General features: G+C 58.5%; 175 protein-coding genes, 1 tRNA gene and 1 riboswitch (1 of these 177 only partly in view). Of the genes, 102 read left to right on the top strand and 74 right to left on the bottom strand.

The window, feature by feature from the left end:
- Window positions 1–300: 300 nt before the first annotated feature.
- The 6 genes from GOX45_RS10720 to paaZ form a co-directional block, all read right to left on the bottom strand.
- A complete protein-coding gene (locus tag GOX45_RS10720) occupies window positions 301–528 on the bottom strand; it encodes a hypothetical protein (RefSeq protein ID WP_171100699.1) in 228 nt (75 codons plus the stop codon).
- Between the two features lie 357 nt (window positions 529–885).
- Window positions 886–1,155, bottom strand: a complete 270-nt coding sequence (locus tag GOX45_RS10715) for a hypothetical protein (RefSeq protein ID WP_171100697.1) — start codon at window positions 1,153–1,155, stop codon at window positions 886–888.
- 114 nt (window positions 1,156–1,269) lie between these two features.
- Window positions 1,270–1,346, bottom strand: a tRNA-Met gene (locus GOX45_RS10710).
- A 114-nt stretch (window positions 1,347–1,460) separates the two neighbouring features.
- Complete coding sequence (locus tag GOX45_RS10705; RefSeq protein WP_171100695.1) at window positions 1,461–2,405, bottom strand: alpha/beta fold hydrolase; 945 nt, start codon at window positions 2,403–2,405, stop codon at window positions 1,461–1,463.
- 25 nt (window positions 2,406–2,430) lie between these two features.
- On the bottom strand, window positions 2,431–3,234 hold the full coding sequence (locus GOX45_RS10700; protein ID WP_171100693.1) for a PaaX family transcriptional regulator C-terminal domain-containing protein: 804 nt from the start codon (window positions 3,232–3,234) through the stop codon (window positions 2,431–2,433).
- 57 nt (window positions 3,235–3,291) lie between these two features.
- Window positions 3,292–5,316 (bottom strand): phenylacetic acid degradation bifunctional protein PaaZ, encoded by a 2,025-nt coding sequence (gene paaZ, locus GOX45_RS10695; RefSeq protein ID WP_171100691.1) that lies wholly within the window; start codon window positions 5,314–5,316, stop codon window positions 3,292–3,294.
- 129 nt (window positions 5,317–5,445) lie between these two features.
- Between paaZ and paaG the strand changes: the two genes are divergently transcribed.
- The 5 genes from paaG (at window position 5,446) to GOX45_RS10670 (ending at window position 8,873) form a co-directional block, all read left to right on the top strand.
- Window positions 5,446–6,231 (top strand): 2-(1,2-epoxy-1,2-dihydrophenyl)acetyl-CoA isomerase PaaG, encoded by a 786-nt coding sequence (gene paaG / locus GOX45_RS10690; RefSeq protein WP_171100689.1) that lies wholly within the window; start codon window positions 5,446–5,448, stop codon window positions 6,229–6,231.
- A gap of 1 nt (window position 6,232) precedes the next feature.
- Entirely contained in the window at window positions 6,233–6,661 is a 429-nt protein-coding gene (gene paaI, locus GOX45_RS10685; protein ID WP_171100687.1) for a hydroxyphenylacetyl-CoA thioesterase PaaI, read from the top strand.
- Window positions 6,662–6,676: 15 nt separating this feature from the next.
- A complete protein-coding gene (paaK, locus tag GOX45_RS10680; RefSeq protein WP_171100685.1) occupies window positions 6,677–7,984 on the top strand; it encodes a phenylacetate--CoA ligase PaaK in 1,308 nt (435 codons plus the stop codon).
- 21 nt (window positions 7,985–8,005) lie between these two features.
- The gene (locus GOX45_RS10675; protein WP_171100683.1) at window positions 8,006–8,599 is read left to right on the top strand and encodes a TetR/AcrR family transcriptional regulator; all 594 of its coding nucleotides are present in this window, start codon (window positions 8,006–8,008) and stop codon (window positions 8,597–8,599) included.
- Between the two features lie 61 nt (window positions 8,600–8,660).
- Entirely contained in the window at window positions 8,661–8,873 is a 213-nt protein-coding gene (locus GOX45_RS10670; RefSeq protein ID WP_171100681.1) for a hypothetical protein, read from the top strand.
- Here GOX45_RS10670 and GOX45_RS10665 read toward each other — a convergent pair.
- From GOX45_RS10665 to pcaF, 7 genes are read right to left on the bottom strand one after another with little or no spacing between them, the layout of a single operon-like run.
- Window positions 8,854–9,618, bottom strand: coding sequence for a Phenylacetic acid catabolic protein (locus GOX45_RS10665; RefSeq protein ID WP_171100679.1), 765 nt, complete (start codon window positions 9,616–9,618; stop codon window positions 8,854–8,856). The two genes, GOX45_RS10670 and GOX45_RS10665, sit on opposite strands and share 20 nt — an antisense overlap.
- Before the next feature lie 12 nt (window positions 9,619–9,630).
- Entirely contained in the window at window positions 9,631–10,704 is a 1,074-nt protein-coding gene (locus GOX45_RS10660; RefSeq protein ID WP_171100677.1) for a 2Fe-2S iron-sulfur cluster-binding protein, read from the bottom strand.
- Window positions 10,705–10,718: 14 nt separating this feature from the next.
- Window positions 10,719–11,177: a 1,2-phenylacetyl-CoA epoxidase subunit PaaD gene (gene paaD, locus GOX45_RS10655; protein ID WP_171100674.1), complete on the bottom strand. Its 459-nt coding sequence runs from the start codon at window positions 11,175–11,177 to the stop codon at window positions 10,719–10,721.
- A gap of 4 nt (window positions 11,178–11,181) precedes the next feature.
- A complete protein-coding gene (gene paaC / locus GOX45_RS10650) occupies window positions 11,182–11,940 on the bottom strand; it encodes a 1,2-phenylacetyl-CoA epoxidase subunit PaaC (protein ID WP_171100672.1) in 759 nt (252 codons plus the stop codon).
- On the bottom strand, window positions 11,940–12,224 hold the full coding sequence (gene paaB / locus GOX45_RS10645; RefSeq protein WP_171100670.1) for a 1,2-phenylacetyl-CoA epoxidase subunit PaaB: 285 nt from the start codon (window positions 12,222–12,224) through the stop codon (window positions 11,940–11,942). Before paaB ends, paaC begins: the two co-directional genes overlap by 1 nt.
- A 19-nt stretch (window positions 12,225–12,243) precedes the next feature.
- Complete coding sequence (gene paaA / locus GOX45_RS10640) at window positions 12,244–13,236, bottom strand: 1,2-phenylacetyl-CoA epoxidase subunit PaaA (RefSeq protein ID WP_171100668.1); 993 nt, start codon at window positions 13,234–13,236, stop codon at window positions 12,244–12,246.
- 15 nt (window positions 13,237–13,251) lie between these two features.
- Entirely contained in the window at window positions 13,252–14,454 is a 1,203-nt protein-coding gene (pcaF, locus tag GOX45_RS10635) for a 3-oxoadipyl-CoA thiolase (RefSeq protein ID WP_171100666.1), read from the bottom strand.
- Between the two features lie 290 nt (window positions 14,455–14,744).
- On the opposite strand from pcaF, the gene GOX45_RS10630 reads away from it, so the two are divergent.
- Complete coding sequence (locus GOX45_RS10630; protein WP_171100664.1) at window positions 14,745–16,832, top strand: 3-hydroxyacyl-CoA dehydrogenase NAD-binding domain-containing protein; 2,088 nt, start codon at window positions 14,745–14,747, stop codon at window positions 16,830–16,832.
- Between the two features lie 173 nt (window positions 16,833–17,005).
- On the opposite strand, the gene rpe is transcribed toward GOX45_RS10630, so the two are convergent.
- The gene (gene rpe / locus GOX45_RS10625) at window positions 17,006–17,695 is read right to left on the bottom strand and encodes a ribulose-phosphate 3-epimerase (protein WP_171100662.1); all 690 of its coding nucleotides are present in this window, start codon (window positions 17,693–17,695) and stop codon (window positions 17,006–17,008) included.
- A 164-nt stretch (window positions 17,696–17,859) separates the two neighbouring features.
- Here rpe and phnC point away from each other — a divergent pair, with 164 nt between their 5' ends.
- From phnC to GOX45_RS10600, 5 genes are all read left to right on the top strand, one after another.
- Window positions 17,860–18,681: a phosphonate ABC transporter ATP-binding protein gene (gene phnC, locus GOX45_RS10620; RefSeq protein WP_171100660.1), complete on the top strand. Its 822-nt coding sequence runs from the start codon at window positions 17,860–17,862 to the stop codon at window positions 18,679–18,681.
- A gap of 66 nt (window positions 18,682–18,747) precedes the next feature.
- Window positions 18,748–19,650, top strand: coding sequence for a phosphonate ABC transporter substrate-binding protein (gene phnD, locus GOX45_RS10615; protein WP_171100658.1), 903 nt, complete (start codon window positions 18,748–18,750; stop codon window positions 19,648–19,650).
- 66 nt (window positions 19,651–19,716) lie between these two features.
- Complete coding sequence (gene phnE / locus GOX45_RS10610) at window positions 19,717–20,598, top strand: phosphonate ABC transporter, permease protein PhnE (RefSeq protein WP_171100656.1); 882 nt, start codon at window positions 19,717–19,719, stop codon at window positions 20,596–20,598.
- Window positions 20,595–21,944 carry a phosphonate ABC transporter, permease protein PhnE gene (gene phnE / locus GOX45_RS10605; RefSeq protein ID WP_171100654.1) on the top strand — a complete coding sequence of 450 codons (1,350 nt, stop codon included), beginning with the start codon at window positions 20,595–20,597 and terminating at the stop codon, window positions 21,942–21,944. The genes phnE (GOX45_RS10610) and phnE (GOX45_RS10605) overlap by 4 nt, the downstream gene beginning before the upstream one ends.
- A 19-nt stretch (window positions 21,945–21,963) precedes the next feature.
- Window positions 21,964–22,581 carry a chloramphenicol acetyltransferase gene (locus GOX45_RS10600; protein WP_171100653.1) on the top strand — a complete coding sequence of 206 codons (618 nt, stop codon included), beginning with the start codon at window positions 21,964–21,966 and terminating at the stop codon, window positions 22,579–22,581.
- A 159-nt stretch (window positions 22,582–22,740) separates the two neighbouring features.
- On the opposite strand, the gene phnF is transcribed toward GOX45_RS10600, so the two are convergent.
- Window positions 22,741–23,451, bottom strand: a complete 711-nt coding sequence (gene phnF, locus GOX45_RS10595; protein ID WP_171100651.1) for a phosphonate metabolism transcriptional regulator PhnF — start codon at window positions 23,449–23,451, stop codon at window positions 22,741–22,743.
- Window positions 23,452–23,554: 103 nt separating this feature from the next.
- Between phnF and phnG the strand changes: the two genes are divergently transcribed.
- Genes phnG through phnN form a run of 8 tightly spaced genes read left to right on the top strand, consistent with a single transcriptional unit; the run spans window position 23,555 to window position 29,151 of the window.
- Window positions 23,555–24,013: a phosphonate C-P lyase system protein PhnG gene (gene phnG, locus GOX45_RS10590; protein ID WP_171100650.1), complete on the top strand. Its 459-nt coding sequence runs from the start codon at window positions 23,555–23,557 to the stop codon at window positions 24,011–24,013.
- The gene (phnH, locus tag GOX45_RS10585) at window positions 24,013–24,588 is read left to right on the top strand and encodes a phosphonate C-P lyase system protein PhnH (RefSeq protein ID WP_171100648.1); all 576 of its coding nucleotides are present in this window, start codon (window positions 24,013–24,015) and stop codon (window positions 24,586–24,588) included. The genes phnG and phnH overlap by 1 nt, the downstream gene beginning before the upstream one ends.
- Before the next feature lie 3 nt (window positions 24,589–24,591).
- Window positions 24,592–25,683 carry a carbon-phosphorus lyase complex subunit PhnI gene (locus GOX45_RS10580; protein WP_171100647.1) on the top strand — a complete coding sequence of 364 codons (1,092 nt, stop codon included), beginning with the start codon at window positions 24,592–24,594 and terminating at the stop codon, window positions 25,681–25,683.
- Window positions 25,680–26,276 (top strand): HAD family phosphatase, encoded by a 597-nt coding sequence (locus tag GOX45_RS10575; RefSeq protein ID WP_171100644.1) that lies wholly within the window; start codon window positions 25,680–25,682, stop codon window positions 26,274–26,276. Before GOX45_RS10580 ends, GOX45_RS10575 begins: the two co-directional genes overlap by 4 nt.
- Entirely contained in the window at window positions 26,273–27,133 is an 861-nt protein-coding gene (locus GOX45_RS10570) for an alpha-D-ribose 1-methylphosphonate 5-phosphate C-P-lyase PhnJ (RefSeq protein WP_171100643.1), read from the top strand. The genes GOX45_RS10575 and GOX45_RS10570 overlap by 4 nt, the downstream gene beginning before the upstream one ends.
- Complete coding sequence (gene phnK / locus GOX45_RS10565; RefSeq protein ID WP_171100641.1) at window positions 27,130–27,900, top strand: phosphonate C-P lyase system protein PhnK; 771 nt, start codon at window positions 27,130–27,132, stop codon at window positions 27,898–27,900. Before GOX45_RS10570 ends, phnK begins: the two co-directional genes overlap by 4 nt.
- A 22-nt stretch (window positions 27,901–27,922) precedes the next feature.
- A complete protein-coding gene (phnL, locus tag GOX45_RS10560; protein WP_171100639.1) occupies window positions 27,923–28,606 on the top strand; it encodes a phosphonate C-P lyase system protein PhnL in 684 nt (227 codons plus the stop codon).
- The gene (phnN, locus tag GOX45_RS10555) at window positions 28,603–29,151 is read left to right on the top strand and encodes a phosphonate metabolism protein/1,5-bisphosphokinase (PRPP-forming) PhnN (protein ID WP_171100637.1); all 549 of its coding nucleotides are present in this window, start codon (window positions 28,603–28,605) and stop codon (window positions 29,149–29,151) included. The genes phnL and phnN overlap by 4 nt, the downstream gene beginning before the upstream one ends.
- Here phnN and GOX45_RS10550 read toward each other — a convergent pair.
- Window positions 29,133–29,816, bottom strand: coding sequence for a DUF1045 domain-containing protein (locus GOX45_RS10550; RefSeq protein ID WP_171100635.1), 684 nt, complete (start codon window positions 29,814–29,816; stop codon window positions 29,133–29,135). The genes phnN and GOX45_RS10550 overlap by 19 nt on opposite strands.
- Window positions 29,817–29,869: 53 nt before the next feature.
- Here GOX45_RS10550 and GOX45_RS10545 point away from each other — a divergent pair, with 53 nt between their 5' ends.
- Window positions 29,870–31,012: an alpha-D-ribose 1-methylphosphonate 5-triphosphate diphosphatase gene (locus tag GOX45_RS10545; protein ID WP_171100634.1), complete on the top strand. Its 1,143-nt coding sequence runs from the start codon at window positions 29,870–29,872 to the stop codon at window positions 31,010–31,012.
- Here GOX45_RS10545 and GOX45_RS10540 read toward each other — a convergent pair whose 3' ends face one another.
- From GOX45_RS10540 to GOX45_RS10510, 7 genes are read right to left on the bottom strand one after another with little or no spacing between them, the layout of a single operon-like run.
- Entirely contained in the window at window positions 31,013–31,489 is a 477-nt protein-coding gene (locus tag GOX45_RS10540) for a class I SAM-dependent methyltransferase (RefSeq protein WP_171100631.1), read from the bottom strand. It lies immediately after the preceding gene.
- Window positions 31,486–32,262, bottom strand: coding sequence for a polysaccharide deacetylase family protein (locus GOX45_RS10535; protein WP_171100629.1), 777 nt, complete (start codon window positions 32,260–32,262; stop codon window positions 31,486–31,488). The genes GOX45_RS10540 and GOX45_RS10535 overlap by 4 nt, the downstream gene beginning before the upstream one ends.
- Window positions 32,259–33,401: a glycosyltransferase family protein gene (locus tag GOX45_RS10530; protein WP_171100627.1), complete on the bottom strand. Its 1,143-nt coding sequence runs from the start codon at window positions 33,399–33,401 to the stop codon at window positions 32,259–32,261. Before GOX45_RS10530 ends, GOX45_RS10535 begins: the two co-directional genes overlap by 4 nt.
- Window positions 33,398–33,982, bottom strand: coding sequence for a histidine phosphatase family protein (locus tag GOX45_RS10525; protein ID WP_171100625.1), 585 nt, complete (start codon window positions 33,980–33,982; stop codon window positions 33,398–33,400). The genes GOX45_RS10530 and GOX45_RS10525 overlap by 4 nt, the downstream gene beginning before the upstream one ends.
- Entirely contained in the window at window positions 33,979–35,055 is a 1,077-nt protein-coding gene (locus tag GOX45_RS10520; RefSeq protein ID WP_171100623.1) for a glycosyltransferase family 4 protein, read from the bottom strand. Before GOX45_RS10520 ends, GOX45_RS10525 begins: the two co-directional genes overlap by 4 nt.
- Window positions 35,055–36,302 carry a glycosyltransferase family 4 protein gene (locus tag GOX45_RS10515; protein WP_171100621.1) on the bottom strand — a complete coding sequence of 416 codons (1,248 nt, stop codon included), beginning with the start codon at window positions 36,300–36,302 and terminating at the stop codon, window positions 35,055–35,057. The genes GOX45_RS10520 and GOX45_RS10515 overlap by 1 nt, the downstream gene beginning before the upstream one ends.
- Window positions 36,299–37,513 carry a glycosyltransferase family protein gene (locus GOX45_RS10510; RefSeq protein WP_171100620.1) on the bottom strand — a complete coding sequence of 405 codons (1,215 nt, stop codon included), beginning with the start codon at window positions 37,511–37,513 and terminating at the stop codon, window positions 36,299–36,301. Before GOX45_RS10510 ends, GOX45_RS10515 begins: the two co-directional genes overlap by 4 nt.
- A gap of 374 nt (window positions 37,514–37,887) precedes the next feature.
- Here GOX45_RS10510 and GOX45_RS10505 point away from each other — a divergent pair, with 374 nt between their 5' ends.
- Window positions 37,888–40,263, top strand: coding sequence for a mechanosensitive ion channel family protein (locus tag GOX45_RS10505; RefSeq protein WP_171100618.1), 2,376 nt, complete (start codon window positions 37,888–37,890; stop codon window positions 40,261–40,263).
- An 88-nt stretch (window positions 40,264–40,351) separates the two neighbouring features.
- Here GOX45_RS10505 and GOX45_RS10500 read toward each other — a convergent pair whose 3' ends face one another.
- From GOX45_RS10500 to GOX45_RS10480, 5 genes are read right to left on the bottom strand one after another with little or no spacing between them, the layout of a single operon-like run.
- On the bottom strand, window positions 40,352–41,704 hold the full coding sequence (locus GOX45_RS10500) for a CoA transferase (RefSeq protein WP_171100616.1): 1,353 nt from the start codon (window positions 41,702–41,704) through the stop codon (window positions 40,352–40,354).
- Complete coding sequence (locus GOX45_RS10495) at window positions 41,701–42,855, bottom strand: ABC transporter permease (RefSeq protein WP_171100614.1); 1,155 nt, start codon at window positions 42,853–42,855, stop codon at window positions 41,701–41,703. The genes GOX45_RS10500 and GOX45_RS10495 overlap by 4 nt, the downstream gene beginning before the upstream one ends.
- A complete protein-coding gene (locus GOX45_RS10490) occupies window positions 42,852–43,880 on the bottom strand; it encodes an ABC transporter permease (RefSeq protein ID WP_171100612.1) in 1,029 nt (342 codons plus the stop codon). The genes GOX45_RS10495 and GOX45_RS10490 overlap by 4 nt, the downstream gene beginning before the upstream one ends.
- 14 nt (window positions 43,881–43,894) lie before the next feature.
- On the bottom strand, window positions 43,895–45,808 hold the full coding sequence (locus GOX45_RS10485; protein WP_171100610.1) for an ABC transporter substrate-binding protein: 1,914 nt from the start codon (window positions 45,806–45,808) through the stop codon (window positions 43,895–43,897).
- Window positions 45,801–47,573 carry an ABC transporter ATP-binding protein gene (locus GOX45_RS10480; protein WP_171100608.1) on the bottom strand — a complete coding sequence of 591 codons (1,773 nt, stop codon included), beginning with the start codon at window positions 47,571–47,573 and terminating at the stop codon, window positions 45,801–45,803. The genes GOX45_RS10485 and GOX45_RS10480 overlap by 8 nt, the downstream gene beginning before the upstream one ends.
- Window positions 47,574–47,802: 229 nt before the next feature.
- On the opposite strand from GOX45_RS10480, the gene GOX45_RS10475 reads away from it, so the two are divergent.
- The 7 genes from GOX45_RS10475 (at window position 47,803) to GOX45_RS10445 (ending at window position 55,896) form a co-directional block, all read left to right on the top strand.
- Window positions 47,803–48,300 (top strand): class I SAM-dependent methyltransferase, encoded by a 498-nt coding sequence (locus GOX45_RS10475; protein WP_171100606.1) that lies wholly within the window; start codon window positions 47,803–47,805, stop codon window positions 48,298–48,300.
- A gap of 75 nt (window positions 48,301–48,375) precedes the next feature.
- Entirely contained in the window at window positions 48,376–49,005 is a 630-nt protein-coding gene (locus tag GOX45_RS10470; protein ID WP_171100604.1) for a glutathione S-transferase family protein, read from the top strand.
- A 106-nt stretch (window positions 49,006–49,111) separates the two neighbouring features.
- Window positions 49,112–51,514: an FAD-dependent oxidoreductase gene (locus tag GOX45_RS10465; RefSeq protein WP_171100602.1), complete on the top strand. Its 2,403-nt coding sequence runs from the start codon at window positions 49,112–49,114 to the stop codon at window positions 51,512–51,514.
- Window positions 51,514–53,067: a trimethylamine methyltransferase family protein gene (locus tag GOX45_RS10460; RefSeq protein ID WP_171100600.1), complete on the top strand. Its 1,554-nt coding sequence runs from the start codon at window positions 51,514–51,516 to the stop codon at window positions 53,065–53,067. Before GOX45_RS10465 ends, GOX45_RS10460 begins: the two co-directional genes overlap by 1 nt.
- Window positions 53,068–53,742, top strand: a complete 675-nt coding sequence (locus GOX45_RS10455; RefSeq protein ID WP_171100598.1) for a TetR/AcrR family transcriptional regulator — start codon at window positions 53,068–53,070, stop codon at window positions 53,740–53,742.
- Entirely contained in the window at window positions 53,739–55,043 is a 1,305-nt protein-coding gene (locus GOX45_RS10450) for an FAD-binding oxidoreductase (protein WP_171100596.1), read from the top strand. Before GOX45_RS10455 ends, GOX45_RS10450 begins: the two co-directional genes overlap by 4 nt.
- Before the next feature lie 52 nt (window positions 55,044–55,095).
- A complete protein-coding gene (locus tag GOX45_RS10445; RefSeq protein WP_254445990.1) occupies window positions 55,096–55,896 on the top strand; it encodes a hypothetical protein in 801 nt (266 codons plus the stop codon).
- Here the strand turns inward: GOX45_RS10445 and GOX45_RS10440 are convergent.
- On the bottom strand, window positions 55,794–59,237 hold the full coding sequence (locus GOX45_RS10440; protein WP_171100595.1) for an indolepyruvate ferredoxin oxidoreductase family protein: 3,444 nt from the start codon (window positions 59,235–59,237) through the stop codon (window positions 55,794–55,796). The two genes, GOX45_RS10445 and GOX45_RS10440, sit on opposite strands and share 103 nt — an antisense overlap.
- A 140-nt stretch (window positions 59,238–59,377) precedes the next feature.
- On the opposite strand from GOX45_RS10440, the gene GOX45_RS10435 reads away from it, so the two are divergent.
- Window positions 59,378–59,839 carry an Lrp/AsnC family transcriptional regulator gene (locus tag GOX45_RS10435; RefSeq protein ID WP_171100593.1) on the top strand — a complete coding sequence of 154 codons (462 nt, stop codon included), beginning with the start codon at window positions 59,378–59,380 and terminating at the stop codon, window positions 59,837–59,839.
- Here GOX45_RS10435 and GOX45_RS10430 read toward each other — a convergent pair.
- Window positions 59,836–60,231, bottom strand: coding sequence for a DUF3307 domain-containing protein (locus tag GOX45_RS10430; protein ID WP_171100591.1), 396 nt, complete (start codon window positions 60,229–60,231; stop codon window positions 59,836–59,838). The two genes, GOX45_RS10435 and GOX45_RS10430, sit on opposite strands and share 4 nt — an antisense overlap.
- A gap of 213 nt (window positions 60,232–60,444) precedes the next feature.
- Between GOX45_RS10430 and GOX45_RS10425 the strand changes: the two genes are divergently transcribed.
- On the top strand, window positions 60,445–63,441 hold the full coding sequence (locus GOX45_RS10425; RefSeq protein WP_171100723.1) for an ABC transporter transmembrane domain-containing protein: 2,997 nt from the start codon (window positions 60,445–60,447) through the stop codon (window positions 63,439–63,441).
- Between the two features lie 6 nt (window positions 63,442–63,447).
- Here GOX45_RS10425 and GOX45_RS10420 read toward each other — a convergent pair whose 3' ends face one another.
- The 9 genes from GOX45_RS10420 to GOX45_RS10380 all read right to left on the bottom strand — a co-directional run bounded on the left by GOX45_RS10420 (window position 63,448) and on the right by GOX45_RS10380 (window position 71,613).
- Window positions 63,448–63,735, bottom strand: a complete 288-nt coding sequence (locus GOX45_RS10420) for a helix-turn-helix transcriptional regulator (RefSeq protein ID WP_171100721.1) — start codon at window positions 63,733–63,735, stop codon at window positions 63,448–63,450.
- A gap of 106 nt (window positions 63,736–63,841) precedes the next feature.
- Window positions 63,842–65,074 (bottom strand): mandelate racemase/muconate lactonizing enzyme family protein, encoded by a 1,233-nt coding sequence (locus GOX45_RS10415; RefSeq protein ID WP_171100589.1) that lies wholly within the window; start codon window positions 65,072–65,074, stop codon window positions 63,842–63,844.
- Between the two features lie 18 nt (window positions 65,075–65,092).
- On the bottom strand, window positions 65,093–66,187 hold the full coding sequence (locus GOX45_RS10410) for a Zn-dependent alcohol dehydrogenase (RefSeq protein ID WP_171100587.1): 1,095 nt from the start codon (window positions 66,185–66,187) through the stop codon (window positions 65,093–65,095).
- An 81-nt stretch (window positions 66,188–66,268) separates the two neighbouring features.
- The gene (locus GOX45_RS10405) at window positions 66,269–67,468 is read right to left on the bottom strand and encodes a TCR/Tet family MFS transporter (protein WP_171100585.1); all 1,200 of its coding nucleotides are present in this window, start codon (window positions 67,466–67,468) and stop codon (window positions 66,269–66,271) included.
- A 75-nt stretch (window positions 67,469–67,543) separates the two neighbouring features.
- On the bottom strand, window positions 67,544–68,257 hold the full coding sequence (locus GOX45_RS10400) for an alpha/beta fold hydrolase (protein WP_171100583.1): 714 nt from the start codon (window positions 68,255–68,257) through the stop codon (window positions 67,544–67,546).
- A gap of 12 nt (window positions 68,258–68,269) precedes the next feature.
- On the bottom strand, window positions 68,270–69,058 hold the full coding sequence (gene pcaD / locus GOX45_RS10395) for a 3-oxoadipate enol-lactonase (protein ID WP_171100581.1): 789 nt from the start codon (window positions 69,056–69,058) through the stop codon (window positions 68,270–68,272).
- Between the two features lie 70 nt (window positions 69,059–69,128).
- Window positions 69,129–70,103 (bottom strand): threonine/serine dehydratase, encoded by a 975-nt coding sequence (locus GOX45_RS10390; protein ID WP_171100579.1) that lies wholly within the window; start codon window positions 70,101–70,103, stop codon window positions 69,129–69,131.
- Entirely contained in the window at window positions 70,100–70,927 is an 828-nt protein-coding gene (locus GOX45_RS10385; protein ID WP_171100577.1) for an alpha/beta fold hydrolase, read from the bottom strand. Before GOX45_RS10385 ends, GOX45_RS10390 begins: the two co-directional genes overlap by 4 nt.
- A complete protein-coding gene (locus GOX45_RS10380) occupies window positions 70,927–71,613 on the bottom strand; it encodes a haloacid dehalogenase type II (RefSeq protein ID WP_171100576.1) in 687 nt (228 codons plus the stop codon). Before GOX45_RS10380 ends, GOX45_RS10385 begins: the two co-directional genes overlap by 1 nt.
- A gap of 123 nt (window positions 71,614–71,736) precedes the next feature.
- On the opposite strand from GOX45_RS10380, the gene GOX45_RS10375 reads away from it, so the two are divergent.
- On the top strand, window positions 71,737–72,165 hold the full coding sequence (locus tag GOX45_RS10375) for a peptidylprolyl isomerase (RefSeq protein WP_171100574.1): 429 nt from the start codon (window positions 71,737–71,739) through the stop codon (window positions 72,163–72,165).
- 10 nt (window positions 72,166–72,175) lie between these two features.
- Here the strand turns inward: GOX45_RS10375 and GOX45_RS10370 are convergent, their stop codons facing one another.
- Genes GOX45_RS10370 through fabA form a run of 4 tightly spaced genes read right to left on the bottom strand, consistent with a single transcriptional unit; the run spans window position 72,176 to window position 74,994 of the window.
- Window positions 72,176–72,367, bottom strand: a complete 192-nt coding sequence (locus GOX45_RS10370; protein WP_171100572.1) for a hypothetical protein — start codon at window positions 72,365–72,367, stop codon at window positions 72,176–72,178.
- Window positions 72,368–72,426: 59 nt separating this feature from the next.
- On the bottom strand, window positions 72,427–73,218 hold the full coding sequence (locus GOX45_RS10365) for an enoyl-ACP reductase (protein WP_171100570.1): 792 nt from the start codon (window positions 73,216–73,218) through the stop codon (window positions 72,427–72,429).
- A gap of 5 nt (window positions 73,219–73,223) precedes the next feature.
- Complete coding sequence (gene fabB / locus GOX45_RS10360) at window positions 73,224–74,453, bottom strand: beta-ketoacyl-ACP synthase I (protein WP_171100568.1); 1,230 nt, start codon at window positions 74,451–74,453, stop codon at window positions 73,224–73,226.
- 31 nt (window positions 74,454–74,484) lie between these two features.
- Window positions 74,485–74,994 (bottom strand): bifunctional 3-hydroxydecanoyl-ACP dehydratase/trans-2-decenoyl-ACP isomerase, encoded by a 510-nt coding sequence (gene fabA / locus GOX45_RS10355; RefSeq protein ID WP_171100566.1) that lies wholly within the window; start codon window positions 74,992–74,994, stop codon window positions 74,485–74,487.
- Between the two features lie 191 nt (window positions 74,995–75,185).
- Here fabA and irrA point away from each other — a divergent pair, with 191 nt between their 5' ends.
- Together irrA and GOX45_RS10345 are read left to right on the top strand one after the other, a co-directional pair.
- On the top strand, window positions 75,186–75,605 hold the full coding sequence (irrA, locus tag GOX45_RS10350; RefSeq protein ID WP_171100564.1) for an iron response transcriptional regulator IrrA: 420 nt from the start codon (window positions 75,186–75,188) through the stop codon (window positions 75,603–75,605).
- Window positions 75,606–75,783: 178 nt separating this feature from the next.
- Window positions 75,784–76,581 (top strand): phytanoyl-CoA dioxygenase family protein, encoded by a 798-nt coding sequence (locus GOX45_RS10345; RefSeq protein WP_171100563.1) that lies wholly within the window; start codon window positions 75,784–75,786, stop codon window positions 76,579–76,581.
- Between the two features lie 16 nt (window positions 76,582–76,597).
- On the opposite strand, the gene GOX45_RS10340 is transcribed toward GOX45_RS10345, so the two are convergent.
- Window positions 76,598–77,458, bottom strand: coding sequence for a glycosyltransferase family 2 protein (locus GOX45_RS10340; protein ID WP_171100561.1), 861 nt, complete (start codon window positions 77,456–77,458; stop codon window positions 76,598–76,600).
- A gap of 122 nt (window positions 77,459–77,580) precedes the next feature.
- Here GOX45_RS10340 and miaB point away from each other — a divergent pair, with 122 nt between their 5' ends.
- From miaB to GOX45_RS22090, 20 genes are all read left to right on the top strand, one after another.
- Window positions 77,581–78,900, top strand: coding sequence for a tRNA (N6-isopentenyl adenosine(37)-C2)-methylthiotransferase MiaB (miaB, locus tag GOX45_RS10335; RefSeq protein WP_171100559.1), 1,320 nt, complete (start codon window positions 77,581–77,583; stop codon window positions 78,898–78,900).
- A 142-nt stretch (window positions 78,901–79,042) separates the two neighbouring features.
- Entirely contained in the window at window positions 79,043–79,825 is a 783-nt protein-coding gene (locus GOX45_RS10330) for an outer membrane protein (RefSeq protein WP_371808970.1), read from the top strand.
- Between the two features lie 122 nt (window positions 79,826–79,947).
- Window positions 79,948–80,970, top strand: coding sequence for a PhoH family protein (locus GOX45_RS10325; protein WP_171100555.1), 1,023 nt, complete (start codon window positions 79,948–79,950; stop codon window positions 80,968–80,970).
- 33 nt (window positions 80,971–81,003) lie between these two features.
- Window positions 81,004–81,498, top strand: a complete 495-nt coding sequence (gene ybeY / locus GOX45_RS10320) for an rRNA maturation RNase YbeY (protein WP_171100553.1) — start codon at window positions 81,004–81,006, stop codon at window positions 81,496–81,498.
- A 35-nt stretch (window positions 81,499–81,533) separates the two neighbouring features.
- A complete protein-coding gene (locus GOX45_RS10315) occupies window positions 81,534–82,409 on the top strand; it encodes a hemolysin family protein (protein ID WP_171100552.1) in 876 nt (291 codons plus the stop codon).
- Entirely contained in the window at window positions 82,406–83,911 is a 1,506-nt protein-coding gene (lnt, locus tag GOX45_RS10310) for an apolipoprotein N-acyltransferase (protein ID WP_171100550.1), read from the top strand. The genes GOX45_RS10315 and lnt overlap by 4 nt, the downstream gene beginning before the upstream one ends.
- 42 nt (window positions 83,912–83,953) lie before the next feature.
- Window positions 83,954–84,002, top strand: a riboswitch (SAM-SAH riboswitch).
- Window positions 84,003–84,007: 5 nt separating this feature from the next.
- On the top strand, window positions 84,008–85,189 hold the full coding sequence (metK, locus tag GOX45_RS10305) for a methionine adenosyltransferase (protein WP_171100548.1): 1,182 nt from the start codon (window positions 84,008–84,010) through the stop codon (window positions 85,187–85,189).
- A gap of 141 nt (window positions 85,190–85,330) precedes the next feature.
- Window positions 85,331–86,041, top strand: coding sequence for a tRNA (guanosine(46)-N7)-methyltransferase TrmB (trmB, locus tag GOX45_RS10300; RefSeq protein WP_171100546.1), 711 nt, complete (start codon window positions 85,331–85,333; stop codon window positions 86,039–86,041).
- A gap of 138 nt (window positions 86,042–86,179) precedes the next feature.
- The gene (locus GOX45_RS10295; protein WP_171100544.1) at window positions 86,180–87,199 is read left to right on the top strand and encodes an amidohydrolase family protein; all 1,020 of its coding nucleotides are present in this window, start codon (window positions 86,180–86,182) and stop codon (window positions 87,197–87,199) included.
- A gap of 97 nt (window positions 87,200–87,296) precedes the next feature.
- A complete protein-coding gene (gene aroA, locus GOX45_RS10290; protein ID WP_171100542.1) occupies window positions 87,297–88,655 on the top strand; it encodes a 3-phosphoshikimate 1-carboxyvinyltransferase in 1,359 nt (452 codons plus the stop codon).
- Window positions 88,655–89,281: a d(CMP) kinase gene (locus GOX45_RS10285; RefSeq protein WP_171100540.1), complete on the top strand. Its 627-nt coding sequence runs from the start codon at window positions 88,655–88,657 to the stop codon at window positions 89,279–89,281. The genes aroA and GOX45_RS10285 overlap by 1 nt, the downstream gene beginning before the upstream one ends.
- A gap of 127 nt (window positions 89,282–89,408) precedes the next feature.
- Window positions 89,409–89,945 (top strand): hypothetical protein, encoded by a 537-nt coding sequence (locus GOX45_RS10280; RefSeq protein WP_171100537.1) that lies wholly within the window; start codon window positions 89,409–89,411, stop codon window positions 89,943–89,945.
- 104 nt (window positions 89,946–90,049) lie between these two features.
- The gene (locus GOX45_RS10275) at window positions 90,050–90,376 is read left to right on the top strand and encodes a DUF6525 family protein (protein ID WP_256415698.1); all 327 of its coding nucleotides are present in this window, start codon (window positions 90,050–90,052) and stop codon (window positions 90,374–90,376) included.
- A 229-nt stretch (window positions 90,377–90,605) separates the two neighbouring features.
- Window positions 90,606–92,282 (top strand): 30S ribosomal protein S1, encoded by a 1,677-nt coding sequence (gene rpsA, locus GOX45_RS10270; RefSeq protein ID WP_171100534.1) that lies wholly within the window; start codon window positions 90,606–90,608, stop codon window positions 92,280–92,282.
- A gap of 269 nt (window positions 92,283–92,551) precedes the next feature.
- Window positions 92,552–92,836: an integration host factor subunit beta gene (ihfB, locus tag GOX45_RS10265; RefSeq protein WP_050603110.1), complete on the top strand. Its 285-nt coding sequence runs from the start codon at window positions 92,552–92,554 to the stop codon at window positions 92,834–92,836.
- Window positions 92,837–92,843: 7 nt separating this feature from the next.
- Window positions 92,844–93,194, top strand: a complete 351-nt coding sequence (locus tag GOX45_RS10260) for a lipopolysaccharide assembly protein LapA domain-containing protein (protein WP_171100531.1) — start codon at window positions 92,844–92,846, stop codon at window positions 93,192–93,194.
- Window positions 93,195–93,202: 8 nt separating this feature from the next.
- A complete protein-coding gene (locus GOX45_RS10255; protein WP_171100529.1) occupies window positions 93,203–93,847 on the top strand; it encodes a phosphoribosylanthranilate isomerase in 645 nt (214 codons plus the stop codon).
- Window positions 93,848–93,935: 88 nt separating this feature from the next.
- Complete coding sequence (trpB, locus tag GOX45_RS10250; protein ID WP_171100527.1) at window positions 93,936–95,183, top strand: tryptophan synthase subunit beta; 1,248 nt, start codon at window positions 93,936–93,938, stop codon at window positions 95,181–95,183.
- A gap of 38 nt (window positions 95,184–95,221) precedes the next feature.
- Window positions 95,222–95,551 (top strand): class I SAM-dependent methyltransferase, encoded by a 330-nt coding sequence (locus GOX45_RS22095; RefSeq protein ID WP_254445987.1) that lies wholly within the window; start codon window positions 95,222–95,224, stop codon window positions 95,549–95,551.
- Window positions 95,552–95,578: 27 nt separating this feature from the next.
- Window positions 95,579–95,854 (top strand): class I SAM-dependent methyltransferase, encoded by a 276-nt coding sequence (locus GOX45_RS22090; RefSeq protein WP_254445986.1) that lies wholly within the window; start codon window positions 95,579–95,581, stop codon window positions 95,852–95,854.
- 6 nt (window positions 95,855–95,860) lie between these two features.
- Here GOX45_RS22090 and GOX45_RS10240 read toward each other — a convergent pair whose 3' ends face one another.
- The 7 genes from GOX45_RS10240 to GOX45_RS10210 all read right to left on the bottom strand — a co-directional run bounded on the left by GOX45_RS10240 (window position 95,861) and on the right by GOX45_RS10210 (window position 101,894).
- Complete coding sequence (locus tag GOX45_RS10240) at window positions 95,861–96,235, bottom strand: DUF2237 family protein (protein WP_171100525.1); 375 nt, start codon at window positions 96,233–96,235, stop codon at window positions 95,861–95,863.
- 9 nt (window positions 96,236–96,244) lie between these two features.
- The gene (locus GOX45_RS10235; RefSeq protein ID WP_171100523.1) at window positions 96,245–97,408 is read right to left on the bottom strand and encodes a serine hydrolase; all 1,164 of its coding nucleotides are present in this window, start codon (window positions 97,406–97,408) and stop codon (window positions 96,245–96,247) included.
- 82 nt (window positions 97,409–97,490) lie between these two features.
- Complete coding sequence (pth, locus tag GOX45_RS10230) at window positions 97,491–98,174, bottom strand: aminoacyl-tRNA hydrolase (protein WP_171100521.1); 684 nt, start codon at window positions 98,172–98,174, stop codon at window positions 97,491–97,493.
- A 131-nt stretch (window positions 98,175–98,305) separates the two neighbouring features.
- Window positions 98,306–98,953, bottom strand: a complete 648-nt coding sequence (locus GOX45_RS10225) for a 50S ribosomal protein L25/general stress protein Ctc (protein WP_171100520.1) — start codon at window positions 98,951–98,953, stop codon at window positions 98,306–98,308.
- A 243-nt stretch (window positions 98,954–99,196) separates the two neighbouring features.
- Window positions 99,197–100,366 (bottom strand): alpha-hydroxy acid oxidase, encoded by a 1,170-nt coding sequence (locus GOX45_RS10220; RefSeq protein ID WP_171100518.1) that lies wholly within the window; start codon window positions 100,364–100,366, stop codon window positions 99,197–99,199.
- A gap of 172 nt (window positions 100,367–100,538) precedes the next feature.
- The gene (gene trpA / locus GOX45_RS10215; RefSeq protein WP_171100516.1) at window positions 100,539–101,330 is read right to left on the bottom strand and encodes a tryptophan synthase subunit alpha; all 792 of its coding nucleotides are present in this window, start codon (window positions 101,328–101,330) and stop codon (window positions 100,539–100,541) included.
- A gap of 78 nt (window positions 101,331–101,408) precedes the next feature.
- Window positions 101,409–101,894, bottom strand: a complete 486-nt coding sequence (locus tag GOX45_RS10210; protein ID WP_171100514.1) for an acyloxyacyl hydrolase — start codon at window positions 101,892–101,894, stop codon at window positions 101,409–101,411.
- A gap of 193 nt (window positions 101,895–102,087) precedes the next feature.
- On the opposite strand from GOX45_RS10210, the gene ychF reads away from it, so the two are divergent.
- The 9 genes from ychF to GOX45_RS10165 all read left to right on the top strand — a co-directional run bounded on the left by ychF (window position 102,088) and on the right by GOX45_RS10165 (window position 113,156).
- Complete coding sequence (gene ychF, locus GOX45_RS10205) at window positions 102,088–103,185, top strand: redox-regulated ATPase YchF (RefSeq protein WP_171100512.1); 1,098 nt, start codon at window positions 102,088–102,090, stop codon at window positions 103,183–103,185.
- 422 nt (window positions 103,186–103,607) lie between these two features.
- Window positions 103,608–104,258, top strand: coding sequence for an FkbM family methyltransferase (locus tag GOX45_RS10200; protein ID WP_171100510.1), 651 nt, complete (start codon window positions 103,608–103,610; stop codon window positions 104,256–104,258).
- A 149-nt stretch (window positions 104,259–104,407) separates the two neighbouring features.
- Window positions 104,408–105,286 carry a LysR family transcriptional regulator gene (locus tag GOX45_RS10195; protein ID WP_171100509.1) on the top strand — a complete coding sequence of 293 codons (879 nt, stop codon included), beginning with the start codon at window positions 104,408–104,410 and terminating at the stop codon, window positions 105,284–105,286.
- Window positions 105,287–105,373: 87 nt separating this feature from the next.
- Entirely contained in the window at window positions 105,374–107,077 is a 1,704-nt protein-coding gene (locus GOX45_RS10190) for an NAD(P)H-dependent oxidoreductase subunit E (protein ID WP_171100507.1), read from the top strand.
- Complete coding sequence (locus GOX45_RS10185) at window positions 107,077–107,553, top strand: hypothetical protein (RefSeq protein ID WP_171100505.1); 477 nt, start codon at window positions 107,077–107,079, stop codon at window positions 107,551–107,553. Before GOX45_RS10190 ends, GOX45_RS10185 begins: the two co-directional genes overlap by 1 nt.
- Before the next feature lie 5 nt (window positions 107,554–107,558).
- Window positions 107,559–110,342, top strand: coding sequence for a formate dehydrogenase subunit alpha (gene fdhF / locus GOX45_RS10180; RefSeq protein ID WP_171100502.1), 2,784 nt, complete (start codon window positions 107,559–107,561; stop codon window positions 110,340–110,342).
- A 111-nt stretch (window positions 110,343–110,453) separates the two neighbouring features.
- Window positions 110,454–111,251: a cyclase family protein gene (locus tag GOX45_RS10175; RefSeq protein ID WP_171100500.1), complete on the top strand. Its 798-nt coding sequence runs from the start codon at window positions 110,454–110,456 to the stop codon at window positions 111,249–111,251.
- Window positions 111,235–111,744, top strand: a complete 510-nt coding sequence (locus GOX45_RS10170) for a thioesterase family protein (RefSeq protein ID WP_171100498.1) — start codon at window positions 111,235–111,237, stop codon at window positions 111,742–111,744. The genes GOX45_RS10175 and GOX45_RS10170 overlap by 17 nt, the downstream gene beginning before the upstream one ends.
- A gap of 407 nt (window positions 111,745–112,151) precedes the next feature.
- Window positions 112,152–113,156 (top strand): porin, encoded by a 1,005-nt coding sequence (locus tag GOX45_RS10165; protein ID WP_171100496.1) that lies wholly within the window; start codon window positions 112,152–112,154, stop codon window positions 113,154–113,156.
- An 82-nt stretch (window positions 113,157–113,238) separates the two neighbouring features.
- On the opposite strand, the gene GOX45_RS10160 is transcribed toward GOX45_RS10165, so the two are convergent.
- From GOX45_RS10160 to GOX45_RS10150, 3 genes are all read right to left on the bottom strand, one after another.
- The gene (locus tag GOX45_RS10160) at window positions 113,239–117,330 is read right to left on the bottom strand and encodes a translocation/assembly module TamB domain-containing protein (RefSeq protein ID WP_254445985.1); all 4,092 of its coding nucleotides are present in this window, start codon (window positions 117,328–117,330) and stop codon (window positions 113,239–113,241) included.
- Window positions 117,327–119,135, bottom strand: a complete 1,809-nt coding sequence (locus GOX45_RS10155; protein ID WP_171100494.1) for an autotransporter assembly complex family protein — start codon at window positions 119,133–119,135, stop codon at window positions 117,327–117,329. Before GOX45_RS10155 ends, GOX45_RS10160 begins: the two co-directional genes overlap by 4 nt.
- Window positions 119,136–119,284: 149 nt before the next feature.
- A complete protein-coding gene (locus tag GOX45_RS10150) occupies window positions 119,285–120,508 on the bottom strand; it encodes a urate hydroxylase PuuD (RefSeq protein ID WP_171100492.1) in 1,224 nt (407 codons plus the stop codon).
- 96 nt (window positions 120,509–120,604) lie between these two features.
- On the opposite strand from GOX45_RS10150, the gene GOX45_RS10145 reads away from it, so the two are divergent.
- A complete protein-coding gene (locus tag GOX45_RS10145; RefSeq protein WP_171100490.1) occupies window positions 120,605–121,525 on the top strand; it encodes a LysR family transcriptional regulator in 921 nt (306 codons plus the stop codon).
- Between the two features lie 194 nt (window positions 121,526–121,719).
- Here GOX45_RS10145 and uraH read toward each other — a convergent pair whose 3' ends face one another.
- Window positions 121,720–122,076 carry a hydroxyisourate hydrolase gene (gene uraH / locus GOX45_RS10140; RefSeq protein ID WP_171100488.1) on the bottom strand — a complete coding sequence of 119 codons (357 nt, stop codon included), beginning with the start codon at window positions 122,074–122,076 and terminating at the stop codon, window positions 121,720–121,722.
- A gap of 164 nt (window positions 122,077–122,240) precedes the next feature.
- Between uraH and puuE the strand changes: the two genes are divergently transcribed.
- Together puuE and GOX45_RS10130 are read left to right on the top strand one after the other, a co-directional pair.
- On the top strand, window positions 122,241–123,659 hold the full coding sequence (puuE, locus tag GOX45_RS10135; protein ID WP_171100486.1) for an allantoinase PuuE: 1,419 nt from the start codon (window positions 122,241–122,243) through the stop codon (window positions 123,657–123,659).
- Window positions 123,656–124,144, top strand: coding sequence for an ureidoglycolate lyase (locus GOX45_RS10130; protein WP_171100484.1), 489 nt, complete (start codon window positions 123,656–123,658; stop codon window positions 124,142–124,144). Before puuE ends, GOX45_RS10130 begins: the two co-directional genes overlap by 4 nt.
- A gap of 87 nt (window positions 124,145–124,231) precedes the next feature.
- On the opposite strand, the gene GOX45_RS10125 is transcribed toward GOX45_RS10130, so the two are convergent.
- The 3 genes from GOX45_RS10125 to GOX45_RS10115 form a co-directional block, all read right to left on the bottom strand.
- Window positions 124,232–125,218 carry a type I glyceraldehyde-3-phosphate dehydrogenase gene (locus GOX45_RS10125; protein ID WP_171100482.1) on the bottom strand — a complete coding sequence of 329 codons (987 nt, stop codon included), beginning with the start codon at window positions 125,216–125,218 and terminating at the stop codon, window positions 124,232–124,234.
- A 50-nt stretch (window positions 125,219–125,268) separates the two neighbouring features.
- Window positions 125,269–125,595 (bottom strand): hypothetical protein, encoded by a 327-nt coding sequence (locus GOX45_RS10120; RefSeq protein ID WP_171100480.1) that lies wholly within the window; start codon window positions 125,593–125,595, stop codon window positions 125,269–125,271.
- A 79-nt stretch (window positions 125,596–125,674) separates the two neighbouring features.
- Entirely contained in the window at window positions 125,675–126,505 is an 831-nt protein-coding gene (locus GOX45_RS10115; RefSeq protein ID WP_171100478.1) for a bifunctional allantoicase/(S)-ureidoglycine aminohydrolase, read from the bottom strand.
- Between the two features lie 163 nt (window positions 126,506–126,668).
- On the opposite strand from GOX45_RS10115, the gene GOX45_RS10110 reads away from it, so the two are divergent.
- Window positions 126,669–127,013, top strand: coding sequence for a hypothetical protein (locus GOX45_RS10110; RefSeq protein ID WP_171100476.1), 345 nt, complete (start codon window positions 126,669–126,671; stop codon window positions 127,011–127,013).
- A 10-nt stretch (window positions 127,014–127,023) separates the two neighbouring features.
- Here the strand turns inward: GOX45_RS10110 and GOX45_RS10105 are convergent, their stop codons facing one another.
- Window positions 127,024–127,959 (bottom strand): glyoxylate/hydroxypyruvate reductase A, encoded by a 936-nt coding sequence (locus tag GOX45_RS10105; RefSeq protein WP_171100474.1) that lies wholly within the window; start codon window positions 127,957–127,959, stop codon window positions 127,024–127,026.
- Window positions 127,960–128,085: 126 nt separating this feature from the next.
- Here GOX45_RS10105 and GOX45_RS10100 point away from each other — a divergent pair, with 126 nt between their 5' ends.
- Genes GOX45_RS10100 through GOX45_RS10085 form a run of 4 tightly spaced genes read left to right on the top strand, consistent with a single transcriptional unit; the run spans window position 128,086 to window position 131,771 of the window.
- Window positions 128,086–129,321 carry an acyl-CoA dehydrogenase family protein gene (locus tag GOX45_RS10100; protein WP_171100472.1) on the top strand — a complete coding sequence of 412 codons (1,236 nt, stop codon included), beginning with the start codon at window positions 128,086–128,088 and terminating at the stop codon, window positions 129,319–129,321.
- Window positions 129,322–129,327: 6 nt separating this feature from the next.
- Entirely contained in the window at window positions 129,328–130,137 is an 810-nt protein-coding gene (locus tag GOX45_RS10095) for a thioesterase family protein (RefSeq protein WP_171100470.1), read from the top strand.
- 27 nt (window positions 130,138–130,164) lie between these two features.
- Complete coding sequence (locus GOX45_RS10090; RefSeq protein ID WP_254430589.1) at window positions 130,165–130,857, top strand: DUF1007 family protein; 693 nt, start codon at window positions 130,165–130,167, stop codon at window positions 130,855–130,857.
- The gene (locus tag GOX45_RS10085) at window positions 130,842–131,771 is read left to right on the top strand and encodes a nickel/cobalt transporter (protein ID WP_171100468.1); all 930 of its coding nucleotides are present in this window, start codon (window positions 130,842–130,844) and stop codon (window positions 131,769–131,771) included. The genes GOX45_RS10090 and GOX45_RS10085 overlap by 16 nt, the downstream gene beginning before the upstream one ends.
- A gap of 1 nt (window position 131,772) precedes the next feature.
- Here GOX45_RS10085 and truA read toward each other — a convergent pair whose 3' ends face one another.
- Complete coding sequence (truA, locus tag GOX45_RS10080; protein WP_171100466.1) at window positions 131,773–132,540, bottom strand: tRNA pseudouridine(38-40) synthase TruA; 768 nt, start codon at window positions 132,538–132,540, stop codon at window positions 131,773–131,775.
- Between the two features lie 108 nt (window positions 132,541–132,648).
- Here truA and GOX45_RS10075 point away from each other — a divergent pair, with 108 nt between their 5' ends.
- The 10 genes from GOX45_RS10075 to GOX45_RS10030 all read left to right on the top strand — a co-directional run bounded on the left by GOX45_RS10075 (window position 132,649) and on the right by GOX45_RS10030 (window position 145,137).
- Window positions 132,649–134,064: a YcjX family protein gene (locus GOX45_RS10075; protein ID WP_171100463.1), complete on the top strand. Its 1,416-nt coding sequence runs from the start codon at window positions 132,649–132,651 to the stop codon at window positions 134,062–134,064.
- On the top strand, window positions 134,061–134,516 hold the full coding sequence (locus GOX45_RS10070) for a GNAT family N-acetyltransferase (protein ID WP_171100461.1): 456 nt from the start codon (window positions 134,061–134,063) through the stop codon (window positions 134,514–134,516). The genes GOX45_RS10075 and GOX45_RS10070 overlap by 4 nt, the downstream gene beginning before the upstream one ends.
- A complete protein-coding gene (locus tag GOX45_RS10065) occupies window positions 134,509–135,498 on the top strand; it encodes a YcjF family protein (RefSeq protein WP_171100459.1) in 990 nt (329 codons plus the stop codon). Before GOX45_RS10070 ends, GOX45_RS10065 begins: the two co-directional genes overlap by 8 nt.
- Before the next feature lie 54 nt (window positions 135,499–135,552).
- Window positions 135,553–136,263, top strand: coding sequence for a VIT1/CCC1 transporter family protein (locus GOX45_RS10060; protein WP_171100456.1), 711 nt, complete (start codon window positions 135,553–135,555; stop codon window positions 136,261–136,263).
- 70 nt (window positions 136,264–136,333) lie between these two features.
- Window positions 136,334–137,650 carry an SDR family oxidoreductase gene (locus GOX45_RS10055; RefSeq protein WP_171100454.1) on the top strand — a complete coding sequence of 439 codons (1,317 nt, stop codon included), beginning with the start codon at window positions 136,334–136,336 and terminating at the stop codon, window positions 137,648–137,650.
- Window positions 137,650–138,129: a DUF2269 domain-containing protein gene (locus GOX45_RS10050; RefSeq protein WP_171100452.1), complete on the top strand. Its 480-nt coding sequence runs from the start codon at window positions 137,650–137,652 to the stop codon at window positions 138,127–138,129. Before GOX45_RS10055 ends, GOX45_RS10050 begins: the two co-directional genes overlap by 1 nt.
- 95 nt (window positions 138,130–138,224) lie before the next feature.
- Window positions 138,225–140,924 (top strand): DUF2339 domain-containing protein, encoded by a 2,700-nt coding sequence (locus GOX45_RS10045; RefSeq protein WP_171100450.1) that lies wholly within the window; start codon window positions 138,225–138,227, stop codon window positions 140,922–140,924.
- A gap of 164 nt (window positions 140,925–141,088) precedes the next feature.
- Window positions 141,089–144,001 (top strand): isoleucine--tRNA ligase, encoded by a 2,913-nt coding sequence (ileS, locus tag GOX45_RS10040; protein WP_171100448.1) that lies wholly within the window; start codon window positions 141,089–141,091, stop codon window positions 143,999–144,001.
- A 137-nt stretch (window positions 144,002–144,138) separates the two neighbouring features.
- On the top strand, window positions 144,139–144,594 hold the full coding sequence (locus GOX45_RS10035; protein WP_171100715.1) for a methylated-DNA--[protein]-cysteine S-methyltransferase: 456 nt from the start codon (window positions 144,139–144,141) through the stop codon (window positions 144,592–144,594).
- A 75-nt stretch (window positions 144,595–144,669) separates the two neighbouring features.
- Window positions 144,670–145,137, top strand: a complete 468-nt coding sequence (locus tag GOX45_RS10030) for a hypothetical protein (protein WP_171100446.1) — start codon at window positions 144,670–144,672, stop codon at window positions 145,135–145,137.
- A 2-nt stretch (window positions 145,138–145,139) separates the two neighbouring features.
- Here GOX45_RS10030 and GOX45_RS10025 read toward each other — a convergent pair whose 3' ends face one another.
- The 4 genes from GOX45_RS10025 to fsa form a co-directional block, all read right to left on the bottom strand.
- Window positions 145,140–145,835 (bottom strand): phosphatidylcholine/phosphatidylserine synthase, encoded by a 696-nt coding sequence (locus GOX45_RS10025; RefSeq protein WP_171100444.1) that lies wholly within the window; start codon window positions 145,833–145,835, stop codon window positions 145,140–145,142.
- A gap of 58 nt (window positions 145,836–145,893) precedes the next feature.
- The gene (locus GOX45_RS10020; RefSeq protein ID WP_171100441.1) at window positions 145,894–146,817 is read right to left on the bottom strand and encodes a tyrosine recombinase XerC; all 924 of its coding nucleotides are present in this window, start codon (window positions 146,815–146,817) and stop codon (window positions 145,894–145,896) included.
- Window positions 146,814–147,521 carry a DUF484 family protein gene (locus GOX45_RS10015; RefSeq protein ID WP_171100440.1) on the bottom strand — a complete coding sequence of 236 codons (708 nt, stop codon included), beginning with the start codon at window positions 147,519–147,521 and terminating at the stop codon, window positions 146,814–146,816. Before GOX45_RS10015 ends, GOX45_RS10020 begins: the two co-directional genes overlap by 4 nt.
- Before the next feature lie 197 nt (window positions 147,522–147,718).
- Window positions 147,719–148,372 (bottom strand): fructose-6-phosphate aldolase, encoded by a 654-nt coding sequence (gene fsa, locus GOX45_RS10010; RefSeq protein WP_171100438.1) that lies wholly within the window; start codon window positions 148,370–148,372, stop codon window positions 147,719–147,721.
- Between the two features lie 88 nt (window positions 148,373–148,460).
- Between fsa and GOX45_RS10005 the strand changes: the two genes are divergently transcribed.
- The 4 genes from GOX45_RS10005 (at window position 148,461) to GOX45_RS09990 (ending at window position 153,354) form a co-directional block, all read left to right on the top strand.
- A complete protein-coding gene (locus GOX45_RS10005; protein WP_171100436.1) occupies window positions 148,461–150,656 on the top strand; it encodes a primosomal protein N' in 2,196 nt (731 codons plus the stop codon).
- A gap of 79 nt (window positions 150,657–150,735) precedes the next feature.
- Window positions 150,736–151,968, top strand: a complete 1,233-nt coding sequence (locus tag GOX45_RS10000; RefSeq protein WP_171100434.1) for an MFS transporter — start codon at window positions 150,736–150,738, stop codon at window positions 151,966–151,968.
- Between the two features lie 64 nt (window positions 151,969–152,032).
- Complete coding sequence (locus tag GOX45_RS09995) at window positions 152,033–152,905, top strand: 50S ribosomal protein L11 methyltransferase (RefSeq protein ID WP_171100433.1); 873 nt, start codon at window positions 152,033–152,035, stop codon at window positions 152,903–152,905.
- The gene (locus tag GOX45_RS09990; RefSeq protein ID WP_371808969.1) at window positions 152,872–153,354 is read left to right on the top strand and encodes a hypothetical protein; all 483 of its coding nucleotides are present in this window, start codon (window positions 152,872–152,874) and stop codon (window positions 153,352–153,354) included. The genes GOX45_RS09995 and GOX45_RS09990 overlap by 34 nt, the downstream gene beginning before the upstream one ends.
- Before the next feature lie 128 nt (window positions 153,355–153,482).
- Here GOX45_RS09990 and GOX45_RS09985 read toward each other — a convergent pair whose 3' ends face one another.
- Complete coding sequence (locus GOX45_RS09985; protein WP_171100430.1) at window positions 153,483–153,686, bottom strand: DUF1127 domain-containing protein; 204 nt, start codon at window positions 153,684–153,686, stop codon at window positions 153,483–153,485.
- 332 nt (window positions 153,687–154,018) lie between these two features.
- Here GOX45_RS09985 and ruvC point away from each other — a divergent pair, with 332 nt between their 5' ends.
- The 18 genes from ruvC (at window position 154,019) to GOX45_RS09895 (ending at window position 170,451) form a co-directional block, all read left to right on the top strand.
- Entirely contained in the window at window positions 154,019–154,516 is a 498-nt protein-coding gene (gene ruvC / locus GOX45_RS09980) for a crossover junction endodeoxyribonuclease RuvC (RefSeq protein WP_171100428.1), read from the top strand.
- Window positions 154,513–155,190: a Holliday junction branch migration protein RuvA gene (ruvA, locus tag GOX45_RS09975; RefSeq protein ID WP_171100426.1), complete on the top strand. Its 678-nt coding sequence runs from the start codon at window positions 154,513–154,515 to the stop codon at window positions 155,188–155,190. The genes ruvC and ruvA overlap by 4 nt, the downstream gene beginning before the upstream one ends.
- 4 nt (window positions 155,191–155,194) lie before the next feature.
- The gene (ruvB, locus tag GOX45_RS09970; protein ID WP_171100425.1) at window positions 155,195–156,214 is read left to right on the top strand and encodes a Holliday junction branch migration DNA helicase RuvB; all 1,020 of its coding nucleotides are present in this window, start codon (window positions 155,195–155,197) and stop codon (window positions 156,212–156,214) included.
- An 85-nt stretch (window positions 156,215–156,299) separates the two neighbouring features.
- On the top strand, window positions 156,300–156,902 hold the full coding sequence (locus GOX45_RS09965) for a hypothetical protein (protein ID WP_171100423.1): 603 nt from the start codon (window positions 156,300–156,302) through the stop codon (window positions 156,900–156,902).
- Window positions 156,899–157,282: a tol-pal system-associated acyl-CoA thioesterase gene (gene ybgC / locus GOX45_RS09960; protein WP_171100421.1), complete on the top strand. Its 384-nt coding sequence runs from the start codon at window positions 156,899–156,901 to the stop codon at window positions 157,280–157,282. Before GOX45_RS09965 ends, ybgC begins: the two co-directional genes overlap by 4 nt.
- 106 nt (window positions 157,283–157,388) lie before the next feature.
- Window positions 157,389–158,084, top strand: a complete 696-nt coding sequence (gene tolQ, locus GOX45_RS09955) for a protein TolQ (RefSeq protein ID WP_171100419.1) — start codon at window positions 157,389–157,391, stop codon at window positions 158,082–158,084.
- 2 nt (window positions 158,085–158,086) lie between these two features.
- A complete protein-coding gene (gene tolR, locus GOX45_RS09950; RefSeq protein ID WP_171100417.1) occupies window positions 158,087–158,563 on the top strand; it encodes a protein TolR in 477 nt (158 codons plus the stop codon).
- A gap of 9 nt (window positions 158,564–158,572) precedes the next feature.
- Window positions 158,573–159,688 carry an energy transducer TonB gene (locus GOX45_RS09945; protein WP_171100415.1) on the top strand — a complete coding sequence of 372 codons (1,116 nt, stop codon included), beginning with the start codon at window positions 158,573–158,575 and terminating at the stop codon, window positions 159,686–159,688.
- Window positions 159,685–161,004: a Tol-Pal system beta propeller repeat protein TolB gene (gene tolB / locus GOX45_RS09940; protein ID WP_171100413.1), complete on the top strand. Its 1,320-nt coding sequence runs from the start codon at window positions 159,685–159,687 to the stop codon at window positions 161,002–161,004. The genes GOX45_RS09945 and tolB overlap by 4 nt, the downstream gene beginning before the upstream one ends.
- An 89-nt stretch (window positions 161,005–161,093) precedes the next feature.
- Window positions 161,094–161,603, top strand: a complete 510-nt coding sequence (gene pal / locus GOX45_RS09935) for a peptidoglycan-associated lipoprotein Pal (RefSeq protein WP_171100411.1) — start codon at window positions 161,094–161,096, stop codon at window positions 161,601–161,603.
- Between the two features lie 4 nt (window positions 161,604–161,607).
- Window positions 161,608–162,441 (top strand): tol-pal system protein YbgF, encoded by an 834-nt coding sequence (ybgF, locus tag GOX45_RS09930; protein WP_171100409.1) that lies wholly within the window; start codon window positions 161,608–161,610, stop codon window positions 162,439–162,441.
- Window positions 162,442–162,452: 11 nt separating this feature from the next.
- A complete protein-coding gene (tilS, locus tag GOX45_RS09925) occupies window positions 162,453–163,691 on the top strand; it encodes a tRNA lysidine(34) synthetase TilS (protein WP_371808968.1) in 1,239 nt (412 codons plus the stop codon).
- A gap of 77 nt (window positions 163,692–163,768) precedes the next feature.
- Entirely contained in the window at window positions 163,769–165,685 is a 1,917-nt protein-coding gene (gene ftsH / locus GOX45_RS09920) for an ATP-dependent zinc metalloprotease FtsH (RefSeq protein WP_171100405.1), read from the top strand.
- A 95-nt stretch (window positions 165,686–165,780) separates the two neighbouring features.
- Window positions 165,781–166,356, top strand: a complete 576-nt coding sequence (locus GOX45_RS09915) for an MOSC domain-containing protein (protein WP_171100404.1) — start codon at window positions 165,781–165,783, stop codon at window positions 166,354–166,356.
- A gap of 166 nt (window positions 166,357–166,522) precedes the next feature.
- Window positions 166,523–168,199 (top strand): formate--tetrahydrofolate ligase, encoded by a 1,677-nt coding sequence (locus tag GOX45_RS09910; RefSeq protein ID WP_171100402.1) that lies wholly within the window; start codon window positions 166,523–166,525, stop codon window positions 168,197–168,199.
- A gap of 58 nt (window positions 168,200–168,257) precedes the next feature.
- On the top strand, window positions 168,258–168,563 hold the full coding sequence (locus GOX45_RS09905; protein WP_171100400.1) for a chorismate mutase: 306 nt from the start codon (window positions 168,258–168,260) through the stop codon (window positions 168,561–168,563).
- A gap of 52 nt (window positions 168,564–168,615) precedes the next feature.
- Window positions 168,616–169,506, top strand: coding sequence for a bifunctional methylenetetrahydrofolate dehydrogenase/methenyltetrahydrofolate cyclohydrolase FolD (gene folD, locus GOX45_RS09900; protein ID WP_171100398.1), 891 nt, complete (start codon window positions 168,616–168,618; stop codon window positions 169,504–169,506).
- 309 nt (window positions 169,507–169,815) lie between these two features.
- Window positions 169,816–170,451 (top strand): LytTR family DNA-binding domain-containing protein, encoded by a 636-nt coding sequence (locus tag GOX45_RS09895; protein WP_254430591.1) that lies wholly within the window; start codon window positions 169,816–169,818, stop codon window positions 170,449–170,451.
- Window positions 170,452–170,459: 8 nt separating this feature from the next.
- Here GOX45_RS09895 and pdeM read toward each other — a convergent pair whose 3' ends face one another.
- The 9 genes from pdeM to GOX45_RS09850 all read right to left on the bottom strand — a co-directional run.
- Complete coding sequence (gene pdeM / locus GOX45_RS09890; RefSeq protein WP_171100395.1) at window positions 170,460–171,122, bottom strand: ligase-associated DNA damage response endonuclease PdeM; 663 nt, start codon at window positions 171,120–171,122, stop codon at window positions 170,460–170,462.
- A 41-nt stretch (window positions 171,123–171,163) separates the two neighbouring features.
- Window positions 171,164–173,575, bottom strand: a complete 2,412-nt coding sequence (locus GOX45_RS09885; protein ID WP_171100393.1) for a ligase-associated DNA damage response DEXH box helicase — start codon at window positions 173,573–173,575, stop codon at window positions 171,164–171,166.
- Window positions 173,576–173,615: 40 nt separating this feature from the next.
- Entirely contained in the window at window positions 173,616–174,923 is a 1,308-nt protein-coding gene (locus tag GOX45_RS09880) for an ATPase (protein WP_171100391.1), read from the bottom strand.
- Between the two features lie 115 nt (window positions 174,924–175,038).
- Window positions 175,039–175,575, bottom strand: coding sequence for a prepilin peptidase (locus GOX45_RS09875; protein WP_171100390.1), 537 nt, complete (start codon window positions 175,573–175,575; stop codon window positions 175,039–175,041).
- Window positions 175,576–175,578: 3 nt separating this feature from the next.
- Entirely contained in the window at window positions 175,579–176,430 is an 852-nt protein-coding gene (locus tag GOX45_RS09870) for a lipopolysaccharide assembly protein LapB (protein WP_171100388.1), read from the bottom strand.
- A gap of 30 nt (window positions 176,431–176,460) precedes the next feature.
- The gene (locus GOX45_RS09865; RefSeq protein WP_254445984.1) at window positions 176,461–177,042 is read right to left on the bottom strand and encodes a tetratricopeptide repeat protein; all 582 of its coding nucleotides are present in this window, start codon (window positions 177,040–177,042) and stop codon (window positions 176,461–176,463) included.
- 7 nt (window positions 177,043–177,049) lie between these two features.
- Window positions 177,050–178,048 carry a type II secretion system F family protein gene (locus GOX45_RS09860; protein WP_171100386.1) on the bottom strand — a complete coding sequence of 333 codons (999 nt, stop codon included), beginning with the start codon at window positions 178,046–178,048 and terminating at the stop codon, window positions 177,050–177,052.
- 9 nt (window positions 178,049–178,057) lie between these two features.
- The gene (locus GOX45_RS09855; RefSeq protein ID WP_171100383.1) at window positions 178,058–179,026 is read right to left on the bottom strand and encodes a type II secretion system F family protein; all 969 of its coding nucleotides are present in this window, start codon (window positions 179,024–179,026) and stop codon (window positions 178,058–178,060) included.
- A 12-nt stretch (window positions 179,027–179,038) separates the two neighbouring features.
- Window positions 179,039–179,288: the 3' portion of a CpaF family protein gene (locus GOX45_RS09850; RefSeq protein WP_171100381.1), read on the bottom strand. 1,187 nt of this gene lie beyond the right edge of the window; only the last 250 of its 1,437 coding nucleotides appear in the window; its start codon lies beyond the right edge, outside the window; the stop codon is at window positions 179,039–179,041.

Raw genomic sequence — 179,288 nt, 5'->3', positions numbered from 1 at the left:
ACCCGTATACCTGTCTTACCAATTTCGCGTAGCTCTGCCATGCCAACCTCCCAATAGGTTCCGGACATTCACGGATGTTGCGCGAGTAATTTACTGAAAACAAGTCAGGCTTGTCGCTGGAGTTACTCTCTGGGCTCAACGCAATTGATCAAACCGCAAATTCACCAATCTTTTTCGCGAATGGTAGAAGTGTCCGCGAAACTGCCTTTGGTAGTATGGGGGCAGGCTGCCGCATGTTAGCAACAACTAAACAAACGAGGTTCAATTTCCTATTCGTTCGCAATGTGGCGCCGACGTCTCTCAGTCCTCGACAGTGACATCTTTTAGGATCACCCGTGAGCGCATCTCTCGTGTCGGGTGCTGGCCGACAGCGTGGTATTCGCGCCCGGATACCTTCTCATCGCTCACCACAAAGTGCGCCAGCCCGCCCGAAGGGTGGAGCACCTCAGATCTTTGCCAATCGATCATCTGCTGCGGGTCTCGTGCTACAAGGGCCTCTATCTTCTCGGGTATTGTGTAGGCGGACAAATACTAACAGGGCACTAGAACCTTTTGGCCATGCGATATCCGGTCGACAATTTCTGAATTCTTCATTTCTGCCTCCACCTGGTTCGGGAGGAAGTCTCAAATCAGACTGTCGATTAACCGATGCACAGCACAGACGCGATATGGGATTGCACCCAACGCTTATCTGGTAGTTTGAGATCAAGCGCGCGATTAACAATCTAAATAATAATTTTTTTAGAGGCGCGCGAGTGTGGGAGTGGACACTGCATCTGATCGCGCGAATTTTTGCCCCACCCCCAAAAAAAACGACCCCCCTGGATACACCATGTGGGGGCAGTTTCTGGTGACTAAGCTCACTCAAATACTTGAATTGCAGATCTAACCGTTTACGAGCCTTGGGCCGTCCTTTGCGGCATTGGACCAATCGACTGACATGTCGAGAGCTTCGATTTGGTCAACAAGCGTATCCGTTGTTCTACGGAGCGACTTTGCTATTCCATCGAAAGCTCTTCGTGTTTCCCGATGCAGCCCTGTCAAACCAACGTTGTCGAAGAAGAGAGCGTTATCCATGGCTACAGCCAAGCCCGCTGCTTCCATGGCCAAGCCCAGTATTTCGTCACAGATGTCTTTGGGGGTTTCGTTCTTCATCTCGTTCCCTTTCCAAATTGGTGTTTGAGAAACCAAGTGGTGGGAAAAACGGCGGGACAATCAGAAGACTACCAAAGGTTTGATCTAAAAAACAATAACCTAGCTTTTGTGATTTGGTAGCGGAGGAGGGACTTGAACCCCCGACACGCGGATTATGATTCCGCTGCTCTAACCAACTGAGCTACTCCGCCACGAGTGAAAGGCGATTTACGGGAGGGGGGCGGAGGGGTCAAGAGGGAAAACACGCGCATTCCGCTATTCTTTACTTGCTCAGATGTTTGACACGGCTCAGGCAGAAGAGTGTGCTAGCTCGATTGCTCTGCAACCTCGCGTATAAAGCGGGCGCAGTCGTCGGGTGCGGTGATCAGGATCATATGTCCGCGCCCCTCAAGCGCTTCAAACCTCAGTCCGAATTGGGTCATTGGCGGCCCGTGCATCTCGGATGGCAACACGGGATCATCGGTACCAAACAGGATGCCCCCAGGCACGCTGAGGTCGACATAGCGTCGATTCAGTGCCGCGATGCTGCGCTCAACCCCAAGCACGTCTTGTGACGCAGTTATGAACGCCGAAGGGCGCAGGCCAAGTGCACCCCCGGCGCGTTCCAGAAAGTCAGCAGGCGCAGGTTCTGGGGCGAAGACGTCCTTCAAAACTAAAGGGGCTGTTTTGCGCGCCAGCGGCACGGCGAGTGTATTGCCGATAAAGGTGCGTAGCCAGCCAGTGCGGATCTCAAGAGGTTTGAACACTGCTGGGGTCTCGGGCATTTGTTGCGTCAATGGCGCCAACAGGGCCAGTGCTGTAGTGTTTTCCGGGTAATCCAATGCCATAGCCAAAGATACGGCCCCGCCCAGTGAATGACCCACAAGAATCACCTGATCGACACCCTTTGCCTGAAGAAAGGCCTGTATCATCCGCGCCTGTTCGGGCAGATCAGCCAAGTCAGCGCTCTGGCGCGTGGAATAGCCACAGCCGGGGCGATCCACAGCCAATATGTGAAAATCGTCCGAAAGTTCATCGACCAGCGCATAGGTGAAATGCTGCAGCTGACCGGACAGGCCATGGATCATCACAAGGGTCGATTTTGACGGGTCACCGCGTTCAACATAGTGGATCGTACCGCCCGGTACTTCAACGATCTGGCCCAGTTGCGGAACAGTCGCACGGCCCTGGCGGGTCAACACCCTTGTCCAAATGTGCATCGCGACAAAGAAGGCCGCGATCAGGGCAAATGTGGTCAGAAGAATCGTCATCGTGGTCAAGCTCGCAATCTTGAAACTATTCAGTGGAATTCAGCAGGTCGGGCGACGGGTGGTCCAATGTGTCAAGCAGATCGAAGACCGCCGCGCGGCATTCGGGGCCGAGCCAGTCGGGCGGAAAGAACCCGTCGGGCAGATCGGGCTGACGCAGAACGATGCGCCGCCATCGATGCACCAGCAGGGTTCTGAGCGTTGCCGTTTGCGACGGGCTCAAAGCGTGTTTAGAGGGCCGTGATTTCGATGCGGTTTGCACGGCCTCCAGCAGGGCTTGGCAAGCGAGACACAGATCCTTCGGGCAAAGGCGATCCTGCAGCCATTTGGGGGCGTGTTGTGCCGTGATGGTCACTGACAGTAGCGCGTCGTCCAAATCGGGCGCAGGGCCAGAGCCCAAAGCAATATTCCGCCCGATCGACGCGTATTCCCGGCTGAGAAGGACATCGTCCAGCAATTGCGTTCCAACACCATCTTCGGCGATCAGCAGATGCCAGTTTTGGCTGACATTGCCGGTGCGCGCGTAGATGCGCGGGGTGACAGCAGCAGATTGCGCGCGTCCGAATTCGGTCAGGTAATGGTGCGAGACACGTCCGACCCGGTCGCTTTCGATCCAGCCATCTTTGCGCAACCGGTGAAGGGCCACTCGAACGGCTTCGGGTTTGATCCCCATGGGTTCGATCACCCGGGTGAGCGCACCGCCCGAGATCTGTGCACCCGGATCCTGGGCCAGATCTCCAAAAAGCGAAACAATAATGGACCACACCCGCTGATCACGCGTGTCCGTCAGCGCGGCGACGGCTTTCTCGAACCACGAACTCTGGCTGGTCATGAAGGCACAGTAACCTGCGCGCACTCATAAGAAAATCGGTTTCCTTGCGTGCTGCATTTAGCGGGCGCACATGGTCAGCAATTCGTATTCTGCCACCGGTTCGTCATCCTGATTGGTCAGGGTGACATGCCACCGCACCTCGCCATATTCCTCGTTGCGCTGGGTCTTTTGTTTGACCGTCAGGCGCACTTTGATCGCATCGCCGGGCACGACGGGCTTCATGAAACGTAACCCGTCCAGACCGGTGTTTGCCAGCACCGGGCCCTCATTGGGTTCCACAAACAAACCGGCAGCAAAGCTCAGCAACAGATAGCCGTGGGCTACGCGACCGGGGAAGAACGGATTTCGCGCGGCCGCGGCCTCATCCATATGGGCATAAAAAGTGTCACCGGTGAATCTGGCGAAATGTTCGATGTCATCCAATGTGACGACGCGCGGCGCTGTGTGCAAAGTCTCACCAATTTCCAGCGCATCAAAGCTGCGGGTGAAGGGATGCGCTGGGGTGGTGATCTCGGGCGCGCCGGGCACCCATTTGCCGCCAATCGTGGCCAGCATCCGGGGGGAGCCCTGCACAGCCGTGCGCTGCATGTAATGCATGACGCCGCGCACACCTCCCATCTCTTCGCCACCGCCTGCGCGCCCTGGGCCACCATGAACCATATGAGGCAGAGGTGACCCGTGACCGGTGGATTCGGCCATCGAGTCGCGGTCGTTGATATAAATCCGCCCGTTATACGCTCCGGCCTTCAGCACCACATCACGGGCGACCTGCGGGTCATGGGTGATGAGCGAAGTCACCAGCGAGCCTTGCCCGCGATTGGCAATCTCGACCGCGTGGTTCAGATCGCGATAGCCCATAAGGGTTGAGACGGGACCAAAAGCCTCGGTGTCGTGGACGCGCTGGGCAGTGTCAGGGTCGGTACAATGAAACAGCATCGGCGGCACAAAGGCACCGTTTGGGTCGCCGTTCAACTCGAACGCGTCGGGGTCGCCGAACACGCGATTGGCCTCTTGCCCGATCAACGCTGCTTTGGCCAACACGTCTGCTTTCTGGGCGTTGGATACCAAAGCGCCCATGCGGGTGTCATCAGCACGGGGATCGCCGATGGTGACTTTGGTCAGGCGGGCTGAGACCGCGTCGATCACGTTTTGAACCTGCGTTTCCGGCACGATGATCCGGCGGATTGCGGTGCATTTCTGCCCGGCCTTCGTGGTCATCTCGCGCGCGACTTCTTTGACAAACAGGTCAAACTCGGGTGCGTCCGGTGTCACATCCGACCCCAGGATGGACGCGTTCAGGCTGTCTTGTTCAGCCACGAACCGAACCGAGTTCTGCAGTATGGCAGGCGTCTGCCGCAGTTTCAGCGCGGTATCGGCTGAGCCTGTAAAGCTGACCACATCCTGACATCCCAGCCGATCCAGCATGTCGCCTATGCCGCCGGATACCAGTTGCAGGCTGCCATCGGGCAGCAGGCCGCTCTCCAGCATGATCCGTACCGCCAGCTCGGTTACATAACAGCTGTTGGTGGCAGGTTTCACGATGGCCGGAACACCGGCCAGTAGGGTAGGGGCGAGTTTTTCCAGCATGCCCCAGACGGGGAAGTTGAAGGCGTTGATATGGATCGCCACGCCTTGCAGCGGTGTGCATACGTGCTGGCCCAGAAATGTGCCATTGCGCGACAATTGCTCAACATCGCCGTCCAGGTACACATGCGCATCCGGCATCTCTCGCCGCCCTTTCGAGGCGAAAACGAACATCGTGCCAATGCCGCCATCGATATCGATCAGGTGGTCTTTTTGCGTCGCACCGGTTTCGAAACTCAGATCATAGAGCGCCTGTTTCTGCTCAGAAAGCACCTGGGCCAGCGCCTTGAGCATCTTGGCGCGCTGGTGGAAGGTCAGGGCGCGCAAAGCCGGGCCGCCGATGTCTCGGGCGTGGTCCAACATCGCCTGCGCATCAAGATCGGTGTTGCCAGCGCTGGCAAACGGCGCACCGGTGATAGCCGATGCAATCGTGCGCGCGCCGGGACCAGGCGGAACCCACGCGCCATTTGCGAAACTGGATATTTGGTGCAGGGACATGAGGGCTCTCCTGTTCGTTTCGTCAAGCCGCGGCGTTCAAGGCGCGTGCTTGTCAAAGGTTTGGAATTTATTGACCAACCGTTCGGTTTATGCAAGAAATTTGTGAAACCAGCGCAAAGTGAGCCGGGCATGTCAGATACGATTGTAACGCAAGATCACGGCCAATGGGTCGAAATCACCTTGAACCGCCCGGACCGGCTGAACAGTTTCACTGATGAGATGCATTATGCCTTGCGCGCGGCTTTGGAAGACGCCCGAGATCAGCGAAAGCGGGCCATATTGCTGACAGGGGCCGGGCGCGGCTTTTGTGCCGGACAGGATCTTGGGGACAGGAATCCCGCCAAAATGGATGGCCCGCCGGATCTGGGCGAAACGGTACGCACTTTCTATGCGCCGTTGGTACGCTTGATCCGGTCGCTTAACGTTCCCGTCATCTGTGCTGTCAACGGGGTTGCTGCCGGGGCAGGGGCCAACCTGGCGCTGGCCTGCGATGTGGTTCTGGCCGCCGAGTCCGCCAAGTTCATTCAGTCGTTTTCCAAGGTCGGTTTGATCCCCGACACAGGCGGCAGCTGGCACTTGCCGCGTTTGCTGGGCGAGGCGCGGGCCAAGGGGCTGGCGCTGACGGGTCAGCCCTTGCCAGCACAACAAGCTGCAGACTGGGGGTTGATCTGGAAGGCTCTGCCGGATGCAGAACTGATGCCAGAGGCGCGCGCCATGGCCCAGCAGTTTGCCAATGGGCCCACGCTTGGGCTGGGTCTGACCAAGCAGACCATTCAGGCGGCGGCTACCAATACGCTGACGGACCATCTTGAGCTTGAGGCCGACGCTATGCGGACCTGCGGTCGCAGCGCTGATTATGCCGAGGGAGTCACCGCCTTTCTGGAAAAACGCCCGCCGGTCTTCAAGGGAGAATAGGATGACGCCACAGGACCGTGCAGTAAAAGCAGCCGCCACGATGTGGGGGCGGGATCAAGCTTCGCAATGGGCGGGGATGGGCCTGAAACATGTGGATGAAGGCACTGCGACGCTGACGCTTGAGGTGCAGGCGCATCATTGCAATGGCCACGGGATTTGCCATGGCGGCGTGACCTTCATGCTGGCCGACAGCGCCTTTGCCTTTGCGTGTAACAGCCGAAACGCGGCGACCGTGGCACAGCACAACGTTATCAGTTTCATAGCCCCCGCCCGTCGCGGCGATCTGCTGACGGCGCGCGCCACCGAGCAGAACCTGGCAGGGCGCAGCGGTATCTATGACGTGACGGTGACCAATCAGGACAACGTCAAAATCGCCGAGTTTCGCGGGTTTTCCCGGGCCATTGGAGGAGTGGTTTTTGATGAAAGCTAGAACAGGGGGGATGGCATGAAAGATCTTACACCAAACCGCGCGGATCTTGACCCGATCGAGATCGCCTCGATCGACGAAATCCGCGCCTTGCAATTGGAACGGTTGAAATGGTCCCTGCACCACGCCTATGACAACGTACCGATGTATCGTCAGCGGTTTGATGAGGTGGGCGTGCATCCCGATGATCTGCGCAACCTTAGCGATCTGGCGAAGTTTCCGTTTACCTACAAGAACGACCTGCGTGACAACTACCCGTTTGGTCTGTTCGCTGTTCCACGTGAGCAGATTATCCGACTGCATGCGTCCTCGGGCACAACCGGCAAGCCAACGGTCGTGGGATATACTCAGCGCGATATCGACAATTGGGCTGATCTCGTCGCCCGCTCGCTGCGCGCCAGCGGGTTGCGCAAGGGCGATACCGTCCACAATGCCTACGGCTATGGGCTGTTCACCGGTGGCCTGGGCGCCCATTACGGCATCGAGAAACTGGGCGCGACGGTGGTGCCGATGGGGGGTGGGCAGACGACCAGACAGGTTGATCTGATCACCGATTTCAAACCCGATGGGATCATGGTCACGCCGTCTTATATGCTCAACATTCTGGAGCAATTCCACAAGGTCGGCTTGGACCCGCGCGCATGCTCGCTCTCTGTCGGTATCTTTGGGGCCGAACCCTGGACGGATTCGATGCGGGCTGAGGTCGAGCAGGCTTTCGATATGCATGCGGTCGATATTTACGGTCTGTCCGAGATCATGGGGCCTGGGGTCGCCAATGAATGCGTGGAAACCAAAGACGGTCCGGTGATCTGGGAAGATCATTTCCTGCCCGAGATCATAGATCCCGAAACCGGCGACGTGCTGCCGGATGGTGAAATGGGTGAGCTGGTCTTTACCACCTTGACCAAAGAGGGCTTGCCGATGATCCGCTATCGCACGCGGGATCTGACGCGGCTGCTGCCGGGGACAGCGCGGTCGATGCGGCGGATGGAAAAGATCACCGGACGCTCGGACGACATGATCATCCTGCGGGGCGTCAACGTCTTTCCCAGCCAGATCGAAGAGCAGGTTCTGGCCACCGGAGGGCTGGCCCCTTATTACCAGATCGAGCTTTACCGCGCGGGCCATATGGACGCGATGCGGGTGCATGTCGAGGCGCTGCCGGATGCTGCGGACGAACTCAGCAAAACCGCTGCCGCCCGTATGCTGAGCAAACGCATCAAGGACGTCGTTGGCATTTCGACCGAGATCGATGTCGGCGACCCCGGCGCGGTGGAACGCAGCCAGGGCAAAGCACGCCGTGTGATCGACAATCGCAACAGCTGACCCAAAACCGGAGAACAACACTTGGCCCGAACGATTGCCAAAGATCACGACGACAAGCGCAGCCACATCCTGAAATCCGCCGCACGTGTCTTTGCGCGCGAGGGGTTTGACCGGGCCTCGATGTCGCAACTCGCCCGTGAATGCGGGATCTCGAAGGCCAATATCTACCACTATTACGACAGCAAAGACGCGATTCTATTCGACATGCTGGAAACCTATCTGCATCAGCTGCGCGATGCGATCTGTGGGCTTGATCTGAAAGGGCTGGACGCACAGGCGCGATTGCGGCGTGTAGTGCAAGAGATCCTGGTGGCCTATCAGGGTGCCGACGACGAACACAGGGTGCAGTCGGCGGGGCTGTCTGCCCTACCGGACGAGCAACAGGTTTTGCTGCGTGGCTATCAGCGTGAACTGGTTGTTTTCCTCAGTGATATTCTGGCAGAAAACGCGCCGGCATTGCGCGAAGACAAACGCAGGTTGCGGGCTGCGACGATGTCCGTCTTTGGCATGTTGAACTGGTTTTATATGTGGAACACCGACGCGGATGAGGCCGCCCGCAAAGACTATGCCGCCCTGGTCAGCGATCTGACGCTGAACGGGCTGAAGGGTCTTTAGCGGTGACGTGATTTGGCAAATCCCGCGCGGTCTGTTTCAATACCCGCCACGGAGGACGATCATGCACAAGCCGGAACGGTTCGAAAAGTTCTACTTTGCCAAGGTTGGCCTGGGCGAAGCGTGTGGCTGTGCGGAAAAGGTGATCGACGTCTACGAGTTCAATCGAAAAGGCGGATCACAGGCTACAGGCGCTGTGCAAAAAGCCAAGCCTCGACGCCGCTCCCTACGGTCTTTCGCGTTGAAATACGGGTTGATCAGCCGGGCCCGGCGCTAAGGCCCAGTTGGTTCAGAACCCGCGTCGTTTCGGCCTGCCATCTGGCTTTTAATTCGGACCCCGTCATGCGGCGCAATCCCATTGCCTGCAAGGTCTTGAACTTTTCTGAGTCACTGGCCCCAAAGCTGACGGCGACCCGAGGCCACCAATAGTCCACCGAGGCCTGAAGCTGCGCGTCATTCCCTTGTTCGACCAGTTTCACAACCCCTTCAAGCGCCAGTTCGCCATGATGGGCCTCGATCGGTGCGATCGAACGAAACGCCTCGGCCAGAGGTTGATACGAGACGGTCGAAAATTCGGCCAATTGTTCCGCCACCGCGCGGCTCATCAGCAGGTTCATCACAACCGCATCAACCCAACCGGTCAGCGGGTAGTTGAAGACGGCCAGCCGCATGTCATGTTCGCTGCGGCTGGCGCCGATATCGGCATCCCGGTCCAGACGCGCGGTCCAGGGGTGATGCGTGGCATAGCGCTGTGTATCCGCTCCAAACTCTCCCATGATCTTGAGAACACGATCTGCGTTATCGGTCTTTTCCAGCACGATTTTGGCTGCGGCAATGCGTTCCTTGATCCCCGGACCCTGATTTATGATGTCCGCAAAACCTGCGGCCCCGGCCAGTTCGCTGTCGACAAAAGTTGCCATCAACTTCATCAGCTCGGCCCGGTAGCGCGGAGGCACGTTGGTCGGGTTGGTCAGAACCCCGCCTGCGGCCAGATAGCTGTCGAGGGTCATGCTGTCTGTCATTGGGCCGTCTCCCTATTGGTCGTAATCCACAACAACGCGGTCTGTGACTGGATAGGCCTGGCAGCTTAGGACATATCCTTTTTCGACCTCGTAATCCTCAAGCGCATGATTGGCGAGCATCTCGACCTCGCCCTCGATGACCCGGCAGCGACAGGTCGAACAGACCCCGGCCTTGCACGCAAAGGGCGCGTCCATCGCGTTGTCCAAAGCTGCCTCGAGTATAGATTGATCCTTGGGCATCGTGATCGTTTGCGTTGACCCGTCCAGCGTGACCGAGGCGCTGGTCTGGTTGGCTTGTGATGCCTCATCGCCATTGGTGACTCTGCGTTTGGCCCGCCCGGGTTGCGCACTGGCAAACAGTTCGAACTTGATCTGCCCGTCCTCTAGCCCATGGTCTTTCAGCGCGGCCGCAATGCCAAGCATCATTGGTTCGGGCCCGCAGATGAAGGCCGTATCGACAGTCTTGATGTCGATCCAATGCTCAAAAAGCTGGGCGCATTTCTCTTGGGTAACCAACCCGGTGAACAGGTCGATATCCTGCGCATCGGTTTCCAGAATATGGATGACGTTCAAACGCCCCATATGAAGGTTCTTGAGATCCTCAAGCTCTTCCCGGAACATGATCGTGTTCACGCCTTTATTGGCATAGACCAACGTGAACCGCGACTGGGGCTCTTGCGCCAGCGTGGTCTTCAGGATCGACAGGACCGGCGTGATCCCGGACCCACCAGCAAAACCCAGGTAGTGCTTTTCAGCAGTGGGATCGATCGCGGTGAAAAAGCTGCCCATGGGCGGCATCGCCTGAACCCTGTCACCTGCCTGCAAATCGGTGTTGGCCCAGGTCGAAAACGCACCGCCCTCTACCCGTTTGATCCCCACCTGCAATACGCCCTCATCTTTACCCGCACAGATCGAGTAGGACCGACGCAGCTCCTCGCCGTCAAAATCGCGCCGAAAGGTCAGGTATTGCCCCTGCGTGAAGTCAAAAGCATCTGCCGCATCATTCACGGGCTTTAACGTCACCACCACAGCATCGCGGATAGTCTTGTGTATGTCGGTGACTTCCAGATCATGAAAGCGTGCCATCCGGTGCTCCTCCGTCAGATGCACTTGAAATAGTCAAAAGGTTCCAGGCAGTCGGTGCAGCGCCAATGGGCCTTGCATGGGGTCGATCCGAACTGACTGACCTTCTCAACGGCAGTGCTGCCGCAATGGGGACAGCGCTCGGGCCCACCTGCGGGTTGGGGTGGAGCGATGCCAAATGCTTCAAGCTTGGCGCGGCCCTTGTCGCTTAGCCAGTCGGTGGTCCAGGCTGGGGCAATGCTTGTCTTGATCCGCAGATTGTCGATCCCGTGGTCGCGCAGCGCTGTTTCGATGTCCATGCTGATCACCGATGTGGCCGGGCAGCCGGAATAGGTTGGCGTCACCGTCACCTGCAACATATCGCCTTGCCACCGCACATCGCGCACAATGCCCAGATCAACGACCGAGATTACCGGGATCTCGGGGTCGGGAACCGCGTCCAGCCAGTCCCAGACCTGATCGGTTGAGGCCCGCATGTGCCTACCACTTTGCGCCGGGATAGGCGCGTTGCAGCCATTGCATCTGTGTCAGCAGCTGGCCCAGATGTTCGGTATGCATCCGCCCGTCGCGCCCACCTTTATGGGCAAACCGGCTTTCGGGGATCGTCAGAGTCGCGGTGCTCAAAACGCGTTCGACTAGAGTGTCATACTCAGCGCGCAGATCGGCAGGGTCAGGGGCAATCCCTGCGGCAACCGTCTGCGCATCAACGTCATCGCTTGCAAACATCTCGCCCACGTAAGGCCAGAGATAGTCCAGCGCCTCTTGCATCCGGGCGTGGCTTTCCTCGGTGCCGTCACCCAGCCCGACCACCGTGTCGCCAGAGCGTTCGAGGTGATAGGCGACCTCTTTACTGGCCTTTGCGGCAATCGCTGCGACCCGTTCGTCCGAGGATTTGATCAAGCGCCCCAACATGATCGAGTGCCACGCGTCGAACAGAAACTGGCGCATCAGGGTGCGGCAAAATTCCGCGTTCGGAACTTCGACCAGCAGCACGTTTCTGAAATCCCAGGCATCGCGCAGAAAGGCCAGATCATCGGCGCTTTTGCCACCGTCAATCTCTCCGGCAAGACCCAGCCACATCTGCGTCTGCCCGATCAGATCCAGCGCCGTATTGGCCAGCGCGATATCTTCCTCCAACACCGGTGCGACACCACACCATTCGCTGACGCGATGCCCCAGGATCAGGGTGTTGTCGCCCATGCGCAGCAGAAATTGCAGGAACGCCTCGTCACGGGTCATCACATCGCCCCCACTTCATCGGGAATGTCGAAGAAAGTTGGGTGGCGATATACCTTGCTTTCGCTGGGCTCATACATCGGCCCTTTGTCGCTGGGCGATGAGGCGGTGATCGCGTTGGCCTCGACGACCCAGATCGAGACCCCTTCATTACGTCGCGTATAGACATCGCGCGCGTTCTTGATCGCCATTTCCGCATCCGGCGCATGCAGCGAGCCGACATGGCGATGGCTCATCCCATGCTGCCCGCGAATGAAGATTTCCCACAGGGGCCATTCGTTGTTCATGTGGTGCCCTCCCTAAGCTTTACTCTGCCGCCAGATCGCGTGCGCGTTTCTTGCGCGCGTGGGCCAGCAACCCGTCGCGCACCCATTGGCCGTCATCCCAGGCTTTGTTGCGGGCGGCCAGACGGTCCACGTTGCAGGGGCCGTTGCCTTTGATCACGTCAAAGAATTCGGACCAGTCCGGTTCCGAGAAATCATAGTGCCCCCGGTCCTCGTTCCACTTCAGATCAGGGTCGGGGATCGTCAGGCCCAGATACTCAGCCTGCGGCACCGTCTGGTCGACGAATTTCTGGCGCAGCTCGTCATTGGTATTGATCTTGATCTTCCAGGCCATGGATTGCGCGGAATGGACCGAGTCCTTGTCCGATGGTCCAAACATCATCAGCGACGGGAACCAGAACCGATTCAGCGCGTCCTGCGCCATCCTCTTCTGTTCCGGCGTGCCCTCGGCCATCTTGCGGATTGCGTCATAGCCCTGACGCTGGTGAAAGCTTTCTTCCTTGCAGATGCGGACCATGGCGCGGGCATACGGTCCGTAGGACGTCCGCTGCAGCGGAACCTGGTTCATGATCGCGGCCCCGTCGACCAGCCAACCAACCGCGCCGATATCGGCCCAGTTCAGGGTCGGGTAATTGAAGATCGACGAATACTTCATGCGCCCGTCCAACAACATTTGTGTCAACTCGTCCCGGCTGACACCCAGTGTTTCGGCGGCACAATACAGATAGAGCCCATGCCCGGCCTCATCCTGTACCTTGGCCAGTAAGATCGCCTTGCGTTCCAGCGTGGGCGCTCGGGTGATCCAGTTTCCCTCGGGCAGTTGGCCGACAATCTCGGAATGGGCATGTTGACCGATCTGGCGGATCAGGGTCTTGCGGTAATCATCAGGCATCCAGTCTTTGGGTTCAATTTTGATATCCGCGTCGATCTTGTCTTGAAAGTCGCGTTCCTGCTCGGTCATCTCTTCACGGGATTTCAGGCCCGTACCTGCGGTCTTAACCATCTGAGCGTACATGTCGGGTCTCCTCCCTTACACGCGTTCAAGAATAAGTGCGGCACCCTGTCCGACGCCCACACACATAGTACACAGCCCATAGCGCCCGCCCGTCCGGCGCAGGTGATAGGCGGCGGTCATCACCAGCCGCGCGCCGGACATACCCAGCGGGTGTCCAATCGCGATGGCCCCACCATTGGGGTTCACATGCGGTGCGTCATCCGCGAGGCCAAGCGCGCGCAATGTCGCCAGTCCCTGCGAGGCAAAGGCCTCGTTCAACTCTATCACATCCATCTGTTCGATGCTCAGCCCCGCTCGGGCCAACACTTTGCGCGTTGCCGGAACCGGGCCGATGCCCATCACGCGGGGCTCAACCCCGGCGACCGACATGCCCACCACACGGGCGATGGGTTTTAGGCCGTTCTTAGCGGCTGCGGTCTCGTTCGCCAGCAAAATGGCTGCCGCACCGTCATTGACGCCCGAGGCATTGCCAGCGGTTACCGTCTTGTCCAGCCCGTTGATCCCTTTCAGACCGGCCAGCTTATCCGCAGTTGTTCCGGGGCGCGGGTGCTCGTCGCTGTCGACTACGATTGGATCGCCTTTGCGCTGAGCGATTGTGACCGGGGTGATCTCCTCCTGAAACACCCCGGCCTGGTGCGCCTTCGCCCATCGGGCTTGGCTGCGTTCCGCAAACGCGTCTTGATCGACGCGGTTGATACCGTAATCTTCCGCTACGTTATCCGCTGTTTCGGGCATCGAGTCGATACCAAACTCACTTTGCATCTTCGGGTTCACAAAACGCCAGCCTATCGTGGTGTCATAGATCACAGCATTTCTGCTGAAGGCCGCGCCGGCTTTGGGCATCACAAACGGCGCCCGCGACATGCTTTCCACGCCACCGGCGATGGCCATGTCATAATCTCCGGCCCGGATCGCCCGGGCGGCCATGCCAACAGCATCCATGCCGCTGGCGCAAAGACGGTTGATTGTCGTGCCGGGCACATCCACAGGCAACCCGGCCAAAAGCGCCGCCATACGCGCCACGTTGCGGTTGCTTTCACCGGCCTGGTTGGCGTCCCCGAAGATCACATCATCCAGCGCAGCCCAATCCGCTTGCGGATTGCGCGCCATAAGCGCCGTGATCGGAACCGCTGCCAAATCATCCGGACGCACCCGGCTTAGGCTGCCACCATAGCGCCCGATCGGGGTGCGCTGTGCGTCGCAGATAAAAGCGTCCATTGGATGATCTCTCCGTATTTCAACGTCGCCAATAAGCGACCGATGGGTCGATTAATAAGTGCGTGCGCGATTCGAGGCAAGAGATATGTAACGTGATTTCGCGAAAGACAATAATCTTGTAACGTTATTGTGCGGCCGGTATACGAGGTGAAAAGATGCACGTGATCGGTGCCATCGACGTGCCAGTACCAACAACAGGTGCGGCGATGCAGGCTTGTGTGCGGTCAGACCGCAGGTCAGTCTTGGACAGACCACACAGCCGGCGCGCGGACGTACCAAGGAGGAGCGCAATGACTCAAGCCATCCGATACGAAAAGCACGGGGATATAGCGGTACTCGCCGCACAAAACCCGCCAGTGAATGCATTGGGCGTAGATGTTCGACGTGGCTTGCTGGACGGGCTGGAACGCGCGGAAGCCGAAGGTGCAAAGGCTGTGCTGATCTATGGCGAGGGGCGCACCTATTTCGCTGGGGCTGACATTCGTGAGTTTGGCAAGCCGCTGCAAGAACCTGGGTTGCCCGCGCTGTGTGACCGAATCGAAGCGTCGCCCTTGCTGATCGTATCCGCCCTGCATGGTACCGCGCTGGGCGGCGGGCTCGAGGTGGCTTTGGCCAGCCAATATCGCATCGCCGTCCCAAACGCCAAGATCGGGTTGCCAGAGGTCAATCTGGGAATCCTCCCGGGGGCGGGTGGGACCCAACGCCTGCCGCGTGTTGCGGGGGTCGAGGCCGCGCTCGGCATGATCACCACGGGCCGCCACGTGCGAGCTGCCGAAGCATTGGATCTTGGCATCCTCGACCGCGTGCAAGACGGCGCGCCACGCGAAATTGGCCTGTCCTACGCGCAGGAACTGCTCGAAGAAGGGGCGCAACGTCGTCCGGTTTGCGACATGCCTGCACCCGACCCTATCGACTTTGATGCCGCTTATGACGCGGTGTTGAAGAAGGGCAGGGGTCAGCTTTCTCCTGCAGTTGCAGTACGCGCGGTTCAGGCCGCTTGTGAGGCCGAGAGTTTTGCAGCCGGGCAAGCCCGCGAGCGTGAACTGTTTCTGGACCTGATGGAAACAGACCAGCGAAAAGGTCTGATCCATGCGTTTTTCGCCGAACGCGCGGTGGCCAAGCTGCCAGAGCTTGAGGACATAGAGCCGCGCGAATTGCACCATATCGGCCTAGTGGGCGGCGGTACAATGGGGGCAGGCATTGCAACGGCGATGCTTTTGGCCGGATTACAGGTCACGCTGCTTGAGATGTCCGCCGAAGCGGCACATGCAGCGAAAGAGCGTATCGCAACAAACCTGGCCGGAGCGGTCAAACGCGGCAAGCTTAGCCAGAGCGCGCATGATGACCTGCTGCGTAACCAACTTGCGCTGGCCACGGAATACGACGCATTGGCCACCGTGGACCTGGTGGTTGAGGCAGTGTTTGAAGATATGGAGGTCAAAAAACAGGTTTTTGCCCAATTGAACTCGGTCTGCAAGCCGGGCGCCGTGTTGGCGACCAATACATCCTATCTCGATATCAACCAGATTGCGGCGTCCACCAGCCGTGCTTCAGATGTCATCGGGTTGCACTTCTTTTCCCCCGCGCATGTGATGAAACTGCTCGAGGTCGTGGTGGCCGACAAAACCGCGCCAGATGTCGTCGCGACAGGCTTTGCGCTTGGGCGGCGGTTGAAGAAGATCTCGGTTCGCGGCGGGGTTTGTGACGGCTTTATCGGCAATCGAATTTTGTCCCAATACCGGGCTTGCGCCGATCACATGGTGCTGGATGGGGCCAGCCCGTTTCAGATCGACAAGGCGCTGACTGGTTTTGGTTTTGCCATGGGGCCATTCGCAGTGTCTGATCTGGCGGGGCTCGATATCGGCTGGGCGACGCGGAAACGCAAACGGGCGCTGGGAATGGACCCGCGGGCGCGGGACAGTACCTTTGCTGATGCGCTGTGCGAAGCAGGGCATTTCGGTCAGAAAACAGGACGAGGCTTCTATGTCTATGAATCGGGTCAGCGCAGCGGCACGCCGAACCCTGATGTCATGCCTCTGATCGAGGCGGATCGCGCGGCACAGGGCATCACATCGCGAGAATTTTCCGACGAAGAAATTGTTCAGCGCTATATGACGGCCATGGTCAACGAAGCGGCTAAGGTTGTGGGCGAAGGTATCGCGCGCCGCCCGTTGGATGTGGATGTCACTTTGCTTTATGGCTACGGGTTTCCAAGGTATTGGGGCGGGCCGATGAAATGGGCAGATCTGACGGGCTTGCCAGAGGTTCTGGGCAACATTCAAAACTGGGCCAAGGAAGATGCTTATTTTTGGCACCATGCGCCCTTGCTTGAGCAGTTGGTCGCTGAGGGCCGATCTTTTGACGACCTGAACGCATAGGTCGGACCGCAGGACGACAAAAGGAAATGTTCCCGCGCCCGCGCAAAACTGGCTGTGCCAGTTCCGCGAACGGGCTTGGGCCGGGCATCGCGCGCAGCGCGATGCCCGGCCCAACAAGAGGAGATGTTCCGTTAGGAACGTCGACGATTGGCGGGAGCCGTTCGGCTTAGATGCTAGCCGTTGGTGGACTGGGCCGCGGCCCGAACGGCGCGGATATTTGCACCATAGACCTCCGGTGTGTCCACGGATCCGCCTTTGAACACTGCCGATCCCGCAACCAGCACATCGGCCCCGGCTGCGGCCACCAGAGGAGCGGTTTGCGGATCGACGCCACCGTCGATTTCGATATGGATCGGGCGGTCTCCGATCATCTGGCGCAGCTTGCGGACCTTGCTGGTCATGTCGATGAATTTCTGGCCACCAAAGCCCGGGTTAACCGTCATGACACAAACCAGATCAGCCAGATCCAGCAGGTGTTCCACCGCCTCGGCCGGAGTTCCGGGGTTCAAGGCGACACCGGCTTTCATGCCAGCTGCCCGGATGGCTTGCAGCGTGCGATGGGTGTGCGCACCGGCCTCGACATGAGCGGTCAGGATGTCGGCGCCCGCGTCCGCATAGGCCTGGATGTAAGGATCAACTGGCGCGATCATCAGGTGCACATCCATCACTGTTTTCACATGCGGGCGAAAGGCTTTCACGGCAGGCGGGCCAAATGTTAGGTTGGGAACAAAATGCCCGTCCATGACATCGACATGCACCCAATCGGCGCCTTGTGCCTCGATAGCCTGAATCTCGGCGCCGAAATTGGCGAAATCGGCAGACAGGATCGACGGGGCGATCTTGATGGTGCGGTCAAAGCTCATGGAGGCCTCGTGTCAGCAAAGGAGTCGCGGACGCATATACCCGGGCCGTGGGGCAAAGGACAGCCCCAGCGCAATACGCGCCGTTACAAAACTTTCACCTCATTGACACACAGGTTTTGAACAACCCCGATAGCAGACCGCCCAACAAGAACAGGGGGCATCGCGTGCTGCGTATCACGAAACTGACCAAACGCTTCGGCGATACCAAAGCCGTCGACGCGGCTTCGCTGGATGTCGACAAGCCCTGCATGATCGGGATCATCGGACGCTCGGGCGCTGGTAAATCGACCCTTCTGCGCATGGTTAACCGGCTGACGGATGCCACTGAAGGTCAGATCCTGTTCGAAGATCGCGACATCACGCAGCTGAAGGGCCGAGATAAACGCGCCTGGCAGGCTGACTGCGCGATGATCTTTCAGCAGTTCAATCTGGTTCCCCGCATGGATGTGGTCTCGAACGTTTTGCATGGCACGCTGAACCGCCATTCGACGCTTGCGACGATGTTCAATCTGTTCCCGATGGCCGAGATCCACCGGGCCATTGATATCCTTGATCGTCTGGGCATTGCCGAACACGCTCCGAAACGCGCCGAGGCGCTTTCCGGTGGCCAGCAGCAGCGCGTCGCCATCGCGCGTGCCTTGATGCAGGATCCCAAGATCATTCTGGCCGATGAACCGATTGCCTCGCTTGACCCGATGAACGCTCAGGTCGTGATGCAAGCGCTGCGCCGCATCCACGAAGAGGATGGCCGTACAGTTATCGCCAACCTGCACACTCTGGACACGGCGCGCAGCTATTGTGACCGCGTGGTCGGCATGCGCGACGGGCGGATCGTGTTTGACGGGTTGCCCGAACAACTAACCACCGGCGTCGCCCGCGAGATCTATGGCGCGGATGCCAGCTTCTCGGAAGAGGCGACCTCGACCGAGATCGAAACGCTCGACGCCAACCGCGCGGCCCTGATGGAAGCTGAGGCCACCATCTGAGCCACCCCACCCCTTTCATCGCCCGGCCCGATGAGAGGTCGGGGACATCAACCTGGAGAGAGACAGATGAAAAAACTATTGGCTGCACTTGTTGCGACCACTGCCATGGCCGCGCCGGTTCTGGCTGACGATATCAGCGAGTTCCGCATCGGAATCCTGGGTGGTGAAAACGCCCAAGACCGTCTGAACAACAACGAATGCCTGCGTCAGTACACCGAAGAGACGCTGGGCGTAGAAACCAAGCTATTTGCGCCTGCGGATTACAACGGTGTGATCCAGGGCCTTCTGGGCGGCACCATCGATATGGCCTGGCTGGGGGCCTCTGGCTATGCGAAAACCTATCTGTCTGATTCCGAAGCGGTTGAGCCGGTTCTGGTCAAGGTGAACCTGGATGGCGGTTTCGGCTATTATTCGATCGGTTTTGCTCGCAAAGACAGCGGCATCACCTCGCTGGAAGACATGCAAGGTAAAACCTTTGGCTTCGGTGATCCGAACTCGACCTCGGGCTATCTGATCCCGTCGATCGAAATCCCGCAGGCCACTGGCGCGACCATGGACTCGGGCGACTATTTCGGTGAAGTGAAATTCACCGGCGGCCACGAGCAGACCATTGTGGCGGTTAACAACGGTGACGTTGACGGTGGTGTGACCTGGGCTGATGGCCTCGGCAACTGGGAAGATGGCTTCAACTCGGGCGCCCTGCGTCGTGCCGTGGATGCCGGTCTGGTCGACATGAATGACATGGTCATGATTTGGCAGTCCAAGCCGATCCCGGAAGGCCCGGTTGTTCTGCGCACGGCGCTGCCTGCAGACGTCAAAGAAAAGATGACCGCCCTGATGGCAGGTCTTCACGAAAAAGACCGCGATTGTTTCTATGGTGTTGCGGCTGGTGAGGCCAAAGCGTTCGAGCCGATCACCCATGACGCCTACGAAGTCATCATCGAAGCCCGCAAGCTGAAGTCCAACTAAGCTTGCAGATCAAGTACTCGGGGTCTGGTGGTGCACCAGGCCCCGTTTTTCTCGCAGGAGCACTCCATGGCAGACCTGACCGCAACGGCCGAAAGCGTCGATCAGATACGCGACGAATATACGGCAATGACACGGCGCAAGCGGGTCTATGGTGGTATCCTTCTGATCCTGTTTGTGGCGCTGATGGTGGCGGGATTCCGCACCGCTGACAACCGCAATGCAGGCAGTTTTGTCGATGGTTGGCACCGTATTCTGGATTACCCGGCCGAGGTTCTGTCGGAAGCCTGGGAGAAGATCGCGGAACTGCCAGCCAATCTGGTGACCTTCTTTCCGGCCCTGATCGAGACCATCAACATCGCGGCGGCCTCGACCCTGATCGGCACATTGGCGGGAACCTTTCTGGCGCTGATGTCCACGCGTGGTATGGCGCTGTGGCCCAGACTGATCCCTTTGTTCCGCCGCATCTCGGACGTGTTTCGTGCGATCCCCGAGATCGTGATCGCGCTGGTGCTGATCTTTATTCTGGGCGGTGGCCCGGTTCCGGCGATGATTGCCATTGCCATCCACACCGCTGGAGCGCTGGGCAAGTTGTTCTCGGAAGTGAACGAAAACGCCTCGCTCAAACCGGTGGAAGGCTTGCAATCGGTCGGAGCGAACTGGTCGCAGCGCATGTATCTGGGCGTGATCCCGCAGGTGGGGCCGAACTATGTGAGCTATGCGCTCTTGCGGTTCGAAATCAACATCCGCGCCTCGGCCATCCTGGGTTTTGTCGGCGCGGGCGGGCTGGGATACGAGCTGCGCAACGCGATGTCCTGGGGGCAGGGGCGCTATGATGAGGCTGCAGCGATCTTCCTGCTGCTCTTTGTCACCATCGTGATTGTCGATCAGCTATCGGGTGCCCTGCGGGATCGTCTGACCCATGGTGCCGAAAAAGGAGCCACAGCATGAGCAGCCTGTCGACGGATCTGACAACACAAGCGCTCAAGGTCGATGCCGAGCGTCTGTTCAACAGAAAACGGATCGTGAATTTCGGATTGCCGGGGCTGGTGCTGGTCTATCTGATCTATGTTTTCTTCGCCTTTGACGTCCCGGGCCTGGCAGAGCGTGCCAATTGGGAAAACGGCAAAACGCTGGTGTCCGACAGCTATAGTTACAAAACCCATGTGGAGCGGGACAATCGCAATGGCGAGATCTCGGTGGCCATAGAAGGTGAGCGCAAGGGAGCCTATCCCGATGGCAGCGCGCCTGATTGGGTGGCGCTGGGCGACACGACGGTGATCGATCTGGAAGACGGTCACGTGGTGCGATTTGGCCCCGAGACCGTGGAATATGACATCCCCGGTTATGGCACTGTGCGTGCAACCCCCAGCCGGTCGGCAGGCGTGCAGGCCGAATTACCCGCCGGTGAGGTGCCAGATTGGATCAACCTCTCGAAAAACCGTCTGGCGGTGAAGACCGATGCGGGGCGTCTGACCGTCACGCGCAACCGGTCCGAAGTGTTTCGCTATTTCACCGGGTGGGAGCTGTTCTGGTTCACGCTCGACAGCCCGTATTATGGCAAGGCATTCCCAGAGCTCGCATCGCGGGCCGTTTCGGGTGAGGCCGGAGCAATTTTCAACGATTTCTGGACCAACAAGATGTGGCGGCATCAGGATGTGGCCTGGGCCATTTTCGAAACCATCCTGATGGCGTTTCTGGGCACATTGGGTGCTGGGATGATTGCGCTTCCGCTGGCCTTTTTGGCAACCCGGAACTTCAACCCGCTGCAGTCACTGCGCTTTGCGACACGCCGGGTTTTCGATTTCGTGCGCGGCGTCGACGCTTTGATCTGGACCGTGGTTTTGGCCCGCGCCTTTGGGCCGGGTCCTTTGACCGGAGCGCTGGCGATCTTGGTCACGGACACGGGTACGTTTGGTAAGATTTTCTCGGAAGCGCTTGAGAATGTGGATGAAAAGCAGATCGAGGGCGTACAATCGACCGGTGCCAACGCGCCCCAGCGCTATCGGTTTGGCGTAATCCCGCAGATCACCCCGATCCTGCTGAGCCAGCTTTTGTATTTCCTAGAATCAAACACCCGCAGCGCGACCGTGATTGGCGCGATTACCGGCGGGGGGATCGGGCTGTTGCTGACCCAGGCCATCATCACCCAGAAAGACTGGGAAGAAGTCGCCTATTACATCGTTCTGATCATTCTCATGGTCATGCTCATGGATTGGTTCTCGGGCTGGCTGCGCAGGCGTCTGATCCAGGGCGAGACCGGCAAGTCGCGAAAACCTCGCGCCGTGAAGGTCTGAACGGAAAGGTACGACAGCCATGCCCCGATTGCATCGCGATAAGCCCTTCATCCACCCCGATTGCCAGATCACCGACAGCCAGTTCGGCGAATATGTGGAAATCGGTGCCGGGTCGCGGGTCGCGAACAGCATCTTCGGAGATTACTCCTATTGCGACCGCACCTGCGATATCGCCAATGCGCAGATCGGCAAATTCTCGAACATCGCCAGTTTCACCCGCATCGGCGCGACGGATCACCCGATGGAGAAAGCCTCGTTGCATCACTTCCATTACCGGTCGGCGGATTATTGGGACGATGCCGAGCATGACGCTGACTGGTTTGCCCATCGTGCCAGTCGAATGGCTTTTGTCGGGCATGACACCTGGATCGGACACGGGGCGATAATCAAGCCAGAGGTGACAATAGGACATGGCGCGGTCGTGGCGTCCGGCGCAATCGTCACCAAGCACGTGGCGCCTTATACGATTGTGGCGGGCGTGACGGCACAGCCGATCCGGCGCAGGTTTTCGGAGCCGGTTGCGGAACGGATGATGGCGCTTGCCTGGTGGGACTGGGACAATGGTAAACTGCGCGCGGCCTTACCGGATTTCCGGGCGCTGTCTGCGGAAGCCTTTCTTGAGAAATATTCCGGTTGAGCATTTGCGCGACCCGAAAAGCTGCCGCACCCGCAGGTGCATCGGCTGCGCCGATCCCGCTTGGCGGCTTTGGGCCCGGCGCCGCGCTGCGCGCGGCGCTGCCCCCAACGGGATGAGGCCTCCGACAGGAGGTCGAAGACGGGCGGGAGCCTTTGCGGGTCAGGTCTCGTTCAAGTTCAGTGTCAGGCGCTCACCAACGAAAAAGGTCTTGCCATATTCAACAGGGCGGCCATCAGGATCGGCGTTGATCCCTAAGGAATGCAAGACCGGCGCGCCTTCGGTCACTTGCAGATGCAGCGCTTGGGTTGCGCTTGCGGCACGGGCGGTCAGGCGGGTTGAGATACGCGTGTAATCGGCGACCCCACAGGATTGTAGCGCGTGGGTGACGGATGCGTTCTGCGACAAGCTTTCCAACAGGTCGGGAAAACGCTCTGCCGGGAAAACGCTTTGAAACAGCCCGATGGGTTGGCCATTGGCCAGTGACAGCCCGTCATAGACATGAACCGGATCGCCGGGATTGAGGCCGAGCGCCGCGGCCTCGGCCTCATCTGCCGCTCGGGTGTTCAAAGCCAACACACGTTTCCCGGGGATTTTGCCGCTGGCTGATATGCTCTGATGATAACGCACGCGTTTGCCGATGGGGTAATCCGTGGCATGGGCCGATACAAACACGCCCGCGCCGCGTCTGGCATGAACCAGCCCGCGTTCGGCCAGATCCGACAGCGCGCGCCGCACGGTGTGGCGGTTTACTCCGTGGGTCGCCGAAAGTTGCGCCTCGGTCGGCAGGCGATCACCGGCACGGTATCTGCCTTCGGCGATATCCGCAGTCAGGCTCAACGCGATGGATTTCCAGATCGGTGTCTTGCTCATGTCATCAAAGTTTCACAGGAAGCGGGATTGCGATGGGTTCCGAGTAGGGGTATTATTTGTCTAGTTGTATAGTTGTTGTAGACAACCAAGACAAGAGGCCGCGATGACGGATCAACAGCATTCTGACACAGCCGCACGGCAGGAATGGATGGGCCTTATGGCACGTGCGCCCGAGCCGGCCATCATGGAACTCTGGGATGCGGTCGCTGAGCGTCCAGTCTTTGACTGGTTGCGCAAGCCCGAGATCGGCGGTGTCATGGTGCGCGGGCGGACGGGTGCCACGGGTGCGCCGTTTAATCTGGGCGAAGTTACGGTCACTCGGTGTTCGGTTGTCTTGCAGGATGGGGCGGTTGGTCATGGTTATGTTCAGGGCCGTTCCAAGGCCAAGGCCGAGGTCGCGGCTGTGATTGATGCGATGATGCAGACCCCAGCGGCCGAGGTGATCCGGGCAACCATCATTGATCCGCTCAAGCGCCGGGAGCAAACGGCTCGCACTGCCCGCGCAGCCAAGGCGGCCGCCACGAAGGTCGAGTTCTTCACCATGGCACGGGGAGAGGATTGATGCAGGACCATCACCAATTTGCAGGCGGGTTCAACGATGCCCCACGCGACGCGGCCTATGCCTTTCGTGCGGCGATGACCGCTATGGCGCGTCCGGGTGATATACGAGAAATCGCGGGTGCCGAGCCGCCAGCACCTTTGTCTGTAGCAGCGGGTACTCTGCTGTTGACCCTTTGTGACCCGGACACAGGGATCTATCTGGCGGGCGACACTGACAACCCGGCGGTGCGTCAATGGCTGACCTTTCACACCGGCGCGCCGTTCGTGCGTGCAGCCGATGCCGATTTCGCCATTGGCCGGTGGGAGGATCTTATGCCACTGAATGCCTACCGCATCGGAACACCGGAATACCCGGACCGGTCTGCAACCTTGATCGTCGAATGTGACCAGCTGGAGCCGCGCGGCGCGGTGCTCAGCGGCCCCGGCATCCGGTCCACGGCGCATATGTCCCTGCCGGGCATCGGAGCACTGCAGGGCAATGCGATGCTCTACCCGCTGGGATGCGATTTCTTCTTCACTGCCGGGGACAAAGTCGCAGCCCTGCCGCGCAGTACCCAGATCAAGGCGGAGGCATAGGCGATGTATGTTGCAGTTAAGGGCGGTGAACAGGCCATCGACAACGCCCATGCCTGGCTGGCCGAAGAGCGGCGCGGCGATACAGATGTGGCCGAGCTGAGCAACGCACAGATCCGCGAACAGCTGAGCCTGGCGGTGAACCGGGTCATGGCCGAGGGGTCTTTGTACGATCCTGATCTGGCGGCGCTGGCGATCAAGCAGGCACGCGGGGATCTGATCGAGGCAATCTTTCTGATCCGGGCCTATCGCACCACCTTGCCGCGCTTTGGCTATTCCAACCCGGTCGATACCGGCGCCATGCGGTGTGACCGCCGGATCTCGGCAACGTTCAAAGACGCACCGGGCGGGCAGGTTCTGGGGCCGACCTTCGACTATACGCACCGTCTTTTGGATTTCAAACTGGCCGCTGACGGCGACGCGCCCCACGCGCCGGTCGCAGCACCTCGACAGGAAGACACGCCGCATATCACCGAGTTCCTCAAAGGCGAAGACATCATCCAGGATGAGGTTTTCAGCGACGACGCCCCGGGTGATCTGACGCGCGAGCCGATAGCCTTCCCTTCGAACCGTCCGCTGCGCCTGCAATCGCTGACCCGGGGTGATGAAGGCTTTGTTCTGGGCATGGCCTACTCGACCCAGCGCGGTTATGCGCGCAACCACGCTTTTGTGGGCGAACTGCGCATTGGCAAGGTTTCGGTGGAAATGGACATCCCCGAACTGGGCTTTGCCATTGATATCGGTGAGGTTGAGCTGACCGAATGTGAGACCGTGAACCAGTTTCAGGGATCAAAGACCGAACCGCCACAATTTACGCGCGGTTACGGCCTGGTCTTTGGTCAGTCCGAGCGCAAATCCATCGCCATGGCTCTGGTGGATCGCGCCTTGCGTTGGGAGGAACTGGGCGAGGATAATCTGGGGGCTCCGGCGCAGGATGAGGAATTTGTGCTGAGCCATGCCGACAACATTCAGGCCACAGGCTTTCTCGAACATATCAAACTGCCGCATTACGTGGATTTCCAGTCCGAGTTGGAACTGGTTCGCAAACTGCGCCGCGAGGCCGAAGCGCGTATGGCACCCAAGGAGGCCGCAGAATGAAGGCTGTTGTATTCGATATTGGTGGCGTTCTGGTCGATTGGAAACCGCATCTGGCCTGGGTCGAGGCGCTGGGCTCGGAAGAGGCGGCGCATGCGTTTATCGAACGTACAGGTTTCTTGGAAAAGAACGCGCGCGGAGACAATGGGGCCCTGTTTGCGGACATGGCGCTAGAACTGGAAGACCCTGAAGACCAACGCCTGTTTGCAGATTATGTACCGCTGTATTCCCGCACGGTCGAAGAGCCGATCCACGGCACCTGGGCCATTCTGGACCGGCTGAAGGCGCAGGGCACACCTGTGCACGCGATCACCAATTGGTCGGCTGAGACTTGGCCGGAGGGGCTGAAGGTGCAACCGCGTTTGGGCGAAGTGTTCGAAACACTCGTCGTGTCCGGACAAGAGGGCATCATGAAACCTGACGCGCGCATATTCCACCTGCTCTGCGAGCGGGCAGATATCGCGCCTGAACACTGCGTGTTCATCGATGACGGGCTGCACAATGTTAAAGGCGCACAGGCCGTTGGCATGGATGGCATCCACTTTACCTCTCCGCAGGCTTTGGAAGTTGCTTTGGCAGAACGGGGGTTCTTATGAGCGCGTATAATTTCGCCTATCTGGATGAACAAACCAAACGGATGATCCGCCGCGCCATTCTGAAAGGGCTGGCGGTGCCGGGCTATCAGGTGCCCTTTGCCAGCCGCGAGATGCCGATGCCCTATGGCTGGGGCACGGGCGGGGTGCAGGTTTCAGCCGCGACGCTCACGCCCGAGGATCGATTGAAGGTGATAGATCAGGGCGCGGATGACACCACCAATGCGGTTTCGATCCGTAAGTTCTTTGAAAACACCGCCGGGGTGGAAACCACCGAGGACACCTCGCAGGCGACGATCATCCAGACCCGCCACCGCATCCCTGAGGCCAAGCTGACCGAGGATCAAATCCTGGTCTATCAGGTGCCGATCCCCGAACCGCTGCGGTTCTTAGAGCCGCGCGAGACGGAAACGCGCAAGATGCACAGTCTGGAAGAATACGGGCTGATGCATGTGAAGCTTTACGAAGACATCAGCCAGCATGGGGCGATTTCGACCTCATATGCCTATCCGGTCCGCGTATCGGGGCGCTATGTGATGGACCCGTCTCCGATCCCAAAGTTTGACAACCCAAAGCTTGAGATGGACGCGATCCAGCTGTTTGGGGCCGGGCGCGAACAGCGGATCTATGCAGTGCCGCCGCATACCAAAGTGGTCAGCCTCGATTTCGAAGACTACCCGTTCGAAGCCACAAAGGCGGATCATTGCTGCGATCTGTGTGGGGCCGAAGACAGTTATCTGGACGAGGTGATCATGGATGACGCGGGCAACCGGATGTTTGTCTGCTCTGACACTGATTACTGCCGGTCGCGTCGTGAAGCAGGGCATATGGGGCCGATGGGTGCGGAGGACGCAGCATGACACCGTTGTTGCGAGTCAAAGGGATCAAGAAGCATTACGGCATGCGCATCGGTTGCGCCGATGTGAGCTTTGACCTTTACCCCGGCGAAGTGATGGGGATCGTCGGCGAAAGCGGGTCGGGCAAATCGACCCTGTTGAACTGTCTGGCTGGTCATCTGCCACCAGATGCCGGGCAGGTCATCTTTGACACGCGGGTCGACGGTCCGGTGGATACGGTCACCATGTCCGAACCTGAACGCCGCATGCTGGGGCGCACCGATTGGGCCTTTGTGCATCAGCATGCGCGCGACGGGTTGCGCATGTCGGTCAGCGCAGGCGGCAATATCGGGGAACGTCTGATGGCCGTGGGTGACCGCCATTATGGCCAGATCCGCGATCGGGCCATTGACTGGCTGGGCCGGGTCGAAATTGATGAAAGCCGCGTCGATGACCGCCCGACCGCTTTTTCCGGCGGCATGCAGCAGCGGTTGCAGATTGCCCGCAATTTGGTCACTGGTCCTCGGCTGGTCTTTATGGATGAACCCACGGGCGGGCTGGATGTTTCGGTTCAGGCGCGGCTGCTGGACCTGCTGCGCGGGCTGGTCCGCGAAATGGGGCTGAGCGCCATCATCGTCACCCATGATCTGGCTGTGGTGCGCCTGCTGGCAGACCGTTTGATGGTGATGAAAGATGGCCATGTGGTCGAGGGTGGGTTGACCGATCAGGTGCTGGACGATCCGCAGCATGCCTATACGCAACTGCTTGTGTCCAGCGTGTTACAGGTTTGAGTATTTGAAAAAAGATGAAGCCATGATTGAACTGAGCGATGTCAGCAAGAGCTTTACCCTGCACAATCAGGGGGGTGCGGTGCTTCCGGTGATGGAGGGCGCGGCACTGAAAGTTGCGCCCGGTGAATGCGTTGCCCTGACCGGCGCGTCGGGGGCTGGTAAATCCACGCTGATGCGGGTGATCTATGGCAACTATCTGGCGGCTTCGGGCCGGGTTCTGGTCGGCGGGTTGGATGTGGCGCAGGCCGAGCCCCGCCAAATCCTGGCTTTGCGGCGCGAGACCTTGGGATATGTCAGCCAGTTCCTGCGCGTGGTGCCCCGGGTGCCGACCTTGGATGTGGTGGCAGAGCCTTTGCTGGCCTTGGGCCGGGACAGGGCCGCATCGCTGGACAAAGCGGGCGCCTTGTTGCGGCGGCTGAACATCCCCGAACGTCTTTGGGGGCTCAGCCCTACGACCTTTTCTGGCGGTGAACAGCAACGGGTCAATATCGCGCGCGGCTTTGCGCATGATTACCCGGCGCTGTTGCTGGATGAACCGACCGCCTCGCTGGATGTGCAAAACCGCGAGACGGTATTGGCGCTGATCGAAGAGGCCAAGGCGCGCGGTGCGGCGATCATTGGCATTTTCCACGATACGGGCGCACGCAATCAGGTCTGTGATCGTGAGATCGACGTTTCGGGCTTCACTCCGGGTCAGGCGGCGTGACACTGGCGCCTGTCATAGCGGTGGTAGGCCCCTCGGGTGTGGGCAAAGACACAGTGATGGACGGGATGGTTGCACAATCTCCCGGGATCCACCGCCTGCGCCGGGTTATCACCCGCCCCGAAGGCGAAGACGGTGAAGATTTTGATCGGGTTTCGGACGCGCAGTTTCAGCGCATGGTCGATGACGGTGCCTTTGCCTTGCATTGGTCCGCCCACGGGCTGCGCTATGCCGTCCCCGCTACAATCGATGACAACCGTCGCAAGGCGGATGCCGTGCTGGTGAACCTGTCCCGTTCGGTTCTGTTGCAGGCGCAAGAGGCATTCACCGAGCTGATCGTGATTTCCCTGACGGCCAAGCCCGAGGTTCTGGCCCAGCGCCTGTCCGCCCGCGGGCGCGAGACGGTAGTGGAACAGACCAGGCGTTTGGGACGTGCGAAACTACCGCTGCCCGAGGGGCTGAACCGGGTGATCGAGATCGACAATTCCGGGCCCTTGCGAAACACTCTGGCCACGATCCAGATGCGGCTTCAGGCTGAAAGGGCATAGCGTTGGATCAGGTGAAATCGCCCATCTTCAGCCTCACCCATCAGCGCCAGATCCTGGATCGTGAATGGCGTGGGCAGCAAAGGTACAAGCTGCTGCTCCAGCGCCGTTTCAACGCCTGTCAGAGTGGATTTGTCCAGCCTGCCGGTCAGCGTGATGTGAAATCGGAACTGGTCCAGCACATAAGGATAACCCCATTGGAGCAGGTTGCTCTCTTGCGCCGGGGACAGGCCCGCAGCACGGCGGCGGGCCAGTTCGGCCTCGGCAGCTGGGGCGCGAAACGCGTCCAGATCCTGTACGCAGGCCGCCGCCAGATTGTTCAGCGCTTGGGTGTCGCCCAAAGGGCGCAGAGCCAGAAACCGACCCAGACGCGCAATTTCCAACCCATCCAGCACCACCGTCTTTTGGTGCGCGGCCAATTGCGCGCAGGCGGCTTGCAGCGCATCGAAACTCTGCCCCTCAGCCAGGCGAAACGGGGGCTTCATCGTCCCGTGCAGCCCGTATTTGCGCGGTGTGTCCGTCACCGAGCGTACATCCACATCCGGGACAGCCGGATGCGGCTTTACGGCCCCGGTTTCCATGTCCCAACCCAGCCAACGGATTGCGAAAGCCGTCCACTCTGCCCCTGCTGGCGGAGCGTAATAAAGCGCGTATCGCGTGAATGTCACATTGGCCTCCTACTGCTTGGCCGTTCCTATAGCTCAAACCCTATGAAGTTCAGATGACAGAAGAATTGATCCTTGCCAATGCAACGCTCATCCTGCCCGATGAGATGGTGACCGGCAGCCTTCGTATTTCGGGCGAGACCATTGCAGAAGTGAACACAGGCGCTGCGGTGCCGTCCGGTGCGGTGGATTGCGAGGGCGATTTCCTATGCCCCGGTCTGGTTGAGCTACACACGGACAATCTGGAGCGTCATATTCAACCGCGCCCGGGCGTCGATTGGCCTCATGCTTCGGCCATCATTGCTCATGACGCTGAACTGGCCAGCACCGGTATCACCACCGTGTTTGATGCAATGCGCGTAGGTTCCATTCCCTCTGGTGCGAGAAAATACCTGAAATACGCGCGCGGCCTGTCGCAAGAGCTTTGGCAACTGCGCGAGCAGGATGCGCTGAAGATCAGCCATTTCCTGCATCTGCGGGCCGAGGTGTGTTCGGAAACACTGATCGCAGAGCTGGAAGAGTTCGACCAGGACGACCGGGTCGGGCTTGTCTCGATCATGGATCACACGCCGGGACAGCGGCAATTCCGGGATCTGAGCAAGCTCGAGGCCTATATGAAGGGCAAATATGCGATGGATGACGACACCTTCATGCAGCATGTCGCCCAGTTGAAAACACTGCGCGACCGGCATGGTGATGCGCATGAGGTCGAAACTGTCAAAGCTGCCCGGCGTTTCGGGGCTGTGTTGGCCAGCCATGATGACACGACCGAAGATCAGGTGCGGGTGTCGGCGGGCCACGGCATTCGTCTGGCCGAATTTCCCACCACGGTCGAGGCCGCTAAGGCCTGCCATACCCATGGGATCAAGGTAATGATGGGTGCGCCAAATGTCATCCGCGGCGGCTCACATTCCGGCAATGTCTCGGCCCGCGAATTGGCCGAGCGGGATCATCTGGATATCATGTCTTCTGACTACGTGCCCTCTGCGCTGCTGCTCTCGGCTGTTATGCTCGGACAGCTCTGGGGGGATATGCCACGCGGGATCCGAACTGTGACCCAAACGCCAGCGCAAGCTGTGGGGCTCGAGGATCGCGGAGCTTTGCAGGCCGGAGCACGCGCCGATCTGTTGCGCTTCCGTCTGCGGTCGGATGTGCCAGCGCTCAGCGCGGTTTGGGCACGCGGCCAGCGCGTCGCCTGATCAGGTGCGATAGAACAGATAGCGGTCCGGCGCGATTGTGTCCGGCCCTTTGATCTGCTCGAACCCCACCAGCGGCTGACCCGAAATCAGCAATCCGCCGGGTTTCATGATCGCCGCGATCATAGGGCTGAGCCGGGCTGCTTCGGCCACATCTTCCGATTTGATGCCGCGCCCAAAATCATAATGGGCCATGACAAAGCTCTGGCCGGTCTCGGCCAGTTTTTGCAGCACAGGTTCTGCTTCACCTTGCAGGAAATCCTCGGCGGGTGGGGTGCTGTCGGGGTGACATTGCAACACACGGTCCATCACCAAGATACGCCGCTCGGGCAGGATCTCGCGCAGGTGATGATAGGTGCGGCCATTGCCCAGCCCCATATCCAGCACATCTCCGTCCAGGTCGCGGATCTGTTCAGCAGCCCAGTTCAGACCGTCGCGCTGGGCGGTCAGTCGGCGCAGCATGGAATCGAGTCGGCTCATGCGGGGTCTCCTTGAAATTCGGATGTGTCATGTGCGGTCCAGAGATGGCAGGGCGCCTCCAGAAGCTGCGCAATCAGGTCATGGGTAAAGGCCCAGATATCGGGGTCATGGACCAGATGATGGGTCAGGACACCAAAGGGTTCGTCGTTGTCACTGCGCCCCTCGCGGCGGTCTTTAAGCAGGCCAACGGTTTGCTCAATCAACGCATCGGGATCCTTCAGGCTGCGCGTGCCACGCCAGTCAATCGGGTCCAGATGGGTGTTGACCTGGGCAAGCCCGTCGGCCGGATAGGCACTCTTGCGCGGGGTCGCGGTGGACAGAAACCGGTAACCCAGCTTGGGCAGTTCGGCGATCATCTCACCGGCAATTCGGTTCCAGGGCGGCACAAACATCGGCGCGAGGCTCTGGCCGAACAGGTCCTGCAACCGGTTTAACCCGGCCTCGGCCTCGGTTCGAAGTGTCTCAAGCGGGCGGTGCAGGCGAAACTCGGCCTTTTTCTCGTCGGCTGGCGCGTGATTGGTATGGGCCCAGCCATGGACCACTGGGATCAGCCAGGGGGTGCTGGTCAGTGCATCCGCCAGGTCAGTTTGGGCAGTCTGGGGGATAACCGCCAGATACACCGGCAGGCCAAGCGTGTGTGACAGCTCAGACAGCTGTTCCAGTTGAGGGGTAACAGTGACAGCATCATCATCGCGCCACCAAAGCGGCAATGTCAGCCCAGCTTGCCGCCACAGCGCCAGTTCCGCGCGCAGAGGGGTCCAGTCAGGTTTCATCGTCGTGCCTCCACCAGGGTGGTCGCAATCTCGACCGTGCGCCGGGCCCCGTCAAACCCCTGCGCGGTGACGGGTCTTGAACCTTGCGTGATCACCCGGTCCAAAGCTGCGGCCAGCGTGTCACCGTTCAGCTGGGTGCTGGGAATGACCTCGAAGGCGTCAAGTTGGGAAAGGTTCTGCGCGCGCAAGCTTTGTTCAGCCTCGTTGCCCGCATCAAAGGGCACGACAACAGCCGGACAACCGCTTTGGAGCAGATCCATCGCAGTGTTATAGCCGCACATGCTGACCGAAGCGGCTGCGTGGTTCAGCATGTGCCGGAAATCCGGGCGCAGCGGCTCGACGATTACGGGTGCGCCCTGTGCCAGCCCCGACAGTTCGGTGCGCCGTTCCGCGCCGTCCGTGCCACCAACCAACAGGCGCCAGCGCCTGATGGTCATCTTCCGGGCAGCCTCGATGGCTGCGCGGAAGATCGGCTGCCCCACCGCGCCGCCGCCTGCGCTGACTACGATTTCGCCTGCGCCGACCCGGTCGGGGTGCAGCTCAGCAGGGACCGGGGCAACAAAGCCGGTATAGTGCAGCTTGCATGCCAATTCCGGTGACACTGGCCAGCTGCTTTGCAAACGGATGACCTCAGGATCCGAATGCACCAACACACCGTCATAGAACCGGGTGAGTACTGTATTGGTCTGTTCAACCTTCGCAGGTTTTGAAGGCGGGGCCAGTATATCCCGGATCGAACTCAGGACGACCGGGCGTCGCGTCAACCCTTCCGCGGTAGACAACAGCGCCAAAAACTCATCCGCAAGAACGCGGCGACCAAAAGGATAAAGCTCGGTGATCAGCAGATCGGGGGCAAAGCTGTGCAAGGCCTGAACAAGAGCAGTTTGGCGTGCGGTCAAATAGGTCTTGTCAACCTCACTGCCGCTTTGATCCAGTAGACGCGTGAAATTCACGCCGTCCGATTGCAACGGTGGCAGGTTGAGTATGCTCAACCCGTTGGTATCGAACTGAGGCGCCGGCATCCCACCTGAAATCACAAAAACCTCGTGTCCTGCTTCAGAAAAGGAACGACCCAAGGTCAAGGCACGGCTCAGATGTCCGGTGCCAAGCAAATGGGTCACCACGATCATCACCTTCATGACGTGGTCTCTTTTGGTAGCAGGCGAACCGGCTCGGACTCAGGTTCCATAGTGGCCAGATCGACGATGAACAGCCGGTTGCGTTTGATTTTGAACGGGGCAGGGCGGTCAAAGTTCCAACCCCAAGCCTTGGCCAGAATGACCCGCATGATCCCGATATGGCATACTGCCACGGCATCCTCCTCAAGTCCGCTCAGCCAGGGCTGAAGTCGCGCCCAGAGCTCGGCGGGGCTTTCCCCGTTCTCCGGGCGATAATCCCAGCCCCATTCTTCAATGTGGCGATAGCCGCTTTCGGGATCGGCGATCAGGTCCGCGCCGCGCTGGCCCTCCCAATCGCCCCAATTCATCTCGGTCAGCGCGTCATCCTGCCGAGGATCCCGTCCCGAGATCAGCTTTGCCGTCTCGACTGCCCGTGCCAAGGGGCTGGACCAAAGCTGTGCGCTGTCCCAAGGCGGCGGCAGAGCATAGCCAGACAGTTCCGCCCGTGCGTCCACATCCAGCGGGATGTCGCTTCGGCCCTGAATACGACCGGCCCGATTCCAGGCAGTGTGCCCGTGGCGTATCAGGGCCAGCCGCGTCATGCGCGTGCCTCAAGCATCGGGCGCAGAACCGACCAGATCGCTTGCGATGCGGCGGGCATCAGATGGCGGGTTCCGACATAGACGCGCACCCGCGCACCTTCGCTACGGCGCAAGTCGGGCGCGTCCAACAGGGCCTGCATTCGGTGCGCCAGACCTTCGGGCCCGTCCTCAGGCCGTGGATAATTGGCTGGGGCCAGTACGTCACGCACTCCGGGCCGATCCTGTGCGACGATGGGCAAACCTGCGGCCTGCGCTTCCAGATAGACCATGCCATAGGCTTCGTTCACGCCGGGCCACACAAATAGTGACGCAGACCCGTAAGCGCTTTGCAGCGCATCACGCTCCAACTGGCCTAGGAACCGGACCCTTGCGCCATGGGGTGCCATCAACTGCTCGACCTCGGCGCGCGTGGCGCCATCGCCTGCAATCTCAAGCGACCAGTCGCCGCGCAGATGGCGTAACGCATCCGCAAGGATCCGGTATGAGGCCAGTTTGTCCCCGTGGCGCATCATGCCGACACTCAGCATCGGCCCGCTAAGGTCAGAGGCCCGGGGCAAGTGTCGGCTGGGTAGAAAAGGTGGAAGTTCGGCCAGTCTCTGTTCCGCGCGCTTGTCGCGAGAGAGCGCAATTAGATCATTGGCCGTGTGATAAAAGATCACATCCGCTGCGTCGCAGGCGTCGTGGGCGGCGCGGGCAAAACGATCCCAACCCCCGTTCAGTCGCGACTGCGCCCTTGTGCTTTCCATCTGCACATAAGGAATGCCGCGCGCCGCGCACACCTTCGGCCCCAGCAGGTCAGGGGCTTTGTAATAGTTGTGATAGGTGACCCAGAGATCGGTTTCCGGGTTTAAATCGTGGATCAGCCTGGCTGCCTCAAGTTCGGCCTTTCCTAACAAATCCTCCTGCAGACCGGCATCACCGGATTTGTCGAAAACCCGCAGATCCGAGACAAGATCAACTTTATCGCCATACGCCCCGATGGCCGACATAAGGTTGCGTGCCATTTCCCGGTCACCCGACGGGTTTGCGCTGTGGGGTGGCTTCATCGGAGCATAGAACGCCACGCGTGCCATCATACGCCACCGCAGTAAAGCGCATGTAGCCGCGTTGACAAACGCGCGATGCCCGGGCCCATGCGAAACTCGGCTAGCAAACGTTCGTGGGCAGCCTGGGCCATGGCGGTGGTCATTTCCGGTGTCGCGGCCAGGTCGGTAATGGCCTTGGCCAGAGCCTTGGGCTGATCCTCCGACAACATGCCATGGGTGCCGTTTTCGATGAATTCGGGGATGGCCGAAACCGGGGTCGACAGGATCGGCAGCAATTGCGAGGCTGCCTCCATTAGCACATTGGGCAGCCCGTCGCGGTCGCCGTCCGCTGCAATCCTGCTGGGCAGCACAAACAGATCCGACTGGCGCATATCCGCAATCACCTCGGGCTGATCACAGGCGCCTTTCCAGGTGATCCTCTCTGAGAGCCCCAAAACATCTGCTTGCTGTTGCAACGCATCGGCCAGCGTACCACCACCAATATGTGTCCAGCGCCAGTTCAGGTCCTCGGGCAACAAAGCGAAAGCCTCAAGCAGACGGTCAAACCCCTTTTTCTCAACCAATCGACCAACGGACAGCATGTGAAACGGGTCAGTGGATCGGCGTATGGCTTTCCGAGGGGCGTCTGGAAAGCGGGACAGATCAAGCCCGTGATAGATTAGATCAATGCGTGCCGGATCATCCGCCAATGCGCGCAGATGTTGGGCCCCAATGGCGGTGCAGGTCGCGCCGAAGGTCGCGCCATAGGTACTGGAGTGCAGCTTTTCGCGCTTTTCCCAATCAGGCGAGGTCCAGATGTCCTTGGCGTGGGCAGAAAAGCTCCAGGGGATATCGCGCATGATGGCAGCATATCGCGCGACCGAAGAGGGCGTGTGCATGAAATGCGCATACAATGCCCTCGTGTCGTCGGGCAACTCAGTGGCCAGAACACAGGCCTGGCCAAAGCGACGGATGCGGTTGTGTGACAGATCGCGGCGCAGGTCTTTGCGCCAGATGTCATAGGCGCGCGCATAGCCCGGCAAGCGGCGCGCGTAGGCGCGCGCGTGGATCAGACGTTCAGGTTCATCATGTAGATATTCCGGCAGGTAATGCACCTTGCCCTGAAACCGATCATGCAAAGGATGACGTTTGGTATCCGTCGGGTGGCGCAGCGACCAGATATCGAAGTGGTGACCGGCCTCTTGCAGCGCCACCAGCTCTTGCGCGATGAACGTCTCGGACAGGCGCGGCCAGCCTTTGACCAGCACCGCCAGCTTAGGGTTTGGTGATGTCATCCTGCAGCGCGCTCTTTTTCCTGACCCAGTAATGCGCCCACACGCCGCGAGACATATTCCAACCCTTCCAGCAACCCGGCGCCGATGGCCTGAGACGGGACAGGCTGATTGGGCAGGTTTCGGATCGCGCGGATCATCGCGTCAGGCGTCAGCCCGTCGCGAGTTTCGTCCAGCATCCGCACCAGCCCCAACTCTTCTGCGCGCGACGCCCGGATCCACTGTTCCAGCCGCGGTGTGGTTCTGGGCACGATCACGGCGGGTTTGTCGAAGGATAGAACTTCGCAGAATGTGTTGTACCCCCCCATGCAGACCACCCCCGAGGCACCCGCGAAAAGCGTTTCGATCTCGGATTCGAAGCCAACTGCGGTCACCCGCCCGTTCAGAGCTGCGACGCGGGTTTCGAACTCTTCGCGCAATTCGCCTGACAGGAATGGACCATAGACCAGCACAGCGCGCGGCGACAGGTCGGGGTCTTGCTCATAGGCCGAAAGCACAAGGTTGACCATTGCCTTACCGTCGCCACCACCGCCGGGCGTGATCAGAATATAGGGCTGTTCAGGGGGCTCTCCGACCGGGCCCAGATCACGGCGCAGATACCCCGTCCAGTGGATCCGGTTTTGCGTGGCGGGGGACAACGGCAGGCCGATCGTCGGGTCATAAACCGAACGCAATCCATAGACCCAGATTTCGTGATAGAACCGCTCGGTGGCTGCTACCGCCTCTTTCCGGGCCCATTCGGCAGCCAGAACGTCCGGTTCGTCCAGAACATCGCGCAGCCCCAGAACCAGCTTGGTATCACAGGATCCTTCAAGGTATTCCAGAGTTTGTATCAGTTCGCCCCGAAATCCGGTGGGCTCTTTGTCGACGATCAGCACGTCTGGTTCGAACTGTTTGACCGAAGTCTTGATCAGGCTGGCGCGAAGCTCTGTGACCTCGTCAATGCTCATCCCCATGGTTTGGGCCGCGTAAGATCCGTCCGAACGCTTGGTTACGCCGGGTAAGCGAACATGGTCCACGCGCCGTGGAAAGGTAAAGCGTCCGGCAACGGGTGACCCGGTCAGGATCAATGCCGATGATTTTGGGTTGGCCTTGGTGATCGAAGCCGCCAAGGCACGAGACCTGCGCAGATGGCCCAGACCGAACGTATCGTGGCTGTAGAACAGAATGCGCGGTGCGCGGCAGGGGTTTTCGTATTTCTTTTTTAGGCTCATGTTTTCGCCTGCTTCACTTCAACATGCAAAGTCCGCGCGTTTGCACCTGCTACCCTATATGGTTTGGCGCCGCTTGCCAAAAGGCCATTTTCGATCCGCAAAAGAGTGTTTGTTTGCTGAATGATCACAAAGTTGTTGCGCATCGAACCGTTATTGCCCGAGTTGCGGACCAGCCAGCCAGGCCAAAGCACCGCAAGCCGACCCTTTCCTGCGCGGTCATATTCAATTTCCCTTGGTTTGAAAACACTTTATCCGGTCGATCAGCATTGGCGCGCCTGAGCAACAGGTTCAGGCCGCCCAGACCGGGCAGATTTGAACAGATGCCGTGGCTTATGTAGTCTTGCCGCTATCTGCGAACTGGGTGATATTGGACAATGATCAAAGACGTTTTTTCAGGGCTTTTCTTGACCCTTTGGCTGGCCTGTTTTGCGGCTTTGTCCGGTGCAAATGCTCAGGTTCCGCTGATACCGGGCTATTCGACGGGCGTGTCCGAAACTGAGGAACCTGAAAGCGATCTTGAAGGCGCAATCCGATCCGCAACCGAGGCAGGGGCCAGCGTCATCGTCATCGACAGCGCGGGACAGATCGTCAGCACGTCAGGCACAGCGACCGCTGCAGCCAGCGAGACCGAGACCAATCCGATAGAGGAGGGGTCTCAGCTGATGCGGGCGCAGAAGCGCTTTTCGACATTCCGGGATTCGCTCAACTCTCGATTGGAGGCGTTGCCCTATTCGAAATTTGAGGTCGAATACGTTTTGCGACAGACCAGCCCGGATGGCCGCATTCTAACCTATGTCGAGGTTCTGGGCTGGAACATTCTGTTCCTCTTGGTCGGGCGCTGGCTGTCTATTGAAATCTACGGGAAGCGGATCGCACGCCGGTGGGTTGTCGGAAAAATAAAAGAAAACCCGCAAGGTTATCGTGAGAAGATGCCCTTCCTGGTGTTCCGGTTCGTGATGGGTGTTGGCGGTACAATCTTTGCCATGGTGATGGCATTGATCGTAGGCTTTTTGTTTTTTGGTGAAGCAGAAGACATTTCGATCCAGTTCACAGTGACCGCCATATTCACGGCTTTCTTTTTATCACGAACGGTCTCTGACCTGTGGCGCATGGTTCTTTCGCCTTATCTTAGCCAGTACCGTTTGCCCCCATTCTCTGACCGCGACGCAAAGCGATTGTATATTTGGGCATCCGCCCTGGCGACCTATGATATCTCGGCAGTGATGTTCTCGACTTGGGTCGCGGATTTCGGGTTGAACTACAACATCTATGCACTGGTTTACGGCGGACTGACCTTGATCGGAATGGTCGGTAACGTGCTGATGATCTTGTTCAACGCCAGAGCCATTTCGAACGCGATCCGCGGTGGCCGCGCGGCGGCTCAAGTATCTTGGATTTTACGTTTTATCTCATATGCCTGGGCACCTGTATTGATGCTTTACATGATCTTCAGCTGGTTCAAACTGGCTGTTGATTTGGTGCTGGAAGTCGAAGACTCGCTGCCGATTGTGGCCAGCAGCTATGCCATCTTCATGTCGGTTGTCGTGGCCTATGGAGCAATGAACTACCTGTTGGAGCGCTATTTCGACCGCAATAGAAAAATGGCCGAACTGAGCGCGTCCGACTTTCAGGTTCAGGCTGACCCTGAGGACAACGAACAAGCAACGCCTCAGGCGGAAATGCGACGCCATGCGATTGTGACCTACGAAGACCTGGCGCGTCGCGTCGCAGGCATTTTGGCCTTTGTCGTTGGTCTCTACGCACTGGTGGTCATCTGGTACCCGCAGGCAAGTTGGAGCGAGGATCTGCCGATTGAGCGGGCGCTGGATGTGATGGTGATCCTGTTCATCGGTTATATCCTCTTTCATTTCTTCCGGATCTGGATCGACAGCAAGATCGCCGAAGAGGCCGAGGATAATGCCGCCGAGACCGAATTGGGCGATGAGGGTGGCGAAGGTGGACAGAGCCGTCTGGCAACGTTGCTGCCGCTGTTTCGGGGCGCGATCCTGGCGGTGGTAGTCGTCACCATTGCGCTGATTGCTCTGATGGAGCTGGGCATCAATGTCAGCCCGCTTTTTGCGGGTGCCGGTGTCGTGGGTCTGGCGGTTGGCTTTGGCTCGCAAACACTGGTGCGCGATATCTTTTCGGGTGCGTTTTTCCTGATGGATGATGCGTTCCGCAAAGGGGAATATATCGACATCGGGGATGTGAAAGGGACGGTCGAAAAAATCTCGGTCCGTTCGTTCCAACTGCGCCACCATCTGGGTGCGCTGAACACCATTCCCTTTGGTGAGATCAAGGTGCTGACCAACTATTCCCGCGACTGGGTGATCATGAAGCTGCCCTTGCGGGTGACGTATGACACCGATGTCGAGAAAGTGCGTAAGCTGATCAAGAAGCTGGGGCAGGAGTTGTTGAGCGATCCGGTGATCGGCGAAAACTTTATCCAACCGCTGAAATCACAGGGCGTGATCGAGATGCAGGATTCGGCGATGATTATTCGGGTGAAGTTCATGACCAAACCGGGGGATCAGTGGCTGGTGCGCAAGAAGGTCTATCAGGAAATCCGCGAGTTATTTGCCCGTGAAGGCATTCGCTTTGCCCACCGTGAGGTCACCGTGCGGTTGGCGGATGACAAAGAGGCAGAGGATCTGACCCCAAAACAGCGCGAGGCTGTGACGGGCGCTGTGCAGGCGGCCATTGATGAAGATTATCTGGACGATATCGGCCCCGGCGGGGATGACCGGTAACGGGTGCTCCCGCCCCTTTGACCTGCATCTCTGATGAGATGCCGTCCAAAGCGTTGGGCCGGGCCGCGCGTACCTCGCGGCGGGCGGGTTACGCGGCCAACATGGGCCAGTTGGCGGGCGCGGTGCCGAGCTTTGGCGCTGGCAGGTCCCAGACCATCTTTGCGGTGCCAACTGTCAGGGCCGAAGCCAGCCTGTGTCCGGGACCCCAGCCCGAGGCCTCGGTTTCAGGCGCGTAGTCTGACGCAGTGGCCGAAATTTTCGGACCTTCCACCCCTTTGGACAAGGTGGCCAACAATTCTGCCGTGCGCGCCAGCGACAGCTGGGCGTCCATAACCGACTGATCCGAGGTCGCCGCAGACAGTGCTGATAGCACAGCGGCGGCCAAGAGATAGCCTGTGGCATGGTCCAGCGCCTGAACCGGCAGGGGAGTGGGTTTGTCGGCATTGGCCCAAACGCGCCCGGCATCGGCGATACCGGCGCTCATCTGCACAAGGCTGTCAAAGCCGCGACGCCCGGCCCAGGGCCCTTGCCACCCATAAGCATCCAGCGTGACTTCGATCCGGTCGGGCGCCAACTCATCACGTTTGGCCTTGGTTAGGCCCAGAGCGTCCAGCGCGCCGGGGCGATACCCATGCACAAACACATCCGCCTCGCGCAGCAAATCGTGCAGCTTTTGCAAACCTGCTTCGGTTTTGAGATCCAGATAGGCGCAGGTTTTGCCCAGCGAAATGTCCGGGATCACTCCGGGCTCGTCCCAACCCGGGGGGTCTATCCGTAGAACGTCGGCTCCGAACCCCGCAAGCGTACGGGTCGAGACCGGACCGGCCAGAATGCGCGTCATGTCCAACACGCGCAACCCGGCAAGCGGACGCGACTGTGTGGCCTGAGGGCGGTCGCGCAGATGGACCTTGCGTGGGCTGTTCCATCCGATCAGCGGTTCGCGCGCCACGGCTCGGCCCTGCGGATGGTCTTGCCAGTCTGACCGGCTGCGCATAGCGGCAGCCGCTCCACCCTGAGCAACGATGGCAGCCTCCAACGCGCTGGCGTTCCAGGTTTTGAGCGCCTCGGCCACACGATCACGTTCCGGCGCGACCTCAAGGACTTTCAACGCGGCAGCGCGGTGGTGATCCAGATTGGTATGCAGCCGAATCCAACCATCGGCGGTTCTGTAATCCCCGGCAATCGCATCCCACAGGCTGGGCATTTCCCATCCCTCGGGCTTGAACGAAAAACCAAACCACAAAGAGGCAAGCCGGTGGTCCACTGTGATCTCTGGCGACTGCGCCGTAAGATTTAGCGCTGTGGTCAACCGGGCAAGCTCTTGCCCTACGGCTGCAAAGCTGGCGGTGGCCAGTTCCGACACCGCAAAGGCGCTGGGCAAATATCCCTCACCGGTGACAGTATAGGTGTCAGGCGCGGGTAGGGAGGACAGCAGTGTCATTGCTGATAGGGGTCCAGACTGTCGCGCAGCCCGTCGCCCAGAAAGTTGAAGGCCAGAACAATCACAATGATCGGAAGCATCGGGATCGCCGTCCAGGGATAGATTTCGATCGAGGCGAGGTTCTGGGCGTCGTTCAGCATCACGCCCCAACTGACCGCCGGTGCGCGCAGTCCCAGCCCAAGGAAGCTGAGCGCGGTCTCGCCGAGGATCATGGCAGGGATCGATAGCGTGGCCGAGGCAATGAGGTGCGACATGAAGTTTGGCAACAAGTGCTTGCGGATCACACGGCCGGAACTGGCCCCCATCATCTCAGCGGCGCGTACGTATTCTTCTTCGCGCAAAGACAGGAATTTGGCGCGGACGGATCGCGCCAGACCGGGCCAATCGAGGATGCCCAGAATGATCGAGATGATGAAGAACACCGCCACTGGGCTCCAATTTGAAGGGACAGCAGCAGACAGGGCCAGCCAGAGGGGCAGTTCGGGCAAGGACCGCAGGATTTCGATCACTCGGTTGATCACCCAGTCAATCCTGCCCCCAAAATACCCGGCAATCGAGCCGAAGAGGATGCCGAGGAAGAACGAGACCGAAATGCCGATCAAGCCCACTGTCAATGAAAGCTGTGCCCCGTAGAGGATACGGCTGAACACGTCGCGTCCCAGCCTGTCAGAGCCCCACAGGAACAGTGTCGCGCCTTCGGGCGGGCAGAACAGATGTGTGTCTGAGGTGATCAAACCTGCCAGCTTGTATTCGGTGCCTTCACAGAAAAACTTGATCTTACGCGGGTCCTCAAGATCGGGCGTGAAGGTCCATTGAAAGGTCTCAAGATCTGCTTCGGCCACAATCGGATAGACATGCGGGCCGATGAATTCTCCGTCATGGAACCAGTGGATCGATTGCGGCGGTGCATAAAGATGCTCGCCATTGCGTTCGTTTGGTCCATAGGGTGCGATGAAGCCGGCAAAGGGCAGCATCAGATAGCACAGCAGCAGGAAAACACCCGAAATCAAACCCAGTTTGTGGGTTTTGAACTTGCGCCAGACCAGCACCCAATTGGGCGCGTCCAGGTCTGCGCGCTCGACCTGTTGCAGCGCGGCATCGGGATCAAAAGGCGCATCGTCGACATAGCGACCGTCGGGGCGTTTGGTCATGCTTCACGCCCCTCATAGCGAATGCGCGGGTCAAGCATGACCAGCAGAATGTCAGAAATCATGGTGCCGATCAGGGTCAGCAGCGCGACAAACATCAGAATGAAAGCCGACAGGAACTGATCTTGCGTCTTGAGCGCGGTCAGCAGTGTCGGGCCGATGGTTTGAAGCCCCAGCACAACCGAGACCAGAACCGAGCCGGAGACCATCGATGGCAACAGGTTGCCGATGTCGGCCACAAAAGGGTTAAAGGCGATGCGCAGGGGGTATTTCGTCAACATGCGCGACGGCGCCATGCCTTTGGCCACAGCGGTTTCCACGTAAGGTTTACCCAGCTCGTCCAGCATGTTGGCCCGAAGGCGTTGCATCATCGCCGACGCGCCCGAGGTGCCGATCACAAAGGTGGGCACGATCAGGTGCAGTAGGATGGATTTCATCTTGTCCCAGCTCATCGGCTGGCCTTCGTAGATCGGGTCCATGAGGCCACCGATTGGCAGGTTGAAATATTGATGGCCATAGTAAAACAGGATCAACGCCAGCAAGAAGTTCGGCGTGGCCAGGCCCAGATAACCGACAAAGGCCGAGGTGTAGTCGATCCATGTGCGCGACTTGGCGGCTGCCAGCACCCCTAAGGGAAGGGCCACCGCGTAAACAAACAGGATCGCAGCCAGATTGACCACCGCGGTCAGCCACAGCGAGTCACCCACGATCTCGGCCACCGGGCGGTCAAATTCGAAGGACCATCCGTAATTGCCCTGGATCAGCCCGTCAAACCCGTTTGGCCCGGACCAGAACCCCATCCAGATCAGGTATTGTTCCCACAAGGGACGGTCCAGCGCATATTCCTGACGCAGAAATTCAGCTTTCGCCACACCTGCGGACTGGCCCGAGGCCTGAAGCTCGGTGATCTGGTTGCTGAGGTAATCGCCGGGCGGCAGGTTGATGATGATGAAGATCAGCACCGACACCACCAGCAGTGTCAGCAGCATCGTGAAAAAGCGATACACCGCATAGCGCAGCATGACCATATTGTGGCTCCTGCTCAGTCGGCGAAGAAGAATTCGTCCGGCCGGTGGATGCCGAAATGCGCGCCGGGCTCCCAGGCCCACATGGCTTGTTCGGGTACATTGCGCAGGCGGTTCGAAACCACAATCGGCTGCGGTGCGCCGTTCAGAATGCCGATGCCATAAAGCTGGTCGGCATGAATTTTCAACATCTCGGTCCAGACGGCCTTACGCTCTTCATCCGAGGTCGCGACTTCCCAATCATGCGCAAGCGCCATCAGACGTTCTGCCTCGGGCATGTCGGGTGCTTCGCCTGCGCTGCCGCCGGTTTGATAGAACTGCCCCCATTTTGGCCAGGCGAGAAACACCTGGTCGGTCGGCGCCAGATAGGCCGGTGATGTGTGCATTTGCGGGATGCCGTCATCCCAGCCGAACCAGACAGAGGCCATTGTGGTGCCCGCAAAGACTCGATTGCGCAGGATGTCCCGATCCAGCGGGCGCATGACCAACTTGACGCCAATGTCGCGCCAATTGTCGGTGACGATCTGCAAAGCGTTTTCAACCTCTTGCCGTTCACCGGCGGTTTCGACGATCAATTCCATCGGGCGGCCATCTGGCAGCAGCCGAATGCCGCTGCCATCACGCTCGGTCAGCCCCGCCTCGTCCAGAAGGGCATTGGCCTGATCCATATCGTACTGTGCCCAGGCCTGCGCATTGGCTTCGTCATAGAAGGGCGAAGCAGGCAAAACAGACATCGCACCCGGTTTTGCCAGCTTGAAATACAGCGCCTGATTGATCGTCTTGCGATCGATTGCAAGCGACAGGGCGCGGCGCACACGCACGTCACGCAGCACGTCGCGCCAGACCTCATCTTCATAGTTCAGGTTCGGATAGATCGCGACCTGAGACGCCACACCGGTTTTCCAGAGCAGCGTCTTATAATCCCCCTGTGCTTCGCCTTTTTTCAGGATCGAGGCATCCCGGAATGACAAGCCACGGCCCTGAAGATCGCTTTCACCAGCGTTGGTCTTGGCGGCCACCAGACCGGGGGCCACAATCTCCATCTCGACCACGTCGATATAGGGCAGTTGGACACCGTTGGTATCGACTCGGTGGTAGAAGGGATTGCGTACGAAATTATGCCGGATCTTCTTGCCCGAGCTGGCATTCAGCCAAGGCTGCAACGTTGGCAATTCGTGATTGTCGAACTTATAGAGGTTATCCAGCTTGTTGTGCAGAGCGGCCCAACTGGTCACACGCGCGTCTTCGACCTCGAACTCCAGATCCTCGGTATTGGCATAGTTTTCGTGGTACTTCTTCAGAAACGCCGATGGCCGGTAGATGAAAGGTGGCCGGGCCTGCGCCAGAGATTGCAGGAAGTTCGGGTTTGGATCGTCCCACTCGAACACAACGGTTGTTTCATCGGGGAAGGTGACAGTGGGCGGTTTGCCCTCAACCAGCAGAAAGTCTGGCGGGCCCGAGGGGCTGAGTGCCTCGTGATTGGCGACATCTTCCCACCAATAGCGGAAATCTTCAGAGGTAAACGGCGACCCGTCCGACCATTTGTGGCCTTCGCGCAGGTTCAGAGTGAACTTACGATTGTTCTCGTTCTCAAACGACTCAAGAATATCTGGCGCCAGTTCATAGTTCTGGTCAAAACCTACAAGCCGCGCATAGCCATAAACGACCATCTGCCGGACGTCCTTGTTGCGCGTCACCATCGTGCGCAGCGTTCCACCCGGTTTGCCAATCTCGCGCCCTTTTGCCGCCAAGTCTACGATCAGCGGCTCTGCTGGGATACGTTCGGCCACGGGCGGTAGATTGCCAGCGGCGACTTCGCTTTGCCAGAACTGGCTTTCCTGCAGGTCAGGCGGGGTCGCGGCCCAGCCAGGCAATACTCCGACCAGGGCCAGGGTCAGGCCCAAAAGTGATGTGCGAGTGGTCTTAAACATGGCAGCGTACCTTATGACCGGGCTCCAATTCTACCAATGAAGGTACCACGGAGTCCGTGAAACGGAAGGCTTCTTCCCAACTGTCCGGCGAACCCGCCCCCAATGCAACCATTTCCAGGTTGATTGGGCGGTTGATATCGGGTTCTGGCTGGGCAGCGATCAATGCCTTGGTGTACGGATGACGGGGGTTGTAGAAAAGAGTTTCGGGAGGCGCCTGTTCGACAACCATCCCCCGCCGCATGACCGCCACTTCGTCTGCGATCCGGGCGACAACCGCAAGATCGTGAGAAATGAACAGGTAGGACAGGTTCAACTCGGTCTGTAGTTTCTCTAGCAGCGTCAGGATCTGTTCCTGCACCGAGACGTCCAGCGCCGATGTGGGTTCATCACAAACGATCAGGGTCGGGTCCAGCATCAGCGCGCGGGCGATCGACAAACGCTGTCTTTGCCCTCCGGAAAACGCATGTGGATAGCGTTTCAACATATCGGGGTTCATACCGACCCAGCGCAACATCTCGGCCGCTTTTTCACGGTGTTCGGCGGCTGAGCCCAGTCTGTGGATTTCCAGCGGTTCTGTCAGCGCGTCCTGAATGCGCATACGGGGGCTGAGCGAGCTGTAGGGGTCTTGAAATACCATTTGCGCTTTGCGCTGAAATGCGGTGCGCTCGGCTTTGGTCATTTGGTGAACTGTGATCGGCTCGGCTTCGGCGGTTGTTCGGAAAAGAACTTGACCACCGGGATCGGGCAGCTCTGCCCCAAGTGCGATCCGGGCAGCCGTGGTCTTGCCCGAGCCACTTTCCCCGACGATTGCCAGAGTTTTCCCACGCCCCAACTTAAGATCCACACCACGACAGGCATGTATCAACCGGTCTGCTTTCCAGCCCTTCGTTGCACGCATCTGATAGGTTTTGCTGACATCTTTCATTTCGAGGATAAGATCCTCGTGTGGCATTGGCGTTGCGCCTTCATTGTGTTCCGGAATCTCCGGTGCCGCATCGAAAAGCTGCTTTGTGTAGGGATGCGCGGGATCCGACAGGATCAACTCGGCGGGACCGGATTCCATGATCCGGCCCTTGTGCATCACCACGACCTTTTCGGCCATGTTGGCGACGACACCCAGATCGTGGGTCACAAGGATCAAGGCCATGCCGGTCTCACGCTGCAATTCCTTGATGAGGCCCAGAACCTGAGCTTGCGTCGTGACGTCCAATGCCGTTGTCGGTTCATCCGCAATCAACAGATCAGGCTTGGCCACCATCGCCATCGCGATCATAGCACGCTGTCGCATGCCGCCGGACAGCTCAAACGGGTACGAGTCATAGGCCCGCTCGGGATCGGGAAACCCAACCCGTTCAAACTGAGTCAGAACCTTTTTGCGGGCTTCGGCTTCGGATATTTTTCCGTGCAGCCAAAGCACTTCGCTTACCTGATTGCCGATCTTGTGCAGGGGCGAAAGCGAGCGCATAGGCTCCTGAAAGATCATTGAAACGCGATTGCCTCGAATATCGCGCATCTCGCGTTCACTGATCTTTGTCAAATCCGCTTGCCCATAAGAGTCATTCAGCGTAATCGACCCGGACCGGATCTGGGCAGTACGTGGCAGAATACGCAACGCCGCGCGGCACGAGATGGTCTTCCCCGAGCCGGATTCACCAACCAAAGCAAGCGTTTGGCCGGGGTCCACTTCAAAACTGACATCTTGGACAACATCAGCGCCCGCGCCGAACCCGATGCTCAGGTTCTTTACGGACAGCAATGCCGTCATGCGGGCGTCCCACCCGTTTGGCCGTGTTTTCCCATCGGCTGATTGTTCTCCCTGACTTTTTTCACCAGTTTCGCGCGGTTAGGGCAGACTAGTCAAACACCTTCTTTAGCAGAATTGTCGCGGTTTCGTGAAATCAAGGCAGATTGCCTACACAAGTTGTTTATTTTTTGCCATCTAGGCGCAGTCTGACACCAAATTGGTGTCGGTTACTCAAGCAAGAGGGTTATTCGTGTCCGATCATCAAAGCCGCCTTGATCTTTTTATCGACCGTATGGTGTCGCAACGCGCGTGTCTTGATTTTGCGATTGCTCAGACTGCGCACATGACGGGCCCGGTCTTTGAGCTGGGATTGGGGAACGGGCGCACCTATCATCACATGGTTCGCCACATTCAAGGACGGCCGATCTATGTGTTCGAGCGTGCTGTAGCTTCTCATCCTGATTCGACACCACCCGAGGATCTGGTGATCCTTGGTGACGTGCGCAATACGCTGCCAGCGTCTGTTGCGCGCTTCGGCGCGTCGGCAAGTTTGATCCATGCGGATCTGGGCGGGCACAACCGGGAAAAGAACGACAAGTTCGCGCGATTTGTCTCACCCCTGATCGAGCCGTTGCTTGCGCCTGGTGGGATGATGGTGTCCAGCGACCGGATGTATTTCGATGGCATGTCCGAGCTGCCTCTGCCGCAAGGTGCGGTCGAAGGACGTTGCTTTGTCTATCAGCGTTGATCGTAAAAAGGGCTCGCCGTAGCACGCTGATGCGGTCTAACCTTTGAGCGATTCAAAGGACAAGAGATCGCGCAGATGCTATTTTATGACTGTTCCACCGCCCCCAATCCGCGTCGAGCACGCATGTTTATCGCCGAGAAAGGGCTGCAAATCGAAACCCATGAGGTCTCGATCGCCAAGGGGGAGCAGCTGCAAGCGGATTTCCGCGCTGTGAACCCGCGCGCAACTCTGCCGGTACTTGTCACGGATGAAGGGACGGTTCTCACCGAAAACCTTGGCATCGCAGCCTATCTTGAAGCTCGCTTCCCCGAGCCGCCCTTGATGGGGCGCAGCGCGGATGAGCAGGGTTTGGTATTGATGTGGAACGCGATCGCCGAGCAGCAAGGCGGCGCACCGATCGCAGATGTTTTGCGCAACACGCATCCGGCCTTCGAGAACCGTGCCATTCCCGGGCCCATCGACTATGCGCAGGTTCCCGAAATCGCCGAGCGCGGGCGCGCACGCGTTGCGGCTTTTTTTGATCTGCTGGAAACGCGTTTGCAGGATAGCCCGTATCTGGCCGGTGATCGCTTTACGCTGGCCGATATCACGACATTTGTCTTTGTCGACTTTGCGCGGGTCATCAAGATGCGCCCGGAGGCGCGGCATGGGGCTGCGTTGACGTGGCTCGATAAGATCAAGGCACGTCCAAGCGCCCAGCTCTAGGCCGAATTCGCTTGAGTTGGGCTTGCGAAGCCGACTGTACAGAAATGTCTAGACAGAAGTGATTAGTGCTTTTAGCGTCCCTGCGAGTCATTCAGCGGAGGTCGGAATGAAATCGCAGTATCGCGTTGTTGTCATTGGTGGCGGCGTTGTGGGCGCCTCGGTTCTGTATCACCTGGCCAAGTTCGGCTGGTCGGATGTGGTTATGCTGGAACGTCGGCGTCTGGCCTCGGGGTCGTCCTGGCACGCGGCGGGCGGCATCCACGCACTGAACGCGGATCCCAACATGGCATCGCTTCAGGCCTACACGATCGACTTGCTGAGCGAGATCGAAAAGGAATCGGGTCAGAATATTGGCCTGCACATGACCGGTGGTCTGACACTGGCCGGCACGCCCGAACGGTGGGAATGGTTGCAGGCCAACTACCGTATCTTCCAATCCATCGGCATTGATGATTGCGAGCTACTGACCCCCGAAGAGGCGCAGAAACGTTGCCCGATCATGTCGACCGACGGCGTGTTAGGCGCGATGTGGGCGGATCGCGAAGGCTATATCGACACGACCGGAACGGTTCAGGCCTATGCCACCGCTGCCAAAAAGCGCGGCGCAGAGTATTACGAGGAAACCAAGGTCGAAAGCCTGACCCAGACAGCAGAGGGCTGGCAAGTGGTGACCGACAAGGGCACCATCAGTTGCGAGCATGTGGTCAACGCAGCGGGTCTTTGGGCCAAGCAAGTGGGCCGAATGGCGGGCGTTGAGCTGCCGGTCTCGCCGCTCAAGCACCATTATCTGATCACTGACACTGTGCCCGAGGTTGCAGCTGCGGATTTTGAGATGCCGATGACCGTGGACCTCGAAGGTTTCACCTATATGCGGCAGGACCAAAAGGGCGTTTTGGTTGGCATCTATGAGGTCGATCACGAACACTGGGCGATGGACGGCGCACCGTGGAATTATGGCGAAGAGCTGTTTCAAGAGCAGCTGGATCGCATCGAGAATGAACTGACGCTTGGGTTCGAGCGTTATCCTTCGATTCAGAACGTAGGCATCAAGACCTGGGTGAACGGTGCGTTCACCTTCTCGCCCGATGGCAATCCGTTGGTCGGGCCGGTTCCGGGCAAGCGCGGCTATTGGTCGGCCTGTGCCGTGATGGCCGGATTCCTGCAAGGCGGCGGCGTTGGCAAAACACTGGCCGAATGGATGATCCACGGCGAGCCCGAGGCTGACGCCTGGCCGATGGACGTGGCGCGTTACGGCGATTTCGCGCAGAACAAACGTTACATCCGCGAAACCACTGGCCAGTTCTATTCGCGCCGCTTCGTGATGACCTATCCGAACGAGCAATTGCCGGCGGGTCGCCCGCTGAAAATGGCTCCGGCCCATGACGCAATGACCGAAGCGGGGTGCAAATGGGGCGTGAGCTGGGATTTGGAAGTACCGCTGTATTTTGCCCCGAAAGGGTTTGAGGAAACGCCCACGCTAAAACGGTCGAACGCTCATGATATCGTGGCCGAGGAATGCAAGGTGATCCGTGAAGGCGCGGGCCTGCTGGATATCACCGGCTTTTCCCGGTTCGAGGTCTGCGGTCCGAATGCCGAGGCTTGGCTGGACAAGGTGATGGCCTCAAAGCTGCCCGCGCCGGGCCGCGCCAAGCTGGCCCCGATGCTGGGCGCGAACGGGCGGCTCAAGGGTGATCTGACCGTTCTGAACTGGGGCGACGGTACCTGGTGGATCATGGGGAGCTATTACCTGCGCGCCTGGCATATGCGCTGGTTCGATGACCATATGATCGAAGGCGTGTCGGTCCGCGATCTGGGGGAGGAATATTGCGGCTTTGCTGTGGTTGGCCCGAAATCGCAGGCTGTGGTCGAAAAGCTGGCGGAACAGGACATTTCAGCCCTGAAATTCATGGGCTGCGGCGAATTCGATATCGGACTGGTCCGCGCGCGTGTGGCGCGCATGTCGGTGACCGGTGAGAAAGGTTATGAGATCAATTGTCGTTATGGCGACCATATTACCCTGCGCCGTATGTTGCTGGAGGCCGGTGCGGCCGAGGGCATCCGGGAGTGCGGGTTCAATGCGATGCTGTCGACCCGGCTAGAGAAAAGCTTTGGCATCTGGTCGGCTGAGTTCACGCAGCTTTACACGCCCGGTATGACCGGCATGGATCGCTGGATCGACTGGAGCAAAGACTTTGTCGGTAAGGACGCTGCTCTTGCCGAACGGGATGGCAACGGTCCGGCGCAAGTGCAGGTGACGCTTGAGGTGGATGCTCTGGACGCAGATGCCAGCGGCTATGAGCCCATCTGGGCTGGGGAGGAGCGCGTGGGCTTCGTCACCTCCGGGGGCTATGGCCACTATACTGGTAAATCGCTTGCCATGGCGTTGGTCAACCGCGACATGGCCGAGCCCGGGACCGAATTGTCGGTGCATGTGGTGGGTGTTGAACGCCCGGCACGAGTTATTGCCCCATCGCCCTATGATCCACAAGGCAAGGCGATGAGGGGCTGATGGCTGAGGCTCAGACCGGGGGGCGCGGGCGACGGCGTCGGGGCAGGGGAGCAGACAGTGCGCCCGCGCCCAGCCGCGATGTCAATTACCGCCAATTGCGCAACCCCTTCCCGCTGATGGAGGTGTTTCCGGCCGACCAGATCGCCGACATGCACGAAACAGCGCTGCGTCTGTTGCAGGAGCTCGGCATCAAGGTTTTGCTGCCCGAGGCCCGCAAGATCTATGCCAAAGGCGGGGCCCGTGTGGATGAAGATAGCGAAATGGTCTTTATCGGGCGCGATATGGTCGAGGCTGCGGTGGCTTCGGCTCCGAAATCCATTGACTGTCGTGCAGGCGCACGGCGGCGGGATTTCACGCTTGAGCTGGGGTCATTGGTCTTTCAGCCCGGCGCAGGGGCACCCAACGCCACCGATCTGGAACGCGGCCGACGACCTGCAACAGGGCAGGATTATCTGGAGTTTCTAAAGCTTACACATCACTTTGATGTCTTCCAGATGATATCACCCCAGGTCGAGCCGCAGGATGTGCCAACCAATGTCCGGCACTACTTCACCACTCAGGCGCAGATGGAACTGACGGACAAGTTCCCCTTCTTCTTCTCGCGCGGAACGCCGCAGGTGATGGACTGTTTCGAGATGTTGTCCATTGCACGCGGACTGGATGACGACGCATTCAATGCAGCGCCCCACTGCTATACGATCATCAACACCAACAGCCCGCGAACCTTGGATATCCCCATGGCCCAAGGGTTGATCGATTTCGCGCGCCATGGGCAGATGTCGATAATTACGCCCTTTACGCTGATGGGGGCGATGGCGCCGATCACCGTGGCCGGGGCGATTACACTGTCCCATGCCGAAGCACTGGCAGCACTGACCCTGACTCAGCTGACCAAGCCGGGTGCGCCTGTCTGCTATGGAACCTTCACAAGCAATGTCGACATGAAATCGGGCGCGCCCGCGTTTGGGACGCCCTCGCACTTTCAGGCCTCACTGGCTGCGGGCCAGCTGGCGCGTCATGTCGGATTGCCCTGGCGTTCGGCGGCGGGCTCGGCGGCGAATATCAATGATGTTCAGGCGGCCAATGAAAACCAGTTTGGCCTTTGGGGGTGCCTCATGGCCGGGGCGACGGTGATCATTCACTCGGCTGGCTGGCTTGAAGGCGGCTTGACCGTGTCTTTCGAGAAGATGATTTGTGACGCCGAGGTGCTGAACATGGTGGCCGAGCTGTGTGCCGGTACGCAGGCCGGACCTGCCGAGATCGGATTTGACACCGCGCTGAAGGAAGTTGACCCCAGCGGGCATTTCTTTGCCACCAGCCAGACGATGGAGCGGTATAACACTGCATTCTACGAGCCGCATCTGCATGACTATGCCAATTTCGGAACCTGGGCCGAGCGGGGTGCAGTCGATGCCAATGCACGTGCCACCGGTGTCTGGAAGGATATCCTGACCAATTTCAAAGCCCCGCCATCCGATCTGGACCGTATTGGCGCGCTGAAAGATTTTATCGCGCGTCGCAAAGAACAGGGCGGCGCACCGCCGGAGAGTTAAATGAACACCAAACCCATCCTCCACCGCGACGACCCAAAGGCGGAACCCTTGATCGGCAACATCAAGGTCACGCGCGACGATTGGCTGAACGTGGCCATGGATGTGCTGATCTCGGACGGGGTTGATCAGATCAAGGTAATGAATCTGGCCGAGCGGATGGCGGTCTCGCGCTCGTCTTTCTATTGGTATTTCAAATCCAAGCAGGAGCTTTTTGATGCGCTTTTGGCCAAATGGCAGGCGCTCAATACCGCTGGGCTGATTGCGCAGGCCGAGCTTGCGGCCCCGACGATCACGGCGGCGGTGTGCAATGTGCACCGCTGTGTGGTGAACGCCGAGCTTTTTGATACCGCATTGGATTTTGCCGTGCGCGACTGGGCGCGCAAATCGGGCAAGGTGCGGCGTATGCTGGATCAATCCGACGCGCGTCGCCTTGCGGCCCTACGTGCGATGTTTGCCCGCTATGGCTATGACGAAACCGAGGCCGAGACCCGCGCGCGCGTGCTCTACTACATGCAGATCGGATACGATTTGGCACAGCTGAACGAGCCGCTGGCCGCACGTCTGTCGATGGTGCCGCATTATCTTTTTGTCTTCACCGGTGTTGAGCCCCGCAAGGAAGAGATTGAGGAATTCAGCGCCTATGCAATACACTATTGGGAAGGAGCAGGGTCATGAGCCAGCCTGACGCAATCATTATCGGCACCGGCGTGATCGGCGCGGCCATCGCGTTCGAGATGTCAAAGGCCGGATGGAAGACCCTGTCGCTGGATCGCAACGCTCAGGTGGGGCATGGATCGACCGCCGGGTCCTGCGCGATCATTCGGATGCATTATTCAACGCTCGATGGCACGGCCTTCGCCTGGGAGGGCTATCACTATTGGCGCGATTGGGCCGGGTATCTTGGCTTGCCCGACAGCGCAGATCTGGCTCAGTTCAAAGAGACCGGGTGTCTGGTGATGAAGACCGAGGCGAATGGTCATTTGGACAAGCACATGACCTATAGCGCCGAACTGGATTGCCCGTTCGAGGAATGGACACCCCAGCAGATCATGGATCGTTTACCGATCTACAATCTGGACAGTTTCGCCCCGGCGCGCCGGATGGATGATCCGGAGTTCGGGCAGCCCAACGGTGCGCAGTTGCAGGGCGCTGTGTTCTGGCCCAAGGCGGGATATGTCACGGATCCGGCCTTGTCGGCTCAAAACCTGATGGCAGCGGCCAAGCAGCGCGGGGCCGAGGTGAGAACCGGTGCCGAGGTGGTCGAGATCCTGCAAAGTGGTGGCCGTGTCGCGGGGGTCAAACTGGCTTCGGGCGAAGAAATTCATGCCAGTGTGGTGGTGAACGTTGCGGGCCCGGGCTCGGCCCATATCAACGGGATGGCCGGTGTGCTGGAGGATATGACGATCGAAACCCGGCCCTTACGGCAAGAGGTGGTGCATGTTCCTGCACCCGAGGGCTTTGATTTCGAGACGCAGGGCACAATCGTGTCGGACAGTGACATTGCGCTCTATTGTAGGCCCGAACATGGCAACCATATTCTGATCGGGTCAGAAGATCCGGATTGCGATCCGCATCAATGGTGCGCCGATGACACCTCGTACAATCACGACTTCACCGATCAATGGACCACGCAAGCCATGCGTTATGCGCAACGGGTGCCCAGCCTTGGCATTCCGTCAAAAACGCGCGGGGTGGTGGATTTGTACGACGCGTCGACCGATTGGATCCCGATCTATGACAAATCCAGCCTACCGGGGTTCTACATGGCCTGTGGCACCAGCGGGAACCAATACAAGAACGCGCCCATTGCCGGAAAGATGATGGCCGCTTTGATCGACTATGTTGAAGGTGGGGCCGATCACGATGCACAGCCCTTGCATTTCAAGCTGCCCTATATCGGGCGCAGCATCGATGTGGGCTTCTATTCCCGCAAGCGACCGATCAATACAGACAGCAGTTTTTCCGTTCTGGGCTAGACGCAACGGGGTTTCGGCCTAACTTGGGGTCTGAGAACCTGAGGGGTGCGCCATGGCTGATAATCGACCAAACGTTCTGATCCTTGGCAGTGCACCATCCGCGATTGCGGCGCACGACTGGTCTCGGCAGGGCTTTAGCCATATCGTTGCGATCAACAACGCTTGGCGTATTCGGTCGGATTGGGACTATCTGATCCATCCTGAGGATTTTCCGGTTGAGAGCCGTCCCACAGATTTGCGACCCGGCCAGCGTATCATCACCGCTGAGGATTATGTGCCGTTACAAAACCAATTTGGCGGCTTTGTCTATGCGGGTGGCACCATGGCCTTTACGGCAGGTTATTGGGCGCTGGCCGCCTTGCAACCCGCAGTCATCGCCTTCTTCGGATGCGATATGGTCTATGCCAGTAAAGGCCAAACGCATTTCTACGGAAGAGGCACGGCAGACCCTTTGCGCCGCGATGTCACGCTGCGTTCGCTCGAGGCCAAGTCAGCCCGGCTAGCGCTGTTTGGGGCCGAGCAGAACTGCCGCGTTGTGCGGCTGTCTGCCGGGGAAAGCCGATTGGTTTTGCCCAGCGTTCCAGTGGAAGATCTTTCCAGCGCCGCCATGCCCTGCACGAATGCGATGCATCTACCGTTGGCGCGTGAGGCTGAGTGCGGGTATTTCGAACCATCAGGTCGGTATTGGGAGGTTGAACACAAATTTGACCCCGCCCGGATAGATGCCATCGACAGGTTGTGGCTGGACGCTTACGACCGCTCGGGCATGGCCCGCGTGGCCTTATCCGGGGTTCGGATCTTTGCAACCGACAACTTGGCGGCGTCAAACGCATCCGCGCGTACCGGGCCGTAGCCTCGAATCTCGTCCGCGCAAGAGAGTGCCTTGAACCACGCTTCCGCATTTGCATCGCTGTAGTCTTGGACCAATTGGTCCAGTAGAACGCGGTACCAGTCGAGGATGCTGTGGTGCAGCCGCGCCTCGCTGTGATAGCCGAACGGATTCAATTTGCTTCCGCGCAGGCTTTTCATACGCGATAGCGCGCCTAAAACAGGTTGCATCCAGGGTCCAAACGACTGTTTGCGCGGACGGCCTTTGTCGTCGTTGCTCCAGCTGAAAACAGGCGGTGCCATATGGTAGGATATGGTTGGGTTCCCTTCGAATTGATCTTCCAATTCACGCGCGAAATCTGCGTGCGTCATAAGACGGGCCACTTCAAATTCGTCCTTGTAGGCCATGAAACGAAACAGATTTCGGGCGACAGATCCTAGCAGAGCATCGCTTGCATTCGGGAGCGCGCGCCGTATTTGCTCCAGCCGACCCGTATAAACCTGCGCATAATCCGAGTTCTGGTAGTCGGTCAGAAACGCTGTGCGGCGATCGATCATCTGTTGCAACGTTTCTTCTGAAGGCTCCGGCGCGGTGAATTGCGTCACCCGGTCTGGCGCTGCGGCCATCGCGCGACCGATCGCAAAGGCCAGACGGTTCTTTTCGATGGCAACACCGTTCAGCTCAATCGCTTGTGCCAGGGCCACGTCCGAGACTGGAACCAACCCTTTTTGCCAGGCCGTGCCCAACAGGATGACATTGGCAAAAACCGTATCGCCAAGCACCTGTTCGGCCACTGCGTTGGCGTCATAGCCCCAAAGGTTTTCTGTGCCCACAACGGAACGGATCGCCTGTTCCCGGTCATCGCAGTGCAGTTGCGCGTCGCGTCGCAAAACCAGATCCCCGGTCGGCATTTCTGCGCGGTTCAGAACAACTTGTGTCCCCGCGCGGTAATGCGCGGATGCTTTCGGGGCCGAGCTGACCACGATATCGCACCCGATCACCGCGTCAGCGGCGCTTTGATCAATGCGCACTTGATTCAGCGCCTCGGGTGATGCGCCCAGCCGGATATAGCTGAGAACCGTGCCGAATTTTTGCGCGAAACCGGTGAAATCTAGAACGGATGCGCCTTTGCCTTCCAGATGCGCGGCCATGGTAATCAGCGCGCCAACGGTGACAACACCCGTACCTCCAACACCTGTGACCAGCAGGTCAAAGGGCGTCTCAAGAGTAGCCAGAACAGGGTGCGGCAGGTCAGCCTCAAGCTGTGCCACGTCAAGATCAATACCGCGCTTTTTTCGGGTTGCACCCTCTACGGTGACAAAGCTGGGGCAAAAGCCGTTCAGGCAGGAAAAATCCTTGTTGCAAGAACTCAGATTGATCTTGCGCTTGCGACCCAACGGGGTGTCCTTGGGCTCGACGCTCAGGCAGTTCGACGCGATGGAACAATCACCACAGCCTTCGCACACCAGATCGTTGATCCAGACAAAACGATCCGGGTCCTCCATAGTGCCGCGCTTGCGACGACGACGCTTTTCCGTGGCGCAGGTCTGTTCATAGATCAGGACAGTCACTCCGGGGATTTCCCGAAGCTCGCGTTGCAGACGGTCCAGATCCGCGCGGTCGTGAAAGCTGGTTCGGGCCGGAAAGTCCGAGCGGTGGAATTTCGAGATGTCGTCAGACACCAACGCGATGCGTTCGACCCCTTCTGCCCGGCAGGTTTGCGCAATCCCGGCGACGCTGACCGGGCCATCGACCGGCTGGCCACCGGTCATGGCGACCGCATCGTTGTAGAGGATCTTGTAGGTGATATTTGTCCCCGCAGCGACAGCTTGCCGGATCGCAAGTGACCCGGAATGGTACCATGTGCCTTCGCCCAGGTTCTGGAAAATATGTTTGCCACCGTTGAATTGCGAGGCGACCACATGCGGAACCCCTTCGCCACCCATCTGTGCATACCCCACGGTTTGACGATCCATCCAGGACGCCATGACATGGCAGCCAATTCCACTGGCCGCTGTCGAGCCTTCGGGCACTTTGGTCGAGCTGTTATGCGGGCAACCCGAGCAGAAATAGGGCGTCCGCGTTGCACCCGGAACGGAAATCAGCTGCGGTGGTGTGTCCGTCAGGGCCCTGGCCTTGGCGGGCAGGTTCTCTTCGGGGAAAAACGCGTTCAACCGCGCCGCCACGATGGGGGCCAGCATCAGAGGGCTCAGCTCACCGGTCCAGGGGATGAGTGGCTCACCATGGCTGTCATATTTGCCAACCATCTTGTGCGGCTTGTCGCCGGGCCAGTCGTAGAAATATTCCTTGAACTGACTTTCAATGATCCCGCGTTTTTCTTCAACAACCAACACCTCGGCCTTGCCCTTCACAAAGCGCAGCGCATTGCGCCGGGCCAGGGGCCAGACCATGCCGACTTTGTAGATATCGATGCCCAGACGACGACAGGCAGCCTCATCCAACCCCAGCAGACGCAGCGCCTCCATCAGGTCCAGATGGCCCTTGCCTGTGGTGACAAAGCCGAACTTGGCCTGTTCGATGTTATAGATCCGACGGTCGATCGGGTTGGCTTCGGCAAAGGCGCGCACCGCGCGCAGCTTGTGCTGAATGCGTGTCTCAATCTCGACCGAAGGCAGATCGGCACTGCGGACATGCAGACCGTTAGAGGGCAATTCAATCTGTGGCAGGGTAAAACGACGATCCGGCTGCAGCTCGACCGAGCGTGCGCTTTCGACGGTTTCCGAGATCGCCTTGAACCCGACCCAGGTGCCCGAGAAACGGGACAGCGCAAACCCGTATTCGCCGAAGGCGAGGTATTCATCGACCGAGGCCGGGTTCAGCGTTGGCATGAACCAGGACATGAACGCCACATCCGACTGATGCGGCATCGACGAGCTGACACAGCCATGATCGTCACCCGCAACCACCAGCACGCCGCCTTTCGGGGCCGACCCATAAGCGTTGCCATGTTTGAGAGCGTCTCCAGACCGATCTACGCCCGGGCCTTTCCCGTACCACATCGAGAATATCCCCTCGACCTCACAATGCGGGTCCAGCGTCGCTTGCTGCGCCCCCAGCACGGCGGTGGCGCCCAGGTCTTCGTTGACGGCGGGCATAAAGGTGATGCGATCTGCGCGCAGCCGGTCTTTGGCATGCCACAGTTCCAGATCCAACCCGCCCAAGGGTGAGCCTCGATAGCCAGATACAAATCCCGCTGTATTCAAGCCTGCCTGCCTGTCACGTCGAGCCTGATCCATCATGATCCGCGCCAGCGCTTGTGTGCCGGTCAGAAACACGCGCCCTTTGGTCAGATCATAACGGTCCTGCAATTGGTATTTGCGGTGGTTCGGGCCATGAAAGCTCATGCGATTCACTCATTGGCTGCAACTGGGTGCGTAAGTCTAACGCCTGTCGCGCGAAGAGATTTGCCAAAATCACCAAGATTTCCTAAAACGTGCGGACAGATTATTCGAAATATATCCTTAGAAAGGGTAATTCTGCCTAAATGCTGGATTTAAGTGACAAAGACCGCCGTATCATCGACCTCTTGCAGCGCGACAGTCGCATGTCGAATGCAGACCTTGCGGAAGCTGTCGGAATGTCCGCCTCGGCGCTGTGGAGGCGTGTGAAGGCGTTGGAAGACGCAGGTATCGTCGAACGCTATGGTGCCGTCGTCGACCCAGCCGCAATGGGCCTGAGTTTCGAAGCGATTGTGCATGTGCACCTGACACGGCATGACCCGGAACGGATCAAGGATTTCATGCGCTCGATCGACATCAGCCCAGAGGTGCAGGAATGCTATGCCACAACGGGGCAGGCCGACTATCATCTGCGTGTGCTGTGCAGGGATCTGGCGGCTTACAATGATTTTCTGGAAGACTTTCTCTTCCGACTACCTGCGGTTGCCAGCGCCCAGACAAATGTTGTCCTGCGCACCATCAAGCGAAATCGCCCAATTGTGCCTTAGGGGTGCACCACAAAGGTCACCCAGGCCCAGGCCATCGCGATATAGGTCAGGTTGTGCATGCATTGATCCAATCCCGCAGCGCGCCAAAACGCGGCCTGATTGGGTTGAAGCTGTTTTTTGTCTGAATAGCTGGCTTTGAAAAAATCGATATGGAAATGAACAACCCATTCAAGAGCCGCGATGACAACGATGAACTCGATCGGCGCGCGCATGATGGCAAAAACAACAACAGAGCCCACAACGTGCACAGCCGCATGTTGCGCTCGCCCGATATGGAAATATACACCGCGCCCTGAAAGCATCTTGGGCGTCTGCAAATAGTAGTCGGCGAACATGTGTTTTACGTGCAGAAGAGCCAGCAGTAAAAGCACGGTGCCAAATGTGGCAGGCAAACGGATCCTCCCAATGTCATCCCGACTCGAAGACTAGGGCGGAATGAACCGATGCGCAAATGAACTTGTTCACACGGGCAAAAATGGACTTGTTATGCGTTTTTATTTGCGTCGCGCGATACGATTACGATAGATTCGAACTGTTGTATTCGCGTCGAAATCAGTGAGTTATACGACGAAGCAATTGCAGGGGCCGGCGCCATAGAACGCACGATCTTTCGGTTCATCTGGAAATACTCGAAGCGCGACCAGCTTATTCTTCTGGCCGTTACGTCGACGCTGTTTCCGTTGCTTTACCTGACGCTTGAGCTGCCCAAGCGGATCATCAACGACGCCATCGGTGCGTCCAGTTCGATCGTCAACGTTTGGGGCTATAGCCTGCCACAGACCACCTTTCTGGTGATCCTGTGCTTTGCCTTTCTGCTGGCTGTTCTTGCCCACGGCATCATGAAGATGCGCATCAACACCATGAAAGGGGTGTTGAGCGAACGTATGCTGCGCCGGTTTCGGTATCAGTTGACCAGCCGCGCCTTGCGATTTCCGCAGCCCTATTTTGAACGGGTCAGCCAGGGCGAAATGGTGTCGATGATCACCGCCGAAAGTGAACCGATGGGCGGGTTGATGGGCGACGCGATCAGCCAGCCGGTGCTGCAAGCTGGGCAGATGATCACGATCCTGTCATTTCTGTTCTTGCAAAGCTTCTGGTTCGGACTAGCAGCGGTTGCGCTGATCCCGCTGCAAGCCTGGCTGATCCCCAAGCTTCAACGACAGATCAATCTGCTCAACAAGAAGCGCATTCAGGAAGTGCGTGTTCTGGCCGCGCAGATCGGTGAGAACGCCGCCGGCGCCGCGACCTTGCGGGCCAATGGCGGCTGGCGTTATCGCCGCGCCATGATCTCGGATCAGCTGGGGCGTCTGTTCGCCATCCGGTTCGAGATCTATCAGAAAAAGTTCTTTATGAAGTTCATCAACAACTTCATCTCGCAACTGACACCTTTCATGTTTTATCTGGTTGGCGGTCTGCTGGTGCTGCAGGGCTCGGTCTCGCTGGGTGCGCTTGTGGCTGCGCTGGCGGCCTACAAGGATCTCAGCTCACCGTGGAAAGAGCTGTTGGCCTATTACAACCAGACACAGGATATGGCGCTGCGCTGGGACGTGGTGATTGAGCGGTTTGCGCCCCCTGGTATGCAGGACGAAGCGTTGTTCGAAGGTGAGCCCGAAAGCCGACCGCATTTGCGGGGGGACATTCATCTCAACAATGTCTCGGTGCGGGACATGGATGGCAATCAGGTTCTGGACGATCTGAACCTGACCTTCCCCGGTGGCAAGACAATAGGTATCGCCGCGCCCAGCGAGGAAGATCGCCGCGCGGTTGCCGAGCTGCTGACCCGCGAGATTCTGCCGGGGTCTGGCAGCGTAACGATCGGTGATGTGAACCTGTCCGGCTTGCATCAGGCTGTGGTCGCTGCCCGCATCGGCTATGCGACATCCCGACCGGTGATGTTTCAGGGTTCATTGGGCGACAATGTCATGATGCCGATGCGGTTTCGACCGCAAGACAACACATCGAACAATCCGGACTTTGCCGAAACTCTGCGTGCAGGCAATAGCAGTGATCCGTTTGAAGCCGAATGGCTGGATCCGTCGCTGGCCCATGTCGAATCAGAAAAAGAGCTGCGGGATTGGTGGTTGCAGCTGATTGATGGCATGGGGTCGGGGGCGGCCCTGTTTCAACGCGGTGCCGAACAGATGTTCGACGCCGAAGCGCGCCCCGCATTGGCCCAAAAACTGGTCGAGTTGCGGCCAAAGGTGCAGAGCGCGGTACGTGAAGCAGGTTTGGAACAGCAGGCGTTGGTCTTTGACCAGAACACCTATAACTCTGCTTTGCCCGTGGCCGAGAACCTTCTGTTTGCCACACCTCGCGTTCCGGTCACGCAAGAGATGTTGGCCAAACAAACTGTCTTTTTAGGCCAATTGCGCGAGTTGGGTCTGGATGAAACCCTGATTGATCTGACCCGCGACGTGATCGAGATGCTTCGTCAGATCTTCGGGTTGGACGGTACAGATCACCCCTTGTTCCGAAAGTTGGGGCTTGAGGCGCAGACATATGAAACTGCCGTGGACCTGATTGACCGTACGCGCAACGAAGGTGCTGCGGGTCTCGACAATGAGCAACTGGCGAACCTGTTGGCCGTACCATTTGCGATTTCGGCGGAACAGATTGGCCCCGCCTTTACGGATGAGTTGAAGACGCGAATTCTTGAATTGCGCGCAAGCCACTCGGAAGAGCTGTTGCAACCGTTGCTGGATGTCTTTGTACCGCTCGATCCGGAAAAGTCCGCGCCCGGCTTGACCGTGATGGAAAACGCGCTGTTCGGTAAAATCAGTCAGATCGGCGGCTCACGCTCGGACGAGGTGCGCAAATTGATTGTGGATGTGTTGTCCGAAAATGGCGCGCGCCCGCTTGTGATCGAGTTGATCTTTGATGTGCCGGTTGCTTTGGGTGGTCAGAACCTGCCAGCCTTGTTCGCCGAGCCGCTGGCCTTTACCCGTGCGACGATCAAGAAACCCGATATTCTGATCCTCGACAACGCACTGGCCAGCTATGACATGCAGACACAGGTCGCTGTCTACAAGAACTTGCGCGCTTTGTTGCCCGAAACAACTGTCATATACTTGAACGATCAATTCCAGAATCCTCAGGCATTCGACATGTTTGTCGAAATCCGACAGGGTCGTGTTGTGACGGATGAGGGGCCAGGCGACGTGGAGGAAGACAGCGCATCAGCAGCCGATCTGGCGCGTAAGCTACGCGCGTTGGAGCAAACGCCTCTGTTTTCGAGCCTTGATCGCAGGCAGCTGCGGCTACTTGCCTTTGGCGCGCAATGGTTCAACGCCAAGGCCGGAGAGGTGGTGTTTCTTAAGGATGATCAACCCACCGACGGTGCTTATGTCGTTCTGGAAGGCGAAGCAGGGCTATACCTGCCGCAACCGGACGGGCCGGATCAGTTGATCATGACAGCGGATGCCGGGTCTTTGGTCGGTGAATTGGGCCTTATCCGCAAAGAGCCGCGCGCGCTGAGCATGATCGCCGAAACCGATTTGTCCTGTCTGCGGATCGGGGAAGAGGAATTCATGGCCGTGGTCGAAAACGACTCAGCAACAGCGTTCAAACTGCTGCAGGTCATCGCGGGCTATGTTTCGAATTGAACTAGCTCAGGCGTCTGGCGCACAAAACAGATCATAAAGAACTCCGATGACCTTTTTGGTCTTTTCGTCGCTCAGAGTGTAGTAGATCGTCTTGCCTTCGCGCCGGGTCGATACAAGTTGTTCTTCGCGCAGACGCGCAAGCATCTGGCTTACAGCTGCCTGCCGCATTTGCAACAAATCTTCAAGCTGGCCAACCGAACGTTCGCCGGTGATCAGATGGCACAAGATCATCAGCCGCCCTTCATGGGCCAAAGCCTTTAAATAGGCAGAGGCCTTCTGAGCGTTTTCCTTCATGTCCACGGCAGTGGCTGACGCTTGAGGGTTCAGGTCCAATGAGGCCACGTGTTTTCCGGCTGGTTGTTCATGTTTGGGGCAATATGCCTCAATTCAAAGGGCAATGTCACCCCTCTGTCGCAGGAGCACCGCCTTGGAACGCGTTGCCGTCGACGTAATTGCAAGGCTCTTCCTGCATCTCAAGATGCAGCCCATCGCCGGAATAGGAGTGGGCGCGGGCAAGCTCTTCGTCCAAGTCGATCCCGAGACCAGGCGCCGTTGGCGGGGTAACAAAGCCGTTTTCCACTCGGATTGACCCCTTGATCAACCGGTCGTGGAACGGTGTTTCAATCGTCTCAAGCAGCAGCAGATTGGGGATCGAGGCCGCAAGATGGATGTTGGCCGCCCATTCGACGGGACCGGCATAAAGATGCGGTGCCATTTGCGCGTTGAACATTTCGGCCATGGCTGCGACCTTCTTCATCTCCCAGATCCCACCTGCGCGACCCAGGGCTGGCTGCAGGATCTCTGCCGCGCCAGCCCGAAGAACAGCGCCAAATTCGGCTTTGGTGGTCATGCGCTCACCAGTGGCTACTGGGATGCGAACATTGCGCGCCACGCGGGCCATGTCTTCGATCATGTCGGGTGGGGTCGGCTCTTCGAACCAAAGAGGCGAAAAGGGTTCCAGTGCCTGCCCCAAACGGATGGCGCCCGCAGTGTTGAACTGCCCATGGGTGCCAAAGAGCAGATCGGCCTTGTCACCTACGGCTTCGCGAATGGCTTTGCAGAAGGCCACCGACATCGAAATATCGCTCATCGCAGGCATGTGCCCGCCACGGATGGTATAGGGGCCAGCCGGGTCGAACTTGACGGCGGTATAGCCGCGCTGAACCGCGTCGGCGGCGGCCTCACCAGCTTGATCCGGTGACGTCCAGAAATCGGTCAGGTTATGCTGTGGCAGGGGGTAGAGATAAGTGTAGGCGCGGATACGGTCGTTCACGCGCCCGCCCAACAGTGCATAAACCGGTCTGTCGCGATCCTTGCCCAGAATGTCCCAACAGGCGATCTCGAGCCCTGAAAAAGCGCTCATCACGGTCAGGTCAGGACGCTGGGTAAACCCGCTGGAATAGGCGCGGCGGAACATCAGTTCGATGTTTTCGGGGTTCTCTCCGGCCATGTGACGTTGAAACACGTCATGGATCACATGGGTCATCGCCTCGGGCCCGACCGATGAGGCGTAGCACTCGCCCCAGCCCGTGATCCCAGTGTCGGTGGTCACCTTGACCAATATCCAATAGCGCCCACCCCAGCCAGGGGCCGGAGGAGCGGTGACGATAACGTCGAGATCCTGCAGTTTCATCGCTGCTCCTTTCGGGCGTCAGCTATTGTTGAAGATGATGACGTTCCGCTTGGCTGAGCCGGATTTGGTATCTTCGATCGCATCGTTGATCTGATCCAGCTGCCACCGACCCGAGATCAACTCATCCAGTTTCAATCGCCCCTGTTCATACAGATCGATCATCCATGGGATATCGCGCTGAATGACCACGTCACCCATTTTCGAACCGATCAGGCCCTGGCCAACAGCCGCAAGGATGACCGGCTCGTAAGAGGCTTCGGCCCCGGTATGTGGCATCCCGATCATGATCGCCCGGCCTCCGCGCCCAAGATATCGGGGGGCCTGTTCATATGCGGGGATGGCACCGACGGTGATCAGCACCGCATCGGCTCCGCGCCCGCCAAGCGCCTTGTAGGCCGCTTTCCAAGGGGCCTCCAAGGTTGCTAAAACACCATGTGTTGCACCGAACTCTTTGGCGATCTCCAGCTTGTCTTCGGTCATGTCCACAGCCACGATCCGGCGGGCCCCGGCAAGATGCGCGCCCTGAATGGCGTTGAGCCCAACGCCGCCTGCACCAATGACAACCACATCCAGCCCGGGACGCACCTGTGCTGCGTTCACCGCAGCACCGACACCGGTGATGACCCCGCAAGACAAGAGACTGGCGACGTCCTTTGGCATGGAAGCTGGGATCTTGACGATCTGGCGGTGGCTGACCACGACCTTTTCAGCAAAGGCTCCGCAGGCCATCGCCTGTTCCAGCGGATCGCCCGTTGCGGTGCGCAAAGGCCCTTTGACGGTGTCGTAAGGCGTTTCGCAGATCGTGGGTTTGCCACCCGCACAAGAGGGGCATGATCCACAGGCGCGGATCAGTGTGACAACCACGCTGTCACCCAGTGCAAATTCCGAGACACCATCGCCAACGGCAGTCACCACACCAGCGGCCTCGTGGCCATAGACGGCAGGCAAGAATCCTCCCCAGGCCCCGCTCGCATACGAGATGTCAGAGTGGCAAATCGCCACTGCGTCCAACGTCACCTCGACCTCGCCCATGCCCGGCGGGGCTAGTTGGACGTCTTCGATCACCAATGGCGCGTCAAACGCATGGCATACTGCTGCTTTGATTGTTTGCATGAGCCTCCCCGCTTTGCTTTCAGCCACGGTGGACTGGCATGTATCGGCCTGCAAGTCCGTTTCCGTCAGGAAAAGGTCGCTTTACGTTCGGGCATGCGCCGGTCGCATGAACAACGCCAGACCCAGACCCATCAACACCAGTGCCAACAAGAAGGGCGCGCCGGGCAGATAGAAAGGCGTATCAGGGCCAATGAAGTAAGCGAATACACCGGTCATGACCAATGGAGAGACGATCATGGACAAGGCATGAAGCGCAGCCAAAACGCCCTGCAGTTCGCCTTGTTGAGAATCAGGTGTTGCGCGCGACATCATGGCTTGCAGCGCCGGGGTCACCACCGCTCCAAGCGCCGTTATGGGGATCAAAAGCAAGACGATCAGACCGTTGGTCAGAAAGGCCAATAGCACATAGCTGAAGATCTCGAACGCCATACCGACGATGATCGTAACCCGTTCGCCCAGAATACGTGTCGCGGGCCGGATCAAACCGCCTTGTACCGCCGCCATGGCAAGCCCGTACATACCAAGTGACAGGCCGATCATCTGTGGCGACCACCCGAACCGCTCAAGCGTGAAATAGGCCCAGATGGCAGGGTAGACATAGATTGACACGGAATAGAGGAAATAGACCCACAGCAAGGGGCGAATACCGGGTAGTTCCGCTATGGCCAGCAAAGCGCGGGCCGGGTGTGCGCGGCGCCACCGAAAGGGTCTGCGGTTTTCGTCTTTGACGGTTTCGGGCATGACCAGAAAACCCAACAGGCAGCCCAAGGCTGAAAGCCCCGCTGCCGCCCAAAACGGTGCGCGGGTTCCGAATTCGGCGAGTATGCCACCCAGAATGGGGCCCAGCACAAACCCCAAGCCAAACGCCGCGCCAAGCAGGCCGAAATTAGCGGCCTTTTCATGGGGCTTCGACACATCGGCCATGAAAGCCGCAGCGGTTGAATGGGTGGCTGCGGTGATGCCGCCCACAAGCCGCCCGATCAGCAACAGCCAGATACTGCCTGCGACCGCCATGACTATATAGTCCAGCGCCATCACAAACAGCGACACCAGCATCACCCGCCTGCGCCCATACGCGTCCGAGAGGTTGCCCAGAACCGGGCCAAACAGGAATTGCATGGCGGCAAAAGCGGTGCTGAGTACGCCGCCCCAGATCGCAGCATTTGCCAAAGATCCGCCCTGAACCTCGACGATCAGTTGCGGCATGATCGGCAGAACCAGACCGATGCCCATCGCGTCGATCATCACGGTTCCGAGGATGAACACAAAAGGCAGGCGCATTCGTTTCCAGCGTTTAAGGGTTGGCGAACCCTAACTGATCAGACGCATAGCGCAATCCGGCATCTGCCTGAGCCATCACAATTCCTTGGCGATATCGTCGATGAGACCGGCAAGCTGCGCGGGGTGGGAAAAGAAGGGGGAATGCCCGCTGTCGATTGTCTTGCGCAGTTCGGGCGGAGCGCAATGGCTCATGGTTTCCTGATATTCGGTCGGAACCGTGCGGTCATCCGTGGTGCGGATATAGGCCTTGGGCACGCGATCAAAACTTTCGTCCAAGATCAGTGGAGTATCCTGAGGTAGGATCGCCTGGGGGCAGAGGCGCCCGAGCGCATAGGCGAGGATTTCGTCCGGGCAATCATGGTAGAACAGGCCTTTTACCCGATCCGGTTTCACGTAATAGGACAGCCCGTCTGCGGATTTCATGACCGCATCGCCGATCAATTGGCGTGGTGCGCGTTTGCGCATTTCAATCATCGAAAGACCTGATTGCGGGACATAGGCGCAGAGATAAACCAACCCGCGCATCGCATTTGGTGCGGCCTGGGCGGCGGCGCTGGTCGGGTAGCCACCCCAGGAATGGCCAATCACGATCGTATCGGGGCGGCAGGCCGCCAGAACCGCGTCACGGCAGCCCTCCAATGTAACGTCGGACACGGGGGTCGGGTCAGAGCCGTGGCTGGGCATGTCGATTGCGCTTGCCCTATGTCCCAGCCCGGTCAGTTCGGGAATAAGATCGCGCCAGCACCATGCCCCGTGGCACGAACCGTGGACCAACAAGAAATTTGCCATCGCTTTACTCCCTTAGATGTGGCCGATTTCCTTGAGAAATCCGGTCAGTAGGGTTGCGTATTCTTCAGGGCGTTCGACGCAGGGCAGATGACCAGCGCGGCGCATCAGTTCGAAACGCGATCCGGGGATCAGATCAATAGTTTCGCGCACCAGATCCGGTGGGGTCGATCCATCCTCCGAGCCGGCGATTCCCAATGTCGGCAGCCGCAAGCCACTGGTTGGGGTATAAAAATCTGTGCCCGAAATCGCAGCGCAGCATCCCAGATACCCCTCGAGCGGCTGTCGGATCATCATGTTTCGCCAAAGTTCCAACTGTGGCGTGCTGCGAAACTCTTTGGTGAACCAACGCTCCATTGTGCCATCCGCCAAGGCTTCGATCCCGCCTTCTCGGGCAGCGTCAATACGGGTTTGCCAAATCGCCGGAGTGGCGATCTTCGCCGCTGTATTCGAAAGCACCATTGCGCGTATCAGGTCCAACCGCTTGACGGCCAGACCCTGTGCAATCATCCCGCCAATGGACAGCCCGACAAAGACGCAATTCTTGACCTCGAGCAAATCCAAAAGCCGTTCGGTATCTCGCACCAACGCACCCATTGCATAGGGGCCTTTGGGCAGGCTGGACAACCCGTGCCCGCGCTTGTCGAACCGAATGAGGCGCAGGTTGCCGGGAAGGTACGGTAGGATCGGGTCCCATAGCCGCAGATCCGTGCCCAAAGAGTTGGCAAAGACGACGGTTGGTCCGTCCGAAGGGCCGTCCACCCGATAATGGAGACTGACGTCTCCGAGAGCAGCGAGTTGCATTGGAAAATCTCCTACTCAAATGAGTCATTGTAGCCTGCACAGGTCTTTCCGGCCATAGGCTCGGCGGGGATCAGGAAAGGTGGGTCAACGCCTTGGCGAAAACGGCCGGGTCTACATTTCCACCCGATGCGACCACGATCACTGCACCGCCTTCGATCTCATCCTTGCGAAACAGCGCCGACGCCAACGAGACCGCTCCCCCGGGTTCAAGCACGATCTTGAGGCGCAGAAAGGCCAAGGCCATGGCGCGCAGGGCCTCGTCTTCGCTGACCGAAAGCCCGAGGCCGCAGAGGCGGTTGATGATTGGAAAGGTGATCTCGCCGGGTTGCGGCGTCAGGATCGCGTCGCAGATATTGCCGGATGTGGCAGCGTTACGTTGAACCTGCCCCGAGGCCAGCGAGCGTTTCATGTCGTCAAACCCCTCAGGCTCGCAAGTGCGTGGTCGCAATCCGGGCGCATGACCCTCCAATGCCAAAGCTATACCTGCGCTGAGGCCACCTCCGCCGCAGCAGATCAGAACATCTGCCTGTGTCACACCCAGAGTTTGTGCCTGCCGGGCAATCTCAAGCCCCGTTGTGCCTTGCCCGGCAATCACGAGCGGTTCGTCATAGGGGCGGATCAGCGTCAGCCCGCGCTTTTGTGCCAGCGCCTCGCCGATATCCTCGCGGCTTTCCGAAGCCCGATCATAGAGCACTACTTCGGCCCCCAGAGACCGGGTATTGTCGATCTTGAGCTGCGGCGCGTCCGAGGGCATCACAATCACCGACGCTATTCCGTGTCGAGTTGCAGCATAGGCCACACCTTGCGCGTGGTTGCCCGATGAATAAGCAATCACCCCGTTCTCGCGTGCCCGCGGGTCCATGGCAGAAATCGCCGACCACGCGCCCCGAAACTTGAAGCTGCCAGTATGCTGCAGGCATTCCGGCTTGACCAGCACACGACGACCGGCGATTTCATCGAGAAACGGAGAGGTCAGGATCGGGGTTTCGCGCACATGGCCTTCAAGTCGCTCTGCGGCGGCTTCGATCATTTCAAGCGTGCTCATGACGTCTCCAAAATGGCGTGAATCAGGTCGACTGCCTGCGGTTCGTCCAGAAACGGCACATGGCCGCGATCTGGTATCTCGACCGACCGCAGGCCGGGATGTCTTTGGTGCATTTCGACCAGAGTGTCTGGGCTCAGCAGGTCTGAGTTCTGCCCCCGTATCAGCCCGGTGGGGACGTCGCGCAGCGCCGCGAACAGCGGCCACAGATCCGGGGCCGGGCCAGCGGCAGATTGATCAAGCAGCGCATCACGCAGTTTGGGGTCATATCGCAATTGCAGCCCGTCTGGTGTTTCCAGATACTGGTTTTTGGCCTGCGTGCGCCAGCGCTCAAGCGACACGCCGGGAAACCGCGCCTCCATCACCGATTGCAGGCCCGCAGCCGCCTCGTCATAGGTTTTTGCGGCAGGGCGTTTGCCCACATAGGTCATGATCAGGGCAAGACCAATCGGATCAATCACCGGGCCGACATCGTTCAGGATGACACGCGACAGGTGGGCAGGGTGGCTGGTAGCCAGCGCCATCGCGATCAATCCGCCGCGCGAGGTGCCGAGGATATTCACCTGTTCCAGTCCCAGATGATCCAGCAGCTCGATGACGTCCTGAGATTCACGCAGAATGTTGTAGTTCGAATAATCCGTATCGAAATCCGATTGACCCCGCCCGCGATAATCCATCGCGATCATCCGGTATTGGGCCAGATGCGGCGCGACAAAATCGAAATCGCGTAACGTGCGGGTCAGCCCGGCAAGGCACAGAACCGGCAGGCCTGTGCCCGTGTCCTCAAAATAGATCCGCGCATTGTCGGATGTGGTGAAGTGCGGCATCAGAGGCCTGCAAGTTGGGGGATCGTCGTGAGATCCGACAAAACATGTGCAGGCTTCCAGGGCAAGCGGTCCATCGGCTCGCCGGCGCGATTGACCCAAGCAGTTACAAACCCATACCCACTGGCACCGGCGGCGTCCCAGCCGTTTGAACTGACAAACAGCACCTCATCCCGGTTGCATTCGAACCGTTCCTGAACAAGGTCATAGACCCGCACATGCGGTTTGAAGACACCAACAGTTTCCACCGACAGCACATCGTCAAGCACTTCGCCGATCCCCGCTGATTGCACAGCGCCCTCCAACATCGGAGGCGAGCCATTGGACAGGATCGCCGTATTCAGACCGCCCGCTTTCAGGGCTGTTAACATGGCTGGCACTTCAGGATAGGCCTGAAGCTCCCAATAGAGATCAAGAAGGCGTTGGCGTAGGGCATCGTCGCCCTGTAGCCCGGTTGCCTCAAGCGCCCAGTCCAGGCCATCTTGCGTGACATCCCAGAAATCGGCATGGGCGTCGGCCACCGCCCGCAGCCATGTGTATTGCAACTGTTTCAGACGCCAATGGTTGGCCAGCGTGGGCCAGGTGTCGCGCAGCGCCTCGTTCCCCGGCTCGGCTGCGGCTTGCCGGGCGGCAGCGGCCACATCGAAGAGCGTGCCGTAGGCGTCGAATACACATGTGGTGATTGCCATCTGATCCTCCTGTGGTCGCCGGAAAGTAAGCACAATGGTTCCGGGGGTTAAAGCTCAAAGGGTTTACATTGTGCACGGGGCCACTAGGGTGCAGCGTTCCATTTTCTTCAGCCCGAGGCTTTCATGACCACAATCAAAAAAGGCGATACTGTTCGCATCCACTACACCGGTACATTGCTGGACGGAAAAGTGTTCGACAGTTCGGAAGGCCGCGATCCACTGGAATTTGCAGTCGGTTCAGGGCAGATCATTCCCGGTCTGGACACAGCGCTGCCCGGGATGGAAATTGGAGAGAAAAAGCGCGTCGAAGTACCCTGTGCCGAAGCCTATGGCCCAATCAACCCGGCCATGCGCCAGCAAATCCCGCGCGAAGGCATTCCTGATGATATTCCGCTGGAACCAGGTACGCAGCTGCAGATGCAAACGCCGGATGGACAGGCCTTGCCTGTAACGGTGATGGATGCGGATGAAGCCACGGTCACGCTCGATGCCAATCACGCGCTGGCCGGACAAGACCTGATCTTTGATATCGAGATCGTGTCGATCAACTGATAGGTCCGGGTCAGAGCCCTGGTATCTGACCCAACACCGGCTCGGCTAATGACCGCATATGCGGATCAGTCATCAGAATGAACACGGCCAGCAATAGGACCAGCGAAAGCAACACGATACGCGCCCGTCCCCCGCGAATTCCGGGCTTGGACTTCGCTGATACGCGCGTATTGTTTGCAAGGATTTGTTCAACTTTGCTCATATCCCATTCTCTGCCCGTCAATGATGGTCAAATCTGGGCAGAGACGGGGAAAGTTGAGGTCACATGAAGTCGGGCTGTGGCATTCCAAGGACGTGGAACCCGCCATCCACGCGGATGATTTCACCCGAGGTGCAGGCGCCCGCATCTGAGGCAAGGTAGACGGCTGTACCACCCACGGCTTCCAGTGTGGCATTCGAACGCATCGGAGCGTTTTGGTCGCAGAACTTGTAGGTTTTGCGCGCGCCCCCAATCGCTGCTCCGGCCAGTGTTTTCATCGGACCGGGCGAGATCGCGTTCACGCGAATGCCGTCGGGGCCCAGATCATTGGCCAGATAACGGGTTGCTGATTCCAGAGCTGCCTTGGCCACGCCCATCACATTGTAATTCGGCACAACCTTGTTCGAACCCTGATAGGTCAGGGTCAGTAGCGTACCGCCATTTTCCTGCATCATCGGATAGGCGCGACGCGCAACTTCGATGAAGGAATAGGCCGAGACATCCAGTGAATGTTTGAAATTCGCCCGCGTCGTGTTCAGAAACCGCCCGGTCAGTTCGGATTTGTCTGAGAACGCGATGGCGTGAACCACAAAATCAATGGTTGGCCAGCGTGCTGAAAGTTCGCCAAACGCGCGATCCAGTGACGCATCATCTGTGACATCTGCATCCACCATGAAATCGCTGCCCAGGCTTTGAGCCAAAGGTTCCAGCCGCTTGCCAAAAGCTTCGCCCTGATAGGTGAATGCTAGCTCTGCACCTGCCTCGTGCATGGCTTTGGCGATGCCCCAGGCGATCGAGCGGTCATTGGCCACGCCCATGATGAGGCCGCGTTTACCCTTTAGAAGATCCGACATCACATTCACCCGTTATATTTCGAAAGGATCATGGATCCGTTGGTTCCGCCAAAGCCAAAGCTGTTGGTCATTACACTGTCCAGTCCCGCGTTTTCTTTTAGTTCCGTCGCCACTTCGCCCGGCAGGATACCTTCCGCGAGCGTTTCGACATTGATCGACGGCGTAATAAAGTCATTGTCTAGCATCAGCAGGCAGAAGATGGCTTCAAGAGCCCCTGCCGCGCCTTGTGCATGGCCCGTCATCGACTTGGTTGATGAGATCGGGGGCACGTTGCCTTCACCGAAGATGCGGCGCACGGCTTCCACCTCGCCAACATCGCCCACAGGGGTCGAGGTGCCATGGGCGTTGATATATCCAACCTTGCGCCCTTCCGGCAGGGTGGACATGGCCAGCCGCATCGCGCGTTCGCCGCCTTCGCCCGATGGGGCCACCATGTCGTGCCCGTCCGAAGTTGCAGCATAGCCGGTTACTTCTGCATAAATCTTGGCCCCACGGGCCAGCGCGTGTTCAAGGTCTTCCAGAACAACAATGCCACCACCGCCCGAGATGACGAATCCGTCGCGGTTCTGGTCGAACGCCCGCGAGGCTTTTTCGGGGGTGTCATTGTATTTCGATGACATCGCACCCATCGCGTCAAACAGGCAGGACAGGGTCCAGTCCAGCTCTTCGCCGCCGCCCGCGAACATAACGTCTTGCTTGCCCAACATGATCTGTTCTGCCGCGTTGCCGATGCAATGCAGCGAAGTCGAGCAGGCTGATGTGATAGAGTAGTTGATACCCTTGATCTTGAACGCCGTCGCAAGGTTGGCGGAAATGGTCGAGCACATGCATTTCGGAACCGCAAAAGGCCCTATCCGCTTTGTCGCCCCGTTCTTCAGCACGGTCTGATGTGCAGTGAGCATAGCACTTGTCGACGGCCCGCCCGATCCGGCCACAAGACCGGTACGCGGGTTTACGACCTGATCCTCGGTCAGGCCCGCATCTGCTATCGCCTGAGACATCGCGATATAGGCATAAGCTGCACCTGGGCCCATGAAGCGCAACGTGCGCTTGTCTATGTGTTCGGTGACGTCGATCTTTAGCGATCCGGCAATCCGGCTGCGAAAGCCATGCTCGATCATCTGTTCATTGGCCTCAATGCCAGATTTCCCGGCTTTGAGGGAGGCCAGCACCTCATCGGCATTGTTCCCGATAGCGGACACAACACCCAAACCGGTGACAACTACTCGACGCATATGCGTGCTCCTTATTTCAGGCCGGTCCGCCTCAGGCGTCGGACAGAACGACTCTCATGTCTTTGACGTCATAAATCATTTCACCGTCGGCTTCGACAATACCATCCGCCACGCCCATCGTCAGGCGGCGAGTCTGGATCGCTTTTTTGAAATCAATTTTATACGTCAGCATCTTGCGATCCGGGCGAACCATGCCGGTCAGCTTGACCTCACCCACGCCAACCGCCATACCGCGCCCCTGCCAGCCGCGCCAGCCCAGGTTGAAACCGGTCAACTGCCACAAACCGTCCAGGCCAAGGCAGCCGGGCATGATCGGGTTGCCGGGGAAATGGCAGTCAAAGAACCAAAGATCCGGAGTGATGTCGAATTCGGCCAGAACATGGCCTTTGCCATGCGCGCCACCATCATCGGAAATCTCGGTGATACGGTCCATCATCAGCATGGGCGGGGCGGGCAACTGCGCATTGCCAGGGCCAAAAAGCTCGCCGCGGGCGCATTTCAGCAGATCATCCTTGTCAAAGCTGCTCGGGAATTGAGCCATTCTTGCCGCCTCTCCTGCCAGGGGTCCGTTAGTTTTATCTCGCCTCGTCTAGCACCCGTATGCAAGGTCCTGCAAGAGCAGCAACGCCATTACATGCGACGCTAAGTGCATTCCCTGAGAATGATTTTCATTTGAAATCACCAAGGGAAGGTCTCTATATATAGAGTTAGCAAGAAACGGGTATCGGAACTATGACACCTCAAAGCCGTGAGATAGCGACAAATTGGCTGACAGGCGCCGGTCTGCGTCCGACGCGACAGCGTGTGGCCTTGGCCGAGCTTTTGGTCGGCGACGGCTTGCACCGGCATGTCACCGCAGAAAGCCTGTTTGAATCGGCCAAGGAAAATGGCGATGCTGTGTCACTGGCTACGGTCTATAACACTTTGCGTGCGTTCTGTGATGCGGGCGTTTTGCAAGAGATCACGGTGGACGGGTCGAAAAGCTATTTCGACACCAACACACACGATCACCCGCATTTCTTCTGGGAAGATGATGGACGGCTCAGCGATGCGCCATCGGATGAGTTGGTGATCCAAAGCCTGCCCGAAGCCCCACAAGGGCTTGAGATCGCGTCCGTCGATGTCGTGATCCGTCTGCGCAAAAAGAAGTAATCCAGCTTTTTCATGATGCGCCCACGTGTTTGCGGTGGTTAGCCGTGGCGAAATAAGCTGCATTTCAAAACGCGTGTGCTGAACGCAGTTCCGGCAATGTGCGCCAGATCAAAAATAAGATTTGATCAGTTGGTATTTTCCCGTGCAGAAGAGGGCAAACTGCTTCGGAGACTCTGCCATGCCTCACCCCTTGGTCACGCAAGACATGATCGAAAGCTACCAGTCTGACGGTGTGGTGCTGGTCAAGGGCCTGTTTGCGGATCATGTCGAGACATTGCGTAATGGGGTCGCGGCCAACATGGCCGCGCCGGGCCCTTATGCATCGGACAACAAGAAGAAGGGCGAGACAGGCCTGTTTTTCGACGACTATTGCAACTGGTCGCGTATTCCTGAATTCCGTCAGGTCGTTGAAAACTCTGCCGCTGCCGAGGTTGCTGCCGAGTTGATGCAATCGCGCAGTGTGCAGATGTTCCATGATCACGTGCTGGTCAAAGAGCCCGGCACCTCTATGGCAACACCATGGCATCAGGACGGGCCCTATTACTTCGTCGAAGGTCGACAGACGATCAGTTTCTGGTCTCCACTGGACCCGGTCAAGCAGGCCACGTTGCGCTGCGTTGCGGGGTCTCACCTTTGGGACAAAGAAGTGCTTCCGACCCGCTGGGTTTCCGAGGAAGGGTTCTTTGCTGACGAAGGTCAGTACATTCCGGTTCCCGACCCGGATGCCGAGGGAATGCGCGTGGTCGAGTTCGAGATGGAGCCGGGTGATGCTGTTGCTTTCAACTATCGCACGCTGCACGGGGCACGCGGAAACCAATCTGAAAGCCGCCGTCGCGCCTTTTCCCTGCGCTTGGTCGGGGATGATGCACGCTATGTCGAGCGCCCGGGCCGCACCTCACCGCCATTTCCAGGGCATGACATGATCCCCGGCCAACGCCTGCGCGAAGACTGGTTTCCGATTCTTTTGCAGCGCTAAAGGGTACGATTCCTGTTCAAAACCACTGACCGGGCTCCATCAGTCCCAGATCCAGCAACTGATCCGACCGCCATTCAAACGGGATCGAGTTGCTCCAGAGAAAGCTTGGGATGTCGAAGGTCGACCCGGCATTCGACTTGAGCGCTTTGGCCGCTCGGAATGAGCAGATTGCAGCTGTCATATTGTGATGCCACGGGCAGGCGTAGGTGTTGTATTCCGGCTCATTAAACGTGTGGTCGGGCAGGATCTTGAGGCCTTTTCGGGCTTTGAAGAGACCGATCCGGTCGATTCGCCGCCGCTCATACGGGATGTGGTCTTCAAACCGCCACCGTAGGCCGCCTGACATGTCCAATTGACGCTCGAGCGGTTGACCAGTGCCGTCGTGGCGGGTGTGGGCATAATAGCCGGTCTTGTCCATCATCGCCTGATCCGTGGCGACACCGTTGGGATGGGCCTGCAAGTCGCCAGCGTACAGGTCGACCACATGGGTCATCATCGCGTTGCGGCGCTCTTCGGTATGAAAGGACAGCATTTCCCCGATGCTGCGAGACTCGCAATACGGGTAGAACAGGTATTCGGCGTTGTAGGCGTAATGTATCCACTGCCCCAAGGCCGCAGAGATGATCTGATTTATCGTGTCGAAAACGACGGTGCGCGGCGTGCAGGTCAGGGTGACCCGATGAACCTGAGCGTTCAGATCTTCGGCCAGATCGAAGGCATCAGGCATAAAGACGGTAATGGATTTGAACCCCAGCTTGAGATAGTGGCGCAGGGTGCTATCGAGTTCGACAGTGTCTTCGGCAAAAATCAGGGCCAAGGGGCCTTTTGCCAGCGCCTGACCTGACCTGAGATAATCCGCGAGCGTTGGGTACTGCATTGCCTGTTTTTGATTTCGTCTTGCTGGAACTTTCCGCCAAATTCGGGTATCCGCGCCAGCATTGCAAGCGGCGTTCGTTGCGTATAGACGACGCCGGTCGCGCGAACGCAAAGGCTGGTCCCATGTCCGAACCCAAAAAGCTGTTTATCAAGACCTATGGCTGTCAGATGAATGTCTATGACAGCGAACGCATGGCCGAAGCGCTGGGCGGGCAGGGATATGTTGAGACCAAGTCACCTGACGATGCGGATATGATCCTGCTCAACACCTGTCATATCCGCGAAAAAGCTGCGGAAAAGGTGTATTCCGAACTGGGCCGCTTCAAAGGCCTGAAGGCCGAGAAACCGGATCTGAAGATCGGCGTTGCGGGCTGTGTGGCTCAGGCCGAGGGGCAAGAGATCATGCGTCGCCAGCCACTGGTTGATCTGGTGGTCGGGCCACAAAGCTATCACCGTCTGCCCGAGATGGAGGCCAAGACCCGCGCCGGTGAAAAGGCGTTGGACACGGATTTTCCCGAAGAGGACAAGTTCGAAAAGCTCAAGAACCGTCCTAAGGCCAAGCGCGGCCCGACGGCGTTTCTGACCGTGCAGGAAGGTTGCGACAAGTTTTGTGCCTTCTGCGTTGTACCCTACACCCGTGGGGCAGAGGTCAGCCGCCCGGCCGATCGCATCATTCGCGAAGCGCAGGATCTGGTGGAACGCGGAGTGCGCGAGATCACTCTGCTCGGGCAGAACGTGAACGCATATCATGGGGCCGGACCGAATGGGGACATGACGCTGGCTGGCTTGATTTGGGAGCTCAACAAGGTCGACGGGCTTGAACGGATCAGGTTCACCACGTCGCATCCCAACGACATGACCGATGACTTGATCGAGGCGCACGGAACCTGTGACAAGCTGATGCCATATCTGCATCTGCCGGTGCAATCTGGTTCGGACCATATTCTCAAGCGTATGAACCGCAGCCATACCGCAGAAAGCTATCTGCGTCTGATTGAACGCATTCGCGCAGCGCGGCCCGATATCTTGATGTCCGGGGACTTCATCGTTGGTTTCCCAGAAGAAAGCGACGCGGATTTTCAGGCAACCTTGGATCTGGTCGATGAGGTGCAGTATGGCTATGCCTACTCGTTCAAATACTCGACCCGCCCAGGCACACCTGCGGCAGAACGGCCACAGGTCGATCCGCAAGTGGCGGATGAACGCCTGCAACGCTTGCAAGCCCTGATCACCCGCGATCAGCGCAAGATCCAGGACAGTATGGTGGGTCGAAACGTGCATGTTCTGTTTGAAAAACCCGGGCGCCAACAAGGGCAAATGGTTGGAAAATCGGAATATCTGCACGCGGTTCATGTGGCGGATGCCGATGTGGCCGTTGGCGCTTTGCGTGAGGTTCGGATCACGTCATCGGGTGCAAACTCGCTTGCGGGCGAGTTGGTTTGACACCCTATTATCCGTTGGGTCAGGCAAACTACATAATAAATTAATCCTTGATTTAGGACTTGGATTTATGGTCCGAGGTGGGCCAGCTTTTGAAAAGGCCGGTCTGTTATGAGCCTTTAATGAATAAAGCGGCGATCATCTGGTGGTGTCGACGCGGTGGAGGGTACGAGTAGTGGCACAGGTGGGGTCAACTGTTTCGAGATATCTATTCGGTGGCGCAATCACGCTTTGCTCCATGCCCGCAGCCGCCAGCGACCTGACCGGCAATATCGCTGAACCCGAAGTCGTCGAGCCGCCGCGTATCGTTCGCGATACGAGCGCGTTCTATGTGGGCGCCAGTGGCGGATATGCTTTCGGCGAGTCTGATCGATTCGGCCTGCGCACTCCGACGGCACTGTTTCCAGCCGGTGACAACGAGCCCAGCGGTGGATTTGGAGGCGTACGGGCCGGTTGGCGCGGCGTTTTGCCGACCTCTTGGGGCAGTGACTATATCTACGGGCTAGAACTGGGTTATGACTTCGGCACTTTCGATGATTCCTCGGAAACGGCTGTGGGCCTGACAGGTGTGCAATCTGGCAGTGAGATTTCTGATGTCTTCTCGGTTCGTCTTCGCGGTGGCCTCACAAACCGTTCGGGTCGCGTGCTGTATTTTGCATCGATCGGATATGTCGAGGCGGACATCACCACCACAGCCGTCCTGACGCCCTTTTTCGGCCCAGAGCAGGATTTCGGTGTCACCGATTCTCGTTCGGGATACTCGGCAAGTGTTGGTGCAGAATACCAAATCAGCCGCCACCTTTCGCTGACCGGTGAGTTTGAGTTCGTACAATTCGACTCGAAAACGGTGAACTTTGATCCCAACTTCTCAACACGTTCAACCCCCGAATTTACCGCCATCCGCATCGGGTTGAACTACGCGTTCTAAGGCCGGCCGCGCATCAGATTTCGGCCGAAATGTGAAACTTCGAAAAAATCGACATTGGCCGCTTGCGTCCACCAACTCTTGTTGTCTACGCTCAACCTGTAACGCCAAGACAGGAGAACGGATTGGCCATCGGTGCCCTGACCCCACCGCAAGATGACACACCCCAGCATGAGGTGCTTGTTGAATTTCCCGACAACCGGCTATTGATCGACCTTTGTGGCGAATACGACCGCAATCTGGCCGAGATCGAGCGGCAGCTTTCGGTTCAAATCGTCCGCCGTGGCAACCAATTGGTGGTCATGGGCGAGGAGGATGCGCAAAAACAGGCAGTCGAAGTGCTGCAAGCGCTCTATACCCGCTTGGAAGGCGGGCGCGACGTTGCCGCCGCCGATGTGGATCGCGAATTGCGCATGGGCAATTCCGAGGCCGAGACTGGCAGCCGCGATGGTGATCAGCTTGAGATGTTCAAGGGCGGAACCGTCGAAATCAAAACACGCAAGAAACTGGTCGAGCCGCGCACCGATGCTCAAAAGGCCTATGTGCAGTCCTTGTTCAACAATGAACTGGCCTTCGGCATCGGACCGGCGGGCACCGGCAAGACTTATCTTGCTGTGGCCGTGGGGGTTTCGATGTTCATCGGTGGGCATGTGGATCGGATCATCCTCAGCCGACCTGCGGTCGAAGCGGGCGAGAAGCTGGGCTATTTGCCAGGTGACATGAAGGACAAGGTCGATCCCTACATGCAGCCGCTCTATGACGCGCTGAACGATTTTCTGCCTGGCAAACAACTGGCCAAGCTGATCGAAGAAAAGCGTATCGAGATCGCCCCATTGGCCTTTATGCGTGGGCGCACGCTGGCCAATGCCTTTGTGGTATTGGACGAGGCTCAGAATGCCACCACGATGCAGATGAAGATGTTCCTGACCCGTCTGGGCGAAGGCAGCCGCATGGTGATCACCGGCGACCGGTCGCAGGTGGACTTGCCACGTGGGGTGCAGTCGGGGCTGGCAGATGCTGAGCGGCTGTTGAAGACGATCCCGAATATCAGCTTCAATTACTTCACATCGAAAGACGTGGTACGACATCCGCTTGTGGCCGCCATCATCGAAGCGTATGAGGCGGATTCAGGCCGGGAAACAGGGTAGTCACCGGCGCAACGCGTGTTTGGAAGCCGGTCTATGAACCTTGAAATCACTGTGGACGACCCACGATGGGATGGGTTGGACAGTCTTGCACACAAGGCTGTTGCGGCCGCTCTGGATCACATTGGGTTGGATGCCGGGCTGTGTGAGGTCAGCCTTTTGGGCTGTGATGACGCGCGGATTGCGGCGCTGAACGCTGAGTTTCGCGAAAAACCGACGCCGACCAACGTACTCAGTTGGCCTGCCCAAGATTTGGCATCGCAACACGCCGGTGGTATCCCATCTTTGCCCCAACCCGATTTCACCGGTGAAATCGCGCTGGGGGATATCGCGATATCCTACGACACCTGCGCACGCGAGGCGGCGGATAGTGGCAAACCTTTCGATCATCATGTCGCGCATTTGCTTGTTCACGGAATTCTGCATTTGCTGGGCTATGATCACATCCGTGACCCTGACGCTACTTTGATGGAGCGTGTTGAGGCCGAGATACTTGGCAAGATGGGTATTGATGACCCATATAATGGGTGACAAGGGTTTCTGACCCGATCATTTGGAATAGGACAATGGGCGATACAGACGGCAGTTCTAGGGCGGCGCAAGGCGCGCACCCTTCGGACAGCAAAGACAGTCAAAGCAACTTTTTCTCTCGACTTTTTGGGGGGCTTGCGACGCAGGCCGAAGTTGCTGAACCGACAAACGGAAAAGAGACAGCGGTGGCGCAGCCACGCGGCATGATCAACCTGCGACGTATGCGTGTTGAAGATGTGGCAATCCCGACCGCCGAAATCGTCTCTGTCCCCGTGACAATTTCCAAAGAGGAACTGGCAGACCTTTTTCGTGACAGTGGCTTGTCGCGTATTCCCGTCTATGACGGCACGCTTGATACTCCGCTTGGGTTTGTACACCTGAAGGATTTCGCTCTGACCCACGGGTTCAATGGCGGTTCTGCCGAGTTTGAGCTGCAATCCATGTTGCGAACATTGTTGTTCGTACCGCCTTCGATGCCGATCGGCGTGTTGCTGACCAAAATGCAGACCGAGCGGCGACACATGGCTTTGGTGATTGACGAGTATGGCGGCGTTGATGGGCTTCTGACCATCGAAGATCTTATCGAACAGGTCGTGGGAGAAATCGCCGACGAACATGATACTGACGAAGGTCAGCTGTGGTTCGAGGAAAAACCGGGCTGCTACGTGGTTCAGGCGCGGGTTCCTCTGGAAGAGTTCGAGGCCGAGATTGGCAGGTCGCTGACAAGCCATGAGGATGTGGACGAGGAAGAGATCGACACATTGGGCGGGCTTGTGTTCATGCTGTCTGGCCGCGTTCCTGCACGGGGCGAGGTTGTGCAGCACCCCGAAGGGCCCGAATTCGAAGTTCTGGACGCCGACCCCCGGCGGATCAAACGGTTGCGGGTCATGTTGCCGAAAGCTGATGGATGACCAAGCTGGAGGGCTGGCCGATCTGGCTTAGGCTCGTGCTTGCGGCTGGTTTGGGGGTCATTGCTGCCCTGGGCTTGGCGCCGCTTGGGTATTGGTGGGCCTCGTTCATTGCCATGATCGGGATTGCACCGCTCTTTTTGGCCTGTGAATCCCCTCGGAGCGCTGCCTGGTTGGGTTGGTTTTTTGCTACAGGCTATTTTGCCCATGCGCTCAGCTGGATCGTCGAACCATTTCTGGTTGATATAGCCCGCCATGGATGGATGGCCCCGTTTGCGGTGGTGCTGTTATCAGGTGGTTTGGCACTATTCTGGGCCTTGGCTTTCTGGATTGCCCACCGTGCTGGTGGCAAGCCGATTCAAGCAGCTCTTGTCTTGGCATTGGTGCTGTCTCTGGTCGAGATGGCGCGCGGCTATGTGTTGACCGGGTTTCCATGGGCGGGTCTGGCGCAGGTCTGGCTGGACACACCGGTGGCGCAGCTTCTGTCGTTGTTTGGCCCTTATGGGGTGGGGGCGATAACCTTGCTTGCAACCTTGCCTTTGGGGGCTGCCCTTTTCGCAACGCCGTCATTGCGCAATGCGGCGACACCCGCGGCGCTAACCCTGGCACTGGTTGGCTTGGTCGTCGTCTACAGCAGCACCAGACCCGAGCCGAAATCGACCGGACACACTGTCCGCCTGATCCAACCCAACGCGCCGCAGCACCAGAAATGGGACCCCGAATTTGCACCACTGTTTTTCGCACGGCAGGTCGAGTTCACGGCTGCCGCACCGCGCCCAGATCTGATTGTATGGCCGGAAACCTCGGTCCCTGTCTGGTTGCAAAACGCGGACCGTCATTTCCAAGCCATTGCGGACGCCGCGCAGGGTACACCTGTTCTGCTTGGTATTCAGCGGGCAGAGGGATTGCGGTATTACAATTCGATGGTCGTGCTGGATGAAAACGGGCAGCAGGCAGGGCTTTATGACAAGCATCATCTGGCCCCTTTTGGGGAATACGTTCCGTTTGGCGGACTGCTGGCGCGCTTTGGAATTTCTGGACTGGCGGCTCAGACTGGCAACGGGTTTTCTGCAGGCCCGGGCGCCCAGGTTTTGGACATCGGCGCGCTGGGCAAAGCGCTGCCGCTGATCTGTTATGAGGCGGTCTTTACTCAGGACGTTTTGTCTGCTCCTGAACGCCCGGATTTTCTGGTTCAGATCACCAATGACGCCTGGTTTGGCACGCGCTCTGGTCCCTACCAACATCTTGCGCAGGCGCGGATGCGTGCTATCGAACAAGGCCTGCCGATGATGCGCGCGGCAAATACCGGCGTTTCAGCAATGATCGATCCGTTGGGTGGGATCAAAGGCTCGCTGGATTTGGGGCAGGCGGGCTTTGTCGACGCGGTCTTACCCACCCCGCTCTCGCCGACCCCTTATTCAAGAATTGGCGACGGTCCGGTTTTTTTTGCACTATTGTTGCTGTTTTTGTGGGCTCGCCGCACCGCTGGCCGGGCAGACGGGTAAATTCAGATTGACCCGGTCGGGCAGGGCGCGTATCCCGGCTATCGCCCGTCACAACGGCTTCCTGGCGTGATGGGGAAATCTTAATGGAGCACTTTCATGTCCCGACAGAACTATATTTTTACCTCGGAGTCCGTGTCCGAAGGGCACCCCGACAAAGTCTGCGATCGCATTTCCGACGCGGTTCTTGATGCCTTTCTGGCAGAAGAGCCCGAAGCGCGAGTTGCCTGTGAAACCTTTGCCACAACCAATCGGGTCGTGATTGGTGGCGAGGTTGGCCTGTCGGATCAGGACAAACTGCACGACTACATGGGGCGCATTGATCAGATCGCCCGCGCGTGCATCAAAGATATTGGCTACGAGCAAGACAAATTCCACCACGAAACCGTTGAAGTGACAAACCTTCTGCATGAGCAATCCGCTCATATTGCACAGGGTGTGGATGCGGCGGATAACAAGGATGAAGGCGCCGGTGACCAGGGCATCATGTTTGGCTATGCCACAACCGAAACGCCTGCGCTTATGCCCGCACCGATCCAGTATTCGCACGCGATCTTGCGCCGCCTGGCCGAGGTGCGCAAGAATGGCACCGAACCAGCGCTGGGTCCCGACGCCAAGTCGCAGCTGTCGGTTGTCTACCAGAACGGCAAACCGGTTGGCGTGAGCTCGGTTGTTCTGTCGACACAGCATTTGGATGAAGCGCTGACATCGGACGATATCCGCGTCATTGTCGAGCCCTATATTCGCGAGACGCTGCCCGACGGGTGGCTAAGCGCAGACACCGAATGGCACGTGAACCCGACCGGCAAGTTCGTGATCGGCGGGCCTGATGGCGATGCCGGTCTGACCGGGCGTAAGATTATCGTCGACACCTATGGCGGTGCTGCACCCCATGGTGGCGGTGCATTCTCGGGGAAAGATCCGACCAAGGTCGATCGCTCGGCAGCCTATGCCGCGCGCTACCTGGCCAAGAACGTGGTGGCAGCGGGCATGGCCGAACGCTGCACCATTCAGCTGAGCTATGCTATCGGGGTGTCCAAACCGCTGTCGATCTATGCGGAAACATATGGCACCGGTCAGGTCTCGGACGCTGAGATCGAAAAGGCCGTGGGCGAGGTGATGGACCTGACGCCGCGCGGCATCCGGCAGCATCTGCAAATGAACAAGCCGATCTATCAGCGAACCGCTGCGTACGGCCATTTCGGGCGCGCACCCGATGCCGATGGCGGGTTCAGCTGGGAACGCACCGATCTGGTCGACGCGCTGAAATCAGCGGTCTGATCACATGATCCAAAGGTGCGCCCTCACGGGCGCGCTCTTCTTCTGTTTAGAAATACCTCGGGTGTGTCGGGGGCTGGCCCCCGACCTCTGCCGCAAGACAGCCTCTTGCAACGCTTTGGGTGGCGCAGTATGGGCTCGGCCATGAGCACCCAGTCACCAGAACGCCCGCGCAGAAACTTCTATGGCCGGTTCAAGGGCAAAACCCTGAAACCCAGCCAGAAAACCTATCTGAACGAAGATCTGGCGGCCTTGTCGCCTGGTGCGGTCGATTGGGACAGCAATCCGAACCGAGATCCGCTCGATTTGCAAACCCTGTTCAACGGCAAGCCGGTGTGGCTTGAAATCGGCTTTGGCGGCGGTGAGCATCTGGTGCATCAGGCGCAAAGCAACCCCGATATCGGGATTATTGGAGCGGAACCTTACATCAATGGCGTTGCTATGTTGCTGGGCAAGATCCGCAAAGCCGGTGTCACCAACCTTGCGGTCCATCCCGGGGACGCGCGCGACCTTTTTGACGTTCTGCCCAAGGCGAGCATTTCGCGCGCCTTTCTGCTCTACCCCGACCCGTGGCCCAAGAAGCGCCATCATCGGCGTCGTTTTGTGACACCCGAACATCTTGAGCCCTTGGCCAAGGTGCTCAAGCCGGGCGCGATCTTTCGCGTAGCCACGGACATTCCCGATTACGTCCGCCAAACCCTGGAAGAGGTGCCCGGTGCAGGTTTCGAATGGCTTGCCGAACGCCCCAAAGATTGGCGCACGCCTTGGGACGATTGGATCTCGACCCGTTACGAGCAAAAAGCGCTGCGCGAAGGCCGTACGCCGCATTATCTGACCTTCCGGCGTTTGGGATAATTTTCCTGCAAGGGCGGACCAAACCCTGAAGGCTGTGCTATGATAGGCTACAGTTTAGACTCTTGTATTTCTTCAGGTTCCCTCATGTCAGACATTCGCATAACAAATTGTCACGCCCACCTTTTTACCGGACGGCACGTGCCCGAGGATTACCCGTATCCTGTGCTCAAACCGTTTCGGAAAATGCCCGGCCTGACCAAGCTGGTGGCTGCGGGTGCGCGGCTGATCGGTCAGCATCCGGTGGCGGAAAAGCTGGAGCGGCTCTATCGGTTCCAAAAAGAAACGTCCGAGGAGAGCCAGCGCGATATTCTGGATAACGTGCGGCGTCACTATCCGGGCAACACGCGCTTTGTGGTGTTGCCGATGGAGCTGTCTGCTTTTGGTTATGGCGCACCGGAAATGCCGCTGAGCGCGCAGCATGATGAACTGGCGGCACTGGCGCGTGACCCGGAAGTCGGCAAAAGCGTGATCCCCTTTGCCACCATCGACCCGCGCGCGGACCTGCAAGCGACCGAGCTTTGGCGCGCCATTGATAAGCTGAGCTTTCGCGGCGTGAAACTCTATCCGCGTCTGGGCTTTGCCCCGGATGATCCGGTGTTGATGGCCCATGTTTATCCACGGCTGGAAAAAATGGGACTTCCTGTAATGTCCCATTGCTCGCGCGGCGGTGTGCAGGGGCGATACCTGTCTGATCACTGGGCCGACCGCTATACCGAACCCGAGGCGTTCATCCCCGTCTTGCGCGCCTTTCCCAAGCTGCGGGTCTGCCTGGCCCATTTCGGCGGGCAACGGGATTGGGAGGCCTATGCGAACCCCGATCAGTATGATCCGCTGGATGATGCCTATGACCGGAACTGGCAGGTCTCGATCCGTCGCATGATCGGCAGCGGAGACTTTCCGGGCCTGTGGACTGATATTTCGTACACACTGTTTCAGTTCGAAGACTACGCGCCATTCCTGCGGATGTTTTTGAAGGGTGATGATCTTGAAAGCAAACGGTTGCGGTCACGCGTGCTGTTCGGATCTGATTATTACATGACACGGCAAGAGAAGCTGTCGGAAAAGGCGGTATGCATCCGGCTGCGTAACGCTTTGGGTGAACCACTGTTTAGACAAATCGCCGATGAAAACCCGACAATCTGGTTGGGCGAGGCCTGACAGGCGCGAATACGGAGCATTCCTTTGGCTTTGCGGCTGGACCCTGCGGCTGCAATTCGCTAATCGGCCTTGAACTGATAGCGCAAAAGGAGCCCTCATGTCCGGACACGGCACGCCCATCCCGATGACTTCGCATCCCTGCGGCCCGTTGACCGGAACGGCAGAGGTGCCGGGCGACAAGTCGATCTCGCATCGGTCTTTGATTCTGGGCGCGATGGCTGTGGGCGAAACCCGGATCAGCGGTCTGCTGGAAGGCGAGGATGTGCTAGACACTGCCAAAGCGATGCGCGCTTTTGGGGCCGAGGTGACTGATTATGGCGGTGGTGATTGGTCGGTGCATGGTGTCGGTGTGGGCGGCTTTGCCGAACCGGATCAGGTGATTGATTGTGGCAACTCAGGCACCGGTGTGCGCCTGATCATGGGCGCGATGGCAACCTCTCCGATCACAGCAACCTTTACCGGCGACGCCAGCCTGAACAAACGTCCCATGGCGCGTGTAACAGATCCGTTGGCGTTGTTTGGCACGCAAGCGGTGGGCCGTGACGGCGGGCGCTTACCCATGACCATCGTGGGCGCGGCTGATCCGACGCCCGTGCGCTACGAAGTGCCGGTGCCTTCGGCTCAGGTGAAATCGGCTGTGTTGCTGGCGGGCCTGAACGCACCGGGTAAGACCGTCGTGATCGAGAAAGAGGCCACGCGCGATCATTCCGAACGGATGCTGGCAGGCTTTGGGGCTGAAATCACTGTTGAGGATACCGATGAGGGGCGGGTGATCACCCTGACCGGTCGCCCCGAGCTGAAACCACAAGTCATCGCAGTGCCGCGTGATCCGTCCAGTGCGGCTTTCCCGGTATGCGCCGCGCTGATCACACCCGGCTCGGATGTTCTGGTGCCAGGCATCGGCCTGAACCCGACCCGCGCCGGCCTGTTCACCACGCTGCGCGAGATGGGGGCCGACCTGACCTATGAAAACGAACGCGAAGAGGGCGGTGAGCCGGTTGCCGATCTGCGAGCGAAATACTCGCCAGATATGAAAGGCATTTCGGTCCCACCTGAACGCGCGGCCTCGATGATCGATGAGTATCCCGTTTTGTCTGTGGTTGCTGCCAACGCGACGGGCACGACCATGATGGGCGGTGTCAAAGAGCTGCGGGTCAAGGAAAGCGACCGGATCGACGCAATGGCCAAAGGCCTGCGCTCGAATGGGGTGACCGTGGATGAAGGCGAAGACTGGTGGTCGGTCGACGGCTTGGGGATCGGCAATGTGCCCGGTGGCGGCACGTGCGAAAGCTTTCTGGATCACCGCATCGCGATGTCGTTCATGGTGATGGGCATGGGCGCGCAAAAGCCCGTGACTGTGGATGATGGTGGCCCCATCGCCACCTCGTTCCCGATCTTCGAGCCGCTGATGACCAGGCTCGGCGCAAAGCTGATGCGCAACAACCGGCCGGTTTGATGGACACTCACAGCTTTACCGTTGCGATTGATGGGCCTGCGGCTTCGGGCAAGGGCACGATCTCCAAGGCTGTGGCGGCCCATTTCGGGTTTGCACATCTTGATACGGGGCTGTTGTATCGCGCCGTTGGGCGGCGGGTGCTAGAGGGCGTTGATCCCTTGGCAGCAGCCCAGGCCCTGACTGCCGAAGAACTTGCGCAAGGGGATCTGCGGACAGGCGAGATCGCGCAGGCGGCCTCGAAAGTGGCGGTGATCCCCGAGGTTCGCGCCGCGTTGGTCGACTTCCAGCGCGCCTTTGCCCGCCGGGCAGGTGGGGCCGTTCTGGACGGGCGTGATATTGGCACCGTGATCTGCCCGCGCGCCGAGGTTAAGCTGTTTGTGACAGCCAGTGCCGAAGTGCGCGCCGAACGCCGGTATCTGGAACTGAGCAGCAAGGGTGCGGATGTCACGCGTGATCAAGTGTTGGCCGATGTGCGCGAACGTGATGCGCGAGACGCGGGGCGCAGTGCCGCTCCGATGAAACCTGCCGAAGATGCCGTCATGGTTGATACAACAGACCTTTCGATTGATGCGGCGTTGGACCTGGCCAAGTCGATCATCAACAAAAAGCTTGCGGCACAAAACTAACCCTGGCTTTCGCGGCGTGACATTGCTCTGCCGTACTGGGTCAGATTGTTATCCTGTTCACTAAGCTTTGTTTGGTCAGGTGTAATGCCACCTCCTATGGTCAGACTGTTCCTGCAGGAGTGACGCCATGATCCGACTAGCCTTTTTCCTATTTTTTGTTGCCACAAGCCTGAGCGCTCAGGACGCGCAGCCTGACGCGCCAGTGGCCGAGCCTCCGATGACTTATGAGCGTTTGGGCAATATCCTGTTCGCGCTCGACCCGGATGCACAGCCTCAGGGGCCGGGCTTTGCGCTGACGGTTGCCGAGGTGCCGATCTTTGTGGTGACCGATGTCAATGCTGATCGGATGCGCGCCATGGTAGCGATCCGCAGTGCTGATGACCTGTCGCCTGAGGATATGCGCCGCATGATGCAGGCCAATTTCGACAGCACTCTGGACGCGCGCTATGCGATTGCCAATGGAACGCTTTGGGCCGCCTATATTCACCCTCTGTCGACCCTGGAGAAAGATCAATTGATCTCGGGGCTGGGGCAAACGATCAATATCGCCAAGACCTATGGTTCGCTCTATTCGGGCGGCGGGCACGAGTTTGGTGGTGGCGACAGTCAGAACCTGCAACGTCAGTTGATCGATGAACTGCTCAAGCAGGGCGAAGAAATCTGAACTCAAAAACAGCTGGAAACGTTGATTTTCGGGTTGTGATCCGGGGTTGTGTAACATATTGAACGGGTCGTTATAAGATAACATCACATGTTGACCGCGCACTCTTGTCCTTTCACTCTGTCTCATCTCTTAAAGACGCAAGCCAAGTTCGCCTGAATCGCCCGCGCAACCTGCGGTCGGGATTGCGCCCGCGCAAGCGGCAAGGTTGTCCGATGCAAGCCTATGATGCGCTTCCATCCGAATTGCGGGAATGGCTCGCCAATGCGTTTCTGCCGTGGAGCCCAAGTTCGGCGCTGAAAATCTGGAAGAATGAATGCGGCGCGCAGAACCCCCAGGCCGCGATGGAAAAGCTGAGCGCGGTTGAACAGGCGATGTTGGCGCGTGACCAAAGCGTCTGGCAAAGAGGCCATACGCGAGGAAGCGCCAATTGAATAAGGGCTTTGCTCTTGCGTCTGTCGGGATTTCCGCTTATACGCGCGCTGTCTGAACACGGGCGGTCAACGTCCGGGCGACGTATCTGAGCAGGGCCGGGTCACCTCGGCCCTTTGTGTTTGTTTGCTCAGGGGCGTTCCGGGTCACGTCATCAGACATCATGAAACAAGACCGGCGGAGACAACCGTTCGGCCAGCTAAAACGTTATGCAAAGGAAATAAACGCCACATGGCTAACGCATCCATGGAGGAGTTCGAAGCCCTCCTGAACGAAAGCTTCGAAATGGACACACCCGAAGAGGGTTCTGTTGTCAAAGGTAAGGTTCTGGCTGTCGAAGCCGGCCAAGCCATCATCGACGTCGGCTATAAAATGGAAGGCCGCGTTGATCTGAAAGAATTCGCAAATCCCGGCGAAGCCCCTGAAATCGCTGTTGGTGACGAGGTCGAAGTCTACCTGCGCGCCGCAGAAAACGCCAAAGGCGAGGCCGTCATCTCGCGCGAGATGGCCCGCCGCGAAGAGGCATGGGATCGTCTGGAAAAAGCCTATGCCAACGACCAGCGCGTCGAAGGTGCAATCTTTGGTCGGGTCAAAGGTGGCTTCACCGTCGATCTGGGTGGCGCTGTAGCGTTCCTGCCCGGTTCGCAGGTTGACGTCCGCCCCGTGCGCGACGCTGGCCCGCTGATGGGTCTGAAGCAGCCGTTCCAGATTCTGAAAATGGACCGCCGCCGTGGCAACATCGTTGTCTCGCGTCGCGCAATCCTGGAAGAATCGCGTGCCGAACAGCGCGCCGAAGTGATCGGCAACCTGTCCGAAGGTCAGACCGTCGAAGGTGTTGTCAAGAACATCACCGAATACGGTGCGTTTGTTGACCTGGGCGGTGTTGACGGCTTGCTGCACGTCACCGACATGGCATGGCGTCGCGTGAACCACCCGTCCGAGATCTTGACGATCGGCGAAACCATCAAGGTTCAGGTCATCAAGATCAACAAAGAGACCCACCGCATCAGCCTGGGCATGAAGCAGCTGCAGGAAGATCCGTGGGATCTGGTTGCTGCCAAGTACCCGCTGGGCTCGGTCCATCAGGGTCGCGTCACCAACATCACCGACTACGGCGCGTTCGTCGAACTGGAGGCCGGTGTCGAAGGTCTGGTGCACGTCTCCGAGATGTCCTGGACCAAGAAAAACGTCCACCCCGGCAAGATCGTTTCGACCAGCCAGGAAGTCGACGTCATGGTTCTGGAAATCGACGGCGCCAAGCGTCGCGTTTCTCTGGGCCTGAAGCAGACTCAGCGCAACCCATGGGAAGTGTTTGCAGAAACACACCCCGAGGGCACCGAGGTCGAAGGCGAAGTCAAGAACATCACCGAATTCGGTCTGTTCATTGGCCTCGAAGGCGACATCGACGGCATGGTTCACCTGTCGGACCTGTCCTGGGACGAGCGTGGCGAGGATGCGATCCAGAACTACCGCAAAGGCGACATGGTTTCGGCCGTTGTCTCGGAAGTGGACGTTGAGAAAGAGCGTATCTCGCTGTCGATCAAAGCTCTGGGCGGTGACAAGTTCGCCGAAGCCGTGGGCGGCGTGAAGCGTGGCTCTGTCATCACCGTCGAAGTCACCGCAATCGAAGATGGCGGTATCGAGGTCGAGTACGAAGGCATGAAGTCTTTCATCCGTCGTTCGGACCTGAGCCGTGACCGTGCCGAACAGCGCCCCGAGCGTTTCTCGGTCGGTGACAAGGTCGACGTGCGCGTCACCAACGTCGACAGCAAGACCCGCCGTCTGGGCCTGTCGATCAAGGCACGCGAGATCGCCGAAGAGAAAGAGGCCGTGGAACAGTACGGTTCTTCCGACTCGGGCGCATCGCTGGGCGATATCCTGGGTGCAGCGCTGAAATCGGGCGACTAAGCCTGGGCGCATCTCAAACAAGAATTACGGCCTCGCATGATCGTGCGGGGCCGTTTTTGTTGCGAATCAATGTCTTCGGGATTCACTCTAACGATCACGGCAGGGCCATGATTCCGGCGTGAATTTCAGCAGGCCGGACCAAATTCGCCTGAGTCCGCCATTATTTAGCCGTTCAACGCACAGAGTAATCGTTCCCAGCCACCGGGTTTTTTCCTATACTGGTGCGAATACGATTCAAAAGAAAACGGCCGCCTGGGAGGGTAATGCGCATGATCCGTTCAGAATTGATTCAGAAAATCGCCGATGAAAATCCTCATCTGTATCAACGCGACGTCGAGCGGATCGTAAACACCGTTTTTGAAGAAGTCACCGACGCCATGGCTCGTGGTGACCGCGTTGAGCTGCGCGGGTTTGGTGCGTTTTCGGTCAAGAAACGTGACGCGCGCGTCGGCCGCAACCCCCGCACCGGCGAGACCGTGCAGGTTGAAGAAAAATGTGTTCCGTTTTTCAAGACTGGCAAGTTGCTAAGGGATCGTTTGAACGGTAAAGCCTGACGCCATGATGCGCTATCTTCGATATGGTTTTCTTGCGGTCCTGGGGATCGTTTTGGTTTCGATCTCGCTGGCGAACCGCGAGATGGTCGAATTGAAACTGATGCCGGACGCCCTGGCAGAACTGCTGGGCTTTAACATGTCGACATCACTGCCGTTATTTATCGTGGTGCTAGGCGGGGTTGTCGCCGGTCTTGTCATCGGGTTCCTGTGGGAATGGCTGCGCGAGCACAAGCATCGCCGGGATGCGACGGCCAAGACCAGCGAAGTGCGCAAGCTTGAGCGTGAGGTCAAGAAGCTCAAGAAAAAGCAGAATGAAGGCAAGGACGAGGTTCTGGCCCTTCTGGATGAGGCCAGCTGAGGCCGCCCATGCCCGGTGACATCAATGTCAAGATTTGTGGTCTGACCACACCCGATCACGTGCGTGTCGCGGCGGACGCAGGTGCGCGCTATCTCGGGTTCAACTTCTTTCCCAAGTCACCGCGATATGTCTCACCGCAGCAGGCGGCGGTTCTTACGGCACAGGTGCCGGTGGGCGTGGCCAAAGTGGCTTTGGTCGTCAACGCCTCGGACGAGGAACTCGATGCGATCACCAGGGCGGCACCGTTTGATATGTTGCAATTGCACGGGTCCGAGAGCGTCGCGCGGGTGCAAGCGATCAAAGAGCGTTATGGTTTGCCTGTGATAAAGGTCATCGGCGTGGCGGATGCAGATGATTTGCCCGCCATCGATACCTATAGCGACGTCGCCGATCAGCTGTTGATTGATGCCAAACCGCCGAAGAACGCGGTTCTGCCCGGGGGCAATGGTCTGGCCTTTGACTGGCGCTTGCTGGCGGGGCGAAAATATTGGCGCAAACCCTGGATGCTGGCCGGTGGGCTGACCCCGGAAAACGTGGCCGAGGCGATCCGAATGACCGGGGCGCGTCAGGTCGATGTCGCCTCCGGTGTCGAAAGCGCGCCAGGGGTCAAGGACCCAGAGCTGATCCGCGCTTTTATCACGGCAGCGGGTTAGATTCAGGCCCGGGCCCAGGGCGACGTTTTGCCATGGCAAATCCCGCCGCTACCTCCTATGAACAACGGGTATGACGAGGGAGACACCCATGGCCAACGATCTTTTCAATTCCTTCATGTCGGGCCCCGATGAGCAGGGCCGTTTCGGCATTTTCGGTGGGCGTTTTGTCAGCGAAACGCTGATGCCGCTGATCCTGTCGCTGGAAGAGGAATATGACAAAGCCAAGGATGATCCGACCTTCTGGGCCGAGATGGATGATCTGTGGGCCAACTATGTCGGCCGCCCGTCGCCGCTATATTTTGCAGAACGCCTGACCGAGCATCTGGGTGGCGCTAAGATCTATCTTAAGCGCGATGAGCTGAACCACACCGGCGCGCATAAGATCAACAATGTGCTGGGCCAGATCATTCTGGCGCGGCGCATGGGCAAGACACGGATCATCGCCGAGACAGGGGCAGGGCAGCACGGTGTTGCCACCGCAACAGTCTGCGCCAAGTTCGGCTTGAAATGCATCGTCTATATGGGCGCGCATGATGTGCAGCGTCAGGCGCCCAACGTGTTCCGCATGCGCCTGTTGGGGGCTGAGGTGATCCCGGTGACCTCAGGTCGCGGCACGCTGAAAGACGCCATGAACGACGCGCTGCGCGATTGGGTCACCAATGTGCGCGACACGTTCTACTGCATCGGCACCGTCGCCGGGCCGCATCCCTATCCGGCCATGGTGCGCGATTTCCAGTCGATCATCGGCAAGGAAGCCAAAGAGCAGATGATGAAGGCCGAAGGCCGTCTGCCCGATACGATCATTGCTGCCATCGGTGGCGGGTCAAACGCGATGGGCCTGTTCTATCCGTTCCTGGACGACAAGGATGTCAACATCATCGGTGTTGAGGCGGGCGGTAAAGGTGTAAACGAAAAGATGGAGCATTGCGCCTCGCTGACCGGCGGGCGCCCCGGCGTACTGCATGGCAACCGCACCTACCTGCTGCAGGATGATGATGGGCAGATCCTCGAAGGGTATTCGATCTCGGCCGGTCTGGATTACCCAGGCATTGGCCCCGAGCATTCCTGGCTGCACGATATCGGCCGCGCCAACTATGTCTCGATCACCGACAAGGAAGCACTGGACGCGTTCCAACTTTGCTGCGCCACCGAAGGCATTATCCCGGCATTGGAACCTTGCCACGCGCTGGCCCATGTCATGAAGATCGCGCCCGATCTGCCCTCAGATCACCTGATCTGCATGAACATGTGCGGACGCGGTGACAAGGACGTGCAGACCGTTGCTAAATATCTGAACTTCGACATGTCAGATACCGAAGGACGCACCGCAGACTGAGCTTTGCTATTGTTTTGAAACGTGGCAGGTTGCGCGACATGCGCAGCCCGTCATCATCCCAATCTCCGGCACAGCTCGACCGCAAATACGACGCGGCTGCGGCAGGCTGGAGCGACAAGATGCGGTTGTTGGGGTATTTCGATGCCTATCTTGGGTTTCTCTCTTCTGACCCTTCGGCGCCTTTAGGCCAAAACGCGCTCGACATCGGATGCGGAACCGGGGCTTTTGCCGAGGCCCGTGCCGTCATTCACTCTTCGGGTAGAATCTCGTTGCTTGAACCTTCGGCGGCGATGTTGACACAGGCTCAAAAGTCGCTGTCGGCGCGCGGCGCAAGTGCAGAAGCCATCCCCGAACGCCTTGAAGATTAACGGCCTACGTCCCTGCATGACTGTCTGTTGGCGGCTCATGTTCTGGAACATTGCGCCGATCCTGTTTCGGCTTTGCAGCATATGCGTGCTCTGGTCGTTCCGGGCGCGCCGCTGTGGTTGGTTGTCAGCAAACCGCATTGGTGCAACGCAATCATCTGGTTGCAGTGGCGTCACAAATCCTATCGCCCAGAAGCGGTTGAGCAAATGCTGAACGCTGCAGGCTGGGACCTAAAAGCGCAGCACAGCTTTCCCACCGGTCCACCTTCAAGGACATCTCGCGGATACCGTGCAATAGCTGTTTGACCCGGATTACTCACCTAGGCTGTTGGCTTTGAGTATTTTCAGCGGAACAATATCCAGAGCGCGTTGATGTGTGGCCTCCAGATGCACTTTGGGTGCGCAGCCCTCATCATGGGCCTGCAGAAAACGACCCGCACACAGGCACCAGCTGTCGCCGGGCTTGAGACCGGGAAAGTCAAACTCTGGCCGCGGCGTGCTCAGGTCATTGCCGACATATTTCGAATAGGCCAGAAATTCGGCTGTCATCACGGCGCAGACCGTATGGCTGCCCTGATCCTCGGCACAGGTATTGCACGCGCCATCCCGAAAAAACCCGGTCAGCGGTTTCCGAGAGCATGGGGCAAGAACACCCCCCAAAACGTTTATGCTGTCTTGTTTCTGCATGATGCCAGCTTACAGGTTTTCTGCGATCTTGCGGAACATTTCAATATTCTCTTCATTGACCCCGTTTTCGCGAAACCGGCGATCCGCTCCAGTTGACACGATCACAACGCCCCGAGCCTGATCAAAGTAGATGTATTGGCCATAAACGCCACGCGCCAAGAATTCGCCTTCATGCGCGCCAATAGGGATCCACCACTGGTATCCGTACCCGATCTTGCCAGCCGCTGTTGGCGCACTTGGCCACGTGGCCTCGGCAATCCAGTCTGCGGGTATCATCTGCTGGCCGTCGCGTACTCCGTTCTGCAGGATTACCTGAGCGAAACGCGCATAGTCCCGCGTAGTGAAGTTCAAACCACCCAGAACAAAAGCGACTCCGGCACCGTCGGTGATGTAGTACCCGTCACGCTCCAACCCAAGCGGCGCGATGATGCGTTCAGCCAATAGATCAGCGATGCTGCGGCCTGTGGCACCACGGATAACCATCCCGATCACGTGGGTATCGATGGATACATATTGCCATGTTTCCCCGGGATTTGTGAATCGGTCCTGAAGTGCTGCGGTAAAGTCGTCCAGCTCTCCGCCCAGCGCCACCACACGGCCCATCCTGTTGATGTCAGAGTTATAATCCAGATAGTCCTCGTCAAAGGTGACGCCGCTGGCCATATTCAACACGTTGCGGATCGTGGCCCCGTCATAGGCACCACCACTCAGTTCTGGTGCGTATTTGACCACTGGATCGTCCAGCGACCCGATGGCCCTTTCGGCCAGCAAGATACCCAGCAAAGACGACAGATAACTTTTCGCAACGGACCAAGAGATGCGGCGGTCGTCGGGGCCAGTGCCCAGATAGTATTCCTCGAACCGGATTTCGCCGTCATGCAGCACCAAAAGCGAGGTAACGGCACGATCCTCAATCCATCTGGCCGCACCGTCTGGCAGATCAAAGTCCGGACCGTAGGGCAGTTCCCACGTGGGGCCATCGCCGCGGGGCACCGTTACGGTCAGGAAAGCGTCATCCATATTAGAGAAGTTTTGGACGATCTTCTCTTCTGAAAACAGCGAGTTGACGGCCATCAGGCGCATCAATTCTTCGCGCTTCCAGAGCCCAACCACGACCGCAGCCAGAGCCAGAGCCAACACGATACGCAGCAACCATTTCAGCAATGATCTCATCGCCCCCCTCCCTTGTTTACCCAACATAGGAGCGCGGCTTTCGACGTTAAGCAATCAGAACGTCGCGGCAGGACATCTCAGGTTATTTGAACTTGTCCAGTAGTTTCTGCATGGCTGAACGCGTGTCGGCTTCGGGCAGAGCTTCGGGCTTGGGGTTAGCCTTCTCTCGTGGCTTTTCTGCCGATTTCGATGAACGCGGTGGTGCAGTTCTTTGCGCAACAGCGTTCATGAACTTCCCACTATCTCCATCGGCGACGTAGACCGCACCATCGGCTACGCCGCGTAGAACATCCTCAAGCCATTCCCCATCGGCCTTGGCAAAATCCCCCAGCACATACGGGGACACCATCTCTTTCCGTCCGGGGTGGCCGATGCCCAGGCGCACGCGGTCATAGGCCGGGCTGATATGCTCGTGTATTGATCGCAGCCCGTTATGCCCTGCATGGCCACCGCCTGCTTTGACGCGAACTTTTCCCGGGGCCAGGTCCAATTCGTCGTGAAAGACTGTTACATCGGTGGAGTCGAGCTTGTAGAACCGCATGGCTTCGCCAACCGACTGACCAGAGCGGTTCATGAACGTCTGTGGCTTGACCAACAGAACTTTTTCGCGGCCCAAACGGCCCTCGGATATCTCTGCCTGAAACTTCGACTTCCAAGGCCCAAAGCCGTGATCCTCGGCGATCCGGTCCAGCGCCATGAAGCCGATATTGTGCCGGTTGCGCGCATATTTTGACCCTGGATTGCCCAGACCCACAAACAATTTCATAACACGTGCCCCTGTGTTTCTTGCCGCGATGTGATGGCATGGAACATGCCACGATTTCCAGTCTTAGGCTCAAACAAAAAACGGGGCTCTGTGCGAGCCCCGTTCTTGCGTTCTATAGCCTGAGTTCAGACTTATTCTTCGGCTGCCTCAGCGACTTCTTCTGTAACGGCTTCGTCTTCGCCACCTTCGTCTTCGTCGTCAGTCGACAAGCCTGTCGGGGCCGAGATGTTTGCAATCACAAAGTCACGGTCGATGGTCGGCTTGGTGCCCGCTGGCAGTTCAACAGAAGAGATCGTGACAACGTCGTTGATGTTCAGACCGGTCAGATCGATGGTGATCTTTTCGGGGATTTCTCCGGCAGTGCAGACCAGTTCGATTTCCGGGCGAATAACGGTCAGAACGCCGCCTTTCTTGATCCCGGGGGCTTCTTCCTCGTTGATGAACTCAACCGGGATGAACAGCGCGATCTTGGTGGTACGGCGCAGGCGCATCAGGTCCAGGTGGGTCGGCAGATCTTTGACCACGTCCCGCTGAACGTCACGGCAGATGACGCGCACGTCTTCGTGGCCGTCTACCTTCAGGTTCCACAGGGTCGACTTGAACCGGCCCGCTTTCAGGCGCTTGAACAACTCGTTGAACGGGATCTGAATCGGCAGCGGATCTTTGTCGCCACCAAATACAATGCCCGGAACCATGCCGTCGCGGCGTGCCTGACGAGCGGCGCCCTTGCCTGTCCCCGTCCGTTCCAGAGCTACGAGATCAGGAATCTCTCCAGCCATGATAAATTCTCCAAAGTTAGGGCGGGCATCCTCCAAGGCTGTATGCCCGCGTGAAGCCGCGTCCTTAGCTTGATTCACCGCGTTTGGAAAGGGCTTTTTGGCAGGTTTTCATTTTGCCAGGCTCTGCCTCGCGCTCCGGGATATTTATCGCCAGATGAAGATCGGATCCCCTGCCTCATCTGGCCGCAAATATCCTGGGGGAGTCACGGCTCGCCGCGTCGGGGGCAGCGCCCCCTTTTATTGTTATTTCTCTTGCCATCGACCGCCGAAATCTTCGGGGATCAGCAGGTTGTGTCGGCCAAGTGCGCCGACATTGCGCTCACCGCAGAGCGCCATGGTCGTATCCAGCTCCTTGCGTATGACCTCCAGGGCCGTTGTGACACCTTTCTGTCCCATCGCGCCCAGCCCATAGATGAAGGCGCGGCCGATAAAGGTGCCTTTGGCGCCAAGGGCCAACGCCTTCAGCACGTCCTGACCAGACCGGATGCCGCTGTCGAGATGAACCTCGATATCGGATCCCACCGCATCCATGATTTCAGGCAACACACGGATCGAGCTGAGCGCCCCGTCCAACTGCCGCCCACCATGGTTTGACACAACAATGGCATCTGCGCCCAGCTTGGCGGCCATTTTAGCGTCTTCGGCGTCCAGGATACCTTTGAGGATTACTTTGCCGCCCCACTTTTCCATAAGCTTCTCGACCTTGCCCCAATCCAGGCTCGGGTCAAACTGCTCTGCCGTCCAGGTGCCCAAAGAGGTGGTATCCGTGATGGTATCCACATGCCCCACAATATTGCCGAACTCGCGTCGTTTAGCGCCCAGCATTTCAATGCCCCAGGCCCATTTCGTCATCAGGTTCGCGATGGTTCTGGGCGTTAATTTGGGCGGAGCGGACAGGCCGTTTTTCAGATCCTTGTGGCGCTGCCCCAGGATCTGTAGGTCAAGCGTAATTACAAGTGCTGAACAGTTCGCGTCTTTGGCGCGCTGGATCAGGCGATTGACATAATCCTCGTCTTTCATGGTGTAGAGTTGGAACCAGAAAGGTTTGCTTGTCGCTTCCGCCACATCCTCGATCGAGTTGATGGACATCGTCGACAATGTGAAGGGCACGCCGAAATCTTCTGCCGCCTTGGCTGCCTTGATCTCACCATCCGCGTGCTGCATGCCGGTCAGGCCAACAGGAGCCAAAGCGACGGGCATGGCCACGTCTTCGCCGATCATTTGCGTTGCTGTTGTGCGGCCAGTCATGTCAACGGCCACGCGCTGGCGCAGACGGATGTCTTCAAAGTCGGAACTGTTCTCGCGGAAGGTTTGCTCGGTCCAACTGCCGCTTTCTGCATAGTCGAAAAACATGCGTGGGACGCGGCGCTCGTAGATCCGCTTGAGGTCGTCGATATTTGTAATGACAGGCATGAAGAGGGCTCTTTTGATTGGTTAAATAACTTTACCAATTTACCAGGGCTGCTGCAACTGCCAAGCGGTGGTCTATTGGGGCCTGAAACGAAAAGCCGCAGCTGACCTGTGTCAGCTGCGGCGCAATGGTGCTGAATTCCAGTGTCGAACGGCCAGTTTCAGGCGGCAGACGTTAGGCGGAATGTGCCCCATCGGATAGGGTTTTGACAAAGCTCAAGACATCCTGAACAGGTTTACCTGCTGCGATTTGGCTGACAATCGCCGAACCAACAACCGCGCCGTCAGACACGCTGGCGATATTGCGCGATCGTTCCGGAGTGTTGATGCCGAACCCGACGATCACGGGAAGCTCGGTTGCTGCCTTGATCCGGGCAACTTCGGGCCCAACATCGGTGGCCTGCGCCTCGGCGGAACCTGTAATCCCGGTGATCGACACATAATAGACGAAGCCTGATGTGTTTTGCAGAACGCGCGGCAGGCGAGCGTCATCGGTGGTAGGAGTAGCCAATCGTATAAAGTTCAACCCGGCGGCTTGCGCCGGCAAACACAGCTCGGCGTCTTCCTCTGGCGGCAGGTCCACGACAATGAGGCCATCTATGCCCGCGGCTTTTGCCTCGGCCAGAAAGGTATCGACCCCGCGGCTGTAGATCGGGTTGTAATATCCCATCAGGACGATGGGCGTGGTGTCATCTGTCTCGCGGAACTGTCGGGCCAGATCCAGCGTGCGTTGCAAGGTCATCCCCTGATCCAGGGCACGCTGACCTGCCGCTTGTATGGTAGGACCATCCGCCATCGGGTCCGTGAATGGCAAGCCCAACTCGATCACGTCGACACCGGCACCGGGCAACCCTTTGACGATTTTCAATGAAGTGTCAAAGTCAGGGTCCCCGGCCATCACATAGGCAACAAACGCCTTTTTTCCATCGGCCTTCAAAGCGGCGAATTTTGCGTCGATACGGGTCATCTGCTGTCCTTGTCTTCAGGTTCAAGCATGATGTGCAGAAACTTTGGCCGGAAATCAATCCCACCGGTACGGTTCAACCTAAAACCTGATATGATACCTCAGGAACACGGCGTTCACACCCGGGTTGAAGCTATCTGTGCTGGCATTTGAAAAATGTGTCACAGCAAGTGAGATAGCGTTGCCATTGTCCAGAGAGTAGCCGACACCCAACAGACTTCGGATCTGGAAGTTACCGCCCAGATTATTGTCGTTGTCCGAGGCTTTGAAATAGCCCGGCATTACACTCAGCTCCGCGAACCAACGGTCCGAGAACGAATAGATACCGACCAAGCCAGCCGCGATATGCGTATCACCCGCTGTATCGAACGTCAGGGATGCTCCCAAGCCGGCGCTAAATCGCGTAGCTTCGTGGAAAGGTCGATGCTGGTATTCTAACGAAAAAGTCGCCTGATCGTCGCCATTGCTGTTAGAGAAATCTTTGTAGCCCGCACCCAAAATAATGGATTCTGCTTGTGCCGCAGTCGCTGCCAAAGTCAGCGCAATAAGTGTGAGTGTCGTTTTCATGGGGATGTCTTTGTAACAATTGAATAGTGATTGGAAACTTGGGGAAAGTGCACCGGTAAGTTCAACTCACGCTAAAACAAAAGGCGTAACACGTCCGTGAAGGTGCTTCTCGCTTCTTTCAATCCCATCCCTTGGGTTGCGCATTTTCACAGAGCTGCCTAGAAGACGCCGTCGTATGCTTCAGGAGGCCGCAATGGGCTTTAAAATGGGAATCGTGGGTCTGCCGAATGTGGGCAAGTCGACCTTGTTTAATGCGTTGACCAAGACCGCCGCTGCGCAGGCAGCGAATTTCCCGTTTTGTACCATTGAACCAAATGTCGGCGATGTGGCGGTGCCTGATGATCGATTGGACAAACTGGCCGAGATTGCCTCTTCGAAACAGATCATTCCAACGCGGATGACTTTTGTGGACATTGCCGGTCTGGTCAAAGGCGCCTCAAAGGGCGAAGGGTTGGGCAACCAGTTTCTGGCCAATATCCGTGAGACCGATGCCATCGCCCATGTGCTCCGCTGTTTCGAAGATGGCGACGTGACCCATGTGGATGGCCGCGTCGATCCGGTGGCCGATGCCGACACGATTGAGACCGAGCTGATGCTGGCCGATCTGGAAAGTATCGAAAAGCGTCGCGCCAATCTGGTGCGCAAGCTCAAGGGCAATGACAAAGAGGCCCAGCAGCAGGACCGCCTGCTGGCCGAGGCGCAAGCCATGCTGGAAAGCGGCAAGCCCGCGCGTCTGGTCGAGGTTGCGGACGAGGACGCCAAAGCCTGGAAGATGTTGCAACTGCTGACCACCAAACCGGTGCTCTATGTCTGCAACGTGTCCGAAGAAGAAGCCGCCGAGGGCAACGCTTATTCCGCCAAAGTGGCCGAGATGGCCGCGGCTCAAGGCAACTCACACGTCATCATCAGCGCCAAGATTGAAGAAGAGATCAGCCTGCTGGAAGATGATGAAGCCCAGATGTTCCTTGAAGAAATGGGTCTGGAAGAACCCGGTCTCGATCGGCTGATCCGCGCAGGCTATGACCTGCTGAAACTAGAGACCTATTTCACCGTCGGCCCGAAAGAGGCCCGCGCCTGGACCATCCGCACCGGCACCGCAGCGCCGCAAGCCGCTGGTGTGATCCATGGCGACTTTGAAAAAGGTTTCATTCGTGCCGAGACCATCGCTTATGACGATTATGTCGCCGCCAATGGTGAGCAGGGTGCCAAAGAGGCAGGCAAGATGCGAGCCGAAGGCAAGGGCTATATCGTCAAGGACGGCGACGTGATGCATTTTCTGTTCAATATCTGAGAATGGTCCTCGCGATCTGAATGCGCTCATCATCAAGATGTGTATGTGGGATTGGAGGCGGTTTTTCCGGTCGTGCGCGCGCACTGCGCAGTAGCGTTTGCCGGTCACAGAGATGCGTTGCGCAGGAGCCTTTAGCGGGTGTATCGGCCTACGGCGCCGAGAGCAAAGTTAGACTTTAATCTGTATTCAGCTTTTCGTATTCCGATTATGGGTGCGGAAGCATCTGAAAAACGCGTCACACCAGACATAGCGTAGCATCATATCGAGGGAACAACGTGGTTTCAGAAAACAGAACACCGCTGAGCACGGTTGAATGTAGCCTTGAAAGCGCGAGGGCGGTCGAGAAAATCTTTGGCCTGGCTCGGGACATGGGCGATGAGCTTCCAGCATTCCAGGATTTTCTATGTTTTGCGTTGCCTTTGGTGGGACTTTCTAAGTCTCAACACATTCAGGATCTATGGGCCGCTTGGGTAAATCGCGGCGTCCAAAACCCCTATTTTGTCGAGTTCGGGGCGGCCAACGGTATTTCGCTCAGCAATACTTATATGCTTGAAAAAGAATTCGGCTGGTCTGGCGTGGTCGCCGAACCCAACCCAAGATTTGCTGCCGAGTTGGTCGAAAACCGAAATTGTGCGACATCCACGAAATGCGTTTACTCGGTGACAGGTGAAACGATTGAGTTTCTGGCGCCCAAACGTGCTTTGCTTGGCCGTATTGCTCATATCGAACCAGATGACCGACAAGAGAAGGAAGGGAAGCGCTTGGTCGCGCCCATTGAGGTCGAGACGATTTCCTTGAATGACTTGCTGCTTGAGTCAAATGCGCCTGAGACAATTCACTTTATGTCGGTCGATACCGAAGGGTCTGAGTTGCATATCCTCGAAGCCTTCGATTTCGAAAGATGGGATGTGCAAACACTGTGTGTCGAACACAGCCGTACGGAAATGCGTCAAGGACTGGCCAGTTTGCTGGAATCAAAAGGGTTCTTCCGCGTTTGGCCAAATCTTAGCAGGGTCGACGATTGGTATGTAAAGGCCGACTGTGATCAGGCGAATTTGTTTCTGGAAGACTAGCTGGTCAGTGTGTGACACCGCGTTCTGGGCGATTGGTGCCTCTAAATTTCATTTTTGCTCATCCTTTTGGCCCTTGGTCAGCAATCGTTTTCGACTCTGGGCCAGAGCTGGTTATTGTGCGACTCAACTGTGAGTAAGTTTTGTTATTGATGATCGAAATCCGCGACCTCCAGCTCCTGAACGCCCTTGCGCGGCATCGGCATTTTGCCAAGGCCGCCGAGGAGTGCGGGATTTCGCAGCCTGCTTTCTCGATGCGTATCCGAAATCTTGAAGACCGGCTGGGCGTCTCGATCGTGCGCCGGGCCAATCGGTTCCAGGGTTTGACCGAAGAGGGCGAGATGATCGTGCAGCGGGCGCGGCGTATTTTGGATGAGGCGAAGGCGCTGGAGCAGCAGGTTCTCGCCTCAAAAGGCGAGATAACCGGGACGCTTATCTTGGGTGTGATCCCGACGGCCATCGCTTTTACCGGGCAGTTGATTAAACATCTGCGGCAGGCGCATCCTCGGATCGTCACTCGGATTGAGACGATGTCCTCAACCGCCATTCAGCACCGGCTGGATGAGGGTAGTCTGGATGCGGGGATCACCTATGGCGACAGTATCGGCACTGATCTGCGGCAGGTGCAGCCTTTGTACGAAGAAACCTATGTGGTGCTGGTGCCGTCTCATATGGCCGATGAAACCGGGCCGATTCCCTGGGCGCGGGTGGCTGAGTTTCCGCTTAGCCTGCTGGAGCCACAGATGCAGAACCGACGTATTCTGGATCGAATTTTTTCCGACCAGGGCCTGCACCCGGACATTGTCGCCGAAACCAGCGGCTTTACCGCATCCATGGTTATGGCACGCGAAGGGTTGGCGGCCACTGTGGTGCCCAGCGTTCTGGTACACGCATTGGGTGATCTAGAGGGCACAAAGGTCTTGCCTCTGATCGAACCGGTGGTCAGCAAACCGATCTGCATGGCGACCCTGGCACGCCAGCCGGAGCTGCCCACAGTTGCCGCTTTGCGCGCGGTGGTGACGTCTTTATAGTGATAAGCTGTCGTTATCGTGTGATTTCGATAAGCGATTTGACGATATGATACTCTGATGAGACACGAGGCTCAATCGGAGGGCATCATGGCACCATTAGACACCAAGCCATCGGGCGCACCCAAGGGCGTCTGGAAGTCAGGTAAAGGCAAGGGGCGGCACACGCCCAAGGGCCGCCAGTTCACGGATGAGGCGCAGGCCGAGATTATGCGCCTGCTGGGCAACCGGCCGCGCCGCCGCGATCTGCTGATCGAATTTCTGCATTTGATCCAGGATGCCCACGGCCATATCAGCGCCGACCATATTGCCGCTCTGGCAGTTGAAATGCGAGTCGGGCAGGCCGAGATTTATGAGACCGCCACCTTCTATGCCCATTTTGATGTGGTCAAAGAAGATGAGGCACCTCTCCCCGCGCTGACCATTCGGGTCTGTGATTCCCTGTCTTGCGAAATGGCCGGGGCGCAGCAGCTGAAACAGGCGCTAGAGGATGGGCTAGACCCGTCGCAGGTGCGTGTGCTGCGCGCGCCCTGCATGGGGCGCTGCGACACCGCTCCGGTGCTTGAGATCGGGCACAATCATATCGACCACGCGACCCCTGAAAAAGTACAGGCCGCCATCGCCGCGGGGGAGACCCATGCGCATCTGCCGGATTATGAGACCTTCGCGGCCTATGCGGCCAATGGCGGGTACGTCAAGCTGAATGGCCTGCGCGCCAGTGGCGATTGGGAGAAGGTGCAGGAAGACATCTTGTCCTCGGGCCTGCGCGGTCTGGGCGGCGCCGGTTTCCCGTCGGGCAAGAAATGGGGTTTTGTTCGGATGAACGAGGGCCCGCGCTATCTGGCTGTGAACGGGGATGAGGGCGAGCCTGGCACCTTCAAAGACCGCTACTATCTGGAGCGCACGCCGCATCTGTTCCTTGAGGGCATGTTGATCGCCGCCTGGGCGGTCGAGGCTGAGACCTGCTTTATCTATATGCGCGATGAATATCCCGCTGTGCTGGAGATTCTGCGCCGCGAGATTGCCGCGCTGGAACAGGCCGGGATTGTCGCGCCTGGGTATATCGACCTGCGACGCGGGGCCGGTGCCTATATCTGCGGTGAAGAATCCGCGATGATCGAATCCATCGAAGGCAAAAAGGGCCTGCCGCGTCACCGTCCGCCCTTCGTAGCGCAAGTTGGGGTCTTCAACCGCCCCACATTGGTGCACAATGTCGAAACGCTCTATTGGGTGGCCAAGGTATGCCGTGAGGGGCCGGAATGCCTGAGCAGCACGAAAAAGAATGGCCGTGTGGGTCTTCGCAGCTATTCTGTTTCCGGCCGCGTTGCGAAGCCCGGTGTCTACCTGTTACCCGCCGGATCGACCATTCTTGACGTGATCGAAGCCGCCGGGGGCATGATCGAAGGGCAAACCTTCAAGGCCTATCAACCGGGTGGCCCGTCCTCGGGCCTGTTGCCTGCGTCGATGGACGATATCCCGCTGGATTTCGACACACTGCAACCGCATGGCACCTTCACCGGCTCAGCGGCGGTGGTGGTTCTATCCGATCAGGACACAGCCCGCGACGCAGCGCTGAACATGCTGCGGTTTTTCGAAGATGAAAGCTGCGGCCAGTGTACGCCCTGCCGCGCAGGCTGCGAAAAAGCGGTCAAGCTGATGCAGGCGGACAAGTGGGATCAAGACCTGCTGGAGGATCTGTGCCAGGTCATGGGCGATGCCTCGATCTGCGGTCTGGGGCAGGCGGCCCCGAACCCGATCCGCCTGGTCATGAAGCATTTCTCGGAGGAGATTTGATGCGCCTTCTTTCAGTCGTGTTGGTATTGGGATTAAGCCAGCCTGCTATCGCGTCGCCAGAAATTTGTAATGGCGCGTCACTGTCAAATGAAGGGGTGGTTTCTCCATTCTTCCACTTTGAGTGGGTTATGATGCCGGCTTTGGCTAAACGCATATGTAGCGGAAGCTATGACCAAGACTTCGCTGCGATTCGGCGATTCTATAGTGAGATGCACGGTTGCTCGGCTGACAGCGAAATCGGTACCATGATTGAAGCCGTGCTTACGCATGAGCCGATTGAAGACCTTTTCGCCGAGTTTGGGATTTCTGACCGAGAGAGTGTATCTCAGGACAGCTGGAATAACTTCTGCGATATCGCTGAGGAAATAAGGTTGGATGAGGTTCTAGCAGACCAAGCTGAAGCAAACGCGAATACAGAAGTATTGTTTGCTGAGTTTGTTGAAGCAATCGAAAATATGCAGACAGGTGAAAGGTAGTAGCCATGCTTGACGCAAGCCCAACCAAGACCGTCACCTTCAACCTGAACGGCGATGATATCACCGTGCCCGAAGGCACCACGATCTGGGAAGCGGCCAATGGTCGTGGACTGGTCATCCCGCATCTGTGCCACAAACCGGCACCCGGCTACAAACCCGACGGAAATTGCCGCGCCTGTATGGTTGAGGTCGAGGGCGAGCGCACTTTGGTTGCCTCATGTATCCGGCCCGCTGTTGAGGGTATGGTGGTCAAGACCGACACCGACCGGGCCGAGAAATCGCGCGCGATAGTGATGGAGTTGCTGGTCGCCGATCAGCCGGATCAACCTCACGACGCCTCCAGCCATTTCTGGGATATGGCCAAGCTGAACGGTGTCTCGGACAGCCGTTTCCCGGCGAAAGAGCCCGAGAAAATCCCGCTGCTGGATGACAGCCATGTGGCGATGCGGGTCAATCTGGATGCCTGCATCAACTGCAACCTCTGCGTCCGTGCCTGCCGCGACGTGCAGGTCAATGACGTGATCGGTATGGCCGGGCGCGGTCATATGGCTCAGGTGGTGTTTGACCAAAACGACCCGATGGGTGATTCCACCTGCGTGGCCTGTGGCGAATGCGTGCAGGCTTGCCCCACCGGCGCGCTGATGCCCTCCACCGTTTTGGATGATCAGCAATTGGGCGACAGCAAGGACTATGACAGCGAAACCGAAAGCGTCTGTCCGTTCTGCGGTGTCGGCTGCAAGGTGTCGCTGAAGGTCAAAAACGGCAAGGTCAAATATGTCGAAGGCATCAACGGCCCTGCCAATGAAGGCCGCCTGTGCGTCAAGGGCCGGTTCGGCTTTGACTATATCCACCACCCGCATCGCCTGACAAAACCGCTGATCCGGCGTGAGGATGCACCGCCCAAGGGTCTGAATGTCGATCCCGCCAACCTCAGCACCCATTTCCGCGAGGCGACTTGGGACGAAGCGATGGATCTGGCCGCTTCCAAGCTGATGGCGCTGCGCGATCAGGATCCTCGCAGCGTCGCGGGCTTTGGCTCTGCCAAATGCACCAATGAAGAAGCCTATCTGTTCCAAAAGCTCATCCGGCAGGGGTTCAAGCACAACAACGTCGATCACTGCACCCGTCTGTGTCATGCTTCGTCGGTTGCGGCTCTGATCGAAAATGTGGGCTCGGGCGCGGTGACCGCGACCTTCAACGAGATCGAAAATGCGGATGTGGCCATCATCATCGGCGCCAACCCGATTGAAAACCACCCCGTTGCGGCGACCTATTTCAAGCAATTCACCAAGCGCGGCGGCAAGCTGATCGTGATGGATCCGCGCGGGGTTGGGATGCGCAAGTTTGCGACCGAGATGCTGCAATTCCGTCCTGGTGCTGATGTCTCGATGCTGAATGCGATCATGAATGTGATCGTCGAAGAAGAGCTGTATGACAGCCAGTATATCCACCGCTGGACCGAGAATTGGGAGGCCGAGAAAGAGCACCTGCGTGCCTTCACGCCCGAGGCGATGGCCCCGATTTGCGGGATCGAACCGGAACAACTGCGCCGCGTCGCGCGCACCTTTGCGCAGGCCAAGGCCGGTCTGATCTTTTGGGGTATGGGCGTCAGTCAGCACATTCACGGCACGGACAATTCGCGCTGCCTGATCAGTCTTGCGCTGATGACCGGCAATGTCGGCAAGCCGGGCGCGGGTCTGCACCCGCTGCGGGGACAGAACAACGTTCAGGGGGCCTCGGACGCGGGTCTGATCCCGATGTTTTTGCCTGACTATAAAACGGTCACCGATGATAACATCCGCGCTCAGTTCAACGCGGTATGGGACTCGGACGACTTTTCGAACGAGAAGGGCCTGACCGTTACCGAGATTATCGATCAGATTTATGCCAAAAATATCAAAGGCATGTATATTCTGGGCGAAAACCCGGCGATGTCGGACCCTGATGTGAACCACGCCCGCGCGGCGCTGGAAAAGCTGGAGTTGATGATCGTGCAGGATATCTTCCTGACCGAAACTGCGAACTATGCCGATATCATCCTGCCTGCCTCGGCGCTTTACGAAAAAAACGGCACCGTCTCGAACACCAATCGTCAGGTACAGCGGGTGCGGCCCGCCGTGGCCCCTCCGGGCGAGGCGCGAGAGGATTGGGCGATCACCGTCGATCTGGCGCAGCGCATCGGGCTGAATTGGGACTATACTGATGTGTCTGAGGTCTTTGCCGAGATGAAGCTGACCATGGATTCGCTGGACAATATCACCTGGGATCGTCTGGAAACCGAGTCGATCACCTATCCTTCGCTCAGCGAAACGGATCCTGGCCAGTCGATTGTGTTTGGTGACGGTTTCCCGCGCGCTGATGGCAAGGCAAAGTTCACCCCGGCCAGCATCATCCCACCGGATGAGGCCCCGGACGAGGACTATCCGATGATTGCCACCACGGGTCGTCAACTCGAACACTGGCACACAGGGTCGATGACCCGCCGTGCCAAGGTTCTGGATGCGGTCGAACCCGAGGCAAACTGTTCCATGAACCCGCGCACACTCAAGCTGATGGGGATCGAACCGGGTGAAACCATACGCCTGACCACCCGTCGCGGCAGCATTGACATCATGGTACGCGCCGACAGGGCGATTGCAGAGGATATGGTGTTCATTCCTTTTGCCTATGTCGAGGCGGCGGCAAATATCCTCACCAACTCGGCCATCGACCCTTATGGCAAAATCCCCGAGTTCAAATTCTCGGCGATCCGGGTGGAAAAGATCGAAAACGCCGTCGCCGCAGAGTGACCGGACCACCGTTGCATCAAGAGGCGGGCCCGAAACGGCCCGTCTTTTTCGTGCCTTGACAGATGGTTACTTGCGGCCAACCCTGTTCGCGTCTGGGAAAGGGGAGAGCATATGGCCCGCCGGTTCGTCGATTTGTCCGTGCCCTTGGAAACCGGGATCGTATCCGACCCACCCATCATGCTGCCCGAAATCGAGTATCTGACCCACTACCAGACCGCCGAACAGGTCATGGGGTTCTTTCCCGGTCTGCAAAAACATGATCTTCCGGGCGGTGAGGGCTGGGCCATCGAACGGCTGCAGATTGCAACCCATAACGGCACGCATCTGGACGCGCCGTATCATCATCACTCGACCATGAACAAAGGTGAGCGCGCGATCACGATCGACGAGGTTCCTTTGGAATGGTGCATGAATCCCGGCGTAAAATTGGATTTCCGCCATTTCGACGACGGATATGTTGCGACTGCGGCGGATGTTGCGTCGGAACTCAAGCGCATTGGGCATGAACTGCGGCCGCTGGATATTGTGGTGGTGAACACCTCGGCTGGAACCCGCTATGGGCAGCCTGACTACCTGATGAAAGGCTGCGGCATGGGGCGCGAGGCGACGCTTTATCTGACCGAACGCGGCGTGCGCGTGACGGGCACCGACGCTTGGAGCTGGGACGCTCCTTTCCCGCTGACCGCGCAGGAATATGCGGAGACACAAGACCCCTCGATTATCTGGGAAGGCCATCGCGCGTCGATGGAGATCGGCTATTGTCACATCGAAAAGCTGACCAACCTTGAAGACCTGCCACCTACAGGGTTCGAAATTTCCTGCTTTCCGTTCAAGATCAAAGGGGCCTCTGCCGGGTTCGTCCGCGCAGTGGCGATTTTTGAGGAGGATACAGATGACCGACCCTCTTAGCGGCCATGACGGTCCCTATGATGCACCGATAGAATTGAGCGGTTTTTCAGTTCTCCCGGACTGGATCGACTATAACAATCATATGAATGTCGGGTTCTACGGGGTGGCGTTTGACATCGGTCTGGAACGGCTGATGGTCGAACAACTCGGTTTGGGTGAGCCGCAGGTGAAGGCGCTGGGGCAGGGGCCCTATATCCTTCAGTCCCATATCAATTTTCTGCGTGAGATCCGACGGGATGAACGATTTTACTTTCGGTTTCGTATGCTCGACGCCGATCACAAACGCGGACACTATTTTGCGCAGATGATAGCGGCGACCGGGGATCAGCTTTGCGCCACACAAGAGGCGTTGTTCATGAATGTCAGTCATGCAACAGGCAGGTCAGTGGCCTATCCAGAATGGGCAGCAAATCGCCTGATCAGGATGGTGCAGGACCATAGCAATTTGGAAACAGAGCCTCAGATCGGTCAGTCAATCGGGATAAGACGTTAGGCAGTCTCAAAAAGCCAACCGATTGGATTGTGATAGGAACAAAAAAGCCGTTTTCAATAATTGGACCGGTACACAAAAATATGATCTGTCCGGCTGTGTCTTTTCGGACGTTTCTCTTCGTTTCGGCAAACGCGTTCGCTGCGATGGATTGTCGTGGCGGATTTCGAAAAGCAACCTCAGATTTTTCTGCAGATGCGAATTCCTCAGTATTTAAGCCCGTTTTCAGGTTTCCCGAGTGGATTAAGTGAAAGCTCAAGCCCCACAAGCGTTGGGGTTGGTAGCGGCTTTGAACCTTGGGTCGTTGAAAATAAGGGTTTCGGGTGTGTTGCGACTCAACTGCTTTCGTCGGAAGAGGCGACGAGCCAAATTTGATAGCTCGCTCTCTCACGAATTGATGGAAAAGAACCATGAAAAAAGTTCTCTACGCAACAACGGCACTGATTGCCACTGCAGGTGTTGCACGCGCAGAAATTAACTTCAGCGGCTTTGCGCGGTTTGGTCTGGGGTATGAGGAAGACCGTACCGGTGATGTTCAAAATTTCACCGCGGGAGGTGCATCCGCTGGCACGACCACCGTGGACACTGATGAAACCATCCTTGTTTCGCGGTTCCGTCTGAACATTGACGTAAACGCCGAGACAGATGGTGGTGTTGAGTTTTCGGGTCGTGTCAGGCTTCAGGCTGACGAAGATTCGGGAACGGGTGAAGCGAATGAGGCCGGTTTGAACGGTGCGCGGTTCTCGGTGATTTACGGTGGTTTGCGCGTAGATGCTGGCAACGTGGCAGGTGCGTTTGACAACCTGCCGAACTATTTCGGTGTCGAGCCGGGTCTGGAAGAGTTCATCGGGCAGTATTCTGGCGTAGACTACAGTTTCCTCGAGTACTCATCGACTGGTTCCGGTTCGAACGCGGTGTTCTTCCAGTATGCCGTTGGTGACTTCGCCTTTGGTGCCTCTTATGACCAGCAGACTGTTGCGTTGGGCGGAGTGGCTCAAGACGCAGATCGCTGGGATGTCAGCGTTTCCTATACGTTCGACAACATTACGGCAGCGTTGGCCTATGGCGAAAGCGATCTGGTTTTCGGCACTGAAAGCCTGACAGTCTTTACTCTGGGTGCTGAGTTCGGCGACTTCTTCGGGACATTGTTCTTGGCGGATGACGACGTGCTGAATGCGGATCGTGACGGAACCGCCTATGGTGTATCTGCATCCTACAAGGTCGGTTCCGCAACGACTCTGACCTTTGCCTATGGCGACGGTACCGGTGCCGATGATCTGGAACAATATGGCATCGGTGTCGTCTATGACTTGGGTGGTGGTACATCCCTTCGCGGGGGTATCGGTCAGTCGGAACGCGGTCTGGCATCGGATAGCACGTTGCAAGCCGACTTCGGTGTTCTCTTCAACTTCTAATCAGGCGAAATTGCGCGTCTCGAAGGGTGGGTCTTTGGACCCTCCCTTTTCTTTTATCGGTACATATCTGTGTCGTTTGGGATCAATAGTCCCGTTCAAAAAAGATACCCAGGCCGGTGTCACCGGTCCCGTCGACTGTTCCACGGACGGTTAAGTTGTCGGTCACGTCAAGGTTCAGGTTCACCTCGGTGTCGCCTTCGGTGTTAACCGTGAAGTCAGTATAAAGATTGTCGCTTAGATAAGCTCCAGCGCCTAGCCTGCCACCACCGCCTGACGTAGTGCCAAGATCGATGGTATCCACGCCCGTCGCATCTCGCACGCCCTTGGTGACATCACCGCCCGCGCCACTCAACTGCGCCAGCGACGCAGCCATCTGAGCGATGACGAAGGGTGAAAGCTCGGACACACGGTTGCCGAAAAGGAGCATCGCGAGGGCTTCTTCCGACGGGCGCTCGGGATCAGAGAACACATCAACTTCCGGCGAATCCAAGGGCCCAGCAATTTCGATTGTCGCGGTTCCGTCGGACGTGCTGGTTGAGGATTCGAACTCGATGTATGGCGTCAGGTCGCCCTGCAGCGTCACGACACCTTTGGTCAGCGCCAGGCGGCGGCCCAGAATGTCGATATTGCCCCGGATCAATTCGATCTGACCCGAAGGCACAACAGCCGCCGAACTGCCCCCGATATTGATGCGCCCGCCAAGCTCGGCGTTCACACCGCGCCCGCGAACAAAGACGGCCTTGGGCGCAAGCAGGTTGATATCAAGAGCAATTCGGGAATCGCTTTTGCTGCTTTCTGCCTTTTCCACCAACTGAGCGCGTTCGCGGGTGACATAGCTCGCGTAGTTTTCGCCGGTATGTTCAATAGTGGGAATAGGGGCCGCCCCGACAGCGCCCGATGCAGCCGCGAGGTTGATATTCGTTTCACCAAAATTGATCTGACCGGCCAACGAACTGTTGCCTGCCAGAGCGCCGTTAAAGACAATCTGACCATCCAGCGTCGTTTCGTATAACAGCCTGTCTGTCAGCACCAAGCTGTTCAACGAGGTGGTGACCTGCGCGTTGAACGGCGGGGTCAGGCCGACTGGGCCGTTGATGGTAAACCCGCCACCTGCGCGCAGCCCGCCTTGCAACGCAATATTGGCTTGGCTTTGTGCAATATTGATAGATCCGCCGATGCCAGTGATGGTTTGTCCTGCGCCGGGGATTGCCATGGTTGACCCCGACGTAGAAATCGTCCCGCTCAGCGCCGCCAGTGAAGGAGCGCCATTCAAGGCAAGGTCGAACCGCGCTGTGCCCTCTAAAGTGTTGGGTGAAATGAAAGCGTTTGCCACAGCAATGTTCAGGCCGCCTTGCATCTTCAGATCAGCCGTTCCCGCGCTTTCGTCAAAGGTTCCGGCCACTGTCGAGTTGATCTGCGCCGGCCCTTCAGCCTTGGCGTCAATAGTCCAGACGCCGGCATCGCGCCGGGCCGCGCCATTGGCCGAAATTGTTCCCGGGAATTCGGGAACAAACCGTTCAAGCTGGTTCAGACGCGCCTCGAAATCCAGATCGGCGTCGCCATTCGTTTCCACGCTCCCGGTCAGATTGGCATAAGAGCTGTTGGAGCCTTGCAGGCTGGCATTGCCTTCAAACCCGGTGGATGTCGGCGCAACATTCCCGCTCAGTTGCAGGGGGCCAGACAGGCTGGCCGACAAGCGCGCCAGATCGTCCAATCGCGCGGAAAAATCCAGCCCCCCGGCAGCCCGGTCCAATTGGCCAGACGCGTCAGCGCTCAGCGCAGTGCCGGTCAGGCGAAAATTGCGGACATTAAGGCCGTCGTCCGAGTTTTCGGCATCCACAACCAAGGTCGTGCGGCCCTGAACGAGGTTATCCAGCACGTCGATCCCGGTGGTGATGTCATCTGCGGTCAGATTGCCCTGCACATCAAACAATTTGGTGGCGGCATCGCCCTTGCCCTGCACCTGCGCCTGCAGCGAACCCGAAAGATCACGCTGCGCCAAGCCCGAAAACACAGACAGGTCAGGTGCGGTCACCCTGGCCTGACCATCAACGTTGGGGTCTGCGCTGAGGTTCTCGATGGTTGCGGCAATTTCGGCCGTCGCAGCGGCCCCGTTCACGGATGCAGAACGGATCGTGATTTGATCACCGCTGCGCGCACCGTCAAAGTCAATCTTCACCGTGCCGGTCAGAAGTGGGTCGAACTGTTCCAGTCCGGTCTGGACGTTGTCGCCTACGATGTTCGCGGTGCCGTCAAACTCAAGCGTTTGAACCGTGCCTTTACCGTTTACCTTGGCTTGCAACGCGCCACTCAGGTCCTGCCGTGCAAGACCGGCAAAGATCGAAAGATCGCGTGCGTCGACATTGGCCTGCCCGTCGATGGTCAGATTGCCATCAGGTGTCGTCACAACTCCATCGGCTTGCGCTGTCAAAGCTTGCGAGGTGATCGAAAAGTCCCGAATGGTGATACCGTCTGTATCGCGCTTTGCATCGACCGAGATCTGTGTCTCACCTTCGATCACAGGGTCGATGTCGTCGCGGCCAGTTGACAGGTTACGTCCGTCCACCTGAATCTTAGCATCAAAGCTGCCCTCCAGCGGAGAACCGGCCCCGGTGACAGAAAGGGATGCAGCACCACCCAGATCGAGTTGGGCGATGTCGGCAAAGCGCGACAGGTCATCGGCGCGAACCGAAGCTGAGCCGTCTATCTGCAAACCGGTGGAGAGGCCAGTGACAACCGCATCCGCTTCCAGTTGGTAGTCGCTGCCGATCAGCTCGAAACCAGACAGAGTCAGCGTTTGATCGTCGCCATAGTCAAACAGACCATCAAGGGTTACCCGGTTTCCGATGGCCGCTGTCAGTGCTGGATCAGACATGTTTATGCCGTCCAGCGCCGCTTGAAGGTCGCCGTCGATGGCAAAGCCGTTGCTTTGATCCAAGGTCCCCTGACCAGCGATTTGTGCGCGGTCCAGATTGATTTGATCCGCATCGACATCATTGGCGGTTAAGCTTAGGTCCCACAGGTTTCCGTTTTGAGCATCAAACAGCGCCGACAACTGTGCCGCCCCAATTGAGGTCTTTCCGCCACTGACCGGCAAGACGACACGGTCGCCTTCGGGCGGTGTGATCCGGCCTTGAACCGCAATCAGTTGCAAGGCACCGCCTGCTGCCAGTTTCAATTGGCTTTCCAGCTTTAGCGCCTGCGCCGTGATTTCGATGTCCGAGATATCGAGCCCACCATCCGCCTGTGTCTGCCCGTCTATAAAAACCTTGGTCTCGGTGCCGAAGAAGGTATCCATCTCTTCGGCCAGGAACGGTGTCAGATCGCCACCGATGTCTGCGGTAAAGGCAATCCCGTCCGCAATCGTCCCATCTGGCACAGCAGAGCGCAGTTGAACCCGACCACTCAATCGTTGGAATTCATCGCTGCTAACGCCGATATCAGCTGTGAAATCAGTCACCGGACCAGCCCCTTTGGCGGTGACGCTCAGCGGCGGGCTGTCAGGGATCCCCAGCGCGGTCGATATCAGGCCCCCGGATGCCTCGGATACGGTCAGATCAAGATCGATTTCGCGAGTGGCGTTGCTGAACCCAGCTTTCAGGTCGATTGTATCCCCGGCACGGTCCACGCGGTCGATATCCAGTGAAGTGTCCAAAGTGCCATCTGCCAGAGACAAATTGCCCTCGATCTTCAACTCAGCCGCAACACCGATCAAGGGCTCGCCCAAAGACAGGTCGTCGATGCGCAACTCGCCGATTTGAATTGCGACCGGCAGCTCAGGCAATTGAAACGGCGTAACCTCAGCCGAAGGTGTTTCCGTCTCGGTCTTGGTCGTGGTGCCAGGTGCGCGGGCGATATCGATTTCTTGTGCGGTCAAGGCATTTACAGAGAAGCGCCCACGGATCAGTGCCAAGCGGTTCCAATCCAACTCGGCGCCTTTGATCGTCAGCCAAACACCTTCGTCGTCCGCAACGGTGATTTCCTGGATCGTGGCGCGTGAGCTGAGCGCACCTTCGAGCCCGATCACGCGTACGTTCTGATCATCACCGGATAAAGTGTCCTGCAGGAACCGCTCGATCATGCTGCCACCGCCGTCATCCTGCGCAGCCAGCGGAGCGGGCGCGCAGATCGCCAAAGCAGCGATCAGCAGAGGATATGCGGTCTCACGTCTCAAAAGGCCTGCCCGATCCCAAGATAAAACTGCAATCCGTCGCCCGTTGTGCCCTGAACCGGCAGCGCAAGGTCAAAGCGCAACGGGCCAAAGCCACCTAAATCATAGCGCACACCCAAACCGGCACCAGAATGTTGTTCCGCACCGCTGCCCACGAAAGACGAGGTATCAACAACGCCAAAGTCGTAGAACCCGACCAAAGACAGCGCATCCGTGACCTTGCCTCGCACTTCCGCGGACAGGCCAACAAAGGACTTGCCTCCGACAACACCGGTTCCAATTGGGATGCCCAGGCTTTCAAATGGTTGCCCGCGCACCGTTCCGGCCCCCCCCGAGAAGAACAGAAAATCGGGTGTCACGCCGTCAAGCGATGGTCCAAGCACCGAACCGATCTGAATCCGCCCCGCCAGGACAAGGCGGCCATTTGTGCCCAGATCGTTGTAGGCACGCCCATCAAAGAACAAGCGAATACCGCTGTCCGTTTCTGACAAACCGGCAAAAGGCATGACTTGCGAATCCAGATAGTATCCCCGCGTTGCACTGACCTTGCTGTCGCGTTGGTCCCATTCGGATCGCACAGGCAGAACTAGATAGCGGAACTTTCGGCCGCTTCCAAACGCATCATCCGCGTCCGAATACTGGAAACCGAAAGACGCTTCGGCATAGAGCCTGTCTGAAAACGTGCGCCTTGCACCATAGGTCACCGAAGCCAGTGTGACATTGTAGTTCTCAGTGTTTCTGCGCTCCAGCAACGCACTCCAGAACGTGTTGTCATCGGGGCCCAGACGATCCGGTTGATCCAGTCGCAGGCCAATCCTGCCGTCCAGGTTTTCCGCTCCGCCGATATTGCGCAGGGTGGCCTCAAACCGAAGGCGCTCGGCCCTGCGAAAGACATTCCGATGGGTCCATGTTGCGCTCAGGTCCAAGCCATCGCGCGAAGCGATTTCCGCTCCAAAGGTCAGGCGGCGTGGCGGAAGGTCTTCGAACGTAGCGGTAAAGTCCAGCGTGCCGTCGGGGTTTGGTGTTTCCGCCTCTGTCAAGGAAACGACCGAGAATGTACCCGTGCGCCGCAGTCGGGTCCCGACCTTTTGAACTTGCTCGGGCGAATAAACCTCGCCTGTGGGGAAACCAGCAATCTTTTCGATCGACCGGTGGCGCACCCGGCTGTCGCCTTCAATGATCATCTTGCCGAAGGTCAGGCGCGGCCCAGGGGACAATTCGATATCTGCATCCAGCCGGGCCTGAGCGTGCCGCGCAATGATACGCTGGCCCTCAACCTCTGCCTTGGCATGACCGGCATTGCGCCAGCCCTGAACACCTGCAGATGCGGCCTGCTGAATGGCACCCGTGGTCGCGCGTTTGCCAGTCGCGAACTCTTCGGGAACAACTGTATCTGGTGCAACAGGCGCGAGAATGGCCTCGCCAAAGGTGAATGTAGGCCCAGGTGTGACAAGAATGGTCGCGGTCTTGTATTGCGCAGGAGCTTCCAGCGTATTGATTTTTGCGGCTTCCTGACCATCCAGCTTGATGCTGACAACAGGGCTGAAATAGCCCTCGTCATACATGATCTGAACGATCGTGCGGTAATCCGATAGTGCGGCAGACAACACCTCTATTGAGGTGTCGAGGCCACGAGAGTCGGCGGTGAAAACAGAAGAGGTCTCTTCCAACCGGTTGACCAGTTCTTTCGGCGCGCCGGGGGCCGAAAGCGAGACGTCCAATGCTGCTGCAAAGCCGGGCACAAAAGTGGCAACAGTGAAAACCAAACACCGCCCCAAAGCGCCAATAGGCTTGCCCGTGAATGTCATGAGTTTCCACCGCCCCAAGCGAAAATCGATCTCATCGCCCTTATCCGGGGCGAAATATTGTTATTCCTATATTAGATCATCAGACGTAGGCTGGGGGAAGCATAATTTGTGTGCCGAGTCACCAATTTTGGCAAATATTGAGCCCGACCTCATAGATCGGCGTTGCGAAACCAGCGGATCAGAGCGGCGCGGTCTTCGGGTTCCATGTAGGTGACGTTGGCCGGTGGCATGGCATGGGTCACTCCGGCCTGCAAATAGATCTGCTGGGCATTGCGCGCAATGTCGGCCTCGGTTTCAAGCAAAACACCTTTAGGGGCCCATAGAATACCCTCCCACACCGGTTCGCGCGCATGACACATGGAACACCGGCCAAGCACGATGTCATGGGCCTCTTCGAACCCTTCGGCTGCGGCAAAGCGTTGCTCGTACGGTGTCAGCGGGGTGGCCTCTGCCTCTTCCAGCGGCCGATACATGGGGACTGATGACAGCCACATGATCGCGATGAACAGCAGGGCCGTGACCAGCCAGGTCCAGGTCGGGTTTCCGGCACGGGCATGGCGGGTGTTGAAGTAATGACGGATGGTGACACCCATCAAGAACACCAGGGCTGCAATGATCCAGTTATACTCGGTCGCGAAGGCCAGCGGGTAATGGTTCGACAGCATCAGGAAGACGACGGGCAGCGTCAGATAGTTGTTATGGGTCGATCGTAGCTTGGCAATCTTGCCGTATTTGGGGTCGGGCGTGCGACCGTTTTTCAGATCATCCACCACGATCCGCTGATTTGGCATGATGATGAAGAACACATTTGCTGTCATGATCGTCGCGGTAAACGCGCCCAGATGCAGCATCATGGCGCGCCCGGTGAAGATCTGGTTATAGCCCCAGCCCATCACCACAAGCAGGCAAAACAGCAGGATCATCAGCAGGGTTGGGCGTTGCCCCAGGCTCGACTTGCACAGGAAGTCGTACACCAACCACCCGATGGTCAGGGACGCCGCAGAAATCAGAATGCCTTGCCACAAGGCTAGATCCGCCTTTTGCGCGTCGATCAGATAAAGCTCACCACCGACCCAATAGACGATCATCAGCAGCGCGGCCCCGCTCAGCCAGGTCGCATAGCTTTCCCATTTGAACCAGGTCAGATGGTCCGGCATTCGCTCAGGTGCGACGAGGTATTTCTGGATGTGATAAAAGCCACCGCCATGCACCTGCCATTCTTCACCGTCTGCCGGGCCGGGAATGTCGCGATTCAGCCCCAGATCCAGCGCGATAAAATAAAATGACGAGCCTATCCAGGCGATGGCCGTGATCACATGCAGCCACCGAACGGCAAAGGCCATCCAATCCCAGAAAATCGCGAAATCATACATGAAAGGGCTCTCCGACAGGGTGGCGCCACACTAGGCAAGCGGGGTTTTCTTCGGTATTCCCGTATATTGTCAAACTGTATCAAAAAAAACGATAAGATGTCCTATCTCGACAACATCCGCACCTTTGTCAGGGTCTATGATTTGGGCAGTATGTCTGCAGCCGGACGGGATTTGCGTATTTCTCCGGCAGTTACATCCGCACGGATATCGCAGTTGGAGGATCATTTGGGGGTGCGTCTGTTCCAGCGAACCACGCGCAACCTGACGCCAACCGAACAGGGAAGGGCGTTCTACCCAGGTGCCGTGGGGGTGTTGGATGCGGTCGATGATGCCGAGGCTCAGGTCATGAACCTGACCGAAGTGCCCAGGGGCTCTTTGTTCGTGGCGGCGCCTTTGGGGGTCGGGCGGCGTCTGTTGTCTCCGCATGTGCCCGAGTTTCTATCGCAATACCCCGAGATCGATGTTCGATTGCGCCTGACGGATCGTTCCGTCGATCTGACAACGGAAGGTTTGGATCTGGCGTTTTTCATTGGGCAGCCGGAAGACAGCACGTTGCGCATCCGCAAAATCGCCGATTGCCAGCGCGTTTTGTGTGCCGCGCCCGAGTATGTCGCGCGCCGCGGAATGCCGCCCAGTGGCGCGGCACTGGTTTCGGACAAACATGAGTGTCTAAATCTGCGATACCCGGGCGCGTCCGAGTTTCAGTGGCTACTGGAAACACCAGACGGGCCAAAACGGTTTGCCGTTTCGGGTCGGTTTGAATGCGATGACGGCGACGTTCTGACCGATTGGGCCGTCGCCGGGCAGGGCATCGCTTTGAAACCTGTCTTTGAAGTAGCCGAGCATCTAAAGGCCGGGCGGCTTGTGCCCGTTGCGACCGAGACACCGCCAGTGCCGGTGCAAATGGCTTGCCTTTACACGCATCGCCGCCATCAGGATCCCAAGGCGCGTCTGTTCATGGATTTCATGATCGAACGAATTGCGAAATTCGTCAGGCAGTCAGAGCATATCAGCTAAAAGCGCTCCCGCCCCGCTTGTGCCGTTCCGGCCCTGTGCGGCGTTGGGCGTGGCGGCGCGGTAGCGTCGGATTGGGTGAGCGTGCCCTTGGTCCAGCAGAACAACCGCGTCGTGCCTGTAAGGCGCGGCGCTGGGCCCAACGGGAAGGACCTCTGACAAGAGGGCCTGACGGGCGGGAGCCCGACAAAAACAGCTCAGCTGCCGCGATAGGTTGAATAGCCGTAAGGCGACAAAAGAAGCGGCACGTGATAATGCGCCTCAGGATCGGACATGCCGAACCGGATCGGGATCTGGCCCAGAAACAGGGGGTCTGGCCCATCTTGGCCGGTCGCACGCAGATAGTCGCCTGCGAAAAAGATCAGCTCATATGTACCCGTTTTGAACTTCTCCGGTGGCAGGATCGGGCTGTCTGTTCGGCCATCCTCGTTTGTTTCAAGTTCGATCAGTTTGCGATGCGAATTCCCGGACACTCGGTAAAGCGCGATGTAGATCCCTTGGGCAGGTTGGCCAAGAGCTGTGTCTAGAACATGGGTTGTCAGATAACCTGCCATCGGGATCTCCTGAGGTCTAAGCGGCTTTTGCTTTACACTGGCGCAAACGCGCACGCCTTGGAACTGTAGAAATCGCCGGAAACTGCGTTCGGATTGATTTGATAATCCTTCGGAATTTTCTAGGGTAACTCTGCTTTCACCACGAAGATGAATTGGAATATGCCATGCAAGCGCCTCGTTACCCTCGCGACATGATCGGCTATGGCGCAACACCGCCGGATGCAAAATGGCCCGGTGGCGCAAAGTTGGCTGTGCAGATCGTGCTGAACTACGAAGAAGGCGGTGAGAACTGTGTTTTGCACGGGGATGCCGCGTCAGAGGCGTTTTTGTCTGAAATCGTGGGCGCGGCGCAATGGCAAGGGCAGCGCCATTGGAACATGGAATCGATCTATGAATATGGCGCACGCGCCGGGTTTTGGCGTCTGCACAGGCTGATGAAGGATTTGCCAATCACGGTCTATGGCGTGGCAACAGCTTTGGCGCGTTCGCCGGATCAGGTGGCCGCGATGAAAGACGCCGGGTGGGAGATCGCCAGCCACGGGCTGAAATGGGTTGAGCATAAAGACATGCCCGAAGACGAAGAGCGCGCGCAGATTGCCGAAGCGATCCGCCTGCATACCGAGGTGGTCGGGTCCCGCCCGCGCGGCTGGTATACCGGGCGGTGTTCGGAAAACACCGTGCGTCTGGTCGCGGAAGAGGGCGGTTTTGACTATGTGGCCGATACTTACGCGGATGACTTGCCCTATTGGATGAAGACCGGCGGGTGGGATCAGTTGATCGTACCTTACACGCTGGACTGTAACGATATGCGCTTTGCAACCCCTCAAGGATTCAACGCAGGGGATCAGTTCTTCAGCTATCTTAAAGACAGTTTTGATGCGCTTTACGAAGAGGGTGAGGCGGGTGCCCCAAAGATGCTGTCCATTGGGTTGCATTGCCGTCTGATCGGTCGCCCCGGGCGTATCATGGCGTTGCAGCGGTTTCTGGACTATGCGCGCGGGTTCTCGGATGTCTGGTTCGCCACGCGGTTGCAGATTGCAGAGCATTGGGCCGCGACCCATCCACCGGAGCCGCGGGCAAGACCGTCGGAGATGGACAAGGCAAGCTTTGTCGAGCGGTTTGGCGGGGTATTCGAACACTCTGCCTGGATTGCCGAGCGGGCCTTTGAACTAGAACTTGGTCCGGCTCATGACACGGCGGGTGGGATGCACAACGCCCTGTGTCGGATGTTCCGATCCGCAACAGAGGAAGAAAGGTTGGGCGTGCTTACAGCACATCCAGACCTGGCAGGCAAACTGGCGCAGGCGAAGAGGTTGACGCAGGACAGCACGGCCGAGCAAGCTTCGGCAGGGTTGGACGCGTTGACCGACGCCGAGCGGGCGCAGTTCACGGATCTGAACCAGCGTTATACCGCGCGATTCGGGTTTCCTTTTATCATCGCGGTGCGCGACCATGACAAAGTGTCGATCCTTCAGGCCTTTGAGCGGCGGATTGAACAAGATCGCGAGACAGAGTTTGCCGAGGCCTGCCGCCAAGTGGAACGGATTGCCGAATTCCGCCTGCGCGAGCTGCTTCCGTCATGAGCCGCCAGATCATGATTCAGCCGATCTCGGCCCAGAATTTCGCACCGTTTGGGGATTTGATCCACACGGGCGGTGCGCCGGACAAGATCATCAACCAGGGGCAATGTGAGCGGTTCCATGATCGCGCGCAGCTGGATTTTGCGGAAGGGCGAGCCGGAATCAGCCTGTTCAACGCAAATCCGCGCGCTTTGCCGTATCACCTGGATATGGTTGAACGGCATCCTGAGGGCAGTCAGGCCTTTATCCCGATGACCTACCAGCCTTTTCTGGTGATTGTCGCAGAGGATCACAACGGCCAGCCCGGAAGGCCACAGGCTTTTCTGACCCAGCCCGGGCAGACGGTGAACTATCATCGCGGAACCTGGCATGGGGTTCTGACGCCCTTGCACGGGCCAGGTTTGTTTGCGGTGGTTGACCGCATCGGCGCTGGGGACAACTTGGAAGAGTTCTGGTTCGATGCGCCCTACGAGGTTGTCAGCGGTTGACAGAGAGCTCCCGCCCGGTCCGCATGCATCGAAGATGCATTTTGACCGGTTGGGCCGGGCAGGGTGCGGGCAAGCCCACCCCCTGCGTCAGCGCGTCGCCATCAGGCGGGCCACGTCCAGCATGCGCGCAGAAAAGCCCCATTCATTGTCATACCAGCCAAACACGCGAATCTGCTGAGCGCCGATCTGCCGTGTTTCGGGTCCAGCGATGACCAGCGATTCACTGCGGCTGCGCAGGTCGGAAGAGACTAGGGGATCATCTGTCCAACCCAGCACAGGTGAGGCCGCGACAGCAGAGCGTAATGCCGTGTCGAATTCGGACGCCTGCATCTCGCGTCCAAGGGTCACCACCAGATCAACGGCGGACACACTGGCGGTGGGAACACGAACAGCGGCACCTGAAATACGGCCTGCAAGATGCGGAAGAACCTCATCAATCAGGTGAGTGGCGCTGGTGGTTGTGGGCACCATCGAGAGGGCTCCGGCGCGAGACCGGGCAAGATCGCCGCGTGGCGCGTCCACCATGGGTTGGCTGTTGGTGTAGCAATGGATCGTGGTCATATGCGCCGATGCGACGCCCGCCACGGTATCGATAACCTTGATCAATGGTGCGAGCCCATTCGTAGTACAGGACGCGTTGGACACGATCTGCGCGTCACCCAGCGCGTCGTCGTTGGCTCCCAGCACAAGCGTGATCTCGGCGGCAGGCGATGGGCCAGAGATCAGCACTTTGCGAGCCCCCGCACTCAGACCCTGGCGCGCGACGTCTGAGGTGCGCGCAATGCCGGTGCAATCGAGCAGGACATCGACGCCTTGAAGGTTCACGCTGCTCAGATCCGCGCTGTGGGTCATCGGGAAACTGTGGCCATCGATATTGAGCGCAGCGCTCTCGGCCACGACATCCCCGGCATAAGGTCCGAAGGTGCTGTCGTATTTGAACAGGTAAGCGCAGGTGTCCAGTGGTGCGATGTCATTGATCAACACCACCTCGACATCTGATCCCTGCGGCAGGGCCAGAACCTGACGCAGGATCGTGCGGCCAATCCGACCGAATCCATTGATCGCGAGTTTCATGCGCAAGCTATGGCAGGAGGTCCCACGGACCTCAATGCCCATTCAAGGGCTTAGGATCCGCAGTTCACCTGCGAAAAGAACTGGCCCGAGATGTTTTGATACATGCTGTTCACAATAACCTTGCAGCCGGTGGCCTGTTGAATGGCCGCGATGGCCTGCGTGGTGCGCAGCATCGCAGGACGGCCAAACGGGTTGAGGTTGTTGTTGTCGCGGGTTGCGCGATAAATCACCGGCTCATCGGCGACCTGAGTTACGGCCCATGTCCTTGTGAAAACCGTCACGGATTTGGTGTCTTCCGCTGCGGCCACCGGAGCCGAAAACACAGCTGAAAGTCCCAAGGTGCAGCAAAGGGTCAAAGTCAGGGCGCGCAATCGCATAAAACAGTCTCCGTATTTGAATTTCTTTTATCTCATCAGATTGCGGCGGTTCTGTGAAGCCCCGATACGAAGGAACACCTCAGCGTGACAAAGACAGCGGCATGTGCCGGTTTACATCTTTGTAGAGCAGGTAGCGAAAACGCCCCGGCCCCCCGGCATAACAGGCTTGCGGGCAGAAGGCGCGCAGCCACATATAGTCGCCAGCCTCGACCTCGACCCAATCCTGGTTGAGCCGGTAGACTGCCTTGCCTTCCAAAACATACAGCCCGTGTTCCATGACATGGGTTTCAGCGAAAGGAATGACGCCGCCGGGTTCAAAGGTGACGATGTTGACATGCATGTCGTGGCGCATGTCGTCGGGGTCGGCAAACCGTGTTGTGGCCCAGCGGCCTTCGGTGCCGGGCATGGGTGTTGGGGCAATCTCGCGTTCGTTGGCGATGATCGGATCGGGCAGGGGCAGGCCTTGGACCTGCTGGTAAGCTTTGCGGATCCAGTGAAACCGTGCGACCGGGCCTGCGCGATTGTGCAGCGTCCAGTCACTGCCCGGTGGGATATAGGCATAGCCGCCTTCCTCAAGCACGTGGCTTTCGCCACCCAGTGTCAAGGTAATCGCACCTTCCACAACAAACAGAACGCCCTGAGCCTTTGGGTCGGTTTCGGGGCGGTCGCTGCCGCCACCCGGTTGCACCTCCATGATGTATTGCGAAAAGGTTTCTGCAAACCCGCTGAGGGGGCGCGACAGGACCCAGAGGCGTGTGCCTGTCCAGAAGGGCAGGCAGCTTGTCACGATGTCACGCATCGTGCCTTTGGGGATGACCGCATAAGCCTCGGTAAACATGGCGCGATCAGTCAAGAGCTGCGTCTGGTCGGGGTGCCCGCCCTGTGGCGCATAATAGCTGGGGTGTTTCATCTGCTGCCTCGGAGCTGTGTTGCAGTGACTATGGGGTGAAGTTGCGTACGCGCCTAGAGTTGGCGTTGCGATAGGATTGTTCGGGATATTTTGAAGGTGGTCTTGGCGCTGCCGATTGGGCGCTGTAAGCTGATCTCAATACGTTTTAGCAGGAGGGGCCGCTATGAATACCCGCATTACTTTGGCCGTTATTTCGATGGTACTGGCTACAAGTGCCGCGCAAGCCAAGCCGCTGTCTCGGATCATCGCCGAGATGGGGCTGACTCCGGCAGATTTCGAGGTTGTCAGCGCCAATTCGAACGAACTTTTGGCAAGTGGGCCTTCGGCAGGCAAGGAACGCTCTTGGGTGAATGATGAGACCGGGTCCAAGGGCGTGATCCGGATCGGGGCCGTTCAAGACAATTGCGTCATTCTGCAACATTTCGTGGAACCGGCCGGTGAAAATGCGCGCGAGATCCGAACGCGGCGCTGCAACGACGGTAATGGTAACTGGATTTTGTCGCCCTGACGGTGCGCGCCTAGTACCCGCGCGCGCGGTCAACCTCGTGCAACAGATCTGTACCCGCTGTGAGTCGGCGAAAGTTCTCAATAACATCGGTCAGCGCGTCGCCCAGGAACCAGCCCGATACATGTGGCGTGATCGTAACGCTGGGATGCTGCCAAAGGGGGCTATCGGCAGGTAATGGTTCTTTGCTGGTGACGTCCAGCACTGCGTGGCCGGGAGTACCTTGGTCCAGCGCGGCGATCAGTGCCGCTTCGTCGATCAAATCGCCTCGGCCTGCGTTCAATAATTGGCTGCCAGGTTTCATCTGCGCCAACATCCGAGCATCGAACAAGCCCGTTGTGTCAGGAGTGGACGGCAGGATGGCGCAGATATGGTCGCATTGGCTCAAGAGCTGCGGCAACGCATCTGCACCATGCAGGCAGGTGACGCCTTGGATCTGCTTTAGCGATCGGCTCCATCCCATCACTTGAAACCCGATCATGTTCAACATCGTCGCGGTACGGCTGCCGATATGGCCCAGACCCAGCACGCCCACGACAGTATCGGGCGAATATACGGGGGCTTTTGACACCCATTCCGACCGGCTTTGGGCGGCCTGATGAAACGCCATGTGCCTTTGGTGGCGCAGGATATAGGCCAGAAACCATTCGGCGATTCCCTGCGCTGGGGCGTCAGGCTTTAGACGGGTGACCCGAATGTGGTCAGGCAGTGCGGGGTTATGAACAATTGTTTCGACCCCGGCGCCCAGCTTTTGGATCAGCTTCAGGTTTGGCAGGCCACGCATACGATCCGTATTCAGGTTCGCAACCGCCATCATCGTGATCTCTGCGGGATTGCCCAGGTTTTCGGGTGTGCGCAGGTCCAGATCCGGGGCGGATTTTCCGATATCTCGGGCGAGGTCCTCATTGCTAATCCATCCCGTCATTCCGGTTTCAATCAACAGAGCCATTCGCCGGTTCCTTACTTTGGAATTTCCTACAGTGACGTTCCGTCACCCAACTGGACGCCTGCGGCCAGCTAAGCCATCCTTCGGCCAAAGGTAAAGCCCATGCACCGGGGCCAAGGAGGATTTGCCATGACCATGACATTTGGACTGCGTGAAGAGAATCAAGCTCTGTTGCAACGCGTGGCCGATTTGATCCGAGACGAGGTCATGCCGCTGGAACAGGAATACCACGACGAAATCGGCAAGGGCGACCGCTGGCAATATACAGAACGCCAGGCGGAAATCCTTGAGGGGCTCAAAGCCAAGGCCAAAGCGGCAGGTCTTTGGAATTTCTGGCTGACGGACAGTGACAAGGGCTATGGGCTGACAACGGTTGAATATGCCTATTTCGCCGAAGAGATGGGCAAGACACCGCTTGGTGCCGAGGTGTTCAACTGCTCGGCCCCAGACACCGGCAATATGGAAGTGTTCGAACGCTACGGCTCTGAAAAAATGAAGCAAGAGTGGCTGGAACCGCTGCTCGATGGGCAGATCCGTTCGGCCTATTTGATGACCGAGCCGGATGTGGCCTCGTCAGATGCCACCAACATCTCGATGTCCTGTGTGCGCGATGGGGAAGGCTACGTCCTGAACGGTGAAAAATGGTGGTCGTCCGGGGCCGGTGATCCCCGCTGTAAAGTTTACATCGTGATGGTCAAAACCGGTGGTGAAGACCTGCCCAAACACCAGCGTCAATCGATGATCGTGGTCCCGGCAGACAGCCCCGGCATCGAAATCCTGCGCCCGATGGAAGTCTATGGCCATGACGACGCGCCCCATGGTCACATGCATATCCGGTTTTCGGATGTGCGCGTCCCGGCCGAAAACATGCTACTGGGCGAAGGCCGGGGGTTCGAGATCGCGCAGGGACGTCTTGGGCCCGGACGCATCCATCACTGCATGCGTGCCATCGGACAGGCCGAAGCCGCGCTTGAGCAGATGTGCCAACGGTCGCTGCGGCGCGAGGCGTTTGGTAAGAAGCTGGCTCAGTTGGGGGCCAATTACGACATTATCGCCGAATGCCGAATGGAGATCGAAATGGCCCGACTGCTATGCCTGAAAGCGGCGTGGTACATGGATCAGGGCGATGCCCGGGCGGCGGCCCCCTGGATCAGCCAGATCAAAGTGATCGCGCCCCGGGTGGCCCTGAAGGTGATCGACGAAGCGGTGCAGATGTTTGGTGCACAAGGCATCAGCCAAGACACGCCACTGGCCAATGCCTGGACCCATGTGCGCACCCTGCGCCTTGCTGACGGGCCGGATGCGGTCCATCGCCGTCAGGTGGCGCGAGCCGAACTGAAGAAATACACTCAGGAAAAGGTCTAAGCACCTATGTCTGCCCCCATCGACTTGGACCAGCACGCCTATTTCCACCTGCGCGATGACGGGGTTTTTGTGGGCAATGATGCCGCGCGGGGGCCGTGGTCGGCAGATCACTGCCATGCCGGGCCGGTGAGTGGCCTGATCGTGCGGGCCGCCGAGACCGAGATTGGCCCGGACAAGATGCTGACCCGGCTGACGGTCGACTTGCTGCGGCCTTTGCCGTTGGCCGGGTTGCGCGTCGCCGCCGAGACAACCCGGCACACCAAGACGCTGGGCACAACGCGGGTGACTGTGCATGATCTGGACGACACGCTATGCGCGACGGCCACAACCATGCATCTGACCCGACGTGATCTTGGTGATGTTCCCAATGTCGAACAGGTTGGACCACGGCTTGAGACCATCGTGGACGGGCCGTTCCCCATTGGTGAAATGCGCCACGATCTAACGGGCTTTGCGCATCATTCTGAAATTGCCTATCCCAAAGGTGGCAACCAGGGGGCCGGGCCCAAGACCATATGGATGCGCACGCCGCAACTGCTGGAAGGCGAGGTCCAATCGCCGATTCAGGCGCTCTGTCCTTTGGCAGACTGCGGCAACGGTATTTCGTGGAACGCGCCGACGACCCAGATGGGATTCATGAACACGGATCTGACGGTGAATATCCACCGCGAACCTGTCTCGGACTGGCTCGCCTCCGAGTCAGTCTCGCATTGGCAAAGCTCGGGGATCGGCATGTCGCAATCGGTGCTCTATGACACACAAGGGCCGGTTGGGACGGCTTTGCAAACCCTGGTGCTGTTTCCACCGCATCGGTAATTGGCCGGTTTTCGCAGGAATGGGTGAATGTTGATTGCCCCTTGGGGGGCACCATTCTATCTTCGTATCATGCGTATCTGGACCAAAGCCTTGATTGCGGTTTGCTTGCCCCTGTCGGCGGCGGCCCATCCGCATGTATTCATCGACACCGGGCTCGAGCTGATCATTGATGAGACCGGTCAACTGACCCATGTTCGGGTGACCTGGGCGTATGATGAGTTCTATTCGTTGCTGATCCTCGAAGATTTTCGTCTGGACAATGACGCGGATGGCATCCTGACCCAAGCCGAAACCGAGTATCTGACTGGTTTCGATGCGCAGTGGGTCGAGGGCTATAATGGCGATCTCGTTATCGCGCGCGACGGTGTCGTTGTGCCGTTGTCCGGTCCGATGGAGCCGACAGCCACAACGGAAAACGGGCGTATTGTCACAACGCATCTGCGTGCTGTGGAAGGCGGTGGTGTACCAGCCACAGGCCTGTCAGCCAAAGCGTTTGATGAGACCTATTACACCTATTACGACATGACCCGGCCGGTTACCGTAGAAGGTGGCTCGGCCTGCATGATCGAACGGATTGATCCCGATATCGACGGTCAGCTTGCGCAGATGCAGGCGTTTCTTTTGACCCTGGATGCCGATTACGATCTGGAAGAAAACGACATTCCGCTGGTGGGCGAGAATTTTGCAACCGAGATCCGCCTGACATGTCCCGATACCTGATTATTCCGGTTTTTCTGGCCTGCGCAGTTCTGCTCTGGTTCTGGGGCAGCGGCGGGTTTGACAGCCTTGCGGCCTGGGCTGCGGGCGAACAAAGGGCGTTTCAGAACCAGATCGCCCGGTCTTTGCGGGCGGCGAAGGCGGAACAACCGGCGGCGGTTGCCACGCTGCTGGGTGTCTGTTTCGCCTACGGGTTTTTCCATGCGATTGGACCGGGTCACGGAAAGGTTCTGATCGGAGGCTACGGGCTGGGTCGACAAGTGGCTTTTTGGCGTCTGTCGGCCATCAGCGTATTATCCAGCCTGGGCCAAGCCGTGACAGCCGTTGTACTGGTCTATGCCGGAGTGTTGGTGTTCCAGATGTCGCGACAGACGCTGGTTGGCACCACCGAGCGCATCATGGCACCTGTCAGCTATGGCGCAATTGCTCTGATCGGGTTGTGGTTGGTGTTTCGTGCCCTTCGTGGCTTTGCGCGACAGCATCAAAGTGGCAAGGCGCAGGGCCACCATCACCATGATCATAGCCATGATCATCACCATGACGGAGAGGTCTGTTCAAGCTGCGGTCACAAACATGGCCCGACAGCCGAAGAGGTCGCAAATGTGGGATCGCTGCGAGAAGCTCTGGCGCTGATTGCGGGGATTGCGGTACGACCGTGTACTGGCGCCTTGTTCGTTCTGATCCTGACCTGGCAGATGGGGATCGCGATGGTCGGCGTCGCGGGCGCTTTTGCCATGGCGCTGGGCACGGCGACAGTCACCACATTGGTGGGCTGGACATCCTTTGGCCTGCGGGGCGGGTTGTTGGCCTCAGCCTCGGCCACGCGTTTTGCGGCGATCCTTGCGCCCACGATCGAACTGCTTGCCGGTCTGATCATCGCGGCAATTGCCAGCGGCCTTTTGCTGCGCGCGATCTGAGTTAGTCAAACACCGGTTCAGGATAGCCAACCCGCGCCAGATACAACCCCTGCGGCGGGCAAACCGGCCCACAGGCGGTGCGGGTTTTGGCCTCTAACGCATCACGCACATCCTGCGGTGACCAGGCCCCAGCACCAACCCGTTCCAGCGTACCGACAAAGCTGCGCACCTGATTGTGCAGGAAGGACCGGGCGCGCACGTGGAAATGGATCTCGGGGCCGGAAAACCCTTGCAACTGCTCGACGCGCAGCTCGTCCAGGGTTTTGACCGGGCTGGCTGCCTGACATATTGATGACCGAAACGTCGTGAAATCATGACGGCCCAGCAACATATCCGCCCCGGCCTGCATAGCGGTCACATCAAGCTCGTGGTTAATCTGCCAAACCTGACCCCTGTCATGGGTCGCAGGTGCGCGGCGCATCAGGATGCGGAACAGATATTGACGCTCAAGCGCTGAAAACCGGGCGTGCCAGTCATCAGCGACCCGCGCGGCGCCAACGATGGCCACCGGCTGAGGCTTGAGGTGATAGTTCAACGCCTCATTCAGGCGGAACGGGTCCCAATCCTTGACCAGATCGCAATGGGCCACTTGCCCCAACGCATGGACGCCCGCGTCCGTCCTCCCGGCAGCTGCTATGGTGTGTTCGCCGGTTTGAATGCACGACAGGGCCCGTTCAATCGCACCCTGCACCGACGGTTGGTCCTTTTGCCGTTGCCATCCGGCAAACGGCTCCCCCTGGTATTCGACTTTCAACGCGTATCTGGGCATGTGCTGCTGGTAACGCGCACGGCCAAAAGGGGCAAGAGCGGGAAAAGCGCTGGCATGTGCTGCGGGTGCTACCTATCTTGGGGGAAAGGATTTTTGCGGGGCGACAGATTGGTCATTTCAGCGCTGGCAGACAATTTGGCACGCGGTGTCGAAACCATCGGCGACACGGTGTCCGAGGCGCTGTTCGAGCCGGTGATCCGGCTGGGTGTGACCGGGTTGGCGCGGTCGGGCAAAACGGTTTTCATCTCGTCACTGGTGGCAAACCTTTTGGACCGCGGTCGCATGACCGGACTTGTGGCCCAACAAGAGGGGCGCATTAACGCCGCCTATCTGCAGCCACAGCCTGATGACACCGTGCCGCGATTTGACTATGAGGCGCATTTGTCGGCGCTGACCGGCCCGTCACCGCATTGGCCCGAAAGCACGCGTGCGGTGTCCGAGTTGCGGCTGTCCTTCAAGGCGCGACCTGCGGGGCTATTGGCCGGGTTGCAGGGGCCCCGGACCATCCATCTGGACATCGTGGATTATCCCGGCGAATGGCTTCTGGATTTGGCACTGCTTGATAAGAGCTACGCCGAATGGTCCACGGAAACGCTTGCACGGATCAAGACGCGCCCCGAGGCCGCGGGGTTTCTGACGCAATTGGAGCAGGTTGATCCAGCAGGCGCGCATGAGGAGCCGGTTGCACAGGGCCTTGCTGCGGCATTCTCGGACTATCTGAATGCCGCCCGCGAGGCGGGGTTTTACGACTGCACACCCGGGCGGTTCCTTCTGCCGGGCGATTTGGCGGGGTCTCCGGTTTTGACATTTGCACCGCTGCCCGTCGACGGCGCTGCGCGTCGCCGCACCCTGCATCGCGAGCTTGAGCGGCGGTTCGAGGCCTATAAGGCGCAAGTGGTCAAACCCTTCTTTCGCGACCACTTTTCCCGCATCGACCGTCAGGTCGTTTTGGTGGATGCGCTGGGCGCGATCCATAAAGGCCCGCAAGCGGTCGAGGATATGCGGCGCGCCATGGCGGACATCCTGTCAGCTTTCCGACCCGGCAAAAACGCGTGGTTGACCCAGCTTTTGCTGGGCAAACGGGTCGAACGCATTCTGTTTGCGGCCACCAAAGCGGATCATCTACACCATCTGCAACACCCGCGCCTGACCGCGATCATGGAGGCGCTGACCCGCGACGCGCAGGATCGTGCAAAATTTGCGGGGGCCGAGACGGCAGCGCTGTCGCTGGCCTCGCTACGTGCCACAACCGAAGAGATGCGGGCCCATAACGGAACCGAATTGCCATGCGTGCGCGGCCGGTTGGCCGAGACCGGAAAGCAGGCGGCGTTTTATCCCGGCGCTTTGCCCGAAGATCCGGCCCATCTGCTGGCCCCGGCGCGGGACGGCGCGCAAAGCTGGCTGGATGCCGACTATGGATTCATGTCGTTCGCACCCGCCGCCCTCAGCCTGCGTCCAGGCGATGGTCCACCGCATATCCGCTTGGATCGGGCGGCTCAGTTTCTGATCGGAGACCGCTTGTGACTGTCCTCTTGCGCCCGGCCCGCAGCACGGATGCGGGGGCCACGGGTGATATCCTGCACCGGTTTGCCACCGAAACGGACTGGATGCCTAAGCTGCACAGCGGGGCCGAGGCCATTGCCTTTTGCGGTCAGATGATTGACCGAGGCTGGGTCACGGTGGTCGAGACCGAACAGGGCGTGGTGGGCTTTCTGGCGCGCAACGGCGCAGAGGTGCACGCGCTTTATCTGTGCCGGGCGTCTTGCGGGCAGGGGCTCGGGCAGCGGCTGTTGGATGACGCCAAGTCTGAAAGCCCGCGGTTGAGCCTTTACACCTTTCAAGCCAATCAGGGCGCGCGCCGGTTCTATGAACGCAACGGTTTTGTCGAGCTGGAGCGTGGCGAAGGGTCGGGCAATGAAGAGAACCTGCCCGACATTAAACTCGGCTGGACCCGTCGGGAGGCCACAGATGGCTAAAGGCCCAGTACTTTTCGATCTGGATGACGACACTCCCGAAACGGATGTCGCTCAGGCACCGCCTGTGCCCGATATCGCCCAGCCTCAGGAGCATGCGATGCAGGGGGCCGCGCGGCTGGCTGGGCGCAAACCTTCGGCCTTGTCCAAATGGTTCTGGGGGCTTGCGGTGTCGGTTGTGGGCGCTGTCGTCTCGGTCGCTGCGTGGGATTTTGCGCAATCGCTTTTGGACCGGTCACCTGTGCTGGGTACGATTGTCTCTGGCCTGATCATCGCCTTGCTGTGTGTCGTGTTGATCATTGTGATCCGCGAACTGGCCGCCATTGGCCGTCTGTCACGGGTCGATGGGATGCGCCGCGCGGCAGACACTGCATTGGCCGAAGAGGATCTGGCACAAGCGCGTGCTGTCACCACCCGCTTGCTGGCCTTCTACGCAGGCCGGGACGAGACGCGATGGGGCCATGATCGCCTGACCGAGCGCATGGACGATCAGTTCGACGTGTCCGGCCTTTTGGGCCTGGCCGAGGACGAATTGCTAGCCTCGCTTGATACCGCCGCCAGTCGCGAAGTCGAGGCGGCAGCGCGTCAGGTGGCGACGGTGACGGCTCTGGTTCCTCTGGCACTGGCGGATGTGGCCACTGCGCTTGCAAGTTCGTTACGGATGATCCGCCGCATCGCCGAGATCTATGGCGGGCGCGCGGGGTTTCTTGGCAGCTGGCGCCTGACCCGCGCTGTGTTCGTGCATCTGGTGGCAACCGGGGCCGTGGCTGTTGGCGATGACCTGCTTGAGCCCATTCTGGGCAGCTCGGTCCTCAGCAAATTATCACGACGTTTTGGCGAAGGTCTGGTGAATGGGGCGTTGACTGCAAGAGTTGGGGTTGCCGCGATGGAGGTGTGTCGGCCTTTGCCATTTTCGGACCGTCACAAGCCCTCGACCCGTGGTGTGATCAAACGCGCGCTGAGCGGGGTGTTCAACAAGACTTGATCTGTCGCAAAGCGCTGGTGCGCCGGTTTCCGCAGAATGAAGGCGGAGCCAGCCATGACCGATCACGGCCACAGTCAGCAAGAAATTGTCGCGCGGATCAACGCGCCACCCGGGCGCGGCGTGTTGCGCGATGTGGTTTATGGTGGCATCGACGGGTCCGTGACCACCTTTGCCATTGTCGCAGGCGTGGCGGGCGCGGGCTTGTCGCCTTTCGTGATCGTGGCCCTCGGGCTGGCAAATGTTCTGGCGGATGGGTTCTCGATGGCGGCGGGCAACTATTCCGGAACCAAGGCCGAGTTGGACAACATCCGTCGCATCCGCGCGATCGAACAGCGCCATATCAGCTTGTACCCTGATGGCGAACGGGCAGAGGCGCGCGAGATTTTGGCGCAGAAAGGGCTTGCCGGACGCGTGCTGGAAGACGCGACCGATGCTGTGACCGCTGATCAAGACAATTGGATCAACCTGATGATCGAAGGTGAATACGGGTTGGGCAGCGTCGACCCGCACCCGATGAAAGCAGCCGTTGCGACCTTTCTCGCCTTTTTGGTCGCCGGGATGATCCCTCTGCTGCCGTTCGTGATGTCTTGGCCGGACGCCTTTACGCTGTCGGTCTGGATGACGATGGCGGTTTTTTTCGCCATCGGTGCGCTCAAAAGTCGGTGGTCACTGGCACCTTGGTGGCGATCGGGGGGTGAGACATTGCTGATTGGCGGCGCCGCAGCTGCGATCGCCTATCTGGTCGGGTCGCTGTTTCATCCATAAAACCTGCCAAAAGGTTTGAGCCCAGGCGCAAACTCACTAATGTGGTCGAAAAACATAAGGTTACACGGCCATGTCCGAACAGTTGTTGCGTGGGAAACGTATCTTGGTGCTGGGTGCCTATGGGTTTATTGGCGCGGCCGTGACCCGATCTTTACGTGCACAGGGCGCGTTTGTCCGAGGCATGGTGCGCAACATGGAAACCGGCGCGCGCATCCTGCCCGGAGTGGAGCTGGTTCAAGGCGATCTGCGTGGCTTTGGTGCGACCTCGGATTGGCAGGGCTATCTGGACGGGATTGATTTTGTGGTGAATTGCGCAGGTGCGCTGCAAGACGGATCTCTGGACGACCTTGAGACGGTGCATCATCTGGCCATCGGTGCACTTGGAAAAGCTTGTGCGCAAAAAGGTATCGCAATTGTCCAGATTTCGGCCATCGGGGCAGAGAAAACAGCTTCGACCGATTTCATGCGAACCAAAGCCGCAGGCGATGCCGAGCTTATGGCCAGTGCTGCACCGCTTTGGATTCTGAAGCCAGGGTTGGTGATCGGGCAGAGCGATTACGGCGGTACTGCTTTGCTGCGGATGCTGGCGGCGATCCCTGTGGTGCAGCCGGTCGCCTACCCGAATTCGCCGGTACAATGCGTCGGAATGGCAGACCTTTGCACCGCAGTATCGCTTGCGATTCAGGGGCGACTGCCACAGGGCAGCTATGATCTGGTTGAAGGTGAATCTCGGCCCTTGGTCGAGGTTGTGACGGAAACCCGAAACTGGCTTGGATTTCCTGCGGCGCGGTTCACTTTGCCGATGCCCAGTTTCCTGACGCGCGCTATTGCTGCCTGTGCCGATGGGCTGGGCAATTTGGGATGGCGATCGCCTTTGCGCAGCAATGCGATGACGGTGATGCAAGATGGCGTCACCGGCGATCCGGGACCGTACCGAGACGCGTCGGGTCTGTCGGTGGCCGGGCTTCCGCAGATCTATGGCGATCTGACCTGCGCCCGGGAACACCGCTTGGCCGCGCGCATGTCACTGCTGCTGCCACTGGTCATCGGCGTGCTCAGCCTGTTTTGGGTGCTGTCGGGGCTGTTTGGTCTGCTGGGGCTTGGAACGGCCGCAAGCGTACTGACCGATGCAGGTTGGCCGACATGGGCCGCCATCAGCAGCGTTGTGTTCTGGTCGCTTGTTGATCTCGCGCTTGGCCTTTGCCTTCTGTGGCGTCCCTGGGCGGCAAGGGTCTGTTTGATACAGGCTGGCGTTGCGCTGCTGTATCTGGTGATGGCCACTGCTGTGACGCCTGGCCTTTGGCTGGATCCATTGGGACCCTTGGTCAAAATCCTGCCCGCGATGCTGTTGCCTCTTTTGGCCCGACAAATGCTCGAAACCCGCTGATGGACCCGGATCTGAACCTGCGCTGGCTCCACGTGATCGGCGCTTGCGTCTTGCTGGGCACCGGGGCCGGGATCGCCTTTTTCATGCTGATGGCGCATCGCAGCGGCGACCCGCGCATCGTCGCGCATACAGCGGGCGTCGTTGTCCTGGCCGATCTGCTCTTCACGACCACTGCGGTGATCGTGCAACCCATTACCGGAGCGTTGCTGGCCTGGCGCTTGGGCTGGTCTTTCAGCGAAGGTTGGATCGTGCTCTCGCTACTCCTCTATGTCGTGACCGGCCTGTTTTGGCTGCCGGTTGTGTGGATTCAACTGAAACTGCGCAATTTGGCAGGCATGGCGGTGGCGCACAGAACGGATCTGCCACCGGAGTATTTCAGACTGTTTCGCATTTGGTTCGCTTGTGGCTTTCCCGCCTTTTTTGCAGTGCTGGGTATAATCTGGTTGATGCTGGCGCGACCAAGTCTTGCGTTGTTTTAGGGTGACGCTTGCGTCATTTGAAAAATCGGCTGAAATCCAGACTGTTGCCCGGAGTCCCGGCAGGTTAGCCTAAGCCAAACTGTCGGAGCGTTTTTTTGGAGTCTCTTCTCGTCCTGCTTGGCCTGATTGTGCTGGCGATTCCCGTTGGCGTTGTTGTCTTGCTGATCGGACACGTTCGGCTGCGCAAGCGCGTCGAACAGTTGGAACAGAGGTTGGCAGATCAAAGCGGACCTGCGCCCAAGCCAGAACCAGAAAAACCAGCGCAAGCGGCTGACACGCCGCCGCCGGTTGAAGCCAAGGTAAAAGGCCCCTGGGCACCGACAAAGCCGCCGCCTAAACCGTCGCGCGAAACCCAGCCAAGCTCTCCGCCTGCAGCGATTGTGATGCGTGAGGACCGGTTTGCAGCGCTTTTCGCGTGGCTGCGCGAGAATTGGTTTTATGCCGTCTCTGCGCTGTCACTTGCTTTGGCTGGTATCTTCCTAGTCCAATACGGCGTCGAAAACGGGCTGTTGCCACCCGCTGCACGTGTGTTTGCCGCTTTGGCCTTTGGGGCTGCTCTGATCCTGGGTGGGGAGGTCGTGCGCCGCAGGTTCGGAGATGACGAAGACTCCGCAACCGCCTACTTGCCGTCGGTCTTTTCGGGCGCGGGGCTGGTGACCCTGTTTGGTGCGGTTCTGGCGGCGCGACAGCTCTATGATCTGATCGGCCCCGAAGCGGCTTTGGCCGGGATGGTTGCGATTGCGATTGTCGGGCTTGTGCTGGGTTGGTTTCACGGGCCATTGCTGGCCGCTGTTGGCTTGATCGGCGCGTTTGCTGCGCCCTTTGTTGTTGGCGGCGCCTCCGAAGATCCCACCTGGCTTTACGGCTATTTCCTGCTGATCGCGGCGCTTGGCCTTGGCATCGATACCGTACGGCGCTGGGCGTGGATCTCGGTTCTGACACTGGTTGGCGCGTATGGGGCGTGCTTTCTGCTGGTTCTGTTTTCGCCTATAACCGAACCGGGTTACCTGATCAGCGTGACGGCACTGGCTTTGATGGCCATTGCGATCCCGGTGCGCAGGCTGGTTCCAAACCATGACGGACCAATGATTGCCGAGATCATCCGTCGCAAAAAGGGCGCGCCCTGGCCCGAGTTTCCCACCCGTCTGGCCTTTGGAGCTGTGCTTCTCAGTTCGGTAATCCTTTCGATACATTGGGCGGATACCAGCAGTGAGTTCTGGTTGTCGGTCGGGTTGTTTGCGGCTTTGATCCTTGCCCTGATCCTGTGGGCCAGCGATGCGCCCGCGTTGCAGGATATGACTGTTTTTCCCGGTTTGGGACTGATCTGGTTCGTCCTGCTGCACGGGTTTGACGGCGGGGTGGTCGCGCAGTCGTTTGCCGCAACCTACGCAGAAACGCCCGAGGCTGACGCACCGCTGACGGTGTCCATCCTGGTGGTCCTTGGTGCAGCCCTTTCGCTTGCAGCAGCGTGGCGCTCGTTTCGCGGCGGGCGCTATGCGGCGGCTTGGGCTGCCGGTGCCGTCACCCTCGCGCCCCTTATGGCCATAGCACTAGAGGTCGGGTGGCAACCAGCCAGTGTGATCGGGGCATATCCCTGGGCCTTGCACGCGGTGGCCCTTGGCGCGGTGATGGTCCTGCTGGCTGAACGGTTTGCCCGTGTCGATACAGGGTATCGCTTGCGCCCGGCCTTGGCAACCATGTCGGCCTTGTCCTGCCTCAGCTTTGCGTGCGTGATCGTGCTCAGTTCGGCTGCGTTGACAGTGGCGTTGGTTGTCATGGTGCTGGTCGCAGCGGTTTTGGATCGCAGGTTCGTCTTGCCTCAACTCAGCTGGTTTGTCTGGGTGGGCGTTTTCACTGTGACTGTCCGCTTGATCCTGAACCCCGGTTTGGAATGGGCCGAGACCGCGCCGCTGCCCGAGGTGATCTTTGCCTATGGCGCAGCAACGCTGGGCTTTGCTGCCGGTTGGTGGGTTCTCAGGCCGATGCCGCGCCCCACAGCCGTTCTGCTGTTGGAAAGTGCGGCTTGGGCCAATGCGGGCATATTGCTGTCTTTGCTGTTGCTGCGCTGGCTGGAAAGCTTGGGCGAGGGCGGGGCGGAAAACAGTCATTGGGGTCTTGGACTGCTTGCGTCGATCTGGCTGTTGCTGGCCTTTGCGCAGGTGCAGCGCTTTTCACTGGGCGGCAAGCTGACCTATGCGCGCTATGCGCTGGCCGGGTTCTTTGCCGCGCACGCACTGATCCGGCTGGGTCAGGCTCTTGGGCCCGAGAATCCGGTTCTGACCGAATTTGCCGACCCGGTGCTGGGTCCCGGAATCGTTAACACATTGGCCGTGGCCTACTTGCTGCCTGCGCTGATCACTCTGCTGTCCCTCTGGCGGTTAACAGACGTTCCGGTTCGGCTTAGACAATTGGGATATGCCGCCGCTGCACTTTTGTTGGTGGTCTGGCTGGGCATGACCATTCGACATTTTTGGCAGGGTGCGGGCGGCATGTTCGACGGCAATGGTGTCAGCCAGCCCGAGCTTTACACCTATACCATGGCGCTGCTGCTGGTTGGGGCAGGGCTGTTCTATCAGTCTCTGGCACGCGGATCGGATCTGATGCGCAAGGCCGGTCTGGCGGTGATCGGGCTGGCGGTTGCCAAGGTGTTTTTGATTGATATCGCTGGCCTTGGCGGGCTGATCCGGGTGTTCTCACTCCTGGTACTTGGGCTTGCTTTGGCCGGGCTTGCTTGGCTCAACCGCTGGGCCAAACTGCGCCATTCGTCGCAAGGCGCAGAACCTCTGGACGATTAGACGAGGGCGTCCTATAAGCGCGGCCATGTTTGACCGTTTGGCCATCATTATTCGAATTATATCCCCGGCGCTCTGAAATCGCGAGACGCCGGGCAAAGGTGCTTGAGTTATCGCACTGACCGCTTCGATCCAAACACGACCCGAACTTCCTGAGGACGCCCCAAATGTGCGCCGAAACGACCCAAACACCTGATTACAAAGACACGCTGAACCTGCCCAAAACCGACTTTCCGATGCGCGCAGGCCTGCCCAAGCGCGAGCCTGCATGGCTGGAACGGTGGGAAAAAATCGGTGTCTATGACCGCCTGCGTGAAAAAGAAAATCGCACGCCTTTTACCCTGCATGACGGCCCGCCCTATGCCAACGGGCACCTGCATATCGGCCACGCGCTGAACAAGACGATCAAGGACATGATTGTGCGGTCGCATCAGATGATGGGCTACGATTCACGCTATGTGCCGGGTTGGGACTGCCACGGCCTGCCGATCGAATGGAAGATCGAAGAGCAGTACCGCAAGAAGGGCAAGAACAAGGACGAGGTGGATATCGTCGACTTCCGTCAGGAATGCCGCAAATTCGCCGAAGGGTGGATCGACATCCAGCGCGAAGAGTTCAAACGTCTTGGCATCACCGGCAACTGGCCCGATCCCTATATCACCATGGACTATCACGCCGAGGCGGTGATCGCGGATGAGTTCATGAAGTTCCTGATGAACGGCACGCTTTATCAGGGCTCGAAGCCTGTGATGTGGTCGCCGGTCGAGAAAACCGCACTGGCCGAGGCCGAGGTCGAGTATCACGACAAGGAAAGCTTCACCATCTGGGTGAAGTTTAGGGTTGTGAATGCGGGCGATCTGGATGACGCCTATGTGGTGATCTGGACAACGACTCCGTGGACCATGCCGTCGAACAAGGCCGTCGTTTTTGGCAAGAATATCTCCTATGGCCTCTACGAAGTCACTGGCACACCCGATGAATGCTGGGCCAATGTGGGCGACAAGTTCCTGCTGGCCGACAATCTGGCCGCAGATGTGCTGGGCCGCGCGCGCCTGAGCGATGAGCAGTGGAGCCGCGTTCGTGACGTGACCACCGATGAGTTGGAAGGCGTCCAACTGACCCACCCGTTGGCCGGGGCCGAAGGGGGCAATGGCGAATGGGACGACATCCGCGATTTCCGTGCGGCTGACTTCGTGACCGACACCGAAGGCACCGGCTTTGTCCACTGTGCACCCTCGCACGGGATGGAGGAATTTGAGCTCTATCGTGATCTGGGGATGCTGGAACAGGTCATCACCTATAACGTGATGGATGACGGTTCGTTCCGCGCTGACCTGCCGTTTTTTGGTGGCAAATACATCCTGTCCCGCAAGGGCGGTGAGGGCGATGCCAACAAGGCGGTGATCGACAAGCTGGTCGAGGTTGGCGGTTTGCTGGCGCGCGGTAAGATCAAGCACAGCTATCCGCATTCGTGGCGCTCGAAGGCTCCGATCATCTATCGCAACACGCCGCAGTGGTTTGCGTCCGTCGACCGCAAGCTGGATGACGGCATGGGTGAGATGGGCGATACCATCCGCGAACGCGCCCTGCGGTCCATCGATGAGCTGGTGAAATGGACGCCGCAGACCGGCCGCAACCGTCTGTATTCCATGATCGAAGCGCGCCCGGATTGGGTTCTGTCGCGCCAGCGTGCCTGGGGCGTGCCGCTGACATGCTTCACCAAGAAAGGCGCTTTGCCCACCGACGCGGACTACCTGTTGCGCAACGACGAGCTTAACGCCCGGATCAAAGCGGCGTTCGAGGAAAACGGCGCGGATATCTGGTACACGGACGGGTTTAAGAAACAGGTGCTGGACGGCATCGCCAACCCCGAAGACTACGACCAGGTGTTTGACGTGCTGGACGTGTGGTTCGACTCAGGCTCGACCCATGCCTTCGTGTTGCGAGATCGCGAGGACGGGACGGAGGACGGCATCGCTGACGTCTACATGGAAGGTACCGACCAGCATCGCGGATGGTTCCATTCGTCCATGCTGCAGGCCTGCGGCACCAAGGGCCGTGCGCCGTATCGTAACGTGGTGACGCACGGGTTCACGCTGGATGCCAAGGGCAACAAGATGTCCAAGTCGTTGGGCAACACCATCGTGCCGGAAGAGGTCATCAAGCAATACGGCGCTGATATCCTGCGCCTGTGGGTGGCACAGACGGATTACACCGCCGATCAGCGGATTGGGCCGGAGATCCTGAAAGGCACCGCCGACAGCTATCGCCGGTTGCGCAACACGATGCGGTTCATGCTGGGCTCGCTGGCCGATTTCTCGGAGGCCGATCGGGTGGAGCCTGCAGAGATGCCCCGCCTGGAACGCTGGGTGCTGAGCCGTCTGGCCGAGCTGGATGAGCAGGTACGCAAGGGCTATGCCGCGTTTGACTTCCAGGGTGTGTTCAGTGCGGTCTTTACCTTTGCCACGGTAGATCTGTCCTCGTTCTATTTCGACGTGCGCAAGGATGCTCTGTATTGCGACGGTGACAGCCTGCGTCGCCGCGCGGCGCGTACCGTGCTGGACATCCTGTTCCACCGTCTGACCACTTGGCTGGCGCCGGTTCTGGTCTTCACGATGGAAGAGGTATGGCTGGAGCGGTTCCCGGGCGATGATAGCTCGGTGCATCTGATGGATTTCCCGGAAACGCCAGGCGATTGGCGTCATGCGGAACTGGAACAGGCCGTCGCCAAGGTGCGCCGCGTGCGCCGGGCGGTCACCGCCGCGCTGGAGGTGCAGCGTCAGGACAAAGTGATCGGATCCAGCCTTGAGGCCGCGCCGATTGTGCATGTCGAGGATGGCGAGACGCGTGATCTTCTGGCCACGTTTGATGTGGATGATCTGTGCATCACTTCGGGCCTGACCGTGTCGGGCGACCCGGCCCCGGCCGAAGCGTTCCGCGTACCCGAGATCGAAGGTGTCGGTGTGGTCTTTGAAAAGGCTGAAGGCGCAAAGTGCCAGCGCTGCTGGAAGATCCTGCCGGATGTTGGGCTGCACGCGAACCCTGGCGTCTGTGGCCGTTGCAATGACGCATTGAGCTAATCTGCGTCGGAGCGCGTGTCGGGCAGGGCTTTTGCGAGGCTCTGCCTCGCGCTCCGAGGTATTTGTGAACAGAAGAAGGGGCGGGCGTGGCGCGATATGGGTTGCGCTATGGCCGCAAAGGCTGTCAGCATCCAGCTATGCCGATGATTGCAGTGGATACCCAATTTGGACGTCTGGGCGTTGAAGAACAGGGCAGTGCGGTGACGCGCCTTGTCTGGAATGGGCGTAACGCGGGAGAGGCAACGCCGGTGCTGCGCGAGGCGGCGGCGCAGTTGCAGGCTTATGACGCGGGGCGGTTGGATCGGTTCGATTTGCCCTATCGCGTATCGGGGTCCGAGTTTCAGCGACAGGTTTGTGACCTGATGTATGCCATCCCGCTGGGCGAAACCGTAACCTATGGTGACATCGCCAAAGAGCTTGGACAGCCTGCCCAGCCCGTCGGGCAGGCTTGCGGGGCGAATCCTATCCCGGTCATCATCCCTTGCCACCGTGTCTTGGCGGCCAATGGTTTGGGAGGTTTCTCAGGTGACGGAGGGATCGAGACCAAGGTGGCCTTGTTGCGTCATGAAGGGGCGGCTGGGCTGTTGATCTGATTTTCGGAAATGGGTTGCAATTCGGTCGGGTGACGCTCAACCTATCGGAAATGGTGAATGTGAAGGATCCGCGATATGACCGATCAGGCAGATTTGGCCGCCCGGAAAAAGAGCATTATCGACCGATTGATGTCTCTTGAGGCGCAAGAGCTTGCCACCGCGCAGGCGCATTATGATGCGTTCCTGAAAGATGCACAGTTGGATGATCGGGAAGTGCATGACAAGGATGATATCGTGGCCGCGCGCGAAAACGCCGATTTGGCGGCGGCGTTCGACACGCCGGTTCACACGCATCACGCCAAGATCGATGTGATCGAGAACACGGATTTTGGTCTCAAGGACCGCGTTGAACCCGGTGCTGTGATCAAATTCAACAATCGTCGTTTTGTGGTCTGTGTCTCAACCACCCGGTTTGAGGTGGACGGGAAGACCTATATGGGGATTTCAACCCAAAGCCCGATCTTTCTGGCCATGTCCGGCCTGCAAGAAGGTGATGTGTTCACCCATAATGGGACCGAGTTTGAGGTGCAGGAGGTCCTATAACCTCAGGCTTTTCGCGGTGGGATGATCTGTTGTGCGATCCCTGCTGAAACCAGATAAAGGCTGGTGATCACCAATCCCCAATGGGCCCAGCTTTCAGGGTGGAAATCGACCCAGGCGGCCCAGCCGGCGAAGAAAGTCCAGGCCAGGGCCATCGGCAGGGTGACACTGCGCCAGCGCGCGGTACGGACCGGGTGGACGAATTTCAGCGGCACGAACATCGCAATCGAGAGCAGCGTGACCAGCATTAGGATCACCCAGAAATTGGGCTCTAGCGCAAAGATCACGATGACAAACATGTTCCAGCAACCGGGAAAACCTGAAAATGAGTTATCCTTGGTCTTCATCCTCGTGTCGGCGAAATACATGGCGCTGGCAAAGGTGATGACGATGATGGCAAACCACCCGGTCCAGCCATCCATCAGGCCCGATTTGAACAGAGCGAAAGCCGGGATGAAGACATATGTCAGGTAATCGATGATCAGATCCAAAAGCACCCCGTCAAACTCGGGCGCATTGTGTTTGACGTGGTAATGACGGGCCAGGGGGCCGTCGATGCCGTCGACAATGAACGACACCACAAGCCACAGATACATCAGGCTCCACTGTCCTTCGACCGCGGCCAACATGGCGAGCATTGCAAAAACGGCGCCAGTGGCAGTGAAAAGGTGAACGGCAAGAGCTTTGAATCTAAGTGTCATTAGGGTGTCATGTACGATCAGCGCTTGGGATGCAAAGCAAAAAGCCCGAACTGACCTGTCATTGCGCCTTGGGATGAGCGCGGTTGTAAACCTCCATCAGGCGGGCTGTGTCAACGGCGGTATAGGCCTGTGTGGTTGACAGGGAGGCATGGCCCAGCAGTTCCTGAATGGCGCGCAGGTCGCCGCCAGCCGACAGCAGGTGCGTTGCAAAACTGTGGCGCATGGCATGCGGCGTGGCGGTTGAGGGCAGCCCCAACTGCATCCGGGCCTTGGCCATCACGCTCTGGATCGCGCGCGGATTCAGAGCGCCGCCACGCACGCCACGAAACAGGGGGGCTTGCGGCGATTGCGGGTGAGGGCACAGGCGCAGATAGTGGTCGGTTGTCGCGCGGGCGGCGGGGATGACAGGGACGATGCGTTCTTTGCCGCCTTTGCCCAGGATGCGCAACGTGTTGGGCAGGGGCGCGTCAGCACCGGTGAGCGACAGAGCCTCGGAAATGCGCAGCCCGCAGCCATAAAGCAATGTCACGACAGCAACATCGCGCGCGGCGATCCAGTCCGAGGTGGATTGTGCCTCAACCGTTTCGATCATGGCGCGGGCAGCGTCTTCGGCCAGTGGACGCGGCAGCTTCTTGGTGAACTTGGGGGCGCGTGTCGACAGGACGGCGGTAGGTTCAAAGCCTTCGCGTTCGGCCAGCCAGCGGTAAAAGCTTTTGACGGCAGAAAGCTTGCGCGCCAATGAGCGGGACCCGACACCCGCGCTGCGCTGGTCTGCCATCCAGGCGCGCATGTCGGACACGGAAATCCGTTCAAGCGCCGCCAGGCCCTGACGTCCGCTGTGATGCAACGTCATGAAGGATAGAAATTCTGTGACGTCGCCCGCATAAGCCTTGCGCGTGTTCTCTGCGCGGCCCGCAAGCGCGCCCAGACTGTTCAGCCAATGCTGCAGTGCGTCGCGGCAGGCGGGTGAAATCAGGCTCACGACAACCAGTGGCGCATGGAACGTTCGAATACGCCGGCAAAAAAGCTGAGCAGATCGGTGCCCAGTTGCGGGCTGAAATGCTTGGGATCCTTCGCGCCCATCACGATCATGCCGGGCAGCCTTCCGGGGCCAAAATCGAGCTTGAGGCAGGCTTCGGAGCGCAGGTTGGCTGCCTTTTCACCATAAATGCGTGGCGTGGGGCGCGCGACTTCGCGCAGCGTAATCTCGCGCGGGGCGCCGGTTCGGTCCTGGGCCAGGTAACCGTCAACAAAGCCGGGTTCAGCGATTGTCAGAACGCCGCCAAGCTTGTCGACAGCGGGGTCTTGTCGCATGGCGGTGGTCTCGAGCACCAGGGTGATCTGCTCAACACGCAAGATCTCGGCCACGTCATTGCCGAGGACACGCAGGAAATCTTCGAACTCGACAGGTTCGAGTAGGCGTAAGATGGCGCGATGGACCTGATTTGTACCCGCCAGATTTTCGTAGGCGGCGGCGATGACAGAACGGTGCGTGTCTTCCAGCCGATCCAGCCTGTCTTCGAGCCGTTGCATGGCGATGCCGCGCAGATCGATGATGTTGTCACCACGCGCCTGTTCATTGGCTGAAACCAAGGCGCGCATCAGGTCTGTATCGTCCAACACCGCGTCCGGTTCCGCCAGAATTGCCGCGCGCAGGTTATCCTCGAGTTTTTGATTGCTGCTCATGTCCTGTCCGGTCTTTTTTTGTTTGTCGCCTTATAGCATGGCGGGCCGGATTTACCTTGGGAAAAATGCACGCAAAGAGAGAATTCCCGTTACGCTGTTGCCCGGAGGGCTCCCGCCTGCAAGGGCCTGATCAAAGATCAGTTTTTGCAGTTGGGCCGGGCGCGGCACCTGGCGGTGCCGCGCGGTTGTGCGATGTGTCAGAGGATCTTTTGACCTGTTTTGGCCCAGTCGGACAGGAACGCTTCGAGACCTTTGTCGGTCAAGGGGTGATCGGCCAGTTTCTTGATCACGCCCGGAGGGGCGGTGATCACGTCAGCCCCGATGCGGGCACTGTCGGTCACGTGGTTCACGGTGCGGATCGAGGCGGCGAGGATTTCGGTTTCAAAACCGTAATTGTCATAGACCTGACGGATATCGGCGATCAGATCCATGCCGTCGAGGTTGATGTCATCCAGGCGGCCGATAAAGGGTGAAATGAAAGTGGCCCCTGCTTTGGCGGCCAGGATCGCCTGGTTGGTCGAGAAGCACAAGGTCACGTTGACCATCTGGCCTTCGTCGCTAAGAGTTTTGCAGGTTTTCAGACCCGCCCAGGTCAGAGGCACTTTGACCGCGATATTCGGCGCGATCTTGGCCAGCTTGCGGCCCTCGGCGATCATGTCGTCGGCTTCGGTCGCTACAACTTCGGCTGAAACCGGGCCATCGACCAGTTCACAGATCTCTTTGGTCACTTCCAGAATGTCGCGGCCTGATTTCAGGATCAGCGAAGGGTTGGTGGTTACACCGTCCACCATGCCCAGGTCGTTCAGTTCGGCGATGGCATCAATCTCGGCGGTATCTACGAAGAATTTCATTTGGGCAGTCCTTTGATGGGTTGGCCTTGATTGCCGATGGCTTTACCTCAAAGAAGGCCGTGCTGAAACCCCTTGGTAAGGATATACTGTGAGCGCTAACGGATTTTTCGACGAAGGAGAGCTGGTTGCGGTGCTGACGACGCAGCCGCTGGACCGGACGTTGGATTACAAAGCGCCCGAGGGCGGGTGCTTTCTGGGCGCTTTTGTCGAGGTGCCCTTGGGCCCGCGCAAGGTACTGGGCGTGGTTTGGGGGCCGGGGCAGGGCGGGTTCGATCTGGCCAAGGCGCGGTCAGTGATCCGGGTGCTTGAGGTTGCGCCCATGCGCGAAGAGATGCGTGTATTCTTGGGCAAGGTCGCCGACTACACGCTGACGCCGATGCCTGCGATGCTGCGGCTGGCGACCCGTGCGCCGGGTTTGGGCGACCCGCCTTCGATGCGCAAGGTCTATCGGCTGGGCGATCGCACGCCCGACCGGATGACCGATGCGCGGACCCGGGTGTTGGAGGTGCTGCGTAATTATGGCGGGCTGGCCTTTACGCTAAAAGAGTTGGCCGAGCAGGCCGGCGTGACTTCTTCGGTGGTCAAGGGGTTGGTCAAACAAGGCGCTGTGCGCGAGGAAGACAGTCCGCGTGATCTGCCCTATCCGCATCTTGACCCTGATCTGCCGGGCAAAGATCTGACAGGTGATCAGGCCGCGGCCGTCGCGCGTTTGCGGGACGGGCAGCGTAGCAGCGACTATGGCACCACCTTGCTGAAAGGCGTCACCGGATCAGGCAAGACCGAGGTTTACCTCGAAGCTGTGGCCGAAGCGCTGCGGATGGGGCGTCAGGCGCTGGTGCTGCTGCCCGAGATCGCCTTGACAGCCGAGTTTCTGACCCGGGTTGAGGCGCGGTTCGGCACACGCCCTGCGGAATGGCATTCCGGCGCAACCATGACCGAGCGCCGCCGCGTCTGGCGCATGGTCGGGCAGGGCGATGCGCAGCTGGTCGTGGGGGCGCGGTCGGCTTTGTTCTTGCCGTTTCGCCAACTGGGCTTGGTTGTCGTCGACGAAGAGCATGACACATCTTACAAGCAGGAAGATGGAGTGCATTATAGCGCGCGAGACATGGCGGTTCTGCGCGCTGCCATTTGCGGGGCGCGGGTGATCTTGGCCAGCGCCACACCGTCTTTGGAAAGCTGGGCCAATGCCGAGGCCGGGAAATATGAGCGGTTGGACCTGACATCGCGTTTTGGCGACGCCGTGCTGCCCGAGATGAAACCCATCGACATGCGGGCCGAACAGATGCAGCCGGGCACATGGGTTTCTCCAACGCTGCGGCAGGCGGTGCGGCAGCGGATCGAGCGGGGTGAGCAGTCGCTTTTGTTCATCAACCGGCGTGGCTACGCCCCAGTGACGCTCTGCCGGGCCTGCGGTGAGCAGATCGGCTGTGACCATTGTGATGCGCGAATGGTCGAACACCGGTTCCTCAAACGGCTGATGTGCCACCAATGTGGCGAGACCAAGCCGATGCCGGAGGTCTGTCCGTCTTGCGGTGTTGAGGGCAAGCTGGCCCCGGTTGGGCCGGGGATCGAACGGCTGGCTGAAGAGGCCGAGACCACGTTCCCCGAGGCCAAGATCGCGATGCTCAGTTCAGATCTGTTTGGTTCGGCCCGGGCGCTCAAGGCCAAGATTGAAGAGATTGCCGAGGGTGATGCCGACATTATCATCGGAACGCAGTTGGTGGCCAAAGGGCATAACTTCCCCAAGCTGACCTTGGTGGGTGTGATCGATGCCGATCTCAGCCTGCATGGTGCGGACTTGCGGGCGGCAGAACGCACGTTCCAACTGATGCGACAAGTTGCAGGCCGCGCTGGCCGCGCGGATAAACCGGGGCAGGCCCTGTTGCAGACCTTTCAGCCCGAACACCCTGTGATACGTGCCATCCTTTCAGGGGATGAAGAGGGTTTCTGGAAAGCCGAGGCAGCTGGGCGTCAGGCCGCAGGTGTCCCGCCCTATGGCCGTATGGCCGGGATTGTGCTGTCGGGCCCCGAGGTTGCACCTGTCTTTGACATCGGAAACGCATTGGCGCGAAATACAGGTCCGTTGACCCAAATCGGTGCGCAAGTCTTTGGTCCCGCGCCTGCGCCAATTGCGCGGATCCGCGGCCGTCACCGGGTGCGGTTGCTGGTCAAAGCCCCCAAAGGCGCGCCGATTCAGGATGCGGTGGCCCGCTGGATTGCGCCTTTGCGGCTAAAGGGAGACATTCGCCTAACTGTCGATATCGACCCGCAAAGTTTCTACTGACTTCTGCATTCGCGCAGGTTTGCTGTGCGTTTGGTCGTCGCCTCTCGCCAAACCGGCAAAATGGGCGTAGAGGGGGCTCATGCTGAAACCAATGCCCCTTGCCGAGGCGCAAAGCCTGCCATTCTGGCGTCGTCCCATTACGCTATTGTTCGTGATGGCGCTGACGATGCCGATTGCGTTCAACGCTTGGAGCGCCTTGCTGAACAACTTCGTCATCGAAGTGGCCAGCTTTGACGGGGCCGATATCGGCTTGTTGCACACTGTGCGCGAAATTCCCGGGTTTCTGGCCGTTGGCGTGATCGCGGTGATCATTTTCATCCGCGAACAGGTATTGGCGATGATCTCGCTGATGATGTTGGGTGTGGCAACCGCCGTGACAGCGTGGTTTCCCAGCTTGGGAGGGCTGCTTTTCGTGACGCTCTTCAGTTCAATCGGGTTTCACTATTACGAGACGGTCAACCAGTCACTGCAATTACAGTGGTTGCCCAAGGATCGCGCGCCGCAGATTTTGGGCTGGTTGGTTGCAATGGGCTCAGCCGCGACAGCGGTGGTATATGGGCTGATTGTCCTGACATGGGACCGGTTCGATCTATCCTATAACTTTGTCTTCATGGCCGCAGGGGGTGTGACGGCACTGCTGGCGCTGTTCTGTCTGCTGGCTTACCCGCAATTCGATGCCCCAACGCAGCAGACCAAAAAGCTGATCCTCCGCAAACGCTATTGGCTTTATTATGCGCTGCAATTCATGGCCGGTGCGCGGCGGCAGATCTTTGTCGTTTTCGCAGGCTTCATGATGGTCGAAAAGTTCGGGTTTGAAGTGCACGAGCTGACCAGCCTCTATCTGATCAACCTGATGATCAACATGATGGCGGCGCCTTTACTGGGCAAAGCTGTCGCCAAATTTGGCGAGCGTCGGACGCTGATCTTTGAATATGCCGGTTTGGCTATCGTCTTTGCGGCCTATGGGGGCATCTATTGGTTCGGCTGGGGCGTTCTTCTGGCCGCGATCCTTTATGTGATCGACCATGTGCTGTTTGCGCTGGCGCTGGCCCTGAAAACCTATTTCCAGAAGATCGCGGATCCGGCAGATATCGCACCAACTGCGGCGGTGGCCTTTACCATCAACCACATCGCTGCGGTGTTCTTGCCTGCGCTTTTGGGTCTGCTCTGGGTGGTGTCGCCAGGGGCCGTGTTTGGTCTGGCGGCGGCGATGGCCTTGATCTCGCTTGCCCTGTCGCTGCTGATCCCCCGCCATCCTGAACCGGGGAATGAGACGGTTCTGACCAAATACGCACCCGCCCCGGCGGAGTAAAGGCGTGCTTGACCTTGGCGGCGCAGCGGCCTAGGCGCTGTTTCGACCGAGACAGGAGGCCCCGATGCCCACATTCACCGCATTCACCACGCTGACAGGTAAGAAGGCCGCCGAAAGCCTGGGCGAAGCGATGGAGCGTCTGGAGCCCGAACCGACCGGTATCGGCGTTTTCGAAGTCGAGGACGGATCGGGCCTTTGGGAAGTGGGCGGATATTTCACGGAAGATCCCGATGAGACGGCGCTGGCCGTTCTGGCTGCCGCCTTCGAGGCCAAGCCTTTTGTGGTCTCGGAATTGCCCGAGACAGATTGGGTTGCGCATGTTCGGCGTGAACTGGCCCCGGTCGAGGCTGGGCGCTTTTTTGTTTACGGCGCTCACGATGCCGACAAACTGCCCGAAGGCCGCATCCCTTTGCTGATCGAGGCGGCCATGGCCTTTGGCACAGGGCATCATGGAACAACGCTTGGCTGCCTCAAGGCGCTGGACCGTTTGTTGGACGAAGGGTTCACCGCAACGAAGGTAGCAGATATTGGGTGCGGTACGGCGGTACTGGCAATGGCCGCTGCGCGCGTGTGGGATGGGGATATCATCGCCAGCGACATCGATGAGGTCGCCGTTGACGTGGCAAAGGCAAACCTCAAAGCAAATGACATGGATGGCGCCGTTCAATGTGTCGAGGCGGCAGGGTTCGATCACCCTGATCTACATAAGCACGCGCCATATGATCTGATCTTTGCCAACATCCTAAAAGGCCCTCTGGTAGCGCTTGCACCCGAGATTTCCGCCAATCTGAGGCCGGGTGGACAAGCGATTCTCTCGGGAATCCTTAACGAACAAGCCCAAGATGTGTTGAACGTTTATTTACAAAATGAATTCAATCTTCATCATCAGGGCCAGATTGGTGAGTGGACGACGCTAATTTTAAGAAAACAGGGTTAAATTGCGGCCATTTACAGGAGTTTTATGGATTTTTGCCACGGTTTCGGCACATTCTGAATTTACGTTTTACTGAATTGATTGGGGGGCGGTTTTCGGAGGCTGCCATGACGACTAAACACTTAGAATTCGATCAGCGCGTAACGCGCCTGGTTAAGAAACATGACAAACTGAGCCGCGGCTATCGGACGACCATGCGGTCGGATGGCTTGGTGGTGATGAAGCCGCAACGCGTGCGTTCAGGCATTCCAGCGAAATTTTTGCTGCTGTGCATACTCGGTTTTATCGGCTTCAAAGCGCTGTTGCTGACGCATCTGGGCGCTGGGGCGTATGAAAACCGTGTTGCAAGCCTGTCCGAAGGCACATCTGTCGAAAAGGCCGGTGCATGGATCATGCAGGCTGACCCTGTTTCGGAATTCGCCGCCTCGCAATTGGCGAAAATCTGGTACTGACCGACAAAGGTTCTTTCGATCCTTTGGTTGCGCTTCGGCGTATTAAAAAACACCGCCTGCCGTTTGGCATGCGGTGTTTCTTTTTCGCGATGTGATTTTCGATTGGTAAACCGACAACGCTTCGCGTCTTAGCGGCGGCCTTCGGCAACCAGGTCGATGTCGCCGCGGCACAGGCCGATATCTTCAAGCTCGCGGTCGCTCAGGTCGTTCAGTGCATTGCGGGTCGAACGGGCGTCATTCCATTCAACAACAGCATTTACGAGCGTTGCGCCGATACGGCCGACAAGGCCGAACGAGCCAGTGGTGGCGCGGGTGAAATCCAGTACAGCCATATCCTGTTTCCTTCTGGTTGGTGGTGACATCAAGTCTTGTGATCTTGGCGGCAGTTAGTGATCTGAAACGGCACCGACAAGATCAAAAATTGCATGTGTCCCATGCAATTTCTGCAATGCTCGAATTTCCTGTAATCCCCTTAAAAAACAGGTTAATTCGCGTTCATGAAGCGGTCGAATTTGGACCATTTGCTGTCGTAAAAAGGCGATGGCGTCGTACCCGGAACAGGAATGTCGCAATCGGACTTTGGCGTAATTTCCTTGGAAAATGTTCACGCTTCGTGCTAATCGGATAAAAATATCACAATAATCCGAGCAGGCTGGGGCAAAACATGCGAATTCTGGGCATTGATCCGGGGCTGAGAACCCTGGGATGGGGCGTCATCGAATCGCGCGGCAGCCGTCTGAGCCATGTTGCAAACGGATTGTGCCAGTCTGATGGGGATGATCTGGGTGAGCGTTTGCTGTCTTTGCACAACCAGATTGTCGAGGTCATCGCCGAACACCAACCTGATCAGGCCGCCATCGAGCAAACCTTTGTCAACAAGGACGGGGCGGGCACGTTGAAGCTGGGCCAGGCGCGGGGCGTGGCACTATTGACGCTGGCACAGGCGGGGTTGCCTGTTGGCGAATACGCGCCAAACCGGGTCAAGAAAACTGTGGTCGGGGTAGGGCACGCGGAAAAAGAGCAGATCATCCATATGGTCAAGCTGCAACTGCCGGGGTGCAATCCAAAAGGGGCTGACGCGGCTGACGCGCTGGCGATTGCGATCTGTCATTCCTATTATGGCGTGGCGCAGCAGGCGCGTTTGAAAGAGGTGCGGGCATGATCGGCAAACTGACAGGGCGGCTGGAGTATCGCGCCGCAGATCACGTGCTGATCAATGTGCGCGGTGTGGGCTATATTGTCTATTGCTCGGACCGGACCATGGCTGCTTTGCCCGGAGTGGGCGAGGCTGTGTCGGTCTACACTGATATGGTGGTGCGCGAAGACCTGATGCAGCTCTACGGTTTTCTGTCACTGGTCGAGAAGGAATGGCACCGCTTGCTTTGTTCGGTTCAGGGGGTTGGGGCCAAGGTATCGCTGGCGATCCTCAGCGCGCTGGGTCCTGATGGGGTCAGCCGTGCGATTGCCTTGGGCGATTGGGCCTCGGTCAAGGCCGCCAAAGGGGTCGGGCCCAAGACGGCGCAGCGCATTGTCCTGGACCTGAAGGATAAGGCCCCCGGCGTTATGGCCATGGGGGGAACCGTTGCCGAGGCGATGGATGGGCCCGCGCTGGACGTTGTCGAACTGACCGAGCCTGCGCCCAAGCCCAAGCGTGCACCCGCACCCGCATCCGGCTCAGCTGCTGCAAGCGCTGGCGCGCTCTCGGCACTGGCCAATCTGGGATATGGACCATCAGATGCGGCCTCGGCCGTGGCCGAAGCGGCGGCAAGCCAGCCTGACGCCGGTGAGGCCGATCTGATCCGCGCCGCGCTGCGTCTGTTGGCGCCGAAAGGGTAAATGAATGGTTGATGCCGATCCCACGCTGCGCCCCGAGCCAATGCCCGAGGACAATGACCGCGCGCTGCGCCCTCAGGGGCTGGATGAATTCATCGGCCAGGCCGAGGCACGCGCGAACCTGCGTATCTTCATTCAATCGGCCCGCCAGCGAGGCGAGGCGATGGATCACACTCTGTTTCACGGCCCGCCCGGATTGGGAAAGACCACTCTGGCGCAGATCATGGCGCGTGAGCTTGGAGTGAATTTCCGCATGACCTCGGGGCCGGTACTGGCCAAGGCGGGGGATCTGGCGGCGATCCTGACCAATCTGGAATCGCGTGACGTGCTGTTCATCGACGAAATCCACCGCCTGAACCCGGCGGTAGAAGAAGTGCTTTATCCTGCGATGGAGGATTTCGAGCTTGATCTGGTGATCGGCGAAGGCCCTGCGGCTCGCACGGTTCGGATTGAGTTGCAGCCCTTTACTCTGGTCGGCGCGACCACGCGGATGGGTCTGCTCACCACGCCCTTACGCGACCGGTTCGGCATTCCCACCCGGTTGCAGTTCTATACGGTTGATGAGTTGCACGAGATCGTCACGCGGAATGCGCGAAAGCTCGGGGCTCCTGCGGATGATGACGGCGCGCGCGAGATCGCGCGAAGGTCACGCGGCACGCCCCGGATTGCGGGCCGATTGCTGCGGCGGGTTGTGGATTTCGCCATTGTAGAAGGCGACGGGCGGATCACACGCGAACTGGCCGATGGGGCCTTGACCCGGCTGGGTGTCGACAATCTGGGGCTGGATGGTGCGGACCGTCGATACCTGACGCTGATCGCCGAGAACTATGCCGGAGGGCCGGTGGGGATTGAAACCCTGTCTGCGGCCTTGTCCGAAAGCCGGGATTCGCTGGAAGAGGTGATCGAGCCCTATCTGTTGCAACAGGGTCTGATCCAGCGCACGCCACGCGGGCGGATGCTGGCGCAAAAGGCGTGGACGCATCTGGGGATGGCGGCCCCCAAGGGACAAAGCGATCTGTTTGGTTGATATTGCCGAGCTTAGATTTTATGCCTCCGGCGGCCGTATTTGAAACAAGAAGAAGAGGCAGGGCGTGACTCCGGGCGATATCGAAATGCTATTTACGCGCGAAAGTGGCGAGTTTCTGTTTGCCCGTTGGGGGCGGCCCATCGTGCCGGTGGTGTTTGGTGTCGAAGACGCAACGCTGTCCACGATCAAAGGCGCGTTTGAGGCAGTGGTGGCGCTGGCCGGTCATTCGATGGCCGAGACTGACCCGGAACTGGGCGTCAACTGCATGGTGTTCTTTTTCCGCGACTGGCAAGAACTGCTGGAGGTGCCTGATCTGGATCGCTTGATTACCGATCTGGTGCCGCTGGTCGAAAGGTTGGTTGCGGCTGAGGCCAATCAGTACCGCATTTTCCGGTTCGAAGAAGATGGCGCCATTCGCGCCGCCTTTGTCTTTCTGCGAATGGACGAGGACCTGTCTAAGGTTCCTGCGGAAACTCTGGCGCTGAGCCAGGTGGTGCAGACCATGCTTCTGTGGTCAGATACCGCCTTTCGAAACGCCTCGCCCCTGGCGATTGCGGGGGAGGCGACGATCCTGCGCCCCGACATTGCCGCTTTGATCCGGGCCGCCTACGATCCGATCTTGCCAAGCGCGGCGCAGGATGCGTCGCACGCACTGCGTTTGTTTGCCCGGCTGGAGCTTCCGCAATGAAACACATCTATCCGGTGCGGGTCTATTACGAAGATACCGACATGGGCGGGGTTGTGTATCACGCCAATTATCTGAAATTCATTGAACGGGCGCGGTCGGACTGGGTGCGCAAGCTGGGCAATGATCAGAACGCAATGCGCGACGCCGGGATCGTCTGGGTGGTGCGGCGGATCGAGGCGGATTACCTGTCCGCAGCCCGGTTTGAAGATGAATTGGTTGTCGAAACCGAGATCGCCGCGCTGTCAGGCGCGCGGCTGACCATGTCGCAACTGATCAAACGGGGCGAGACCGAGATTTTCCGCGCCGAGGTGACGGCTGTTTGCATGAATGCCGAGGGGAAACCGGTGCGGCTTCCGGCAGAGATTCGCGCATTGATGTAACAAAGAGCTCAATAGCGGTGGTTCTGTTGGCTTTTCATCCCCAACTGCGTTAGCGTTCGTCAAAACAAGGCCAAATGGCCGTCAGGCAAAACTAAAGAGCAGGTTCATGGAAGCTGAAACGCTGGCGCTGGCGCAGGAGATCGATTTCTCCATGTGGGGGCTCTATGCCCGCGCGACCTTTATCGTCAAATTGGTGATGTTGATGCTGATCGCGGCGTCGGTCTGGTCCTGGGCGATCATCATTCAAAAGCTGATCAATTACCGCGCGGCACGGCGCGAGGCGCAGGGTTTTGATGAGCTGTTCTGGTCTGGCAACCCGCTGGATGAGTTGTTCGAAGAGATCGGGACGCAGCCCGATGGCAGCTCGGAAAAGATCTTTGCGGCCGGTATGATCGAATGGCGGCGCTCGCACCGGACAGATGGCGGGTTGATCGCAGGCGCGACGGCGCGGATCGACCGGTCAATGGATGTAGCCATCGCGAAGGAGGCTGAAACGCTACAAAAGGGCTTGCCGATTCTGGCCACCGTGGGCTCGACCGCGCCCTTTATCGGCCTATTCGGCACCGTTTGGGGCATCATGAACGCCTTTATCGAGATTGCAGAACAGCAGAACACCAACTTGGCCGTTGTCGCCCCGGGTATTGCCGAGGCTTTGCTGGCCACGGGCTTGGGGCTGTTGGCAGCGATCCCTGCGGTGATTTTCTACAACAAGCTCAGCGCCGACAGTGATCGGATCGTCGGTGGCTATGAAGCCTTTGCCGATGAGTTCGCAACCATCCTGTCGCGTCAGTTGGACAGCTGACCATGGGCGCGGCGGTTCAGCAATCTTCGGGCAACGGGGGGCGCAGGCGCGGACGGCGTCGTGGTCGGTCTCAGCCGATGGCTGAGATCAACGTGACACCTTTTGTGGATGTCATGCTGGTTTTGCTGATCATTTTCATGGTGGCTGCACCATTGCTGACGGTGGGGGTCCCGGTCGAGCTGCCCAGGACCGCTGCCGGCGCCTTGCCGGGCGATGACGAAGAACCCTTGACCGTCACGATAACGGCGGATGGCCGGGTGCAGATACAGACAACCGATGTCGCACGCGAGGATTTGATTGGCCGGTTGCGGGCCATTGCGGCAGAACGCAGCAGTAATCGGGTGTTCCTGCGGGCGGATGGGTCGATCCCTTATGCACAGGTCATGCAGATCATGGGGGCCTTGAATGCGGGCGGGTTTTCCAATGTTGGACTGGTCACCGATACGGGCGGGCCAACGCTGGACGAAGGTGGAGAGTGAGGTCGCACGGTGGACACCGGCACCAAGATTTCTGCGGTAGCGCATGTCAGCCTGATCAGTTGGGCTCTGTTCGGCGGCACATTCCGGTCCGAGCCATTGCCGATGTCCGTGCAGGATGTCTCGGTCATTACGGCTGAACAGTTCGCGGCGTTGCAGGCGCAGCAGCTTGCGCCCGAAGTGCCGGTGACCCCTGCGGCATTGCCGCAGCCTGATGCGCCGGAGGACGAAACCAATACGCCAGAGCCGACCGAACAGGATCAACCCGAATCCGAGACGGTTGAAACGCCAGCAGAGCCCGAGGCCGAAAGTGAACCGGAGACGTTGGAACTGCCACCCGAGCCTGAGCTGGTGGAAGAGCCGCCGACGCTGACCGAGCCGGAACCGGAAACTGCTGTTTTGCCACTGCCGCCCGGGCCATCTTCGCAACCCGCCCCTGCCGACAAGATCGCTCCTGATCCGATTGCGCCACCGCCACCGGATGCGCGGCCCGACGATATCGAAACCCCTCCGGTCTCGCAGGAGGAAGGGGCCGAAACGCAACAGGAGCAGCAAGAACAGACCGCGCCGGAAGAGGCCGCGCCCGAGATTGTGACCGAGGCAGAAGAGACGCAGGAGTCAGCGCCCGCCACGTCTCCGCGCCCGCGTGTGCGCCCCAACCGCCCTGCACCTGAACCAGAGGTCGCCGAAGCGCCCGAGCCCGAAGCGCAAGAACCCGCCACGCAGGAACCCGAAGCGGCCGCACCGTCGGCCATAGAAGACGCTTTGGCGCAGGCTTTGGGCGAGGGGACCGAGCCTTCGGGGCCGCCCTTGACCAGCGGCGAAAAAGACGCGATGCGGTTGGCCGTGTCGCGGTGCTGGAACGTGGGTTCTCTGTCGACAGATGCGCTGAACGTTGTCGTAGTGGTCGGGTTTTCATTGACCCGCGATGGCAAGGTTGTTGGGGGAAGCCTGCGCATAATCGACAGCTCTGGCGGATCGGCGGGTGCTGCGAAACAAGCGTATGAGGCCGCGCGTCGCGCGATCCTGAGATGCGGCGCCAAAGGATACACTTTGCCGGCTGACAAATACGATCAGTGGCAGGATATTGAGATTACCTTCAATCCCGAGAGGATGCGGATCAAATGATGAGATTGCTGACCGTTCTGTTGATGGGCCTGACTTTGGTGTCGGCACCGGTTCACGCACAAAACGGACCGCTGCGGTTGGAACTGGATGAAGGGATCATCGAACCTTTGCCCTTTGCTGTGCCGCGCTTTGTCCCTGACGGGCCGTCCGCGTCCCAATACGCCACAGATATCTCGCGGGTTGTCGCAGCAGATCTGACGGGCACCGGGCTGTTTCGCGAGATTTCCTCTGACGCCTTTATAAGCCAGGTCAGCAGCTTTGATGCGCCGGTGCAGTTTGCCGATTGGAAAGCCATCAATGCCGAGGCTTTGGTGACCGGTGCGGTCAACGTATCGGGCAACCGACTGACGGTGCGGTTCCGGGTGTGGGATGTGTTTTCCGGGCAAGAGTTGGGCAACGGTTTGCAGTTTGCCGGTACAACCGAAGGCTGGCGGCGCATGGCGCATAAAGTTGCCGATCAGGTCTATAGCCGTGTGACAGGTGAAGGGGGCTATTTCGACAGCCGCGTCGCCTTTGTCTCGGAAAGCGGCCCCAAGGATCAGCGCCGCAAACGGCTGGCGATCATGGATTATGACGGGGCGAATGTGCAGTACCTGACCGACAGCGCTTCGATCGTTCTGGCCCCTCGCTTTTCGCCCTCGGGCGACCGCCTGCTCTATACCAGCTACGAGACTGGGCAACCGCGGATCTATGTTCTGGACGTGGCCCGTGTGCGCCGGCAAGAGCTGAACACGTTGGACGGCACCATGAGCTTTTCGCCTCGGTTCTCGCCGGACGGGCGCTCGATCGTTTATTCGCTGACGCAAGGTGGCAATACGGATCTGTGGAAGATGGACATCGCGTCGGGCCAAAGCGTGCGCCTGACCAATACGCCTGCGATTGAAACCGCACCCAGCTATGCGCCAGATGGCAGCCAGATCGTGTTCGAAAGCGACCGGTCGGGGACACCGCAGCTCTATATCATGCCCGCCAACGGGGGTGAGGCAACACGGATCAGCTTTGGCCAAGGTCGGTACGGCACCCCTGTCTGGTCACCACGCGGCGATCTGATTGCCTTCACCAAGCAGAACAAAGGCCGGTTCCATATCGGCGTGATGCGCGTTGACGGCAGCGAGGAGCGGCTTTTGACGGCATCCTTCCTGGATGAAGGCCCCACCTGGTCACCCAATGGGAGGGTCATCATGTTCACCCGTGAAACCCAAGGGGCCAGCGGGCGCTCGACGCTCTATTCGGTGGATATCTCGGGCCGGAACCTTAAGCCGGTGCGCACGCCCGATGGTGGCAGCGATCCGTCCTGGGGGCCTTTGCAGAATTGATCATCGCGCGCCGGTGCGCAACGTTCACAACATCCCGGCAATGTGGTAGAGACAAAGCAATAATCAAAACCGAGCACGAGGCACTTGAAATGAACCTTCTGAGCAAAGTCGCAGCGGTGGGCGCGCTGGCGCTGATCGCGGCATGTACCAATAGTGATCCTTCAAATCTGGATGGAGGCAGCGGACTTGGCCCTGATGGCCAATTGTTGCAGGGTTCGCCCAGCGACCCGCGTTCGCCCGCCTATTTCCAGCAAACCGTTGGTGACCGGGTGTTGTTTGCCGTGGACCAGTCCTCTTTGACGCCCGAGGCGCAGACCATCCTACAAGGGCAGGCGGATTGGCTGCTGGCCAACCCCGACTTTGTGGCTACAATCGAAGGGCACGCGGATGAGCAGGGTACACGGGAATATAACCTTGCTTTAGGTGCGCAGCGGGCAAATTCGGCACGGGATTTCTTGATCTCTCGCGGAGTCGCTGGCACCCGCCTTAACACTGTCAGCTACGGCAAGGAACGGCCGATCGAGATTTGCAGCACCGAAGAATGCTATTCCAAGAACCGCCGGGCTGTGACCGTTCTGACCGGCTCAACACTGGGGTAAATTGATGCGTATTGCAGGTTTGGTTCTGGCAACCGTTGTTGCTGTCGCAGGGGTGGCCCGGGCGCAGGATCAGCAGACCTTGGCGGATATCCGGCAAGAGCTGACGGTGTTGCACGTGGAAATACAGCGTCTTAAGCGCGAGTTTTCAACCACCGGATCCCCTGCACCAAACCTGGCCGGCAGTTCCGTTCTGGAACGCGTCGATGCCATCGAGGCCGAATTGCAGCGCCTGACCCGTCAGACCGAGCAATTGAATCAGCGGGTGCAGAATATCGTTACGGACGGCACCAACCGGATTGGTGATCTTGAGTTCCGACTGGTCGAGCTGGAAGGCGGTGATCTGAGCACATTGGGTGAGACATCGACTTTGGGTGGCGATGTGCCGGCAGATCAGGTTGCTGTCGCGCCATCACCATCACCTGCGCAACCAGTGATCTCGGATCAGGGCGAGTTGGCCATAGGTGAGCAAGCCGATTTCGACACTGCGTCTCAGGCACTGGCAGATGGTGACTTTCAGACTGCGGCCTCTCTGTTCTCACAGTTTGATCTGTCATATCCCGGCAGCCCACTGGCCCCGCAGGCCAATTTGCGGCGGGGGCAGGCGCTGAAAAGCCTTGGCGACACGCGCGAAGCCGCGCGCGCCTTTCTGGCGAGCTTTACCGGCGACAGCGAGGGGCCTTTGGCGCCCGAAGCTCTGTTTGAACTAGGGGCAGCGCTGGGGCGTCTCGGCCAAACCGATCAGGCCTGTATCACCTTGGGCGAGGTTGGTGTCCGCTTTCCCGGATCCATCCCATCTGGATCTGCGGCTCAGGAAATGGCCGCGTTGGGCTGTTCTTGAGCGTTGAACATGTGACCCTTCAGTCCATATTGCGGGCGCATCTGCCCGATCCCTTGCCACGCCGCTTGGGTGTGGCAGCCTCTGGCGGCAGCGATTCAACGGCGCTCATGCATTTGCTGGCGGACATTACCCAGCAAGAGGGTATCGCGCTTTATGCGGCGACGGTCGATCACGGGTTGCGCAGCGAATCTGCCGCCGAGGCCTCCAGTGTTGCCGCGCAGGCCAGCGCATTGGGTATTCCGCATCACATCCTGAAATGGGAGGGCTGGGACGGTACCGGCAACCTGCAAGACCAGGCCCGCCGCGCGCGGTATCAACTACTGACCCGCTGGGCGCGGGATCATGACCTGCCTGCCATCGCGCTGGGTCATACGGCGGATGATCAGGCCGAAACCGTGCTGATGCGACTTGGCCGCGCCGCAGGGGTCTCGGGCCTTTCGGCCATGGCGGCGATCCGACGCGAAGACTGTATTGATTTGTTGCGACCGCTCTTGTCTGTGACCCGGTCAGAACTCAGGGCCTATCTGGCCGAGGCGGGGGTGGCCTGGATCGATGACCCTTCGAATCAGGATGACCGCTTTGACCGGATCAAGACCCGCAACGCGATGGCGCAATTGGAACAGATCGGGTTGACTGCGCAAGCATTGTCTCGTGTTGCTGACAATATGGCACAAGCGCGTGAGGCCTTGGCGCTCTATGCGCAAGAAGCTGCGCGCCGGGTCACAAAGGTCTCGGACGGCGACATCTGTATCGATGTTGCGGGATTTGTGTTGCTGCCCATCGAAATTCGCCGCCGAATCCTGACGGCAGCCATTTTGTGGATCGCCGGGGGGGCGTATGCCCCGAGACACAGCGCTGTAGATCAAGCAATGCGTGCTGTCGTGGAGCGTCAAAACATGACCATTGGTGGCTGCATGCTGGTACCGGCCAAGGAAAAGTTGTGGATTTGCAGGGAATTAAACGCGGTCTCTCATGAGGTGTGCGACCCACTCGACCTATGGGATCAGCGCTGGGTTCTAAGCGGGCCGTCAGCGAAAACGGCAGAAATCCGCGTGTTGGGCGAAGACGGTATCTCTCAGGTTAAGGACTGGCGGGCCATGGGCAAGCCACGGGCCGCCATTCTGGCTTCCCCAGCCTTGTGGCAGGGCGATACGGTTCTGTCCGCCCCGATGGCCGGTTTCGGCAATGGCTGGCGTGCCGATTTGACGCCAGAGCAGTCCAAGTTCTACTGTTCGATTTTATCGCATTGAACCTGCCACAATCCTCTCTATTTTAAAGAGCAACTCCGGCAGGTCCCCGCCTGTCGAAACCTTTGGGGAGATTTTCCTTGGGCAACGCTCGTAATATCGCCTTCTGGGTCGTTCTGTTCCTGTTGATCCTTGCACTGTTCAATTTGTTCAGCGGATCAGGTGGAACGCTCCAGAATAATGAAAGAACCTATTCAGAGTTCGTCAGCGCCGTGAATTCCGGTGATGTGACCAACGTGACGCTGGATGGTGAGCAGATCCGGTACCGTACAAGCGAGAACCGCGATTTTGTCACCATCATGCCTGGTGACGCCGAAGTTACCAAACTGCTGATCGACAAGAACATTCCGGTTCGCGCCGAAAAACAACAGCAGTCGGGCTTTCAGTCGTTCCTGATCACACTGCTTCCCTTCCTGCTGCTGATCGGTGTCTGGGTCTATTTCATGAACCGGATGCAGGGCGGTGGCAAAGGCGGCGCGATGGGCTTTGGCAAGTCCAAGGCCAAGATGCTGACCGAAAAGCATGGCCGCGTGACCTTTGACGACGTCGCGGGCATCGACGAGGCCAAGGAAGAACTGGAAGAGATCGTGGAATTCCTGCGCAACCCGCAGAAATTCAGCCGTTTGGGTGGTAAGATCCCCAAAGGCGCGCTGTTGGTGGGCCCTCCGGGTACTGGTAAAACCCTGTTGGCTCGTGCGATTGCGGGTGAAGCGGGTGTACCTTTCTTCACCATTTCCGGTTCGGACTTTGTTGAGATGTTCGTGGGTGTCGGCGCATCCCGCGTGCGCGACATGTTCGAACAGGCCAAGAAAAACGCGCCGTGCATCGTGTTCATCGACGAGATCGACGCTGTGGGCCGCCATCGTGGCGCAGGTTACGGCGGCGGCAATGATGAGCGCGAACAGACCCTCAACCAGTTGCTGGTCGAGATGGACGGGTTCGAGGCCAATGAAGGTGTGATCATTCTGGCGGCCACCAACCGCAAGGATGTTCTGGACCCCGCGCTGCTGCGTCCGGGCCGGTTTGACCGCAACGTGACCGTCGGCAACCCTGACATCAAAGGCCGCGAGAAAATCCTGGGCGTGCACGCCCGCAAGACCCCATTGGGCCCCGATGTCGATCTGCGCATCATAGCGCGAGGGACCCCGGGCTTCTCTGGTGCTGATCTGGCGAACCTGGTGAACGAGGCTGCGCTGATGGCTGCCCGTGTAGGCCGTCGCTTTGTCACCATGGAAGATTTCGAGAACGCCAAGGACAAGGTGATGATGGGAGCCGAGCGCCGCAGCATGGTGCTGACCCAGGATCAGAAGGAAAAAACCGCCTATCACGAGGCGGGTCACGCTGTCGTCGGTTTGGAACTGCCGCTTTGTGATCCGGTCTATAAGGCGACGATCATTCCGCGTGGTGGTGCGCTGGGTATGGTTGTGTCGTTGCCCGAGATGGACCGTCTGAACTACCACCGCGATGAATGCGAGCAAAAGCTGGCCATGACCATGGCGGGCAAGGCCGCTGAGGTCATCAAATACGGTGAAGATCATGTGTCGAACGGCCCGGCCGGTGACATTATGCAGGCGAGCCAACTGTCGCGCGCGATGGTGATGCGCTGGGGCATGTCTGACAAGGTTGGCAACATTGACTATGCCGAAGCGCATGAAGGTTATCAGGGCAACACTGCCGGTTTCTCAGTCTCGGCTCATACCAAAGAGCTGATCGAGGAAGAGGTGAAGCGCCTGATCCAGCAGGGCTATGAGCGGGCGTATAAGATCCTGACAGAAAAGAACGAGGAATGGGAGCGTCTGGCACAAGGGTTGCTGGAATACGAAACCCTGACGGGCGACGAGATCAAGCGCGTCATGAACGGTGAGCCGCCCACCGAAAGTGACGACGAGGGCGACAAGCCGGATGAGGGCAGCGCCCCCAGCGTAACCGCCATTCCGAAGACCAAGGTCAAGAAGTCGCCGCCGGACGGCGGGATGGAGCCGGAACCTTCGGCGTAAAAATCAAAACCCGGGCCAACGCCCGGGTTTTTGCTTTCCCTCAGCATGTTCCTGCGCTTTATGCATGGCATGAAATGCGCAGAAGGGACCAAGCGATGCCGTTTTTGAAAGAAACCGAATATGCAGGCGAAGTGGTTTGGTTGGGCCATGTTCCAGCAGGCCAATCCCTGCGCGCAGCCTCGGTGGACAAGCTGGACCTGCGGTTTGACGGTGTTCAGGGCGAGCGGCACGAAGGGCTCAATCGCGCGTCCTGTGTTCGGGTCAAGAACCTCTATCCTCAAGGAACCGAAATCCGCAATGTGCGCCAATTGTCGGTCCTGTCGGTTGAAGAGCTGAATGCTATTGCGGCGGAGATGAAGATGGATCGGCTTGATCCGTCCTATCTGGGGGCGTCGATCGTTCTGGAAGGGATCCCGGATTTTTCGCATATCTCTCCGTCCTCGCGTCTGCAAACAGACGCGGGCGCAACGATCACCGTTGATATGGAGAATGCGCCTTGTGTCTTGCCTGGGCGCGAGATCGAGGCGGATCACACCGGATTTGGCGCGGGCTTCAAACCTGCCGCTCAAGGTCGACGGGGTGTAACGGCATGGGTCGAGCGGCCCGGAGTTCTGAAGCTTGGCGACAGGATGCGGCTGTTTGTGCCGGATCAGCCACTTTGGCAGCCTTAAGGGACAGTTGGTTTCCGATTTGCGTCGCGCAGGCACCGGCAACGCCGTTTCACGGCATGAATATGTCGGAATCCATTACCATTAGCGGTGTGCGCATCAGTATATGTTGCGCAATGCCGACGTGTTTCGTCGGTTTTGCACGGCATTCAATCAGGGACGCTGCCCAATGAGCTATAAATCCGACATCGAAATCGCCCGCGAAGCGAACAAGAAGCCGATTCAGGACATCGGAGCCAAGATTGGCATCGACTCTGCTGATCTGCTGCCATACGGCCATGACAAGGCAAAGGTCAGCCAGAACTTTATCAACTCGGTGCAGGACCGCGCAGACGGCAAGCTTATTCTGGTAACGGCGATCAACCCGACCCCCGCGGGCGAAGGGAAAACCACCACCACCGTTGGTCTGGGCGATGGTTTGAATCGCATCGGCAAAAACGCGATGATCTGTATTCGCGAAGCGTCGCTTGGCCCCAACTTTGGTATGAAAGGGGGCGCTGCTGGTGGCGGATATGCGCAGGTTGTTCCGATGGAGGAGATGAACCTGCACTTCACCGGTGACTTCCACGCCATTACCTCAGCCCACTCGCTGCTCTCGGCGATGATTGACAACCACATCTATTGGGGCAACGAAGCCGAGATCGACATCCGTCGCGTCGCCTGGCGCCGCGTGGTTGACATGAACGACCGTGCCTTGCGTCAGATCACCGCGTCGCTGGGTGGTGTTTCGAACGGTTTCCCGCGCGAGACCGGGTTCGACATCACCGTGGCCTCTGAGGTTATGGCGATCCTTTGCCTCGCAAACGATCTGCAGGACTTGGAAAAACGTCTGGGCGACATCATCGTGGCATATCGCCGTGACAAGTCGCCAGTCTATTGCCGCGACATCAAGGCCGAAGGCGCAATGACCGTGCTGCTGAAAGACGCGATGCAGCCGAACCTGGTGCAGACGCTGGAAAACAACCCGGCCTTTGTCCACGGCGGACCGTTCGCCAATATCGCCCATGGCTGCAACTCGGTGATCGCGACCAAGACCGCGCTGAAAGTGGCCGACTATGTCGTGACCGAAGCTGGCTTTGGTGCTGATCTGGGCGCCGAGAAGTTCATGAACATCAAGTGTCGCAAAGCCGGTATCGCGCCGTCTGCGGTGGTTCTGGTGGCCACGGTGCGCGCGATGAAGATGAATGGCGGTGTCGCAAAGGCTGATCTTGGGGCCGAGAACGTGGACGCGGTGGTCAATGGCTGCGCCAACCTGGGTCGCCACATCGAAAACGTGAAGTCTTTTGGCGTGCCAGTTGTTGTCGCGATCAACCACTTTGTCACTGATACCGATGACGAGGTTGAAGCGGTCAAGAAATACTGTGCTGATCACGGGGTCGAGGCGGTTCTGTCGCGCCACTGGGAGTTGGGCTCGGAAGGGTCAGCGCCTTTGGCGGAAAAAGTCGTGGAGATCGTTGAGGGTGGGACAGCGAATTTCGCGCCGATTTACCCTGACGACATGCCGCTCTTTGAAAAGATCGAAACCATTGCCAAGCGTATCTATCGCGCAGACGAAGTTCTGGCCGACAATAAAATCCGCAACCAATTGCGCGAATGGGAAGCTGCCGGATACGGCAACCTGCCTGTCTGTATGGCAAAAACCCAATATTCGTTTTCGACCGATCCGACACTGCGCGGTGCGCCTACGGGACACTCGGTGCCGGTGCGCGAGGTTCGTCTGTCTGCAGGTGCCGGCTTTATCGTGGTTGTCTGCGGTGAGATCATGACAATGCCGGGTCTGCCTCGTAAGCCAGCCGCTGAAGCGATCTGTCTGAATGATGAAGGTCAGATTGAGGGCTTGTTCTAAGCCCCCGAATAAGACATCTCGTGGTCCGGAAACAGCCCTGGGCCACGAGGAGACACCAATGCCCACACTGACGTCGCCGCAGGATTGCAAAACCATGGGTGAATTGCGGGCGCAGATCGACAGTCTGGATAGACACCTGATCGAAATGCTGAAAACGCGCGCTGGATATATCGACCGTGCCGCTGAATTGAAACCGGGCGAGGGCCTGCCAGCCCGAATTCCGGACCGCGTCGAAGAAGTGGTGCAACGTGTGCGTGCTGCGTCGGACCGTCGGGGATTGGACCCTGATCTGGCCGAGCGGTTGTGGCGCATCCTGATTGACTGGTCTATCGCACGCGAAGAACGTGTGATTGGCACTGATTGACAGACCGGGCGCTGCTGCGCCCGATCCGTTTTCTGAAAGAAGGGACGACAAAATGGTAGCTCAGGTTATTGATGGAAAGGCCTTTGCCGCCAAAGTGCGCGCGCAAGTGGCCGACCAGGTTGCAAAGCTGAAAGAAGAAAACGGCATCACCCCTGGCCTTGCGGTTGTTCTGGTGGGTGAGGATCCGGCCAGCCAGGTCTATGTCCGCTCCAAGGGCAAACAGACGGTCGAGGTTGGCATGAACTCGTATGAGCACAAGCTGGAGGCCGACACCTCGGAAGAGGATCTGCTGGCCTTAATCGACAAGCTAAACAGCGACCCTGCGGTTCACGGCATTCTTGTGCAATTGCCTCTGCCCAAGCATCTGAACGAAGATTTGGTGATCAACTCGATTGATCCTGTCAAGGATGTCGACGGGTTCCACATTTCGAATGTGGGCCTGCTGGGCACTGGGCAGAAGTCGATGGTACCTTGCACGCCACTGGGGTGCTTGATGATGCTGCGCGAACACCATGGCTCGTTGTCGGGCATGGACGCGGTTGTGATTGGCCGGTCCAATATCGTGGGTAAGCCAATGGCGCAGCTGCTGTTGGGTGACAGTTGCACAGTAACAATCGCCCATTCTCGGACCAAAGACCTGCCTGATGTTGTGCGCCGCGCGGATATCGTTGTGGCCGCAGTGGGACGCCCTGAAATGGTGCCGGGCGACTGGATCAAGGAAGGCGCAACCGTGATTGATGTGGGCATCAACCGGATCGAGCGCGATGGCAAGAACAAGCTGGTTGGGGATGTGGATTATGCCGGCGCTGCCGAGCGCGCGGGAGCCATTACACCTGTACCCGGCGGTGTCGGACCCATGACCATCGCCTGCCTGCTGGCGAACACACTGACGGCCTGTTGCCGCGCTAACGGCCTGCCCGAACCCGAGGGTCTGACCGCCTAAGTCAGAGATACGTTTCCTAAAGATGACAGGCCGCGACGATATAAAACTTGCGGCCTGTCAAGATGCCTAACAAATGCTTTAACTCTCTTCCTAACGCTTTGCGTTGTCCGAAAGCCGTGATAAACGTTCTATTCCAAATGGTTACGTTCCAATCGCTGGCGCCTGTTTGGCCCGGCACTCGGAGGATAAATGTTAAGTGTCGCGTCTTCGAGATTGAGCGGGTTGAACGCTCACCTCAGCCTTCAGAGAGTGTTGGCAGGTTTGGTGTTTATCCCTCTATTAGCCTACTCATTTAAGCCGTTTGGAGACATGCAGCTGTCGTTTTCTCTGCGGCTGCTCTTTTGGACCGGAGTTCTGGCTCTGGCACTCACAGTGACATGGGCAGCTCGAAAAATGCTGCAGGAACGGTTGAGCGATGCTGCGGTTTTTACGCGGGACGTGATTTATGCCGTCGTGATTCTTGCCCTGTTTGCACCGTCTCTGTGGCTGTTGGGGTGGCTGATCTTCACCTGCAGCGGGTTGACCGCTCCGAACTTAGCGTCAGTGCTCCCTTATGGCGCGATCTTTGCCACCGGGCTGCTTCTTGTCCGGCAGGGAGATCGTGTGACTGAGGAGGAGACGCAACAGCAACCCGTGCCTCGTCTGTATAGCCGCCTGCCAGAGACGTTTTCGGGCCAGGTTTTTCGATTGGCGGTACGGGACCATTGCGTCGATGTCGTAACCTCGGAGGGAGTGTTCACGATCAGATCCCGGTTCACGGATGCCATCGCTGAAATGGAGCCGGTTGAGGGCCATTGTGCACATCGTTCGCACTGGGTGGTGGATTCTGCGATTGAAGGAACCGAAAAACAGGGTGGCAAAACGTTTCTGCGCCTTAGCAATGGTGACCTTGTTCCGATCAGTCGAAAATACCGCCCGGGCCTGGAACAGGCAGGGCTGATCTAGCCTGCGCGTTACCGTGGCATGGGTATCTTGACAGGATTGTTTCCGGTCAGGATCGCTTGCGCTTCACCGGTCATCAGCTTGGCCAGAACGGCGTCGGTACATCTCAGCCCGCCGGTATAAGTGCCATAAGCCGGAAGGATCAAGCGCTGCCCGTTGACAAGAAATGCCGGGCGCGAAATCGTTCGACCCTTGGCTGCAAGGCTGGCTTTGGGGTGGTAGTGGCCCGAAATCTCTCCCATACCATCCGCAGTCGCGATATGGCGAAACACCAATGACCCGAGAACCCATTCGGAAAGATGAGTTCCGCCCAGTTCAACAGGGCCAGGATCATGATTGCCTTCGATCCAGATCCAACGCCGCCCGGCCTGCATTGCTGTGATCTGCAATCTGTCTTGCGCAGGCAAGGCGCGCGAGGCATCGAGGTCATCGAAACTGTCGCCCAGACAAATCACCGTCTCGGCCTGGCTATGTTCCAGATCGGCTGCCAGACGCGTCAGCGTTTCGCGACTGTCATAAGGCGGAAGGGCCACGCCACCCCGTCTGACGATGCGCTCAGACTTGCCCAGATGCAGATCAGAGACACATAGCAGGCGCTGCTCAGGCCACCATAGCGCCCCAGACCCCAGCGCCCGAAGCGCTTGTCCGCAGAAGGTGAAGTCAACAAAGTTCATGAAACGTTCTTTGCTGCTTGAGGCGCCAGTTGCAAGCGGAATCATTGCGCGGCCAATCCTGCAGCCTGCAATAGACGCGCGCTTTCTTCCGCCAGCAATCGTTCTTCTGCTGCACCTTTGACAGGAACTTTGCCCACCTCAAGGAACAAAGGCGCAGCCAGTGGTGACACGCGATCCAGCCGCAGCAGATCAATGCGGTCCCCGATACGCGAGATCATGGCCTCGATCCGTCCGAAATCGACGAGCCCGCGCATGGCTTCTTCGCGGGTGATTTGCATCAGCAGGTGGTCGGGGTCGTATTTCAGAAGCGTGTCGTAGAGGATATCAGACGAAAACGTCGCCTGACGTCCCGACTTGTTCTGCCCGGCGGTCTTGCGTTCGATCAGCCCCGCTATGGTGGCCGAGGCGCGGAAGGTGCGCTTCATCACCGCGTTTCCGGCCAGCCAGGTGTCCAACCCCTCGCGCAAAGCGTCGATGTTGAACAAGGGCCGGGGGTCGGTCACGGCCTCAAGCCCCCAGATCAATGTCGCATAATCTGTCGCCACAAAGCCCAGCGGCGCAAGGCCGGTTTCCTCCATCCTTTTGGTCAGAAGCAGGCCCAGCGTCTGCTGCGCGTTGCGCCCGGCAAAGCCGTAGACACACAGATGCTCGCGCCCGTCATTGGGAAAGCTTTCGATCAGCAACCGCTCACGCTGAGGCAGGCGTGACATCTGACGTTGCAGGGCCAACCACTCTGCCGTGTGTTTCGGCAATTGCGGCCAGTCGGGTTGGGCAAACATGCGCAGGATACGGTCACTCAGCTGGGTCGAGGTGGCGAATTTCGTGCCCGAGAAGGTGGCGATCTTGGGTTTGCGGTCGGCCCTGCGGCTCACCTCGACCACCATCTCGCGCAGCCCTTCATAACGCACGATCTTACCCCCGATCAGGAAGGTGTCGCCGGGCGTGAGAGAGGCGGCAAAGGCTTCTTCCACCTCACCCAGAGGTTTGCCTCCCCGGTTCCGCCTCAAACGCACCTTTAGCGTGTCGGTGTCCTGAATGGTGCCCAGGTTCATCCGAATGCGCTGAGCTGCGCGGGGGTCACGCAACTGCCACAACCCATCGGGGCGGTGCTGTAACCGTTGCCAGCGGTCGTAGGCGCGCAGGGCGTAGCCGCCGGTGGCGCAGAATTCCAGACAGGCGTCAAAACTGTCGCGGCTGAGCGCAGCATAGGGACCGGCCGAAGTAAGCTCGGCGTACAACGTATTCGCATCAAACGGCCCCGAGGCCGCTGCGATCAGGATATGTTGGCAAAGGACATCCCGAGGGCCCGCAGCGCGGGGGTCGCCGTCCAGATCATGGGCTTTCACGGCCTCAAGCGCAGCCACGCATTCCACCACTTCGAACCGGTTTGCCGGCACCAAAAGCGCCTTGGACGGCGCGTTATAGCGGTGGTTGGCTCGTCCGATCCGTTGGACCAGACGTTTGACGTTCTTGGGCGCGCCGATCTGGATCACCAGATCTACGTCCCCCCAGTCGATCCCCAGATCCAGACTGCCGGTGCAGACGATGGCCCGCAGATCACCGCGCACCATGGCGGCTTCGACCTTTTCGCGCTGTTGCCGTTCCAAGCTGCCGTGATGGATGCCAATTGGCAGAGCGTCATCATTGGCCAGCCACAGGTTGTGAAAAAAGATCTCGGCCTGCGCGCGGGTGTTGTGAAAGATCAAAGTGGTTTTGTGTTTTTTGATCTGCTCCAACACCGCCGGTATCGCATAGGCCGCACCACCACCTGACCAGGGCGGCATCTCTTCCGTTTGCAGCATCGCGATATCGGGGTCGGGCCCGGGATCTGCTTGCACGATGTGGCAGGGATCGGGATGACGGGCCAGAAAGCGGGCGATGGCGTCGGGATCTTCGACTGTGGCCGACAGGCCAACACGCCGCAGTTCGGGGCACAGCGTTTGCAACCGCGCCAGTGCCAGCATCAGCTGATCGCCCCGTTTGCTCTCGGCCAGCGCGTGGATCTCATCCACAATAATGCGACGCGTGCCGGAAAACATCCGGGCCGCGTCCTCGTATGAGGTCAGCAGCGCCAGGCTTTCCGGCGTAGTCAGCAGGATATGCGGAGGGTCCGCGCGTTGGCGTTTCTTGCGGGTGGCTGAGGTATCGCCTGTACGGTCCTCGATCCGAATGGGCAACCCAATCTCGTCGACGGGCGTGCGGAGGTTCCGCTTGATATCCGCTGCCAGCGCTTTCAGCGGTGAGACATAGATGGTGTGCAGCCCGTCATGCCCGCCTTCGCCCAGTTCGGCCAACGAGGGCATAAATCCGGCCATGGTCTTGCCGCCGCCCGTGGGGGCAATCAGCAAACAGGCGGGGTCTTGAGCCCGGTCGAACATATCTTGTTGATGCGGATGGATGGACCAGCCTTTTTGGCTGAACCAATCCGTGATCCGCGATGGAATCTGCGTCATGAACGCAGATTATCCGGTGTCTGCCCGGAAGGGCATGGGCTTATTTGACGATTTTCTCGTCCTTGACGAACATGTTGGCCCAGGCACGATCAATCAGATCGGGGCTCATCTGATAGGGGATGCCCTCGAACTCGCAGATCGAAATCATCTGGTCGATCAGGAAGATCGGCTGATAGTTCGCGTAGATGTTGTTGATGGTCGGGTACTTGACCTTCAACAAATGCACCAATGCGGCCTCATCCAACGGAATACCGCGTTTACGCGCAACCATCGCAAAGATTTTCAGGAAGTTCTCCTGGTTCGGGCCGTCGATTTTGATCTTGAAGAAGATCCGGCGCAGGGCCGCTTGGTCAAAGATTTCGTTCGGGTGGAAGTTGGTCGAGAAGATGACCAGCGTGTCAAAGGGCACTTCGAATTTTTCACCCGATTGCAGGCCAAGGATATCCTTGCTTTCTTCGAGCGGAACAATCCAGCGGTTGATCAGCGCCTGCGGCGGCTCTGCCTGACGACCAAGGTCGTCCACGATGAAGATGCCGCCGGTTGATTTTAGCTGCAGCGGCGCCTGATAGGTCCGGGCGGTGGGGTTATAGACCAGATCCAGCATGCTGAGCGACAATTCACCACCGGTCACAACGGTTGGGCGTTCGCACTGAACATAGCGTGAGTCGAACCGTTTGCGGCGACGCAGGCTGTTGGGGTCATCGGGCTCTTGTTCGATGGCGGTGTGTACAATCGGGTCATAAACGGTGATCACCTGACCGGCATATTCAATAGCCCAGGGCACATAAACGTTGTCGCCCAACGCATCGCGAATACCGTTCGAGATTGAGGACTTACCATTGCCCGGAGGGCCATACATAAGAACCGAGCGACCGGCGCTGACGGCGGGGCCCAACTGATCCAGCAGATCGTCGGGCAGAACCAGATGGCCCATCGCACCCGTCAGCTGATCTCGGGTCACCTGAATGTTGCGGATCGACTGGCGTTTGACCTGCTCGCGGTAGACATCCAGCGGCACCGGCATTGCACCGAAGTATTCTGACTGGCTGAGCGCGTCCAGCGCCCGGGCCTTGCCCGCATCGGTCAGCTGATACCCCATCTCGTTTCCCGAGTTGGCGTTGAGTGTTCCGGTCGCTTCCAGCAGCTTTTGGTCGCGGGCCATGTCGATCAGTTCTTGCGTGACAGCGCCCGGCAGACATATCGCGGTGGCAATTTCCGAAACCGTATCCACATTCTTGCGAAAGATGGTTTTCAGCAGAATGTCCCGCATCATAACCAGAGGAAGTCTCATCTCTCCCAGGCCCTTAGGGGCAGGGGGGGCCATTACGGAAGTGGTCTGCATATTCATGAGCGTCGCCCGTCTATCCAAAAATAACGTCAATAACCTGTGCAGGCTTACGCGTTAAAATTTGGCGGGGCTTTGTGGCAGGACCAAGGCGCTGGCAAGGCGTGGTGATGATTGTTTACGACCCGCGAAGCGCGCCGAAAATCAAGTAGATACAAAGGGTTCCGGCCAGTGTCAGGCCCATGGGAAACTTTTTACCCATCTCCCAGCTTTTCCAGTCGGGGGCGAATTGGCGCAGAGGCGTGTGCTTGACCAACCTATGCGCTGTGACCGATCCCAAGGTGGTTGCCGCCAGGATCATGATCACCAGGAACAGATCCCCGGTCCAGATAAACGGGGCTGCCGCGGCGCAGAACTTTGCGTCTCCGGCGCCCATTGCGCCAGCAGCGTTCAGGACAATGCCAGCCAGCAGGACCACAAGAAAATGCGACAATTGCCAGACATATACCGGCAGAGTTAGCCCGAAACTGCCTTGTACCCATTCTCCCGACCAAGGGGGCAGCAGGAACAGACCGACAGTGACAAAAACAATCAGCAGCGCCGTGACGGCATGGTTCTTGATGCGCATTTCCCGCATATCGGTGAATGCAACGTAAAAGCAGATCGGCGCCACGAAGGGTAGAAACCACGCCGCGACTGCGGCCGGTATGACCATGGATCAGGCTTCCTCAAGCGCGCGCAAAGAGCGGACGGCCTCATCAAAATGCTGCGGGTGGGTGGCGATGGCTTCGCGGAACAAGTTCTTGGCGATGTTGACGTCCCCCCGTTTCACCGCGGAAATGCCCATCGTGTTCAGCAAAAGCGCGCGTTCTGTTTGCGACATCGGGATGACAGGCAGGCTGTAATTCCCCTGAGCGCTTCGCGCCAGAACCAGATTGTTCTTTGCGGTAAACAGATTCTTGTCCTGCTGGATAGCCTGCGTGAACAGACGTTCGGCATCAACAAAATCGCCGCGTGTCAGCTTGGAATAACCCCAATTGTTCATAACGCCTGCCGGTCGTGTGGTCAGACCAACAGCTGTTTCATAGAACTGATCCGCGCGCTTCCAATCTTTTCGAGAATCTGCGACGACCGCTTCAAGCCTGTAGCGTTTGAAGGTCTCATAGGTCGGTGGAATGGCGTCAAGCACCGCTTTCGCTCCATTCCAATCACCATTTCGTACCAGCGCGTCGGCATATTCCACACGATCGGAATTTGTGACGCCGTTCATTGTCGTAACCCGTTTCCAGGCGGCTGACGCTTCGGTTGTGCGTTTCGCACGTGTCAGGCTGATCGCCAGCCCGCGTTGCAAATCGATACGGTCCGGATTCTTGGCTGCGGCACCCATAAAATAGGTCACCGCTTCGTTCGGGTCGGCGGCCGTCAAGAGAACTTCATTGAGGTTCGTCTCGTCAATAACGTTCACTTCCTGAAACGTGCGTTCGACCTTTTCTTCTTCGGTCTCTTTTTCGCACGCAGCCAGAACAAAGCCGCACATAACAATGGTCGGAATCACAAATGTATGGCGCATTTTTGCGTCCTTTACTGCTCTTTGCCTCTGTTACTGGACTTTCCGCAGCAGGAATTCTCCGTCCCCGCGCTGTTCCAGCTCAAATTCTTGTTCTTGCGGCGTATTATTAACAGGATTTTCCATTTTTGCGAGTGCTAAGCGCAGATTGTCACGGATTGCGTCACTTTCGCCATTGTCCAGCGCATAGGCCCGTTGAAAGACTTGCGCTGCTTCGGGATATTCACCCTTTTCGACCAAAAGAACACCCAGGTTGTTCCAGCCCACGGGCCAGTCGGGTTCTTTCTCGACCGCTTGTCTGAGCAGAGGTTCAGCCTGACCCAGGCGCCGCAACCCTACATTGGCTGTGCCAAGCGATGTCAGGACCCGTGCGCTGAGGCCTTCGTCAAGCGCGACGCGTGAGAAAGACTTGAGCGCAAGTTCATATTCGCCCGCCGCCATCAGGCGATTACCAACGGTGAATTCGTCTTCACCTTCGGCACTTGTATCGATGCCTGGCGCAAACGGATCGGGCGTATTGATGGGCTCAGTGCACGAAGCCACCATGGCAAGGACCATGGTGGCTAGGAACGTTTTACGCGCGCGCCTTGTTGCGGCGCTTGAGAATGAATTCATGCCTGTATCAGACTCCGGTGGAGACTCCACCGCCTCTGCCGAACTCCATGATGCCTTTTGCCGAAGGCCCCACAAGAATGACAAGCAGCGGAGGAACTGTCAGCATCATTGTGGCAAGTGTCATTTTGGTTGGCAACTTATTCGCGGCCTCTTCGGCCCGCATCACGCGTTTGTCACGCATCTCGCCGGCGTAAACTCGCAAAGCTTCGGCGATGGACGTACCGAATGTTGCCGATTGGATCATCACGGTCACAAACGCGCTGACATCCTGCACACCACACCGCGTTGCAAAATCACGCAGCACCGTGTCTTTTTCTTTACCGGCTTTCATCTCATAGGCGACGACTTCGAATTCAAGCGCGATGTCGGGGTAGGATTCCTTCATCTCGGCGGCTACGCGCACGATCGCCTGGTCCAATGACTGGCCGGCTTCGACGCAGACCAGCATCAGGTCCAACGTATCGGGGAAGCCGGCGATGATCGCCTCTTCTCGTTCCGCAACGCGTCGCGTCACCCAGTATTTCGGAATAAAATACCCGGCCAGACCGGGGCCAAGGACCCGCAATAGCAGCTGAGTTGAATCGAACTCCTGGCCGTTTGCAAAAACCGTTACCAGGGAAATCCCGACCAAGATGCCGACGATCCCCAACGCAAACTGGGAAAAGTGATAAAACCGAACCGCGTCCTTTGACTGATACCCCGCCTGGCGCAGCTTCAGCTGAACGGCAGAATACTCTTCCTGATCTTTTGGCTCCAGGAAAGTCGCAAATTTTTCAAGCTGTTCGTTCTGCCCAGCCTGACGCAGTCGCTCTTTCTGAGCTTTTTTGCTTTTCTTCGGCGCCGCGGTTGAACGCTGCAGCTTTTTCAACGGATCTTCGGGTTGGTTCAGCATCAGCGGAACCGCCACCAGGACCATGATAAGCCCAAGCGCTCCGACGATGATCAGGGGGGCAAGCTCGCCGAGGTTTTCGGTAAGGAAGGTGTTGATACTACTCAGGAATTCCATGACCCAACCTCAGACCTTGATGTTTGTCAGAATGCGCATGACGATCAGGTTCAGCGTCAGCATGATGCCAACGAAGAAACACGCGGGGATGAAATACGGGTGATCCAAAACATCGTCGTAATAGGTCGGATCATTCACCATGATAAAGATCAGACACGCCACCGGGAAACCCGATAGAAACTTGCCCGACCATTGCGCTTCTGCGGTGATTGCTTTCACGCGGCGGAACAGACGAAACCGTGCCCGGATCACTTGGGCCAGACCAGCCAGAATTTCGGCAAGGTTACCACCAGATTGTTGCTGGATCCCAACCGCAACGGCGAGGAAGCGAAGATCCTGCATATCCAAACGGGCCGCCATTTCTTTCAGCGCCTCACCCACATCGCGACCATAGGCGACTTCATCGGAGATGATGCCAAACTCGGTCGCCAGCGGACCATCGACCTCATTCGCGACGATCTGAATGGACGAAACGAACGGGTTACCGACACGCAATGATCGAACCATAAGCTCGACAGCGTCAGGCAACTGTTCTTCGATGAGTGCCATGCGCTTTTTAGCTTTTTGGTTAACCCACGCATAAACAGCGCCAACACCAATCGCGACCGAAAGCGCCGAGCGCAGCAGAATGTCCGTTGCGGTGGCCACGCTGAGTGCGACAAAAACCAAGCCGGACAACGCTGCCATAATGACAACCAACTGTCTTGGTGAGAAAGCGATCGCTGCTTTTTGTGCCTTGTCCGCAAGAAGCGAATACAGCGGGATCGACTGGGTCTTCATATGCTGCTGCATTTCTTTGCGCAGCTGCTCAAGAACCTGTTCGCGCCCGACGCCTTTGTCGATCATATCGAGGCGGCGATTGACCTTGCTGTTCAGACTGATGGATTTGCCGAAGGTAACAAGATAAAGACCTTCAACCAGGGCCAGCACCCCAACAAAAATGGCGACGTAGATGAGCGCCTCAAACGGCAATTGCATATCTGATGTCTCCTACATCGTGGTGGGGTCATAGATCGAAGCGGGCAGGTCAAAGCCCCACAAGCGGAAGCGCTCAGAGAAGTTGCTGCGCACGCCGGTGGCTGTGAAATGACCGATGATCTTATTGTCGGGGGTCAGGCCAACGCGTTGAAATTTAAAGATTTCCTGCATCGAGATTACGTCGCCTTCCATCCCGGTAATCTCGGTGATGGAAGTCATCCGGCGCGAGCCGTCCTGCAAGCGGCTGGCCTGAACGATCAGG

Origin of the sequence: Ruegeria sp. HKCCD7255 (genome assembly GCF_013031565.1) — a bacterium.
Taxonomy (GTDB): Bacteria; Pseudomonadota; Alphaproteobacteria; order Rhodobacterales; family Rhodobacteraceae; genus Ruegeria.
This window is presented reverse-complemented; position numbering and strand designations above follow the sequence as displayed.

Excerpts from the sequence above, each read along its gene's own strand:
- paaG (WP_171100689.1), top strand. The coding sequence starts at position 5,446 with ATGTCAGATACGATTGTAACGCAAGATCACGGCCAATGGGTCGAAATC.
- folD (WP_171100398.1), top strand. The coding sequence starts at position 168,616 with ATGGTAGCTCAGGTTATTGATGGAAAGGCCTTTGCCGCCAAAGTGCGC.
- GOX45_RS10505 (WP_171100618.1), top strand. The coding sequence starts at position 37,888 with ATGATCAAAGACGTTTTTTCAGGGCTTTTCTTGACCCTTTGGCTGGCC.
- GOX45_RS10480 (WP_171100608.1), bottom strand. The coding sequence starts at position 47,573 with ATGACGGCATTGCTGTCCGTAAAGAACCTGAGCATCGGGTTCGGCGCG.
- GOX45_RS10190 (WP_171100507.1), top strand. The coding sequence starts at position 105,374 with ATGGCACCATTAGACACCAAGCCATCGGGCGCACCCAAGGGCGTCTGG.
- GOX45_RS10170 (WP_171100498.1), top strand. The coding sequence starts at position 111,235 with ATGACCGACCCTCTTAGCGGCCATGACGGTCCCTATGATGCACCGATA.
- GOX45_RS09865 (WP_254445984.1), bottom strand. The coding sequence starts at position 177,042 with ATGAATTCATTCTCAAGCGCCGCAACAAGGCGCGCGCGTAAAACGTTC.
- GOX45_RS10095 (WP_171100470.1), top strand. The coding sequence starts at position 129,328 with ATGTCTGCCCCCATCGACTTGGACCAGCACGCCTATTTCCACCTGCGC.
- GOX45_RS10405 (WP_171100585.1), bottom strand. The coding sequence starts at position 67,468 with ATGCGCCTGCCTTTTGTGTTCATCCTCGGAACCGTGATGATCGACGCG.
- GOX45_RS10260 (WP_171100531.1), top strand. The coding sequence starts at position 92,844 with ATGCGCTATCTTCGATATGGTTTTCTTGCGGTCCTGGGGATCGTTTTG.
- GOX45_RS10025 (WP_171100444.1), bottom strand. The coding sequence starts at position 145,835 with ATGACACTTAGATTCAAAGCTCTTGCCGTTCACCTTTTCACTGCCACT.
- paaC (WP_171100672.1), bottom strand. The coding sequence starts at position 11,940 with ATGACCCGTGACGAGGCGTTCCTGCAATTTCTGCTGCGCATGGGCGAC.
- GOX45_RS10715 (WP_171100697.1), bottom strand. The coding sequence starts at position 1,155 with ATGAAGAACGAAACCCCCAAAGACATCTGTGACGAAATACTGGGCTTG.
- fabA (WP_171100566.1), bottom strand. The coding sequence starts at position 74,994 with ATGGCTCAATTCCCGAGCAGCTTTGACAAGGATGATCTGCTGAAATGC.
- GOX45_RS09910 (WP_171100402.1), top strand. The coding sequence starts at position 166,523 with ATGAGCTATAAATCCGACATCGAAATCGCCCGCGAAGCGAACAAGAAG.
- GOX45_RS10455 (WP_171100598.1), top strand. The coding sequence starts at position 53,068 with ATGAACACCAAACCCATCCTCCACCGCGACGACCCAAAGGCGGAACCC.
- GOX45_RS10100 (WP_171100472.1), top strand. The coding sequence starts at position 128,086 with ATGACCATGACATTTGGACTGCGTGAAGAGAATCAAGCTCTGTTGCAA.
- GOX45_RS10575 (WP_171100644.1), top strand. The coding sequence starts at position 25,680 with ATGAAGGCTGTTGTATTCGATATTGGTGGCGTTCTGGTCGATTGGAAA.
- GOX45_RS10050 (WP_171100452.1), top strand. The coding sequence starts at position 137,650 with ATGGACCCGGATCTGAACCTGCGCTGGCTCCACGTGATCGGCGCTTGC.
- lnt (WP_171100550.1), top strand. The coding sequence starts at position 82,406 with ATGACCAAGCTGGAGGGCTGGCCGATCTGGCTTAGGCTCGTGCTTGCG.
- GOX45_RS09885 (WP_171100393.1), bottom strand. The coding sequence starts at position 173,575 with ATGACGCAGATTCCATCGCGGATCACGGATTGGTTCAGCCAAAAAGGC.
- ruvC (WP_171100428.1), top strand. The coding sequence starts at position 154,019 with ATGCGAATTCTGGGCATTGATCCGGGGCTGAGAACCCTGGGATGGGGC.
- GOX45_RS10375 (WP_171100574.1), top strand. The coding sequence starts at position 71,737 with ATGACCACAATCAAAAAAGGCGATACTGTTCGCATCCACTACACCGGT.
- GOX45_RS10380 (WP_171100576.1), bottom strand. The coding sequence starts at position 71,613 with ATGGCAATCACCACATGTGTATTCGACGCCTACGGCACGCTCTTCGAT.
- phnD (WP_171100658.1), top strand. The coding sequence starts at position 18,748 with ATGAAAAAACTATTGGCTGCACTTGTTGCGACCACTGCCATGGCCGCG.
- irrA (WP_171100564.1), top strand. The coding sequence starts at position 75,186 with ATGACACCTCAAAGCCGTGAGATAGCGACAAATTGGCTGACAGGCGCC.
- phnE (WP_171100656.1), top strand. The coding sequence starts at position 19,717 with ATGGCAGACCTGACCGCAACGGCCGAAAGCGTCGATCAGATACGCGAC.
- GOX45_RS10055 (WP_171100454.1), top strand. The coding sequence starts at position 136,334 with ATGTCCGAACAGTTGTTGCGTGGGAAACGTATCTTGGTGCTGGGTGCC.
- GOX45_RS10400 (WP_171100583.1), bottom strand. The coding sequence starts at position 68,257 with ATGGCAAATTTCTTGTTGGTCCACGGTTCGTGCCACGGGGCATGGTGC.
- paaD (WP_171100674.1), bottom strand. The coding sequence starts at position 11,177 with ATGCGGGCCTCAACCGATCAGGTCTGGGACTGGCTGGACGCGGTTCCC.
- uraH (WP_171100488.1), bottom strand. The coding sequence starts at position 122,076 with ATGGCAGGTTATCTGACAACCCATGTTCTAGACACAGCTCTTGGCCAA.
- ruvA (WP_171100426.1), top strand. The coding sequence starts at position 154,513 with ATGATCGGCAAACTGACAGGGCGGCTGGAGTATCGCGCCGCAGATCAC.
- GOX45_RS09875 (WP_171100390.1), bottom strand. The coding sequence starts at position 175,575 with ATGGTCATACCGGCCGCAGTCGCGGCGTGGTTTCTACCCTTCGTGGCG.
- GOX45_RS10240 (WP_171100525.1), bottom strand. The coding sequence starts at position 96,235 with ATGCAGAAACAAGACAGCATAAACGTTTTGGGGGGTGTTCTTGCCCCA.
- GOX45_RS10670 (WP_171100681.1), top strand. The coding sequence starts at position 8,661 with ATGCACAAGCCGGAACGGTTCGAAAAGTTCTACTTTGCCAAGGTTGGC.
- GOX45_RS10165 (WP_171100496.1), top strand. The coding sequence starts at position 112,152 with ATGAAAAAAGTTCTCTACGCAACAACGGCACTGATTGCCACTGCAGGT.
- GOX45_RS10630 (WP_171100664.1), top strand. The coding sequence starts at position 14,745 with ATGACTCAAGCCATCCGATACGAAAAGCACGGGGATATAGCGGTACTC.
- GOX45_RS10125 (WP_171100482.1), bottom strand. The coding sequence starts at position 125,218 with ATGAAACTCGCGATCAATGGATTCGGTCGGATTGGCCGCACGATCCTG.
- GOX45_RS10060 (WP_171100456.1), top strand. The coding sequence starts at position 135,553 with ATGACCGATCACGGCCACAGTCAGCAAGAAATTGTCGCGCGGATCAAC.
- GOX45_RS10130 (WP_171100484.1), top strand. The coding sequence starts at position 123,656 with ATGAGCCGCCAGATCATGATTCAGCCGATCTCGGCCCAGAATTTCGCA.
- GOX45_RS10470 (WP_171100604.1), top strand. The coding sequence starts at position 48,376 with ATGCTATTTTATGACTGTTCCACCGCCCCCAATCCGCGTCGAGCACGC.
- GOX45_RS09870 (WP_171100388.1), bottom strand. The coding sequence starts at position 176,430 with ATGCGCCATACATTTGTGATTCCGACCATTGTTATGTGCGGCTTTGTT.
- GOX45_RS10535 (WP_171100629.1), bottom strand. The coding sequence starts at position 32,262 with ATGAAACCTGACTGGACCCCTCTGCGCGCGGAACTGGCGCTGTGGCGG.
- GOX45_RS10285 (WP_171100540.1), top strand. The coding sequence starts at position 88,655 with ATGGACACTCACAGCTTTACCGTTGCGATTGATGGGCCTGCGGCTTCG.
- GOX45_RS09905 (WP_171100400.1), top strand. The coding sequence starts at position 168,258 with ATGCCCACACTGACGTCGCCGCAGGATTGCAAAACCATGGGTGAATTG.
- ybgF (WP_171100409.1), top strand. The coding sequence starts at position 161,608 with ATGCGTATTGCAGGTTTGGTTCTGGCAACCGTTGTTGCTGTCGCAGGG.
- tolQ (WP_171100419.1), top strand. The coding sequence starts at position 157,389 with ATGGAAGCTGAAACGCTGGCGCTGGCGCAGGAGATCGATTTCTCCATG.
- GOX45_RS10445 (WP_254445990.1), top strand. The coding sequence starts at position 55,096 with ATGGCTGATAATCGACCAAACGTTCTGATCCTTGGCAGTGCACCATCC.
- paaA (WP_171100668.1), bottom strand. The coding sequence starts at position 13,236 with ATGTACGCTCAGATGGTTAAGACCGCAGGTACGGGCCTGAAATCCCGT.
- GOX45_RS10255 (WP_171100529.1), top strand. The coding sequence starts at position 93,203 with ATGCCCGGTGACATCAATGTCAAGATTTGTGGTCTGACCACACCCGAT.
- GOX45_RS10460 (WP_171100600.1), top strand. The coding sequence starts at position 51,514 with ATGGCTGAGGCTCAGACCGGGGGGCGCGGGCGACGGCGTCGGGGCAGG.
- GOX45_RS10490 (WP_171100612.1), bottom strand. The coding sequence starts at position 43,880 with ATGGTCATGCTGCGCTATGCGGTGTATCGCTTTTTCACGATGCTGCTG.
- GOX45_RS09855 (WP_171100383.1), bottom strand. The coding sequence starts at position 179,026 with ATGCAATTGCCGTTTGAGGCGCTCATCTACGTCGCCATTTTTGTTGGG.
- GOX45_RS10000 (WP_171100434.1), top strand. The coding sequence starts at position 150,736 with ATGCTGAAACCAATGCCCCTTGCCGAGGCGCAAAGCCTGCCATTCTGG.
- GOX45_RS10235 (WP_171100523.1), bottom strand. The coding sequence starts at position 97,408 with ATGAGATCATTGCTGAAATGGTTGCTGCGTATCGTGTTGGCTCTGGCT.
- GOX45_RS10280 (WP_171100537.1), top strand. The coding sequence starts at position 89,409 with ATGATCCGACTAGCCTTTTTCCTATTTTTTGTTGCCACAAGCCTGAGC.
- GOX45_RS10365 (WP_171100570.1), bottom strand. The coding sequence starts at position 73,218 with ATGTCGGATCTTCTAAAGGGTAAACGCGGCCTCATCATGGGCGTGGCC.
- GOX45_RS10500 (WP_171100616.1), bottom strand. The coding sequence starts at position 41,704 with ATGACACTGCTGTCCTCCCTACCCGCGCCTGACACCTATACTGTCACC.
- phnL (WP_171100639.1), top strand. The coding sequence starts at position 27,923 with ATGATTGAACTGAGCGATGTCAGCAAGAGCTTTACCCTGCACAATCAG.
- GOX45_RS09860 (WP_171100386.1), bottom strand. The coding sequence starts at position 178,048 with ATGGAATTCCTGAGTAGTATCAACACCTTCCTTACCGAAAACCTCGGC.
- ybeY (WP_171100553.1), top strand. The coding sequence starts at position 81,004 with ATGAACCTTGAAATCACTGTGGACGACCCACGATGGGATGGGTTGGAC.
- GOX45_RS10450 (WP_171100596.1), top strand. The coding sequence starts at position 53,739 with ATGAGCCAGCCTGACGCAATCATTATCGGCACCGGCGTGATCGGCGCG.
- GOX45_RS10660 (WP_171100677.1), bottom strand. The coding sequence starts at position 10,704 with ATGGCACGCTTTCATGATCTGGAAGTCACCGACATACACAAGACTATC.
- tolR (WP_171100417.1), top strand. The coding sequence starts at position 158,087 with ATGGGCGCGGCGGTTCAGCAATCTTCGGGCAACGGGGGGCGCAGGCGC.
- phnG (WP_171100650.1), top strand. The coding sequence starts at position 23,555 with ATGACGGATCAACAGCATTCTGACACAGCCGCACGGCAGGAATGGATG.
- GOX45_RS10150 (WP_171100492.1), bottom strand. The coding sequence starts at position 120,508 with ATGTATGATTTCGCGATTTTCTGGGATTGGATGGCCTTTGCCGTTCGG.
- pdeM (WP_171100395.1), bottom strand. The coding sequence starts at position 171,122 with ATGAACTTTGTTGACTTCACCTTCTGCGGACAAGCGCTTCGGGCGCTG.
- GOX45_RS10545 (WP_171100634.1), top strand. The coding sequence starts at position 29,870 with ATGACAGAAGAATTGATCCTTGCCAATGCAACGCTCATCCTGCCCGAT.
- GOX45_RS10525 (WP_171100625.1), bottom strand. The coding sequence starts at position 33,982 with ATGACGCGGCTGGCCCTGATACGCCACGGGCACACTGCCTGGAATCGG.
- GOX45_RS10185 (WP_171100505.1), top strand. The coding sequence starts at position 107,077 with ATGCGCCTTCTTTCAGTCGTGTTGGTATTGGGATTAAGCCAGCCTGCT.
- paaZ (WP_171100691.1), bottom strand. The coding sequence starts at position 5,316 with ATGTCCCTGCACCAAATATCCAGTTTCGCAAATGGCGCGTGGGTTCCG.
- GOX45_RS10105 (WP_171100474.1), bottom strand. The coding sequence starts at position 127,959 with ATGGCTCTGTTGATTGAAACCGGAATGACGGGATGGATTAGCAATGAG.
- GOX45_RS10410 (WP_171100587.1), bottom strand. The coding sequence starts at position 66,187 with ATGCAAACAATCAAAGCAGCAGTATGCCATGCGTTTGACGCGCCATTG.
- fdhF (WP_171100502.1), top strand. The coding sequence starts at position 107,559 with ATGCTTGACGCAAGCCCAACCAAGACCGTCACCTTCAACCTGAACGGC.
- paaB (WP_171100670.1), bottom strand. The coding sequence starts at position 12,224 with ATGAACAACGAATGGCCCCTGTGGGAAATCTTCATTCGCGGGCAGCAT.
- GOX45_RS10390 (WP_171100579.1), bottom strand. The coding sequence starts at position 70,103 with ATGAGCACGCTTGAAATGATCGAAGCCGCCGCAGAGCGACTTGAAGGC.
- trmB (WP_171100546.1), top strand. The coding sequence starts at position 85,331 with ATGAGCACCCAGTCACCAGAACGCCCGCGCAGAAACTTCTATGGCCGG.
- ybgC (WP_171100421.1), top strand. The coding sequence starts at position 156,899 with ATGAAACACATCTATCCGGTGCGGGTCTATTACGAAGATACCGACATG.
- GOX45_RS10175 (WP_171100500.1), top strand. The coding sequence starts at position 110,454 with ATGGCCCGCCGGTTCGTCGATTTGTCCGTGCCCTTGGAAACCGGGATC.
- GOX45_RS10485 (WP_171100610.1), bottom strand. The coding sequence starts at position 45,808 with ATGTTTAAGACCACTCGCACATCACTTTTGGGCCTGACCCTGGCCCTG.
- tolB (WP_171100413.1), top strand. The coding sequence starts at position 159,685 with ATGATGAGATTGCTGACCGTTCTGTTGATGGGCCTGACTTTGGTGTCG.
- GOX45_RS10115 (WP_171100478.1), bottom strand. The coding sequence starts at position 126,505 with ATGAAACACCCCAGCTATTATGCGCCACAGGGCGGGCACCCCGACCAG.
- truA (WP_171100466.1), bottom strand. The coding sequence starts at position 132,540 with ATGCCCAGATACGCGTTGAAAGTCGAATACCAGGGGGAGCCGTTTGCC.
- GOX45_RS10155 (WP_171100494.1), bottom strand. The coding sequence starts at position 119,135 with ATGACATTCACGGGCAAGCCTATTGGCGCTTTGGGGCGGTGTTTGGTT.
- rpsA (WP_171100534.1), top strand. The coding sequence starts at position 90,606 with ATGGCTAACGCATCCATGGAGGAGTTCGAAGCCCTCCTGAACGAAAGC.
- GOX45_RS22095 (WP_254445987.1), top strand. The coding sequence starts at position 95,222 with ATGCGCAGCCCGTCATCATCCCAATCTCCGGCACAGCTCGACCGCAAA.
- pcaD (WP_171100581.1), bottom strand. The coding sequence starts at position 69,058 with ATGCAACTCGCTGCTCTCGGAGACGTCAGTCTCCATTATCGGGTGGAC.
- GOX45_RS10030 (WP_171100446.1), top strand. The coding sequence starts at position 144,670 with ATGACCGATCAGGCAGATTTGGCCGCCCGGAAAAAGAGCATTATCGAC.
- GOX45_RS10420 (WP_171100721.1), bottom strand. The coding sequence starts at position 63,735 with ATGAAGGAAAACGCTCAGAAGGCCTCTGCCTATTTAAAGGCTTTGGCC.
- GOX45_RS10540 (WP_171100631.1), bottom strand. The coding sequence starts at position 31,489 with ATGAGCCGACTCGATTCCATGCTGCGCCGACTGACCGCCCAGCGCGAC.
- trpB (WP_171100527.1), top strand. The coding sequence starts at position 93,936 with ATGGCCAACGATCTTTTCAATTCCTTCATGTCGGGCCCCGATGAGCAG.
- aroA (WP_171100542.1), top strand. The coding sequence starts at position 87,297 with ATGTCCGGACACGGCACGCCCATCCCGATGACTTCGCATCCCTGCGGC.
- ruvB (WP_171100425.1), top strand. The coding sequence starts at position 155,195 with ATGGTTGATGCCGATCCCACGCTGCGCCCCGAGCCAATGCCCGAGGAC.
- GOX45_RS10515 (WP_171100621.1), bottom strand. The coding sequence starts at position 36,302 with ATGACATCACCAAACCCTAAGCTGGCGGTGCTGGTCAAAGGCTGGCCG.
- phnF (WP_171100651.1), bottom strand. The coding sequence starts at position 23,451 with ATGAGCAAGACACCGATCTGGAAATCCATCGCGTTGAGCCTGACTGCG.
- ihfB (WP_050603110.1), top strand. The coding sequence starts at position 92,552 with ATGATCCGTTCAGAATTGATTCAGAAAATCGCCGATGAAAATCCTCAT.
- GOX45_RS10085 (WP_171100468.1), top strand. The coding sequence starts at position 130,842 with ATGTCCCGATACCTGATTATTCCGGTTTTTCTGGCCTGCGCAGTTCTG.
- fsa (WP_171100438.1), bottom strand. The coding sequence starts at position 148,372 with ATGAAATTCTTCGTAGATACCGCCGAGATTGATGCCATCGCCGAACTG.
- paaI (WP_171100687.1), top strand. The coding sequence starts at position 6,233 with ATGACGCCACAGGACCGTGCAGTAAAAGCAGCCGCCACGATGTGGGGG.
- GOX45_RS10340 (WP_171100561.1), bottom strand. The coding sequence starts at position 77,458 with ATGCAGTACCCAACGCTCGCGGATTATCTCAGGTCAGGTCAGGCGCTG.
- phnH (WP_171100648.1), top strand. The coding sequence starts at position 24,013 with ATGCAGGACCATCACCAATTTGCAGGCGGGTTCAACGATGCCCCACGC.
- GOX45_RS09965 (WP_171100423.1), top strand. The coding sequence starts at position 156,300 with ATGCTATTTACGCGCGAAAGTGGCGAGTTTCTGTTTGCCCGTTGGGGG.
- GOX45_RS10440 (WP_171100595.1), bottom strand. The coding sequence starts at position 59,237 with ATGAGCTTTCATGGCCCGAACCACCGCAAATACCAATTGCAGGACCGT.
- GOX45_RS10570 (WP_171100643.1), top strand. The coding sequence starts at position 26,273 with ATGAGCGCGTATAATTTCGCCTATCTGGATGAACAAACCAAACGGATG.
- GOX45_RS10035 (WP_171100715.1), top strand. The coding sequence starts at position 144,139 with ATGCCGATGATTGCAGTGGATACCCAATTTGGACGTCTGGGCGTTGAA.
- GOX45_RS10435 (WP_171100593.1), top strand. The coding sequence starts at position 59,378 with ATGCTGGATTTAAGTGACAAAGACCGCCGTATCATCGACCTCTTGCAG.
- pal (WP_171100411.1), top strand. The coding sequence starts at position 161,094 with ATGAACCTTCTGAGCAAAGTCGCAGCGGTGGGCGCGCTGGCGCTGATC.
- GOX45_RS10225 (WP_171100520.1), bottom strand. The coding sequence starts at position 98,953 with ATGGCTGGAGAGATTCCTGATCTCGTAGCTCTGGAACGGACGGGGACA.
- GOX45_RS09895 (WP_254430591.1), top strand. The coding sequence starts at position 169,816 with ATGCAGCTGTCGTTTTCTCTGCGGCTGCTCTTTTGGACCGGAGTTCTG.
- fabB (WP_171100568.1), bottom strand. The coding sequence starts at position 74,453 with ATGCGTCGAGTAGTTGTCACCGGTTTGGGTGTTGTGTCCGCTATCGGG.
- GOX45_RS10700 (WP_171100693.1), bottom strand. The coding sequence starts at position 3,234 with ATGACCAGCCAGAGTTCGTGGTTCGAGAAAGCCGTCGCCGCGCTGACG.
- pcaF (WP_171100666.1), bottom strand. The coding sequence starts at position 14,454 with ATGGACGCTTTTATCTGCGACGCACAGCGCACCCCGATCGGGCGCTAT.
- GOX45_RS10090 (WP_254430589.1), top strand. The coding sequence starts at position 130,165 with ATGTTGATTGCCCCTTGGGGGGCACCATTCTATCTTCGTATCATGCGT.
- GOX45_RS10465 (WP_171100602.1), top strand. The coding sequence starts at position 49,112 with ATGAAATCGCAGTATCGCGTTGTTGTCATTGGTGGCGGCGTTGTGGGC.
- GOX45_RS10345 (WP_171100563.1), top strand. The coding sequence starts at position 75,784 with ATGCCTCACCCCTTGGTCACGCAAGACATGATCGAAAGCTACCAGTCT.
- GOX45_RS10370 (WP_171100572.1), bottom strand. The coding sequence starts at position 72,367 with ATGAGCAAAGTTGAACAAATCCTTGCAAACAATACGCGCGTATCAGCG.
- GOX45_RS09995 (WP_171100433.1), top strand. The coding sequence starts at position 152,033 with ATGCCCACATTCACCGCATTCACCACGCTGACAGGTAAGAAGGCCGCC.
- trpA (WP_171100516.1), bottom strand. The coding sequence starts at position 101,330 with ATGACCCGTATCGACGCAAAATTCGCCGCTTTGAAGGCCGATGGAAAA.
- GOX45_RS10015 (WP_171100440.1), bottom strand. The coding sequence starts at position 147,521 with ATGAGCAGCAATCAAAAACTCGAGGATAACCTGCGCGCGGCAATTCTG.
- GOX45_RS10530 (WP_171100627.1), bottom strand. The coding sequence starts at position 33,401 with ATGAAGGTGATGATCGTGGTGACCCATTTGCTTGGCACCGGACATCTG.
- GOX45_RS10415 (WP_171100589.1), bottom strand. The coding sequence starts at position 65,074 with ATGAAACTGCAGGATCTCGACGTTATCGTCACCGCTCCTCCGGCCCCT.
- GOX45_RS10220 (WP_171100518.1), bottom strand. The coding sequence starts at position 100,366 with ATGCCTGTCATTACAAATATCGACGACCTCAAGCGGATCTACGAGCGC.
- GOX45_RS10385 (WP_171100577.1), bottom strand. The coding sequence starts at position 70,927 with ATGCCGCACTTCACCACATCCGACAATGCGCGGATCTATTTTGAGGAC.
- phnK (WP_171100641.1), top strand. The coding sequence starts at position 27,130 with ATGACACCGTTGTTGCGAGTCAAAGGGATCAAGAAGCATTACGGCATG.
- GOX45_RS10065 (WP_171100459.1), top strand. The coding sequence starts at position 134,509 with ATGGCTAAAGGCCCAGTACTTTTCGATCTGGATGACGACACTCCCGAA.
- metK (WP_171100548.1), top strand. The coding sequence starts at position 84,008 with ATGTCCCGACAGAACTATATTTTTACCTCGGAGTCCGTGTCCGAAGGG.
- GOX45_RS10705 (WP_171100695.1), bottom strand. The coding sequence starts at position 2,405 with ATGACGATTCTTCTGACCACATTTGCCCTGATCGCGGCCTTCTTTGTC.
- GOX45_RS10195 (WP_171100509.1), top strand. The coding sequence starts at position 104,408 with ATGATCGAAATCCGCGACCTCCAGCTCCTGAACGCCCTTGCGCGGCAT.
- ychF (WP_171100512.1), top strand. The coding sequence starts at position 102,088 with ATGGGCTTTAAAATGGGAATCGTGGGTCTGCCGAATGTGGGCAAGTCG.
- GOX45_RS10520 (WP_171100623.1), bottom strand. The coding sequence starts at position 35,055 with ATGGCACGCGTGGCGTTCTATGCTCCGATGAAGCCACCCCACAGCGCA.
- GOX45_RS10210 (WP_171100514.1), bottom strand. The coding sequence starts at position 101,894 with ATGAAAACGACACTCACACTTATTGCGCTGACTTTGGCAGCGACTGCG.
- paaK (WP_171100685.1), top strand. The coding sequence starts at position 6,677 with ATGAAAGATCTTACACCAAACCGCGCGGATCTTGACCCGATCGAGATC.
- GOX45_RS10665 (WP_171100679.1), bottom strand. The coding sequence starts at position 9,618 with ATGACAGACAGCATGACCCTCGACAGCTATCTGGCCGCAGGCGGGGTT.
- GOX45_RS09985 (WP_171100430.1), bottom strand. The coding sequence starts at position 153,686 with ATGGCTGTACTGGATTTCACCCGCGCCACCACTGGCTCGTTCGGCCTT.
- GOX45_RS10145 (WP_171100490.1), top strand. The coding sequence starts at position 120,605 with ATGTCCTATCTCGACAACATCCGCACCTTTGTCAGGGTCTATGATTTG.
- miaB (WP_171100559.1), top strand. The coding sequence starts at position 77,581 with ATGTCCGAACCCAAAAAGCTGTTTATCAAGACCTATGGCTGTCAGATG.
- GOX45_RS10110 (WP_171100476.1), top strand. The coding sequence starts at position 126,669 with ATGAATACCCGCATTACTTTGGCCGTTATTTCGATGGTACTGGCTACA.
- rpe (WP_171100662.1), bottom strand. The coding sequence starts at position 17,695 with ATGAGCTTTGACCGCACCATCAAGATCGCCCCGTCGATCCTGTCTGCC.
- GOX45_RS10315 (WP_171100552.1), top strand. The coding sequence starts at position 81,534 with ATGGGCGATACAGACGGCAGTTCTAGGGCGGCGCAAGGCGCGCACCCT.
- GOX45_RS10600 (WP_171100653.1), top strand. The coding sequence starts at position 21,964 with ATGCCCCGATTGCATCGCGATAAGCCCTTCATCCACCCCGATTGCCAG.
- pth (WP_171100521.1), bottom strand. The coding sequence starts at position 98,174 with ATGAAATTGTTTGTGGGTCTGGGCAATCCAGGGTCAAAATATGCGCGC.
- GOX45_RS10510 (WP_171100620.1), bottom strand. The coding sequence starts at position 37,513 with ATGAGCCTAAAAAAGAAATACGAAAACCCCTGCCGCGCACCGCGCATT.
- ileS (WP_171100448.1), top strand. The coding sequence starts at position 141,089 with ATGTGCGCCGAAACGACCCAAACACCTGATTACAAAGACACGCTGAAC.
- GOX45_RS10580 (WP_171100647.1), top strand. The coding sequence starts at position 24,592 with ATGTATGTTGCAGTTAAGGGCGGTGAACAGGCCATCGACAACGCCCAT.
- puuE (WP_171100486.1), top strand. The coding sequence starts at position 122,241 with ATGCAAGCGCCTCGTTACCCTCGCGACATGATCGGCTATGGCGCAACA.
- GOX45_RS09880 (WP_171100391.1), bottom strand. The coding sequence starts at position 174,923 with ATGAATATGCAGACCACTTCCGTAATGGCCCCCCCTGCCCCTAAGGGC.
- GOX45_RS09915 (WP_171100404.1), top strand. The coding sequence starts at position 165,781 with ATGCCGTTTTTGAAAGAAACCGAATATGCAGGCGAAGTGGTTTGGTTG.
- GOX45_RS10120 (WP_171100480.1), bottom strand. The coding sequence starts at position 125,595 with ATGCGATTGCGCGCCCTGACTTTGACCCTTTGCTGCACCTTGGGACTT.
- phnE (WP_171100654.1), top strand. The coding sequence starts at position 20,595 with ATGAGCAGCCTGTCGACGGATCTGACAACACAAGCGCTCAAGGTCGAT.
- GOX45_RS10495 (WP_171100614.1), bottom strand. The coding sequence starts at position 42,855 with ATGACCAAACGCCCCGACGGTCGCTATGTCGACGATGCGCCTTTTGAT.